A 225,799-nucleotide genomic window follows, 5' to 3' on the forward strand; every position below is an offset into this window, starting at 1 on the left:
CGATCGACCGGATCCCGCTGACGGGACCGATCGAGAAACTGATCGACAGCGACGAGGTCTACCTTCACAACGACACCAACGCGGGCGTCATCGGCGAGCGGTTCCACGCCGATCGAAACCCCGACGACATGGTCTACATCACCATCTCCTCCGGGATCGGGGCCGGCGTCTGCTGTGACGGTGAGATCCTCGACGGCTGGGACGGCAACGCCGGCGAAGTCGGCCACTGCGTCGTCGATCCCACCGGCCGACTCACCTGCGGCTGCGGGCGCGACGGCCACTGGGAGGCGTACTGCTCCGGAAACGCCATCCCTGACTACGCGCGCCTGCTCGCCGACGACGATCCGACGATCGATACCGACCTCCCGCTCGACGGTCCCGAATTTTCCGCCAAGGACGTCTTCGAGCTCGCGGGCGACGACGAACTCGCAGACTACGTGATCGACCAGCTCGCCCACTGGAACGCGATCGGCGTCACCAACGTGATCCACTCGTTCTCGCCGATCGTCGTCTCCTTCGGCGGGGCCGTCGCCCTCCACAACGAGGAACTCGTCGTCGACCCGATCCGCGAGCGCGTCTCCGAGATGGTGATGACGAACGTGCCCCAAATTCGCGTCACCGACCTCGGTGACGACGTCGTCGTCGAGGGTGCACTCGCCAGCGCCCTCACCGGCGGAACGGGTGACCGGCGACAGCTCTGATCGGTGTTCACAACACACCGAATCCTGGTGATATCTTCCGTCCTGAGCGTCAGTATCGGTGATCGATCGGTCCTCGTTATTTGAGCCTCGAGTGCGTTGGTTTACCATGGCAGAAGACTCGAAGCGAATCACCGGCGGTTTCCTCACGCTCGTCGTGGGACTCCTCATCGTACTTGCTGGCGTCTTCCTCGGAGGAAACCTCGTGGTCATGGCCGTCGGCGGCCTCGTCGGTCTCCTGGGTGTCAGCGCGCTGGCCCTCGGGGCGTTCGCCCTCGAGGCCGAGAACGGCTCACACCACGACTCGAGTTCGTCTGGAAGCCAGCACTGACCACCACGGCCACCGGGTCGATCCACCTCGAGACCAGTCTATCCCGGTCGTTCCTGACGAATTCGCCCGCGCGACGCAATATATTCCCCGTTCGAGCACCAAGCGTGTGGTATGACAGAAGCCGACACCGAGGCCACGCTCCGGGAGCGTGTCGAGACGTGGCTCAGTCGCGAGATGCCGATCATCCAGATGCACGGCGGGACGAGCGCCGTCCGAGAAGCAGACCCCGAGACGGGCGAAGTGATCATCGAACTCGGCGGCGGCTGTGCCGGCTGCTCCGTCAGTGACGTCACGACCGGCAACATCGAAGCCGCCCTCCTCGAGTGGCCCGACGTCGACGACGTGACCGTTCGCGTTCCCGACCCACGCGAGAGTCTCGGTGGCCCAGAACAGGCCGAATCGATCATGGGCATCGACCGAACCGAAGGCGGTCGAGGCGACTGGGGGTCGTCGAATCCCGGAAAAGACCACCTCTAGGCGCGGGTGAAAGCAGCCGACAGGACCACTGTTCGGATCGCAGGCAGGATGTGGGTCGCTCCCAGTGACAGCCGACTTTGGGAACTCCTATATGTAGTCAGGCGCGAAACTGGAAGTCGTATACCATGACGACGCGTGGACGTCCGCGACACGGAGGTGACGGCGATGGGTAACGAACCTGCCGAAGGGGACGAACCCGAGACAGACGGCGGCGTCCGTGCCTATACCGTTCGCCTCGAGCTCGTCGACGAACCCGGTGAGCTACTGCGCGCGCTCGAGCCAATCGCCGACAGCGGCGGCAACCTGCTGTCGATCCACCACGAGCGCGGTAACATCACCCCTCGCGGACACATCCCCGTCGAAGTCGACCTCGAGTGTCCGCCAGAGCGGTTCGACGACGTCGTCGAGGCGCTTCGGAAGGCCGGGGTCAACGTGATCCAGGCCGGTGCAGAACGCTACGGCGAGGAAATGAACGTCGTGCTGGTCGGCGATATCGTCGAGAACGACCTCTCGGGAACGCTCACCCGGATCGAAACCGATGCTGAGGCCGTCGTCCGGGACCTCTCGCTGTCGGCACCCGACGGGACCGGAGCGACCTCGAGCGCCCGCGTCCGCCTCGCGATCGACTCCGGCGACGCCCAAGCGGTCCTCGCCGCGATTCGATCCATCGGCGACGACAAAGACCTGACGGTCGTCGAACCGCTGCTTGGAGGTGAGGCCTGATGCGACTCGCCATCCTCGGTGCCGGCGCAGTCGGCCGATCGGTCGCCGACCTCGCCAGCGAGTACGGCCACGATGTCGTCGCTGTCGCCGACTCACAGAGTGCTGCAGTCGACGCCGACGGACTCGATACCGATGCCGTCCTCGAGCGCAAAGCCGGTGGCGACGCCGTCGGCACTGGCGACCTCGAAGACGTCTTCGAGACCGATTACGACGTCCTCGTCGAGGCGACGCCCACCACGCTCGATGACGCCGAACCCGGCTTCTCACACGTCGAACGGGCGCTCACGGACGACCGCCACGTCGTCCTCGCGAACAAGGGGCCCGTCGCCGAACGGTACGAGGATCTGCGCGCGCTCGAGGCAGAGAGTGCGGGCTCGGTGCGCTTCGAGGCGACCGTCGGCGGCGCGATTCCGGTGCTCTCGACGATCGAAGACGAGACGCCACAGGCCGTCACCGCCGTCCGCGGCGTTCTCAACGGCACGGCGAACTTCATCCTCACGCGCATGGCTGCCGAAGGACTCGACTACGAACACGTCCTCGCGGAAGCTCAGGACCTCGGCGTCGCCGAGGCCGATCCCACGTTCGACGTCGACGGAACCGACGCCGCGCTCAAGTTCGTCATCCTGGCGAACGTGCTGGCCGACGGCGGCTTCTCGCTCGAGGACGCCACCGTCGAGGGCATTCAAAACATCCCGGGGAGTGCCCTCGACCTCGCCGCCGAAGACGGCCGGACGATTCGGCTCATCGGTGAAGCGACCCGCGACTCCGTCCGCGTCGGCCCGCGACTCGTCCCCGAGAACAGCGCCCTCGCCGTCACGGGCACGCGAAACATCGTCCAGTTCGAAACTCGCCACGCCGGGTCGCTCGCCTCGAGCGGTCGCGGTGCAGGTGGTCCGGAGACGGCGACGGCGGTCCTGTCGGACGTCGGCCGGTTACCGCGACGGTAGCCCGTCACCCTACTCGAGGTCGTCGGTGGCCGATTCGTCGTTTTCGTTCTCAATACCACGTAAATTTTTATGCAGAATTGTCATAGATTCTACTCCCGATGGTCTCACCGACGTCGCTGCTCCCGCTCGCGTACGTCTGCGGTGGGCTCGTTCCACTCGTCCTGGTACCGCACACGCTGCGCCACTGGGAGAAACCGGGGAGCACCGGCTTGCTCGTCGCGCTCGGGGGACTCACGATCTGGTCGATCGCCTACGGGCTCGCGGTCACGACATCGGCGTACGGCCAGGTACTCGTCCTCGGCTCGATCGTGATTCTCGGCAGTCAACTCGCCGCGGTCGGCTACCTCTTCGTCGCCCTCGAGTACACGGATGCCGTCGAACTGGGTCGGGTGCTCGTCGGCGGGTTCACCGCCTTCGTCCTCCTCGTCTTCGTCGTCTCGGTGACCGATCCCGCTCACGGACTCCTCTGGGGGGAGACTGACCGTCCCGTTGTCGACACGACCGCGAGCCAGCCCCTCGCGACGGGAACGATCCTGTTCACGATGGCTATCGGGGCCGTCGCCGTCCTCGTGCTGGTTGTCGACACGGTGACGGCCACGGGTGCCCAGCGGACGCAAAGCCTCGCGCTCGTCGGTGCGGGGTTGCCGACGCTCGCGATCAGCGTCGCCGACGTCTACGTGATCGACGCGTACGTCCACTCACTGCTCCCGTTCGGCGTCCTCACGAGCGTCGTCGCCCTCTGGTGGGCGCTGTTCCGGGCGGACTTTCTCGAGGTCGTCCCGATCGGTCGGAAACGGATCGTCGAAGAGATGGACGACGCGGCCGTCGTGATCGACTGCGATGGACGCGTCGTCGAGTGTAACCCGGCCGCCCGAACGCTCACAGGGGTCGCCGACACGGACGCGGGAACGCCTGCCGAAGAGTTCTTCGCCGAGTTCACAGACGCCGTCGATCAGCTCACCGACCAGCAGTCTGTCGAGACCGAAATTTCGATCGATTGTGACGGAAACCGACGTACCTTCCACCGCAAGACCTCGCCACTCGAAGAATCACGAACTGACAGGTCAGCCGGACGGTTGATCGTCCTCCGCGAGATCACCGAGTTGAAGCGCCGCGAACGCGAACTCGAGCGGCGGGAATCAGAACTCGAATTCCTCCAGCAACTGCTCTCGCGGGTCCTCAGACACAACGTTCGTAACGACCTCTCGGTAGTTCGTGGCTACGCGTCGATGATCGAAGACGAGACCGACGGCACCGTTGCAGACAGGGCCGCGACCATCGTCGACAAGAGCGACGGACTCCTCGAGACGAGCAAGAAGGCGTGGGCGATGCAGCGAATCGTCGAATCCGACTGCGAGGCAGAACCGCTCGACCTCGCACAGACCGTGCGAAGCCTCGTCGACGAATACCGCTCGGCGCACGCACGCGCGAGAATCGCCTTCGACGTGCCGGACCGATGCCTCGTCGTGGTCGACCCCCAGCTCGAACGAGCGATCGACGCACTCCTGGAGAACGCACTGATCCACCACGACGGGACCAGCCCCACCGTCGCCGTCCGACTCGAGGCAGTCGACGGACGCGTGGTCGTGACGATCGAGGACGACGGACCGGGGATTCCTGACGACGAACTGGCCGTACTCGACCGAGGTGAAGAGACGCCGCTTCACCACACGAGCGGGGTCGGCCTCTGGATGGCTCACTGGATCGTCGAGCGATCTGCGGCCTCGATCGACTTCGAGAGCGACCCCGGTGGCACGACGGTCAGCATCACCGTTCCAGCCGATCGGACCCACTGGACCGATCGGAACGGTCAGAACGTCGACGCCCGTCACGTCGATTCCGCGGGCGTCCCAGACCCCCGGTTCGTGTGAGCGCTGTGCCGACGGCTGATTCGGTCGCGTCGTGACCGAAGCGAATCGACGCAAATCGTGTGTCTGAGACACAAACCGCAAGCGGGCGTCGGGTTCGGTAGAACGCGGTTTCGAAATGGTTTTAACCGCAACGGGACAAAGGAACCGATATAAGCGCCTTTGCGCGTGAGCTACAACAATGAGCGACAAACCACACCAGAACCTGGCCATCATCGGCCACGTCGACCACGGGAAGAGTACGCTCGTGGGACGACTCCTCTACGAGACGGGGAGCGTACCCGAGCACGTCATCGAGCAGCACCGTGAGGAAGCCGAAGAGAAGGGGAAAGGCGGCTTCGAGTTCGCCTACGTCATGGACAACCTCGCCGAAGAGCGAGAGCGTGGTGTCACCATCGACATCGCCCACCAGGAATTCGACACCGACGATTACCACTTCACCATCGTCGACTGTCCGGGCCACCGTGACTTCGTCAAGAACATGATCACTGGCGCGAGCCAGGCCGACAACGCCGTCCTCGTCGTCGCGGCAGACGACGGTGTCGCTCCCCAGACACAGGAGCACGTCTTCCTCGCCCGCACCCTGGGCATTGACGAGCTCATCATCGGCATCAACAAGATGGACGTCGTCGACTACAAGGAAGACTCCTACAACGACGTCATCGACGAAGTCTCCCAGCTGCTCAAGCAGGTTCAGTTCAACACCGAGGACGCCTCGTTCATCCCGATCTCGGCGTTCGAGGGCGACAACATCGCCGAGGCCTCCGACAACACCGACTGGTACGACGGCGAGATCCTCCTCGAGGCACTGAACGACCTGCCGGAACCGGAGCCACCGACGGACGCCTCGCTCCGACTCCCGATCCAGGACGTCTACACCATCTCCGGGATCGGTACCGTCCCGGTCGGCCGCATCGAGACCGGCGTCATGAACGTCGGCGACGACGTCTCCTTCCAGCCCAGCGACGTGGGCGGCGAGGTCAAGACGATCGAGATGCACCACGAAGAGGTGCCCCAGGCCGAACCCGGCGACAACGTCGGGTTCAACGTCCGTGGCATCGGCAAAGACGACATCCGCCGCGGTGACGTCTGTGGCCCCGCCGACGACCCACCGAAGGTCGCAGAGACCTTCCAGGCACAGGTCGTCGTCATGCAGCACCCCAGCGTGATCACCGCCGGCTACACGCCAGTCTTCCACGCCCACACGGCACAGGTCGCCTGTACGATCGAATCCATCGACAAGAAGATGGATCCCGCAAGCGGCGAAGTCGCCGAGGAGAACCCCGACTACATCCAGTCGGGCGACGCTGCTGTGGTCACCATCCGACCGCAGAAGCCCCTCAGCATCGAGCCGTCCAGCGAGATCCCCGAGCTCGGGAGCTTCGCCATCCGCGACATGGGTCAGACCATCGCGGCCGGCAAGGTCCTCGAGGTCAACGAGAAATAAATGCAGCAGGCACGCGTTCGACTCGCGGGCACCAGCCCAGACGACTTAGACGACATCTGCGACGACGTCCGCGAGATTGCGAACAACACCGGCGTCAACCTCAGCGGTCCGATTCCGCTGCCGACGAAGACCCTCGAGGTGCCGACCCGGAAGTCGCCTGACGGCGAAGGCACCGCGACGTGGGAGCACTGGGAGATGCGCGTCCACAAGCGCCTGATCGACCTGGACGCCGACGAACGCGCACTCCGACAGCTCATGCGCATCCAGGTGCCAAACGACGTCTCGATCGAGATCGTCCTCGAAGATTAACGGACGACGTCGAGACCACGCGTACACTCTCAATCGCAACCGAATTGCAATCCTCCCGTTTTCTCACACCCACGAGCGACTGCGCTCTCTCGAGGCCGTCGAGGGGGGCCATCCAACCGTCGCCGGGACTTTTGTCGCTCGCCGTCGAACGTCAGCTATGTCGATCCGATCGCGATCGGATTCCGCAGCTTCCTCGAGCCCCAACTCGAGTTCGCCGCCGGGTTCGGCGAGCCCCATTCTCGAGTTGCTGGTCGTCTTCGCCGTCGTGTTCGTCCTCTATCAGGCCGCCCGATTCGTTGGGCTCTTTGCCGGGTTGTTCGTCCTCACACCGCCCGTCTCGAACAACCCGCTCTCGATCGTCACGAACATCTACGCCCACACGGATCTCACACACCTCCTCTCGAACAGCCTCGCGCTCGTCGTCTTCGGCTGGCCGGTCGCCCAGGCGACGACCAGGGTTCGCTTTCACGCCTTTTTCCTTGCTACGGGCGCGCTGGCGGGCATCTCACAGGTCGTCCTCTCGAGCGTGCTGGCGACGATGCCGGTCGTCGGTGCCACGGCGACCGCCGTCCTCGGGGCCAGTGGGGCAGTGTTCGCACTGCTCGGATACCTGGTCGCCTCGAACCGACTCTCGGTGAGCCTCGCGTCGTTCGTCGACGTCCCCCGGTGGGTAACGATCCTCGTCTTCGTCGGGCTGGCCACCGCCGTTACACTCGCGACGGCAGCCCCCGGCGTCGCACTCGTTGCCCACTTCACCGGCCTGCTCCTCGGGCTGATCGCCGGCCGAGCCCGAATTCTCGCGGTCGGATCGGGACGTGGCTCGAAACAGCCAGCCACCTGATCTCGAGCGCGAACGGCTCGAGCGCGTGCGCTCGTCTCACGCGTTGCAGTCGAAACACAAGGTACAAGTAGAAACCGCGGGTAGAATTGTTCGAGGGCTCGTAGATCAGCGGTAGATCGCTTCCTTCGCAAGGAAGAGGCCCTGGGTTCAAATCCCAGCGAGTCCATGCCGATACGGCCGTTTCTCGAAGTGTTCCGTTAACTGCCTCGAGAGCGACCGAACCTGAATTTTGCGCTGAGAAGTGTACCGTACAAACCCCCGCTGAGAACCGAAGGACGAACGAATCCGAATCCGCCCCGACGCCGTATTGCGGTTTCCCCGAAGGAAATCAGGGGTGGTTGGCGTGAGTTCATCATTTGGTAGACAGGTAAGTTCCAATACCTGTCAGCATTGTGGTGCTCATGTCACCGAGCAATTCGCCCGCGTCTTCGGTGACGATCGCGACCGCGCCCACCGCTGCGGGGAGTGCGACAGCTACGCTCGTCTGAGCCGGGGGTCCGCCGCCGGGCTCGAGGTGTCAGTACCGGACCCGGAAACGTCGCCGGGCCGCCACGGGGGTGTTCCCGATGCGTAAGGCGGTGTTCGTCCGGGCGAGCGAACTGTACGACGTCTCGAGCGGGACGCCCATCGCTCACCCGGCCCAACAGGCGACCGACGCCGAGGTCCGACAAGCTATCAACGGGGGTGAACGGGCGTGAGCGATGACGAAACCCGCTGGTGGGGGAAACCTCTCGACGCTCGCGTTTACCACGTTTTCGAGGGCGAGCACCCGCTCGCGAAGTCGCTGTGTGGAAGCTGGAGTATGGGCTACGTCGGCGGTGAGCCCGAGGTCGATCCAGAGAGCGACACCTACCGCGAAGGGGAGGACTGTAAGGCCAGCAGTCGGAAAGCTGGTGTTCTCGCCGGTGAGAACGAATGATAAGCGCCTTCCCGTACATCGGTGGGAAGACGCGCCTTGCGCGGTGGGTCATCCGACACCTGCCGCCGCACACGGCCTACGTCGAGCCGTTCGGCGGTTCAGCTGCGGTCTTGCTGAACAAACCCCGGAGTGACGTCGAGATCTTCAACGATCTGGATAGCGACGTCGTGACGTTCTTTCGGGTCGCCAGAGAGCGGCCTGAAGAATTGGCGGAGTGGTGCCGCTACGTGCCATTTTCCGAGCAGTTGCACGACGAATGGGCTGACGAGTTCTTTGCCGGTGAGCGCCCGAACGACGAGATTGAGCACGCCGGGAAGTGGCTGTTCCTCCGGTACAGCCAGTACGCGGGGAAGGTGAGCCGGAAGAGCGGGTTCAAGCGCGAGAGCCCGCACGACGACAAGGGATCGAGGAACGCCCGCAACTGGGTGAACGCGCCCGAGCGCATCGAGGAGGTGGCCGACCGCTTCCGTGGAGTCTCGGTCGTCAACGAGGACTTCGCGGCCGTCGTCGAGCGCTACGACTCGCCGGAAACGGTGTTCTACCTCGATCCGCCCTACTGGGAGAAAGAGCACTTCTACCGCGAGCAGGCCGATCATGCAACGCTCGAGGAGACGCTTCGCGGGATCGAGGGCTTCGCGCTGGTCTCATACACGGATCTGCCACCGGGACTGTACGACGACCCCGAGTGGACCGTCGTCGAACGGACGGCCACGCACTCAGCTGCGGGCAACGGGAAAACGGCGACCGAGCGGCTGGTGTTGAACTTCGAGCCGTCGACGGATCGCGAGTTTACCCAGCACCGGCTCACGGACCTGTCGACGCATGGGCAGGCCCGAACCGACGGAGGTGGCGCATGACGGTCTACACCTGCCGAATCTGTGGGTTTGAGAGCGAATCACCGGTCGGAATCGTCTCACACGCGACGAAGCACAAGAACCGCTTCGAGTCGCTGGTGGGCCGCCCGCCAGAGGACTACGACGAGGTGGTAGCTCTCTTGGGGTCACAGCCGACCCTCTTCGCGCCCTACGGGAGCGACCAGACGACGCTCACGGACCACCGCACGGACGCAGGAGGTGACCAGCGGTGAGCTACGTCTGTCAGTGCGGAGCCACCGTCTCGACCACGCTGGCGACGTTCAACGCCGCACAGCGGCCGGTTTGTCCTTACTGCGATACCGACCTTGGAGGTGACCGACGGTGACCGACTGCGCCGAGTGTGGGTCAACGGTGCAGCGCGAGACGGTCGCCGTCTACGTCCCGCCCAGCGGTGACGTTGCGTACACGCTGTGTGTGGCCTGTCAGACGGCCTATCCGCGAGACCGTCAGTATTCGCCGAGGAACCTACCAAAGCGGTCGCAGGCCCCGATCCCCGGAGGTGAGTCAGGTTGACTCGAGTCGTCGAATCGACCGAGTGCGACCGGTGTGAGGAGGCCGTCCCGGCGACGAGTCGCCTCTGTCCGGCCTGCGCGAAAGAAGCCCGCCGTGCTCGAGGTGGTCCGCTGTGAGCCGATCGACGTCCACGGTTCACTGTCCGGTCTGTGACGAACAGAGCGAGCAGTCTTACCGCTGTTCGGTCTGTGGGGCCGATCTCGTCGGTCGAGCGAGCGCGAGCGAGGAGGGAGGGCGATAGCCCATGCCGGACCTGTCTGCCTTCGGTATCGAGCCGCAGGACCCGCCAGCGGCCGCCGAGAGCGACGACGATGACGAGGAGCCGTCGGTTCAGTGGCCAGAGTGCGTCGACTGTGGCTACGTGGGCCGGGAGGTCACGGGCCGACTCAACCAGTCGGTCCCGCTCTGTACGGCCTGTTTCGCCGACCGGGAGGGGTTACTGTGAGCGCTCAGCGGTTCCTCCGGTTTCAGTGCCACGAGTTCGACGCCCACTTTCACGTAGTCCGTGAGGGGCTGAAACCCTACTACGCGCTCACGGACGTCCGAAAGTCCCACGACTGGGGTGCCGAGGGGAAGCCGACGGCGACCGGCCAGAGCGGTGGCGAGACGTGGTACTTCTGTCTCGACTACGACAACCAGCCGGTCGTTCCGTGGGCAGACCCGTCCTACCGCCTCGAGACGGCCTACCTCTACCGGATCTATTTCGTCTGTGCGGATTCGCTCTACGACGGCGAACGCGCCGATCGAAGCGACCGCGTGAAGGGCGGGACGCTCACGTTCCGGCCGCGCTGGCCGGACATGAAGCGCCGGAAGAAGGCCGACGGTGACGGCGACGGCGAGTGGACCGGTCCGATCACCGACGTTGAGGGATACATGGACCTGGGCGTTCCCTACCTCGACGTCCAGGTGCAGGGGTCGAACATCGACTTCAGCCGCTATCCCGACCTCCTGGCCGAGGCGGCCGCCGCGTTCGGCATCCCCCGCCGGTACCTCGACACCTTCCACCACACGAGCAACGTGGTCGACGCCGCCGTCTACGCCCGCGTTCGCCGGCAGGAGTCCGGCCCGATCCACGCACCGGACGGACCAATCGCCCGGATTCACCAGCTGCTCGAGAGCGACCGATCGGGCTACCGCAAGCACGTCGAGGACAACCGCGACCGGCCGGGCGATTACGTGACGACGGTGATCGACGACGGCCGCGCCGGGAAGCTGATTCGCGGCCACCGGGTCGGGAAAGAGGTGAAACACTACTACATGAAGGACCCGGACACCTACAGCCCCGACCAGTTCGGCTGGCATCCAAAGCTCGAGGTGAGCTACCAGACCAGCGTTACCGACGAAACGGTCTACTGGGACCGTGACGACGGGGACCTCGACCTCGACGACCTCCGGCGAGAACTCGAGGAGACGTTGGTAAATATCCTCGAGTGGGCCGGGCTCGACGTCACGGGTGGCGACCAGTACCACGAGGATGCGTATTTCGACCCGGAGGAGCGGGAACGCCGCTCGCTGAAGCTGGTCGACTGTCCGCTGCCGGAGATCGAGAGCGAGCAAGAGGCGGCCGTGATGCGGCTGTGGGGCGACATGAACCCGTCGGACCGTGCCGTCGTCGACCACCTGCTCACCGACGGTGGCGAGGTATCGCCCCAGGAGACGGCCGACGAGACCGGTTACTGTTACGACACCGTGCTTCGGGCCGTCGATCGGCTCGAGCAGTTCGTTGAGCACACCTACGGGCAACTCTCGATCAAGAGCGAGTTTGCCGCCCAGGAGATGCTGAAGCGCGTCCACGCGGCTGAAGAACAGTTCCGCACGTCGATCGGGGCAACAGTCATGCAGGCGGCCGACGACGCTCAGGAGATCTCGACAGAAGCCCTCGAGCGGTGGAAACGCACCTACGACGCCGGGATTGACCGCACTCGCGAAGACTGCCGGGCGTTGCTGAAACCGCGCGTGACGGCCGTCGACCGGCAGCAGGCGAAGAACATCGCCCGCGAAGCGTACACGGCAGTCTGCGAGGCGTTCGGGACGCACCACGGCGTTCACATCCGAATCGAACTCGCGGACGGGAGCGTGGTTCGCTGGCGCGATCTCCAGACCCAGCCGTTCGCCGGGCAGGCGATCGACCAGGAGGCCAAGCGGGCCAACTGTCCGACCCGACAGCGACTCGAGGAGGAACGAAAGCAGGTGCCCCGCTGGCGGAAGCGAACCGGGATCGGCCGGTAGCACGGACCTGCTGAGTGGCAACACTGTTCTTCTGACTTAATTTCGTCCGTTCACGGCCGTATCACCCCGTCCCACCGGGTCCGGGGCGCGTGCGGCCGGGGCCGATCCTCGCTCACGCTCCGGTCGGCCCCGGCCGCACCCATCCCGGAATCCGACCCACCGGGTCGAATTCCGGGTTAGGGGGTGTGGCTAAGGCCAAGGTCCCAAATCAACCGCCACGCCACCGCTCCGCTCGAGCGGAAGCAAAGGGGACGGTGGGCGAAAAGACGTTCCAACTACACGTTCTTCCCGAAGAAGTAATCATTCATCTGTTCGTAGGGCGCTCAAATGGATTTCCCTGGCGCGATCTCTTAAAACGGGCCAGTAAGTCCAGCAGAAAAGAGTATCTGCCAATACGAATAAAATAAATGCCCAAACGACGATACTAATATCATCATAAGATGAGCCAATATATATGATTACAAAGCTAATAACTATTGTCATAAGGACATGAATTCCGTTCCACTTTTCGAAATACTTGATTGATGCGATTATGAGGATAATCAGTCCCAAAGCGGAAAATGCCATCTGACCATGTAGGACGTCTAAGAATCCTTGCAATACAAACATGTCTGTCTCTCCTTCACCTGCGTATTCAACCATTTGAGAAACAATACCTCCAGAGATAGCCCGGACAAATATCCAAACCGAAAAGATAGTTAGAGTAAGACCGATGCCAAAGAAGGGAATTAAACTTGGGTTTTCATCTAAGTCACCCTCTTTCATCAAACGAGCGAATATTTGGACCATTATAGCCCATGCTGGGAGAAACAGCGCGAGTATTTGAACGAGTAGATTAGTGGTTTGACTTTCAACCATTCGTATATCTTAACAGAGTGTACTCATTTGCGGTATATAATATCTGATTGCTGATCATGCCCCTAAGGGGGCAGGGTAATCTTGCGGCGCGCAGATCGCGCGCCGCGCTCGAGGTTAGGGGAGTCGGCCGAAACCAGACGGTAGAGACGGGCCAGCACCGCCCCAGGTGAAGATAGGACCTCGACAAGAGGGGTTGCCGTATCCGCTTAGGAGGGTCCCATTCACGGTCGACACGTCGAGTTACAGAATAGGGAACAGTATCAGTAGGCAAAATAGTTATCTGGCTGAAGTTACAACCCACTGACTGGACGTGGGTGTTGGGACACCCGTCAATAGCCAGCTGACTTTGGCCCTCCACCTTGCGTCCATCGATTGCCGGCACACCCACCCCGAACTTGGGACAGATGGGGTTTCACCCGCCCCATCGGTTGCCTATGCGCCTGTTCTCACCGATTAGATTGCCGTAGGGCCTACCGCCGAACCCAGAAGAAACCCCACCCCCGACCCCCGGGGCTACGCGCGCGAGCGCGAGAGTCGCACCAGATGCCGGCTATGTTATCAACGACCTACTCGGTCGCTGCTTTTCGCTCGTCGTTGACGACGCGGGCGAACTGCTCGGGCTCGGTGTACTGCTCGAGGTCGCGGATCTCGTCGTCGTCCCACCCCATTCGACGGAGTTCGTCGCAGGCTTCCTCGTGGCCGTCCTCACAGGCCTCACGGGCCCGTCGTTCGGCCTGGCTCTCCGCCCGTTCGACCACTGCGATACGTTCGTCTTCGGCCGCCTCGGTGTCCTGCTCGTCCAGCCGGTCGCCCTGGATCGACTCGCGGTTTGCTTCGGCGAGTGAGACGTGTTCCTCGGGCGTGAGCCGGTGGTCGTAGATCGCGAGCCAGTCGTCGATGCCTTCGGCCTGGAGCGCCGCTTTCGCGCTCCTGGCGTGCAGCACGTTCGTTCTCGAGAAGTCGAGCCGGGTGCGCTCGGAGTCGGTGAGTGGCGTCTGACCAGAGCCGGACGCAGACGCCCTCGAGTCGGCCGCTTTCCCCGATACCAGGGTTTCCGTTGACAAACTCGCGTCCTCGGCGAGCACGATCGTGGCTGAGCGCCGATCGTCACTCGGGGCCAGCTCGTCGTCGGGGATCTGGTCACGGATTGCGTTGGCGACGTCTCGGTCTGCGAACTCGTGCCTCGAGGTATCACGGAAGCGAGCGAGGCCGAAGCCCTCGTCTCGAAGCTGTGCTGTCTCGTCGTCGGTCAGGTCTTCGGGATCGACGGCCCCGACTGGCCCCAGATACTCCCAGTGGTGCGAGCCGTCGCTGTAGGTCACACGGTAGGCGTAGGGACCGCTGCCGTTGATCCGCCGGGTGATGATCGTGCCCATCTATTTGCCCTCCGTGTCCTCGAGTCGCGGATCGGTGTCGCCATCCCACTGGTCGCGGTGGTAGCGACAGAAGCCGCTTTCGTGGCCCGTGAGCGCCCCGCAGTCGTCGCCGTTGCTCTTGACGCCTCGACACACCACTTCATCGGCCTCACCGCTCTCGTCGCCGCCTGCGTCGTCCTGTAGCTCTTCCCAGTGGTCGACCAGCTTGCCTTTCTGGATCTGCTGGTGTGGGTTGTCCAGGTCCAGCTCGAACGTCGCGAAGTAGTTGGTGTCTGCACCCCACGGCGAACTGCTTGGGACGTCGAACAGCCCGCGGATCTTAAACCAGTGGTCGTCTTCGGTATAGGCCTTCCAGCCGTCGTACACCGTCGCGAGGTCGGCCATCCCCTCGTCTGCCTTCCCGTCTTTCGTGATCACGACGTCGGACTGATTTCGCAGGATCGCCGCAATGTCGGTGTCGTGCTCGTGGCCGATGATGATGAGCCGGGTCGAGCCACCGCGGCCCTTCCGTAGTGCGTTGATGAACTGGCTCACCGTCTGGCGAACCTGCCCGCCTGGGTTGGCGTGGGCGTTCATCTCCGTCGACCACTCGTCTGCGAGAATCAGCTTCTCGCCTGGCGTGTCGCGAACCCACTCGAGCATCCCGCTCATCGTCTCGTCGAAGGTGACGTCGTCGTGCTCGTCGGGACCCTTCACGTTGGTACACACCGAGAGGTCGCCGTCGAACTCGCGCCAGAGTTCCTGCACGAGATTCAGGCCGAAGACGGTCTTGCCGGACCCCTTCGGCCCTTTCACGAGTACCTGCTGTGCCGCCGGTTTGCAGGCGTTGACAAGTCTCGTGTAGCCGGTGGCGTCGATCCGCTGCTCACTGAGCCCCGTCGCGGCGTTCATGCTCGGGACGTGCCCGCGCTGGCGGGCCTTCCGGAGCATGTCCGTCTCGCTCGTGCGAGTGATGCCGGCCACCAGCGGAGAAGCGTCGTCCTCGAGCCCGGCTCGCTCAGCGGCCATGATCAGGTTGCCGACGGTCTTTGAATCGCTCAGCACGGCTTCGATGTTCGCGTTCACCTCGCCCTCGCGGATCTTGTCGGCGAGGTCGGCCGCGTCGTAGCCGCCACTACTCATTGCTCTACCTCCGTGGACTCTGCCTGGTCGTCAGTCTCGTCGGGGTCCTGGTACTCGACCTCCTCTCCCTCCTCGCTCCCGTTGTAGAACCCCTCGAAACGGGTGCCGCTGGCCGCTCGCGAGAGGATGCCGTCGACGGGGTTCTCGTCGATGGTCATCATCTCGCGCAGTTCCTTGTCGACGGCTCGAGCCGAGCCAGTGTCGGAGGCAATCGAGATGGCCGGCATGGCCGAAAGCATCGAGCGCAGCATCTTCGACTCATCCCGTAGGATCTCGCGGTTGCCGTCGATCTTGGAGCGTTCGGCGATCAGCTCGAGGTCGTCGGCCACGCCGGGCCAGGTGCCTCGAGCCTTGTTCTTCGCCGGGTCGAACGCCTGCACGACGTGGAGATTTCCGCCAGGTGCCCGCGAGTCCGTCGCGGCGCCGTCGATCTCCATGTCGTTGATCCGGTCAGGTGAGCCGGAGTAGATGGCCACGCCGTAGTTGCCGGTGTCTATCTCGTCGTCTCGGTCGTCGTTCTCGAGGCCGCCCTTTCCGTCCTGAATGGCGTCGACCATGTCGGCGAGGCCGCCGTCAGCGCCCAGGGCTTCCTCGATCACGTCGCGAGAGTCCGCCGACAGGACGAACTCGGTGTCAGGCGACCAGAGCCGATCGGCCAGGACGTACACGGGAACCAGGCTCAGCAGGAGCGCCGCGATCGAGCCGGCGACGATCACCCGCATGGCATCGGACAGCGACAGCCAGAACTCGAGGGGGCCAGGTGCTCGCCCGAACCACCAGGCCAGCCCGTAGGCTGCGAGCAGGGCGAACCCGACGACCAGGGTCTTGTTCTCGGCCACGAATCGCCGGATCTTATCAACGAAGCCGTCCACCGGGTCCTTCTCGACCCTGACCCGTTCCTCTGAGGTCAGTTCCTTGTAGCTGTTCTCGTGTTTTCGCCGGAGCGAGGTGACGACGAGGGTCAGGGCCAGGATCGGCCCGATGGTGCCGGCGACCACCGCCCACTGCACGATCTGGACGGTCGGCTGGCCGCTCAGGATGGTCAGCAAGCCGACGCGCCCCTCGTACCGAAAGCCGTCCTGGGGAGTCGTGATAGTCACGGCCTCGTCACCGCGGAGCGGGATCTCGACCGTTTCCTCGTCGGCTACCCTCGTCGTCGTCATCGCAAACTGTCCCTGGCCGCTGAAGCCGCCGTCAGAGACGGCGACGGACTCACTACCTAGACCGGTGTTCTCGACGGTCACGTAGGCGTTCCCGTCGTCGAACTCCACGTTGGTAAGCCGCACATCACTTTCGGCAAACTCGTGGATGACCGCGCTCTGGTTCTCTGTCTCGGCCAGTGCCGCCCCGCTCGAGGCCGCGACCAGCGCCACCAGGGCGACGATCGCGACGACTGCGAGTAGGGCGAGCCGAGCCGTTGGTAACTCTGCCTCTCTCAGTGGGTTCTCTGTTGAAATCATGGAAACAGGGGGGTCAGAAGCCGATCAGCGAGCGAATCATGTCCTCAGCGATGCCGACGGGGTCGATCGCGCCAGCTCCAGTTGCCATCATCGCCAGGCCACCGAGGAGTAGCACGCCGGCCAGCATCGAGAGGAGCGGCCCGAGTGCGTTCGACAGGGCCTTGAGCGCCAGCAGTGGTGGGGCCATGTTAGTCCCTCCCTCCGGCGTAGGCCATCAGCAGCGACAGGACGACCAGCAGCGCCCCGCCCATCAGCAGGGTGTCGGTGTCCATATCTATGCCCTCGCCACCGCCGCCACCACCGTGTGCTTCCGCGTAGTAGGAGTCGATCTCCTCGCGGAGTTCTTGCACTTCCTCGATGTAGTCGGCGAACTCGCTGGCGTCGTACGTATCGTACTTCGGTTGTTCCCATTCGACCGTCTCGACCTCGTTACCGTCGGCGTCGTACATCTCCGTGACCTCGAACGTCCCGTTGTAGAAGTGGGTCGTCTCACCAGTTTCGACGTCAAACATTTGAACGCCCCCGTCGACGGCCTCGAGGTCGGTGTCGGTCGTGTTGACCTCACCAGTCGCGTAGGTCTGGTTCGTTTCAAACCCTCCTTCGGGAACGTCGTTCGCGAACAGCAGACCGTCATACTCGGCTTCGACGTGGCCGGAATAGACGGGCACACGAGAGTCGCCCTCGGTGCCTTCGAACTCGATCTCGGTGTGTCCGTCGTACTCGACAGTCATGGACGAGGTACCGGCGAGATCGGGATTGTTCATCCCGCTCATCTGCATGAGCGCCATCTGGAACCGCTGTTCGGTGACTTCCGAGTCACCGCTCAGGTGGCGTGCCATGCCCTCAGCACCGCGCACGTCCTCGGGGTCGAGGTTGCCGGCATCGAGTTCAGCGTACAGATCGGAGACGAACTGCGTGTCGTAGTTCGAGACGACCTGATCGGACTGTTGTTCGATGTCTTCCCACCGTTCGAGCCAGTCGCTGTGGTCGAAGACCGTTTCGCTCGGCAGACCACCGTCTTCGACGTCACCGACGTTTGGAATCACGAACTTTCCGTACGTGCCGGGAGAGCGTTCGCTACAGTCGTCACCGCCCAGCGTGTCCTGAGCGGAGAGTTTGTAGTTGCTGTTGTACGTCCAGTAGTCGGTGTCCAGCGTCGAGAAGTTGAACGTTCCCGTGAGGCCGTCCCAACAGCCGCCAGCGTCGGAATCGAAGACGACGCGGGCTGTGGTGTAGTTGTGAGTTTCGCCGTTCACAAGCTCGGCTTGCGCCGGGGCGGTGCCGTCAGTCACGTAGTGGTCGTTCGAGTTCCAAAGGTCGCCAGCGTCGTCGACAGACACCCATCGGTTCATGATGTCGTCGTCTTCCTGAGCAGCGTGGGCAGTGTTCGAGAGTTGGACGAGCTGTTTCGACTTAACTTCGATGTGGTTCTCTTGGTGGACTGCGTAGTAGTCTCGAATCGCCTCGAGCGCGTTCTGGTACGCTTCACTCTCCGATTCGCCGTTTTCCCACGACTCCGCGATGGCGTGGCGCGCCTCGAGCGAGGCGATCGTGCCAGTGTCCTCGAGTTGGTTGTCGAGCGTCGTGTAGTGAGCGTCCATGCTCTCGGCCTCAGAGGTGGCCATCGAGTGCATGATCGTCTCGTCTTGTGTGACCTCTACCGGGTCGTCAGGCTGGCAGGAGAACCACGGGATGCCGATCTGTTCGTACAGACAGTCACCCGACCCGTCGCTTGCAGCCACCGGGGCTGCGAACATCGACGAGACGAGCAACACGGCCATCAGGAGCGTCACGGTCCGCGACGCTATCCCGTTGTTAAAAAATCCAGAATCACGCATGGGTCACTCCCTCCGAACGGCCAGCACGCCGGCGGTCGCCAGGGCGACGATCGCGACGACCGCGCCGAAGCCAGGCACCGAGTCGGCCCCGCCGCCACCGCCACCGATCAGCCCGCCGTCCAGGCGCTCGGCGTACTCGATCTGTTCACCGTCTTCGACGACAACGGTGTACTCTTCACTGTACTCGAGGCCATCGTAGTCGGCCCAGTCGAACGTCTGTGCGATCGTCTGGCCGGCTTGGCCGTCGATCGTTTCCGTCACGACGGCCTCACTCTCGTTGCCGTCGTCGCCGGCCTCGTAGAACTCCACGTCTGCGACCGCGTCCTCGTCGTCTACGGAGTCGTTGAAGCTGACCTCGAGTTCGAGCGGGTCGTCGCTACTCTCGTAGCTGACGTTCACCTCGAGGGCTGGCTCTGGGTCTTCCTCAGCTGCCGCAACCCCCGCCAGACCGATCGCCAGGAAGCCCACGAGCACGAGCGCGAGCATCCCGCCGACCAGGAGCGTGGGGAGTCTGACTGTCGATCCGCCACCGGTTCGCCGCATCTTATCAACGTATTTCATTGGTATGGTGAAATCGTACAGTAGGCGGGCTATGCAGGGTATTCAACGACGCCAGCGGTCTCGGCGAGGTCGTAGACCCCGGCGATGAACAGCAGCGTAGCGATCATCACGCCGCCCTCGGTGCCGACCGCATCGAAGACGGTCCAATCTGCGAGCGCGTACGGAAGCCACAGGATCGTTGCGAGTGCGAGCAGGGCGGTGATGCCCATGCGAACTGGACTGTTTGGCATATCCGTTAGTAAGTTATCGTACCAGGGTCTAGAGGTGCCGAAAACCGTGGTGGGCCAAGGTGCAGGCGGTGACCACTGTCACAACTTTTATACCAAGGCGGGTTGCCCGCCGGATATGGACGTGAACAAACTCAGACGACTCGATCGGCACACCTTCGGCGTGACGCTGCCGAAAGACGACCTCCGTAGCGAGGGCTTGATTGATGAAAACGGCGAGTTGGTCGACGACCAGCACTTCTATGTCCAGCGAACCGATGATGGAGAATGGACCATCAAGCGAATCGAACAACTCGAGTTAGCCTAACCACGCCACTTTTTCGCGCTCTCGCTGCTGTGCTTCCGGCGAGTAGGTCCCTCGGTAGTGTTCCAGGAACGTCTCGAGGTCGTTCCAGCCGCCCCAGTCGATCACCAGGAGTGGATCGACGTCGTCGGCCGCCAGCGCGGTGGCCCAGGTTCGGCGGAGATCGTGAAAGCCGAGATAGCGCCAGCCGTCGTCGTCGGTCTCGTCGGCCAGCTGCGCCGAAGCGGATGCGAGCCATCGCCGGAGTGAGCGCGTCGTCGAGATCTCGAGCAGTGGGGAACTGGCGGGTGCGTCGCGGACGTCGGCCACGGTTCGGATGGTCGTTGCTAAATCACGCGGGACTGGCGTCTCGCGGAACTGGTCACCCTTCCCGTGCCAGACCCGGAGGACGGTGCCGGCGTCGGTGTCGACGACGTCCTCGGGTGAGACGTCCAGGACCTCGTGAGATCGGAGCCCGCAGCGGGCACCGAGCGAGAAGGCGAGGCGCTGCTGGGTGTTCTCGGCTGTCTCGAGCAACTGCGTTACTTCGGCCTGGCTGAGCCAGACCTTCATGTCGTCGCGGTTGGCGTGCTGTTGGAGATTCATGTCCGGGTTGCGAGCAAGGCGGACGGCAACCCGGTGGATAGTCAGTGTTTCGGAGGGGTCAGTAGGGAGATCGAGGCCGATCACGTCCGACTTCCCACCATTAGCGGACGGCCAGTGCGGCAACTACAGGTGCGTACTGAGCATCAGAAGGACAGAAAACCTATTACCCTTTACGAGAAATGTCTCGTATGGGACAGAACATCATCGAACGAAACTTCGTTGTGAGCTTTCTCCTTGGCTTAGGCGTCATCATGATGATGGCATTTGTCGGAGAACGGCTTGCAATTGGTCTGCTAAAATACGGGGTTCCATACGGAGAATGGATTGGTGTCGGTATCGGAGCAATTGCTGTCTTTATCGCATTTGCAGCGGTGTACACTCGCTTCGATTCAGTCTACGGAAATCGACTGTAACTATTTCTCGTTCAGTTTAGCACACGTACTGATTGCCGTGTTCTTCCCGAGATACGTTAAACCGAAACGCAGTGATCTGCTCACTACAGGTGTTACTGACCGTTCGGTAATTCGATAACACCTGTCCCAGTAATCCACTCGCCATTGTAATTCTCCTCGCAGTTTCGCACTCTTACACTGTAGTAGTACTTTTCCTGAGACGGTTTGTCAGGTGCGTAAAGTACTGCCTCGATAGTGACCTCTGGCTGCGGAGACTCCCATTCCCAGACAGGCGGTCTACACTGCCAAGTGATTTTCGGCGAGGGACTTGGTCTCTTGTACTCGATCTTCCACTCAGGTGACGGCCACCCCATCTTCGCTTCAGTAATATTTGCTGCTGAGGCTGTGATCCTTGTTTTACCGCCAGGTGCTATAGACGCTTTTTCTACCTCGATAGATGGTGACCGTTCCATGGGTTACTGAGGCAGCTACAGAAAGATATTCGTTCCCGCTAACTACGTCACCTGTACTTACCGGAGCACGTCATCCGACTTTCCACACACGGGGTTGCGTCAGGATGTATCGGCCATCCCGGATGTATGCACCCTCGAGCCGTGGGCGGTGGGCTGGGGTGCATCAAATCGGACCCGATCGACCCGGCCACCGCCACGATCGACGCGACGGCCGACACCGACCACTTAAAAAACAGCCCGTTCAGTCACCCGAGATCGACGCGATTCGACCCCCCGTGCATACACTGGCTTAAACCATGTCCCGACGAACCAGCCTCAAACTCACCGACGAACGTGAGCGGTTGCTTCAGCAGGCCAGCGAGATCGTGGCCGCCGACGAGTATGACGACCCACCCATGTCGGTCGTGATCGACGCTGCGCTCACGCACCTGGTGGAGAGTAGGCAGAACATCGACGACGTCCGTGGCGATGTCGACCCGGAAACGATTCAGGCGGTCGCGAACACGTCAGTGATCGGCCTCCGCTACCGGACGAGTGTTGAAAGCAAATATCGCTGATTCCACTTTTCTTCATCAATTTCGCTCAAACCGCTCCTTTCGAACTTGCTCAAGCCGGTAGTAAAATCCCCAAACCGCCCAAATCAAAAGAATCCCAGTTCCAATAACGATTTCCAAGCGAATCAACGGCGTGTCATAGAATTGAGTGACCACCACGGAAGCCACACACCACAGTAGAACGACGTAGAGAATTTGGTTGGTTGAACTGGGAGCCAGCCTGTCCCTAAGGGGCATTGTCCGGCTTTCTCAGCCACAGCAAATAAATGACGGGGGTAGATAACGATGGCCTAGACGTTACTTATTTGGAGTTTCGGAAACCAAAATCGCCCATGGTCCGTTTTCAGCATATCCTGATCCCAGTCGCATCCGAGGAAGATGCACGTACGACGTGTGCCGCGTTGCAACCGTATCTGGACGATATTGAACGGGTCACTGCTGTTCATGTTATCGAAAAAGCGCAGGGCGCACCCGATAAAGCACCACTCGAAAAACGCCGGAACGATGCAGCCGAATATCTTCAGTACCTCACAAAGCGTCCCTGCCAGCTTGGACTGAAGCCGCAGTTTCATCCTGATCGGTAGTGATTGACGGGAGTTCTGACCGAAGATCGAGCAGAGTCGTCGCTGTCGGCGGCGGTCAGCCGCCGACGCGACGGCGTTGCCACTCGCAGGAAGGCTGACTTGGTCGGGCCTTAGCGGTGGAACCGATCGTCCGGTGGCCGATTTGCAGGGACGGCCCGACGCACCGCGAGGGCCGTCCATGTTGCCCGGCACAGCATCTTGATGAACTCCTTGAACGACCAGGACCAGAGGCGACGCCCGCCACGGCGGGGCGTCGCCACGTACTCCCAGTGCAAGTACCGCCAGACGTTCTGTAACAGCAAGCTCACCACAACGTACAGCAGCCGTACTACCGGGTTTTGTGTCGTCGTTGTTGCAATACTTTGCTCGGAGAGCCGGTACGTCGCCTCGATACCGAAGCGTTTCGCGTAATGGTATCGAGCGTCTCGTGGTGAGTTGATGAAAGGCGCGTCAGCGGCGTAGCCGTGACGCGCCACCCCGTGTTCGTCGTATCGCCCGTTTTGGTAGGTGCAGTCGATGTAGACGGGAAACTCGACGGTCCAGCTGTGACCGTCGAGTTTCGCCGTCAGATCGTGCTGGATGACGCGGCTCCAACCTTCCGAGAGTTCCTGCTTGATCGTCTGTCCCCAGCGGATGATCGGCATCACATAGGCGTGGTTGTGCGCCTGAAGCAGCGTGAGACACTTGCTATCGTAGAATTCACGGTCAAGATAGACGGCCTTGACGCTGAGGTCAAGGCCGTCGAGAATACCGAGAAACTCGGCGAGGACGCTGCTGGCGGTGTCGCCGTCGGTGAGACGGCGCACCGCCAGCGTATAGCGCTTGTTCTGTACACGCGCGTAGAGTGTAGCATAGGCGTGGAATGCGGTAGTTCCACGTTTCGCTTCCGAATGATAGAGGCCGTCTGTGTCGTCTTCGTCACCGTAGTAGGGCCGCAGGTGGAGGTCTGCGCAGACCTCCACCTGCTCAGGAAGCACAGTGAGTACGTCCTTCTGGAGAAGCGTGTTCCCAACTTGTTCAACCGATTCGAGGTCGAATTTCTCGCGGAGATGGTACAGAACGGTGTTTTGGTGAGGAGAGTCTTCACTGTCCTCGCAGAGTGTCGAGACCGAGGTCCCGTCGGCGCACGCGCCGACGAGGACCTCATAGATGTCTTCAGCATCGATTTGAGCATTATCGCTCAGACCGAGAGAAACTTCCTCGTCAATCGTGTTGACGAGGAAGTTAAGGAGCTGGTCCTCGTGGATTGAACCGTCTGCTTGCTGTGGGTTCTTAGGCACAACTTCAGCAAGCAGACGTCTCAACTAACCAGCTTTGTGAAGTACTGATCTTGGAATTGTTGATTCGACACTCAGCAAATCCGTGGCTGTCGAGACACGGACGGTCTTTGCAGCTGGTGTTGTCCCGGGATTGTTTTCAGAAGCTGCTGATGTAGGAGCAGATGCGATCGTATTCCGACCACGAGGAGGGAGTCGCATTATTCGATTCCTCGCAGGAGATATTGCGACGAATCTCGTTACGGACCCTGACGTTCCAGTTGTTTCCTTGCCGGAACCAAACCAATAGGGAGTGTAATGACCGGTCTGTAGACTGTGGAAATCGGCCTGCGGAGTCCCGATACGCCTCTTATTGACACTACTCGAGGTCGTCCGGATCAATCTCCCCAGCAAGAAACGCTCGTCCTCGACCTGTCAAGCTGTAAATTGTCCCCTCTTTTTGGAGAAGACCGTGTTCAACGAGTAGCGGACACTCTCGAGAAACGTAGTTCCGGTCGTAATCGATATTCTTCGCGAGCCCCCTTGCTGAAATCCAAATGTCGTGTCTTTCGAAGAACCCCAGTATTTCGTAGTGTACTGGTGAAAACCAGGAGACTCGCTCGACCATTTGTTTCAGTGGTTTGCTCTCGTTCATAGGTTCATAATCGTGCACCATTGGCATCTACTTTGTTACGCTATCGTTACCAAGTAGAACACGATAACGTGAGAAGTTTTAATATCCAAGGGTGTCTCGGTGCGGGCAACGGACGCCAGACGGACCCGCCGCTGTCCGGTCGGGTCCTCGCAGAAACGCGGACCCGGTGGGGGGCACCGGCCCGCTGGCATCCGTAACCACGCTACGGACGCATGATAAACCGCACCCTGCGGGGAGTTAAATTCCTCGTTCGACGATACGCAGTGACCACCAACCGACTTATCGGAAACGGATTTTCCGTTATCGGAAATCGCCAATTCGAGCGTCTGACGGCTCGAATCATTGGAAATCGAGACTCGAGCATTTTATCGGAAATATCGGAAACGACCCCCTCGCGCCTAAGTGGCAGTGGCGACGACAGTACAGTCGACCGACGGACAGCGGCCGCACGCGCCCGGCGCTCCTACACGACGGCGCGTGCGGTCAGTCCGTGGTCCCACGAGAGAATTCGCAAGACCATGCAGACAGTAACACGCATCTTTGGTAAGCGTATCGCTACCTGTACTAAACCCAACATCGGCCGGTTGACACGGGGTGTCGGCCGATGAGCCTTCCCTACGGAAGTCCAGAGGACGTCTCGACGATCGAAGCGTCCGAAGAAATCGTAGCGGCCCAAGAGGCCCGCGCCGAGTTGCTGATCGACGGCCCGGCCCCGCCGACGTCATCGATCGTCGCGACGATGCGCGAACACGGCGTCTCCGCTTCTCGAGCGGCTCGCGGGATTCTCGGGTACGTCGACCTTGGAGAGTCCGCCGAGGTAGAAGCATGAGACGGTACGAGTTTCACACCCCGACGGACCCGCCGGAGATCGTGATGGCCGAACGGCTCGAGGCCATCGCTGCCGACCTGGAGCGAATCGCCGACGCGCTCGAGGAGGGATCGGAGTGACCGACGATCTGCAACCGCTCTCTCCCGAGGAAGGTGTGAGCCGATTCCTCCGGCACCACCGGCCGGGAGTAAGGGAGTCGTCATATCGCAACGCGAAGCACCGCCTGTCGGTGTTTCTCGAGTGGTGCGACGAGCGGGACGTTGACAACCTAAACGATCTCGACGGCCGCCAACTGTCCGATTTCGTCGACTGGCGACGGGTCGACGTCGCACCGATCACGCTTCAGAAACAACTCAGCAGTGTCCGGCAGGCGCTACGGTGGTGGGCCGACATTGAGGCCGTCACCGATGGGCTCGCCGAGAAGCTGCACGCGCCTGAGCTACCGGACGGGGCCGAGTCGAAAGACGTCTTTCTCGCACCAGACCGGGCGAAGAAGGCCCTCGAGTACTACGACCGGCACCACTACGGGTCTCGAAACCACGCCCTGCTGGCGCTTCTCTGGCGGACAGGAATGCGCCGGAGCGCGGCACGGTCGATCGACGTTGACGACCTGGAGCCGGACGAGCACGCGGTAAGAATTGAGCACCGAATCGACGAAGGCACGAAGCTCAAGAACGGCGAGAACGCGAACCGCTGGGTCTATTTGGGCCCGAAGTGGTTCGCCATTCTCGAAGCCTACCGCGACAACCCGGATAGAAAAGACGTCACCGACGAGTACGGCCGTCAGCCGCTATTTACGACGCAATTAGGCACCCGGCCCCGAGGTGACACGATCTACAAGTGGGTGATACGGGCCTTGCATCCCTGCACCTACAGCGAGTGCCCACACGACCGGACGCCCGCCTCTTGTGAGGCTCGAGGGCAAAACGCGAGTCTCTCCAAGTGCCCGTCGGCACGATCGCCTCACGCGGTCCGGCGAGGGGCAATCACGTACCACCTCAACCAGGAGACGACCCCCGAGGTCGTGAGCGAGCGGATGGACGTCTCGCTCGAGGTCCTGTACAACCACTACGATGCACGAACCGAGCGCGAAAAGATGGAAGTTCGTAAGAATAACCTACCATAATTATGAGATATTCAATCAAAACCACCAGCCTAGTGACCAAACGTCCATCCCAGCGAGTCCATCGGAAATAAACTCGTTTTCGAGAGTCTCGAATCCTCTACCCCCGGCATTGTCTCTCGACGGTTTTCCCGTTTCCGACTACCTCTAGAACGGGCCGTTTTCGGGGGAATTCAGTACTGGAGTTGCTGCACCCCCGTGCCGTCTTGCGGTGAATCGAGTTTTCGGGGTGGTCTGCGTGAAGTCTCTCGAGGAACTCCTGGGAGAGATCGACCGGGACGAACTCGACCGATGCGCGTGGTCTACCCCTGAGCCGCGCACCCCACGCGAGTTTGTCCGTGCGAATCGGCTCTGCCACCTCGAGAGTCGAACGATCATAACCTATCCGGGCTACCAGGGAACTGACGGTGAGATTCGTAACGCAGTCAGCGAAGGGGAACCATTTACGAAACTACACTTCGGCAGGGTACTTCTCGAGCCCGAAACGCGGTCAGGAAGACACTCAAAACTATTATGTTCCCTATTAATGATAATGTTTAACGGATCCGATACCGAGCTAGAGATATGGCTATCGATCCATCCATCTCGGGAGGTTCTGCAATTGACAGGTGGGATGAATTACATCGGACACTTTCAGCCCAGGAAAGACGGATGATCATATATTCGTTGATGGAGGCCCCACAGAGCGAACGGGTTCCGCTCCCGGAGGCTGCAACGGCACCGGGAACGTCGTGTGACGCCGAGCAAATGAGGATCCGGCTCGAACACAATCACCTCCCTCAGATGGCTACGGCTGGCTACATCCGTTGGGAACGTGATCCGTTCTGTGTACAGCGTGGTCCAAGATTCAAGGAGGCTGAAGCAATGTTCGAGACGATACACGATTCGATCGATCAGTTTCCCCAGTCGTTGATCACAGGCTGTGAAATCTACGAGGAAATGTATCGTGATGGCAACAGATGATATCGTAGTTGGGGTCATCGGAGCAGTAGCCAAATCCGATGGTCTGAACCCATCAGAGGTAGACTTCGTCCTCGCCGAGTACATGGACCCCGAAGTACTGGAAACGTTGGGTGACATGGAAGACGGCGTCTGGGAACTCACATTCCGTGTTTCCGACCACCAGGTTCGAATTACACACGATGGCGCGATTTTTGTGAACGGAGTGAAACAAGGTGCGGATACCGCGCGGCAAAAGTAACCCAGTCCGCTCGGTCACCCACGCGGTACCACAGGTGGCGATCACCGGCCACCTGCTCGAGGTCGAACCGCCGGAGAGCGTATCCGAACGGATGGATGTCGCAAAATATCCCGTAGTAACACTACGATGCCCGCCAACCCGACAGGAACGTGGAACGGCGGCGAAAGTTCCTGGAAGGGGGTTAATGCCGGGATCTGAGACAATGGAAACCCTACGGAGTCTTCCGTTTGTGACGGTTCCCACCGATTCAATTTCCTCCCGGCCACATCGTTCCTCTCAGCCACTGGCCTCGCCAGCGATCACAGAGTGTCGTCGAAGTGGGGTGAAGCCTGAGCAGTTCAAACTGGAGGCTGCTGCTCGATTCGGGTGATGTGGGAGCCGCCAGTGCGCTACTCGTCTCGTTCCTCGTCGAAGTACTCGAGCGTGAACGCACCGGCGGCGTCGTCGTCTGCGCCGATGACGCCGAGTGTGAAGTCGCTCTCCTCGAACGGCGTCGTCGAGACGGTGATCGTCTCGTCAGGGCCACCTTCTGCGTAGGCCCGGACGTCGAAGGAGGCATCGAGGATACCGACGCCGAACGTTCCGCTGCCGCCGTCTCGAGTTACCTCGACTGTGATGGGGTCGCCGGTCAAGACGCTGTAGAGCGCTGCGTCCTCGAAGCCATCCAGTTCACCGTCGCGCGTCTCACCGGGTTCGATCGGCTCGATGTCGTCCGGTTCCGGTTCTGGGTCCGGCTCTGGATCGTCGGGGTCCACTGGCTCGTCCGGATCTTCGGCGGGTGGTCGATCCTCGTTGACGTAGGCGAGTTCGTAGGGGCCAGCCGCGTCCGCGTAGTACGTTCTGACGGTCACGTTGTGGATGCCGGAGTCGACGATTTCGCCGGAGAACTCCGTCGATTCGTCCGGTTCGACCGTCTCCCAGGCGAGTAGCTGGGCACCGGGGCCAAAGACGCCGACGTAGAACTCACCGCTTCCGCCCGGCCGGGCGAACTCGATGCGAACCTCGTCACCTGCTTCGGCGTCGAAGCTGTACATACTCCGGTCGAGGAGACTCTCGATCTCACCTTCGACGGTCTGTCCGGACTCGAGGACTGGCCCCCAGGGGATCTCCTCCGGGTCCAGTTGTGGCTGCGGGTTCTCGAGTCGATCGGACGGCACTCGAGCGGGCCGGTCGTCAGTTCTCCCGGAGACAGCCCCGCTAGCGATACCGGTCACGCCAGCGAGGGCGAGTCCGGTCGAGCGGAGGAGCCAGCGTCGTGGTCGACGGCGCGGTTGGTCGTCGCCACGCCGGGAATCGATTCCCGTGAATCCACGGTCCGGGCTCGAGTTCGAGTCCGAGTCTCGATCCCGTCGGTCGTCGACAGGGGGCTGGTCCCGGTTCTGTTCGGTGCTCCGTCCGCTAACTGGTTCGGTGTCACCTCCCATCGCGCAGTGACTCCACTCCCGGGGATCAAATAGCCCGATTCGAACTCGCGACGACAGTCACTCGAACCGAATCGGTTCGAGGTGGGCTGGTCGACGAACTCGGCAACGAGTGCGATCACGAGCCATCGTCGGGCGAGTCGACGACGAGCGAACTGAGCGCCGTTCGCAGGACAGCCGCGTCGGGGTCGCTCACGAGCTGCGCCCCGGCGATTACGACGTACGGTGGTTCCGGTGGGAAGTCGTCGATCGAGCCCTCGGGGAATTCGTCAGTGTCGGGACCGGGCCAGTCGGCGTCGTCCGTGTCGTCGTTTTCGTCGACGTCGCCGTTATCGTCGTCGGCAGCGTCCTCCTCGGTTGCACCATCGGCCTCGTCCTCGTCCCCGTCTCCATCGCCGCCCCAGGGCGGCATATCGTCTCGAGGCATTCCGTTGTCTGGATCGTCCCACGGTGGCATGTCCTCTGGAGGCATCCCGTCTTCGGGCCCATCCCCCGGTGGCATCTCCCCGGGCGGTTGGTGCGGAGGGAATTGCCCACCTGCGCCAGCGATCGGAGCGCCAACCATCGAGACGTAGGCGGTCTCGAGGTCGTCGCAGTCGGTCCACACCTGTGCGAGGAACGCGTGGCCGCCGGCGGCAGTCACCCGTCGGCCGTCGTCCGAACAGTCGTCACTGTAATCGATGAATTCGTCGAGGAGGTCGTCCGGATTCGTCTCGAGGAGTTCGTCCTCGGTGGTGACGGTGACCTCGATGCCGGGGATCTCCCAGGACTCGAGATACCCCTCGAGGTCCGGCGAGGCCCAGATCGACGGGCCGACGTTAGCCGGACGGGAGTCGACGTCGTCCCAGTCGGTGGGGACAGCGAACTGGATCGAATCGGTGTCGTCGGTGACCATCTCGAGGTCGTCGTAGTCAGGATCGTCCGGGTGGGGTTCGCCCTCCCACTCGCCGCGGTCGTCGTCTCCGTCGGGACCGATGGGCCACTCGGGATCGTCCTGTGCACCGACCGATACCGACGTCAGTACGCCGCCGATGGCGGTCATACCAGCCGTTCGGAGCAGTGTTCGTCTATCGATCCGCGCTCGACGTGGGGTGCTGTCGCCTCCCATATCGGGCGTTCACCGGACGATGGCATGAAGGGCTGTTCCGACCGCCGGTGAGACTCACTCGAAGGGACCAGTCGTCACCGATCGATCCGGTGGCGACCCACCACGGTGACGACCGGTCGTGGGAGCACCCTTTATTAGCTGACTGTTCGAAAGGCTGGTATCACGAATGTCCCCGATGGACTCGCCCGCGACGGGCGTCTGTACTCTCCTCTACGCGGCCGACGACGGGCTGTTCGACGCCATAGCCGACGCGTACGTCGACCTCGTCGAAGCCCACGGCGCGCAGAACGTCCTCGTGCTCAAACGACACCCCGCCGGCCTCGAGTCGGTCAGGACGATCCTCTCAGCGGTCGAGACGGCAGACGGCACTCCGGTCTCACCGCGCGTCGAATCACTCCCCGAGCACGCCTCGAAGGTCATCGAAGAGTACGACCCGACCCTCGAGCGTCTCGAGTACGAAGAGCGGATCGAACTCATCTCGCTCGTGATCGAGGGTGCCAGTCGAGAGATGCCGGCGTATCTCGAGCACGCGAGCGATCGCGAGGGGTTCACCCGCGACGTGGGTCGGCTGTTGCTCGAGGCGACCAGACAGCGCGTCGGCCTCGAGGACCCGACGAGTGACGGGCCAACCGCTGCAGAGTCCGGGACAACCGGGGAGTCCGCGGCTGCGGGGACAGCCCCGGAACACGTCGCCACGGACTGTCTCGCGTACCTCTACGCGATCAACGACCGGTTCCACGACGAACTGGCCGACCGCGGATACGTCGAACGAGCCGCGGTCATCCCACGAGCCGTCGACTTACTCGAGGACAACGTCGACGGACTGCGCGACCGCGTAACCGCCGGAATCGACGCCGTCCTCGCGATCGAACTCGAGGAGTATCGGGCTCTCGACCGGCGGTATCTCGCAACCCTCACAGCGGACGCCGACCTCGTCTGTGTAGGCGAACGGGACGCCAGCATCGAGCGCACCCGGGTCGAGCCGGGTTGTATCGAGGACCTGCTCGAGTCCGAGCCGTATCTGGACCTCGAACTCGAGGGCCACGACTCGAATCGAGCGGACGACTACCGGTCGAACACTCGACAGGGAGAATCGACCCCTTCCCACCGGGCAGTCACCCGCTTTCTCGCGACTGGTGACGCGCCGCGAGCGCCGACGCTCGAGGACGGCGACGGGGCGCGATCTACCCGCGGCAAGACGGCGGGTCGAATCCGACGAATTCGGGCCCGGACGAGCCGAAGACAGGTCGACGCCGTCGCGCGGGAAGTTCAGTCGCTTCGCGAGCGCCACGACTGGCCGTTCGACGCGTTTGCCGTCGCGGTTCCGTCCATCGAACGGGTTCCCGAGACGCGGCGTCGACTCCGGGACGCTGGCCTCCCGACGGCGACGATCGGCACGCCCGCGCTGGCCGAAAACCCCGCCGTCGGAGAACTGTACGCCGTGGTTCGACTGCAGGCACACCGCGCCCGAACGCGACATGCGGGCCACGCCGGTGGTCCCGAGTCGGACGAGTCGGTCCACGACTGCCTCGAGGCCCACCGGGATCGACTTCGAGCGAGAGTCGACGGGTTCTCGCCGGAGCTACTCGAGCGGTGTCGGGAACCGAGCGTGTCCCGATCGATCGACCGGTGGATCGAGGCGACGGATCTGAAAGGAAGAATCGCCACTGCGGAGGAGTGGGTAGATGCCCGCGAGCAGTACGACGGAGTCAGGCGCGTCCGGGACATCGCCCGGTTCGTCGAGGAGACGGACCTCGTCGGTCCGGACTGGGAGGGACTCGAACGAATGCTCGAGCGAACGATCAGGTACGATGCGCCCTACGCCCACGCCGTGGAGACGAGTCCACCGACGGGCGGAGTCACCGTCTGCCCGGTCGGCGATCTGAAGTACGAACGGCGGCGGGCAGTGTTCGTCCTCGACGTGATCGACGCGGTCTACCCGGGCGAACAGTTTCTCACGCAACTGTTCCCGTCGGCGTGGCTCGGGGAGTTGCTGGCGTTTCCTGCTGTTACCGACCCCGATCACGAGACGGTCGCCGACACCTTCGGTCCGGCCGACGCAGACGGGACTGGCGATCCGTTCGTCGCCTATCACGCCGAGCGGGCGCGTCGGCGGCTCGCACTCGCGACCCGGGCCGCGACCGACGCCTGCTACCTGTGTTCGTACGAACGCGGCCACGGCGGTCTGGCCCGCAGCTACGACGAATCGCGATACCTGAAACAGCTCGCGGCGACCCCCGGGCTCGAGCTCGTCGACGCCGACGCCGGGTCTCCGGCCCGGTACACCGGCGAGGCCCGGGCGCTCGAGGCGATCCTCGAGCAGCCGCGGGGCGAACTCGAGCGCGTGCTCAGGGAAGCGAGTACCGGCGGGTCGGCCGACCTCGCTGAGACCGAGGCGCTCTTTCAGGAGATCGCGCTCGTCCTCGAGGCAGGCGACGTCGACGACGACCTCCGGGATGCCGTCCACGCCCAGTTCGAGTTCGCCGCAGGGGAGGTGGCCGGTCGTGACTGACCCGGTCGCGCGGGTCACCGTCGCTGAACTCGAGACGGCACTCCACTGCCCCCGTCGGTACGCGTTCGCGTACGTCGACGACCTCGAAGCGAGTGACGACCACGCCGGTGAGAACGGGGGACCGACGGCCCGGGCCGACCTCCTTGCTCGAGCCATCACGACGGCGCTCCGCAGCGGGGAGCCCGAGGCAGAAGAACTTCTCGCCGTCGCCAGCGACCGCCTCGAGTCACTCTGGTCGGGTCACGAAGGGAGCTACCACTCGAGCGCCCAGCGTCGGCACGTTCGGGCAGTCCTCGAGTCGACGCTCGAGGCCTACGTCGACCAGTTCGGCGTCGACCACGCGAGGGGGTGTCGGCGACTCCTCGAGACGATCGAACGGCCGGACGACGATCGGGAGCACGAACTGGCAACCGAACTGATCGGGCCGGACCGCCCGCTCGCGGCCAGCGTCCAGGAGTCATCCGCGGTGCCCGAGACCGAGCGTACACGCACAGCGGACGGCGGCGATGGCGAGTCGGCACGCGAGCAGTCCGCACGCATCCGAATCGACGCCACCGTCGACTACGTCACCACCGACGGTACCGACCTCGTGGGGGTCCGGTTCGTTCCCTCGGCGTCCCCGCTCGGCCCCCTCCGGTACCGCTCGAGCTGGGACGACGAGCTTCTACAGCTGGTCGACGATCACCTCGAGAAAGACAACGAGGCGTTCGACCCGGGACCCGTCGCCGCGCTGTTCGAGACCAGCGTCGTCCTCGAGGGGCTTCGCGGGCTCCGTGATCGACTGGGGCTCCCGGATCGCCCCTGCCGATACGTCCAGCTTCCGGTGGCCGATCGGTGGAACTCGTCGACCGACTGGATCAGCGGGAGCGTCGAGACGACGCTCGAGGCCGTCGACCTGACGGACGTTTACGTCGACGAGCGAGACTACGCGATGGATCACGTGCATCGAAATCGTGCCGTCGACGATCGGCTGACCGAGTTCGCCGCCGGCGTGTGCTCCGGGGATCACGACCCCACCGATCGATGGCGGTCGATCGAGCCCAACGCTTGCCCGGAGTGTGCCTACGCCGTCTGCTGTCCGGAGTACGTCGCCAGCGAGGTGCGATTCGATGGCTGATCCAGCTCGAGGCGGCGACCGACTCGAGCCCCGGGGGAACCAGCGAGCGGTCGTCGAGAGCGACGCGGCCTGCGTCTCCGTCGACGCTGGCGCGGGAACGGGGAAGACGACGACGATGCTCCTCCGGATCGAGCGCGCCATCGAACGGGGCGACCTCGACCCGGACGACGTACTCGTCCTGACGTTCGCGAACGAGGCCGCCGCGAGCATCCGGGCTGCCGTCGACGACCGCCTCGAGCCCGAGGCGGCGGCCGCAATCGACGTCTTCACCTACCACTCGTTCTGTCACCGGCTGGTCCGGGAGTACGCCTACGCGCTCGGGTACTCACCGGAGTTCGACGTCGTCACCGACGGCGAGCGACGCCGGATCGTCGCCCGACTGCTCGCCGGGCGCGAGTACGACTTCGCCGCCTCGTTCGTCGATGGCTCGGACGAGGAACTCGTCGATCGCGTCACGCGGTTTATCGACCGGGCGAGCCGGGAAAACGTCCGTCCGGCTGATCTCCAGACCGACCTTCCCGACACCCGGACCGTCGAACTCTGCCTCCAGTTCGTCCGCTGGCTCGAGCGGCGGGCCGACGACTCACTGACGTTCGACGAGGAAGCGCTGCGATTCTTCTCCCGCGAGAGTCACGTCGAGACTGCCCGCGACGCCCTGCACGAGTACGGAACGCTACTGGAATTTTGCCGGGAGAAAATCGCCGAAGCACCGGTTCAGTTCCGCGAGGACGACGTGGTCAGTGACGTCGACCGATACCTCCGGGCCATGCAAGAGACCGTCGCGCGCACGGCAGAAACCCTCTCGCTCGAGGACCGGACGACAAAGCACCTGCCCAGAGTTCTGTTCGCAAACGAGATCCACGGTGGCGCGACCGCGCGGATCGAACAGACCCCCATCGGCCGACTCAAACACTATCTCGAGTCCTGCCGGCTGGCCCGCTACTACGCCGACGTCTACGCGGACTATCACGCCCACCTCGAGGCCGAGCGGGCACTGGACTTCGACGAACTCGTCCGGACGGCCACCGCGCTCGTCTCCGGCGACGAAGAGACGACACACGGCGTGAGCGCCGAACGCGTCGCGAGCGAGATCACCGACCGGTGGGAACAGGTCTACTGTGACGAGTTCCAGGACACAGACGAGACGCAGTTCGACCTCGTGACTGCCCTCACCGACGGCCCCGACCGACCCGACCTGCTCGCGATCGGTGACACCGATCAGGCGATCTACGGCTGGCGTGGCACCGACCGCGAGGGACTCACTCGACTCGGCGAGGCGTTCGACGACCACGAAGCGATCGAACTCGAGCTGAACTTCCGCTCGAGACAGGAGATCCTCGACGTGACGAACCACTGCGCGTACGGCGGCCAGTCCTCGAAGACGTTGCGAGAGGTCGACCGGCCGCCGGGCTCGCACTGGCGTCCGGGAGAAGTCACGGGGAGCGACGACGGGCGACGGAAGGCCCCTGCGGAGCCAGCGCCACCGGACCGCGTCGTCACCGTCGAGAGCGACGCCCTCGAGGCTTCGCCCGCCGAACAGGTCGCGACTACGGTCTCCCGGTTGCTCAACGGCGAGGCCGCGACCGTCCCGCAGCGAGACCTCGGCGATATCGCCGTCATCGTCAGGCGAAACCGCCAGGCACAGGCCGTGGCAGCGGCCTTACGCGAGAAGCGTATTCCCTACGAGGTCACCGGGTCGCCCCGCGGTGAGATTTCGCCGGGGATCCAGACGCTGCTCTCGTATCTCCGGGTGGTCGTCGATCCCGGACCGACGACGGACGTCCACCTCAGACGGGTACTCACGTACCGCTATCGCGTCACCGCAGGCGACCTCCGTCGGCTCGGGCGCGGCGACGAGTCTCTCGCATCGGCGCTGCGCTCGTTCGACGTGGACGCGGTGGGAGACGAGTTCGATCACGCCGACCGACTCGAGCGCGCCCGCGACCACCTCGAGGCGCTCCTCGAGCAGCGGGACGTCTATCCGGTTTCGGGGTTCCTCAGGCGATTCAGGGAGCGCACCCGGATCGAGTGGTTCCTCACGCGCGAGGAACGGGCCGACCTCGACCGGCTGGACCGGTTCGTCGACTCTAGCGGCTCCGACGGCGTCGGAACGGTGCTCTCGGCATCGTTCGTCGACGCCGTCGAACGCCTGTACGCTGGCAGCGACCGCGACCGGACGCAGGGGACGACCTCCACCGAGTGCGTCGACGTCATGACGGTCCACCAGGCCAAGGGCCTCGAGTTCGACACCGTGCTCGTCCCGTACCTCTCGGATGCGGAGTGGTGCGTCGACGGCGATCACGCCCGGCGCTCGAGTCACCGGCTGGTCGCGGCAACGCTGGACGAGGACGTCGACTCGCCGCTATGCGAGGACGTGGCCCGCGACCGGGTCGCAGAGGAGTGGCGCGTCCTCCACGTCGCGCTCACCCGCGCGGAGAACCACCTCTTCTGCTTCGGGTCGACCTACGACTACGACGGCGAGCCCGAGGCCCTCTCGACGGCGACGGCAGACGCCTGTCTCGCACCCGAACTCGAGTGGTCGACCGCCGGCCAGCGGATGGACCTCTGGGAGACGCTCATCGAAAGCGTCGAGCGCGTTCGCGAGACCTACCCCGAGAGCGTCGCCGACCGGACCGACGAGATCGGCCGCTCGAGCGAGGCGACACCGGGGACGATCACCTACTACGCCGGCCTCGAGGATCGACGGGTCGAACCGCTCGAGACGCAGGAGGCGATCGAGACGGTCCACCGGCTGGGTCGACTGCTCAGAAACGGAACGCTTCTTCCCGCGTCGGATGCGGCGGACGCAACCGACGGCTGGCCCACCGAGGCCGACGGCGGGATCGCGAAAGAGGGTCCACCCCCCACCTCGGAATCCGACCGCGAGGTCCGAGTTCCGACCGGCCGCGCACTCTCGGCGCTCGCTCCCGAGGCCGGCCGCTTCCCCGTCGACGCCCTCTCGAGTGCTACCGACTTGCCGGTCGCGATGCGCCACAGTTACACCGCACTCGAAACCCACGAGAGCTGCCCGCGGAAACACTACCTCGATCACGTCGTCGGGGCGTTCGACGATCCCACGGCCAGCGGCGAAGCAGGCGAGCAGGAGAGAGACTCGAGTCGACAGCCGGGCCGATCGGCCAGCCGAATCGTCGGGACGGTCGTTCACGACGTCGCCGAGGAGGCCTTCTACCGCGGATACCGAACGCGAGAGCGCTGGCACGCCGCCGCGACTCGCCAGCTTACCGCGCGCGGACTGACCGCCCATCGAGACGCCGTCTTCGCCTGTATCGACCACTTCTTCGAGGCACGCGCGCCCGGGATCGATCGACCGGTCGCCGAGTGGGAGGCCGTCGCAGCCGAACTCCCGTTCGTACTCGACGACGTCCCCGGCGTCACTGGCGAGGTCGTCGGCTACGTCGACTCGATCCGTCGGCTCCCGGAAGGGTCGGCCGACTCGAGCCTCGAGTCCGGCGATCTCGTCGTCCTCGACTACAAGACGACCGCAAAGCCGACGACTGCCGAAGGGGCCGTGCAACTCGCGCTCTATCAGCGGGCGTGTGCAGACCGGTTCGACGACCCGATCGCCGCCGCCGGGTACGTCTACGTCGGCGACGGGGTGGGTCCGCGGGTCGACCTCTTCGACCCCGACGAGTTACCACCGTGGGAGGCCCTCGCCGACGCGCTCGCGGCCGTCGACGATCCCGGATTCACGGAGACGAATCCCGGGGACCACTGCCAGTACTGCCCACACCGCTCGCTCGGATGCGGGCCGAAAACTCCCGAATCCGTCCGAACTGACGGCGGGTGATCTACCCGTCGAGGACTGTCGTCTGACTCGACGATCAGCCCACACTCGAGCACGAGTGACGAGCGCGAGCGGTCGACCGATCGCAGACCGGACGTTTTTCGTCGCGAGCGACGAACGGTGGCGTATGTGCGACGAGCCGACGGTCGTCGACCGCGACGAACCAGTCGTCGGAGTCCTCGAGACCGACGGCATCGCGTCTGACCTCGTCGAGTCCGTCGAAGGCGTCCTCGAGTCCCGGGATGGAACCGTAGTTTGTGGCCCGGCCGAGACCGTCCGCAACGTCGATCCGGACCTCCTCGTCGCAGTTGGGACTGCTGGCGTCGCAGCCAGTGTCACTGCCGACCTCGAGCGACCGGTGCTCCCGGTCGGGTCAGTGACGGGCCTCGAGGCGGTCACCCCCTCGAACGTCGAATCGGCGGTCGAGTCGGCTCTCGACGGCAGTGCCGACGTCGAATCGCGCGACGTCCTCGAGGGGCAGGTAGTACCCGACGGAGACGACGATGGGGCGCAGTCCGAAACGGACTCGACACGCCCACAGCACACCGTGAGGGGCTGTTTCGACGTCACACTGGACACCGACGAACCGGCGCGAATCTCGGAATTTAGCGTCTCGACCCGCGGTGAGACCGTGGCTGCGTTCCGGGCCGACGGCGTGGTCGTCGCGACCGCCGCCGGGAGTCACGGGTACGCTGCGAACGTCGGCTCACCCGCGCTCTCGCGGGCCGTCGACGCCGTCACCGTCGCGCCCATCGCCCCCTTCGCTACCCGACCCAGACGGTGGGTGCTCCCACCGGCGGGCCTCCGGCTGACCGTCGAGCGCGACGAGTGTACCGTCGACCTCGTCGTCGACGGCCGCCCCGTGACGACGCTCGAGAACGGCTGGTCGGTCACTCTCCGGGCGGACCGATCGCTACCCGTCGTCGTCCCTGATCGCGGTCTCGAGTAGCTGGAAAATGGCCGAACGCTGCCCCCTCGAGTCGCTCGCTCGTCGCGGGTCGTGAGGGGCCCGCTCAACTCTGGTAGGGCTCTTCGTCCCGGTGGTGGTTCGGGTTCGCGTTCTCGAGGGCGTCGGCCTCCCGTTCGGTCGACTGATGTTCGATATCGTCTCGTTTGTCTGCTTCGTCCTCGCGTTCGCGTTCTTCCTTTTCGGCCTCGGAAAGCTCCTCTTCTGTGTTGTCTTCCTCGTCTGCCTCCTCGCCCGTTTCGCTCGCTCGAGGCCGTTCGCGCTGTCGCGCCTGTTCTCGCATCTCCTCTGGGTCCGCGGCCTCCTCGGATGGTGAGTCGGTGTCGTCTGCCATAGTGATCCCGTCCGGGGGTACCCGCGACCCGGGAAAGTTCGTTGGGCTTGCGACGGTCGGGTCCCGCCAGTAGGGTCGCCTACCAGGGGTCGCCGGAGGCCAGATCGACCTCGCTGTCGCCTTTCTCTGACGGACAGATGTCAGCGAGAACGCACTCGTCGCACTCGGCCGAACGCGCAGCACAGATCGCCCGGCCGTGGTCGATACAGAGGTGGGTGAACTGCTGCCAGTAGCCCTCCGGAACGATCTCCATCAGCTCCTGTTCGATCTTCTCGGGACGTTCCTCTTCGGTAAGCCCGAGTCGCCGCGAGAGACGCTGGACGTGGGTATCAACGACGATTCCCTCGACGACGTCGTGTCCGTGCTGGAGGACGACGTTCGCCGTCTTCCGTCCCACGCCGGGTAGCTCCGTCAACTCCTCCATCGTATCCGGCACCTCGCCGTCGTGGTCCTCGAGAATCTGCTGGCAAGATTCCGTGATGTAGCCCGCTTTGCTGTTGTAGTAGGTGATCGAGTTCAGGTCCTCGGCAAGTTCCTCCTCGGGCACGTTGGCGTACGCTTCCGGCCCGTCGTACTTTTCGAAGAGGTGCTCGGTCTCCGTGTTGACCCGCTCGTCGGTACACTGCGCCGAGAGGATCACCGCGATCAGCAACTCGAGGCGGTTCGTGTAACGCAGCGAAATCGTCGAGTCGGGGTAGGCCTCCTCGAGGCGGGAAACGATCTCCTCGGCCTGCTCGGCTCGCGTCTCGCGTGGGGTTCCCATGGCCGAGTGGTTGGCGGGACCTCGTTTTAGCGTTCGGTTTTGGAGCCGGACGGATGCCGTGACCTTTAAGCGACCATCGGGTCCGTGTGAGGGTATGAAAGCAACGGCGATGGCCCATCCTATTCAGGGACTGGTCAAGTACCACGGGATGCGCGACGAAATCGAGCGGCTCCCGTACCACGACAGCATCAGCCTCTGTACGGCACCCAGCCACACCCGGACGACCGTCGAGTTCTCGATGGACTACGACGAGGACACCTTCGTCGTCGACGGCGAGGAACTCGAGGGACGGGCCGCCGAACGCGTCGAGGCCGTCGTCGAGAAAGCACGGTCGATGTCCGACGCCGCCCACACCGTCTACCCCGTCCGCCTCGAGAGTGAGAACAGTTTTCCCTCGAACGTCGGCCTCGGGTCGTCGTCGTCGGGCTTCGCCGCCGCCGCGGTTGCGCTCGCCGAAGCCGCAGAACTCGACCTCTCGCTCCCCGAAATTTCGACCATTGCCCGCGTCGGTTCCGCCTCGGCCGCCCGCGCGGTCACGGGTGCGTTCTCACAGTTGCACACGGGCCTGAACGACGAGGACTGTCGTTCCCGTCGCATCCCGACGAACCTCCACGAGGACCTGAAGGTCATCGTCGGACTGGTTCCCTACCACAAAGAGACCGAAGACGCCCACCGCGAGGCCGCCGACAGTCACATGTTCGAGGCCCGAAACGCCCACATCCACAATCAGATCGCCGAGATGCGCGACGCGCTTCGCGAGGACGACTTCGAGCGCGCGTTCGAACTCGCAGAGATGGACTCCCTGTCGCTCGCCGCGACCACGATGACTGGCCCCTCCGGGTGGGTCTACTGGCAGCCCGCGACGCTCGCCATCTTCAACCGCGTCCGCGAACTGCGCGAAGAAGAGGACATCCCGGTCTACTTCTCGACGGACACCGGCGCGAGCGTCTACGTCAATACCACCGACGAACACGCCGAATACGTCGAAGAACAGATCGCAGACACCGGTGTCTCGACCACGACGTGGGAAGTCGGCGGTCCCGCTCGCCTGCTCGAAGAAGACGACCACCTCTTCTAGGACCGAGCGCACCGGTCGGCTACTGGCTCACGATTTCCTATTTTACGATCTCTCGCTACCGCAGGCGTCGAACACGAGACTTGCGTGGCGACGTCTTGCGATAAATCGACTGCCTCGGACCGCACCTTTTAGTTAACTGTTAGCACACACCAGCTATGGTCGCAGAACAGTTTACCGCTGCCGCAGCACAGGTCGAACCCGTCTACCACGACAAGGAAGGAACCCTCGAGAAGACGTGCCAGTGGATCGAGAAGGCCGGCAAGCAGGACGTCGACGTCCTCGTCTTCCCGGAGACGTACTTCCCCGGCTACCCCTACTGGCGGGGCTGCTCGACCGACCGGTGGACCGAACTGATGGTCGAACTGCAGAAAAACAGCCTCTCGGCCGACGACGAGGCACTCGAGGTCCTCGGGGAGACCATCGACGAGGCTGACTGTCACGTCGTCCTCGGAACGAACGAGCTATCAGACCGGCCGGGGAGCGAAACGCTGTACAATTCACTGTTTTACTTCGACCGGTCAGGTGACCTCGTCCGTCGCCATCGCAAACTCATGCCGACACACGGTGAGCGGATGGTCTGGGGTCGCGGCGACCCGGCGACGCTCGATACCCACGATACCGACATCGGCTGCATGGGCGGACTCATCTGTTATGAGAACCACATGACGTTGCCCAAGGGAGCGCTCGCGGCGATGGGCGAGGAGATTCACCCCGCCGTCTGGCCGGGTTTCTGGGAACAACACGGCCACCCGGGCGACAAGTCGAAAGCGACGGACCTCGAAGCAGTCGACACGTGCGACCAGTACCCCGCGATGCGCGAGTACGCCTTCGAGACCCAGTCGTTCGTCATCTCGAGTTCTGCCTACGTCAGCGACGACGTCCTCGAAGACTGGGACGAGATTGGCTTCAACATCGCCGCCGGTGGCAGCATGCTCGTCAACCCCGCCGGAATTGTCAAAGCGGGCCCCGTCCTGAACGAGGAGACACTGCTGGTCGCCGAGTTCGATCGGGACGAACGCCGCGCCACGAAGGCCTACTTCGATGCACTCGGCCACTACGCGCGCTGGGACGCTGTCAACCTGAACGTCAGTGACGCCGTGCTCGACCCCCTCGAGACCGATGGCTCGGCCGACGCCGCGTCGACCGACACCGACGATTCGATCCCGGTCCCCAGTTCGGCGACGATCGAGGACATCGCGACCGACCACGACCTGCCGTTCGAAACCGTCGAATCGATCGTCGACGCGCTTCACACACGGTAGTTGAGCAGTCGAGGTCGAACCGACTCCCTCCAGTGTGATCCAGTGACAGCAAACGCCGTTCAGACCTATACCGCTCGAGGCCCAAACCCTCCTCATGCACGTCGTCGTCCTCGGTGGCGGATACGCCGGATTGACTCTCACCCGATTGCTCGAGCGCGACCTCCCAGAAGACGTCGACCTGACGCTGGTCGACCGGACGCCGGATCACCTGATTCAGACGGAACTCCACCGGGTAATTCGCCGGCCGGAACTCGCGGGCGAAATCACGCTTCCACTGCCTGCACTGCTCGAGCGGGCGACCGTTCGCGTCAGCGAGGTGGAGTCGATCGACCGCGAAGGGCGCGTCGTCAGCCTCGCTGATGGTGAGGTCTCCTACGATATCGCGGCCGTCTGTCTCGGGGCTCGAACGGCCGATTACGGACTCGAGGGGGTCGACGAACACGGCCTCCCGCTGAAACGCCTCGTCGACGCGACTCGTATCCGGGCCCGGGTTCGTGAGGCGCTCGAAGAGTCAGATGGCGTCGCCCGACTCGTCGTCGGGGGCGCGGGCCTCTCCGGGATTCAGGTCGCTGGAGAACTCGCGGCTCTGGTCGAGGAATACAGAGACGAGACGGGTGCACCGAACGCTGGGACCGACGAGACGCCAGGGGACCCAACGGTGACGATCCTCGAGCAGTTCGACGCCGTCGCCCCCGCCTTCTCGGAGGGATTCCAGCGAACCGTCGAACGAACACTCGAGGCCAACGGCGTCGACGTGAGAACTGGTGTAACCGTCGAGCGAGCGAACACGGACGCGATCACGCTCGAGTCCGGCGAGACCGTGCCGGCAGACTGTTTCGTCTGGACCGGCGGGATCGAAGGCGGAGACGCCGTCGACGGCGAGCGAGCGACGGTCGAGGCAGACCTCAGGCTCGACGATCGAACGGTCGCGCTCGGCGACGCCGTCCGGGTCGTCGACGCGACCGGGACGGCCGTCCCCGCGAGTGCACAGTCGGCCGTCCGTGAGGCCCAGACCGCAGCCACGAACGTGACCCGGCTCGTCGAAGCAGACCGCGCAGGCGAAGACCTCGAGTCCGTCGACCTCGAGCGGTTCGAGTTCGACTCGCCGGGCTGGGTCGTCAGCGTCGGCGACGACGCCGTCGCACAGGTTGGATCGACGGTACTCACCGGCAAGAAAGCGAAGGCGATCAAGAAGTCGGTGGGCGTGGGCTATCGGTCGTCGATCGGTGCGTACGGCCCGCTCGCGGACGCAGCCTCGAGGCGGGTGTTCGCCGACGATTGAGCGACGACTGGACGGGCGTCGGTTCAGCAACGATTCAGCCGACGGCAATCAGGTCCAGCGATCCAGCCCGGTCTGGGTGACGCTCTCCTCGATCCGTTCGAATCCGCGGGCGACCTCACCGGCGTCGACGCCCCACTCCTCACAGACGTACTCGCGGGCTGCCTCGACGTCGGGCTCGAGGCTCGTCTCCACCTCGTAGTCGTCGGTCACGTTCGGGTCCCGGAAGAGCTGGCGAACCCGGTCGCCGTACTCGACGCTGTCGCCGCGGGCCTCGAGGACGCTCCACAGGTCGCCGTGTTCGGTAATCTCGGTGATTGCCGTCTTCGGGCCGATTCCCGAGACACCCTCGTTGAAGTCCGTCCCGATGAGGATGGCCGCGTCGATCAGTTGCTCGAGGGTGAGGTCGTGTTTCTCGAGTGTCGCCTCGAGATCCATCAGTTCGGGATCGCCCTTGCTCGTGAGCTGTCGGAGCGTCAGTGGCGCGCCGAACAGCAGGGCGTCGTAGTCCTCCGATCCCACGTAATCGGCGTCGCCACGACGGACCATGTGTGCGGCCTGTGCCTCTCCCTCGGCGGGTGCCTCGACGATCGGCACGTCGAGTATCTCGAGGAGCTCCCGGCTGGTCTGCTGGATAGTCTCGGTCAGCCGCTGGGTCCGCGACTCGAGCTGTGCGATGGCGACCTCGTCACCCTCCTCGCGGGCGACCTCGAGTTGTTCCTCGTAGGTCTCGCGTTGCTCCCGGCGAGACTGGATCTCGTCTTCCTTCAACTCGGAGGGACCGCCGTCGAAGACCATCACCGGCGTGACGTCGTTCTCGAAGAATTTCGGCAGGCCCTGGACGATGCCGATCAGGTTCGCCACCTCGGTCCCGTCGGCGGTGGTGTACTTGTCGCTCGAGGTCCACTTGACGGTCGTCGTCAGATACCGATAGAGCCAGTTGTGGGCGTCGACGGCGACGACGCCCTCCACGTCGTCGAAGGGAACCTCCTCGATGACCGCGATGTCCCGGAGTGCTGCGTTACCCATTTGACCGCTATTGGGTGCCTCGGGATTTCATAATGGCGGTTCCCGGGCCCTCTACGCTCAGCCCCGGGACTCCGAAACGGCGTCTATCGCGGGCGGTTCCGAACCCACTCGAGACTCGAGAAAGTCCCCTTCCTCCACCGAGAGATCGCGCTCGCGAAACGCCTCGAGTCCCGACTGGTAGCGCTCTGGACTCCCGTCGGCGGGTCGGGGGTGCTCGAGGACGAGTTCGGCGATGCCCGTCGTCTCGCCGGTGTAGCCGAATCCGGCGCGGTAGAGCGCCTCGTAGGCGAACGGGTTGTTGACCGCGATTCGGAGACGCTCGTAGCCGCGTGCTTCGGCCCGGTCCCGGACGAACCGGCAAAGTTCGGGACCGATCCCCTCACCACGGTGGTGTCGGTCCACGGTGACGTACCGGAGCCAGAGCGTGTCCGGGTCGGTCCGGTCGGCGTTGAACGCGACGGCAGCGACGACGTCGCTGTCGAACTCGTCATCGGCACGATCGCCATAGACGTCGTCATCGTCGCTCCCGTCGTCGCCGGTACCGTCATCGTCGACCCCAACCTCCCGAACGACCGCCTTCCCCGTGTTCGTCATGACGAACTTGCCCGCGTAGCTGAACCGCCGGTAATCGAGCCGGAGTTTCGGTCCGTCGGATGGCCAGCCGAGGAGGTCGTACTCGAGGTCCACACTGGAGCTACGAACGGGACGGCGGAAATCCGTTCGGGTCCGCGTAGTCGGCTCCCGGTGTGAACGCAGCGATTGTCAGAACGCTCATCGCCTGTCACCTGCCGGACCAACCCTTTTGAGTCGGGTCGGTGTAGGGCGGTCCGTCATGGCCTCCGATACCGAGAACACGTCGATCGTCGGCATCAGTAGCTCCTGGGGGTGGCCTATCGGTGGCGCCCTCGGTGGGGCACTCGGCGCGGCGGCGTTCGGCCTCCTCATGTGGATCTTCGATCCCGACGTCCTCGCGTCCGCCATCCCCGCGATCTACGGCCTCGAGCCGATCGGCGTCGTCGGCTGGGGGATCCACATCGCACACGGAATCGTCCTTGGGCTCGTCTTCGGCTTTCTCGTCACCCGGGGACCGATCCTCGGGATCGTCGCGACCTCGGCGGAGACCGACGCCCTCTCGAGAACCGGTATCGCGTTCCGCGTCGTCGCCGCCGGATTCGTCTTCGGGCTGGCGATCTGGGCGATCCTCCCGGTGCTCGTGCTTCCGGTCTGGGTCGAAGCCATCGGCGCCCAGGCCGCCGCGGACTTCCCGGCTGCCGCCGTCGAGAGCATGCTCGGCCACCTCCTGTTCGGGCTGGTCCTCGGAATCGTCTTCGCAGCGACGATCGATCTCGGCGATCGACCGGCCCAGTCACCGTTCGAGGAGTAGTTCAATGCCCCTCGGCAGGTCGGTCGCCCACGCCTCGATCGACGGCAGCGGTCCGATTCAGTCCTCGAGCGGCGGATAGGCCGCCGAGCCGGCAGGCTCGAGCCCGACCACGTACGCCGGCTGGTCGTCGCTGGCGTCGACGGTAACCAGTTCATCGGCTCCCTGCGGAAACTCGAACTGCCCGATCAGGACGGTGGCGACGATTCCCGGGCCGACGGTGCCGTTACCTCGTCACCCTCGTCGTATCGCTCTCTGTCGGTGCCACGCTCGAGGGTAACCACTCGGGTACAGCAGGGAGATAGCCCGGACGTGCAAGTTCGAAGATGGCACAGACTACTCAGTCTGGACGGTTCGACGAAGCAGGAGTGCGGGGCCCGGAATTTGAATCCGGGTTGAGAGCTTGGAAGGCTCTTGTCATAGCCAGACTAGACCAGCCCCGCGCAGCTACGAATTCGACTGGACCCGTTAAGTCTCTTCCCATTTTCACTCGATGGAGACTCCTCGAGCGACCGGCGACGTGTACGGTAATCTATGAAGGGCATCCGCGTCAGCGAGGAGGAACGTGAGTCCCGCTGGCTCGAGACGCGAGGTCGTCGAATCGGTCGAGCGCCGCCCCGGTCAGTGGATAGTCGTCGTGGTAGGGGTCGACGCCCGAGACAGTGCGGATGGCGTCGGCAGCGGACTCGTAACCGTCGTCGACGATGTCCTGAACGAGTACCGGCATCCCGGCACGGTTGCAGAGTTCCCTCGCCGCCGCGCGACCGGCCCAGATACGTCCAGCCTCGGCGTCGGCGACGATGAGCGCGAACGGGACCTCGTCGAACTGTGCCTCGAGAAACGCCTGTGCTGTGGGGTCGTCCCAGCGAACGACGCCGACGGTCTCGAGCTGTCGCACCGCGGTCGAGGACGCAGAACAGAACGGGCAGTCGCCGTCGTACAGGAGGACGCCCGTGAACGGTCGGTCTGTCGTGGACATGGTGTGGCGGCTATAGTAGCCACTGCACGTCAGTGCACACCTGATCGCCAGACGGATCGGCGATCAGTGTGTGAATCGTTGCAGTTGGTACTATAGTGGCGGCCTACGCCTGAACTGCTGGGTCGAATCCGTCGCCGCAGGCCGATTCGACCCTGCAGTCGACGCTCGGGACGGTACTGAGTTCTGACTGGTACTCGAGTGCAGGCAATCGGCTAGCCGAGTTTCGACTTTCCGGGCGGATTGTCGTGATCCGCCCGATGGCGCAACAACTCGCCGTACTGTTCGACCTCGAGGATGCAATCGGCCCGCGGTTTCGCGACGCAGGTCAGGACGAACCCCGCGGCCTCGTCCTCGGGATAATATCGTTTCGCGTCACCGTGGTCGACCTCACCCTCGAGCAGGCGGGCACCGCAGGTGATACACCAGCCCTGCTGGCAATCCGCCGAGAGCCAGAGCCCCTCGGCACGAGCGGCCTCGAGGATCGACTGGTCCGCTCGAACCTCGATCGTGACGGATTCGCCCGCCTGCTCGAGGTCGGCGTCGTCGGGCACCCGAAGTTCGACCGTCCAGATCGTCTCGGTCACGTGCTCTCCACGTTCGCCATCTCGAGAGAAATATGCTGTGCGCGCGACAGCCGAGTGGACAGCCACGCCAGCCCCGACCGGAGCAAGAAGTCGCGTGCCGCGGCTCTTTTGGCCGAGAGGTCGACCAACCCCGTATGACAAACGTCGCGATTACCGGCGCGTCCGGGACCGTTGGACGGGAAGTCGTCGAGGCCTTTTCGGGCCGCGACGAAGACCTCACGCTCTTTTCCCACAGTGAAACCGAAGACCTCGAGACGACCACGCTCGAGATCGAAGACAGCGAGGCGTTCGTCGACGCACTCGAGGGCCAGGACGTGTTGATCCACCTCGCGGCGAACCCGAGCCCCGAGGCCGAGTGGGACGGCGTCGCCGGCCCGAACGTCGACGGCGCGTACAACGCTTACGCCGCGGCCATCGAGAACGACCTCGAGCGGGTCGTCTTCGCGAGTTCGAACCACGCAGTGAACATGGCGAACACGGTGTCGCCGGTCCGGCCGGAATCGACCGTCGGCCAGCCGACAGTCGTCCACCCGGACGATCCGCCGGACCCGGACACCTATTACGGCGTCACGAAGGTCTTCGGCGAAGCGCTCGGGTCGTACTACGCGAAGCGTCACGCACTCGAGGTGGTCTCGCTCCGGATTGGCTGGCTGCTCACCCGCGAGGAACTCCGCCAGGAGGTCGAAGGCCGCGACGGCGCTGGCGAGAATTTCGCGCGGGCGATGTGGCTCAGTCCCGACGACTGTCGGCGACTCGTCGTCGCCGCGGTCACGACGGCCCTCGAGTCGAATCCGACCGTCGCCCACGGCATCTCCGCGAACGCCGATCGATTCCTCTCGCTGACCCAGACGATGCGCGAACTCGACTACCGTCCCCGCGACGATTCTCGAGCCGTTCTCGAAGACGAGACGAATCACCGGGACGGCGTGCACAGGAGATAACAGGTCGGCTGGTCCGATTCGACTCGAGGGCCGATATCGGTCGGGGTTGGCCCCACCGATCACAGACGAGAGGGGCGCTTTCGGTCACCGCTCGAGTCGACAGTCAGTTTTCCGACCGAAAGACCGAATATCCGAACGAATCAACAGTCTCGTATGTCGACGACGGTTGGCGATTCGACGGGATATGTACCGAACTTTCAGATGTCAGCGATCGGATATATCATAGCGGCGTTGCTGATCGTCGTCGTGCTTCCCGTTCTCCCGGTTATCGTCCTCGTGTGGATTCTCTGGCGCGTCTTCGTGGCCGAGGACGCGACCGAATCGCGGTACGAGACTTGGCGAGAAGAACGAACCGCGAGAAGCGCCTCGAGTGAGACCGAGAGCACGGACGAGCGTGACGAGGCGGACGAACTCGAGGACGAAGCAGACGCAGACGACGACTCGACCGATTCCTGAGACGGCCTCCGGTCCCTGTTCACCGCCGACCGGAGACGGGGCCAGGTGTACCCGACTGTTCTCTCTGCCCACTCTCGAACCGTCGTCGCAGCTACTCATCCGGTCAGGCATCGAGGGACAGTGTGTCCCGATCACTTCGCTGCCGTTCCGCTCGCACGCCGTAATCGCACGGTGACGAACGCGACGTAGCCACCGCCAGCGAGCAACAACAGATATCCGGCGAGAATCCGAGGACCGCTCGATCCCGGGGCGAGAACGAAGAGTCCGAGGGCGGCGCTCCCGTGGGCGAGTGCGAAGTCCTGGCGGCCATAGGCCCCGTGGAGGATCGCCAGTGCGGCGAACGTGGCCCCGAAGACGGTGATCGCGAGCGTGGTCGCGTCGATTCCAAACAGCGATCCACCCAGATACGCCCCGTAGGCGTAGAGTCCGATGGCAACGACCGTTCCGACGCCGATCACCGTCCCCTGTACGTCCTCGGACTCCGCCATTTCGTCGTGATTCGCGGCCGGGGCTGAAAGCCCTGCCGTTCCCGGTCGATCCAGCGCCCCACCGTCGCGTAATCGCGACCGCCGACTGACGATCTCATACGCTTTGCTGTAACGATTTACCGGCGCAACCGTGACCCGTCCTGCGGTGTCGGCGAAAATGACATACAGCAGATCGTATCAGAGGAGTCGATATTGTCCTCGATTCTCGCTGACCGTGCCCTGCCTGACCAGTTTCTCGAGGGCGTCGGTGACGTACGCCCGGGAGACGCCGTACTCGCTCGCGTACTCGACTACCTCGTCTTCGGTCGGTCGGTCGAGGTCGGCAAGTGCCTGTTCGACGATTTCTCTCTTGCTGCCACCTCCAGTCGACCCCCGTTGATCGCGTTCACCGGCCGCTTCGAGTTCCTCGACGTCCAGCCCTGACGCCTCGAGGTACTCTGCGTCGTCGACGACTCCATCTTCGACCTCCGCCTCGAGGTCGCTGTAGGAGGGGAGGGACGCGAAGGCCTCGCCTTCTCCCTGCCGGTTCGCGAGCATGGAGGCCCGGACCTCCCGGGCGTGGTCCCGGTCGTCGGTCTCGACGAACTTCTTGCGCTTCTCGTAGGCACGGCGAGCGCCACAGCGGGGACACTGCGTGGTCTTCGACCGGCCCTCGATGATCCAGAGATTCGAACACTCGCTGCACCCGACGACTGCGTACATCGCTCGAGTTACCCGTTCTCGGCGAGCGTACGTCAACGTTCGGCTCCCGCAGTGAACGTAGTCGCGGTACCGAACGAGACGACGTGATGGAAACAAGCAAATCCGACATTCTACAGACACAATTCAACACATGGGTACGGTTCAGATACCGCCCAGTTGCTGGGTGCGAAGAGGTGTTCGTCACACTGACAGACGACCCTCGCTATTATTGATCAATAGATTAATTTTAATAACTATCGCAATAATTGAAAAGGGGCATGCTAACCAATTCGACCGATACGCTGTCGGACCGAGCAGGTCCCTGGATCGCGTTCGCAAGAGTGTTCGCAGGGCTCCTGTTACTGTACGAAGCCACGGTCGGTGGCTGGTGGAAACTCGGATCGGTCTCGAGCGGCCCGAACCCGGACTGGGTCGAACCCGGAGCCGGTGGACTCGGCCCGTTCGTCGGAACCGAAGTCCAGTCGGTCGCCGACCGTGCGATCGATGAGGGGACCTACGGCTGGTTCGCCACTCTCCTCGAGGCGGTCGTCCTCCCGGTTCCGGAAGTGTGGACTGCGCTCGCGATGTTCGCACAGGTCGGGGCAGCGATCGCACTAATCGTTGGCTTCTGGACGCGACCCGCAGCGGCGATTACCGTCCTGTACTTCCTGCCCGTGTTCCACTTCGGGATGATCCGGACGTCGCCGCTGTTCGCCGTTCCAATCGCGTTCGCGTTCGTCGCAAACGCCGGTCGCTACTCCGGCCTCGACGGCTATCTCTGGAACCGTCCCGACGCCCTCGGGCGGATAACGAGAGCGCTCAACGCACCGGTGCCGATCCAACGGTCGTGGTATCCCACGATCGCCGCCGGGTTCGCCGTCGTCGCAGTGTACTATCTGCTGACGATTCCCGAAATGGCCGATACTCGCGTCCACCTCACCGCCCTCGAGATGACGGTTTTCGCAGGACTCGTTGCCGGTGGTTGCTCGTTCGTATTCTACGGTCGCGAGCCGACGACGGTCGCCGCAGACGCCCTCCGGGTGTTCGTCGGCTACCGGTTCCTTCAGGAAATTGTCGTTCGATCCGAGCCCGGTGCGAACGCGCTCCCGGGCTGGGCTGACGCCGAGGCACAGACCGCAGTGTTCGAAGGAATCGCACAAGCGCACGTCCCACCAGTTGCGGCGATCATCGAACTGGCGATCCTCCCGGCGATGGGTGGCTGGGTCGTCGCGTTCGCGATCGTCCAGACCGCCGTCGGCATCGCGCTGCTCGTCGGGTACCGGACCCGAATCGCCGGAACCGCCGCCGTCGGATACCTCACCCTCCTGACCGCGCTCGGGCTCGTCCGACTCGCTCCGCTGGTCTTCGCCAGCGCAATCGTCGCCGCGACACTGGCCGGCCGCCACGCCAGTCTCGACGCGATCGCAGGCCGAACGTACCACCCCCCACAGCTCTCCCCGAACGTCTCCGTTCCGGCCGCCGTCGCCGGTATCGCCTTGCTCGGGAGCGCGGCGGCGCTCGGAATCGACCCCACCGCTGGATACGGTGACGTCGCAGGCTCTGTCTCGCTCGTCATGATCGGATTTGGACTCATTGCCCTCGCAATTGCCTCGAGTGACCGTCTCGAGCCTGCAGCGCACCGTCTCGAGACGTCTGGCTCGTCAGCGAGCGACGACTAAATCGAATCGAACCGAATCCGGGGCGAACGTTCTCGAAAAGAAATTAGTTACTCGGGAATACCACGGAGTTATATAGTTCAGTTCGAAAGGACCGCCGATGACAGCGGACGTGCAATCGAGAGGCGGGAGACGGATCGTCGAGTTCGTTCGTCGGCTGGGCCCGACGTGGCTCGCGGGTGCAATCGCGGCCGGTCCGGCGACGATGGCCAGTTTGCTTGTCGCCGGCGCGAGTTTCGGATACACGCTGCTGTGGGTCGTCGTCCTCTCGGCGGTGCTGGGGACGCTCGGGCAGTACCTCGCGATGCGGCTGGGCCTGCTAACGGAGGCCGGCATCGTCACGGTGGTCGAAGATCGGCTGGGGTCGTTCTGGGCGTGGATTCTGGTGATCGACGTCGTGCTCGCGGCGGGGCTTGCCCAGCTTGCGATCATGCTGACCCTCGCGGAAGTGAGCGCGACCATCGTCGCCAGTGCAGGCCTCGGCGGTGGAACGCTCACCGATCCCCGATTCTGGGGAGTGGCCTGGGCACTGATCCTCGCAGCCGGGCTGGCTGGCGGCGGCTACCGGTTCGCCGAAATCGGAGCGAAAGTCGTGGTCTCGCTGGTCGTCCTCGCGTTCGTCGCCTCCGCGTTCGTCGTTCCGATCGACCTCGGCGACGCGGCGACTGGACTCGCGCCGATCATTCCCGACGTCGACGGTGCACTCGTCGCCGCTGGCGTCCTCGGTGGTGCCGTCCACATCACTCTCCTCACAATGCAGAGTTACACGATGCGCGCCCGCGGGTGGACCCACGAAGACCGCGACATCGCCACCTTCGACGTCGTGAGTTCGATGCTCGTCGCGTTCGGCATCTTCAGCCTCGCCGTCTTCCTCGTCGCCGCGAGCGTCCTCCCGGAGGTCGTCGCCGATCCGGCGGCGATCGACGAGATCCAGGCCGCCGAAGCACTCGGCCCCATCGCTGGCGAGCACGCGATGTGGCTCTTCCTGCTCGGCCTGTGGGGCGCTGCCGTCTCCACGCTCGGCGGTAACACCATCGTCCCGCCGTACCTCCTCGCCGACAAACTCGGCTGGGAACAGTCGATCGAGGACCCTCGCTACCGGACAGCGATCGTCGTCGTCGCGCTCCTCTCGGCCGTCGGCGCGTTCCTCGGAGCAGCCTTCTTCCAGGTGCTCGTCCTCGTGCTCGCGTTCGGCCTCGTCGGCACGCCCTTCGCACTCGCCGTGATCCTCTACCTGCTCAACGACCCGGGGGCCGTCCCCGAGACCAACTCGCTCGTGGCGAACCTCGCCGGCGTGGCCCTCTTCGCCGTCGCGACCGTCCTCGCCGGCGAGTTCGTCCTCGCGGAACTCGAGACCGTCACAGAACCGATATCGGCGTTCGTCGTCGCCTTCGCCGCGGCGATGGCTCTCGCAATCGTCGGCCTCGTCGTGAAATACGCCCTCGAGCACGCCCGCAACGAGTAGGGCTACTGCGGCCGGACGTGTCGACTCACCACCGCATTTCAAGCCCCTCGAGCGCGACGTGAGTTGCATGTCAACGCTCGACGGGGACGTGATCGTGGTCACCGGTGCGAGTCGTGGACTGGGGCGCGCGATGGCCGAACGGTTTTCGGCCGAGAGAGCCCGCGTGACGCTCACCGCACGTGACGATGACCGACTCGAGGCCGTCGCCAGCGAGCTCCCGGGCGACTCGCTCGTCGAACCGGCCGACGTTCGCGACAGTGAGGCAGTCGAGCGCGTCGTCGACCGGACGCTCGAGGAGTTTGGCCGGATCGACACGCTCGTCAACAACGCGGGCGTGAGCCTGCTCGGTATGACCGACGAGCGCACCGAACTCGTCGAGGTAAGCGACGAGGACTGGGAAACGATCCTCGAGGTGAACCTCACTGGCGTCTTCTACTTTACCCGCGCGGCGTTGCCCCACATGTACGAGCAGGGTCATGGAACCGTGCTCAACGTCTCCTCGGGACTCGGCCGGCGCGCGATCGCGGGTGCCGGGCCGTACGTCAGTTCAAAGTGGGGGCTCGAGGGGCTAACCCGGACGACCGCGCTCGAGGCCGAAGATCGGGGCGTCACGGTCAACGCGCTCGATCCCGGCGGCCGCGTCAACACCGACATCTGGGCGCACCTCCCGGCAGAAGAACGCGAGCAAATCCTCCAGCCCGACGTGATGAACGACGCCGCGGTCCTGCTCGCCGCGCAGGGACCAGACGGCGTCACCGGCGAGTCGATGACGGCACAGGAGTGGGAGCGACAGCTGGGGTGATCCACACCGCCGTCGGTGATCGATTTCTCGGCTGCTTGAGGGACGGTCGCCTACGACTCGAGGTCGGCAGGCGGGGCACCTGGCAACTCGTCTCTGTCGTGGAGTGCGTCGAACTCGAGATCCGGTCCGCGGGCGACGATCCGGTGGGGATTCACGTCAGGGTGTGTCGTGTAGTAGTGGTCTTTGATGTGGTCCATGCGGACCGTGTCAGCCACGACCTGTCCGTTCGGTGTCCCCGCTACGCCTGTCTGATAGAGATCACGCAGGTACGGCCAGAGGTTCTCGTACTCGCGGACGAACTGGACGTTACACATGAAGTGAGTGTGGTAAACGTTGTCGAACCTGACGAGCGTCGTAAACATCGCCACGTCGGCCGCTGTGAGCCGATCACCAGCGAGGTACCGCTGGTCGGCGAGCACCTCGTCCCAGTGGTCGAGCGCGTCGAAGAGGTCCTCGATTGCCTCGTCGTATGGCTCCTGTTCGGTCGCGAATCCGGCTCGGTAGACGCCGTTGTTGACCGGATCGTAGATTTCGTCGAGGATCCGGTCGACCTCCTCGCGATACCTGTCGGGATAGAGATCGACGTCCCGCGTCGCCTGTTCGTCGAACTCGGTGTCGAGCATCCGCATGATCTCGCGGGACTCGTTGTTGACGATGGTGTCCTCGTCGGTGTCCCAGAGGACGGGCACCGTCACCCGACAGGTCGCGTCCGGATCTGCCCGTACGTACAATTCACGGAGGAAATCGGCATCGTGAACGTGATCCGACGTACAGCCGTCTTTCTCGGGCGTAAACTGCCAGCCGTCGTCGTCGCGATACGGATCGACCACCGAGACGGAGATGGCGTCTTCGAGCCCGTTCAGTGCCCGGACGATCAGCGTGCGGTGGGCCCACGGACAGGCGTAGGAGACGTAGAGGTGATATCGGCCTGCTTCGGGCTGGAACCGGGCGTCCGGCTCGTCGCGGATCCAGTCTCTGAACGTCGACTCCTGTCGTTCGAACGAACCGCTCTCGTCGGTCGTCTGGTACGCGTCGGTCCGCCACTCACCGTCGACGAGCATGTTCATGTCCGGCAGGAGGGCCTCGAGGCTCAAATGGACTCGCTAACACCAGTGTTACCGCGCCAGGGTTGCAGTCAGCCGCGGGGTCACCGCGACCGAACTCCTGACGAAGCGCCAGTCAGCCCGAAGAGTCGACGGATCGTCCACTCGAGGACGCCCACGAGGAGTATTCCGGCGACGAGGAAGGGGCCAAAGAGGACGTAGAGTGCGAGTGGGTCCGTCTCGCCGTGAACTCCAAGAAACGCGTAGACCACGAACGTGGTCACGATGGCGAGTGCGAACAGCGGTCCGAACAGGTGAAACCGGCCGTACAGCCAGACCGGAGCAGTCGCCTTCGCCCACAGGAAGGCACCACCAACCCCGATCAGAAAGGCCAGCGACGAACCGCCCGCGGTCAGGACCTGCGACGACGCGATCACGCGAGCCCCGAGCCAGAGTGCGAGACAGGCGGCGGCGTACCCCGCCCCGATTCCGATCGCGATCGGCGCGGTCACCCCACGACCGGTCCCTCGCTTCACCACGACGGAGACGAGCACGGTCGCGACCGGGATCCCGAGTGAAACCCCGAGCGTCAGTGGTTCACTTCCGAAGACTGGATCGGGCGAGGCTGGCATACTGCTACTGTTCGCTCGAGTTACCTAACACGTTCCGGATACGAACAGCGGCCCGTCGACGTTCGGCGGGTGGTCGAGAGGCCAGCGCTTATATCGTCGCGGTGAGCACGCCACGCCATGGCCGACGACGGGGACGGCGACGAGGAGCGACACCGCCAGAGTCGGCTGTTCACCGACGACGACGGCGGGTTCGACGCCGAACGGGCACGCGAAGAGTCCTTGCCGGTCGAAGACGGCGAACTGGTCGACACCGACGAACTGGCCGACCACCAGCGATACGTCGAGGGTCGGGGGATCTACGACGAGCGCAACCGGGTCAACGACCTCACCGGCCGAGAGTGGAAGTACGCCACGAAGTCCGTGATCCCGGAGGGCTACCCGCCAGACGTCCAGCACGACCTGCGAAGCGAACACGGCGGCCAGAAACCGCCTCGCCTGTGTGCCGAACTGATCGGTCGGTTCAGCAAGGCCGGAGACACGGTTCTGGACCCGTTCGCCGGCGTCGGCGGCACCTTGCTCGGCGCGAGTTTCTGCGAGCACGAGGGGACCGGCCTGCGGGAGGCGATCGGCTTCGAGCGCAATCCGCGGTGGATCGAAATCTACGAGGAGGTCATAGAGCGAGAAAACGCCGAGCGGCGCGCTCGTGGTGAGCCACCACTTGCCGGGCAGAACATGCGCCAGGGCGACTGCGCGGCGCTCATCGAGGACGTCCCCGACGACTCCGTCGACCTCCTGCTGACAGACGTCCCCTACTGGCACATGGACGAACTCGAGCAGACGCGCAACGAGCGAGCGACCCGGGAGAGTAAACTCGGGGCGTTCGACGCCGAGGGAGACGCGAGGGCAGGTGACGTGGCTCGACCCGAAGCCGAGGAAACGCAGTCGAAATCGGACTGGCTCGCGGACATGGCCGCGAAGTTCGATCGTTTCGCCGACGCGGTCCATCCCGATGGACACGTCGTCGTCTTCATCGGCGACATGTACCGCGAGCAGTCTTACGAGTTCCTCTCGGCCGACCTCGCCCGCGCCATCGAGTCGACCGCCCCCCTGACGCTCGCGGCGAACCTGATCTGGTACGACCCGACGAAAGACCTCCACGTATACGGCTACCCGTTCTCGTTCGTTCCCTCGATGGTCCACCAGAACGTACTCGTCTTTCGACTCGACGACGGCGACTGAGTAACCCTGGACTAGTGGCCCGGTGCATGCGATTCTGGTCAGTGGCCGTGACGACCGCGGATGCTGCAGGAAACGATCACGCTCGCAATTCCCCGGTCACCGGAAACGGTGCCGGACCCGAATCTCACATCTGACCGAGTACCGACAGACGGCAGGCGGAGATGGCGCATCGGTAACACTCTGTTATTCGGTACTGCGAGACGGTTCCGACCCGAATACGACGATTTATCACAGAAATTACAATACCGGTTTATGCCGACCGCCGGGGGTAGCCACGTCTCGAGGCATGAGCACGAAACTCGAACCGACACTCGTCGTACTCGTCGCGCTGCTGATGGTGACGTCCGGAGCGGCAGTTCTCACCACCGCCAGTGCCTCGAGTCCGAACGCACAGGTCGATGATGTCGATCCCGACGCCGAGTGGGACGTAACGATCGAAAACGCAGACGTCGTGGTCCTCGCAGACGATGAGGCGGCGATGGCCGGGCCGACTGATGACGACGACGCTCTCGACGAGACCGACGAGTACGAAGAAGACGACGATGCGCTCGAAGCGACTGACGATGACGACTTCGAAGAAGTCCCCATCGAGGAGGACGAGCCTGCCGACGAGGCCGACCGAACGCTCGAGCTCGAGTCAGCCGAGGCGCTCGTCGTCCTCGACGAGCCAGTGGAGCCGGCTGACGACGAACCGACGCCGGACGACGAGATGCCAGTCACTGACGACGATGCCGGCGTCGAAGACGTCGACGCGGAAGACCGTGAGATCACGTTCGAGCACGCGACGATCTTCGTTCACGTCCACGCCCTCGAGGACGAATTCGACGACGTCGACGTGAACGGACTCGAAGATGATCTCGACGACGCAGAAACAGCCGACGAGGAAGACGACCTCGACGACACCGAGACCGACGACGAATACGATCAGGTCGGCGATCGCATCACTGTCCACGAGATGCAACTCGAGGTAACGATCGAGAACGCGAACCTCGTCCACGTACTCGGTATCGAAGAACCGCCAACCGACGACCCACCGCTCGACGAGCCAGTCGAAGAGGAACCGACTGACGAAGCCATCGACGACGAGCCGGCTGAAGACGAACCGGTCCACGACGAACCTCCAGAAGCGCAGGATCAGATCATCGAGGAAGAGCCCATCGAAGACGACGCTGTCGAGGACGGCGAGTACGACGACGCGGAAGCCCACGATGACGAGTACGGCGAGGAAGAACCGTCAGAGCAAGCGGTCGCTGACGAGACGCTTTCGGTCACGATCGAACAGGCCACCGTCGTCGTCGTGTACGACGGCGAGATGCCGGCTGACGAGCCAATGCCAGTCGAAACGCCTGACGAAGAGCCAATCGAAGACGACGATCCAGTTGACGACGCAATTGAGGACGACGAACCGATCGAAGAAGAACCGGTCGAAGAAGAACCGGTCGAAGAAGAACCGGTCGAAGAAGAACCGGTCGAAGAAGAACCGGTCGAAGAAGAACCGGTCGAAGAAGAACCGGTCGAAGAAGAACCGGTCGAAGAAGAACCGGTCGAAGAAGAACCGGTCGAAGAAGAACCGGTCGAAGAAGAACCGATCGAAGAAGAACCGGTCGAAGAGGAACCGATCGAAGAAGAACCGGTCGAAGAAGAACCGGTCGACGATGACCAACTGACCGTCACGATCGAGCAGGCGACGGTGTACGTCGTCCACGATGTCGGCGTTACCGACGACGTCCCGATCGAGGACGACCCGGAGGACCCAATCGATGACGACGATACCGATGATACAGTCGATGACGACTACGCCGACGATGCCACCGACGATGACGAAGTAATCTCACTGCTGGCTGACTAGAGCACTCGAGGCGACTCGAGCCCGTCAGCCGATCGTATTCCGGGATCGGTCGTTTTTGACCGGGACCGATCTTTCTTCGGTCGCAGCCACGACTGACCAGTGATGATTCGACCAGCGAGATCGAACATGACGGCTTGCGAGTGTTTCTCGAGTGGTAACACGCGTCGTCGAACAAGAGTACTGTTATATGCGTTCAGTTCTCACGACCGGTAATGAGCGCACAGGTACGAGCCCCGACCGCTCGGGTCTGCGAACGGTGCGGACGGGCGGAATACTGGGATGCAGAACTCGGCGCGTGGCAGATCGACAGTGAAGACGGCGAGAAACAGGTTGGCAGCCCCCACTGCCTTCACGAGTGGGACATCACCGGCACGTTCAACCCGGTCGTCGACGACAGCTGACCGCGCCGAACGGCGAATCGCTTTTCGTATCGCGAGCCGTTCTCCCAGTTGATGACGACAGTCTACGTGACGGTACCGACCGACCACGCTGACGACATCGCGACGACGCTCGTCGAGGAACGCCTCGCCGCCTGCGTCAACCGATTTCCCATCACGTCGACGTACCGCTGGGAAGACGAGGTTCACACCGACGACGAGGTCGCCCTCCTCGTCAAGACCACCGACAAAGCCTACAGGGAACTCGAGGAACGCGTTCTCGACCTCCATCCGCACGACGTACCGTGTATCGAACGTTTCAACGAGAGTCACGTTCTGGAGGCCTTCGCCGACTGGCGAGAAGAGGCTACGACGTGACCGGGTCGGCTCGACCGGCTTCGGGCCGACATTGTGACTGTTGGCCACGGTAGCCTGTCGCAAGTGAAGACTGCCCGAAAAAGCAACCCTTAAACCGCGCACACGGGTTCATACGGGTATGGCTGGAACCATCGAAGTGCTCGTTCCGGGTGGCCAGGCCAACCCTGGCCCGCCGCTCGGTCCCGAGCTCGGACCGACGCCCGTCGACGTACAGGCGGTCGTACAGGAGATCAACGACCAGACCGAAGCGTTCGACGGCACGGAAGTGCCGGTTACCGTCGAGTACGAAGACGACGGCTCCTTCGAGATCGACGTCGGTGTCCCGCCGACGGCCGCACTCGTCAAGGACGAAGCTGGCTTCGAGACCGGCAGCGGCGAGCCCCAGGAGGACTTCGTCGCCGACCTCTCGATCGACCAGGTCAAGAAGATCGCCGAGCAGAAGAAACCCGACCTGCTCGCCTACGACACCAAAAACGCCGCGAAGGAAGTCGTCGGCACCTGCGCCTCGATGGGCGTCACTATCGAAGGCGACGACGCTCGCGAGTTCAAGGAGAAAGTCGACGACGGCGAGTACGACGACGTGCTCGCTGAGGCGTAATCCGAATACCACGCTCGAGACACGAGCAAAGCGCGTTTTTCTGCGGTCGATCGGATTTTCCGGCAGCCACAGATGGGCTGCGGTGAGCGGTAAGCGAGCCCGGCAATCAGGCGTAAAATAGCGTTGGCCGCCGCCCGGGCTCTGCCGGTTCGTCCGCGAGATCGGCCGCAGCGTCGCCCTCGAGAAGTGACTCGAGGACGTCGACGGCCGCCTCGCGGTGAAGCGGCTGGTTGTCGTTGCCACACTGGTCGTCCATCACGCAGGCGGGACAGCCGTCGACGCGGCCGCAGTCACAGTCGGCGATCAGGTCGCGAGCTCGTCGGACGACGGCCTCGAAGTTCTCGTAGATCGCGCGGGCGAACCCGAGGCCGCCGTCGATGCCGTCGTAGATGAACCAGCCGCTCGCAGGCATCTCGTCCAGTCGACCCGCAATATCGCGGACGGTGGCCTCCGCAGCGGCGGCGTTGCGTGGCGCTGGACCTTCCGCCGCGTCGATAGCACCGGTCTCGCCGGGAGGCTGAGCGAGGTGGGCGTCGAGTGAGAGCGTCGCCAGCCCACCGAGGTCGCGCTTGTCGACCATCAACTCGAGCGGGGCGACTCCGATGGTCGCGTGTTCGGCGGCGTGGAGGCCGCCCGCGTAGCCGAGGTGGGCCGTCTCTGCGAGGTCGTCCTCGAGATCCGGAACGGAGAAGTCGCGGTAGCGCTCGAGAAGCGTCTGCTCGACGTTCCGGGGAACCTCGAGCCAGCAGAGTTGCGTCTCGATCGACAGTGGCGGGTTGTCGGTCGGCAGCCCCTGCGCTCGTTTCTCGCCGCCGTCGATCTCGAGTTCGTCGTAGGTGTCGTGAGCGATGACGACGCGGCCGCGACCGACGTGGAGCCGAAAGTCGCCGATCTCGCGTGACTCCTCCGAGACGGCGTCGAGGACGGTCACGTCGGTCCGGCTTCGCGTGTAGTAGTCGACGTCCACCGGCTGGACCGTCACCGAGGGCCGGTGGGACTCGTGGTCGACTGCGACAACCTCGTACTGCTGGCCCTGGTGAAGCCGGACGGCCCCCTCGTGAAAGTCCCGCAGGACGCGTTCTTTGGCGAGTGGTTCCATCCCCGGATCGTGGTGATCGTCGAATTCCGGTGCCAGTCGAACCTCGTACTCCTCGCCCGTCGTCGCGTACAGCGAGATCGATCGCTGGGGTCGCGGCGGCCCCGCGTAAGAGACGCCGGTCTCGAGCGAGCCCGACAGCTGCCCTGCACGTCGCCACATCTCGACGGCGCGCTCGAGGCGCTCCGGGTCCCCAAAATCCCCTGCATCGGAGCGGTCGAGCGCGAGTTCGTCCGCTGCACAGCGCAGGTGCTGGGCGAAGACGGCGTCGTTGTCCACGTCGACGACGGCGTCCTCGACGCCCGACTCGAGCAGGTAGTCGGGATTGGAGACGACGTACTGGTCCAGTGTTCGGTGGTCGGCGACGAGCACGGAGAGGGCCCGACTGGTTCCCCGGCCCGCACGGCCGATCTGCTGCCAGAACGACTGGCGCTGGCCGGGGTAGCCAAGTTGCACCGTCGCGTCCAGTTCCCCGACGTCGATGCCGAGCTCGAGGGCACTCGTGGATGCGACGCCGTCGAGGACGCCGGTCTCGAGCTGGTGTTCCGTGCTGTGGCGGGCGGTGCGTGACAGCCCCGCGTGATACGGTTCGATCGCGGCGCTGCGGTCGGGACTGGTGTAGTATCGCGTTGTCTCCTCGCGGTGGCCCAGCGCGCGCTCGACCGAGAGTTCGGCGAGTTTGCGCGAGGGAGCAAAGAGCAGCGTCTGGGCACCCTCGTAGGTCAGGTGTGAGAGGAGTCGCGGGGCGTCGACGGTGGCAGGGACCCGCTCGATGGCTGCGGCATCGTCGTCAGCCTCTCGCTCACGAAACGGCGGGTTCCAGAGCACGAGGTCTCGCGGTCCGGCCGGCGAGCCGTCTTCGTCGACGACCGTGGCCTGTTCGTCGATCAGCACGCTCGAGTGCTCCCCGGGATTCCCGATCGTCGCGCTCGTCAGCACGAACTGCGGGTCGGCGTCGTAGTACGCGAGGACGCGCTTCAGCCGACGGACGATCCAGGCGACGTGCATCCCGTGGACGCCGGTGTACGTGTGAGACTCGTCGATGACGAGCAGCTCACAGGATGCGAGAAAGCTGGCCCACCGGTCGTGATCGTGGAGGTACGTGTTTACGCCAGCGAAGTTCGTGATTATCACGTCCGACTCCTCACGAATCCGCCGTCGATCGCCGGATTTCGTGTCGCCGTCGTAGACGCCGACCGCGACCTCGAGCCCGAGTTCGTCGAAGAAGTCGGTCAGCGCGCGTTCCTGGTCTCGCGAGAGAGCTTTCGTCGGGTAACACAGATAGGCCGTCGAGGAGTCACCGCGAGCGCGGGCCTCGAGGAGGTTCCGGGCGATCTGGAGCGCGTAGATTCGGCTTTTTCCCGAAGACGTGCTCGTCGAGACACAGACGTGCTCGCCGCGATCGAGCGCCTCGAGCACGGTCGCCTGATGGGAGTAGAGATCGTCCGCGAGCGCACCGGCGAGTTCGGGGGGGAGCACCGAATCAGGCGGGACCGTCGACGCGGGTCGGCCCGGACGCTCGAGGACGGTGACGTCCGCCGTCGTTCCAGCGCGCGGGAACGAGTCGACGAGTTCGTCACCGGTGATCGGCACGCGGTCGCCAGCTTGGGGAGTGTCGTGAGTCATCGCTCAGAAATCACCGAGTCCGGTCTGTTCGGTCGTCGGCCGTCCGGCCGATTCGGTCGGCGTTCCGTCGTCGCCGGGCGATCGATCGGACGCACCCGCACGACCGCCCCGCGACCCACGGATCGACCGCCGCGGTGTGTCCGCAAGCCGTTCGTAAACGTGCCAGAGCGCACGGCAATCGTCCTCGCAGTAGGCCTCGTGGCGGTCCCATTCGAGTTCTTCGCCCGTGCGTGCGAAGCGCTGGTAGGCCGCTGCCGTCTCCGCACCGTCGAGACCGGTGCCAGCATCCTCGTAGCCGAGGGCAGTCGCCACGTCCTCGAGCTGATTCGTCCGGCCGGGAAGGATCGCGTTGTCCTCGCGGACGGCCCAGTCGTAGAGGTCGTACTTCGGAATCGACTCCCACTCGTCGTGGTAGTAGGAGACGTGCCGGGCGATGAACGACCCGAGGTAGCGATAGTCGAACTGCCAGCCGTTCCAGGTGACCAGTGCCCGGTCCGGGTGGACGTCGAGCAACCAGTCACAGAAGGACTCGAGCACCCGCACCGTATCGGTCGGATCGTCGCGTTCGACGAACGCGTGGTGATCGTCGCTCTTGGGGTCGTAGACCCCGATCTGCCAGATGATCGTCGGCGAGAGCCCGTCGGTCTCGACGTCCAGACAGAGCGGCGGTCTCGACCAGTTCTCACCCGGCAGCGGGTCGTCGGTCACACGTCTGGGCTCGCCCGACTCGAGCACTCGAGCGTGAGCGTGCATCGTTTCGGCGCGTTCGCGGCCGATCCCGGGGAGCGTCGTGAGGGAGTCGATCGGCGTTTCGAGGAGGTCGCTACGAGTTTCGACGCCCTCGTCGGACAGCCGTCCGGCCGTCTTCGGGCCGACGCCGGAGACGGACTCGAGGCCGAAGTTCGTCACGGCGTGGGTATCGACCCGTTCGACACCGTCGTCGGTGAGTTCGACCAGTGCGAACGAGGTCCGGTCGTCGTAGGCCTCGACGGGACCAGCGCCGACGACGCGGACCGAGACGCAGTCGTCGACGTGCCGTGGGGGAGCCGTTGCAGGATCGTGGTCGACGGTGCGAATTTCGCCCGACTCCGACTCGAGGTGCCAGCGTTCGTCGTACCCCGCTGGCTCGCTCGCGGTCAGGAGCGTCGTCCCCCGGTCAGTCGGCAACGTCTCGGCGAGGTCACGAGCGTGGGTGAGCGAGGTGGTCAGCTCGGTCGGTCGGACGATCGTCTCGACCTGATCACACAACAGCGTGATCGGATCGTCGCTCACCGAGGCCCACTGGTCGTCCACGACCGAGGCGTCGACCCCCTCGAGTCGTGGAACGACGCCCACTGCAACGCCACCATCGTCGTCGATCGACCATTCGTCGACTGGATCGCCGCCAGCCTCGAGCGGCGGGTGAACCACCGGAACGTCGAACGCGCGACGTGCGCGCGCGAAGGTCTGTGGTCTACGGGCCGGCCCCGGAACCCAGACCGCCTCTGGCTCGAGCGTCGCCGCCACGTCCTCGAGTGTCGCCGCCGGCCGATCGGCGACTGCAGAGGGTGGGAGCGCGAGGAGACGAACACCTGCTCGAGCGATCATCGGTCGGAGTGACGAGCGGCGGGCCGAAGAGCGTTTGGAGTGCACGGTGAAAGTGAAGAGCGGTTATCTCATGGGCTTTTGCCGAAACTGTTAATCCGGACGTGCACACAGGTGTGTGCATGGGGGATAGAGAGTATCGAAATGTACGACTAACTGAGGACGCCTATCAACAGCTTAAACGCCGAAAACAGCCCGGAGAGTCGTTTTCGGATACCGTAGAGCGGATCGCTGGTGAACGGTCGTTGCTCGACCTCGCCGGAATACTAACCGAGGACGAGGCCGATCAGATGCGAGATGCAATTCGTAATCGGGAAGAGCAGTCGCGTGATCGACTCGACCGGTTTACAGACCGGATGGAATCGTGATCGTCGATACAGACGTCCTCATCGACGTAATGCAGGATTCTGACCGAGCCGTCGGGCAGATCCGAGAATTGGAACACGAGGGAGTCCCACTCCACATTTCGTCGATGTCACTATTCGAGCTGAATCACAGCGTCGAACGGGTTTCAGATTCAGACGCGAGACGCCGTCGGATTGAGGCCGTACTCGAGACCAAACCAGTCTATCCAGCAGACGAGGCGGTGATGAAGAAAGCAGGGCGGGTTGACGGCCGACTGACCACAGATGGGAACGCAATTGGGGTCGGTGATACGATCATTGCTGCAACTGCACTCGTCCACGAAGAAGCCGTCCTCACGAGAAACGTCGATCATTTCGACCGAATTGACGGTCTCGACGTTTGTCCGTACTAACAGGACCCCCGTCACATCGATCCGTCTGAGAAGTCAACGCTAAAGAACGAGCACGCAAAACGGACTGACAATGCAACAGTACCTCGAGCTCGTCGACGCCGCACTCGGGACGGGCACCTACAAGCCCAACCGGACCGGCGTCGACACGATTTCGTCGTTCAGCGAGCACTACGAGGTCGACCTTCAGGAGGGCTACCCGCTGCTGACGACGAAGAAGATGGACGGCTACCGGTGGAACTCGATGCTCCACGAGGTCTGCTGGTACCTCTCGGGAGAAGAACACATCCGGGACCTTCGCGAGGAGACGAAGATCTGGGACGCCTGGGCCGACGACGAAGGTCGCCTCGACACCGCCTACGGGCGCTTCTGGCGACGCTACCCGATTCCGGAGGCAGGGGCACACCTCGAAGGTGAGACCTGGCCCGACGCAGACCAGCGCTGGGTCACCGAGGAAGCGGAGGGCCGCCGAACCTTCGACCAGCTCCAGTACGTGATCGACGCGCTCTCCGACTCGCCGAACTCCCGCCGGCTCGTCGTCAACGCCTGGCATCCCGCGAACGCCGCCGTCTCGACGCTCCCCCCGTGTCACTACACGTTCGTCTTCAACGTTCAGGGCGACCGGCTCAACTGTCACCTCACCCAGCGCTCGGGCGACATCGCACTCGGCGTCCCGTTCAACATCGCAGCGTACTCCCTCCTGACGACCGTCGTCGCCCAGCAGACCGGCTTCGAGCCCGGCACGTTCGGCCACACCGTAGTCGACGCCCACGTCTACTGCGGCCGCGGCGACCGCGGGGCGTGGTACGCCGACAACCTCGAGACCCTCCAGACTCGACTCGCCGACGTCGACGACCGCGAGGAGTACCGCGAGATCCGCGAGTGGCTCGAGTCCGAAGCGCCGGCGGAGGACGAGGGTGACGAACGACTGGATCACGTCCCCGGGCTGCTCGAGCAACTTTCGCGAGAACCGCTCGACCGCCCGACCCTCGAGGTGGCCGACGTCTCGATCGACGAGCTGGCCTACGAGGACGTCGAACTGGTCGACTACGAATCCCACGACGGAATCGCGTTCTCGGTGGCCGAATGACCGACGCGGGAGGCGACGCGGCGACGGCAGATCCGATCATCGAGACCGATCTGGAACTCGTCGGGATCGTCGCCGTCGCCGATAACGGCGTCATCGGAGTCGACGGTGAGATGCCGTGGCACCTCCCCGAGGACCTCCAGCACTTCAAGGAGACGACGATGGATCACCCGGTGATCATGGGTCGTGTAACCTACGAGGGAATCGTCGAGACCCTCGGCGAGCCCCTGCCGGGCCGGACGACGATCGTCCTGACGAGTCGTGACCTCGAGACGCCCGAGAACGCCGTTACTGCCGGAAGTCTCGAGGCGGCACTCGAGGAAGCCGAGATGGCGGCGCACGAGCATCACGAGGACGCAGACCGGATCTTCGTCGCCGGTGGTGCGACCGTCTACGAACAGTTCCTGCCGGCGCTCGACCGCCTGATCGTCACCGAAGTCGCTGCCGCCCCGGAGGGAGACACCAGATTCCCGGCGTGGGACAGGAGTGCGTTCCGTGAGGTATCTCGCGACGACCGGGACGGATTCGCGTTCGTCGAGTACGTCCGCGGCAGGTAAGTTCTGCCTTCTGAGACATGTTCCGAGACAAGTGAAAGATATCCGACCGGTCGGTTCACGGACCGCCCCGGTTGGCGCTTCGTCGCCAGTCACGAACGGCGTCGAGAAAACCCGAGCGGCGCGATATCGATCGTCGGTCGTCGAACCGACGCTGGATCGAGACGACGGTGGTGGGAGTGACCACTCCTAATTCTTCTGGTTGCGACAAATAACTCGTCAAATATGGGGCTTATAAGGTCGCTTCGAACCGTTCTCGGCAGTTTCAAATGCAAGGGGGCCATAGCCGCCGGTATGTCGACGACGGAGTTCTCGGATGCCATCCGGGAGTTCGAACACGACGGAGAAACGTACAAGATCGCCGACCTGACGGTCCTCGAGGAGAAGGGCCTCTGTGATCTCGACAAACTGCCGGTGAGCATCCGTATCCTGCTCGAGTCGGTGCTGCGCAACGCCGACGGCGGGCAGATCGACGCAGACTCGGTTCGCGCAGCAGCCTCGTGGGAGCCGGACGTGCCGGACGCCGAAGTGCCGTTTACGGTCTCGCGAGTCGTCCTGCAGGACCTGACCGGCGTTCCCGCAGTGGTCGACCTCGCAGCGCTTCGCTCCGCCGCAGACCGCAAGGGCGTCGACCCGACGGTCGTCGAGCCCGAAGTCCCCTGTGACCTCGTGATCGACCACAGCGTTCAGGTCGACCACTTCGGCACCGAGGACGCCTACGAGCAGAACGTCGAAATCGAGTACGAGCGCAACGAGGAGCGCTACCGCGCGATCAAGTGGGCCCAGCAGGCCTTCGACGAGTTCAACGTCGTTCCGCCGGGCACCGGCATCGTCCACCAGGTCAACTTAGAGCACCTCGGCCGCGTCGTCCACGAGCGCGAAGAGGACGGCGACCAGTGGCTCTACCCGGACACGCTCGTTGGCACGGACAGCCACACCCCGATGATCGGCGGTATCGGCGTCGTCGGCTGGGGTGTCGGTGGCATCGAAGCAGAAGCCGCACTGCTCGGTCAGCCGATCAACATGTCCCTGCCCGAAGTCGTCGGCGTTCGCCTCTCCGGTGAACTTCCAGAGGGCGCGACGGCGACCGACCTCGTGCTCCACATCACCGAGCGCCTTCGCGAGGTCGGCGTGGTCGACAAGTTCGTCGAGTTCTACGGCCCCGGCGTCTCCCAGCTCTCGGTCGCCGACCGCGCGACCATCTCGAACATGGCCCCCGAGCAGGGCTCGACGATCAGCATGTTCCCCGTCGACGAGAAGACCCTCGAGTACCTCGAGCTGACGGGTCGCGACGAGGAACACATCGAACTCATCCGCGAATACCTCGAGGCACAGGGCCTCTTCGGCGAGCAGGACCCCGAGTTCACCGAAACCGTCGACTTCGACCTCGGCGAGGTCGAACCCAGCCTCGCCGGTCACAAGAAGCCCCACCAGCGCATCCCGATGGGCGACTTAGACGAGCACTTCCCGAACCTGCTCGAAGAGCAGGGCGTTCTCGGCCCCGGCGGCGAACCCGCAATCGGTGACGGCGGCGGCGTCGCAGCCGACTCGGGCGAGGCCGGTCCCGGTCTCGCACTCGACGAGAAGGTTCCCGTCGAACTCGAGGACGGCACCGAAGTAGAGATCGGTCACGGCGACGTCCTCGTCAGCGCGATCACCTCCTGTACGAACACCTCGAACCCGTCCGTGATGGTCGGCGCTGGCCTGCTGGCCCGCAACGCGGCCGAGCAGGGACTCGAGGTGCCCGACTACGTCAAGACGAGTCTCGCACCCGGCAGCCGCGTCGTCACGGAGTATCTCGAGCGCTCTGGACTGCTCGAGGACCTCGAAGAGCTGGGCTACCACGTCGTCGGCTACGGCTGTACGACCTGTATCGGGAACTCCGGTCCGCTCCCGAAGCCCATCGAGGACGCCATCGACCGACACGACCTCTGGACGACGAGTGTTCTCTCGGGGAACCGTAACTTCGAGGCCCGCATCCACCCGAAGATTCAGGCCAACTACCTCGCATCCCCGCCGCTGGTCGTCGCCTACGGTCTCGCCGGCAAGATGGACATCGACCTCGAGAACGAACCGATCGGCACGAACGACGACGGCGAGGAGGTCTACCTCGAGGACATCTGGCCGGACACCGAAGAGATCCGCCAGACGATCCACGACAGCATCTCCCCCGAAATGTTCGAGGAGAAGTACGCCTCGGTCTACGAGGGCGACGAGCGCTGGGAGGCCCTCGACGCACCCACGGGCGACGTCTACGACTGGGACCCAGAGTCGACCTACATCCGCGAGCCGCCGTTCTTCCAGGACTTCCCACTCGAGAAGCCCGGCGTCGACAACGTCGACGACGCTCGCGCGCTCATGACTCTCGGCGACACGGTCACGACCGACCACATCAGCCCAGCCGGCCTGTTCAGCGAGGACCTGCCGGCCGGCCAGTGGCTCAAAGAGCGCGGCGTCGAACCCCACGAGTTCAACACCTACGGCTCCCGCCGCGGGAACCACGAGGTCATGATGCGCGGTACGTTCGCGAACGTCCGCATCGAAAACGAGATGCTCGACGGGAAAGAGGGTGGCTACACCATCCACCACCCGACCGGCGAGGAGACCACCGTCTTCGAGGCCTCCGAGCGCTACCGCGAGGACGACACGCCACTGATCGTCATGGCCGGCGAGGAACTCGGGACCGGCTCGAGCCGTGACTGGGCCGCCAAGGGCACGGACCTGCTGGGCATCCGCGCGACCATCGGCAAGAGCTACGAGCGCATTTACCGTGACAACCTCATCGGCATGGGCGTCCTGCCCCTGCAGTTCGAAGACGGCGAGGGCTGGGAGGAACTCGGCCTCGAGGGCGACGAGTACTACGAGATCTCCGGTCTCGAAGACGGCCTCGAGCCCAACGCCGAACTGACCGTCACCGCCGAAGACGACGACGGCGACGTCACCGAGTTCACGGTGACCGCACAGGTCGACACGCCGATGGCCGTCGAGTACGTCGAGAACGGCGGCGTCCTCCACCTCGTGCTCCGCCGCCTGCTCAACGAAGAACTGAACTAGACTCGAGAACGCCTCGAGTTTCTGATTCGATTTCGACTGCGCCGACGTGCAGTCGTGTGCGATCAAAACGATTTTTTGACGTAGGAGGATCCGTAGCCGACCCGGTCAGTAGCAACGGACTGACGAAACCATGAGGGTTCGTCCGGGTGGCTGTGATAGCTACTGGATAGATCTGTCGATCACCGATTAAATATTGTGTGGGAATCCCATTAGTGGGGGAAAAGGTTTATTCATCACTGCTCGTGTCTTTCCAGAAGTGATAGACGATACCTGTTCCTGGACCGTCAGTTCTGAGTGGCAGACCACCCGGCGATCGCTAACGGAGCGAGGCAATGTCGTACGGTAGTGGCCCTGGCGACGATCGCGTCATCGACGGGAAGATGTCGGAGGTCGACACCGACGCGATCGACGACATCGACACGGCGGGAAGCTACGACGAGAGTCGCGCCAACGACCTCCAGCGATCCATCGCCGAGATGGGACGGGGGATCACCGAGATCAGCGATCGACTCGAGGAGATCCACGCTGAAGCGAACGAACAGTACGACGCGGTAATGCACGTCGCCGACGAGACCTCGAGTCTCTCGGCGTCGGTCGAGGAGATTGCGTCCTCCTCCGAGGAGGTCGCCGCTGCCGGCGAGACGGCACGAGAACTCGCCGAGGAGGGACAGGAATCGGCGACGGAAGTCGGCACCGCGATGGAAGCGATACAGGATGCTGCGACCGAGGTCACCGAGGACGTGACGGCGATCCAGGAGAGCGTCGAGGAGATCGACCAGATCGTCGCGGTTATCAACAACATCGCCGACCAGACGAATCTGCTCGCGCTCAACGCATCGATCGAGGCTGCCCACGCCGACAAGTCGGGTGACGGGTTCGCCGTCGTCGCATCAGAGGTCAAGTCGCTGGCAGAAGACTCACAGGAACGTGCGGGCGAAATCGAGCGAATGATCAGAGACGTCGAGGAGAAGACCGACGCCGCGGTGACGAGCCTCGACGAGAACAACGACCGGATCGAACGTGGCATCGAGTCGGTCGAACGCGCCGTCGAGATCCTCGAGGACATCCACGACACCGTCGGCGAGGTCTCCGCAGGCATCGACGAGGTTGCGGCCGCGACGGACGAACAGGCCTCGAGCACCGAGGAGGTCGCGAGCATGGTCGACCAGACGGTCGCCAGTGCCGAGAGCATCGCCGAGGACACGGGCGTCATCGCCGACGAGGTCGAATCACAGGCCAGTACCGTCGAGTCGATGGATCGGACGCTCGAGTCACTGGTCGACGACTTCGCGCCCGACGCCGGTCCCGCGCGATAGTCTGAGAAAGTGTGTACTCGTACTCGCTGGCCACGATCACCGACGGTAAGGCAACGCCGCAACGGTCGGTGAACAAATTCGCGTCGGCCTCCCCTGACTGTTTACACTGACTGATCCCCTTAGTAATATACCACGGGCTTTTATTATCGCTGGCCGTAGCCGGGACATGGATCAACCCACCGAACGAAACCGCCTCGACGAGGAAGAGAGTCCCTACCTGCGCCAGCACGCGGACAACCCCGTCAACTGGCAGCCCTGGGACGAGCAGGCCCTCGAAGCGGCTCGCGAGCGGGACGTTCCGATCTTTCTCTCGGTCGGCTACTCGGCGTGTCACTGGTGTCACGTCATGGAGGAAGAGAGCTTCGCCGACGAGGAGGTCGCCGACCTGTTGAACGAGGAGTTCGTTCCGATCAAAGTCGACCGTGAGGAACGTCCCGACGTCGACAGCATCTACATGACCGTCTGTCAGCTGGTCACCGGCCGCGGCGGCTGGCCGCTGTCGGCCTGGCTCACACCCGAGGGGAAGCCGTTCCACGTGGGGACCTACTTCCCGAAGACCGCGAAACGAGGACAGCCCGGCTTCCTCGACATCTGTCGGCGACTCGCCGACTCGTGGGCCGACCCCGATGACCGCGCAGAGATGGAACGCCGGGCCGACCAGTGGACCGACGCCGCCAGAGATCAGCTCGAGGAGACGCCGGACTCGGTCCGCGGGACCGAGCCACCGTCGAGTGCGGTCCTCGAGTCTGCGGCCGACGGCGCAGTGCGGAGCGCCGACCGCCAGCACGGCGGCTTCGGTTCCGACGGGCCGAAGTTCCCCCAGCCCTCGCGACTGCGCGCGCTCGCCCGTGCCTCCGACCGGACCGGAAACGAACAGTACCGGGCGGTACTCGAGGCGTCCCTCGATGCGATGGCCGCCGGCGGCCTGTACGACCACGTCGGCGGTGGGTTCCACCGCTACTGCGTCGACCGCGACTGGACGGTGCCCCACTTCGAGAAGATGCTGTACGACAACGCCGAGATTCCGCGGGCGTTCCTCGCGGGCTACCAGCTGACAGGCGACGACCGCTACGCCGAGGTCGTCCGTGACACCCTCGCGTTCGTCGACCGTGAACTCACCCACGAGGAAGGCGGCTTCTTCTCGACGCTCGACGCCCAGAGCGAGGACCCGGAGACGGGAGACCGCGAGGAGGGCGTCTTCTACGTCTGGACACCCGAAGAGGTCCACGGGGTCGTCGGCGACGAAACGACGGCCGACCTCTTCTGTGATCGGTACGATATCACCGCGTCCGGCAACTTCGAGGGGACGAACCAGCCCAACCGGGTTCGCTCGGTCGACGACCTGGCCGCGGAGCACGACCTCGAGCCCGATGGGGTCCGCGAGCGACTCGAGGAGGCTCGCGAGGCCCTGTTCGACGCCCGCGAGGAGCGCCCGCGTCCCAGCCGGGACGAGAAGGTCCTCGCCGGCTGGAACGGGCTGATGATCGCGACCTGTGCTGAAGCCGCACTGGTGCTCGGTGAGGACGACTACGCCGGGATGGCCGTCGACGCCCTCGAATTCGTCCGCGAAAAGCTCTGGGACGACGACGCTGAACGCCTCTCGCGCCGGTACAAAGACGAGAACGTCAAGGTCGACGGCTACCTCGAGGACTACGCCTTCCTCGCCCGCGGCGCACTCGGCTGTTACGAGGCGACCGGCGACGTCGACCACCTCACGTTCGCGCTCGACCTCGCCCGGACCATCGAGGACGAGTTCTGGGACGACGCCCACGAGACGCTGTACTTCACCCCCGAGAGCGGCGAGTCACTCGTGACGCGCCCGCAGGAACTCACGGACCAGTCGACGCCCTCGGCCGCCGGCGTCGCCGTCGAGACGCTGCTCGCACTGGACGGGTTTTCCGACGAGGACTTCGAGTCGATTGCCGCGGGCGTCCTCGAGACCCACGCGAACCGCCTCGAGTCGAACCCCCTCCAGCACGTGACGCTCTGTCTGGCCGCCGACCGTCTCGAGACGGGATCGGTCGAGGTGACCGTCGCCGCCCCGAACCTCCCCGACGAGTGGCGCGCGGCGTTCGTGTCGCGGTACGTCCCCGACAGGCTGTTCGCTCGCCGACCGCCGACGGACGACGAACTCGAGGGCTGGCTCGAAGAACTGGGGCTCGAGGATGCCCCGCCCATCTGGGCCGGGCGGGAGGCACGGGACGGCGACCCCACGCTGTACGTCTGTCGAGGACGGACGTGTTCACCGCCCACGCACGATGTCGAGGAGGCCGTGGAATGGCTCGAGGATAATGGTTCGCCCTCGTTCGAATCGTCGACTGACGGGCCGACGAGCCCCTTCTAGGGCAGTTTCTGGAGCGACGATGGGTGTCGTTTGACGCTGGCAGTCGACTCCCCGGTTACGGAGACAGGCGGTTCCGTATTCGAGCGAAACGTCGGCCTCGGCCTGTAATCGTATCACTGCCACTCGAGGTCGCGTTCGTGGCCGCAGAAACCGACCTCCTTCCCTGTTGGACAGAAGTATTATACCGCTGGTCATCCCCGATAGGGTGTTACCATGGAATCGACCCTGAAGACGATCGAGACTGGCGTTTCTGGTCTCGACGAACTTCTCAACGGGGGACTCATTACTGGTCGTCTCTATCTCGTCGTCGGTCGGGCAGGAACCGGGAAGACGCTCCTCGGAAGCGAATATCTCGAGGAAGGACTCACCAACGGCGATACGACGCTGTTCGTTCACGGCGAGGAATCTGCCGACGAGATACTGGCCAACGCAGCGAGTTTCGGGATCGATCTGACGGGAACTGAGTTTCTGGACCTCGGGCCGGATTCCGGTTTCTTCGACGGCGACAGCACCTACGACCTCGTCGACGCACGAGACGTGGAGTCGGATCGGTTTATCGAAGAGATCAGAGACGCCATCGAGGAGATCAACCCGGACCGCGTGCTACTCGATCCCATCTCACAACTGCAGTACATCGAGCCCTCCGAGTACCAGTTTCGCCGGCGGCTGATCTCGTTTATGCGTTTTCTAAAGGGACGCGGGACGACCGTGATCGCAACGAAAACGGACGAACCGTCCAGGGCCGACGACGAAATCCGATCACTGAGCGATGGAATCGTCGAACTCGAGCGAGGTACTGGCGGACGGCGAATAACTGTCCCGAAACACCGCGGGATCGGTCAGCGAGATGGAACCCATGGCCTGGAAATCACGGCATCGGGGCTCGAGATTCATCCAAGCCTGATTCCCGAACCGAACGAACGGACGTTTGGGCCCGAACTGCTGTCGGCAGGGGTGGACGAACTGGACGCACTTCTCGAAGGCGGTCTCGAGTGTGGGACCGCGACGTTCATCAGCGGACCGACTGGCGTCGGAAAGACGACGACGGCGATGCAGTTTCTCTCCGCGGCGGCGACGCGGGGTGGCAGCCCGGTAGCGTACCTGTTCGAAGAGTCCCCGAAAACTTTCCTCCACCGGGCGGAGGCGATCGGGATACCCATTCGCGAGCAGCGGGCCGCTGACGAGCTTTCGATCGTACCGGTCGAACCGCTTACACTCTCTCCCGAGGCGTTCGCCCGACAGGTAGCAGATCGTATCGACGCCGATGGGACCAAACTCGTGGTGATCGACGGCGTCGATGGCTACAAAGTCTCGATACAGGGTGAGCAGGTCGAACTCGGTCGAAAACTCCACGCGTTGATCCGGTACCTCAAGAACCGAAACGTGGCCGTCATTCTCGTCGACGAAACCGATCAGATCACGGGAATTCCGAGCGCCTCGAGCGCGAACATCAGTTACATCGCGGACAATATCCTCTTTGTCAACTACGTCGAGGTTGACGGCGCACTCGAGAAAGGAATTGGCGTCCTGAAGAAGCGAGCGGGGCGGTTCGAACGAACGATGCGCGAGTTCGAAATCACACCGGACGGGATCGCCGTCGGCGAACCGTTCTCGGGAATCAGCGGGCTCCTCGAAGGGACGCCCCGGCTGGACCTGACCCACGACGATGGCCGATAGCTCGAAGTGCGAACCGCCCAACGGTTTCCTGTGACCGTCCTGCACCGCCCGATTTTTCGGCACCCACGACTGCGCATCCACGTCGTAACAGAAGGCAACTGCAACGCTCGCATCGGCCACCCGATCCTGCAGCCGGCTGGAGGTGACCGGGCCGACAGCGACGGTTCGTCTCCTCCCGGTGGTGGGTGGGCGTGAGCAACACAGGCGGGAGTGCGGACACGGCGGCGACAGTCCAGTTACTCGTCGACGACGATGCTAACAGGGAGGCGCTTCAGACGATCCTCGAGCGCCGGTACGTCGTCACGACGGACGCGAGCGAGCTGTCGGGCGATCTCGTGCTGGTAGACGATCGGTCGTTCGCCTCTTCCCGGGACGTAATCGAGACACCCGATGACGAAGACCGACTGGAGTTCACGCCGGTCGTCTTACTCCGACGTGCGGGAACACGACTCGACGAGTCACTTCTGACCACCGGCCCCAGCGGCGAACGACCACTGATCGACGAGGTAGTGGATGCCCCCGTCCAGCCGACGATCCTCTTTCGCCGTCTCGACAACCTCATCACTCGCCGTCGACAGTTCGAGCTCCTGCAGAACCAGAACGAACAGCTCGAGGCGTTCGCGGACGTCGTCAGTCACGACCTTCGGAACCCACTCCAGATCGCGACGGGCCGTCTCGAACTGCTCGAGTCGAGCGTCCCGACCGACGAACAGGTCCACGTCGAAGAGATCCAGACGTCACTCGAGCGAATGGAGAAGATCGTCGAGTCGATGTTGACGCTCGCCCAGAGAGGAAACGACACCGGGGCCCTCACTCCGGTCTCGGTGGGAGACGTTGCTGACGATGCGTGGGCCGTCATCGACGCACCAGATGCGACGTTCGTGAACTCGGCGGCAGAGACCACGATCCTCGCGGACGAAGATCAGTTGCAGACGATCTTCGAGAACCTGTTTCGAAACGCAGTCGAACACGGCACAGCGGGTGAATCTGCGGGGAGTGAGACGGAGGGAACACTCACGGGTGCGATCGAAATCGCGGTCTCCGGTATCGAGGACGGATTCGTCGTCGAAGACGATGGGGCCGGTATTCCGCCGGAGAAACGCGAACGCGTCCTCGAGCGCGGCTACTCGGGTGGCGACGGCGGGACGGGACTCGGCCTCGATATCGTTCTCACCGTCGTCGAGGCTCACGGGTGGGACATCACACTCGAGGAGAGCGACGCCGGTGGTACGCAGTTCCTGGTGACCGGCGTCACGCGAGTCGAGTAATCCGATCCGGAGCAGTTTGCTGGAGCCACAACGGAAAAGCGGCGACGACGTACTCGACAGCGAACGAAACAGCTACAGTTCGTCCTCGAGTTCCTGCGCGAGCCAGGTCGCCGGCGGCAGGTCCTCGTCCTCGACGAACCGGGTGATCTCCTCGCCCTCGTCTCTATCCGCGCTGGCGGGCGCGTGCTCGACCACGATCGTCGGAATGTACTCGATGCCGTACTCGTCGACGCCCGGGCCCTGCTTGTCCTGGTCGACCGCGATCTCGTCGATTCGGTCGTCGGGAACCCCGGCCGCCTCGAGTGCGGCCCCGAAATCGGGGAGGAGGCGTCGGCAGTCTTTACACCAGTCGCCACCCCAGACCCTGTAGACGACATCGTCGGCGTGTGCTTCGAGCGTGTCGACGGCGTCCTCGTAGGAGGCGGCGTCCCACGTGGGATTCGGTTGCATGGTTTCGAGACTCATATCCCTGCCTTGCGGCTCGGGCGGCTTAACGGCCATGTTTCGGGGCAACCGGGACACCGGCACCGCCTGCCGTCGTCCAGCACCGGTTTATGCCTCCGCCGTCTATCGCCGGATAATGAACGGCAGTATTCTGGACACGATCGGGTCGCCGCTCGTGGAGATCGAGTCGCCACCCGGGGCGACCGTCGCCGCCAAACTCGAGTGGTTCAACCCGGCCGGCTCGGCCAAGGACCGACCGGCTCTCGAGATGATCCGGACGGCCGAACGCGAGGGGGTAATCGAACCGGGCGACTGGCTCGTCGAACCCACCAGCGGCAACACCGGCATCGGGCTGGCACTCGTCGCCGCGGCCCGGGGCTACGATCTGACGATCGTCATGCCCGCGGACAAATCAGAAGAGCGCCAGCAGATCATGGGCGCCTACGGCGCAGAGCTCGAGCTGGTCGACGGCGACATGACCGACGCCCGCGAGCGGGCTGACGAACTCGAGGCCGAGGGCGCGGTTCAACTGGGCCAGTTCGAGAACCCGGCGAATCCGGAGGCCCACTACGAGACGACCGGCGTCGAGATCATAGAGCAGGTCGGCGACCGCGAGATCGACGCGTTCGTCGCCGGCGTCGGAACCGGTGGAACCCTCTCGGGGACCGGTCGGCGACTCCGCGAGCAGTTCCCGGACGTCGAAATCGTCGCCGTCGAACCCGAACGGAACCCGGTTCTTTCGACCGGCGAACCCGGCTCCGACGACTTCCAGGGGATGGGACCCGGATTCGTCAGCGACAACCTCGACCGCGACCTGATCGACCGCGTCGAGACCGTCAGGCTCGAGGACGCGGAGGAGGAGTGCCGTCGACTCGCCCGCGAAGAGGGCATGCTCGTCGGGCAATCCAGCGGTGCCACGAGCCTCGTCGCCAAGCAGGTCGCCGAGGAAATCGCCGATCCCGACCTCGAGTGCCCCAGCACCTCGAGTGCGTTCGACGAACCCGCTACGACGGAAGCCGACGGCGGTGGGAGTACCGCCGAGGACTGCCCGCTCGTGGTCACGGTCTTCTGGGACAGCGGCGAGCGATACCTCTCGACTGGACTGTTCGACTGATCGGTGCGGTCACGAGGACAGAGAATCGTCAGGCGTACTCGTCTTCTGTCACCCGAACGACCAGCGTCTCGTCGACGTCCCGCAGGTCGTACTCGGGCAGTTTCCCGCCCGTTCGTCGAACGTAAAGCGGTTCGACGAGTCGACGAGTCGCCCCCTGCCTCCTGGCCGACGTGGCTTCCTCGTCGTCAGCCTCGGTGGATCGGGGCTCCGATTCCGCAGCCGCTGACTCCGGTCCGGAGTCGGTCTCGCCGTCGGAACCGGGGCCCGCCGGCTCACCCACCACCTCGAGGCCGTAGATCTTGCAAAATTCGGCCGTCTCGGCCGGCGTCACGTCCCCGTTTCGAAGGTCCGTCGCGAGCGCTCTCGAGAGCCACTCCTCGTCGCTGACGCTCGGTTCGAGGACGAGGGCCTCGTCGACGAACCGGGTGAGGTACCACTGGAGGTCGTTGAGCAACGAGATAGCCGCGCCGACGCTGACGGTCCTGACCGCGAGCGAGTTCTCGAACGGTCGCGTCAGATCGTACGTCGCCAGCGCTTCGCGAGACGTCTCTCGAGAGAGGAGCTCGTACTGCAAGGTGTAGTCGGGGTCCCCGATCAGGCAGACGCGCGTCACTGCGCGTACCTGCGAGCGGTCACCTAATGTTGGTTTCGCCTCTCGGCTGCGGTCCCGCGAGGCCAGAAAGAGAGACGACGAGCGATTTCCCTAGGGTTCGACCAGATCGGCGTTCAACGCGGCTTCCTCGGCGCGCTCGAACAGGTCGTCGGGTTCGATCTCGAGCAGGCGGTCCAGCCGGGCGTTGGTCTCGACCATGTCGGGTGCGACGCGATTGCAACCGGCGTTGATCGTCGCCTGTGAGAACGTGCCGATCTCGCGAGCCTGAGCGACGATATCCTGTTTGTCCCGGGTGAGCAGCGGCCGGTGGACCGGCAGGTCCGTGGCCTGACTCGTCACCGCGAGGTTCTGCATCGTCTGGCTGGACTTCTGACCGACGGCCTCGCCAGTGACGATGCCGTGGGCGTCGACGCGCTCGGCAAGCACTTCCGCCGCGCGGTAGAAAAAGCGCCGCAACGAGAGCATCCGTCCCTTCTCCATCTCGCTGACGAGCAGGTCCACCGTCTCGCCCCCCGGAATGCGGTAGACCTGCATCTCCTGATTCGGCGCGTACTGTGAGAGGGTCCGGACGGTCTCCATCGCACGCGCCTCGTGGTCGATTCCGCCGTAGTCACCGAGTGACACGTACGCCGGGACGATCGGACTCCCGCGAGTCATCATCTCGTAGGCCGCTACCGGGGAGTCGATCCCACCGCTGACCGTCGCAACAACGCGCTCCTGAGAACCAAGCGGCAGGCCACCCGGTCCGTCGACGGTCTCGAGGTAGACGAACGCCGATTCGTCACGCACCTCGACGCCGAAGGTGAGGTCCGGATCGTCGAGGTCGACCGCGGGCTCGAAGTCGTCCTCGACGGCCTCCCAGATTGCCGTGCCACCCTCCCGCGCGAGGTCGTCGCTGCTGTAGGGGAGGGACTTGTCGGAACGACGGGCGTCGACGGCGAAGGTTCCCCCGTCGTAACACGCGTCTGCAATCTCGGCGAGTACCTCGATGATCTGTGCTTTCTCGGTACTGACGGTCCGACAGGGGCTCGCGGAGACGACGCCGAATGCGTCGGTCACGGCCGCTGTCGCGTCTTCGATGGCGTCTTCGGTCGTGTGAATCAGCGGCCGGTTCCAGCGGCGTTCGACGTCGCCGGGGATCGACCGGTCCGAAAGGAGGGCCTCGACGTTCTCCACGAGGGTCCCTTCCATCTGGCGCTTGACGGGGGTGCTCTTCGTGTTCAGGTCGCCGTGACGGACGAGGACCGTATCGGCGCCGGGGGGATGCATAGCAACGTGTAGATGGTTGCGCATATAAGGGCATTGCGAGGGGCAAGTCACAGGCGCGACGGTCGTGCCAGTGACGACTCGAGCGGTCGACGGAACAGCCAGCGAGGACAGGACCCCAGACAGGAAACAATCCGATCGCTTCGTCGCTGGCCGCCGGTTGTGTGAAGTGATTGAGCCGTTACAATAACGGCCAGAGTGACTATACGTTTCGAGGCTACTCTCTCGGACAATGAGTAACGCGGCTATCCGTAGCGGGAATCAACAGATTCAGGGCAGTCAGGGAGAGGAAGCGCTCGCGAAGCCGTTTCTCGAGTCACTCGAGGAAGGCGACGAGTGCGAACGACTTCGCGCCGAACGGGACTTCTGGCGATCGCTGTACACACAGCTCATCGCGGCGTTTCCGGAGGGGGCGTTCGTGGTCGCAGCAGACGGTGAAATCACGAACTGGAACCCCGCGATGGAGGAATTGAACGGCTCGTCCGCAGGAGACGTCCTGGGCGCGAATGCCTACGATATCTTCGAAACCGACGGGCAGTCGGAGACGCTCGCAGAGACGGTCGTCAGGCGGAACGAACCGGTCCGAGAAGACGACACGCGTACCGTCCCCCACTCCGATCGCTACTATCAGGTGTACGCCGTCCCCCTTCGGGACCCGGACGGGAACGCCATCGGTGCGTTCGAAGCAACCCCCGACGTCAGCGACTTCGTCCACCAGCAACAGGCCTACGAGCAGTTACAGGAGACGGTCTCACAGGAAGTCCGGTCGGAAGTCGTCGATCTCGAGAGCCACACCGAGTCGATCGCCTCGAGCATCGATCGCATTCACGAACTCGGCGTCGAAGAGACCGAACGGATGGAGACGATCGCCACCGAGGTCTCGAACCAGAGTGCGACGATCGAAGAGATCGCCTCGACCACCGGAAACGTTCGGGAAACCAGCGACGAAGCGGCCGAACTCGCTGCCGCCGGGTCCGCCAACGCCGGTGACGCCATCGAGACGATGAACGCCGTCTCCGACGCTGCTGGCGCAGTTTCGGCGGACATGACCTCGCTACAGGGGAGTATCGACGAAATCGAGGCCATCGTCGACGTGATCGACGACATCGCCAGACAGACGAATATCCTCGCACTGAACGCCCAGATCGAGGCTGCACACGCTGGTGAGGAAGGTGTCGGCTTCGCCGTGGTCGCGAGCGAGGTGAAATCGCTGGCCGAAGACACCCAGAAACAGGCCAGCCGCATCGAAACGACGATCGCAGACGTTCAACGCGAAATCGAAGAGACCGCCGGGAGCCTCGAGACGACGACCGACCGGATCGACGAGGGGGTCGATCGCGTCGAAGGGACGTTGAACCGGCTCGACGAGATCGCAGACGCGGTCGAGGACGTTGCTATCGGGGTCGACGAGGTGGCAGATGCGATCGACGAACAGTCGGCCGGGAGCGAGGAGATCGCCGCTACCGTCGACACCGCAGTCGAGGAGATGAACGACCTCCGGAACGAACTCGAGGCCATCACGGAGTCGACCCGGGAACAGCGCGAGAGCGTCGCCGCCGTCCGGTCGACCGTCGGCCAGCTTTCTGAGTGAACCGCCTCGGGGTCAAGCCCCGAGGCACTCGGCCTGCTCCGCCTGTAGACGGCGACTCGAGCGCCAGAATCGGGGCGTGATCGAACCGGGAAAATCGATCGGCCGATCAGAACGTCGTGAGTTCGCCCTCGATCACGCTACGGGTGATCTCGGTGACGTTCGCGAGTTCTGCGTCGACGATCGCCTCGATGTCTGCCTGGACGTCCGAGAGGGCGACGCCCTCTTCGGTGACGACGTGGACGTCGGCGACGTGGGGCTGGTCGATCGGGCGACCGATCTGGCTCAGGAGACGGACGCGCAGGTCGCGGATGCCGTCGACCTCTGCGACGACCTCCTCGGCGATCTCGGTCGACAGCAGGTTGTAGATTTTTCCGATGTGGTTGACCGGGTTCTTCCCGCTCGTGGCCTCCATCGACATCGAACGGTTGGGCGTGATGAGGCCGTTGGCACGGTTGCCCCGGCCAACGGAGCCGTCGTCGCCCTGCTCGGCGGAGGTACCGGTGACGGTGAGGTAGATCGACCCTGACTCGTAGTCGTCGGCCGTGTTGACGTGGACAGTTACCTCGCGGTCGGTGTGCTCGCTTGCGACTTCTGCGACGAACTCGCGAACCGACTCGACGGCGTCGGCGTAGGCGTCGAGATCGGGAACGTACTCGTCGACCATCGCCGCGGCGACCGTGACGTCGATCTGGTCGGCCTCGCGTTTGCCCATGATCTTCACGTCCGGCCCAAGATACGGGTTTTCGGCCGCAAACTCGCCGTTCAGGCGTCGTTCGGCCTCGAGGACGATCTGCTCGGTCTCGCTCAGCGGGGCGTGACCGACGCCGAAGCTCGTGTCGTTGGCCATCGGCACCGCGACTTCGTCTTCACCGAAGACGTCCTGTAAGTCACCGCTGCCCTCGCCGAGCCGAACGTCGACGATCACGTCCTCGCCGTACTCGAGCTGGGGGATCGCCTCTTCGATGTACTCACGAGCGGCGGTCAGTGCGATCCGTTCGGCCGGGATCGTCTGGCCCTCGTAGTGTTTCGTCGCGCGACCGACGATCAGCAGGTAGATCGGGTCGACGATCTCGCCACCGCCGAACGCCGGGGCAGCCTCGCCGGCGACGAGTTGCGTTTCGTCGGTGTTGAAGTGCAGTACCTTCCCGACGCGGTCGAGATACTCGCGTGCGAGCGCGCCCGCGACGCTCTCGGCGACCCCGTCACAGATGGAGTCCGGATGCCCGATCCCCTTTCGCTCGACGATCTCGACCTCCTGGTCTTCGACTGCCCGGCGGTCGATCGGCTCGACCCGGATGTTCCGTTCGCTCATTAGCGGTCCTAGAGGACTCGAGGTTCTATAACTTGCGGAAACATATTCTGCCAGATAATACCCTCGAGTAATCACAGTGCGGGAAACGGCCGGAGTTCGAGTCGTCACAGGCACGATCGAATAGCGCGACCGGCGATCAGGACTCGAGCAGCAATCCGAGGTACGAGGTCCGAATCTGGTCGTCCGGATCGAGGTCCAGACGTTCGAGGACGTCGTAGGCCCCCTCTCGTGCGGGCTCGAGGTCTTCCTCGTGGTCGACGTCGAGTTCGACTTCGACGAACTCGCCGACGTCGTCGACGGCGTCGAGGGTGACGGTGTAGCCGTCGAGGTCGTATCGCTCGCGTTCCTTGCGAACGGTCGCGGCCGGGTCGAAGCCGAGGTGCTCGAGGACGGCGGCCATCGTCCCGCCGTCGTCGACGCCAGTCTCGAACTCCTCGCGGCTCTTCGATTCGTCCTCGAGCAGCGGGCCCTTGTAGGTGACGCGGCTCTCGAAGGCTCCGTCCTCGAGTGGGTTCGCGCCCACGGTGCCGCCCGAAACCGACTCCCGACGAATCCGCAGTGCCTCGTCAGTCTCGGCGAACTCGCGGTGAGGCGCGTCGTAGTAGGTGTCGACCTGCACGACCTGGCCCAGCGAATCTGCCGCGACCGCCTCGAGTCGGTCACGGACGGTCGCGTGGTCTGCCGGCACCTTCACTTCCACCTCGTACATGCGCGAGCTGACGGAACCGGGGCCCATGAATCGGTCGTTCTCGAGCCAAAGCGTCGTACTTAAATGTCGACGGCGGGAGGTACAACGTATGACCGAGGATCAGGAGGCCGAGCCAGACGTACCGGCCGATGACGTCGATGCAGACGACGAAGCGACGGACGAGGAAGCAGAAACCGACGGACTCGACTACGGCGACTTCGTCGAACTCGAGTACACCGCTTACACCGTCGAGGGCGACCAGCTCGTCGACACGACCGACCCCGACGTCGCCGAAGAAGAGGGCGTCGACGCGCAGGGTCAGGAGTTCAAGGCCCGAACGATCGTTCTCGGCGAAGGCCACATCTTCGAGGGCGTCGAGGAAGCGCTCGTCGGCAGCCAGGTCGGCGACGAGGGCTCGGTGACGATCCCCGCCGAGGACGCCTTCGGCGAGTACGACCCCGACGACGTCCAGACCGTCAGCGCCGAAAAGATCGACGAGGACGACCGCTACCCCGGTGCGAACGTCCAGATCGACGGCCAGCAGGGCTACATCAGCACGATCATCGGCGGACGCGCTCGCGTCGACTTCAACCACCCGCTCGCGGGTGACGACGTCGAGTACGAGTACGAGATCGTCGGCGAAGTCGAGGACCGCGAAGAACAGGCCAGTGGCCTGTTCGAGATGTACCTCGGCTTCGAACCCGAACTCTGGATCGAGACCGAGGAAGTCGAAGAGGAAGTTCCCGTCGAGCCTGACGAGGACGAAGAAGACGACGACGAACCCGCCGAGCCCGAGTTCGAGACGGAACTCGTCGAGAAGGAGAGCCTCTACCTCGAGGCCACCCCGCAGATGACCATGAACCAGCAGTGGATGATGGGCAAGCAGCAGATCGGTCAGGAGATCATCGACCAGATCGGCGTCGACCGCATCGTCGTCCAGGAAGTCATCGAAGGCATGGGCCCGATGGGCGGCCTCGGTGGCATGATGGGCGGTGGCGGCGGCATGGGCGACCTCGAGGCGGCACTCGAAGACGCCGACGTCGACGCAGACGAGATCGTCGAAGAACTCGAGGCCGACGCCGAAGCCGACGAGTAGCGACGGCCGTTTTTCGCGGTTTTCGAGCCGACCACCGTACGGTCCGCCTATCACTCTCTCGGATCAATCAGACTGACAATCGGAGTCACCGAGCGCTGTCGCTGTGGGTGCTGCTCTCCGAAACCGGGAGATAGACCTTTGAGTGGAAGATGCCGGGACCGGGAGGCCGCTCTGGTACCGTTCCAAGCGTCGACTCAGAGGTGGAAACCCGTTGACTGCACCTGGGCTGATCGAGCAAATAGGACTGAACGCCGCTAGGGGTGAGACACACCACATTCGTACTCCACCGGCTCGATACCCGCTGCCTCCAGACGACCGGGATTTGCTGGCGTGCAGCGGGGGGCCGTATCCACGACGCTCGCCTCGCGCATTCCGGAGACGGTGCCCTCGAGAGTTGCCAGCTCGTCAAACAGAGGTGCCTGTGCGAGCGTCGGTGACCCACCACTTCGGTGAAGCCGGCTGTCGATGGGATCTGTCGCCGAGTAAGACCGACTGAAGACGACTGGCTCGCCGTCATCGGCCGAACTCTCGTCTACGTCACCGACTGTCCCGTGCCAGTAGTTACCCACGCCGTCGTGAGTCCAGATTCGCAGCGTCCCACGGCGTGCCTGCACGTGACGGTCGTTATCGACGAAATCGTTCGCGAGGACTCGGTTGGCCGGTAAGTAGTGGGTCGCACGGATCCCAACCTCGTTGCCGACGATGACGTTGTGCTCGTAGATGGAGTTGCCAGCCTCCGTCGTCATCCCGAGGCCGTTATCGACGACAACGTTATCGGCAACGTAGGAGTTCCATCCCTCGGTTCGGATTCCCGTCGGGTTATTCCGGACGTGGTTCCCGACGACCGCGTTTTGATGTGGGTTCGTCATGACGTGAATGCCCGTCGCTTCGGCCGCTCGAATGTCGTTATCGGCGATTACCGTCTCTCCAGTGAACATCAGATGGACGCCGATTCGGTTTCGTTCGAGCGTGTTGTTCCGGAAGACGAGCCCGTGTGAACGATGGGTGTAGATACCGTCACGGCCGTCACGGAACGCCGAGTCTTCGATTATACCGTCACCAGAACGCATCGACATAACACCCATGTAGGAATCCCCCCACTCCTCGCCACCGTCGACAGAGACGTTCCGGACGACCGTTTTCGGGCTGTCGCGGAGCATGACACCGTTCGAGGGAGTCACTATCGAAATATTCTCGAGAAAGACGCCAGGAGCATCGTCGACGTAGACGCCAGCGTCACCACCGGCATACGCCGTTTCGAGGACGGTGTCGCCACCCTCGCTCGGGCCGTCGGTGACGGTCTCCTGTTCTTCGGGCATAACTGAATCGCCGACGTTCGTGATCTCGACGTTCCGGACAGCAGCATCTGGAGACTTGATCATCACGACGGTGCTCTCACCATCGCCCCGAATCGTCACATCTCCTTTCCCCTCGAGAGTGACAGGCCGATCGATCTCGACCAGTTCTTCGTAGGTCCCCGCAGGGACGACGACCGTCCCGTTTGTCGGCGTACGGGAAACCGCCTCCTGTATCGTTTCGTTTTCTCCGACGACAGTTTTTACAGGTCGGTCGGCGACTGCCCGACGATGCTCGACGAGGGAATCTGCATCGGTCTGGCGCTTATCGACTCGATCACGAACGGTCCTAGCGTCCTCGAGTTCGATTTCGTACTCGAGGAGGTCGTCCCACGTTATTACGGACCCACCGGAGTCGGCCGCGTAGGTCTCGGCATCGTCGCGACTCGAGAACGGGACGGCCGTCTCTCCGTCGGGTGCCCTAGCATCGCTGTCGACGACGAACCAGGCCGATTCGGCATCTGTCCAGTCCACCCTGTCGTCGGTACGTGGGTATCCCTCAGCGGATAACTCGAGTTCGGTCCCGCTGTAATCGGTTACGTAGACTGTGAGTGGGTAACCAAAGCGCTGTTCGTGACCTTCTTGGCGCTGTGCGTCGACGAACCGCTCGACGCCGTAATAGCCGACGACGTAGCGATACTGCGAATAGAACACCTGCGCCCGCGGGAGCTCGACGTCTGGATCGTCGATTTCGTCGTCGAAGGAGACGCCCATCGTGACTGTTTCGCTGAACGTAACTGGTTCGGGCGAGGTTGTCTCGACCTCGACGACGAAGAGTCCAGCGCCCGTGAGGACGACGATAACGACGAGGATCGTGGTTGAAGCGAGGACTATGTTCCGCATGGCCCGTATCTCTCGGAGGGAGTTGGGATATCGTGCTGGTGCATGAGGGAGATAATGGTGAGGATTACACGAACCCCAGGCTATCGATCAGTTCTCTGGTGATCGAATCGTGGTCGTAGATGTCACCGCCATATTCCTCGGCGAACGATTCGGCGTCTTCCGGATCGGAAAAGCCGATCACAGATTGACCCATCGCGCCGAGAACCTCGCTGTCGACGGCAAACGTGAGATCGCGCGCGTCGGTGTGAACGTCGGCCTCGAAGTGAGCAGTGATGTATTTGACATCTCCGTCACGATAGATCTCCCAGTCGACTTTCGAGTAGTCGGTCAGGTAGATCACCCGGGGATCCTCACCGTACTCTTCGTACTCGAAAACGTACTCGTAAGCACACGTGCTCGCACAGTAGGGAACGACACCGTCTTGCACGTCCTGATCTGGAATGTCCGCATCGTCCGGGTAGAAGGCGTGTCCGGCTGGACCAGGATGGTTGACGATTACCATATTGCAGACCGGACAGTTGTGATCGGCGTCAATTGTGATCGGGGCGGGTAGTTCTCCCTCGTCGGTCAGACAGCCAGCGAGCGCACCGACACTCGCCGCACCGACCGTCAGGAAGAGCGATCGTCGAGTCGGTCTTCGCCACCTCATATGTCGAAGTTCTAACCTACGTCCCCTATGTATTCTGGTTTACAAGACGAATTGACAGTTTTCGGGCGTGTGAACGGACGGCGTCAGGGTCGTGGGATGTTGTGCCAACTGAAACGGGCCCCACACCGGCCCACAGTTCACGGGTTGCCTCCCCGGCCACTCGACCCGGTGCCCTCGTCACTCGAACCGCGGCCGCCGTGCGACCGGGCGTGCACTGCCGTCAGTGGCTACTGTCGTCGGCGCGCTCGAGGACGACTCGCTGTTGGACCGCCGTCTGAACGCTCTTGTTCTCGAGACAAACAGTGATGGTGTCTTCGATTCGTTCACGTTCGTTCGTTTCGATGGCGGCGGTGATGGGCACGGGTTCGCCAGTCGGATCCGGGTCGAACGTGATCTCGTCGGCGTCGACGCGCTTTACCGTCGCGTTTTCGAGGTCGGAGTCGATAGTGAGTGTCCCGTTCGCCTCGTCGAGATCTAGCGAAGCGACCGTCTCGTCGGCTGTGCCGATGGCTGCGGCGTGACTGACGCCGAGCCTCGAGATGCCATTGGTTTCGGTAACGAGAGCAAGTGTCGAGAGTCCAGCGAGACCCGCAAACAGTCGGCGTCGACGCACTCTCATCGGCATCGCCCCATTGTCTTCGTTCGCCCTCGCTCGACGATCAGACATCGGGTCGTTCCAGCGGGTAGGCACGCCATCACGTGACTATCGAAGATGGTGGTACCCATCTGTTGTGGTTCGTCAGCCGAAATCCACCAGCTGACGAAATCGACATTTTTGCCGATTGTACTAGTTTGTTCTACGAATGCACCACAAATTGTTAGATTATAACGTCAGCATATTTTATCGTACCATGTCGAAACATGACACGTGCTGGCCGTTCCGGAATCGCCTTTCAGAAACACACACACCCGCAGGCGGGGTGTGGTAGTATGCAACGGCGGAAATTCATGCTCGGCTCGACTGCGGCCGGGGTTGGATTGTTGTTCGGCACTGGTGCGTTCAGTGCAGCCGGAACTGAACACGGGGTTTCGATTCAGACGGGTGATGGTAATCTTCACGTCGAACTCAACGACGAATACGAAGGCGATGCGGGAGCGTACGTGACGGAAGATCCCCTCGAGCTCGACGTCGAGGTCGGATCGAACGAGTGGATTCGGTTCGACGACCTGCTTCGCGTGACGAACACGGGGACGCAGTCAGTGACCGTCTACGTCGAGGATCAGGAGTGGCTCGGCGACGATGCGAACGCCGTTCTCGATTACCGGGTCGCTGATGAGACAGTCGTCGGTAACGACAACGGCGTCACTCTCGAAGACCCGTCAGGGGAGAATAGCGAAACGTTCACCGTTCTGGTCGATGCGACCGGTCACGACACCGTCGAAGATGCACTCCCCGACACGGACGAAAACGAGGACACCCATACCGTGCGGTTCGTCGCCGAGACCACGGACGTCGACAGCGGTAGCGGTGAGGAGCAACCGGACGAGGGCGATGATGATGGAGAGGACGACAGCGGTAGCGGTGAGGAGGAACCGGACGAGGGCGATGACGATGATGGAGAGGACGACACCGAAAACGAGGACGGAATCCTCGAGGTTGAGGTGATCGACACGATCACGCCGCGTGAGGTCGCGGAAGTAACGGCGACGGTAAACAACGGTACCGATGAAACGCAGTCGGGAACAGTCACGCTCGACCTTACGGAACACGTCCATGCAGGCGAGGGGCTAGACGTCGACCTCGAGGTCGACGTCGAGGAATTCCCGGACGCTGCCCCAGTTGGTGACCCAGAGTATATGTACATCGACCGTGGTGAATATCCCCAGGAGCTCCTCGAAGCCGACGTCACGGTTGAACCTGGAGAAAGCGACGACATAACGTTCGAGGTTCCAGCCGCATACAAAAACCTCGAGATGGGAGATCTCACGCTGTCCGAAAACGAGGTCGTGGTTACGGCCGATCTCGACGGAGGGACAGAAAGCGAAAGCGACGTTCTCACGATCGAGGATGCACCAGCACTCTGGTTCCAGCCCGATGACGCGCTCGAGTGTATCGTCTGTGGGATGGACACCGAGCACTACGAAGCGTGGAACGCACAGGCAACCCATGCGGATGGGACGCGAATCGAGTTCTGTTCGCTCGGGTGCGCCGTCGCGTACTGGACCCATCCGGAGCACTTCGTCGACCAGTCGTTAGGTGGGACGACGTGGGAAGGAGCCCACGAGTACACGGCAGCCGAGGACCTAGTGACGATCTGGGCCCCCGACTTCACCGACATCGAGATCGACGAACGACAAGGGAGAGACAACCACACTGGCGGTGACCTCGGTGAAACGTACGAGCACTTCATCGATATGCGAGAGGGCTACTTCGTTCTCGACGACGAGACCAACGACAAGTTCGGGACGCCGATGCCGGGCCACAGCCCCGTCTGCTTTGCCGACTACGACGACGCCGTCGCGTACGTCAATGGCGAACTGGACAACATTCCCGACGGCACCGATATGGGTAACGTCGACGAGGACGACATCGTCGAACTGGACGAACTCGCCGATCACGAGGCTGGATATCTGTACCGTGCCGGGAGGCTGCCGTAATTTCGGCTTCACGAGTCGTTGACGCACAGCCGGACGGAACAGGCTGATCGTGGCTTCCTCGCCCGTGTTCCGTCCGTGATCGGCGTTTTTCGAAATTCAGCAAATGGATAATACACATCGTCGAACGTTCGTCCGGAACGGTTGTATCGCACTCGCAGTTCCCGCCGTCGCGGGATGTCTCGATCGCGACGATCCAGACGACTCTCAGACCGACGATCCGGACGATTCCGGGATGGCCGAGCCCGGCCAACTCACGATCGGGGCCGACACGCCGGACAGCATACAGGTCCGTGACCCCGTCGAGATCGCTGCGACCGTCGAAAACGGCACGGGCGAACGACAGTCAGGGACAGTCGTACTCGAACTCGAGTACGTCGACCCGGAGGTTGACGCCGGAACGTACCCGGACCACGGGCCGGACGGCGATCCGGAGCTGGGTCAGCTCGTCATCGAGTACCCGGACTCCCCACCCAGTGCAGAGGTGATCGTCGATGCCGGTGACAGCGAGACAGTAGCGTTCGAGATTCCGACTGCGTACAAGAACCTCGAATTAGGGGGACTCTCACTGGGTGAGAACGAGTTCGCCGTCAGGGGTGAGTTCGAGGGGGCCACCGTTTCCGACGAACGCAAGTGTGTCATCGAGGACGCGCCGGTCGAGTGGTTCCAGCCGGATGGAATGAAGGGGTGTCCGGTCTGTGGGATGGACACCGAACATTACGAGGGCTGGCACGCCCAGGCGACCCACGCGGACGGAAGCCGAATCGAGTTCTGTGCGATCGGCTGTGCCGTCGAGTACTGGCTCCACCCGGAAGACCACGAGCTGTCCGGATTCGACGGCAAACACGAGGGCACGCTCGAGACTGAACTAGTGTCGTTGTGGGTCCCCGACTTCACCGATGTCGAACTCAGCGATCACACCGACACTCACCCGGGGTACGAGGCGTTCATCGACATGAGAGAGGGTTATTTCGTCCTCGACGACGAGACGGCTTACAAGTTTCACACGCCGATGCCGGGGGGGAGCCCACCCTGTTTCGCCGCCTACGACGACGCCGTTGCGTACGTCGACGGCGAACTGGCGAACCTACCCGCCGGGGTCGATATGAGTAACGTCGACGAGGACGATATTGTCGAACTCGACGACCTCGAAGATCGCGATGCCGGCAAGCTATACAGAGCTGGGTACCAAGCATGAACCGACGAACGTTTGTCTGCGGTACTGGACTCGCGGCAACGGCATCCCTCGCTGGCTGTCTCGATCGCGACAGTACTGAACACAACTCCAACGGGAGTGATGACAGCGGGTCAAACGCAACCGCCCCCGATTTCTCGGTCCCGGGATCGATCGACGTCCTCGAGGTACCGACGACGATGACGGTCCGTGACGACGCCGAATTCTCCCTCGAGGTGAGACACGGCGGCGAGAAGGACCACGAGACGGCGATCACTGTCACGCTCGGGACCGAAGAGCAAACTGTGAGAGTTCCGGTTACCAGTGGCGAGACGGAACGCGTCTCGGTGACAGTTCCCGGAACCTACGACACCGTCGAGACGGGTGGGATCTCGCTCGGCGACAACGAGTGGACGGTCTCGTCGGCGACGATCGAGGACGAGTCACACGGCACGGTAACCGTACAGGACGCGCCGGTCGAGTGGTACCAGCCGGACAACGAGAAGATCTGTCCGGTCTGCAATATGCTAACGGAGATGTACGAGCCCTGGGCTGCCCAGGGCACACATCCGGACGGCACTCGGATCGAGTTCTGTTCGATCGGGTGCGCCGTGGCGTATTGGAACGACCCTGACAGTTACGAGTCAGAGCGGGGCTACGACGGCAAACACGAGGATACCGTCGAACACGAACTGGTGACGATCTGGGCACCGGACTTCACTGACGTCGACCCCGACCCGGCCGACGGGAGTTCGGCGGCCCATCCGGGCTGGGGGGAGTACATCGACATGCGCGAGGGGTACTTCGTCCTCGACAGCCGGACGTTCCAGAAGTTTACGACGCCGATGCCGGGTGGGAGCCCACCCTGTTTTGCCGACTACGACGATGCACTCGCGTACGTCGAAGGCAAACTGGAGATACTCCCCGACGATGTCGACATGGACGATGTCTCCGAAGGCGACATCGTCACCCTCGAGAAGCTCGACAACGCCGCAAAGCTGTTTCGGTCGGACTATCAGCAACTATGAACGGTAAGAGGGGGGGTTTCAGGATCAAATGAGCACGAGCATGCTCACACGGCTCGGTCACCTCGCGCTGGCGATCGTACTCGTCTCGCTGGTTGCCGGGCAAGTACTCGGGTACCCGATCTTGCTCGGCTACGTTACGTCAGACAGTATGGAACCGACGATCAACGCTGGAGATGGATTCGTCGCCATCCCCGAACCACTGGCCGGTGACGTCGGCGTGGGTGACGTGGTCGTCTACGAATCACCCGACGGTGACGGACTGGTCACCCACCGTATCGTCGACGAGACCGAAGCCGGGTACGTCACCCGGGGTGACGGAAATCCCGTGACCGATCAAGAGAGCGGCGACCCCCCTCTCGCCGACGATGCAGTCCTTGCGACGGCGCTGCAGGCCAGAGGTGAGGTTATCACGATCCCCAGTCTTGGCGCTGTAGCAACGACGGCAGGGGCGGCTGCTGTCACCGCACAGACGTGGCTCACAGACGTGCTCGAGTTCGATCAGTTCCAGAACGCGTCCATACTCCCGTCTGTCGTTCTCGTCCTCTCTGTCGCCGGTTACCTCTTCGAGACTGTCCGCGAACGGAGTTCACGTCGCACACCGTCTGCGGACGTCGAGCCCGATCCACGCCGGCTGGCGCTCGCATTCGCACTCTTCGTTGTGGTCGTCGCTTCGGCCGCGATGGTCGTTCCTGCCGGCAGCCAGACGTACACGGTCGTCAGCTCCGATCCTGCTCCCGACGCCGACCTCGTCGTCGAGCCCGGAGAAAACGCCGACACGACCTATCGTGTCGCCAACAGCGGCTTTACACCGGTCGTCGCGTACCTCGAACCGGCAGACGACGGCGTCTCAGTGACTCCGGATTCGGCGACTGTCCCGGGGCGTGACAGCGAACACGCATCGGTTACCCTCGATATTCCAGAGACAACCGGCCATCACGACCGGACGGTCGTCGAGTGGCGGTATCTCTACGTCTTCCCACGAGACGTGATCGACGCCCTCTACGGCTGGAGCCCGTGGGTCCCGTTTGGTGCGATCGTCACCACCCTCGGTGGGCTAGCGTACGTCACCGGACGTGTCGTCGCTGGCTCGCCGGATGTCCGAGCACTCCGCAACCGAACACGACAGCGAAGCCTGAGCAAATCGACTCGTCGGCGATGATACCCTTACACCCAACTCAAACCCACGGATAGCACATGAACGAATCACTGCTTCGCGCCCGCGTTCGCCTCTTCGACCGGCGACAGCTCGTGGTACTGGCAGCCGTCTGTCTGCTTTGCCTCGGGGGATGGCTAACCTACACGGCTTACGGAACGTCCGAGGAGGTGGTCAAACAGCAGACGACCGAGCGACTAACGGTGACGGGAACGCTCTCTCACGGTGCGACCGTCGTCGAACCCACGACAGTCTACGGGAACGACAACGAGACCACGGTGGCCGACGAACCGCTCTACTACCAATCGGTCTCACCGACTACACACGGTGACGTCGCTGTCGACTACGACGCAGAGAGCAGCGAAAACGTCACCGTCACCATCGACCTCGAGGCCGACGTGCGGGCTGTCGACGACGACGACACCGTCTACTGGAACATTTCCGAACCGCTTGCCGACGTCGAACAATCGGACGTCGAACCGGGTGAGACCGTCTCTGCACCGTTCGAGATCAACGTCACCGACCTCGAGGGACGAATCGACGAGATCGAACACGAACTAGATGCCAGTCCGGGAGAGACTCACCCATCACTCGATGTAACCGTCTCTCTGGAGGGGACAGTCGAGGGTGAGCCGGTTTCAGAAACCTGGAACCACCAGATCGACGTCGAGATCGACGAATCGACGTACAGTTTCGACAGTGACGACTCGTTCACCGAGCCGGTAACCGATACCACAACAGTCACCAGTACCGAGTCTCCAGGTCCGATCTACACCGTCGGCGGACCGTTCCTGAGTACACTTGGTGTGGTCGTCGGTGGCGTCGTCCTGTGGATCATTCGCTATCCCCCCTCCAATGCCCACCGTCGATGGATCGACTACCGCGATTCCCGTACCGAGTTCGACGACGTAATCGTGCGAGCGAACTTGCTACCAGTTGGAGACCTCTCGTTCGCCGAAATCATGACACTCGAGGAACTCGCGATCCTCGCAATCGACATCGATTCGGTCGTTCTCGAGGCTCGAGATGGTGACCGGTACGTCGTCTCTGACCGGGACCGGACGTACGTTTACCACCCTCCGCCGGAGCCGTGGAACCAATCCGAACCAGATGCAGTTCCAGCGGACGAACGGTAGCGTCGCCGCTGGCGTCTCCCTGTTCAGGATAACCGTCACATCAGATCGATGTCGGTCGTCTACCTGCTGGCCGATCACTTGACCCTGCTTGCATCCGTTCGAGTACTGTTCCAAACGCCGGCTGCTGCGTGAAATCGAGCGTCCACAACTGATTTCACGCAGCAGTCGACGCTTGGACCGTCACTAGACGTCCCGCTCGATCACGAACTCCGTAAACTCACGGAGCTTGCGGTCGGTCTCGTCGTCGAACTCGAGGCCATCGAGTGCGGCGCGAGCGTCTGCGGCGAGTTCGAGAGCCTGCTCACGGGCGTACTCGATACTGCCTGCCTCCTCGATGATCGAGAGTGCCTCGAGAATCTCGTCGTCGGTGTTTCCGTCGGCAGCAAGGATCTCCGCGAGTCTCGTGGCCTTCTCGGGTGGACTCTCCTCGAGGGCGTGGATGACCAGCAGGGTCTTCTTGCCCTCTCGGATGTCGTTGCCGAAGGACTTGCCGAAGTCGCCGGCCCGTCCGAGCGAGTTTTCGACGTCGAGGATGTCGTCGCCGATCTGGAACGCGATGGCGGTGAGTTCGGCGTACTCGGCGACGGCCGCTTCGACGTTCTCGGGCTGGCCGGTGACGATCGCTGCGAGCCGGGCGACGATCCGGGCGAGACAGCCCGTCTTGCAGGCGCACATCTCGAGGAACTGGTCGGAGGTGACCCGGACGTCGCGTTCGTTGTGCCAGCAGATGTCCATGCCCTGCCCCAGGTGGGTCCGGTTGAGTTCGTGCATGAGCATTTCGTAGGCCGCCAGTCGACGATCGTCCGGCAGGTCAGTCTGTCCGGCCGTCAGCAATTTCAGCGGCAGAAAGTACAGCGCGTTGCCGGCGTTGAGCGCGACGTCCTGGCTGAAGACGTGGTGCAAGGCCGGTCCGCCGCGTCGCATCGAGGCTTCGTCCTCGACGTCGTCGACGATGATCGTCCCGTTGTGGAGGATCTCCGGAATGCAGGCGTAGCGCAGGAACTCTTCTGGATCTTCGCCGAATCCCTCGACGAAGACCAGAAAGAGCACCGCGCGCCAGCGTTTGCCGCCCCGGTCGAGCAACTCCCAGAGCGGATCTGCGAGTGCTCGCTGGATCCCGTCCGGATCGTACTCGTAGGTCGCCTCCCCGTAGAACGTCTCGAGGTAGTCGGCGTCGATCTCCCGAGGAACGAGGTCTGCGATCGCCTCGTCGACTGCCGGCCGCCACTCGGCAAGGGTCTCCCGCATACCCGTCCCGAGACAATACGTCGTGAAAAAGATTCAGTTTGTCGTGCCGGAAACCAGTTGCACCGATTACGTGTCCGGGCTCGAGTGCGATAGCTCCGGAGTACAGTCGTGGCTCACAGGAAGACGGTTCGGAACTCGCCAGACGATACCGTCACGACGTGCCTGCGAGCCAGCGTCAGGATGCACGAACGTGCACATAGAAACCCATTTACAGCCCCACTCCCACCACTAACGTGAATGAGCCTTGCCGATTCGGACCACGAACTCGTCGTCGAGGAACTGGGTCGCGAACCCACCCCTGCCGAGGCGGCGCTGTTCGAGAACCTCTGGAGCGAACACTGTGCCTATCGCTCCTCGAGACCGTTGCTGTCGGCGTTCGAGAGCGAGGGCGAGCAGGTCGTGATCGGGCCGGGTGACGACGCGGCAGTCGTCGCGCTCCCGACCGACGGGGACGACGACGTCTACATCACGATGGGCATCGAGAGCCACAACCATCCCTCCTACGTCGATCCGTTCGACGGCGCCGCGACCGGCGTCGGCGGGATCGTCCGGGACACGCTCTCGATGGGTGCGTACCCGATCGCGCTCGCCGACTCGCTGTACTTCGGCGACTTCGACCGCGAACACTCGAAGTACCTCTTCGAGGGCGTCGTCGAGGGAATCAGCCACTACGGGAACTGTATCGGCGTTCCCACCGTCGCCGGCAGCGTCGACTTCCACGACGACTACGAGGGCAATCCCCTGGTGAACGTCGCCTGCGTCGGCCTCACCGACGACGAGCGACTCGTCACCGCCGAAGCTCAGGAACCCGGCAACAAACTCGTGCTCGTGGGCAACGCGACCGGTCGCGACGGCCTCGGCGGCGCGAGTTTCGCCAGCGAGGATCTCGCAGAAGACGCCGAAACCGAAGACCGCCCCGCGGTCCAGGTCGGCGACCCCTACGCCGAGAAACTCCTCATCGAGGCCAACGAGGTCCTCATCGAGGAGGGACTGATCGAATCCGCCCGCGACCTCGGCGCGGCCGGCCTCGGCGGCGCATCGAGCGAACTCGTCGCCAAGGGCGGCCTCGGCGCACACATCGAACTCGATCGCGTCCACCAGCGCGAACCGAACATGAACGCCCTCGAGATCCTGCTGGCCGAATCTCAGGAGCGGATGTGTTACGAGGTCGCCCCCGAGAACGTCGACCGCGTCGCCGAGATCGCCGAGAAGTACGATCTGGGCTGTTCGGTCATCGGCGAAGTCACCGAGGGGAACTACGTCTGTACGTTCGAGGAGAGCGAGGCGCGAAGCGCCTCGGATGACTCGACCGACGAGCGAAGCGAATCGGGAGAGCGCGAGACGGTCGTCGACGTCGACGCCTACTTCCTCGGCGAGGGCGCGCCGATGAACGACCTGCCCGCCGACGAACCCACCCAGCCCGAGCGAGACCTGCCGGAAATCGACCTCGAGACGGCGTTCGAAGCGGTCCTCTCGAGTCCGAACACGGCCTCCAAGCGGTGGGTCTATCGCCAGTACGATCACGAGGTCGGCGTTCGGACGAGCGTCGGACCGGGTGACGACGCGGCGATCGTCGCCGTCCGGGAAGCGAATCAGGGGCTGGCTATCTCCTCGGGCGCCGCGCCAAACTGGACCGACACCGCGCCCTACGAGGGGGCCCGTGCGATCGCCCTCGAGAACGCGACGAACGTCGCGGCCAAGGGTGCGACCCCGCTTGCGGCCGTCGACTGTCTCAACGGCGGCAACCCCGAGAAACCCGACGTCTACGGCGGCTTCACCGGCATCGTCGATGGCCTCGCCGACATGTGTGCGACCCTCGAGACGCCCGTCGTCGGCGGGAACGTCTCGCTGTACAACGACTCGCCGTCCGGGCCGATTCCGCCGACGCCAACGCTCGCGCTCGTCGGCACCAAAGACGGCTACGAGGCACCGCCACTCGCACTCGAACCGGGGGCAGGTGACCTCCTGCTTGTCGGCGACCGTGGCCTCGAGAGCGGCGACGTCCGTCTCGGCGGTTCGGAGTACCTCGCGCAGTTCGACGGCAGCGACCGGTTCCCCGCGCTCCCCGAGGACCCACAGGCGCTGATCGAGACGGTCGCGGCGGTCGCGAACGACGAGTCCACGCTCGCGACCCACGACGTCAGCCACGGCGGGCTGGCCGTCTCGCTCGCCGAGATGGTCACCGGTGAGGCCGGACTCGAGGTGGACATCCCCGTCCCAGCGGGGACCGAGGCAGGCGTTGCAGGTGCGCTGTTCCACGAACAGCCCGGCCGGGTGCTGATCCAGACGACCGACGCCGACGGCGTCCGAGAGGCCTTCGACGGCGTCGCACCAGTCCACTCGCTGGGAACGCCAGCCGAGGACGGCACGCTCTCGATCACCGTCGGCGACCTGTCGATCGACGCCGACGCAGCGAAGATTCGCGAGTATCGATCGACCATCGCGGCCGAACTCGGGTAGTCACACGCGGCCGCGACTATCGATCGACCACCAGCCGGGAACGTCGTCGATATTTTCATATACGTTGAGTGACTCGAAACGATCGACAGAGGGATCTCAGTCGATGGCCTCAGCCCACGCCCCTGACCGTGACACACCGTCCGTACTCATCGTCGAAGACGAGCCGGACCTCGCAGACCTGTACGCGACCTGGCTCGAGGACGTCTGTTCACCCACGGCGGTGTACGACGGGAGCGAGGCGCTCGAGGCGATCGACGAGAACGTCGACGTCGTCTTGCTCGACCGGCGAATGCCGGGACTGTCCGGCGACACGGTTCTCGAGACGATCCGCGAACGCAATCTGGATTGTCGGGTCGCGATGGTCACCGCGATCGAACCCGACTTCGACATCGTCGGCATGGGGTTCGACGACTACCTCGTCAAACCCGTCTCCGAGTCCGAACTCGTCGAGACGATCGAGGGGTTGCAACTGCGGGCGGCGTACGACGACCAGCTCCAGGAGTTCTTCGCGCTCGCCTCGAAGAAGGTCCTGCTGGACGGCGAGAAGAGCGACGCCGAGCGAAAGTCCAGTCAGGAGTACGCCCGCCTCGAGGACCGACTCGCCGTCTTGCGCGTCAGGATCGACGAGACCGTCGAGGAGATCCTCGAGGGCGACGGCTACCGACAGCTGGTTCGTGACCTCGGCCAGGAGTCGCTGCTCGAGGAGTGATTCCGGTCGCGCCCGAGTCTCCCCCGATCACTCGTCTGCCGGCTCGAGCGTGGTCACCTGACGGATTTCGATCCGGGTGCGCCTGTCGTCGGAGGCGATCGAGAACGACCAGTCGTGAGCCTCGGCGATTGCCCGCACGAGCGCGAGTCCCAGTCCGCTAATTGCACTGTCGGCGTCGGTCGTCGGGTCGAGCAACCGGTCGTGTGGGTCCGCCGGGGGTTCGGCTCCTTCCTCACACAGGTAAAACCCCCGCGAGCCATCGCCGTCGGCCAGTCCCACCACGCCGATGCGGACCGTGACGTCGTCGATCGCCCGCGCGGCGACGTCGTCGAACGCCGAGGCGAGCAGGGTGTCGAACCGATCGTCGTCGGCCCGGAGGGTCGCTGCGCGTTCGACGGTAACGGCGTCAGCGTCGAGTCGCGAGCGCTCGAGCGCGTCGGAAACGGCTTCGGTGAGGCGGATCGGGGTTCGCGTTCTGACGGCCGTCGCGTTCCGGGCGAACTCCCGGACGTCGTCGACCAGTCGTTCGGTTCGATCCAGCGTCGTCTCGACCGACTGTTCGGCGAAGGGAAACTCCCACGCGTCGTCGTCGCTTCCGACCGCGTCGGCGACGTCTTCCAGGTGGGCCTTGAGGTCGTTCGAGAGAACGGTCGCGACGCCCTCGAGACGTTCGGTCTGGCGCTCGAGTTCGGCGGTTCGTTCCCGGAGGACGCGTTCGCGATCGGCACGGTCGAGTGCGGCGCGAGTGTTCTCGACGAGAATCGAGACGAGTTCGACGTCCGTCTCGTCGAACCGGTAGGGCTCCAGCGACCCGGTCATGAGGACGCCGTGAGTCCCGATGGGGGCGATGATCTCCGAGCGGATCGGTGTGTCGTCGTTGTAGAGGCCGTCGACGGTCCGGAGGTCGTCGAAACACTCGACGTCACCGGTCTCGAAGACCTCCCAGACCAGACCTTCACCGGGATGAAACCGTGGGAGACCACCGAACTCGTCGTGTGCGCCTGCCGTCCCGGCCACTGGCTCGAGGTAACCCTTGTCTGACTCGAGCAACCAGACGCCACTCATCGGGAGGTCGAGCAGGTCGCTGCCGGCGTGGACGGCGATCGCACAGATCTCCTCGGGGTCGTCCGACTCGAGCAACCATCGGGTGACCTGGTGCAGCGAGGTGGCGATCCGTTCGTGTTCGTGGCGATCCGTGACGTCGCGAATCACGACCGCGACGGTGGCCGTCTCGTCGGCGATCGGGACGACGCGGAACTCACCCATCCTGTCGACGTCGTCGGCGTCGGTGAACGGAACCTCGAGCGTCCGGGAGTCGGCGGTGCCGATGTCGACGTCGGTGATCGCCCGCCCGAAGTCGACGGCGTCTCCGTCGTCGACCGACGCCAGTTCGGGGACGACCTCGACGTGTTCGCCGACCAGATCTCCGCGGTCTACCCCCAGATACGACTGGAGGGCGTCGTTCACTGCGACGATCTCGCGATTGCGGTCGAGCGTGAAGACGCCGTCGTCGATCGCCTCGATTACCGCTGCGTGCTGGGCGAGGCTGGTCTCCTGGCGTTTGCGCTCGGTGATGTCGCGCATGAACACCGAGAGCCCACCCTCCGAGGGGTACGCCCGGGTCTCGAACCAGGTCTCGAGGTGGGTGTGGTAAATCTCGAAGGAGACGGGCACCTGTTCGTCCATCGCACGGTGGAAGCCGTCGGGGAACTGCGTCTCGACGGTGTGGGGGAACTCGTCCCACATGACCCGGCCGATCAACTCACCGCGCGAGCGCTCGAGTAAGTCCTCGGCCCGGTCGTTCAGGTAGGTAAACCGGAAGTCGGTGTCGAGGGCGAAGAAGGCGTCCGTGACGCGGTCGACGACGGGGACGGATCGGAGGCTCACCGCCCGCTCCCCTCCGTCCGCAGACCTGCACGTTCCGTCGTCGGCAGGGACTGATCACTTAGGCGAACCATCGACTGATAGTAACAGACCGATTCGACAGCGACGTATTTCAGTGTCGCGGCCGAGCGCGACTACTCGGGACCCTCGTGGTCGTCGACGAACGCCTCGATCCGGGCGAGTGCTTCGCGAAGCTCTGACAGGCCGGTCGCGTACGAGATCCGGAGGTGACCTGCTCCGCCCTCACCGAAGACGTCGCCCGGGACGACCGCGACACCCTGTTCGCGCAGGAGTTCCTCGGCGAACTCCTCGGCAGTAAAGCCCTCTGGTACCTCGGGGAAACAGTAGAAGGCACCCCTCGCCTCGAAGACGTCCATCCCGATCTCACGGAATCGGGAGAGCACGAACCGTCGCCTGCGGTCGTACTGGTCGACCATCTCCCGGACGTCGTTTGCACACGAGTCGAGCGCCTCGAGTGCGGCGTACTGGGCGGTCGTCGGCGCAGAGAGCATCGTGTACTGGTGGATCTTGTTCATCGCGCCGATGGCGTCAGCCGGGCCGAGCGCGTAGCCGAGACGGAGGCCGGTCATCGCGTGGGCCTTCGAGAAGCCGTTGAAGACGACGGTGCGCTCGCGCATTCCCGGAAGCGTCGCGATCGAGGTGTGCTCACCGTCGTAGGTCAGTTCGGCGTAGATTTCGTCGGCGAAGACCAGCAGGTCGTGCTCGCGGGCGAACTCGGCGACCGGCTCGAGGTCGGCTCTCGTCATGATCGCGCCCGTCGGGTTGTTCGGGTAACAGAAGACGAGCGCGTCGGCGTCGGCTGCGCCAGCGTCCTCGAGGGCGTCGACGGTGAGCCGGAAGTCGTCTTCTTCGTGGGTCGGCACCGGGAGGGGCTCCCCGCCGGCGAAGACGACGCCGGGTTCGTAGGAGACGTAGGAGGGCTGGGCAATCGCGACCGTGTCGCCAGGATCGACGAACGCTCGAAACGCGAGGTCGACGGCTTCGCTCGCACCGGCAGTGACGATGATCTCTTCGTCGGGATCGTACCCGAGGTCGAACCGGTCTGCGACGTAGTCGGCGATCGACTCCCGGAGGTCCGCGCGCCCGCGATTGGCCGTGTAGGAGGTTTTGCCCTGCTCTAGAGAGGCGATCGCAGCGTCTCGAGCCGCCCACGGCGTCGAGAAATCGGGTTCACCGACGCCGAGTGAGATGACCTCGTCGCGTTCTTCGGCGATCTCGAAGAACCGACGGATTCCCGAGGGCGGCACCGCCTGCACGCGATCTGCGAGTTCGAACGTCATTATCAGGGCGTGTACGAGAGGCGGTCGTCCTCGTCGCCGTCGCCGAGTTCGATCCCACCTTCCTTGTAGGAGGTCATCACGTAGTGGGTGACGGTCTGGGTGATCTCGGGCACCGGCGCGACCTTCTCACTGACGAACATCGACACTTCGCGGATCGAATCGCCCTCGACTTCCATATCGAAGTCGTAGTCGCCGCTGACCAGGCGGAGGGCTTTCACTTGCGGGAAGCGTGCGAGGCGCTCTGCGACGTCACCGTAGTTGGTCTCGCGGTCGAGTTCGACGTTCAACTCGACTTCGGCACGGACTTTCTCGTCCTCGAGTCTGTCCCAGTCGACGACCGCCCGATACCCCCGGACGACCCCGGTGCTCTCGAGTTCCTCGACGACTGCCTCGACCTCGCTCTCCTCGAGGTCGGTCATTCGCGCGATGTCTTCGGTAGAGTATCGCGCGTTCTCACGCAGTAACTCGAGCACCTCGCGTTCGCTCATACCAACGCGAAGCGCGACCGCGAGTAAAAACGTTGTTCTTCCGTCTCGTTCGCCGAGCGATGGGGCGAGCTGGTGCTTGCGGGACCCAGCCGATGGGTGGACCCAACTGGTAAGGAGCGACGGGTATGCGTGTCGGTCGCCGTGTCCATCGTATGGGTGGGAAGACTATCGTCTCCGATCACGACGAGTGGAACGGGAGCACACCGAGTGCGGCGGTGCTGACTGCAGTCGCCGAACTCGAGGGCGACGAGCCGGGTTCTCTCCCGGAGCGGCTGGGATACGCCCTCTACGACTACGTCGATCCCGAAGCACTGGATACGATCCTCGCACACCGCCCGGGAGTCACGGTGACGTTCGCCCTCGAGCAGTACGACGTGGAGGTGTCGAGTACGTGCCTCACGGTGTGTGAACGAGATTCCTGACCGGGCTACCGATAGTTCTTGAACAGGAGCGCGCGGACGTCGTCTTTCGTCTGGACGTCTTCGGTCGAGCCGTCCGGGAGCGTGACCGAGTACCGGTAGTCAGCAGACGACGACTCCTCCCACTTGTCCTCGTGAGTCTCGAGCAGGCTCATCATCTCGTCGAGCATATCGTCGTCGTCGGCTGTGCCGTCCCCGCCTGCATCAGGTTCGTCGGCGTCGTCGGGTTCGTCGGCCGTCTCGACCTGTTCGTTCGCTTCCTCGTCGGCTGACGTTTCGGATTCGGAGTCACCGGCGTCGTCCTCGTCAGTCGCCACCGAGTCCGACTCGTCCTCGAGTGAGCCGTCGGCTTCGTCGTACCTGAGTTCGTTCGGATCCGGCTTCCCGTCGATGGCCGCATCGACGGAGGTCGCGACGTCGTCGGTCGCCGAAAAGTCGACGTCCACGTCGATGTCTACCTCTTCGTCGAGGTTGTCGATCAGGAACTGGACGGCGTCGCGTTCCCGGACGAATCCGTACTTGCCGACGACGTCTGCCGAGATCTCCTCGCGGAGGCGCTGGACGAACTCGTACTGGTCGTCCGTGACCTCGAGTGTGTTCATACACCCCGAATGAGCCGGCAAGTATAAATAGCTGGGTCGTTCGTTCGCCTCCTCGCTTGTCAGACCCGGCTGTCGGGGCCGGAAGGGCTTCTCCGGGAAACTCAACACGGCGGTCCAGACCACAGGATGCTCGACAATCCGCAGGCCGCTCGAGACGGTCGAGAACAGACCGGGGTAGAGGGTGGATTCTTATGCCGATTGGCAGATAACGACCGATCATGGCACCGATGGAATCCGACACAGCACTCGAGGCCGGCGACCGGGCCCCGGAGTTCGAACTCGAGGGGACCGACGGTGAGACGTACGAACTCGCGGACTTCGCCGACTCCGAGGCGTTGCTGGTCGTCTTCACCTGCAACCACTGTCCGTACGCGAAGGCAAAGTTCGACCTGCTGAACGACCTCGCCGCGGAGTACGAGGAGGTCGCCGTCGTCGGGATCAACCCCAACGACGCCGAAGAGTACCCGGAAGACTCACTCGAAAAGATGCGCGAGTACGTCGACGACGGAACGATCCAGTACGACGCCTACCTCCGCGACGAGTCACAGGCGGTCGCCCGTGAGTACGGTGCCGTCTGTACGCCCGATCCGTTCCTGTTTGCACGAGAGGATGAGAGCTTCCGGCTGGTCTACCAGGGACGACTCGACGACGCGCTCAGCCCCGACGAAGACGCCTCTCGATACCACGTCCGGGAGGCGATCGACGCCGTCCTCGAGGGCCAGTCGGTCGACCTCGAGTGGGAGCCCTCGCGAGGCTGTTCGATCAAGTGGCGTGAAGAGTAATGGTGTCGTCCCACGGCGTCGGACTGACGCTCGCCGACGACCCACCGATCGTCGGGATGGTTCACCTGCCGCCACTTCCGGGTGCACCCGGCTTCGATGGCGACCGGGAAGCAATCCGAGAGCGCGCGCTCGAGGATGCGCGCAGACTCGAGGCCGGTGGCGTCGACGCAGTCCTCGTCGAGAACTTCGGAGACGCGCCGTTTTACCCCGAAGACGTCCCGAAGCACACGGTCGCGGAGCTGACCGCCGTCGCGAGCGCCGTCAGCGACGCCGTCGACGTCCCGGTGGGCGTCAACGTCCTCCGGAACGACGTCGCGGCTGCCCTCTCGGTCGCCGCCGCCGTCGATGCCGGGTTCGTCCGGGCGAACGTCCACGTCGGGACCGCCGCGACCGATCAGGGGGTCGTCGACGGACGCGCTCACGAAACGATCCGTCTTCGCGAGCGCCTCGAGGCCGACCTCGCCGTCCTCGCCGACGTCCACGTCAAACACGCCACGCCGGTCGGCGACCAGCCGGTCGAACGCGCCGCCCTCGAGTCGGTCGAGCGGGGACTGTCCGACGGCGTGATCGTCTCCGGAACGGGAACCGGCGAGGCGACCGCGCTCGAGACCGTCGAGCGCGTCTCGGAGGCGTTCGACACGAACGGGATCGACGCACCGGTGTTCGTCGGCAGCGGTGTGACAGCCGAAACCGTCGGCGACGTCTTCGAGGCGGGTGCCGACGGCGTGATCGTCGGCACGGCGCTCAAAGAGGGAGGCGAAACGACGAATCCGGTCTCGATCGAACGGGTCGAGGGAGTCGTCGCCGCTCGAGACCCAGGCGCAGGCGACTACTAACTCTGCATCGGAGAAAAAGCGGACGAACCCGGTCAGCTACTCCCAGTTGTGTAGCGCCTCGCGGAAGACCTCGAGTGCGTCGTCTTTCGCGACCGGACGCGGGTTACACCGGAGGAGTCGTTGCTGGGTCTCGACCGTCTGGGTGGCGAGCCAGTCGATCTCGTCTTCGGAGACACCCGCGAGTTCGGCGAGACCGCTCGGAATCACGTTCAGATCCTGCTGGAGGCGGACGTACTCGCGGCGGGCCTCGTCGGCGGCGTCGCGGGTGCTCATGCCGTCGGTGTCCGCCCCGAGCAACGCGGCGATTTCGGCGAACCGTTCGGGGTCGCTCGCGACGTTGTATCCGAGGGTAGTCGCCGGGGTGAGGACCGCGATCGTCTCGCCGTGGGACGTGTGATACTTGTTTCCGACCGGGTAGGCCATCGCGTGACAGAGGCTGACACCGGCGGTGAGCCCACAGATCGCCCCGAAGAGCGAGGCCTTCAGCATCGCACCCCGGGCCTCGACGTCTTCGCCGTTGTGAACCGCGGTCCGCAGATTGTTCGCGACGAGTTCGATCGCCCGCTGGCCGTACATCTCGGTGACGGCGGTCTGGCCGGCGTAGACCGGTCGCTGTGCCGGGTCCTCCGCCCGGAGGAAGCTGTCGTAGGCGTGGGTGGTGTACCCCTCGAGGGCGTGTGCGAGGGCGTCCATCCCGGTCGAGGCCGTCACCGCCGCCGGCATGGTCGTCGTGAGCGTCGGGTCGAGCACGGCGGCGTCGGCCCGGACGTGATTGCTCGAGATGCCCTCCTTGATGTCTTTCTCCTCGACGGCGTAGATGGCGACCGGCGATATTTCCGAGCCGGTGCCGGCCGTCGTCGGGACGAGGATCAGCGGATCACCCGACTCGGTGAGCGCCTTCCCCCCACCGGTCGGTTCGGCGACGTAGTCGAGCACCTCACCACCGTTGGCCATCACCGCGCGCGTTCCCTTGGCGACGTCGAGCGAACTGCCGCCACCCATCCCGAGGTAGAAGTCGTACCCGTCCTCGCCTTCGTTCTCGCGAACGAACTCGAGACAGCTATCGACGGTTTCGATCGACGGTTCGGGCTCCGCCCCGTCCCAGACGGTAATGTCGTATCCTGCGTCCTCGAGGTGGTCGCTGACCCGGTCGACGTGGCCGACCTGGACCATCGGCTCGTCGGTGACGATCAGACCCGACGCCTCCGCCTCGACGCCGAGTTCGCCGAGCTGGTAGTCCAGTTCCTCGACGGCGTTTCGACCGAACCGGATCGCGGGAAGCTGGATCTCCCAGACCGTCTCCGGACCGAGCCCGTGATCGTCCGCCGAGACTGTGCGGTCGTAACCCCCGGTCATTCGCCCCACCCGTCACGGATGCGCTCGAACTGGTCGGCGTCGTGACCGTAGACGACCTCGGCGTCGTGGCGGCGTTCGATCTCCTTGATGCGCTGGAGGCTCTCGAACCACTCCGTCTTCCCCCAGAGCAGCCCCGCACCGAGTGGCGCTTCGTCTTCGTAGTTCGGCGACTGGTACACCTGATCACCCGTGAACACGACCGACTCCTCCTCGAGGTGGACGACCATTCCCATCAGCCCCGGCGTGTGTCCCGGGAGCCTGACGAACTCGATACCGTCGAAGTGCTGCTCGCGATCCTGATGGACGATCTCCCAGTTGAGATCGTGATCGAAGTCGTCGAGGATGTACGCACCACTTCCCTTGTCCGTCTTCGCGCTGTAGTAGGCGAACTTCACCTCCTTCTCGTGGACGTACACCGGGACGTCGGTTCCATCGAAGAACTCGAGGCCGCCGGCGTGGTCGAGGTGCAGGTGGGTCTGGACGACGGCGTCGATGTCGTCGAGACTGTAGCCCGCGTCCTCGAGGTCGTCGTCGAGGCGGTGCTCGTGGGCGTCGTGAGGGTAAAACGCCTGGGCGAGTTCCTCCGGCCAGTGGCCGTCGAGGGCGTCGTGGTGTGAACCCGTGTCCCAGAGGATCGTCCCCTCGGGATGATCGATCACCAGGTTCCAGACCGGAATTTCGTCGTAGGTGAGGTCCGGATTTGGCTCGTCGTGAGTCCCGAGGGTCTCCCCCTCGATCATGTAGTTCTGGTCGCACTCGAGTCCACCGCGGTAAATGACGTCTATCGTTGCATCGACCATGGGTACCATCCACCACTAGTGAGGGGCCGAATCGAGTAATAGCTACGCCATAGAAACATGTCACTGGTTGGTAATTCATCCAACAATAATCGAGATACCGCCCGCTGAACTGACGATCAGCGGACCGATGAGCACACCCATGAGATGGACCCGTCTGGCGTGCATCCTGACCGGAACCATCCCCACACCTGCGGCGACGACGAAGACGACGATTCCCAGCGGCCCAGTAAAGAGGTACGAGAGCACGAGTAAGAGACCGATGACGATCGCCGAAATCTTCCAGTACGTCACCCGACCGATCACCTCGAGGTAGACGTCGCCGACGACGATCACGAGGACGAACCCGACCGCGCCAGCGAGGAGGACACAGGCGAGCAAGACCGGCAACTCGAGTGGGATGCCAGCGCTCTCGAACGCGACCATCACGCCAGTACGTGGCTGGCCGATCGCGACGAGCGCGAACAGCGCGAAAATCGTATTGGCGGTATCGACGCCACTCGTCGCGACGATGTAGCCCCGGTCACCCGAGCCGCCGGGAACGAACACGAGCACCGCGACGGCCGCGATCGCCGCCGAGATTCCCGGGATGTAGCCGACCACTGCACCAGCGAGCGACCCCGCCAGCGCCGTTCCGACGAGCAGTGGTCGAGAGAGCCGAATGTCGGTCCCCTGCTGGGGCGGAATGCCGCTCCCGAAGACGGCGTCGATCAACACCGGTGCCGCAAAGAGTCCGGCGAACAGCGGCGCGAGCATTCCACCGGCCTCGAGCGGCGCTTCCGGTGACAGGTCGAGCGTGGCAAGTCCAAGGGCCGCGGCGAGACAGAACGAACAGACTGCGCCGATTCGAGACTGGACGGAGCGTTCCGACGCGATCAGCGCGACGACGACCGTCGCGAGGACCAGCCAGAGATGCGCCCGCATCGTCGGATAGGCCGCGAGCACCGCCCACGTTACGGGGGCGGCGAGCGGCACGGCCACGAGGACCGCGAGCACACTTCCAAGTGCCGAGAGCCGGATCGCCTCGTAGCCTCGCCCCTCGAGAACCATCCGGTGGCCCGGCAACGCCGTCACCGCCATCTCGGCGTCGGGAACGCCCAGCGCCATCGCCGGTACCGCGTTCACGAACGTGTGGACGACCCCCGCCGCGAGCATCGCACACCCGACGAACAGGGGCGGGCCGGGGATCGAGACTGCGACACCCGCGAGCAACAGCGCGAAGTTGTTCGCGTGGAGCCCCGGCACGAGGCCACTTACGCTCCCGAGTGCCGCGCCAGCAAGCGTCCACGAGAGCAAAGAGATCGCGAGCCACGGGTCGAGCGATAACTCGAGTGACGGCAAGACCATCGGCCGTCCCTGCCGCCCGATCCAATTTAAACGCGCGGCCACAGGCTGACTCGAGTCTGGACCACTCACTCACCGTGCCGGTACGTTCATCACGTTACGTGACTAGTCACGGCTATGACCAGTTCCGAGCACGGGCAGCCGAACCAGTCGGGAACCGGTGACCAGATTCTCCGGGGAATCCTCGTCGTCGGGATTCTCCTCGTGACTCCGTTAGTCGTCTGGCAATTTCTCGTGCCGATTACCCTCGCCCACCCGCTCGGTATCGTCGTCTCGAGCCTTCTGGTCGCCCTGATCGGTCTCGGTCTGTACACGATCGCAGAAGGCGAACTGCCGTCACTCGTTCGTCCGTAGCGGGGCTTGCGTCCCGTCGATAGTTCTCGAACTCGAGAGCCGTGGTTGCCTCGCGTCAGCCCATCGGGACATAGCAGCCGCTCTTCGATACCGCCCAGAAAAATCGTGGTTGCAAACTCGTCGTCGCCGACTTAGCCGAAGAGCTCGCCGAGGCCCTCGCCACCGGCGTCGTCGTCTTCGTCCTCGTCGTCGTCTTCCTCGTCGTCCGTGGTGTCCGGAACGTCGGACTCGCCTTCGTCGTCGCCAGCCTCAGCAGCGGCAGCACCGCCAGCGGCAGCGCCCGCGGCGGGAACGGCAGCGGCCTCGGAGACGGCCTCGTCGATGTCGACGTCCTCGAGTGCGGCGACGAGCGCCTTCACGCGGGACTCTTCGACGTCGACGCCGGCAGCGTCGAGCACGTCCGTCAGGTTGTCTTCGTTGATCTCTTCGCCCGTTTCGTTCAGGATGAGTGCAGCGTATACGTATTCCATTGTTGTATCCTCCAGTTGTGATTAGCCGAACATCGCACCGAGGCCCTCGCCACCGGCGTCGTCGTCTTCGTCGTCATCGTCGTCGACGTCGGTGTCGGCGTCTGCCTCGGCGTCGTCTTGGTCGTCAGCCGATTCGTCCTCGCCCTCGTCGGCCGCCGCTGGCGCAGCGGGTGCTTCGACGCCCTGCAGTTCCTCGGGCAGGGCCTCCTCGTCGTCGATCTGGGCCGCGAGCGCACGCAGCTGTGCGTCGGCCTTGCTGACGAGGTCGGGCATAAGGTCTTCGTCCTCGATGGCGGCGTGCAGGCCGAGGCTCTTGGCCTCGCCCGTCGCCTTGGCGATGAGCGTTGGTGCCGTCGCCTCGGTCGGGAACACCGCGTTGACCGAGAGGTTCTGTGCGTAGGCGGCAGCCGTCTGCACGTCGCTCTCGTAGGCCTCGACGTCGATGTCGAGATCCTCGGGGCCGAACTCGACGCCGTCGGCGACGACGGCACGCAGGTCGAGCCCGACTTCCTTGGGCTCGATTCCGAGTTCGTTGAGTACGTTCGCCAGGTCCGCAGAGACTTCCTCGCCGGCCGAAAGGACCGTCGAGTCCTCCATGACCTGAATCGAACCGTCTTCGATCCGGGCGTTCGCACCGATGCCCTGAAGTTCGCCGACGAAGGGACCCGGGTCGACACCGGTGTCACCCTCGGGGATGACGATGTCGTTGGGGGCGACTTCGCCCTCGTTGATCGGCGCGGGCGTCTTCGACGCCTCGAGTTCCTTGTACAGCGAGAACGGGTTCTCGTTCGTGCCGATGATGCCGACCTGGCCCTCGATCTCTTCGACGAGGTCGCCGAGGCCGACTTCCTCGAGTGCGCGAACCTGCAGGGTGTTGCGGCTGACGCGCAACTCGGCGGTGCCGTAGAGCTCGCGTCGCATGTCCTGCAGCTGCTTGCTCGGGATGCCGGCGATGCCGACGATGCCGACGCTCTCGTAGCTCTCGATGAGGTCGGCGAGTTCGTCGACTTCCTCTTTCTTCCACTGGGGAAGGTTCTCGGTCTTGCGTTCAGCTTCTGCGCTCACGTTAGACCACCTCTACGGACGGGCCCATCGTCGTCTTGACGAAGACGCCGTCGATGTTCTGTGGCCCCTTCTCGAGGTCGGCGTGCAGGCGACGCAGGATGACGTCGATGTTGTCGGCGATCTCTTCAGCCGACATGTCTTCGGCACCGACGCGCGTGTGGAAGGTGCGTCGGTCACCGGAGCGAATCTGCACGGTGTTTTTCAGTCGGTTGACGGTCTCGACGACGTCGTCGTCGGGTGCAAGCGGATCCGGCATCTTCCCTCGTGGACCGAGGATGGTACCGAGATGCCGGGCGATGTCTTGCATCATCGCCTCCTCGGCGATGAAGAAGTCGGTCTCGTCGGCGAGGTCTTTGGCCTCGTCGTCTTCCAGGTCGGCGACGTCGTCTTCCGAGAGGACCTGATCTGCAGCCTCTTCGGCGCGGACGGCGGTCTCACCCTCCGCGATGACGACGATCTGGGTCTCCTGTCCGGTGCCGGACGGGAGAACCACCGACTCGTCAACACGATTCGACGGTTCGTTCAAATCAAGGTCGCGCAAGTTTATCGCGAGGTCGACCGTCTCGGTGAAGTTCCGATCGGGTGCGTCCTCGAGTGCGCGAGCCACTGCGGTTTCGATATCCGAATCTGCCATCGTTCACCTCCGTAGTACGCAGGAGTGCTCCTACGGGTCAGTGAAACAGGCTAGGCCTGTCTCTGTTGAACGAAGTGTCATGGCGAACTTAAACCCGTCGAACTGGTTTCCTGACGGGCCTCGTGGGAGGTTTGCACACGTCCAGTGGTTCCACCCATATCCGGGCACTCGAGAGACCCGGTGGGGACAAAACCGACGGTAATTCTACACGATAGACCGAAAATACTATCGTCGACGGTCGTGAAGCAATGAACAATGGGGCCAACACGCTTTTATCCGATCAGTGAATCGACCGGCGGGGGTGGATCGATCGTCGCGAGTACCGGCTGGATCGACCTCTACACGGCGCTCGCGCCGCTCGAGCGAGCGGGCATCCAGTTCGCGCTGGTGCTCGTCCTCGCCGCAGTGGTCGTCGGAATGATTCCGGGGTTCGGGACGAAGGCCGTCACGAAGAGCCACAGGAGTCCGGTCATCTCGGTCTGTATCGGGACGCCAGCCCTGCTGGTCGTCCTCGGTCTCGCGAGCACGGGCTATCTCATCCTCGACTCCGCGCTCGGGGCGTTCTTCGGCGTCCTGTTCTTCCTGCTCGGGGTCCTCGTCGTTCCGGTCGGGACGATGGTCGGGCTGGTCGCAATCGGTCGGTCGATCGCGGCCCGCCTCGGCCGAGACGGCATCGGGAGCGCCGTCGTCGTCGCCGCTCTCTGCGGGGGACTCGCCGGGGTCTCGCTCCCGGCGACGCTCGCCGTCTTCTCCCTCGCGGCGGTCGTCGGCACCGGTGCGAGCATCCGGATCCTCTTCGGAGCCGGCGGCGTCACGAGTCCAGACGAACGAACCGTTCCACCGGCGAACAAGGTCTGACCGACGACGGCCGTCGGGCCCACGGAGACGACCGAGTTCGCCGGCAGCGGTCCCGACACTATCATGACCGTCCGGCCGAATGTGACACGGGATGACGACCGACACAGTCGGCCGCTTCGAACGTGCACTCGAGGACCTGCAGGTCTCGGTTGCGCACGTGCAGGCGACCGACGCCACCGACGCGATCGAATCGGCACTCGAGGGTCCAGCCGTCGGGGTTGAACTACCGTTCGAGGGCGTCTCGCTCCCTGACCGCGTCGAGACGGCACCGACGGCCGGCGACCTCGTCGACGCGACCACCGGCGTGACACCCGCACGGTTCGCTATCGCCGAGTACGGAACCGTGGCGATCGAGTCGGCACCCGAGGGGGACGAACCCGTCGCGCTCTACCCCCAGCGACACGTCGCAGTCGTCGCCGAAAGCGACGTCGTCCCCGACCTCGGTGCCGGATTCGACCGCCTCGAAGCGGCGTTCACCGCCGGCGACGACAGCATCGTCTTCGCGACCGGCCGGAGTTCGACCGCGGACATGGGTGGACTGGTCGAGGGCGTCCACGGACCGGGAGAGGTGCACGTGATCGTCCTGGAGGATCGGTAGCATGGCCGAACGCGTCGACAACGGGACTCGTTCCGAACCGGCGTCACAAGCCGACACTCGAGAGGCGACCGCCGCCAGACTCCGCTACCTGATGGAGACCGAGGGGAATGCAATCTATCCCATGGCCAGCGGCTCGAACGTCCGACGAGCCCAGACCTACGCCGAAACCGACGATATCGAGCAGTTACGCGCCGAGGCCCGTGCGATCAAGGAAGATGCCATCGACCGGCTGCCGGAACTGCTCGAGACCGTCCGCGAAGCCGTCGAGAAAAACGGTGGGACGGTGTACGTCGCTGACGACGCCGCTGACGCGAACGCCTACGTCGCAGCCGTCGTCGAGGAGGCTGCAGGTGGCTCAAACGAGCGCGCTACCGCGGCCAGCCACCCGAGCGGCGACGACCCCACCGTCGTCAAATCCAAGTCGATGACGACCGAGGAAATCGACCTCAACGACACCCTCGAGGCCCGCGGTGCCGACGTCTACGAGACCGACCTCGGCGAGTGGGTGATCCAGCTCGCCGACGACTCGCCCTCCCACATCGTCGGCCCGGCGATGCACCTCTCCCGGGAAGAGATCGCAGCCCTGCTCGAAGCGGAGTTCGACCTCGCCGAGCCACTCGAGACCGCCGCGGAACTGACCCGGTTCGCCCGGGACTACCTCGGCGAGAAGATCCGGGAGGCCGACGTGGGGATCACCGGCGCGAACTTCGTCGTCGCCGAGACGGGGACGATCACGCTCGTGACGAACGAGGGCAACGCCCGGAAGTGCGCGGTCACTCCCGACACGCACGTCGCCGTCGCAGGCGTCGAGAAACTGATCCCCCGACTCCGGGACCTCGAACCCTTCGTCGACATCATCGCCAAGAGCGCGACCGGGCAGTCGATCTCCCAGTACGTGACGATGCTCTCGCCGCCGACCGATTCGCCGACGCTCGACTTTGCCGACGACACACCGCTTGCGGGCGAGACCGATGCGGCAGATCCGACAGCAGACACTGGCGACGCGACGGACGAGACCGACCCATCGGGCGACCGTGAGTTCCACCTCGTGCTCCTCGACAACGGACGAATGGATATGCGCGCGGACGACCAGCTACGCGAGACCCTGTACTGCATCCGCTGTGGTGCCTGCTCGAACTCGTGTGCGAACTTCCAGTCGGTCGGCGGCCACGGCTTCGGTGGCGAGACCTACTCCGGTGGCATCGCCACCGGCTGGGAAGCCGGCCTCGCAGACCACGACGCAGCCGAGTTCAACGACCTCTGTACCGGCTGTACCCGCTGCGTCGACGCCTGCCCAGTGCAGATCGACATCCCGTGGATCAACACCGTGGTTCGGGATCGGCTCAACCGCGGCGAGGAACCCGCCCACCTCGACTCGCTCGTCGAGGGACTGACGCCCGACGAGGAACCGAGCGGGCTCGACCCCGGAAAGCGCTTCTTCGGTAACATTGGCACCGCTGCCAGACTCGCCAGCGCGACCGCCCCGGTCTCGAACTGGATCGCCGACGCCGAACCGATCAGAGCGCTGCTCGAGCGCACCCTCGGGATCGACCGGCGGCGCAACCTCCCGACTTTCAGGCGAGAGACGCTCGTCGACTGGTTCGAGAGCCGCGGCGGCACCGAGGCCTCGAGATATCGCGCCGAGCGCGCACGCAAACGATTCGACGAGGTCCCGGACAGCCTCGAGCGCGAGGCCGTCCTCTACGCCGACGTCTACACGAACCACGTCGACGTCGATCGTGGGAAAGCCGCGGTTCGAACGCTCGAGGCGCTGGGCGTTCCGGTACAGGTCCCGAACCTCCCCGAGAGCGGCCGCGCACCGCTCTCACAGGGGATGATCGCCACGGCCGATCGGCAGGCGAGCCGCCTCTACGCCGCGGTTGCCGAAGACCTCGACGCCGGCCGAGACCTCGTCGTGATCGAACCCTCCGACCTCGCGGCGTTCCAGCGCGAGTACGAACGACTCCTCCCCGAACGCTCGTTCGAAACCCTCTCGGAGAACAGCTACGACCTCTGTGCGTACGTCTTCGGGCTGCTCGAGCACGGCGCAGACCCGTCAGTGCTCCGAAACGGATCGGGAGAGGAGCCGATCACCTACCACTCTCACTGCCAGCAGCGAACGCTCGGGCTCGAGGCCCAGACGGTCGCGTTGCTCGAACGCTGTGGCTATGCCCCCCGGACCACCGAGGCCGAGTGCTGTGGGATGGCCGGCAGCTTCGGCTACAAACGCGAGTACTACGAGGTGAGCGTCGACGTCGGCCAGCGGCTCACCAGCGAAATCGATGCTGACGACCCGGTCGTGGCCACCGGCACATCGTGTGGCGACCAGCTCGAGTCCCTACTCGAGCGACCCGTTCCGCACCCGCTCGAGGTACTCGCACCGCGGTAACAGGTGCGGAAACGAGGGCAACGCCGAACGGTGTACCCGCTATTCGAGGAAGACCGATCAGAAGCAACCCCCGAGAACGATTCACTGACACCCTTGGAAGCAGATACTCACCGAACGAGTCCGAAAATGGAATTACTCATCGAACAGGTCGTCGACCGCTTCGCGTGCCGCCAGCGCGGCGTCGTCGGCGACCTGCTCAGGGTCGATGCCTGCTCCGTCCTCGTCGTCGCCCTCGAGTGTCGGCGCGTTGAGGTAGACGTCGACCTCGAGGATGCCCTCCTCGAAGGTGACGGTGACGTCGAGGTCGCGGACGTCGGACTGCTTGTACCGCGAGAAGACCAGTCCTTCGGCGACCTCGGCTGCGGTCTGGACGACCTCCTCGTCGGCTGGTTCGTCGCTCGTCATCGTGCTCATCGCTCCGCGTCGATCAGGCACCGCCCGGGCCACCGGGGCCTGCGGGGCCGCCCATGCCGCCGCCCATGCCACCGAGGAGGTTCTCGAGTTCGTCCTGCAGGCCTTCGAACTGCTGCTGGACGCGCTCTTCCTGTTTCTCGAGCGTCTCGAGACGGATCTCGAGGGAGTCGACGGTGTCCTCGAGGTCGTCTTCGGCCTCGTCGTACTCGGTCTCGACGAGAAGTTCGCCGACGTTGCGGTACATCGTCGTGTCCTCGTCGATCTCCTCGAGTTCCTCGAGGGCGTTTTCGGCTTCGGTGAGCCGCGATTCGGCCTCCTGTTTCTGGATGGCGACCGTCTGGGCGGTCTCCTGAAGGTCCTGAAGCTGCTCGATTTTCTCCTGTGCTTCTGGCGGCAGGTTTCCTTGCATACATCGACCGTCGCCCTCCGGACGGAAAAAGACACGCTTTCGTTCGGATCACCGACCGGACTCGAGGGCGTCCGCGCCGCTCAGAACGGCAGAGGTTACCCGGGAAGTCGACCAGCGCGGTCGAGCGCTCCGAGAACGACGGTTCCAGCGATGAGAGCGAACGCGGCGATCTGGAACAGGGTATCGTAGGTGTATCCGTACTCGACGAACCAGCCGAGCACGAGCGACCCGAGTGCCTGTACGAGCATCCACATCGAACTGAACGCGGCGTAGGCACTGCCGCGGGTCGAATCCGGGAGGGTGTCGAGGAGGAACGTGTCAGTCGCCGGGAAGAGCGCGTGGATCACGAAGCCGACGATCGCCGAGACGACGACCAGCCCGGCGAGGTTCTGGACCGCCGTCAGCACGATCAGGCCCACCGAAAACGTGGCGACGATCCCTAACATGTACGGCACCCGCGGTAGCTTGTCCGCCAGGTCGCCACCGAGGTAGAACGCCGGGATTCCCGCGGCGAAGACGACCGAGAGCAGCAGGCTGGCCGCGCTGGGAGAGAGCCCCTTCGACTGCATGTACAGTTCGTAGAAATTGAACACGCCCTGCCAGACGAACGAGGCGAGGCCGACGATCGCCAGCGCAGTCACGATGAGTCGCCACTCCGAGAGCGCGCCAGCGACGAAGTTCCGGTCTTCCGCGCCGGCGTTGGGCAGGTCGGCCCGCCGGGAAGCAACTCCGGTGTAGACGGTGACGATGGCCGCGCCAACGGCGATCAGCCACAGCGAGAGACGCCAGTCGACGACGACCGTGAGTGCCACGAGCGGTGCGGCGATCACGGCCGCGATCTGACTGGCCGCACCGTGGATTCCCATGACCCTGCCGACCCGGTCCGGGAACAGCTCGCTCAGGAACGGGTTCGCCGAGACGAAGTAGACACCGGAGGCGATCCCCATCAGAAATGCACCGACCATGAGGTGGACGATCGTCGTTCCCATGGCCGCGAGCGCCGAGGAGACCGCGAGGATCGATCCCGATCCGATCACCACGTAGTGTCGCGGGACTTTCGTCAGGAGCCACCCGGTCGGCAACCGCGGGGAGGCACTTCCGACCCACGCGAGCGTCACGATGAGTCCCGCGGTCGCTTCACCGATCGAAAACTCCGCGATGATCACGTCGAGCAGCGGCGCGAAGATGATTCTGGCGAGGTTGAGGAGAAAGACCAGCCCACAGAGAGAGGCGAAGAGGCGAGTGCGGTTCACGATCGTTTTATCCGACAGGTCCGTTCAAACGTTCCGAAAGCGGCACAGTCCGTATAGAATGAGTGTCACAGACATGGGGCGCAAAACTGACACACCCGCTGTCACACTCGAGACGGTAGGCCGCTCGAGAGGGTCAAGGCCGGTCGAACGTGGCGTCGCCGACCGCCGCCGTGCGTTCTGCGACGTCGACGAGCGTGAACCAGGTGTTGAGTGCGGCCCGCAGTGCAATCGGGTCGTCAGCGTCGATCTGGATTCGAACCTGCGATCGGTCGTCGTCGCGTTCGAGGGTGGTACGAGAACGTTCGTCGTCGATCTCGCCGACCTCACGGGCGACGCTTTCAGCGACGAGCGAGGCGCTCGAGGTGTCGTCGTACTCGAACTCGAGGGTTGCCTCGAACGTGGACACGGCGGGTCAGTTGACGTCGACTTCCTTGACGTCGCGGCTGCGTTCTTTCAGCAGGACGCGGTGACCGCAGTACGGACAGCGAACGCCGCCGTACTCGTCGAGCTGTACGTCGCGTTTGCAGCGGGAGCACTTGTAACTCATCGGTGACAGTAAGCGTCGAGAGTTATTCGTCGTCGTCCTCGGAGAGGGCAGCGCGGATCGAGCGCTCGACGGTGGCGCCGGCGGGCGTCTCGGGGCGGTAGGCGCCGCCGGTGAAGACTTCGCCGGTCTCTTCGTTCTTCCAGATGCCGGTACCGACGCGGGTGACGTCCTCGCCGTCGACCTGCGCGTTGTTCATTCCGGCTTCGATTTCGCTGACGCGGCGTCGGGCGACGCGCCCGTAGCGAGCGCCGAATCGGCCCGCACTACCCACAGTTCCTTTGTCGGCCATAGTATCGACGTCTACTAGCAGCGGATTCTTAAACCTGTTGAGTTAGCGGCGTCAGTCGTCCGCCATCCTTCGACCCCCCGAACGCCGTGGACAGGGGCCGACGAGGAGTTCCCACCAGATGACGGCGAGAGCAGCGACCCAGCCCAGCGGACCGAGTGGGAGAGCGAGCAACCCGCTGGCGACGCCGGTCGAAGAGACGATCGTTCGGACGACGAGCCCACCTGCGGCGAGTACCGGGATCACGGCCAGCACGAGATCCGCGCGATCGAGCACGTGTAATTACATCTCATTAGTCCCGGGCGGAAAAGGGACGGAGAACCAGCAGACAGTGTCACCACCATCGACTCGTGACGATTCGGGTTTCCCGATCGACGCCGACAGCGACCACCCACACGGCCGCCACCGCCACGAACGGCCGTCACTGGAACTCCGCGTCCGACAGTACGTCGTTTAGATCGTCGCGGATTCGTTCGCCCATCTCGCGGTCTCGAGCGGTCGTGACGACGCGGTTCTCCTGGACGCTCGAGCCGTCTCGAAGGAGCATGCGAACGTTACCGCCGTCGTCGGCGCGGGTCACCTTGGCCCGTAGCCCTGACTGGGAACCGGTTCCGCCGGCGTCGATCGGCCCGGGGATGACTTTCTTGACGTGGGGGTGGTCGGCGACGGCCTGGATGGCCCGCATCCCCGTGCGGCCGCCGATGAGGGTCGTGTGGCTTCCGCCGATCTTCTCGGCCGGTGGCGTCTCGACGACGTCGAGTGCGCGACTGCTCCGACGCTCGAGGACGGCCTGAACGGGATCGTCGTCGGCGACGCGATAGAACTGGTGGTGAACGTCGTCTCTGACGGCCCGGACGACGGCCCGCATTCCGCCGGCGTAGACGGCCTCCGGGCGTTTGCGTCTGATCTCGTCGCCGATCCGACCCGCGAAGTTTCGCAGTTCGACCACGCCCGTCTCGCCCCCGTCTTCGGGGATCGTGGTGATCGTCGTCTGGCCGATCACGGGTTCGTCGTCGTCCTCGGGCCCGAGCATCGTGAGCGTCGCCCGGTCGCGGGCCGCCTCGAGCACCACGACCTCGACGTTGGATTCGCGACAGACCAGACAGAAGTCTCCGGGTTTCTCGAGCGGCGAGGCGCAGTGGCGACACTCCATTCCCGTCTCGTGGTAGGGGCCAGCACGAATATACGTGTTTTCGATCGTCGGTCCGACGACCACCGAATCGGCGGCCGATCGGCGACGCCGGAACGGCTCACCGTCCCCTCGTTCCACCCGTGACAGCAGGCCGCGCTCACTGGGTCACTTCTGCGTCGGGCGCCTCCGCCCGGGGGAACCGGAGCGTGACGATCGTTCCGCGCTCCTCACGTGTCTCAAACGAGAGGTCACCCCCCACGCTCGAGACGATCCAGTTGACGATCCAGAGGCCGAGGCCGCTCGTGTGATCGAGCTGGGAGCGCTCGCGGGCACCGACGATGAGTTCGCGTTCGGATGGAGGGATTCCAGGGCCGTTGTCTTCGATCCGGACGACGACGGCGTCGTCGTCCGGATGCACGTCGCCGGAGATTTCGACGGCAGGAGTCGGTGCGTCGTTGTGCTCGATCGCGTTCTCGATGACGTTCTCGACGGCGAGCTGGACCGCGTCACTCCCGGTAATCCAGAGGTCTGCGTCGACCTCGACGGTGCACCTGCACTCGAACTCGGGAAAGTCATCACAGACCGACTCGATCGCGTCGTCTACCACTCGCCTGATCCGGACCGGACGTGACTCTTCGCCGTCTCTGATCAGCCGATTCGCAGCCCGGATGTCCTCGGTGACCGAGATGAGGTCGTCGGCCACCGACCGAATTTGCAGTGCCACGGGTTTCGCTTTCGGCAGGCGCTCTTCGAGAATCGCGGCGTAGCCGTCGATGACGTTCATCTGGTTGCGCATGTCGTGGCGGATCAGCCGATTCAACACGTCCAGCTGTTCGTTCTGGGTCTCGAGGCGGCGTTCGTACTCCTTGCGGTCGGTCACGTCCTGGACGACCCCGATTGCCCCCGTCGGCTCGCCGCCGTCGAACTCGAGTTCGGCGTTCTGTCGAACCCAGCGAGTTTCACCGTCGTCGGTGACAATCCGATGTTCCAGTTCGTAGGGCTCCCCACGTTTGGCCGCTTCCCACCGTCGATCCACGAAGTCCCGATCGTCCGGGTGAACGTAGTTCATGAACACCCCGTGATCGATGGGGCCGTCGACCACTTCGGCGCCGAATATCTCGTAGACCTCGTCGGACCAGTGGATCACGTCCGACGGAATGTCCTTGTACCAGCTGCCGAGGTTCGCGACGGCCTGTGCTTGCGTGAGGTGAGCCTCCCGGGTTCGTAATTCCTCGAGCGTCTGGCGCTGGTCGGTCACGTCGCGGGCGACGACGACCGCCGCACGCGACCCGTCGATCACCCCGTCGACTGGCGCGACACGAGACTCGAACCACCGCTCGCCGGCTGGAACCTCGAGGGTGTACTCGACGGTCGTCACGGAATCGGTCTCGAGAGCGGTATCGATCGCGTCGGTCAACTGAGCGGCCGGATCGGACGGGAGGTGATCGTCGATCGAATCGCCGACGAGTTCGGTGGGCGGAGCGGCCAACAACGATTCGGCCTCCGATCCGGCGAACACCTCGAGGTAGCGATGAGCGTCGTCGACGACCATCGCAACGTCGGGAAACGCTTCCGCGAGCGCCTCGAGTTTCGCGTTGCTCGCCTCGATCGTCCGGCGTCGTTTCTCGCGTTCGGTGACGTCCCAGAGCGCCCCACGGACGCGAACCGTTCGACCGTCCTCGACGGCCGGTTCGCCGCGGGCACGAACTCGCCGGGTAACGCCGTCGGCGGTGACGAGTCGAAGGGTGTCGTCGAACGGCTCACCGTCTTCGACCGCCCGGTCGATCGCCTCCCTGACGACCGACCGATCGTCCGGGTGGTAAAACTCGAGTGCGTCCTCGATCGTCGGCTCGTAGTCGTCGTCGACGCCGTAGATTCGCTTCGCGCCGTGGGTCCACCGGAGCGTCTCCGTCTCGACGTCGAGTTCCCAGCCGCCTGCGTTGGCGAGTGCTTCGGTTCGCTTCAGGAGGTCCATCCCTCGCTCCAGGTCACGCTCCCGGTCTTTCAGCTCCGTCAGGTCACGGATAGTCGCGAGTATCAGATGATCGTCGGCCCCCTCGAGCCGCCGAAGACTGACCCGGACGGGGATGTCGGTTCCATCGGCCCGCCGGTTCCGCCCTTCGGCCGTCTTCGACTCGCCGGGGTCGAGCGACGAGAGTGACGCCTCGAGTTCGTCGCTGTCGAGTGCCGTTTCGATCTCGTCGACGCTGTGATCGAAGAGGTCGGCCCGGTCGTATCCGAGCAGTTCCGTGACGGCCCGGTTCATCTCGACGTAGTTGCCCTCCTCGTCGTGAACGACGACCGCGTCCGGTAGCTCCTCGAATATCGACCGATACGACGCACCACGACGGCACTGGCGGTATTGCGCCCCGAGCGTCCGGAGTCGACGGGCGAGTACAGTCATCCGGCCGGACTCGAGCGGCGTCTCGACTACGTCGGCGACAGCCGCCTCGAGCGCGTCTTCCGGGTCGAGGTCACCATCACGCAGGCAACACACGACCGGAACCGTCGACGAGCTCGATCTGACCGATTCAAGAACCCCGGCCTCCTGATCGAGGACCGTGTTCCCACAGACGAGACAGTCGACGTCGTCGCCGATCCTCCCCTCGACGTCCTCGCGTCCGGCGGTACTCTCGACGGAGAGTGGTTCCTCGGTGTCCTCGAGTCGAGCAGCCAGCCGCGTGGCCCACTCGAGGTCGGCCCCGTAGACGAGGATCCGGACCGGCCGCTCACCCGTGCTATCCCGGCCATCGCTGCCCCCCGTGAGACCGTCAGCCATTCGTCTCGTCTATGAGAGGACTGTCGTCACTAATTCAACGTTTCGGCCATAATGTCAAATTCAGAGCTAGTACGGACATCGAAACCGGACACGTTCGGTTACAGATCCGCCGTGGGAGACGCCGGACAGTCGTCGACGAGAACGAGCAGCGACAGCAAGCAGCGCTACCGACTGAACAACCCGGTAGACAGCACTCGCTGGATCGTGGGACTGAACTCGGCTGCCATCTGTGCGTCCGCTTCGGTGAACGCGTCCGTCGCGACCAGCGTGGCCAGGTACGCCCCGATCACCGCGATCGGTAACACCACCACGACGAGGAGATCCGTCTCGAGCAGGTAGACGACCGGCACGCCCGCGACGGTCGCTGGCACGCCAGCGACGACGATCTTCGCGAAATCGGCGGTGAACGGGTGAATTCCCTCGAGGTAGTAGAGTTCACCGAGGGTCAACGCAGCGACCAGCAGGAGTGCCACCGCCGATCCGATCGCCGCCCCCTCGATGCCGAAGATCGGGACGAGCGCTGCAGAGCCGAGGAAGTTGATGCCGAAGAGTGCGAGCGTGTTTCCGAAGACGATCCGCGAGTAACCAAGTCCCTGCAGCAACGAGCCATCGGGGCCGCCGAAGGTGACGTTGATCAGGAACGCGCTCGCGAGCAGGACGACGACTGCGCTCGCCTCGGCATACTGGGGGGTGTACAACACCGCGAGGTAAGAACTCGCACCCAGCGAGAGGACGATGGTGATCGGGAGCGTGATCCCTGCGATCCAGCGGGCCATCACGCGAAACCGCTGTTCGACCAGCTCGAGGTCGTCTCGAGACTCGGCAATCAGGGGTTTGAACACCGGCGAAAGCGAGTTGAAGATGATCATCAGCCCCGAGCCGAGCATGTAGCCGACGCGGTAGATCCCAACGTCGTCCGACTCGAGGAAAAAGCCCAGCACGAAGTAGTCGACGTGGCCCATGAGGACGAACACGACGCTGGTCATCGCCAGCGGCACGGCGTAGGTGAGGAGTGGCTTCGGGGCGACGAGCTCGAGTTCGGCGGAGACGATGTCCCACGCCCGGTAGGTGAAGATAGCCGCACCGACGGTGATCGCGACGAACAGGCCGACGACGTAACCAGCGATGATCCCGAGCAGCCCGAACCCGGCGAGCAGCAAGGCGGCAGTGACCGTGAAGCGAACGATCGGCCGCACCAGATCGCGCATGATGACCCGATACTGGAGCTTCTTGATACTGTAGTAAGAGGTCAACAGGACGTTGTAGATCGCCAGCATCGGGATCGTGATCGACAGGAAGAGCAGTGCGACCTGCATCGCCGGCTCCTCGAAGAAGTTCCCGACGAACCGCGAGCCGACCGCGAGTGCGAGCGCGACGATCGAGGCGGTGACGAGGACGGTCGCAGTCACCTGTACGACGACACCCTTCGCCTTGCCGTACTCGCCTTCCTCGAGGTACTGTGGGACGAAGTAGTCGATCGCGAGTGGAAGCCCGAGGTTCGCGAACACCTGCATGAAGAGGATGACCGACGTCGCGAGGACGAACAGCCCGTAGACGGAGGGACTGACGAACCGGGTCATCAGCATGACGATGGCGAACCCGAGGGCCCCGTTGACCACGTTCCCGACGAACGTGATGCTGCCCTGTTTCGCCAGCGTCGATACCCCCTCGTCTCGTTCGGTCATGGTTTCGGTAGCCGTCCGACCGCTGCTCGCCAGGGTCGCCAGGGGGATCCTCGCCCGGCCGACCGACCCTCCACGCTAGACCCCCATCGCAGGCTCGAGTTCGTAGGTCCGAACCTCGGCGGCTCGGTCGCCGAAGTGAGGGAACTCGACTTCGAACGGCCACTCCTCACCGGAGGTGACGTCCTCGTCGACGTTCTCGATGACGCTCTCGAGTTCCTCTCCCTCCGCGTCGAAGAACGTCGCCCGGATCTCGAGGTAGGTGAGCGTTCGTTCGCCGACGTTCCGGACCGCCCCCCAGACGGCAACTCGTTCGTCGTCGGTCCCCGGGTCGTCGCGGACGAGGTCGTGCCAGACCACCTCGACGTCGGCCGGTTCGACGATCTCCTCGCCGTCGCCGTTCCGGAGGTACTCGAGACAGCCGCCGGTCCCGATGGCGACCGAGAGCGCGAGGAATCCGCGACGATACATCTACCGGTGTTTAGGTCGGACGTCTCTTGAGACTGTTGGACAGAACGACGTGGCGGATCGTTCTGCTGGGGTCGTCACCGTGGACGACGACCCGAATTCACGATCGGCTTCGTATCGACTTCTGTCCGATGGGATGAGAGTTCTGAACGGGTGTCGCGCGGTTGGTGGGCCGGACACCCAGCCGTCACGGAGGGCGACCGTTCGCCGCAACAGGTACGCGTATCCATCCGGAACCCGAACGGGGCTGGTATGGACGCAGACGCCGAGCCCCACGTACTCCTGACCAACGACGACGGGATCGATGCGCCCGGCATTCGCGCGCTCGCCGACGCGCTCGCTGCGGTCGCCCGGGTCACCGTCGTCGCCCCCGACCGCAACCGGAGCGCGGTCGGCCGATCGCTCTCCTACGGCCGGACCAGTTCGTCAGACGACGAGTCGCTCTCGCTCGACCTCGCAGACAGTGCGTTCACCTCCCGCGTCCCCCACAGCGACCACGAACTCGGCTACGCCATCGACGGGACGCCCTGTGACTGTGCCATCGTCGGCGTCAACGCCATCGAGCCCGAACCCGATCTGGTCGTCTCCGGTTGCAACTCCGGGGCCAACCTCGGCGCGTACGTCTTCTCGCGCTCCGGAACCGTCAGCGCCGCCATGGAAGCCGCCTTCCTCGAGACGCCCGCGATCGCCGTCTCGATGGACACGCTCGGCTACGACGACCTCGAGCCGTCGGACTTCTCGCTCGCGGGCGACGTCGCCGCGACGCTCGTCGAGAACGTGCCCGGAACCGGCCTCTTCGACCGCGTCGACTACCTCAACGTCAACGTCCCCGGTCCGGATACCGACCCAGACGGGATCGCCCTCACGCGGCCGACGGAGGTCTACGAGATGGACGCCGCCCGGGTCGACGGCCAGTTCCAGCTGACCAACCGCCTCTGGCAGCAGATGGCCAACCGCGACATCCCCGACCCCGACGACACCGACCGTCACGCCCTGCTCGAGGACGAGATCTCGATTTCGCCGGTGACCGTCCCCTACGACGTCGTAGACACCGAACCCGTCCGATCGCTGCTCGAGCGGTTCTTCGCCGACGCGTTCTGATCGCCCGGTCGACGGGATCGACGTTGGCCAACAACCATAAATGGCCGTTCTCGAAAGCCCGGCCATGGCCAATCAGGACGGAACCGCGCTCCCCTCGCAGCACTTTCGCCTCGCGAACGAATTCGACAGGCTCGACGAGACGACGGCGAAAGTCGAGCTTCAAGAGCGAACGAAGGAACTCGAGGCGATCACCCGGGCGAACGACCTCTTTGGCGACGTCGAGGAGCCGCCGATCGAGCTGGTCGAGACGTACGTGAGCGAACTCCCCGAGTGGTTCCAGTATCCCGACGTCGCAGCGGCCCGGATCGACGTCGGTGACCGGACCGTGACGACGAGGGGGTACGATCACGCTCGCTCGCGAACCCCCTTGCGCAGCGAGCACGTGACCGACGACTCCACCGTTCGAATCGAGATCGTTTACGTCGAAGATCGGCCACCAGAAGATAACGGCCCGTGGCTGAGAGAGGAACAGGACCTGCTCGATACGCTCGTCACGTTCGTCGGATCGTACGTCGCCCAGTACGAACGACGCCGGACGGTCGAAGAGACCGTCGGTTCCGCCGTCGCGGAAGTCAGCGAGACCGCAGACCACGTCGCCGCGAGTACCGAGGAGATCAGCGACCTCGCGAACCACCAGGCCGAGTCGATGGACGGCGTCGCAAGCGAGGTCGCCGACATGTCGGCGTCCGTCGAGGAGATCGCCTCGACCGCCGAGGAGGTCGCCGCGACGAGCGAGCGAGCCGAGTCGCTCTCCCAGGAAGGCCGGGAGGCCGCGACGGAGGCGATCGACGCGATCCAGCAGGTCGAAGCTTCGACCAGCGAGGTCGCGACCGACATCGAGCACCTCGAAGAGCGCGTCGGCGAGATCGACGAGATCGTCGACGTGATCAACGACATCGCCGACCAGACGAACCTGCTGGCACTGAACGCGAGCATCGAGGCGGCCACCGCAGGCGACGCCGGCGACGGGTTCGCGGTCGTCGCAGACGAGGTGAAGTCACTGGCCGAGGAGTCACAGACCCACGCGAGCGAGATCGAACGAATGGTCGCGGACATCGAGTCCGTCACAGAAGACACCGTCTCGAGCCTCGAGCAGACGACCCGGGAGGTCGACCGCGGGATCGAACAGGTCGAAGGCGCGATGGGGACGTTACAGGAGATCGCGACGGCTGTCAAGGAGGCCTCTCGAGGGATCGCAGACGTCTCGACGGCGACGGACGATCAGGCTGCCAGTACCGAGGAAGTCGCCAGCATGATCGACGAACTGGTCGAGGAAGCCGAAGCGATCGCCGACGAGATCGACTCCGTCGCGGCGGCGAACCGCGAACAGGTCGAAAACGTCGAAGAGATTCACGACGCCGTTCGGGCGTTGACGACCTGATTCATAGGGACGGTCGAGGGTTCGAAACCTCGCGCGAGCACCCGCGCACACCCGCGCTGTCCGGTGATTCTGGCGAAAGCGTTATTTGAGGCTCAATCGTAGCCGCCGCACATGAGCCGAGCGCGTTCCTCGACGGGGCACCGATCGACGAGTGACGGAGGTGATCGCCGGTGGAACTGATCATCACCGAGAAGGACAATGCCGCGAGACGGATCGCAGACATCCTCTCCGGCGGCACCTACGACTCGAGTCGACAGAACGGCGTCAACGTCTACGAGTGGGGTGGCAAGCGCTGCGTGGGGCTGTCCGGCCACGTCGTCGGTGTCGATTTCCCGCCGGAGTACAGCGACTGGCGTGACGTCGAACCGGTCGAGTTGATCGATGCCAGCGTCGAGAAGACGCCGACGAAGGAGAACATCGTCGCCACGTTGCGCATCCTCGCGCGCAAGGCCGAGCGGGCCACGATCGCGACGGACTACGATCGCGAGGGCGAACTCATCGGCAAGGAAGCCTACGAGATCGTCCGTGACGTCAACGACGACATTCCGATCCGCCGGGTTCGGTTCTCCTCGATCACCGAAAACGAGGTTCAGAACGCGTTCGACGAGCCCGACGATCTCGACTTCGACCTCGCGGCCGCCGGCGAGGCCCGACAGATCATCGACCTCGTCTGGGGTGCCGCGCTTACCCGCTTCCTCTCGCTGTCTGCGGGCCAGCTGGGCAACGACTTCATCTCCGTCGGTCGCGTCCAGTCGCCGACGCTCAAGTTGATCGTCGACCGAGAACGCGAGATCGAAGCGTTCGATCCCGAGGACTACTGGGAACTGTTTGCGGACCTCGGAAAGAGCGACGACGGCGACGCGTTCGAGGCCCAGTACTTCTACCGCGACGACGACGACAACGAGGCCGAACGCGTCTGGGACGAAGGGACCGCCGAATCGGTCTTCGAAGACCTCTCGAGTCGCGACCAGGCGACGGTCGTCGACGTCAACGGTCGGACGCGCACCGACGCGCCGCCGACGCCGTTCAACACCACCCAGTTCATCCGCGCGGCCGGCGCGCTCGGCTACTCCGCCCAGCGGGCGATGTCGATCGCCGAGGACCTCTACACCGCCGGCTACATGACGTATCCGCGGACGGACAACACCGTCTACCCGGACGATCTCGAACCCGACGACCTCCTCGACGAGTTCGTCGGCCACCCGACGCTGGGCGAGGACGCCGAGAGCCTGCTCGAGGCAGACGAGATCGTTCCGACCGAGGGTGACGAGGAGACGACCGACCATCCCCCGATCCACCCGACGGGCGAAATCCCCTCCCGCGGCGACGTCTCGGACGACGAGTGGGAGATATACGAACTCGTCGTCCGGCGGTTCTACGCCACGGTCGCCGACGCCGCCGTCTGGGAACACCTCAAGGTCGTCGCCGAGGCCGGCGACCACCGGCTCAAGGCCAACGGCAAGCGGCTGGTCGAACCCGGCTACCACGAGGTCTACCCGTACTTCAGCACGAGCGAGAACTACGTCCCCGCCGTCGACGAAGGCGAGACGCTCACGCTCAGCGACGTCGAACTCGAGGAAAAACAGACTCAGCCGCCACGCCGGTACGGTCAGTCGCGGCTCATCGAGACCATGGAGGACATGGGGATCGGCACGAAGTCGACCCGCCACAACACCTTAGAAAAACTCTACGACCGCGGCTACATCGAGGGCGATCCGCCACGGCCGACCCGGCTCGCGATGGCGGTCGTCGACGCCGCCGAACGGTACGCCGACCGCGTCGTCAGCGAGGAGATGACCGCCCAGCTCGAAGACGACATGGACGCCATCGCAAACGGCGACGCCGGTCTCGAGGACGTCACCGACGAATCCCGGGAGATGCTCGAGGCGATCTTCGAGGAACTCGCCAACTCCCGCGAGGAGATCGGCGATCACCTCAGGAAGTCGCTCAAAGACGACAAGCGACTGGGTCCCTGCCCCGAGTGTGGAGAGGACCTGCTCGTCCGCCAGAGTCGCCACGGGTCGTACTTCATCGGCTGTGACGGCTATCCCGACTGCGAGTTTACCCTGCCGCTGCCCTCGACCGGGAAGCCGCTCATCCTCGAAGCGGAGTGCGACGAGCACGGCCTCCACGAAGTCAAGATGCTCGCCGGGCGACAGACGTTCGTCCACGGCTGTCCACTGTGTAAGGCCGAAGACGCCGGTGAGGGCCCGGTCATCGGCGACTGTCCGGATTGTGCCGACGAACACGGTGGCGAACTCGCGATCAAGACCCTCCAGAGCGGCTCCCGGCTCGTCGGCTGCACCCGGTATCCCGACTGCGAGTACTCACTGCCACTCCCGCGCCGGGGAGAGATTGAGGTCACCGAGATGACCTGCGACGAGCACGACCTGCCAGAGCTCGTCGTCCACAGCGGCGACGAACCCTGGGAACTTGGCTGTCCGATCTGCAACTACCAGGAGTTTCAGGCCCGCGAGAGCGAATCCGGGTCTGATCTCGAGGCCCTCGACGGGGTCGGCGCGAAGACGGTCGAAAAGCTCGCCGACGCGGGTATCGAGAGCCTCGACGACCTGACCGATGCCGATCCCGACGACGTCGCTGCCGACGTCGACGGCATCAGCGCGGATCGAATCCGAACCTGGCAGGCAGAAGCCTGAGTCGGGTTGTCCGACGGCTCAGCGGTGAGCTACCACCGAGGTACTCGCTCGTTTTACTCGTCGGCCGCGTCGTCTGCCGATTCCGTCGAGTCGTCGGCCGCGTCGGTGACGAACTCCTCGAGGATCGGCTCGAGTCGCCTGACCGTTCGGTCGGCGTCGATCACGCCGTCGTCTTCCCAGCGCACCTCGTCGTCGGGGTCGACCGCGATGAAAACGGGGTAGCCGGTGACGAAATACCGGGTGCTCAGGCGACTCTTCGGATCGTAGCCGAGGTACCAGTCGCCGTCGTGGTCGTCCCACCAGTCTGCGAGTTCGTCCTCCGGTCGGGGTGGCGTCACCGACGCAACCGTCAGTACGTCCGCGTAGTCGGCCCGCAGGCGATCGACAGCGGCAGCGAAGTGCGGCATGGCCCGCCGACAGGAGCCACAACTCGGGGCGAAGAAGTTGAGGAGAGTCACTCCATCGTTCGGAACCGGGAGCGTGCCGTCCTCGCTCCCCTGGACGTCGATCGTCTCGAGTTCGATCGGGCCGTCGCTCCAGCCAGCGTTGTCGTCGGAACCGTCCGCAGCGGGGGATTCGCTATCGACGGCCGGAAGCCCCCGCGTGATGACGACGCCACCGGCACCCAGCACGCCCAGACTGGCCACGCCCGCGATCGCCTCTCGCCGCTTCATCGGTCGGTCACCCCCGGTGGGGCCCCGGTACACGGACTCGAGGTGAAGACAGAGACGGAGACGGAGACGAACGCGACACCGTTCATGACCCATCGTACGCACTCGAGCAGCTAAACGTTCACTGGTGCGATATTCGAACGCCGAGTGGCCGTCGAGGGAAGAGACTCCACGCCGAGGCCAGCCTGCCACCTCCGCCGGACCAGGTACGTTCAATGTCGTGGACTCACTCGATCCAGACGTGACCGACGACCGCGACCGCTGGAACGAGAAGTACGCCGATCCGGCATTCGACCTGCCAGAAGAACCGATCCCGGAACTCGCCAGACGAATCGACACGCTTCCGGAGGGTCGTGCACTCGACGTGGCGACCGGCACCGGTCGAAACGCCATCTTTCTCGCCGCCTGCGGCTACGACGTCGAAGCCATCGACGTCGCCGACGCGGCGCTCGAGGCTGCCCGGACGCGGGCCGACGAGCGAGGCGTCGAGGTCGACTGGATCAGGGCGGATATCTCCGAGGTGAGCCTCGATCGCGACGCCTACGACGTCATCACGGTGAGTTTCTTCGACGTCCTCGAACACCTCGAGACTCTCGTCGACGCGCTCGCACCCGGCGGCGTGCTCGTTTACGATCACCACCTTCGTACGACTGATCCGATCGACGTCGGCCCCTCGAGCGACGAGTTCCGATTCGAGGCCAACGAACTCCTCCGGGCCTGTCTCGACGATCTGACGGTTCTCTCGTACGAAGAGCGTCGCCGACCGGAACCGATCGGTGGCCGTGCGGACGAAAGCGACGAAGGCGACGCTGCAGACCGCGACAGACAGCAGATCGGTGCCGTCGCAACGCTCGTCGCTCGAAACTCGAGCGGCGAAACCCAGTCGTATCCGATTCTCGCGGAACGAGACGACCGAGGAGCCGGAGAAGAACCCGTGAATTAGCGCCGAGCCACGCAAACGTACGTCTCGGTTCGATCGGCGGCGTGGGTCACGGTGAATCCGGCTTCGGCGAGGTGTGAGACGGCCTCGCCGAGGGAGAATCGTTCGGTGAGTGGCGGCCCCGCTCGCTGGTCACCCGTTGCCGACCAGTCGACCGTCACGAGGCGACCGCCTGGCCGGATGACACGAGCGAGTTCGGCGAGGCTCTCGTCAGTCGCGAACTCGTGGTAGGTATCGACGGAGAACGCAGCGTCGAGGGTATCGTCGGCGAGTGGGAGGTCGTCGACGCCCGCCTCGAGCAACTCGACGTTTTCGGGGACGCCTTTCTCGCGGTAGAACTCGTGCATCTCGGCCTGCAGGTCGATTCCGTAGAGGTGACCGACGAACGGAGCCACGTCGTCGGCGAAAAAGCCCGTCCCGCTGCCGAGGTCGGCGAGCGTCGCGTCCGGATCCGGCTCGAGCACCGAGAGGAGTTCCTCGCTCGAGCACCAGCGGTAGCGACTGGCGTCCTCGAGTTGCGGGGCGCGCTCGGGATCGAACGTGTGAAAGCCCATACCCGACCGTGGGGCTCGCCCGTCAAGTAGCTCTCCGTTCACGTAGAGGATTGCCGAGACGCGGTCCGTTCGAACCCGGTGCAGGCAAGATCCACCGTGAAGACGTCTCAGCGGTCGTCGACGGTAATGAGCCGCTCCCGGTAGGGAATCGGATCCCGAACGCCGACGTTCGCGAAAGCCTCGAGTCGTAACAGACAGGAATCGCACGTGCCACAGGCCGGTTCGCTCTCGCGGTAACAGCTCCAGGTGTGTTCGTACGGCACCTCGAGGTCGACGCCGCGGGCGGCGATGTCGGTCTTCGACCAGTCGACGAACGGTGCCTCGATCGCGATCTCGGTCTCCGGTCGCGTCCCGACCGCGACGAGGCGCTCGAACGCGTCGAAGAAGGCGGGTCGACAGTCGGGATAGCCCGCGAAGTCTTCGCTGTGAGCGCCGATGAACACTGCCGAGCACTCGTTCGCCTCGGCGTAGGAGACTGCCATCGCGAGCAGGTTCGCGTTCCGGAACGGGACGTACGTGTCGGGAACCTCGTCGCTCTCGAGGTCGGCGTCTGGGACCGCCATCTCCTCGTCGGTGAGACTCGAGGCACCGATCGCAGCGAGGTGTCCCGTCTCGACGGTGAGGACGTCTTCGACCGGGAGTTCCTCGGCCAGCCGCTCAGCGCACTCGCGTTCGCGGTCCTCGGTTCGCTGGCCGTAGGAGGTGTGCAACGCGTAGAGGTCGTAGCCACGCGCTCGCGCCTCGTAGGCTGCAGTCGCGCTGTCCATCCCGCCAGAGAGGAGTACGACGGCGCGGTCGGTTGCGTCGGCTGTGGTGGGGTGATCGGTGGTCGATTCATCGGTCGGTCGAGTCGAATCGGTGGGGGGACTCTGGTCCATTTTGTATCGCAGATAGTGGTTTACGTGTCGGTGAGAGGCCAGTCAGGTCTCCGGTGCGTCGTTCCATAGATCGACGTGCAACCGCGGCGTATACCGGAATCCGTGGGCCATCGCGAGGTCGGCAACCCGCGATCGCGTCTCGGCCAGTCGCTCGCGTGTCGCCCCCTCGGGCATCAAGAGCACGTCCTCGTCGGGAATCGACACGCTTGCTGCACCGCGAAGATCCGTCAGGATCTCGAGCACCCCGGAGATGTCACCCTCGTCTTCGACGACGAACTTCAACTGGAAGTCGTAGGACTCGACGAGCGCGACGAGCGCCTCGAGGTCGATCCGCTCGCGGTCGTGTCGGTCGGCCCACCTCGTCGCGACGTCCGGGTCGACACCGTCTGGAACTCGGTCGGCAGTGGGGTTGCTCCCGGCGAGTTTCGGGCTGATCGAGACGAGGTCGATCGGTGCCTCGCGGTAGATCGTGCCGTTGGTCTCGACGGTGGTGTGATACCCCCGGTCAGCCAGCGCTGAAAGCAGGTCGACGCTTGCGTCGTACAGCAGCGGTTCCCCACCCGTCAGGACGACGTGTGCGGGATCCCGTTCCTCGACCGCCTCGAGGATCGACTCGAGCGAGCGCCACTCGTGACTCGGTTCCCACGAGGTATGGTAAGAGTCACAGAACCAGCACCGAAGGTTACAGCCGCTCGTCCGGACGAACGTCGAGGGGACGCCGGCCAGCGTTCCCTCGCCCTGCAACGAGGTGAACAGCTCGTTGATCGGGAGGGCGTCTCGGGAATTCGATCGATCGGCTGACTCGTCGCCGGCAGGCCTCGATACAGGCATCTCACAGCCCACCGCCACAGAGTTCGCTCGTCTCGCTGACCTCGACACTCACGTCCGTGACCGTCTCCGGAAGCGCCGTCAGGAGTTTACGCTCGAGGACGACGCTCATGACCTCGGCCGTCGGGGGGTGCTCGAGGACGACCAGACTGTCGGCGTCACCACTCTCCTCGAACGCCTCGATCAGCGGGTCGCCGGTCTCGAGGAGGAACATGTGATCCCACCGTGAGAGCACTGCAGTAATATCTCCTTTGTCTGCGATCCACCCCTCGCGCGTGAGCGTTCCCTCGACGGTGACCGCGATCTCGTAGTTGTGACCGTGTGGACGAGCGCACTTGCCGTCGTGGTGTAACAGGCGATGGCCGGCGCTGATCCGGATGGGACTGTCGTGACCGACGCGAAGCGTACGGGAGGCCCCGACGATCGGATCTTCGGCGTCTGTACTCCGTGTCTCGTCGAGAACCCCATCGGTGTTCACGTCTGACGTCTCCTCGAGACCAGCTACGGGACCAGTCATACCTGAGTATTCTCAGGAGAATACTTAGTATGCCCGATCGGGTGCCCGATCAGTCGGTCAGTCCTGTAGCTGGTCGTGAAGCTGGTTTTTCGCCTCCGTCCGACGCGTCTTCGAGAACCGCGGCCGTTCGCCGGAGAAATCCACTTCGATCTCGTCGAGCGTCCGCCGGTAGATGTTGGTTCGTCGCCCCTCTTCAGAGAGTCGACGGCCCTCGCAGGTCAACAGCCCGGCGTCGACGAGTTCCTCGATTCGGCGATAGCAGGTCGCGATCGGAATCTCGATGTCCTCGCTCAGCGTCTGTGCCGACTTCGGCGTACCAGCTGCACACAGGATTTCCGCGCTATACTTGTTGCCGAGTGCCGACAACACGGCCTGTGAGTTGGCGTCTGTTCGTTCCGAACGGGACATCGTTTCCTCGTTACTAGTTATCAACAGTGAATCTTGTGGTTACCACGACAAACACGTAAAACTGAGTTTTCGTTAAATAATCTCGGACTCGGCCGAAACGACTCGAGTGGCAATCACGAACGCCGCCGAGACCGTTTTGAACGACCGGCGACTTCGCTCAGGTATGGAGGTCGCGATCGTGACGGTCGGAGACGAACTGCTCGCGGGACGGACGACGAACACCAACGCTTCGTGGCTCTGTGAACGACTCCACGACCGCGGCGTTACCGTCGAGCGCGTGACGACCGTCCCCGATCGAATTCCGGATATCGCCGACGCGGTTACCGAGTACCGCGATCGCTACGACGCCGTCCTCGTCACCGGCGGGCTGGGTCCGACCCACGACGACGTTACCATGGAGGCCGTCGCCGTCGCACTCGGCCGCCCGATGGAGCCCCACGACGAGGCCCTCGCGTGGCTCGAGGCGGACGGCTACTCGCGGGCGGACCTCACGGAAGGGACGACCGATCTCCCGGCCGGTGCCCGGGCGCTTCACAACGACGTCGGCGTGGCACCGGGAGCCGCCGTCGAGGACGTCTACGTCCTCCCGGGCGTCCCCGCGGAGATGAAAGGGATGTTCGAACGCGTGGCGACCGCGTTCTCCGGGCCACAGACCTACGAGGCGACGGTCGTCGCCGACGAACCCGAGAGCGCGCTGCTCGACCGCCTCGAGGCGGTCAGAGAGCGTTTCGACGTCAGCGTCGGCAGCTACCCCGGGTCGTCCGTTCGCCTCGAGCTCTCGAGTATCGATGCAACCGAGACCGAACGGGCAGCAGCGTGGCTCCGCGAGCGCGTCGATGGCGTCGAAAACGGTGACGACGATCGTGCCTAGCGGTACAGGTAGGCCATCCAGGCGATCGTCACGACCAGTGCGAGCACGAGTGATCCCCAACCGACGAGGTCCATCGGCAGCGCCGTTTCGAGCACGACAGCGAGTGCGTTCATAGTCGGCGATCGGTCCTGCCCCCTCTTAATTCTACAGATTTGGGTCCGTGGACCACACCCTTTTGGGTCGACCGTTCGAACGACCGGTATGGACGCGCTGGGGTTCGTCGTCAACCCGATCGCCGGGATGGGCGGTCGCGTGGGACTGAAAGGAACCGACGGAAAACTCGGGGAGGCACGCGACCTCGGGGCCGAGCCGCGGGCACCCGGTCGGGCGCGAAAAGCCCTTCGAGCCCTGTACAACCGGGAACCCGATCTGACCGTCTACACGGCTGCAGGCGTCCTCGGTGAGGATGTCGCCCGCGACGCTGGCTTCGACCCGAGGGTGGTCTACGCGCCCGCCGACGATTCGGATTCGGGCGACGGAGATGCCGGGAACGGTACCGAAGGCGTGGCGACGGACCCGTCGAACCCGGGAACGACCGCGACGGACACCCGCGAGGCCGTGCGGGCGTTCCTCGAGCGCGGCGTCGACCTCGTCCTCTTCGTCGGTGGCGACGGAACGGCCGTCGACGTCGCGTCGGTGCTCGAAGATGGTGACACAGGCGACGCCGGTGAGACGCCGATGCTGGGCGTCCCAGCTGGGGTCAAGGTCTACTCGTCCGTGTTCGCCGTGACGCCCGCCGACGCCGGCCGCATCGCCGCCGAGTTCGACCGCGTCGCCCCACGAGAGGTCAACGACATCGACGAGGAAGCCTACCGTGCGGGCGAGGTCCGCTCTGAACTCAGGGCCGTCGTTCCGGTGCCCGTCGCCCCCGACGTTCAGGCGGGCAAACAAGTCGCGAGAGGAAGCGTCGATACCCTCGCGGCAGGCGTCGCCCGCGAGGTCGAGTCGGGACGAACGTACGTCTTCGGTCCGGGTGGGACCGTCGGCGCGATCCAGGAGGAACTCGAGATGGAGCCCTCACCGCTCGGCGTCGACGTCTGGCGGGACGGCGAGGTGGTCGCTCGAGACGCCCCAGAACAGGAGATTCTCGAGGTGCTCTCCGAGCCGGCGACGATCGTCGTTTCGCCGATCGGTGGACAGGGATTCGTCTTCGGCCGCGGAAACCACCAGCTCTCGCCCGCCGTCATCGACCGTGCCGACGAAATCGAGGTCGTCGCGGCCGAGGAGAAACTGGACGACCTCGACGTGCTCCGGGTCGACACCGACGACGAAGCGACCAACGAGGCGCTCAGGGGATGGCAGCGGGTCCGGACCGGCCGGTACACCACCCGGCTCGCGAAAATTGTATAAGGGTTCCGAACAGGACGAGTCAGAGTCGAACCATATTACGATCGGTGAATTCGATACTGCGAATATAGTCAATATTAAGACGATCGCCACCCCTCTGAGTGACATGGAAACGCGGAAAGTGCAACGCCTCGGACCGTCGACGCTCGCCATGACGCTCCCCGCGGAGTGGGCGTCGGAACACGGCGTCGAAAAAGGCGACGAGGTATCACTGCGAACCAGCGGGAAAGGCACCCTGACGGTGATGCCCGAGTCTGCGAGTACCGAAGAGACCGAAGCGATCATCCACACGGACGAACTGGACGCCGGCGCCGTCGAACGCGCGATCGTCGCCCAGTACGTCCTCGGTCGCCGTATCATTCGCATCGAGCGCGAGGACGGCGCACTCGACTCCGAACACATCAACGCCGTCTATCAGGCAGAAACCCAGCTCATGGGGCTCGGCGTCATCGAGGAGACCCCCGAGAGCATCTCGATCCGCTGCTCGGTCGACCCCGAGGACTTCACCCTCGACAACCTCCTCGAACGCCTCGAGCGAACCGGCCAGACGATGCGCGGGGAGGGAATCAAGGCGCTGGCCCACGGCAACCCCGATCTCGCCCAGCGCGCGCTCAACCGGGAGCGACAGGCGAACAAGATCTTCGTCCTCCTGCTTCGCCTGATCTTCACCGCCTACCAGAACCCCAACCTCGCACGCGCGGTCGGCCTCAACAGCGGCTTCCCCCTGATCGGCTACCGCTCGATCGCGAAGAACCTCGAGTTGACCGCCGACAACGCAGAGGACATCGCCGAAATCGTGATGGAGACAGAGGGTCACACGCTGGACGTCGACAGCTCCGTCATGCGGGAGATCCGCGAACTGAACGAGCAGGTCGACGAGATCACGACCCTCTCTGTCGAGGCGGCCGTCGAGCGCGACTACGACAAGTCCAACCGGGCCCGCCAGATGTTCCACGAGATCTCAGACCGCGAGAAAGAGATTCTCGCCGGCCTCCCCGAGATGTCGAACGACGATCTACTCCGAGTTCGAGAGGTGCTGGTCAGCCTCGAGCAAACTGCCCAGTACGCGATGCGAAACGCAGAAATCGCAGCGAATCTGGCGCTCAACGAGGAGTCCGAACACACGACGATCAAGTAACGGACGGAACCGATGTCATAGCACGACGATATCGCACCACCACCACCGTGTCCCGGTGCCATGACATTGAACTGATAGTCACCCACGGTGCCACGGAACCGCGGTGGGACCGCACCGATCTCCTGATCCTTGCGTGCGTCGTGGGACGTGCGAGCACGACGAATAAGTGCGCTTAAGGGATCTCGCTCAGAAGCGGGGCGTATGGCTACGCAATCGGAATCGTCGACGGACGTCGGCGTTGGACTGACGCTCGCACTCGGGGCGATCGCCACTATCGGTGCTGCGCTGATGCTGGTGGGTGCACCGGAGATCGAAGCCGCCTGGGGCTTCGGCATCGCGATTGTCTTCGCCGCGCTCGCGATCGTCGCCGTCCACCTCTACTGGGACTAAGTTTTTCAGGACGTTCGACTACTCAGTGCCCCTCGATAGCGACCGGACTCGAGGACTGTTCGTCCCGGGGGCCGAACTCACCGATCGATCGACTCGAAGAGCCAGTCGAGTCGATCGATCGCCTCCTGAATCGACGCTCGATCGGTCGCGTAGGATAGCCGCAAGTACTCACCCGCCCGATCCCCGAAGTCGACGCCGGGGGTGACGGCGACGCCAGCGTCTGACAGGAGGAGGTCAGCCACCTCGAGTGAATCGCCCGGCAGGTCGGAGACGTCCGCGAGGACGTAGTAGGCCCCCTGTGGCGTGTAGCCGAGGTCGAGGCCCCAGTCTTCGACAGCTTCGAGCAGGAGGTCCCGGCGCTCGCGATACCGATCCCGGACCGCCGCGAGTCGCTCCGGCGGAGACTCGAGGGCGGCGACGCCAGCGTCCTGAACGAAGTTGGGAGCGCAGATGAGCAGGTTCTGGGCGAGCCGGTTGACGGCCTCGACGTACGCGGGCGGGACGACGAGCCAGCCGAGTCGCCAGCCGGTCATCGCGAATCGCTTCGAGAAGCCGTCGAGGACGAACGCGTCGTCTGTGTACTCGAGAATCGTGTGGGCGTCGACGTCGTAATCGAGGCCGTGATAGATCTCGTCGGCGACGATCGTCGTCTCCGTTCGTTCTGCGAGGGCCACGAGGCCCTCGAGCGTTTCGCCGTCCATCACCGCTCCCGTCGGGTTGGCTGGTGAGTTGAGCAGGAGTGCCCGCGTCGAGGCATCGAGTGCGGCCTCGAAGTCGGCGACGGCCGGCTGAAAGCCGTTGTCGGCGTACAGAGGCACGGTCTCGACCTTCCCGCCGACGGTCCGGACGAAGTTCGGGTAGCAGGCGTAGTGGGGGTCAGTAAGCACCACCGGGTCGCCGGGGTCGACGAGGGCGGCCATCGCGAGCATGAGTCCGGGCGACGAGCCCGGCGTGACGACGATTCGACCGGGATCGACGTCGACGCCGTAGGTTCGGTCGTAGTAGTCGGCGATCGCCCGCCGGAGTTCGGGCTTCCCGCGGGCTGCTGTGTAGTCTGTGTTGCCGGCCTCGAGCGAGGAGATTGCGGCGTCGACGACGCCCTCCGGTGGGTCGAAGTCGGGTTCGCCCACCTCGAGGTGAACCACGTCGTCGCGTTCGCTCGCACGCTCGAAAACGTCCATCGCGATAAACGGCGTCACGTCGGCTGCACGATTCGATACCATCGGTCTATCCCCCAGTTGGAGTGAGAGCGGGTAAATCCACCCGGTCCACCCGTCCGCGTCGTCATCTCGATCAACCGGGGAGAAATCGGCCTGCTCGAGCCCAGACTGGAAAAATCCCCTGTAACAGTTAAGAGCGACGAGACCCTAGACGCCGCCACGGACGATGACCGACTACTCCGACGAAGAGCAGCGGATTCTCTCCCACCTCAGAGAGAGCGCCGCCCGCGGTGAGCGCTACTTCAGAGCGAAGAACATCGCAGACGCGATCGGACTCTCGTCGAAACAGGTCGGTGCGCGACTTCCTCACCTCGCCGAGAAATCGGACGACATCGACATCGAGAAGTGGGGTCGTGCCCGCTCGACGACGTGGAAAGTGACGCTCAGTTCGGCGTGACCTGCGCCGGCGACGCGGTCCACCGCCTTTTTATCGGTGACTCCCTCAGGAATAGGCATGACTGTACGGGTCGAGCGGTCCTTCGAGTTACCGGCGCCCCCCGACCGCGTCTGGGCATTCATCGTCGATCCGGAGAACCGCGCCCGGTCGATCAGCGTCGTCGAGGAGTTCGTCGCAGACGACCCCGAGGGTCGACGCGTCACCTGGCAGGTCGAACTCCCGATCCCGCTCGTGCGCAAGACCGTCACGGTCGACACCGAAGACGTCACCCGTCGGCCACCGGAGTACGTCAAGTTCGTCGGCCGATCGAACGTGATGGAGGTCACCGGCGAACACGAGGTCGTCGAGACCGACACCGGTACCCGCCTCGAGAACACGTTCGTCGTCGACGGTAAACTGCCGGGCGTCGAGACGTTCTTCAAGCGCAACCTCGACGGCGAACTCGAGAACCTCCGGCGAGAACTCGTCGCCGACCTGAACGCAGGTGACCGGTCGTGACGACGACCGACGTGGCCGACCACGAACCAGCGAGGCTGACGATCGCACTCGCCCAGATCGAGGTCGAGCCGGCAGCCGTCGCGGGAAACCGCGAGCGGGCACTCGAGGCGATCGCGGCGGCGGCCGAACGGGGGGCCGACCTGGTGGCTCTCCCCGAGCTGTTCTCGGTCGGCTACTTCGCGTTCGAGGAGTACGAACGGGCCGCAGAGCCGCTCGAGGGCGAGACCCTGAGTGCGCTCCAGACGGCAGCTACAGAGCACGACGTCGCCGTTCTCGCAGGAACGATCGTCGAGGACCTGGCAGCGACCGAAACCGCCCCCACGCCGGCGGACGAGGGACTGGCCAACACCGCCGTCCTCTTCGACGCAAGCGGCGAGCGACGGCTCGTCTTTCGGAAACACCACCTCTTCGGGTACGATTCGTCCGAATCGGAGTTGCTCGTCCCCGGCGAGCGACTCGAGACGGCCGACGTCGGCGGATTCACCGTCGGCGTGACGACCTGCTACGACCTGCGATTCCCCGAACTCTTCCGGCGATACGTCGACGCTGGCGTGGACCTCTTTCTCGTCCCGAGCGCGTGGCCCTATCCTCGCGTCGACCACTGGGAGACCCTCTCACGGGCGCGTGCGATCGAAAACCAGTCGTACGTGGCGACGATCAACGGCAGCGGGCAGTTCCCAGATGCCGACGCGACGCTGCTCGGCCGCTCGACCGTCTACGACCCGTGGGGCGTCACCCTCGCCTCGAGCGGCGACGACCCGTCGCTCGTGACCGCCGACCTCGAGCCGGAACGGGTCGAACGGATTCGCGACGACTTCCCTGCGCTCACAGATCGGCGCGAGTAGTCTCGAGTCGCTGGTAGCAGCCGATCACGAGATTGAGAACGCGAACGCACACCCAGTGCTGCCCCGACCGCTGACTTTTTGATCTCCTATCCCTAATCTGCGGTCGCCGGTACTGGCGCTTTTCACGTCGTACCTGGCAATCACGCTGGCCCGTCGACGCTCGGTACCCGGGAACCGAGCACCGCCTCGTCCGCCGTCTCTCCCCACGCCCACCCTTTCGCCACTCTCGTTCACGAGCACCGAGCGACGGCCCACTGCGAAACAGCGTCCGCTTCGGTTCCCTTCGACTCGAGTCACGACTACTGCATCAGGATCGATCCGCGACCGGCGGGACCCGCGCCAACAGGCCACGGACGGCCTCGAGTCCCGGATAGCCGTGGCGTCGCCAGTAGCCAAACGCGATCGCGGCGAGGACGAACTCGGAGACGAAGTACGGGTCCGAAAGCGACTCGAGAAAGAGCTCGAGGACGCTCGGTGCGCCGCTCTCGTACGGTTCGACGGGAGTAACCGGCCAGAGGAGGTGGGCCCCGGTCTCCTCGGGGTCCCAGAGGATCGGAAGCGCGTCGACGATCGTGTGCGAGAGTGCGCCGATGGCGAACGCGACGCCGTACTCCGCGCGACCGTGCCGGCGAGCCAGCAGGTATAGCGCGATCGAGAGGGGGACGAGCAACAGCAGCGAGTGGCCGAGCGTCCGGCCGGTCGGGAGGACGCCGACGTACCACGCGAGCGGTTTGTCGAGGAGGTCGGGAAACTGGCTGCCGAAGACGAGGACGATCACGGCGACGCCGCCCGGCGGAGCGTTCAGCCGTACCCGCGTCGCGAGCGCGTAACAGAGGTAGGCGACGGCGACGTGTCCGAGTGGCCACATACCGACGCCAGACGACTGGTGGCCCTAAATCCGTTACGAGAAGCGACCGGCAGCTCACGTCGGCCCGACTGGCCCCGGTCTCGAGCAGTGCTCGACGACCGGGTCAGTCTTCTCGAGTCGTCACGTCCGCCGAGAGCCCCTGTGCGAGTTCGATCTCCGATTCGTTGGAGATCGTCCAGGCGGTTCGGTCGGTGACGGCTTCGATCACCTCGCGCGCGCTCGGGAAGCCGTTACCGGACTTCTTGACCCCACCGAAGGGTAACTGGACTTCCGCACCGATACACGGCAGGTTCGCGTAGGCCAGTCCGAGCTCCGCGCGGTCTCGGAAGGCGTTGAGCTGTCGGTAGTCCTCCGAGACGATCGCGCCAGCGAGGCCGTACGGTGTGTCGTCGTGGATCTCGAGCGCCCGATCGATGTCGCCGTCGTACTCGATCAGGGCGACGTGCGGGCCGAAAGACTCCTCGCGCAGACATCGCAGATCGGAGTCGTACTCGATCTCGTAGACGAACGGGCCGACCCAGTGGCCGTCGGCGAAGTCGCCGCGTCCCGCCGCACCGCCGTCGGTCGTCCCACCGTCAGCCGTTGCCACGTCGTCGGTCGGTGACTCGGGGAGTTCCGACGGCTCGAGGTCGAATCGATCGACGAGGACGGTCGCGCCCTCCTCGCGAGCGAGGTCGTTGTGGCGGCGGATCTTCTCGACGTGATCGGCCTCGATCGCAGGTCCCATGAACGTCTCCTCGTCGAGCGGATCCCCGACGGCGATCCGTTCGGCGACGTCGACGAATCGTGACTTGAACTCGTCGTAGACGTCCGTGTGAACGATCAGGCGCTCGCTCGAGACGCATCGTTGCCCCGTCGTCTTGAAACTCGAGAGGACGGCAGCCTGCAGGGCGATCTCGAGGTCGGCGTGTTCGGTGATCACGATGGCGTTCTTGCCGCCCATCTCGCAGGCGGCGAGTTTGCCGGGTTCGCCCCCGACCGTGCTGGCGATCTCGTGGCCGACCTCGGCGGAGCCGGTAAAGAGGACGGTGTCGACGCGGTCGTCCGCGACGATGGCTTCGCCTGCGTCGCCGTAGCCCTGGACCATGTTGAACACGCCGTCGGGAATCCCGGCGTCGTCGAACAGTTCGGCGACGACCTGACCGCACCACGGCGTCTGTTCGGCCGGTTTCCAGACCACCGTATTCCCTTCGACCAGCGCGACCGCAACGTGCCAGAACGGAATAGCGATCGGGAAGTTCCACGGCGTGATACAGCCGACGACGCCGCGGGGCTTTCGACGCATGTAGGCGTCCTTCCCGGCGATCTCTGATGGAACGACGTCTCCGTGGGGGTGTCGTGCGTTGCCCGCGGCCCACTCGACCATGTGCCACGCCTCGGTCACGTCTGCCCGACCTTCCGAGATTTCTTTCCCACACTCCCGGGTCACGATCTCGCCCAGTTCGTCGTGGCGGTCGCGAAGTTCGTGGTAGACGTCCCAGAGGTACTCCGCACGGTCGGGATGTGAGAGGGCCCGCCACTCCTCGAACGCCGCCGTTGCAGCCTCGAGCGCGACGTCGACGTCGGCATCGGTTCCCCGGTGGAACGTCCCGAGTGACTCGCCCGTCGCGGGATCCTCGCTCTCGAAGGTCTCACTCCCCCGGCCGTCGATCCACTCGCCGTCGACGTAGTGACCCGTCGGATTCGTGGATTGGTTACCCATACCATATCGTACGACGGTCGGGCGAAAATCCCTGTCGGTGCGTCACCGATCCTGAATATTTGCGGAACGAACGGGATCAGTCGGCCGCGAGGTCGGCCGCCTTCTCGAGTTCGCTACGCAGCGTCGTCGAGTCGAACTCGTGGTCCGGGCGCAGGCGAACGAAGTCGAGGAATCGACGGGCAGCTAGCAGTTCCCGCGGTTCGTAGACGGTCGCCGCGGCCTCGACGGCCCGACGCGCGCCGAGGCGAGGCTCGAGGACGGCGAGTGCGCAGGCGACGTCGTAGGCCGTCGTCTCCGGCACGCGGTCCTCCTGGACGCTCGTCGCGTCGATGAAGTAGAGGTCGCCCTCACAGAGCAGGATGTTCTCCGCGCGGAGGTCGCCGTGGGCGAGTCCATGGTCGTGAACGGTCGCGAGCATTTCGAACAGTTCCGGGGCGAGGGCGGCGACCCGCTCGTCCGGTACGGAATCCAGCGTCTCGAACTCCGGGAGGTACTCGAGGACGAGCACGCCGAGCCCGTTGACCTCGAAGGCCTCGAGCGGAGCCGGTGCGTTGACTCCCGCGGCTCGCAGCTTCTGGGTCGATTCGTACTCGTGTTCGACCATCTCGAGGGGCGTGTCGAACCGGTCGAAGAAGCCACCGGTGCCGGCGGAGACGGCACCGACGTTCCGACCGGTCGTCAACAGCCCGTGAACGAGCGCGTTCTGCCGAGAGACGATCTTCACGAAGAGGTCGTCGTCGATCACACAGGGCGTCGACAGCCAGTTGTCGGCCTCGAGGAACTCCACGCGGACGACGTCACGGTCGTAGCGTTCCGCCAGCGTCTGCACCACGCGCTCGATGCGGTCCCACTCGACGCTTCCGCGGGCGAGCTGGCGGATATCCATATATCGGGGTGAGGGGCGGTGGGGTTAAATGCGTCTCGAACTGTTGCGAACGAGACGTGTTTTCGGAGCGACCGATCACGACGGCGTCGCTCCTGCCTCGAGAGGCGTTTCGGAGCCGGGATGTTAGCATTGCAATACTATTTTCACTGAGGGATCAGTACTGGATCGTATCATGGACGCAGTCGACAACCTCGGCGACGCGATCGACGTCACGAGGGACCTCCTCCTTCCGATTCGACCGTGGTTCTGGCTCAAACTCGCCATCGTCGTGTTCTTCGTCGCCGGACTCGGCTTCGGTGGCGGCATGCCGACCGATCCTACCTTCGTCTCCGAGTTCGAGGACCCCGCGGTGGAAGAGCCCACGCCCGAAGAACCGTTCCCCGCCGATCCGGCGGTCGAAGACCCTGCTGAACCCGAACTCGCCGAAGAGGACGTCCTGCTGATCCTGCTCGTAGTCGTCGGCTTCTTCCTCCTGTTCATCGCGCTGTGGTTCCTCTACGCGCTGCTGGGCGGCATCGCCGAGTTCGTCTTCATCGAGTCGCTACGCACCCAGGAAGTGTCGATCCGACAGTACACCAGACGACACTTCTGGCGCGGCGTTCGTCTCTTCGGGTTTCGACTCGGGGTCGGCATCATCGCTGCCATCCTCGTCGGCGTCCCGACGATTCTCCTGTTCTTCCTCGTCGGAGCGACAGACGGTGGACTGATCGCGCTCATCGGGGTCGCGTTCTTGCTCTCTATTGCTGTCACCTTCGTCCAGGCCATCGTCAACCGCTTCACCTCCGAATTCGTCGCCCCCATCATGCTGCTCGAGTCCCGGGGGGTTCTGAGCGGGTGGCGTCGCTTCTGGCCGACGTTCCGGACGAACTGGAAGGAGTACGTCGTCTACCTGCTGCTGGTGTGGGTGCTCCAGCTCGTGATCAACATCGCCGCCGTCTTCGTGATCGGCTTCGGGCTGGTCCTGCTTGCGATCCCCGTCTTCGTGCTGGTCTTGCTGTTGACGCTCCTCGGGGGCATCGGGCTCATCCTCGCGATTCCGATCGTCCTGCTCGCTGCCTTGCTCGCGCTGTTGATCGTCGCGGTCGTCCAGATGCCGATCCGGACGTACTTCCAGTACTACGCGCTGTTGCTCCTCGGCGACACGAACGCCGACCTCGATCTGATCCCCGAGCAGCGTGCAGCCGTGCGGTCGGGCGATGGTCGTGGTCCCGGTCCCGCCGGTGGCGCAGGTGGACCGGGCGGTCCAGGCGGTGCTGGCGGTGCTGGCCGGACCGGTGACACGACGGACACCGACCCAGACGTCGACACGGAGAACGGTTGGGACAGCCAGCGAGACGAACGTGCCGACGACCGTGAGAGTCGTGGGGCTGAGGACGGCGATTCGTTCTGGGACGACCGCACGGACTCCTTGGCTGACTCAGACGCGGACACCGCCGACCGGGACGTCTGGGAGCGTGAGGAGACCGACGACGAAGACGACGAAGACGACGAACGGGACGAAGACGACGGTCGCGGCTGGTAGTCTCGTCGACTCGAGACTGCCGGTGTGTTTATTTTAGTCACGGTCGATTATTGGCCATGGACTTCTCCCTCCCCGACGAACACCGGATGATCCGGGAAACCGTGCGGGACGTGTGTCGGACGGAGATCGAGCCGATCGCCCAGGAGATCGAAGACGAGCACCGGTTCCCCGAGGAAATCTTCGACACGCTGGCCGATCTCGACGTGATGGGGGTGCCGATCGACGACGAGTACGGTGGCCTCGGGGGAGACACTCTGATGTACGCGCTGGTGGCCGAAGAGCTCGGTCGCGTCTCGGGATCGATCGGTCTCTCGTACGTCGCTCACACGTCGCTCGCGTCGAAGCCGATCGAGCAGTTCGGGACCGACGCCCAGAAAGAACGGTGGCTGCGCCCGCTCGCCGAGGGTGTGTATCTGGGCGGCTGGGCGCTCACCGAACCCGACAGCGGGTCGGACGCCTCCGACATGAACACCACCGCCGAGCGCGAAGGAGACGAGTGGGTGCTAAACGGCACGAAGCAGTTCATCACGAACGCCTCCGTCGCCGGCTCGATCCTCGTCAAGGCCGTTACGGACCCCGATGCGGGCTACGACGGCATCTCGACGTTCATCGTCGACCCCGACGACGACGGCTTCGAGGTGACGACGGTCTGGGACAAAATGGGACTCAACGCCTCGCCGACCTGCGAGATCCAGTTCGACGACGTTCGCCTCCCAGAAAACCGACTCCTCGGTGAGGAAGGTGATGGCTGGGACCAGACCAAGAAGACCCTCGACGGCGGCCGCATCTCGATCGCCGCCCTCTCGACCGGGCTGGCACAGGGCGCGTACGATCACGCCCGCGAGTACAGCACCGAACGCGAGCAGTTCGGCCAGCCGATCGCCGACTTCGACGCCGTCCGCGACACGATCGTCGAGATGCACCGCAAAGTCGAACGGTCGAGACTGCTCACCTACCGCGCTGCGTGCACGTACGACGCCGGCGAGCCCGTCACCCGGGAGTCGGCTCTCGCGAAACTCGAGGCCAGCGAAGCCGCACGAGAGGTAGCCGAAGACGCGGTGCAGGTGCTCGGCGGCTACGGGTACACGACCGACTTCGCCCCGCAACGGTTCTACCGCGACGCGAAGCTGATGGAGATCGGCGAGGGGACGAGCGAGATCCAGCGACTCGTGATCGGGCGGGAGTTAGGGCTCTGACCGGCAATTCTTCCGCACCGCTATCTCGGTGACCGCTGTCCCAGCAGATCCGATCGAGAGAACGGTGAGATTCAGAGGAAGATAGAAGAGACGGAACACGCGCCGGAGTGACGCGCTTCACCCCCGCCCACGGTGGGGCGGGGAACTCGCGCTGTTTTTCGTTTTAGAGACCAGCCAACGGCTACGAGCTCGAGCGTCGTCGCCGGCGGTGGACGTGGGTGAGGTGCAATACGACGCCGTATCCGACGATCGCGAGACCGACGGCGAGGACGACGTTTCCGACGAGGAGCTGGGTCGCAGCGGCGGCGGCCATGTCCGGTGAGGGCCTGACGTCCGTGATCGACGGCGTCGAGACGAACAGCCCGCCGACCTGAAAGCTCGCGACGTAGACCGCCGGTTTCACGATCGGGTTGAGAACCGCGACGGAGGCGAAGATGGCCGGTTTGCTAATCCACGGCCACAGCGAGATCATGACGAAAAAGAGGCCGATACCGAGTCCGCCTGTCGGTAACGCCGTCACGAACACTCCGATCGCGAAACTGGTCGCGACCTCGTGTTCGGTGTGTTCCTCTCGGAACGCCGCAGTCAGGTCTCGACGGGCCCGTTCGCGATACCGGACGACCCGTTCCCGTATCATTCGACTCTGTCAAGTGGTGACGAAGGACGGGCAAAAAGCTGTCGAGTCCAGTGGATTGGGCCGGAACGGTACTATATGCCGAATGACAAGACCGATCAGGGGAACGTTCCGGCCTCGTCGAATGCGTCTGCCACCCGCTGGATCGCGACGACGTAGGCCGCCGTCCGCGGGTTGTCGATGTCGTGGGCCTCGAGCGTGTCGACCAGTGCGTCGAACGCGTCGACGATGTGGTCTTCGAGTTCGCCGTTGACCTTCTCTTCGGACCAGTAGAACCGCTGGCGGTTCTGGACCCACTCGAAGTACGAGACGGTGACGCCGCCGGCGTTCGCGAGGATGTCGGGGATCACGAAGACGTCCTCGTCCTCGAGCACGCGGTCGGCCTCGGGCGTCAGCGGCCCGTTTGCCGCTTCGGAGATGACGTCGGCACTCACGTCCGCGGCGAGGTCACCGTCGATGGCGTTCTCGAGAGCGGCGGGGATCAGCAGGTCGACGTCCATCGTGAGGACGTCCTCGTTGGTGATCTCCTCGTCTGCCTCCTCGTAACCGACGATGCTGCCGGTCTCGTTCTTGTGATCTTTCGCGGCGACGGGGTCGAAGCCGTCGGTGGCGTAGATGCCACCGGAGGAGTCACTCGCGGCGACGACGGTCGCTCCCATCTCGTCGATCAGCTTGGCGGCGATCCAGCCGGCGTTCCCGTAGCCCTGAACGGCGACGGTCGCACCCTCGAGGTCCTTTCCGAGGTACTCGAACGCTTCACGGGCGGCGATGACCGTCGAGCGACCCGTCGCCTCGACGCGGCCCTCGCTGCCACCGCTGGCGAGGTGTTTGCCCGTAATGACGCCCGGCTCCGTGGTGTTCTCGAGGGTCTCGTAGGTGTCTTTGATCCAGTTCATCTCCCGCTGACCGGTGTTGACGTCCGGCGCGGGGATGTCGAGATCCTCACCGATGATGGGACGCAGTTCTTTCGCGAACGACCGCGTGATTCGCTCGAGTTCGCCCTCGGAGTACTCGCTCGGATCGATGACGATACCACCCTTGCCGCCCCCGAGTGGGATGTCGACGATGGCCGTCTTGTAGGTCATCCAGCCGGACAGGGCTTTCACCTCGTCCCGGGTGACCTGCGGGTGGTACCGGATCCCGCCCTTGTACGGGCCGCGGTCGCCGTTGAACTGCGAGCGAAACGCCGTGACGCGAGCGAGCGAGCCGTCGTCTCGCTCGATGGTCAGGTTCGTCTCGAGAACGCGTTCCGGGTGTTTGAGCCGCTCGATAACGTCGTCGTCGATGTCGAGGTAGCCAGCCGCGTCGTCGATCTGCGACTGGAGACTCTCGAACGGGTTGGCGGACTCTGACATGAGTGAATCTTCCGAGGTTATCAAAATAAGCATACCGAAAGTCGATTAGTAAATTATACTCAATATAAGGTCTGGGATAGTGATTAAATTCCTGCCGAACGTCAGCCGTTTCAGCAGTTTGGGGTCAGTGTCTGGAAAGAATATCCTCGTTGTTCGCACAGGTTGTTAAGCAACCTGCCAGAAATCGGACGGGAACCAGTCAGCAGACCAACCCCTCAGCCTCGGTCGCCGCGATTCGCCGCATCCGCACGCTCGAGGAGGCGTTCTGCCTGCGCGATAAGCGGCGCGTCGACCATTTCGCCGTCGACGACGAAGACGCCCCGATCGTCGGCGTCGGCATCCCTGCTGGCCTCGAGCACCCGTTTCGCCCACTCGAGGTCCTCCTCGTCGGGCGAGAACGCCTCGTTGATCGGACCGACTTGTGCCGGGTGGATCGCCAGCTTGCCGTCGAACCCGAACTGGACCGACCGGGCCGTGTCGGCGCGCAAGGCCGCTTCGTCCTCGACGTCGGTGACGAGCGTATCGATCGCCGTGCAGTCGTGGGCCGCCGCCGCGAGCGCGACGCGCTGGCGGGCGTAGCTCACTTCCTCTCCCCCCGGGGTTCGGGTCGCACCGAGGTCAGCCGCGAGGTCCTCCGCCCCGAAGACCAGCGCGTCGGTCGCTCGCTTGCGCGCGACTTCGGGGGCCCCGAGGATTCCGCTCGCCGTCTCGAGCAGCGCGAAGATCGGTCGATAGCCGCCGTGGGCCTCGAGTTCGTCGACCAGCCTGTCGACAGTCTCGCCGGACTCGACTTTGGGTGCCATGACGGCGTCCAGCCGTGGCTCGCCGTCGGCGAACAGGCGAGCGACGTCGGCCGCCATCGCGTCGGGCGCGGCGTTGACGCGAACGCAGACCTCGCAGTCGGCCGCTTCGTCGAACGCGGAGTCCGTGAGCACCTCCCTGACTGTGGTGCGTGCCTCCTCGAGTCGCTGCGGTGCCACGGCGTCCTCGAGGTCGAAGACGATCACGTCGGCCCCCGCCCGCGGTGCTTTCCTGAGCATGTCCTCCCGATCACCGGGGGTGAACAGGACGCTTCTCCGGGCCATACACCGTCTCTCTCGACGAGCAACGTGAAGGTGTTGGGCGGTCTCGACTCGGGACACCTGCTCGAGGCCAGCGTCGTCCCACACGCTTTTGTCCCGACCCGCCGACTCGAGCACCATGCCCGGCCGATACTACGAGGATCTCGAGGTTGGCGAGACGATCGCCCACGATCGCCGACGGACGATCAGCGAGAGCGACAACCAGCGGTTCTGTGATATGACGATGAACCAGCAGCCGTTACACCTCGACCGGGAGTTCGCCGCCGAGACCGACTTCGGCGAGCGTATCGTCAACGGTCTCTACACGCTCTCGCTCGCCGTGGGGATCACGATTCCCGAGACGACCGACGGGACCATCGTCGCGAACCTCTCCTACGACGACGTCGAGCACCCGAAGCCGGTCTTCCACGGCGATACGATCCGCGCAGAGTCGACAGTGGTCGACAGGCGTGAAACGAGCGACGGCGAACGGGGCGTCGTCACCATGCACGTCGAGGCGTTCAACCAGCACGACGAACTCGTCTGTTCGTTCGACCGAACGGTACTTTCGCTGAAGCGGGAGTACGCGGAGGACTGAGCATGGCAACCGACACCTCCGCGACGGCCGCCAGCGCCGCCGGGCCAGCCAGCGACGATGGAGCCAGTGTCGATACCGCCGACCTCGAGTGGCTCTCACTCGACGGCGGCGAGGAAGTCGTCTGGGCCGGCGGCCCGGATCGCCGGACGCTGCTCCCGGCCTTCCTGATCGGGATCCCGCTCTCGATCGTGCTCATCGGACTGCTCATCATCGCCAGCGAGTACCTTCGAGTCACCAACACCTGGTACGTCGTGACCGATCGCGCACTCTACCGCAAGACGGGCATTCTCTCGCGGGACGTCAAGCGGATCGAACACGAGAAGGTTCAGGACATCTCCTACAGCCAGTCCGCCCTCGGTACGCACTTCGGCTACGGGACCGTCGAGATCAGCACCGCGGGTGGCTCCGGCGTCGAGATGGCCTTCCAGTCGGTCCCGGAACCACGCGCTGTCCAGCACCTGATCAGCGAGCGCGTCGACCGCGGTCGCGACGACGAACCCGGGGAGGAGCGGCCAGACGACGTCCTCGCGGACATCCTCGTCGAACTCCAGGAGATCCGCACGCTGCTCGAGCGACAGGAGTCGTCGAGCGACAGACCGGACGCCGGAACCGACGGCGGGCGAACGACGCTCGAGTGGACGGAAGACGACGCGGCGGGGCGTGCGGACGGACCCAGCGAGGCGAGTGATCGCGCCGCAGGCGACCGGCGTTCGCGCCAGTCATGAGCGACGACAGTCGAACGACTGGCGGAACCCGCGTCGAGTTGACCGACGGCGACCGTCCCGGCGACGAGCCACCGTGGCTCACACTCGAGCGCGGCGAAACCGTCGACTGGGTCGGCGGTCCACGCATCCAGTCTGCGTACCCCTGGATCGCACTCGGCGTCGTCGTTTCGCTCGCGGTCGTCGGGGCAGTGGTGCTCGAGGCCGTCTCCCCACTCGCTGTGGGACTGATTCCGTTCGTTGCTATCCCGGCGCTGTGGGCCGCCCTGGGAATTTCGCGGACGGCGTACGCGATCACCAGCCAGCGAATCGCCATCAGGACCGGCGTTCTCGGCGTCAGCGTCACGACGGTCGGCCTCGAGCGCGTCCAGAACACGGCGGTCAGCCAGCATCCCCTCGGGACGCTGATCGGCTACGGGACCGTCACGATCGAGACCGCCTCCGGTACCGAACTCACGTTCCGGAACGTCGACGCGCCGAACGCGGTCCACGAACGAATCGACCGGCGACGCGACCGCAGAGCCTCGAGCGACGTTCCGGGCTCACGCGAGGACTGGCTGGCGGTTCGTGAAGAGGTCCGCGGCTGGCGACGCGCCCTCGAGCGTCGGGGATAATGCGACCGGGTGGCGGCCGATTTTCGTTCCGCGGCTGGCTCGTCTCAGACCACCGTCGATATCGTGTAGACGTTGAGCACGACGGCGATAGTCCACGGCGCGGCCAGTCCCGCCGGGATTATCGGCCGGTACGCGAGCGGTAACACGGGCCGACAGGCGAGACCGACGCCGACGGCGAACGCCTTCAGCCCCAGCATACCGAGGAGGCCGTAGCCGTCGATGGCGGTCCGTGCGATCGGATTCGACTCGGCGAGCCCGAGATGCAGGCCCACGAACGTCGTCACGACGTCACCCACGAGCGAGAGCGCCACGAGTACCCAGAGGGCGCGCTCTAAGGCGACCGGAGAGACGTCGATCGGCAGTCGGTGGTGCGTGTACGCACCGTCTGAACGCATAGGCCCCCGGCCGGAGTCGAACCGGCCGCCTGCGTGCGTGGCCCCAGGCATCGCCGACGGGAGCATCCGCGAGTTCCCCGCCGAGGGGTTTCGTTATGGAACGCGTAGCGAATCGAACGCCGTCGATACCACCAACAGTGACCCTGCGAACGTCACACTCGAGCGGCCCGATCACCGGAAATTCACTGGAAGTGGACGATTACCGGGTGATTTTCGCCGTTCGGTAGTCGGCACGCAGGCACAGGACCGACCGATACTCGTCAGTCGTCTGTCCTTTGTGCAAACTTCCCGTGGCCGGGACGGCGGACGCGGTCATCGGGCACGCAAATGGTGCGCTGTACACCCCTGACGACGGCTCGGCGTCAGATGACCGTCCCGTGTTTCTTGGCGGGGACCGACTTCTCGAGGTCGGCGTAGAAGTCGAACCGGCGCTCGAGTTGCGCACGGAGATCACTCGGCGGGACTATTTCGTCGATGACGACCTCGCTCGCCATCCGGTGGGCATCGATGTCTTCGCGGTAGGACTCCCGGAGGTCGTTCTCGGTGCGCTCGCGCTCTTCGGGGTCGTCGATCTCGGCCAGCTTTCGCGCGTAGACGGCGTTGATCGCCGCCTCGGGACCCATGATGGCGATTTCGCCCGAAGGGAGCGCGAGGACGCTCTCGGGATCGTAGGCCGGCCCGCCCATCGCGTAGATTCCCGCGCCGTAGGCCTTGCGGACGACGACGGTCTGCTGGGGGACCGTCGCAGACGATGTCGCGTAGATCATCCGCTTTCCCTGCTCTAAGATCCCGTCTTTCTCGACCTGCGAACCGGCCATGAAGCCGGGGGTATCACAGAGGTACAGCAACGGAACCCCGTAGGCGTCACAGGTCCAGATGAACTGGGCGGCCTTCTCGGCAGCGTCGGGGAAGATCGCGCCCGCGCGAGAGGCAGGCTGATTCGCCACGATCCCGATCGGTCGCCCGCCGATCCGGGCGAACGCCGTGACGATTTCACCGCCGAAGTCGGGGCGCAACTCGAGCACCGAGTCTTCGTCGACGACGCGTTCGATCACGTCGTGCATGTCGTAGCCCCGATTCGGTTCCTGCGGGACGACCGCGTCGATGTCCTCGGGCGACTGTGCGGGCGGTCGCCCCTCTCGCCGAGGGGGCGACTCCTCGGCGTTGTCCGGCAGGTACGAGAGCAATTTCGCCGCGAGTTCGCGGGCGTGTTCTTCGTCCCGCGCGACGAGGTCCGCCGATCCCGACTCCCGGGCGTGGATCTGGGGTCCGCCGAGGTCCTCGAGGTCGATCTCCTCGCCGGTGACCATCTGGACCATCCGGGGAGAGGCGATGGCCATCGCGGACATGCCCTCGACCATGATCGTGAAGTCGGCGAAGACGGGCGTGTAGGCAGCACCGGCGATACAGGGGCCGTAGAGGACGCAGATCTGCGGAACGCGGCCCGAGAGCATCGAGTGGTTGTAGTAGTACTTCCCGATCCCCTCGCGGTTGGCGAAGAAGCCTGTCTGCTGGTCGATTCGGCCACCAGAAGAGTCCATCAGGTAGAGCACGGGCTTGCCGGTCTTCAGCGCGCGCTGTTGCATCCGGAGGAACTTCTCGACACCTTTCGCGGCCATGCTGCCGCGTTTGACCGTGTAATCGTTGGCCATGAAGTGGACGTCCCGGCCCTCGAACGTTGCGCCGCCCGTGAGGAGGCCGTCTGCTGGAAGCCGGTCGTCGGTGTCCTCACCGACGCCGTCGGGGTGCCAGTCGTCGAACGCAGCGAACGTTCCGTCTTCGAACAGGAAAGCATCCTCGTCCCCGCCGAACCACAGCTCGAGTCGGTCCCTGACGAACAGCTTTGCCGACTGCTCGAGTTGCTCGCGGTACTTCTCGGGACCGCCCTCGTGGACGTCCCGGATCTCCGCTCGAAGTCGTCGCTCCCGTTCGGTCGGTCTCCTGCCGTCCGAACGCTGTCGATCAGCGCCATCAGCGACCCCGGCGTCGTGATCGTCGCCATCATCGTCGCTACTCGAGCCGTCGTACTCGTGGACTGCCGCCGGCTCGGTGTCGTCGCCGACGACCACCTCGATCCGTTCCTCGAGGTGAGAAGACAGTGCGGCGGCGATCGCTGCGGCCTCGGCCTCGGTCGCCCCCTGTGAGATCCGAACGCGCATACCACGAGATGTGTGCGGAGCGTCAAAATCGTGCCGGGCGTTCGCAGGCTCGGCGCTGTCTACGGATCGGGAAGACAGAAGAGCGACGAAACGGCGACGGGGGCCGAGAAGGCGATAGCCGAAAGGGGAGGAGTCGATCGGTCCGCAGGAGGGCGACGCCGAGTCCACGGTATTCGGTTCCAGCAATCCCTGCGGCTGGATCGGTGAATCGCAGGCCGAAGACGGACGATCCGTCCGTCGGCGGGTGGACGAGAGCCGACGGAACGGTCGAGATCCGTTCGGGGTGGGTCAGGTCGGTCGAAAACGCCCCTCGCAGACGACGAGGAGCGGTCGAGGGGGGGTTGGGGCCAACCTGTCGAACGACGTGCCTCCGTGGTCACCAGCACGGAGACGGTTCGTACTCGTCGTCGGTCCCACAGATAGCCTCGCGTGTAGCCGTCCACACATTAAGTCGGGGCCGAGAAAACGAGAGTCGATCAGGCCACGGCGCCGCCTTCGGCCTCGAGCAGTTCGTGGTATCGATTGCGGATGGTCACTTCCGAGATGCTCGCGACGTCGCTGACGTCGTTCTGGGTGACCTTCTCGTTGGTCAGCAACGCGCCGGCGTAGACCGCCGCTGCGGCGAGACCGACGGGCGACTTCCCACTGTGGATGCCCGAATCCTTCGCGGTCTTGAGCAACTGGCGGGCTCGACGTTCGGTCTCGTCGGAGAGGTCGAGGTCGCTCGCAAAGCGCGGGACGTACTGCTCGGGGTCGGCGGGTTTGACCTCGAGCCCCAGTTCGCGCACCACGTAGCGGTACGTGCGAGCAACTTCGTCTTTCTCGACGCGGCTGACCGCCGAGATCTCGTCGAGGCTGCGCGGCGTGCCAGCCTGTCGAGCCGACGCGTACAGCGAGGCCGTCGCGACGCCCTCGATCGATCGCCCGGGGAGGAGGTCCTCCTCGAGTGCGCGCCGGTAGATGACCGACGCGGTTTCGCGGACGTTCTCGGGGAGGCCGAGTGCGCTGGCCATCCGGTCGATCTCACCGAGGGCCTGCTTTAAGTTACGCTCTTTGCTGTCCCGGGTGCGGAAGCGCTCGTTCCAGGTGCGCAGCCGCTGCATCTTCTGGCGCTGCCGACTCGAGAGCGCCCGACCGTAGGCGTCTTTGTCCTGCCAGCCGATGTTGGTCGACAGGCCCTGGTCGTGCATCATGTTCGTGGTGGGCGCACCGACGCGGCTCTTCTCGTCTTTCTCGGCGGCGTCGAACGCGCGCCACTCGGGACCGCGGTCGATCTCGCCCTCGTCGACGACGAGCCCACACTCCTCACAGACGGTCTCGGCGTGCTCGGCGTCGGAGAGGAGCCGACCGCCACACTCGGGGCACTCCTCGCGTTCGCGGTCGGTCTCCTCTCGCTCTCGCTCCCGCTCCCGCTGGCGACCGTCGGGAGCGTCCTCGAGCGTCGTCGTTTCGTCGTCGGCCAGTCGCTCGTCGCTGTGCGTTCGAATCGGGGTGTCAGTCATTGTATTGAACTGTTCGAAGGGGTGACTGAAAATCGTCTGACGTGGACCAGTCTAGGGTCGTTCACGCACTTAAAAACTGCGATAGTAAAGCTCTCGATTCCGGACCGTTCGCTATCGCAGCGACGGTCGACTCCGGCGCGGGCGAACGGAAACCAGACGTTACTGTCGCCAGCGAGCGTGGTGGACAGACGACGCCACCAGACCTTCGTTCGCCCACACGTACACATCGAAACCCTTACTCCCCGGAGTCCGGTTTCCACAGGTATGAGCGACGACGCCGTCAGCCCGGAGGAGGTCCGCCACGTCGCGGAGCTGGCACGGGTCGACCTCGCAGACGACGAGGTCGACCGGTTCACCCGGCAGTTCGCGGAGATCCTCGAGTACTTCGAGACCCTAGACGAGGTCCCGGAAGTCGATACCGAGGCCGACCTGACGAACGTGATGCGACCCGACGAGGTGCGTGACTCACTCGAGACCACGGAGGCACTCGAGAACGCACCGGAGACCGAAGACGGCTACTTTAAGGGGCCGAACGTCTCGTAACCATGTCGGAGAACGCGTTCATCACCGAAGAGAGGATCGAAGGGGCCGAGGAGGGGCCACTCGCCGGTCGAACCGTCGCCGTCAAGGACAACATCTCCACCGAGGGCGTCCGGACGACCTGCGGATCGGCGATGCTCGCCGAGTACGTCCCACCCTACGACGCGACCGTCGTCTCCCGGCTCAAGGAGGCCGGCGCGACCATCGTCGGCAAGACCAACATGGACGAGTTCGGGATGGGAACGACGACCGAGACCTCCCACTTCGGGGCGACGGACAATCCCGCCGCACCCGGTCACGTTCCCGGCGGTTCCTCCGGGGGCTCCGCGGCCGCGGTCGCCGCTGGCGACGCCGATCTCGCACTCGGTTCCGACACCGGCGGTTCGATCCGCTGTCCGGCCGCCTTCTGTGGCGTCGTCGGGATCAAGCCCACCTACGGACTGGTCTCGCGATACGGCCTCGTCGCCTACGGTAACAGTCTCGAGCAGATCGGCCCGTTCGCGAACACCGTCGAAGACGCCGCTGCACTGCTCGACGTGATCGCGGGTGCGGACGACCGGGACGCGACGACTCGCGAGCCGCCACGCGGCTCGGACGGTCGAGCGGGCGGCGCCCGAGAGGCGCAGGGCGAAGACGACGAACCGAACTACGCCGACGCCGCCACCGGCGACGTCGACGGCCTCGAGATTGGTGTCCCCACCGAACTCCTCGATGGGGCCGACGAGGGCGTCGTCGAGACCTTCTGGGACGCCATCGCCGCTCTCGAGGACGAGGGCGCGAGCTACCACGAGGTCTCGCTGCCGTCGGTCGAACACGCCGTCGAGGCCTACTACGTGATCGCGATGTCGGAAGCCTCCTCGAACCTCGCGCGATTCGACGGCGTGCGCTACGGCCACTCCGGTGGTTTCGACGGCAACTGGAACGAGACCTTCGCACAGGCCCGCAAGGAGGGCTTCGGCGACGAGGTCAAACGCCGCATCCTGCTCGGCACCTACGCGCTCTCGGCCGGCTACCACGACAAGTACTACAAGAAGGCACAGGACGCCCGCGCCTGGGTCAAGCAGGACTTCGACGAGGCACTCACCGAGGCCGACGTCCTCGCGTCGCCGACGATGCCGATCCCGCCGTTCGAACTCGGCGAAAGCCTCGACGACCCGCTCCAGATGTATCTCGCAGACGCGAACACCGTGCCCGTGAACCTCGCGGACCTGCCGGCGATCTCCGTCCCGGCCGGCGAGACCGACGGCCTCCCCGTCGGCCTCCAGCTCGTCGGACCGGCGTTCGGCGAACGCACGATCGTTCGTGCCGCCAGCGCGCTGGCCTGAGCGGCCTACCGCTTTGTCCTCCGGTGGTTTCCCGAGCGATACTTACTTGCTACTGTAGCACACACGTAGCGTAACCCGCAATCCGGGGATTCGATGATCCGAACTGGAGAGACAGAGATTCCGTTCGACGACTTCGCCAGCCAGTGTGACCTCGTCGAGTCGTACTTCGGGGAGGCGATCGACGACGTCGCCCTCTACGCGCCCGTCTCGAAACCCCAGCTCGTCGCCGTCCTCGCCAGAGCACAGGTTACCGGCCGTGAGCGAACCCCGGAACGGCTGGCCGACCGCGGCGAGGTCGTCTACCGCTCGAGCCACGAGTCGATGTGGCTCCTCGAGCCCGGCTTCTGGGACGACGTTCGGGACGAACACCACCTCCGCCTCGACGAACGACGGGCCGCTCGAGCCGTCCACCACCGCGTCCTCGAGGCCGTCGTCGACGCTGCGACGGTCCCCAGTTTTCGGTCGAGAGGAGCCGACTCGAAGTCTGTTCCCGGAACAGTCGCAGCTGCCGACCGCAACCACCGCCGGGACCCGTTCGTCCTCGTCACTGACGCCGACCCGTGATCGGTGAGCGGTGACCACAACGGTGCTCGCCGTCTCGCGTTCGGTACCGAAAAACAGTTTGCAGACCGCTCGAGTCGCTCTCGAGGTCGCCTTATTCCTCGTAGGCGAGGTTCATGATCCACTGTGAGAATGCGTCACTGTTCGGGTCGACTTCCTCTTCGCCGATAAATGGCGAGAGCATGTCGCCGGCCATCAACAGCGTGAAGTCCAGGTCGCGAGCCGTCGGCGTGATGTAGTAGGTGTTGTGTCCGTCGTAGACGGCCTCCTCGCGGTCGACGAGTTCCTTCTCGACGAGCGATTCGACGATTCGGCTTCCCTTGCGCGAGGAGACGTCGAGTTCCTTCCAGAAGTCGCTCTGGTGGATACCACCGGACTCCCGGACCAGCTCGAGACCGGCGCGTTCGTCCTCCGAGAGTTCGGCTTCGAGCGTCGAGACGCTCACTGGGACCACCCCACTGGTACGGTCTCAGCGACCGTCCCCGTTGCCGTCTCGAGGTCCAGGACCGACGCGGTAGACAGGCGTCCGTTCATACCTACACGACCGAGCGGAAGCCGCTTAAATGTGGCCTTCGCCCGCACGCTCGCCGCAACGTCCGTCTCCTCCGACACAACCGGCCCGACCGAGCGGACCGCAGTCGATCGGCTCGAACGTCGTCCGGCAGGGCGGCCCGGCCGCGAACCGGTACTCGAGGTCGTCGCCGACCGCGAGCAGAGATGACGATCGGGTGCCGAAGCCGTTCCGGTGGAGGCAGACGCCGTAGTCGTGGTCACCGAGGACTACCGCGGCCCGATCGAGCCACTGCTCGTGGGACTCGCCGGGTTCAGGTTCGAGTTCGGCTCGTACCTGTCGACCGTTTTCGGCCTGTTCGCGAGCGGCCACAGAGCGTTCCGCCGGGGGATCGACGTGGTCGTCGACGGCGGCGTTGACGACGACGTGAACCCCGGGGTCGAAGTCGATCCGCTCGAGGTCGCCGTTCCAGCAGTAACAGACGGCGCAGTCGGCGTCGGCCAGCACGAGATAGAAACCCTCGTACTCGATAGCTGCCGTCGATTCCTCGACGAGGCCGGCAGCGTCTTCGACCGACTCGGCCTCGAGGGTATCGGCAACCAGCAGGCCACGGGATCGCTCGCCAGCGAGATCGGCGTCGTTCCACTTGTTCGTGATACCGGCGAAGAGGCCGTGTTCGTTGGCGCCGATCCAGGTTCCACCCGCCTCGCCGTCTCTGGGTGCGACGACCGTCGGATCGTCACCACGGACAGCCGGTGGGGCGGAGTCGCGCTCGAGTGACTCGTCACGGTTCGCGGCGACGACGACCGGTGCGTCCTCGAAGACTTGCCAGGCGAGCGTCAGGGTACACACAGGCGAAGCCTCGCACGCGAGCGTCTTAAGAGTCTCCACCGGTGACCGGTTCCGATACGGTTCGCCCGCGAGGATGCGGAGTCGAACGGACGACGATACCCGACGGGCTGGAATCACCGCCCGGCAGTAGTGACGTCACCAGCAGATCGACCAGAAAGGGGATCGCGAATGAACGGTACGCGAGCGCCGACGTCTCACCGACGCGCCGTCACGTCGACTCCGTCCTCGAGCAGTCGGTCGCGGACGGCCTGTCGGTCGACCGTTCCCGAGGCCGTTCGCGGGAGCGCGTCGATGACAGCGATCGTCTTCGGACGTTTGAACCCGGCCAGTCGATCGTCGCAGTGCTCGAGTACGGAGCCGAAGTCGAGGTGGGCGTCCATCGAGAGGTCGCCGACGACGCCGGCCCTGTCACCGCGGGAGCGGCCCCGCATGGGGACGAGAAGCGAACCAACGCGCTCCCCCCACTCCTCGTCTGGAAGGCCGACGACGGCTGCGTCCTCGACGTCCGGGTGTGATCGAAGGACGTCGACGACTTCCCCGGGATCGACGTTCTCGCCACCGGTGAGGATGCGGTCACTCCGTCGATTGAGGACCCAGAGCCTGCCGTCGTCGTCCCGGCGGCCGACGTCGCCGGTCCGCAGTCCGTGTTCGGTGAACGCCGCGTCGGTGTGGTCTGGGTCGAGGTATCCGGGACTCACGGTCGGACCCGAGACGACGAACTCGCCGATTTCACCCGTCTCGACGGGGCCACCGTCGTCGTCGACGACCGTCACGTCGGTGACGACGAGTGGCTGGCCGACCGTGCCACCGTACTCGAGCGCCTCCGCGGGCGTCGCCGTCGCGATCTGTGAGGCGGTTTCGGTCATTCCGTAGGTCGGGTAGACCGGAACGTCGGCCGCGTGACAGCGCTCGAGTAACTCCGCGGACGCGGGTGCGCCCCCGAGGAGGACGAACCGTAGCGATTCGGGCGGTTGCCAGCCCGACTCGAGTAGCCGTTTGCACATCGTCGGGACGAGCGAGACGCCGGTGACGTCGTAGGCCTCGAAGACGCGAGCGGTCGCGTCGGGGTCGAACGTTCGCTGGATCACGACGGTCGTCCCGTACAGCGTCGAGCGGACGAGCGGTGCGAGCCCGCCCATGTGGTACATCGGGAGACAGCAGAGCCAGCGATCCGCGTGATCGACACCCAGGCGAAACGCCGAGGCGGTCGCGCTCGCCAGCAGGTTGCCGACGGTCAACCGAACGGCTTTCGGCTCGCCGGAAGTGCCCGACGTGAACAGGACGAGGTGAGTGGCGTCGGGATCGGCAGGGTTGGCGGGAACCTCCCCGGCCGCCGGTTCCACCGGCCTCTCGAGTGCCGGCACCTCGAGTTCGTGAACCTCCGCCCGGTCGGGATCGGCTACCGATAGCACGGGGCCGTCGACGATCTCGAGGGCTGTGGCCTCGGTCGCTTCCTCACAGACGAGCGCGTCGAGATCCGTTCGTTCGGCCTTCGAGGCGAGTTCTGGAGCGGTCTCTCGGACGTGCAACGGGACGAGTTCCACGCCGAGACGCGTCGCGGCGAAGTACACCTCGGCGAACGCGATGCCGGTATCGAGCAGGAGGCCGAGTCGGTCACCCGCCTCGACGTGGCTCGCGAGCGACGCGGCGACGACGTCGACCCGCCGATCGAATCCGGCGAAGGTCCACGAGCAGTCGTGATCGGCGTCGACGACCGCCGTCGCGTCCGGCGTCGTCTCCGCGCGGTGGGCGAGGACGTCACTCGAGGGCCACTCGCGAACGCCGGTCATGCGTCTTCCCACACCCCCGTGACGCCGAGTCCCTTGGTCTGCGGGACGACTGCGGCCCCCTTCTCGAGCAAGACGGGATCGCGAGCGAGATCCGCCGCGAGTCGGTCGGCCGTCGCCAGCCCACTGGGCGCAACGTTCGGGATCGCAGCCGCGAGGTGGACGGCCCCCGTCCGGGCAACGACGCCGTCGATCGTCGTCGTCACGATCGCCTCGATCCCGAGTTCGCTCACCCAGGCGGCCATCCGGCGGGCGACGTCGATTCCGCCGAGGGCCATCGGCTTCAACACGATCGCGTCGGCTGCACCCGCGGTACAGACGTCGTCGAGATCGTGCTCGAGGAGCCCCTCGTCGAGGGCGATCCCGACCCCGTGGCCGCGCAAAGCCGCGTGACCCTCGAGTGCACCCGGGGGGAGGGGCTGTTCGACGAGTGCGACATCGAGATCGGCGAACGCCTCGATCGCGCGCAGGGCCTCGTCGTAGGTCCACGCACCGTTTGCGTCGACCCGCAGTTCGACGTTCGGACCGACGGCGTCGCGAACCTGGCGCAAGCGTTCGACGTCGGCCTCGATCGATCGCGCACCGACTTTCACCTTGCAGGTCTCGAACCCGCGGTCGGCCGCGGTACGTGCGTCAGCAGCGGTCGTCGCCGGGTCCGCGTCACCGACCGTCGCGTTGACGGGAATCCGGGCCACCATCGGTCCCCGGCCGAGATAGCGATACAGCGGCGTCGCAGACGTGCTTGCGTGCCAGTCGGCGAGCGCGAGCGTCACCGCGTGTCTGGCGGCCGGCTGCTGGTCGACTTCCTCGAGTGCGGCCTCGGGCCCGCTGGGCGGAAGGGCATCGCTCGCCCGCTCGAGTGCGGCCTCACAGTCGGCACGCGATTCCGTGAAGCCGGCCAGCGGGGTCGCCTCGCCGTAGCCGATCACCCGCTCCGAATCAGCGGAAACCTCACCACGGTTGCTCTCGGCCGCGTTCTCGTCGAACACGCGTACGAGGAACCCGTCACGGTGCTCGATCGACCCACTCGCCGTCTCGAGCGGGCGCTCGAGCGGGAGCGAGAACGATCTGTGCTCGAGTCGAAGTCGGGTGTCGTCGCTCATACGATCACCAGGCCCCCGGCGAACAGGAGTGCGTACAGCGCGAGCAGTTTGCCGGTGCCCTCGAGTGCCGGATTGAGCGCCTCGCCGTCGGTTCGGGTACAGACGGTCCGGGCGACGACGGCCGCGTACGGTAGCGTCACGAGCGGAGCCAGAACGCCGGGTCCGAACCCTTCGACGAGCCAGAACCACAGGGGGATCACGTAGGCCAGCCCGACCATTGCGAGGTACTCGAGACGGCTCAGGCGGTAGCCGAGCCGAACTGCGAGCGTTCGTTTACCAGCGGCGGCGTCGGTCTCGCGGTCGCGGACGTTGTTGACGACGAGGATGGCCGTCGAGATGCCCGCGATGGGGAGGCTGGCGAGGAACGCCTCGCGCGTGACGGTTCCCTCGGGGATCGTCGTCGGCAGCGGGCCGACGGGGGCGACAGCCGCTGCCTGCACGTAGAAGGTGCCGACGACCGCGACGACGCCGAAGAAGACGAACACGAACAGATCGCCGAGGCCGTGGTAGCCGAGCGGGTACGGACCCCCGGTGTAGGCCCATCCACAGAGGACGCTGACGAGGCCGATTACGAGGATCGGAAGCCCGCCGACGTAGACGAGATAGGTGCCAGAGAGGATCGCCAGTGCGAACGTGACGATCGTCGCGAGTTTGACCTGTTCCGGCGGGATCAGCCCGGACTGGGTAACGCGCGTGAAGCCGTCCCGGTCGTCCGTATCCGCGCCCTTGACCGCGTCGTAGTAATCGTTCGCGAAGTTGGTGCCGATCTGGATCAGCGCCGCACCGACCAGCGCCATCAGCGCCGGCAGCGGCGCGAAGAGCCCCTCGTGGACCGCGAGTCCCGTCCCGACGATGACCGGCGCTGCGGCCGCAGGCATCGTCTGGGGACGCGCGGCCATCACCCACGCCTTCGTCCGCGAGATCTCGTCCTCGGCCGTACTCATTGCCTACTCTGTCACACTCGAGAGGGTGAAAACGTTGGCATTCTCACCAGCGGTCGCCGCATTCGCCCGTCCAGTACAGGCTACGGACGGCGGCCACGCAGCCACATCGCGAGTGCGCCGACGACACCGGTGGCGGCCCCGAACGCGGCGAATCCAGGCACCGCGTCGGTGGCCGACTCGTCGCTCGAGGCGGTCTCACCGTCATCGTCAGACGCGGACTCGTCACCCGATCCGCCGTCCGCCGGTGGTGTGGCGTCGTCAGTATCGTCGTCGGTTACCTGGTCCGCTTCCGATCCAGATCCGGACTCGTCGTCCCCCTCGAGGTCGTCCGCGAACGTCACGCCCTGGGGCCCTCCGTCGTCGTCCGCGTCGTCCAGTTCGTCCTCGGCGCCGCCGTCGACGTGGATCGTCGCGTCACGGCTGATCGGATACACCGGCCAGTCGCTCGGCCGATACGCCTGTGCATTAGTGAGGTCGACCGTGGTCGAGGTCGAACCCACGTCGTCCGGTACGTCGAACGTGATCGTCGCGGCGGCCTCGTATCCGGTCCCGCCGTCGCCAACTGGGTCGCGCTCCTGTTCGACGGTCACCCGCCCCTCGTCCTCGTCGATCTCGGCGTCGGTCACGAGTTCGACGTCGTCATCATCCCCGAGCATCGACTCGTGTTCGACCTCTGACGCGATCAGGACGTCCGGGTCGTAGTCGACGTCGAACGAGAGCGACGCCAGACCGTCACCGCTCGAGTCGCCGTGGTCGTAGGCGACGACCTCGAGCGTGATCGTCTCGCCCGAGTCGACCGCGTGTTCGGATTCCTCGAACTCGAGCAGGGACGTCCCGTCGCCGGCGATCACCGCTCCCGGAACGGCGACGAATACCGCGAGGGCACAGCCGAGAACGACGAGCGCTACGAGCAGGAGACGCGTTCGCCTCGAGTGGCTGTTCGCCTGCATCAGCCACCCTCCGGCACGACCAGTTCGACCGACGGCATCTCGAGGAACGCCGTCTCGTAGCCCTGGTGACGCGCCACCTGCGGCGGGGACCGAACGACGATCTCGACCGAGTCGCCCGCCTCGGTCGAGGGCACCGTCGCCCCGTAGTGGTGGTCGTACGTCCCGTCGAGCGTCTGCTCGAGCGCGGTTTCGGCTATCTCCTCGCCGTCTCGTTCGACGATCACGTCGAGGGACATGTCCGCGAGCGGGACCCGGTTGTACGGCGTCCGGGGCGACACCAGCAGGTACTCCTCGTCGTCACCGCCAGCCAGCCGGTGACCGGACTCGAGGACGGTCACGAGGAAGCGTGCGTCTCCGCTGCTCGGCAGGTCGTAGGTCGATTCCGGCACGCCCGAATCACCGTCGTCCGCCTCGAGCAGGAGGGTCCCGGGGTACTCGTCGACGTCCGGGAGCGCGGAGTAGGGGACGTCGTGGTGGCCCTCGTGATGATCGTCGTGGTGGCCCTCGTGATGATCGTCGTGGTGGCCCTCGTGATGATCGTCGTGGTGGCCCTCGTGATGATCGTCGTGGTGGCCCTCGTGATGATCGTCGTATCCACCGTGGTCCATCGGTGGCAACGCCCCCTGTCGACCCCAGTCTGCCTCGTCAAGCCACTCTACCCCGCCGACGACCTCGTGGCGGAACTCGTCGTCGTAGACGAACTCGAAGCTCGCTGTCTCGGGCTCCTGGAATCGATCCTCGAGGTCGCCGGTCGTCCGCGTCGACAGCGGCGGGAGCGTCACCTCGACAGTATACGTGCCGTCTTCGGGCAGTGCGACGTTATCGCCGAAGTGAAAGCCCATCTCCTGTGAGATCATCGTCCACGGCGACAGCGGCGTCCCGACTGGGTCGCCGTCGCGCTCGAGGCGAATCTCTGCGCCGTCGTCGACCGGGAGGACGACGCCAGTTTCGCGATCCCAGAGGGTGAACATGAGATGGACGCCGCGGCCCTCTTCCGGGTCTTCGCGCTGGACCGATTGCTCGTCGGTACCCGCGACGATCCAGAACGGATGCGGGTACGAGAGCATCGGCGCCAGTGCGACGTCGCCAGCCTCGATGGGCTCGAGCATCCGCATCGACTCCATGTGTGTCGGGACGTACACCGCGTCCGGTGGATCCTCGACCTCGACGAAGTCCGGAACCGCCTCGATATCGTCTTCGGTCCCGGTGTCGGTGTCGCCGGGATCGGTTCCGTCGTCCGTCTCTCCCGAATCGGCACAGCCCGCGAGCGCGAGCATCGCCGCCGTTCCCGCCGCTGTTCGCCCGATGAACGTCCGTCGATCGATCGTATCGTCTTGCATTGTCGTGCGTTGTCCGTCTTTGTGTCACTCTCACGTCGTTCGGTCCCCCGTTTGGCCACCGTTTCGGTGGGGTAGATCGTCCGCTTACCCCGGATCCGCCACCGGAAGTGCCCGCAACGAACGCGGCGGGACGAGGTAGTTCCCCCGGCGCTCGACGAAGATGTAGTGGCGAATCCCGTTGTTGGCCATCGAGACGTCGAGGTCCTCGCCGTTCATCGCCTCACGAACGCGAACGAACTCGTCGACCGCTCGCTGCAGCGAGAGGAAGTGCAACCCGGGTCGATCGCCGTCGACCGTGTTGAAGTCCCGCCGCAAGAGCAACGGATCGCCGTCCTCGCGCGCTCGAGCGGCCTTCTGGGCGTGCCCGACGACGCCCCGGTCGCGCGCGTCGTCGGCCGTCGACGCGATCACCTCGTCGGTGACGAGACTCGAACCACCCAGTTCCTCGCCGACGCCACCGACCAGATCGTCAGCCGCGTGCGCTGGGCTGAACAGCTTCGAGACCCGCTGGTAGTGGTTCTCCTGGTCGAACCACTGGGTGAGGTTGATCGCCATCGACTCGACGTGCTGGGTCGTCCCCCCGGCGAAGGAGCCGTCCTCGATAGTCACCCGGTCCTCGGTCGCCTGACTGTCGGTAAACCCCGCTCGAAAGCCCATGAAAAACGGTGCCTCCTCGGGAACGCTGTCGGGAACGCCGTCGAGGTCGGCGTAGTCGGCGGGTAGTCCCGCACCGACGAATCCCGTCCGGCGCTGCTCGTCGACACGGGCGAAGACGTCGGTAAGGTCCACCTCGAGGTCGACGCCGTTCACCTGTTCGCGCTCGCCGAAGAGGGCCTCTTCGGCCTCGAGGACGACCGACGGCCGGTCGCTCGCGAGGTGGATCAGCGCGTCGTAGGCGTCGAAATCGGGCGACTCGCCGGATGTGAGCGCCTCGGGGGCCGGCAGGTCGACGGTGTCGGGAAGGGACTCGTCGAACCGGTCGAAGTACGATGGCGTGTAACCGACCGTGAACACGAGCCCCTCGTTGCTCCACTCGTAGGCCCGTTCGAGCGTTCGAAACGCCGTCTCGACCGTCTCGCGGGCGTCGTCGTCGACGACGGTCGTCAGCTCGATGGGGACCAGAACGTGGTGTTCCGGCAGCGCCACGTTCCCGTCGTCGTCGGTCGCGACCGTATCGTTCCAGGCGTGCTGGCGCTCCGGCAGGGCGTCTGGATCGTCGGTTCCCGACGGCACGTCCGGCTCGCCGTCGCTCGTCTCGAGACACGCTGCGAGGGCACTCAGGCCACCGGCAGCGACGAGTGCGCGTGCGTACTCACGACGAGACAGGGACGAACGGTCGAAACGCGTCACTGTCAGTAGCTGGGTCCGTGGCAGTCAAATGGTTTTCTTTGCCCGACAAATTCTACTGTCATCTCTGACGCCGGAGAGTGGGGTCTGTTCGGCCGAGACACAGGGGACCGAGAGACTCGAGTCGGTCGAATCCGCCAGATTGTCACTCGCCGGTGAGGTCCTCCACGTGCTGTTCGGCCTGCTCTTCGTTCCCGAACGAGCTATTGAGCGTTCCCTCGAACTCGCCCTGTCGAACCTGTTCGGCGAGGTCCGAGCCGAGCGTCGAGGTGTGAAGCCGTTCGCCCTCGCGATATGTGTGCAATTCCGTCGCTGACGGTTTCGACGTCACCGGACGCGACGGCCTGTTTCTCCTCGTCGTCGAGTTCGACCGTCATCGAGATGGTGTCGTCGACATCGTAGGTGGTCGCCTCGTCGCCATCCAGACTTCCCTCATCGCCTTGACGTTCGGTGCCACCCGCATCGTCCCGGTTCCCATCCCGTCACCGAACCCGTCGCTTCCGTCGTCTCGAGCGTCGCCAGCAGTCGAACCGGAATCGTCCGAACCTCCCGTGGGCCACTCGTCGTCGGTACCGGCATCATCGTCCGCATTCTCGTTCTCGAGGCAACCAGCGACGGTCGCGATCCCACCACCGAAAACAGCGCCGAGGAACGACCGCCGCCGCGCCGAATTTGTCATCAAAGTAATTATTCTATCTTTCTACGAGGAGAAAATCCCCGTCGGTTACGACGGACGTGAATCCGACAACGTCGACACACCCTCGTTCAGCAGCAATACGGATGTTTGAGTGGAATTGTATTTAGGTTGACATACACCGAGACGGTCACACCGCCCACTCAAATGCAGAATATCGGGACTCCGAGGCCCGGAACGTTCGAGATACCCTCTCGAACCCTGTGGGGTCTCGGTCAGAAGATAACTCCGAGTCCCCTGCCGGGATAGGAGCAACGGCGGTGTGGCCCCGTCCTCAGAAATCAAAGATTTCTGATGGGCTGTGCGAGACCTCCGTTCTCGTGAACGCCATCGGCCTGTCATCTCGATAGGACGTCAACCAGCAAATATCCCAACTCAGCGGTGCGGTACCGTGGGATGCCTCGCCGTCGTCGGGCTATGCCCGACTGCCTGAGGGATCTTCGATCCCTCTCCGTTTACGGCGAGGAGGAGGTCACTTCCGACCTGGATCTAGTAGTGCCAGGGGTAGTCGTCGAACTCGGGATCGCGGCCCTCGACGAAGGCGTCCCGGCCCTCCTTCGCCTCGTCGGTCATGTACCCCAGTCGAGTTGCCTCACCGGCGAACACCTGCTGGCCGATCATCCCGTCGTCGGTCATGTTGAACGCGTACTTGAGCATCCGCATCGCCGTCGGACTCTTCTGGTTGATCCGTTCGCCCCACTCGAGGGCCGTCTCCTCGAGTTCCTCGTGGGGGACGACCTCGTTGACCATTCCCATCTCGGCAGCTTCCTCGGCCGAGTAGGTCTTCCCGAGGAAGAACACTTCGCGCGCCTTCTTCTGGCCGATCTGCTTCGCGAGGTACGCGGAACCGAAGCCAGCGTCGTAGCTCGCCACGTCGGGATCGGTCTGGAGGAACTTCGCGTGTTCCTCACTCGCCAGCGTCATGTCACAGACGACGTGCAGGGAGTGACCGCCGCCGGCGGCCCACCCCGGCACGACGCAGACGACGACCTTCGGGATGTGGCGGATGAGACGCTGAACCTCGAGGATGTGCAGCCGACCCTGTTCGGACGCCCGGTCTTCGTCGCCTTCGTATTGATACCCGTCGTCACCCCGGATGGTCTGGTCACCACCCGAACAGAACGCCCAGCCACCGTCCTTCGGCGACGGCCCGTTACCCGTCAGCAGGACGCAACCGACGTCTGTCTGGCGCTTTGCGTGATCGAGCGCATCGTACAGTTCGTCGACGGTTCCCGGCCTGAACGCGTTGCGCACCGCGGGCCGATCGAACGCGATTCGGACCGTCCCCGAGTCGATCGAACGGTGATACGTGAGGTCCTGAAATTCGTCGTGTAACGGTTCGACCGGTTCCCACTTCGCCTCGTCGAACAGTTCCGATACCATTGCTCGAGTGTGGCCGCCCGGTCGTGAAATAGGTTCTCGTCCCGGGGATCGCAATCGTTCCAGTTGCCGTTCACGGCCCGTATCCGAGTAGCACATCTGACACGACGATACTCGAGTTCTGTATAGCACGGTATAGTTTATCAGTTGTATATGGGCCGGACCCAACGTTCTCTCAGGACCAGTCAACCAGATAAATTATCACGATCGCCGACGTAGCAGAGGCACCCGATGGGTGAGACGTACTACGACGTACTCGAGATCGATCCGGAAGCCAGCCGGGACGAGATCGAGTCTGCCTACCGCGAACGGGTCCTCGAAACCCATCCAGACCACAACGACGCACCCGACGCCAGCGAGCAGTTCCAGCGCGTCTCACGTGCGAAAGACGTCCTGACCGATGGCGACGAACGCGCCCGCTACGACCGACTCGGCCACGACGCTTACGTCCGCCTCGCCGAACACGCCACGGGCGACGAACACGACGGAAATTCCCGGTCTGGAACCGACGCCCACACTACCTCCAGAGCATCCACGACCTCCCGGTCGACCGACGACTCGAGCGCCAGGACCAGCGCGTCCTGGAGTGGAGGGACGACCAGTCGAACCACCAGTTCTGGACGCACGAACGCGACTGGCGGAACGTACCGCGGATCGAGCGCGAAACGTGCGCGGACTCGAGCGGCCACCGCATCCGGTTCCACGGCCGATGGCTCGAGTGGTGGTATGGGACCGTCCGCGAGCGCCTCGAGTGGCGGCGCGGTCGACTCAACGCAGCAGACCACTTCCTCGAGCTTTCGGTACGCCGTCCACGACTGGGATGGCCAGATCGACTTCGAGTGGACCGGCCGGGAGGTTACCCACTCGACGGCGGTAACGGTCGGCTGTCTCTGGCTACTGTATCCGGCGTTCGTCGCCACGAGCGTGCTGCCGGCCGCGCCGCTGGCTGTCAACGTAATCCTTGCGGCCTGTACGATCGCAATCGTCGGCTACCTCCTCACCTGGCCGCGTCTCTCGGCCGTGCTCTTTGGCTCCTGGAGCCTCCTGTTCCCGATCGGCCTGGCTGTGATCGACGCCGTCTCGCTGTTCTCGATCGTCGGTCTCACCGCGCTCGGGTTCGCGTGGGTACCCTTCGGCTACGCACTCGGGCTCTGGTGGGCGCTGCAACCCTGACCGCCACCGGCCACCAGTACCCGTCGGCCACGAGCCACCGACCGCCATCCGTCGACTCTCATCCGCCTCAGACGCCGTCGTCCTCGAGTGTGCCGTAAACCCGTTCGGCGAGGGCCTCTCGCCGTCGGTGACTCGGTTCCGAATCGAACGCGACGCGAAGGATCTCCGTGCCCGGACGTTCGAGCGAGCGTTCGTATGCGGATTCGAAGTCCTCGGGAGCCACGGACTCGAACGCGAGGCCGTAACAGTCGGCGAGCGCCTCGAACTCGAGGCCGTGGGGTGTCTTGAACTGCTCGGTGAAGGGTGGATCGAACGACTCGATAGGAAGCCTGTGAAAGATCCCGCCGCCGTCGTTGTCGAGGAGGACGATCGTCGCATCGACGTCACAGCGGTCGATCGCGAGCAGGCCGTTCGAATCGTGGTAGAACGCGAGGTCGCCGGTGACGAGGACCACCGAATCGTCGGCCGCGCTGCCCGCGCCCAGTGCCGTACTCGTGATACCGTCGATGCCACTCACGCCGCGGTTCGCAAGGACGGTCAGGTCGGCCACTCGAGGAGCGCCAAAGCGGTCTGCGTCGCGGATCGGCATGCTGTTCGAGACGAAGACGGTCGCCGGATCGGGCGCGGATTCGAGAGCAGTGGCGACGATCGCGCCCTCGAACGGCTGATCGGCGAGCGCCGACGCCTCGCACGCGCGGTCACGAATCGACCAGTGAGTTCGCTCTGCCCGGTCGACAGCGGCGAGCCAGTCGTTCGAGCGACCGTCTTCGGTCGCCGAAGGCTGGCTATCCAGTCGGTCGGCCAACGCGGCAAACGTCGGGCCCGGAGCGGCGGCGAGCAAGTCGGTCGCGGTGAACGTCGCCTCTCGCCACGTACCGGCCCGATCGATCAGGAACTGGTGAGCGTCTGCGTCCCGAAGGGCGTGTCGCAACGGTTTCGAGGTCGGCGACGCGCCGAACCGGAGGACGACGTCGGGATCGGGAATCGCGTCGACGTAGCCGTCGTAACCACCGCAGACGAGCGAACCGCCGCTCCCCTCGATGTGTGGGCCAAATCGCAGCCCCGAGAGCGGATCGGCGAAGACGGGCGCACCGACGTGATCGGCGACGGTCAGAACGTCCGCCGGTTCGAGTGCCTGCAACTGGGCGGGGTCTGCGGGCCCGGCGACGATCAGCGGGCGGTCCCCAGACTCGAGGCCTTGGAGGAGACCCTCGAGTTGCTCGTCTCGTGGAACCGTCGCTCCCGACTCGATTTCGACGAACGGCCCGTCCCGGCCTCGACCGGCGAGCGTCTCGCCGAACGACTCGGGCACCGCACCCGGCGTCTCGGTCGGCTCGAGGGGCTTGCGAAACGGGCAGTTGAGGTGGACCGGCCCCGGTTCGATACCGGTGGTTTCAGCGAGGGCACGGGCGGCCGTCGTTCGCAAACTTCGAACCTTCCGCTCGTCGGCTTCCGGATCGGGAAGTTCCGCGTACCAGCGGACGGCGTCGCCGTAGAGTTTGACCTGGTCTGCGGTCTGGTTCGCGCCGCTGTCGCGAAGTTCGTGCGGCCGATCGGCCGTCAGCACGAGCAGCGGGATGCGAGCGCGGTCGGCCTCCATGACGGCCGGGTGAAAGTTCGCTGCAGCGGTCCCGGAGGTACAGACGAGTGCCGTCGGCTCGCCGGTCCGGCGGGCACGTCCCAGTGCGAAAAATGCCGCCGAGCGCTCGTCGAGGTGCGAAAAGATCCGAACGGCTGGATGCTCCGCGAAAGCGACCGTCAACGGCGTCGACCGGCTCCCCGGCGCGAGACAGACGGCCTCGAGACCGCCTTCCGCCAGTTCGTCGACGAGCGTCCGCCCCCAGAGGGTCGCGCGATTCGGTGCCGTCATCGTAGTGCCTCGAGAATCGGTCGGAACTTCAGCTGGACTTCCTCCCACTCCGCTTCGGGGTCGCTGTCGGCGACGATTCCGTTGCCGGCGAACAGCGTCACCTGATCGTCCGAGGCGACGCCGGATCGCAGTCCGACCGCGAACTCGCCGTCACCGTCTCCGTCGAACCAGCCGACGGGGCCGGCGTACCAGCCGCGGTCGAACGACTCGGTATCCCGAATCGTCTCCCAGGCGAGGTCCGGCGGGACGCCGCCGACGGCGGGTGTGGGGTGTAACGCTTCGGCGAGTTCGAGGACGTGTCGATCCTCGGTGAGCGTTCCCGAAATCGGCGTCCGGAGGTGCTGGATGTTCGCCAGCCTTCGCACCCGTCGGTCGTCGATCGACAGCGAGTCGACGAACGGCTCGAGCTGGCCGCAGATCGCCTCGACCACGAGGTCGTGTTCGCGGCGGAGTTTGTCGTCGGCGAGCATCCGGTCGGCGTGCCGTTCGTCTTCGGCGGGCGTCTCGCCACGCGGGCCAGAGCCCGCGAGTGCTTCCGTTTCGACGGTCTCGCCGCGCTTGAAGACGAGCCGTTCCGGTGGTGCGCCGAAGAACGTTCCCGACTCTCTCTCGCCACCGATCGCGAAGCGATAACAGGTCGGGTACGCGCTGCGGAGTCGCTCGAGGGTCTGACCGAGGTCGAGTGACTGCTCGAGCGTCGCGGTCAACGCCTGGGCGAGGACGACCTTTCGGAGGTCGCCGTCGTCGATGCGCTCGAGTGCTGCCTCGAGCTGGGCGGTCCATTCCGCCGGGGTCGTCGTCCGCGACGTGTCCTCGACGCCGGGGCCGTGATCTGCCGACGACGTCGGTGCGTCCTCGGGAGCCGTCTGTAACCACTCGGCCCATCGCTCGAGCCGGTCGACTGCGGCTTCATCGTCGGATGCGAGCACGGTCACCCAGTTCTCGTCCTCACCGGTTCGGACGACCTGTACCGCAGGGAGAACGAACGCGGCCGAGTCGAACCCCTCCCAGGTCGGGTCCGACGTGCGGTCGTCGTGAAACGCGAAGCCGCCGAACACCCGGGGACGAGCGGTCGCCGGCCCGTCGTACTCGAGGCGGTCGAACAACTCACCCGCCTGGTGTCGGACCCGATCGAATCGGTCGGGCCCGTCGGCGGTGATCCGGGCAGCGACACCGTAGCCAGCGATCTCGAGCCCGGTCGAGTCGGCCCACTGGATCGGGAACGATCGCACGCGCCGCTCGCACGAGTCGGCGGGGTCACGTGAGGAGTCAGTGCCGGTAGGGGCGGTCACGGGTACGGAAACGGAAATTGAGACGGGGACGCGATCGTCCAGTTCGAACCGCTGGCTGCGGCCGACGAGTGCCTTCCCCGTGTCGGTGACCGGGGACGAATCGCCTGTAACGACCCGCTCACCTGGCGTCCGGTCCATCGTGAAACGGTCAGGACCGGGTCGCCTTCAGCCTAACTATCCGATCGACGACCGGACGTGGCTCGAAGCCGATCGTAACGATCGACTTCGCCCGCAATGGGGTGTTCGAAGCGGCGTGAACGATTCGAAACAGTGGTACAAGCGCCGACTACCGGCTGAAACCCTCGCCACGACTTTGGTCTGGCTGGGCCAGGCTGTGGGTGTATGGCGTCCAAACAGCAACTCGCAGAACAGGAGGTATCCGGACAGGCAGCCGAAGATGTTACCCAACAGGCGATGGGGCCGGCGTTTCTCGCGGCGGCCGCCTCGGTCGGACTCGCCTGGTACTACTTCTTCCTCCGGGGAGACCGTGAGCGGGGACTCTTCGTCGGCCTCTGGCCACCGACCATCCTCGCGTTCGCCAGCTACTTCAACCAGCGAAAGATGCGCCAGCAACTCGAGTCGATCACCCAGCCCGGCACCACGCTGAAAAACGCGATCGACTCGATGATGGGCAACCGATAATCGGAACGGTTCGACGCGATCGACGAACGGTCGACCCCATCACCGGGTCGTCGGTCGACGGCAGGCCTCGAGTGAGATCGAACGACCTTGAGCGACCGGTAACACACGATCTCGAGAGGGTCAGAAATCACCCGCTGGGACCGGATTCGACTCGAATATAGTCCCCGTCAGACCTAAATACCCCCTTACCGAAACCCGAATCAGATGCCGAAAATAGAGATCACCATTCCGGAGCATCTCGAGATGCAGATCGCCCAGATGGTCGAGCGTGGGGAGTTCGTCAACCGAGAGGAGGCGATCGAGGACCTGCTGTCGACCGGGATCAAAGCCTACAAAACCAGCGGCCCGATGGAAGACGAAGACCCTGCCGGTGCCGGCGGCTTCGAAGACGACGGCATGATGGGCCACGACGACGAATACGTCTTCTAATCCGTCTCAGTTCAGTTACGAGTCGACCACTCCCGTGTTCAGAGACCGACCGCAAGCAGCGGGACGCCGAACGTAACCGCAACGCCGACGACAAGCACGAAAAAGCCGATCACGACCGATCGAAAGCTGTACTCGCTCATCGGCGCCGTCACACGCGGGGCGTCGAGGTCGTGCCCCACGTCGGCTGCCGTATCGTCGCCCGTCTCTTCTTCCGTCTCCGTTGTCATACTCGCTCGTTCTCGGCTCGAGCCCTTAAACGCACCTCTCGCGTGCGAGCGGTAGCGACGTGTGCGACCCGGCCCGGAACCCGGAAACTTATGTTACGAGGGTGGAATTTCGCAGTGAATGCCCTCCACAGACCGCTCGAGACGTGAGGTGCTCTCACTGACGGGGAGCAGCCTCGCCGTCGCCGCTGGAACGGCTCTCGCCGGCTGTACCGGGACCGATGGGACTGCGCCGGACGACGAGCCTGACGACGAATCGGTTCACGACGCCGCAGAAAGGCCGCCCGGTCACACCGAACTCGAGGACGACGAAGACGTCCTCTCGCTGAGGGCCGACGACGCCGATCCCGTCGTCTTCGAATCCGAAGCCGACGTTCCGGAAGACGACCGCGAGTATTTACGCGGGTCGTTCCACGTCATCGACGACGACGGTGCCGCGGCACTGTACGTCGACGGGAACGCCGAACAACGGGAGACTATCGAGCAGTTCGTCGACGAAACCGACTTCGAGACCCAGTCGATTTTCGTCGACCAGCGAACGATCGGCGACTGTTACGATCTGGTCTTCCTCGGTGCGGAGGCGAGTGAGGACTCGGTCAGGACCGCCTACTGCCGGTCACTCAAATCACCGACGACGCCGTGTGAAACCGACCACGAGGTCGTCGAAGCCGTGGTCGTTCGGCTCGGCCGACCGTACGACGATCCGCCCTCGGGTCGCCAGTCCAGCATGTCCGGCTCGTGCCCGCCGTCAGCCGACGTTGACGACACCGTGGGTGCCGACACAGGTGCTGCATCCGGGGACGGTACGAACGAGAGCGCTGCAGCCGACGAGACGGCCACGCCCACTCGATTCGAGGAGGTGAACCGATGACCGACGGATGTAGACGGCGGGGGTTCCTCGCCGGGATCACGGCCGTTTCGAGCGTCGCCGTCGCCGGCTGTAACGGGCTGCCGTGGGAAGACGAATCGACGTCGACGGCCTTCCCCGCCGAGGAGGCGGCGACGATCCTCACCGCCGACGCGCCGGCCCCCGACCCGCCCGCGCCGATCGATCCCTCGCCGGAAGCACTCGAGTCGGCCCTCGAGCGAACCGTCGACCTGCTCGCGGCGGTTCCCGACCCGCTCGAGGCCGAGCACGTCCCGAACGGCGAGATTCGCGAAGAGATCGACCGGGCGCGAGAAGACGCCACCGACGCGCTCACAGACTACACCGACGACGGAACGGTTGCGGCGATCGATCCGACCGACCTGTCCGCCGACGACCGGTACCACGCGTTCCGGGCAACGGTCGACGCCCGGGAGTCGGCTCGGGAGGCTGCGGTCGCGTACGCGGCGATCGACGACGAGTCGATCGCAGACGAGCTTCGAACGGAGCACGGCGACGTCGCCGATTTCGAAGGGGGGCTCACAGCCCTCGAGTATCTGGGCGAAGACACCGACGTGGGACGGTTGCGTGGCGCACTGGTCGCAACCACCGCCGAATCGGACCTCGAGCGTGCAGCCCGGCGCGTCGAGCACGTCTCGATCGCCGACGCGACCACGGTACTCGACCTCGGCGAGGCCGCCGGAGGTCTCGAACACGCCGCCGCGACCGACGACGTGCACACGCACCTCGACGAGCGGTACGAGGACTCACTCGAATCGCCGACCGATCTATCGGACGTCTTCGAACGCGTCGTCACCGACGCCCTCGACTACGCCGACGAACTCGACCTTCCGGACAGCTACGACGACAGCTGGGTCGACGACCTCGTCGACGCCGACCTCGAGGACGATCACCTGCTCGAGCGACTCGTCTACGACTCGTTCTGGCCGCTCTATCAGGCCCGGGACGACCTCGCGGAGGCCGCCGACGAGGATCGACCGGGAGACGGCCTGGATGCCGCGCTCAGACTCGAGACCCACCGGCGAGCGTTCGAACGGGTTCGCGAGCGGATCGACGACGGAGAACTCGGTCACCCACTTTCGGCCGAGGACATTCGGGCCGAACGCGAGTCGGCGATCGAGGCTGCCGAGGATGCTCTCGAGTCGATTACAGGCCCATCACCGGGTTCCGAACTGCTCGCGAGCACGCTCGAGGAACTGGAATGGCTCGACGACCGAATCGATCGTCGAATCGAGCGCAGCCCCGATACGAACCACTCCCTTGGATCGGAGTACCGCGACTACGTCAGCCTCGACGCGCGGCTCTCGGTGCTCTCCGACGCCGTGAGGTCCTATCGCGGATCATTGCTCGCGTAAGCGAAGCTGCCCGATCCAGACGGCTTTACTACCCGGGGTGCGAACGGTCGTGCAAGAAATGGCACTGACGAAGCGAATCATCCCCTGTATCGACGTCGACGTCGACGACGACGGGAACCCGGCGGTCTACACCGGCGTCCACTTCGAGGACCTCGAATACACCGGCGACCCGGTCGAGATGGCCCGCGCGTACAACGAAGCCGGGGCAGACGAGTTCGTCTTCCTCGACATCACCGCCTCGGCCCACGGGCGCGAAACCATGCTCGACGTCGTCGAACGCGTCGCCGACGAGGTCTTCATCCCCCTGACCGTCGGCGGCGGCATCCGCACGACAGACGACATCAAGGAGACCCTCCGCGCGGGCGCGGACAAGGTCTCGATCACCACCGGCGCGCTCGAGCGGCCGGAACTGGTCAACGAGGGCGCAGCGGCCTTCGGTAGCCAGTGCATCGTCATCAGCGTCGACGCCCGACGCCGGTTCGACGAGGACGGTGAACACTACGTCGAGGTCGACGGCGAGTCCTGCTGGTTCGAGTGCACGAAGAAAGGCGGCCGGGAGGGAACCGGGATCGACGTCCTCGAGTGGGCTGCAGAAGCCGAGTCCCGCGGTGCAGGCGAGCTGTTCGTCAACTCGATCGACAAAGACGGTACCAAAGACGGCTACGACGTCCCGCTGACGAAGGCCGTCTGTGAGACCGTCGACACGCCCGTCATCGCTTCCTCGGGTGCCGGCAGCCCCGAGCACATGTACGAGGTGTTCACCGAGGCCGGTGCCGACGCCGGACTCGCCGCTTCCATCTTCCACTTCGACGAGTATTCGATCGAGGAGGTAAAGGAGTACCTCGACGAGCGCGACGTCCCGGTTCGGATTTGAACCGCGAACGAACGGAGTGAGCGAGCGGCATTTTGGTCCAGATTTTTGCGCGAGTGGTGAACATCGTGAACCCGAGTGCAAAAAGGTGGAAACGGAGTACCTCGACGAGCGCGACGTCCCGGTTCGGATTTGAACCGCGAACGAACGGAGTGAGCGAGCGGCATTTTGGTCCAGATTTTTGCGCGAGTGGTGAACATCGTGAACCCGAGTGCAAAAAGGTGGAAACGGAGTACCTCGACGAGCGCGACGTCCCGGTTCGGCTCTGACGACGTCGGCGTTTTCGGGGCAGGGTTTCAGTACGCTTATAGCCACGCAGTCGTGCCCTACTACCAGTGAAGTGGCGGTGTACGTGGTGTGGCAAACCACACGAGTCGAACGATCCGCCCTGTGACGAGTGCGGCCACAACGTCTTCGAAGAGGCGGTCGTCCGTGCCGATCCCGACGAAGACGACGGTACCGTCGACACTGGCATCACCTACGTCTGGCGGTGCCAGAACTGCGGGCGTGACCACGTGCGAAACAATCCGCCCTGTTCTCGCTGTGGCAACCACGACCTCGAGAAACGGGAACAGACATACGACGAGGTCGACAGCGAACTCGAGACCCCGAGCTGGCTCGAGGTCGCCCGGCCCTACTTGCCCGTTTTCGCCGTCGTGGCCATCGTCCTCGCGCTGTTCGTGACGGGCATTATCCCGCCGTCTATCCTGCCGGGGATCGGCCAGCCGTCGCCACCCGACGCTCCGGGCGATGCGAACGCAGCGGCCGGTCTCGAGTTCGAAACCACGGAAGCAGAGATTTACGCCCAGCTCGAGGCCGACCGCGAGGTCGAACGGACGGCAGACGACGGGCTCGCCGGCTTCGCCGAGTTCTACAACCGGAACGTCGTCCGCGAACAGACCGGCACCGACGCCGAGGGAGTCGACCCGCGTGAATTCGGCCTGGACCCCAACGAGCCGTTCGCACTCGAGGTCGTCGGACTCGAGACCGACCTCGGTGGCTACGAGGGCGAAACCGAACTCGCCGGCGTGGTCGCCGACGCGCTGGTGGATGCTGGCGGTGACGATGTGCTCGGCGAGGAGTACGACGCCGAGGGCGTGGACCTGCACTATCACGACGGGACGCTGTTCGTCGTCTACGTCGCGCAGTGAGTTCGGCGGCCGGCGTACGGGTCCGATCGGCCACTGCTGGCAGGAGCTCCCACCTGACAGAGTGAAATCGCTCCTTCACCTAGCTGAAAGCATATGCCCCCACGGAAGAACGAACGAATATGGACACCCCCACTCGCCGCACGCTCCTGACCGGTTCTGCAGGAACGCTTGCCCTCCTCGCTGCAGGCTGTCTCGACGACGGCGCAACCAGCGGGAACGACGCCGGACCCAACGGCGAAGACGACTCGAGCAACGAAGACGGCGCTGGCGACGGTGAAGAGCCACGCGACGACCGGCTCACCGAAGAGCCGCGCGTCGACGAGCCACCCCACGAGATCGATTCACCGGAGCCACCCGAGGACGACCCCGACGAGTGGAACGACCACTACCTCGGCGAGCACATCGAAACCGAGCCGACCCTCGAGTTCGAGGCCATCCACGGCGTCTCCCTCGAGGAGCCGACCCTGGCCGGTGGCTTCGAGGTCGAACCGTCGTCCGAGGACGCCGCGGGCAACGATTCCGCTAGCGACGGTGACGAACAGGGTGCCGACGATTCGGTGACCGACCCCGCCGAGGAACCGCCGACCAACGCTCCCTCGGAATCCGAGCCCGAACCTGCGCCGGTCGACGGCGAGTTCGCCGTCCACCTCCTCGAGGACGACGACGACCTGACGGACGTCTCGTTCGACCGAGCCGACGAGGACGGTCGAACCGTACTCGAGGCCGTCGACTTCGACGAGCAGGTCGTCGTGGTCGTCGAATCTGGCTGGGGCTCGAGTTCGGTTCGTCACCAGTGGGTTCGCGTCGAGGAACCCGACGACGACGGCGCGATCGACCTCCACGGTTACTACACCGACCCGCAGGTCCAGACCCACGATTACACGACGCGTCACTCGGCAGTCGTCGTCGACCGCCCCGACGAGGACGTCGCGTTCGCCCGCATCCGCCTCACCGTGAGCGAAGACCACCGCGTGAACGTCAACTCCACGGAAGGCCTCGTCTCGCTCGAGCGAGAGGAGTAAGGCATTCGTTTCCCGGCGTCCCGCCTGAAGATGGCGACGGAAAACTACCACGCTCGCCATCCTGCCTTCGGTATGGGCCAGGTCAACGAAACCGACCTCGAGTGGGCCGAATACGACGAGGACGACGCGACGTTCAGGCGGAAACGACTCGGCGAGGCAGCCGATTCGGAACGACTCGGCTGTAGCCTCTACGAACTCCCGCCGGAATCGCGCGCGTGGCCGTACCACTACCACACCGCGAACGAAGAGGCGTTGTACGTCCTCGCGGGCAGCGGAACGCTCAGACTCGACGGCGAGACGCACGCACTCGAGGCCGGGGATTTCGTCGCGTGTCCAGCCGACGAATCCGGCGGTCACCGGGTGTGCAACGATTCCAACGACCCCCTGCGATACCTTGCGATATCGACGATGGTGGAGCCGGACGTAACTGTCTACCCGGAGCGAGAGAAACTCGGCGTCTTCGTCGGTTCACCGCCAGGCGGCCGGGGCGAACGATCCCTGCACGGGTACTATCCGCTCGACGCCGACGTCGACTACTGGGAGAGCGATGACGAACGATGAACCGTGAGAGCACCGGCAGAATCGAGAGCGATCGAGAATGATCGAGTGCGGTAAGAACGAGCCGGTCAGGCTGCCGCTTCGAACGCCTCACGGAAGGTAACTGCCTTCTCGCGGACGTCCGCTGCAGCCTCCTCGAGCGCGTCGAGTGGGTCGACGCCGCCTTCGGTCTTGATCGTCAGGATCGGCTCGGTCTGGCCACCGGACTGCTCGGGGTTGACGTCGTACGTCGCCGCACGAACGTCGTCGTGCTCGAGTAGGGTGCCCTTGAGTACGTTCATGAACGTGTGGTCCTCGCCCGCGATCTCGATCGAGAGTTCTTCCTCGCTGCTCTCGGTGACCCGCAGTTCCATACTGACGTACTGCGTTCGTCATCCGCTTGTACCTTTCGAAGCCCGTCGTGGCCGGCCGAACGCAGCCTGCGAGCCGAGACGGGACGCCGATTCGTTCGAAAGTAACCACTATACCCCCTCCGTCGAACCACTGGAACATGCTCTCGTTCGTCGGCCCCGTTCTCGCCGCGGTCGTGGTACTCTCGGTAGTGGGGTCGATCGCCGTCGTCCGCTGGCTGCAGGAGCCGCCTCGAGGCTGGTACGAGGTTGCCTCCGCTCGGCTGGTCTACGGCGTCCCGTGGGGGACGCTGATCGTGCTGTCGATCGTCCTCGCTGTCTACCTGTTCGTCCAGGACGGGGTCACCGATCCGTCGAACCCGGTGTCGCTCCCGTTCCGTTCCTGGTCGTACTTCTCGCCGCTCGGGATGGCGCTGGGATCGTTCGCACACGCCAGCTTCGGCCACCTGCTCGGGAACGTCGCCGGTGCGCTCGTCGTCGCACCGATCGCCGAGTACGCGTGGGGACACTACCCGCAGACGCGCAGTGGCGACGACTCGAGCACCCGATCGGGGCTCGGAGGGGCTCTCGAGACGGCCTGGGTCACCCCCTGGGTTCGCGCAGCGGTGATCTTTCCGCTCGCTGTCGTCGTGATCGGGCTGGTGACCAGCCTGTTCTCGCTCGGCCCGGTCATCGGCTTCTCCGGACTCGTCTACGCCTTCGCCGGATTCGCGATCGTCCGTTACCCGATTACCACGCTCCTCGCGACGACGCTCCTGCAAAGTGCCGTCCTCACCACCTACCGGGCCCTCCAGACGCCAGTGCTCGTCTACGTCGCCGAAGCCAGCCCGCCGTCGCCACCGTCGTGGGCGACGATCGCGATCCAGGGTCACGCTCTGGGCTTCTTCCTCGGACTGGTCTGTGGGTTGCTCGTACTCGAGCGGCGGTCCGTTAGACCCGATCCACTGCACGTCTGGCTCGCGATCTTGCTCTTTGCGATCTCGAAAGGGCTGTGGCAGATCTACTGGTTCGGCGAGGGTAACACCTTCCTGCGATTCCAGGGTCCCGGACTCGCGATCGTCGCAATCCTCGCACTCGTCATCACGCTCGCCATCGTCGCCTCGAGTCGGCCCCTGTTGCCGCCGGGGCTCGACGGCCGACTGCGACGGACGCTCGAACGACTCCCGGGGAACGAAGCGGGCCGGACGACGGACCCACCGTCGCCGCTCGAGCGCCCGCTGGAACTGGCACAAAGCGCGGACCTCGGGTCGGCTCGCTCGGCAGTCCGTCTCGATCGGGTGACCAGCCTCGCTGCCGGCGGTCGAACGGACGACCGACCGCCGCTCTCGCCGAGTACGCGCCGTGGAGCGGCGTTCTTCGTCGTCCTGTTCGTCGTGGCGATTCTCGCCGGGATGGCCGTGCCGACGAACCTGTTCGTCCTCGCAGAGCCGACCCACGATCCGGAAACCGCGATCGAAATCGAGGGCTACGCCGTCGAGTACGCCGAATCGACGGACAACCAGCTCGTCTCCGGAATCGGTATCGAGGCGATCGAGAGCGACGAGGGGCTCGAGGCCAGCGGCGTGATCGTCTCGAGTGCGGATCGAAACCTCTGGCTCGAGGAGGTCTCGAGCGATCAGCTCGCTTTTAGCGGGAACGAATCGATTACCGTGGGTGGCCCCGGCTGGCGCGAAACGGTCTACGCCGAACGGACCGGCTGGGACGTCGTCGGCAACGAGACGGTGTACAACGTCCACCTGTCCGGCCCCGACGACGAGCGCCTCGCGTTCGAGTCCGGCGGTGCCGTCGCGGATCCGCAGGTCGCAGGCCAGCGGCTGGCCGTCGTCCCGCAGGACGGCGACTTCTACGTCGGCGCTGGCGACTCGGTCGAAGAGGGGCTCGAGGGTGCACCCGTCCCGGCCGCAAACGAGTCGGTCGACGTCGGCAACGTCACCGTCGAGCGCGATGCCGACGGCGAAACGCTGTACGCAGTCGCCGACGGGACGAGGGTCGCCATCGCGAACGAGGAGACGTACCGGGGCTGACGACACCGCTGGACCCCGTGGACGATCACGGGACAGCTGTACGCTCTCCGGACAGGGAGTCCAGCCGACCCAGAGACCAGCGTCCGTGGTATCCGGGGTGCAAACCGGCCCGTCGTAGCGATTTCGATCGACCCGTTCGCCGACGACGTCCCTCGAGTGGTCGCCCAGAATCGCGGTACGCAATCCGTATCGTCACTCACGACCGTCGAACACTCTCCTGTACGGGGACGTTTCTTCGCTGCCGCGTGAGGCAATCGCGTTAACCGTGACGTGGCACCCGGAAGCCTGTGGGAAACAATGTCCGGTCTCGTGGCGGGTTCGACCGAGTTGACTGGCCGACAATGATCAACCGAATACTGCGGGTTTCGGGCACTGCCACGACGAGCCAGAGCGAGCGAGCGCCGGCCAGTCGGGCACCCGTCTCGCTCGAGCGCGTCACACACGAGTACGGCACCGGAGGCGGGCGGTTCGGTCGCGGGCCCGAACGAACCGTGACGGCCCTCGACGGCGTCTCCCTCTCGGTCGATCCCGGCGAAATCGTCGGCCTCGAGGGTCCAAGCGGCAGCGGAAAGTCGACGATCATCCACGCCGTCGCCGGCTTGCTCGTTCCGACGACGGGGTCGGTTCGCCTCCTCGAGACCGATCTCACGGCGCTCACCGATCGCGAGCGCACGCGGGTGCGTCGTCGACACGTCGGGATCGTCTTCCAGCGGTTTCACCTCCTGCCGTCGCTGTCGGCGCGAGCCAACGTCGCGCTCCCACTGGTGCAGGCCGGGGTCCCGAGACGCCGACGACGCGAGCGCGCAAGCGAATTGCTCGCGACCGTCGGCCTGGCGGATCGCACGACGCACCTCCCGAGCGAACTCAGTGGCGGTGAACGACAGCGCGTCGCCATTGCAAGAGCCCTCGCGACGGATCCCGACGTGCTCGTCGCCGACGAACCCACCGGAGAACTCGACACCGAGACCGGCCGCGACGTCCTCGAGTTGCTGACGGCGCTCGGAGAAGAACGTGCCGTGCTGGTTGCCTCTCACGACGCCGACACGCTGGCCGTCGCCGACCGGGTGGTCACGCTTCGGGACGGACGGGTGGTCGACGATGGCCGATGACCCGGATCTGGATGGCACGCGGCGGGTGCGCTGGCGCGGGCTGCTCTCGCTGTCGGTCGCACGACTCTGGCGACGTGCCACGAGCACCAGACGCCGGCGCGTCGCGACGACCCTGCTCACCGTCGCGACGACGATCGCGCTCCTGTTGACTGTCACCGGCGTTGCGCTCGCACTGGCCGACGGAGGTGCGGCGGCCGATTCCGACGCCGAGGTACAGATCGTCCCCGACGACAGTGCGACTCTCTCGACCGTCGACGGCGTCGAACGGCCGCGACTCGGCGAGGCCAACCAGCGAGCCGCGACTATCGCAGACGACGAGGCGGTCGACCACGCCTCGCCAGTACTGGCCGAACCGGGCTCACTCGAGTCGGTCGACGACGGCGAGCGACAGCGCGTCCTCCTCGTCGGAGTCGTCGCCGACGATCAGTCCCGGACCGTCGGTGGGCTCCCGACCGACGACCTCGAGCCCGGTGACCCCCACTACGCCGACGGCGACTACGATGGCCCGCCGCAGGGCGAGATCGTCCTCTCACAGGCCGCAGCCGAGCGACTCGGGGCGAGCGAAGGCGACGAACTCGGCGTTCCCGCACCCGAAGCGGCCAGTGAGACGATGACGCTCAGTCTCGAGGTCGTCGCCGTCGAGGAAGCCGAAAGCGACGGCGACACGGACGTCCCGATCGCGCTGGTCCAGGCGAGCGAACTCCAGTCGTTCACCGGCGCGAGTGAGGGGGAACTCGCCGACCGCGTCGTCGTCTGGGGCGACGCTGATGGGGCCGCGAGTGCCGCGAAATCGACCTATCCAGACGCCAGCGTGGAATCGACCGGGAGCGTCGACCCGAGTGCACTCTTCGACGACGCGCTAGCGCTCGCTGCCAGCCTGCTGGCTGCCCTCGTTGGGATCGTCCTCTGTGCATCGTTCGTCGCCACCACCGCCGGGATGACCGTCGACGACGACCGCCGGTCGCTCGCGGTCCTCGAGTCCATCGGCATCCCTCAGCGAGGCCGGTTGACCGTCGTCGCCGTCTCGACGCTGCTCACCACGGTCTGTGGGGCGCTGATCGGGGCCGGGATCGGGTACGTCGGCATCTACGCCGTCAACGCCGTCGCGAGCGCGACGATCGCCCCCGGGACGATCGCCCTCGCGCACCCGGTGTTCGTTCCCTACGCCGTCGGCGTCGCACTCGTCGCCGGACTGGTCGCGATCCCCTATCCGCTCGTGATCGCCGCCCGCACGAACGTCCTCGAGGAGGTGGGTCGATGAGCCCACGCAGCACCGTCAGGTGGCGCGCGGCCGTCGGCATCGCGCTGGCATCCCTTCGGCGATCACCGGCACGAACGACCCTCGCGGTCCTCGCCGTCGCGCTCGCCGTCCTCTCGGTGACCGTCCTCGCCAGCCTCGGCGTCGGCGTCGTCGCCATGGGCGAAGACGGCCTCGAGAACGCAGACCGGGACGTCTGGGTCTCGAGCGATCCGGTCGATCCCGCGACCAGCGGCGCGGAGAACCCGATCGTTGGCTCCCACGAGCTGTCGGTCGAACTCGCCGAACGCGACGACGTCCGCGCGGCCGCGCCCATCGCCATGCACGACGTCTACGTCGGCACCGACCCGGACGACCTCGAGCGCGAATCCGCCGTCGGCGTCCAGGCGACCCACGACGGATTCGACTTCGAGGAGGGGGGCGGCTTCGACACCTTCGACGACGTCTACGAGAACGGCCGATCGAACGAACCGACGACCGAGGAAATCGTGCTCGACCCCGCGGTCGCAGACGAACTCGGCGTGGAGGTCGGCGATACCATCTACGTCGGCACCAGCCGAGAGACCGCACCCGACCACGAGTTTACCGTCGTCGGTACCTCTGACTACTACTCGCAGTTCCTCGGGTCGGAAACCGTGACCGTCCCGCTGGGCGACCTGCAGGCCCTCGCTGGCACCACTGGCACCGACCGCGCGACGTTCGTCACCGCCGCACTCGAGGACGACGCCGACGCCGACGCCGACGAGGTCGCGGCCGAACTCGACGAGGAGTACCCCGAGTACGACGTCCGATCGAGCGACGACCAGATGGGCGCGTTCCTCGAGGAACGCCCGCTCGTCCTCGCGAGCGGCGTCACGCTCGTCGGCCTCGCCGTCGTCGGCGGCCTCGTCCTCACGACCAACCTGTTCGCGCTCGTCACCGCCCAGCAGCGCGAAGAGCTGGCGGCGCTGCGGGCCGTCGGCCTCTCGAAAGGGCTGCTCGCGGGGACGGTCGGTACCCAGGGCGTCGTCGTCGGTCTCCTCGGCGGTCTCGTCGGCCTCGCGGCGACCCCGATTGCCGTCGGCGGACTCAACCGCTTCTCGCGGTCGGTCATCGGCTTCGAAGACGTCCTCTCTACCCCGCTCGAGGTCTACGTCATCGGACTCGGACTGGCGCTCTTCGTCGGTACCGTCGTCGCCGTCGTCACCGGCTTCCGGGCTGGCAGGTTCGCCCGCGTCGAACATCTCGAGGAGTGAGAGTCGTACCGTCGGCGATACGTTCAGTTTCACTTTCAGTCCGCGTTCGGCAAACGCTCAATTACCCAACCAGTGTACCACAGGCATGGTCCTCGATCACCGGCAGGTCGATACGGGAGACGACGACCGGTACTGGCTCTCCGCCCGCCGCGTCACCGGCTACCCGCGTATCGCCCGCGATGGCTACTTCCCGACCCACGGAGTCACCCGCCCCGCCGCGGTAACAGTCGCCGACCTCCCGCCCGCAGACTCCGACGCGGTGCGCGCACTCGACGAGTGTGCCCTCGAGTCCCGGCTCACGAGTGGTACGTGGGAAGTCCCAGTAACCGACGACGTGCTCTCGCGCTGGCGGGCCATCCTCGCCGACGTCAGCGCCGAACAGTTCTGGGACGCAAAATTGACGACCGCCGCCGGCCGCGACGCACTGGGCTACGACGAGTACGTCGTCGCCGTCTACACGCCCACCTACTTCGACACCGCAGATGTCTTCCGCGTTCGCGACCGCCTCCGAACCCACCACGACGTCACCGCGGAGATCAGGTACCGCCCCGACGTCTACGTCCGAAACGGGATCGACGACGAGACGGCCCCCGAGTGGGGACTCGATGACGCAGCCCGGTTCCGGGATTGACATCCTCCTCCGCGTGAACGCGGGAGGAATCCCACGGCACCGAACCGTTGAGTTGGGAATTTCAGGTTCGCAGATCACCAAGCCAACGCACCGTCAGAATCGGTGAGTGGCCGGTCTGTGGGCAGTCTCCTGGGAGTGCCAAGCCCCCGGTACTCCTATCCTCGGTTGGGTTCGACCCTCGTGGTTGTTTGTGCCCGGCGGGGGTCGAATCAACGGTAACGGACTCGGAGTTACTTCTTCGGTCGGGTCGCCCGGTGCTTGTTATTTGATTCCCACGTGGGCACACCCTGTTTCCAGCGTGGGCGGACACTCGAACCGCCAGTTTCGGGCGCTCGGCTACATTGGGGTCATAGCCAATGTGCCGACACGCATACATACGTCAGTGTGAAACAAAAACGTACGGGAATTCCCGCTGTGACGGCGCGTATCCACGCCGTGAACGACGTGGTATTGCGCCTGCTCCGGGTATAACTGCCACGATCGGGTCGTCTACCCGGACCACTCGATCCGAAACACTTCCACCTCGAGTTCCGCCTGCGCTGCGGTGTGAAAGTCGAACCGGTGTTCGACCGGGAACGGAGCGCGAAACGCGTGGGTGACCTCTCCACCAGCGTCGGCCACAAAGGACTCCACGAACGACTGACTCCCCGTATTGTGGATCGTATAGGAGACGGCAGCGATCTCACGCGCCGTCTCGAGAAACGCCCGGTCGGCGTGTCGATTGCCGTGCTGGGCACCAAAGGGCGGATTCGACACCACCGTCGCGCGTGAACAGTCGAACGGATGGCGGGTGACGTCGCCCTGAACCCACTCGAGGCGTGAGGCAATCGTCGTCTCGGTGCCGACTCGGCGTACGTTCTCGCGGGCCACGGCGAGCGCGGAGCGATCCACGTCGATGCCGACCACCGACGGCGCGCCGGCGAGTGCGGCCCCGATCCCGAGAACACCCGTGCCGGTGCCGAGGTCTACGATCGGCTGTGACCCACTACCAGTCTCACCGCCCTCGAGATCGCCCTGCACGCGGGCGAGATGAATGACGTGTGCCGCGAGTTCAGCCGGCGTCAGGTACTGCTCGAGGTCCGCCGTCGGATCGGTGAAGTCGGCGAGCGCCTCGAGCCTGCGGGCGAGTTCGCGTCGGTCGGGACCTCTCATGCCAGCGTGATCACCTCTCTACGGCCCCCCGGGTGTACGTCACTCGGGATCGCGATACCAGCCCGGAACCCTCGCTGGCGCTCTCGTTCCGTAACCGACCCCGGTCTCCGGGCCCGCGACTGATTCATACCGAACGAGAGGAGACCCGCGACAAAAACCGTGGTGATGGCGCGACTCGAGACGTGGGTAGCGACCAGAGCCCCACAACGGCAAGTGCGAGTATCGCCAGCCGTGGACACCTCGCGACACGGTGACGAAACAGGTGACCTAGAGTTAAGACCTGTCCGAGAAAATACCCTCTCATGGACGAGTGTCCCCGGTGTCAGCGCTCGCTCGAGACGCTGTCCCTCGGCGACGCCTCGACCGTCACCTGTCCACACTGTGGGTACGCAGACGTCCCCGTCGAGCACGACAGCGAGGTCGACGATCCGGAATCCTGGCAGGACGCGTTCAACAGATTCTACGATCATCAGCGCCGCCGGGTCGAGCGCGAGGATCGATAGCGCGTCAGCTCCAGCTGGTGGCACACAGTCGCGCAGTCACACGCTCTGTCGGAACTGTGATCGAACACTCGAGAAGAAGAACGTCAACCGACAGGGGTACCGAGCAGTTATTCGGCGGCTGCTTCCGCTTCCGCGTCCTCGACTTCCTCTTCGTGTTCGACGTCCTCGTCGGAGCGCGCAGCGACCAGTCCACCGCGAGCGACGCTGTAGAGTGGTTCGTTGGCGTGGCTGACGCCGCTGATCGAGAACGGGATGTTCGCGTCTTCGAGGTGGTCACGGAACAGCGCCTCGAAGCCGCTGGGACTCGAGGTGCCGCCGGTGACGACGACTGGCACGTCGAGGCCCTCTTCGACGTCCTCGTCGTCGACTTCCGTCACGATGTTCTCGACGACGTAGTCGAGCAGGTTCTCGTAGTAGATCGACAGCGCGCCTTCGACGCCGCCGACGTCCGTGGTGAAGTCGAGTTCGAAGTCGTCTTCCTTGATGGAGGTGACCTTGTCGACGGGAGTGCCGGTCGCGCGAGCGGCCTGTTCGTCGACCCAGTCGCCACCGCGGGCGACGGAGAACTTCATGACGGGGACTGCGTAGTAGGCCAGACAGACGTTCGTCATCCCGGCACCGAAGGAGATACCGAGGCCGGTGAAGTTGTTGTCCGCGAGTTCGCTATAGATGACCGACATTCCCTCGTTGATGGGTTCTGCGTCGTAACCCATGTCGTTTAGGAAGGATTCGATCGTCTTCTGGTGGTACAGCGTCGAGAGGTCCGAGTCGATCGGGTCGGCCGGCGTCGAGAAGTACAGTTTCTCGTCCGGATAGGCGGGCTCGCCGACGACCTGCTCGATGATCAGTTTCATCATCGGGATCGCGCTCTGCTCGTCGTTCGAGAGGATCCCGTGTTTCATCGGGCGGCGAGTCTCCTTGTTGAAGATATTCGCGAAGTTCAACGCGTCGTCGCCGACGACGTACACCTTGTCGTCCTTGCGGATGTGGAGGACTTCGCTTCGCGAGAGCATCTGCTCGGCCATGTCCGAGTACTCGATCTCGACGAAGGAGTTGCGCTGTTGCACGAATACCGTATCGGTGCCATCCTGCTGTGCAGACAGGATGTTCATCGTACCGACGTCTAGGCCTTTGGCCATAGTTGGCCAAGGTTACCGACGGATTATAAATCTATGTGCCTTAATACCATCGGCCGTTTACACCAGTCGAAGCGACAGATTCGACCCACTGTCAGCGGTTAATTACGTCCGAGAAGTGACCGAACGCGGTTTCGAAGCGTTTCCAGAAGGCCCTCCTCGGTCTCGGCACCGCTCTCGAGTTCGGCGCCGTCTGGTCCCTCCTCGGCCATCCGCTGAGTGCGCAACTCGCGCAACTTGGCGGTCTGGTCCTCGACGGACTCACTCGAGGTCGTCTTCTTCTTCTCGCCGCCTTTCAGTCCCTTGAGGCCGGCGACCTGTTCGTCCACGCCCGACGACCGGGTCGTCTTCGCGGTGACGTCGACGTTCACGTCGTCGAACTCGTGGGTCTCGAACTGCAACTGCGTGTTGTCGGACTTCTCGACGCCACCCCAGGAGAGTTCGACGCCGTCCATCGCCGCGTCGATGTCGCGGCGAATCTCCTCGTCGGTGTAGGATTCTGCCTCCTCCTCGGCGTCGGCGTCTGATTCGTCCGCCGACTCGATTACGTCCACAGACCGGGCCAGCTCGAGGTAGTGAGCGATGAGCGCAGCCCCTGTCGAGGCCGTGACGCCGGCGACGCCGACCGCGTAGGTGACGACGACCTCGAGCGTGTAGTCCTGGCCGTGGAAGTACCAGTCCTCGGGATAGGCGTAGACGAACCCGGCAGCGGCAACGATCGTGAGCACGACCCCAGCCATCGACGTGTACCGAACCTTCCGGTCGGCTGGCAACAGAACGACGATGCCGAGCATGGTGATGGGAAGCGCCGCCATCACGAGCGCGTACGCGGGCCGAACGCTCGCGTAGTACGCGTCGGTGTGGGTCTCGAGCGTCGCGCTCCAGAGGAACAGCGCCAGGGCGACGACTGCGAGTCCGATGCCCCCGAGGAAGAGACTGAATCCGAGGTAGACGTCGGTTCGATCCTCCGGTTCGCCGATATACCGGCGGTAGAGGGCAAAGAGACGTCCGTTTTCGAGCGAATCCGCTGCCATTACACCCTGCTTCAAACTCCAGTACCATGACTGTTGGGTCAGCGCTGACGGTCACGGTGAGCGACTGGTCGAGTCCTCGCGCGTGACTATTCGAAAAGCGCCGCCGTTATACCGCCCCAGCCGTTAGGACGTCCAATGAGTCAGGAGTCGGCGCAGACGGACGGGGACCTCAGGAATACCGGGATGGCCCTCAAACACGATCGGGAGTGGGACTACGAACTCGAGCGAATCGTCGACGCCATCGAAGAGCGAGACGCCAGCAAGGTAGGCCTGCAGTTTCCCGAAGGGCTGAAACGCCGCGGCCCCGCCGTGGCCGACGACCTCCGGGAACTCGCCGACGACGACGTCACCTTCATGCTCTCGGGCCAGCCCTGTTACGGTGCCTGTGACCTCGACACCTATCTGATGAAGCGTACGGACGTCTTCGTTCACTTCGGCCACTCGCCGATGAAGGACACGGACAAGGTGATCTACGTGCCGCTGTTCTCGAACGTCGAGGTCACACCGATCATGGAAGAAGCACTCGAGACGCTCGAGTCTCCCGACGAGACTGGGGAGGTCGGTCTCGTCACGACCGCCCAGCACATGAATCGCTACGAGGAGATGACCGAGTTCCTCGAAGAGCGAGGGTACGAAGTCCACAGCCGACGCGGCGACGAACGTCTGACACACGAGGGACAGGTTCTCGGCTGCAACTACGCGAGCGCGGACGTGCCCGCAGATCAGGTCCTCTACGTCGGCGGCGGCAAGTTCCACCCGCTCGGGCTGGCGATGGAACACCCCGACAAGCACGTCGTCATCGCCGATCCCGTCAACAACGTCGTCACCGTCGCGGACACGGAGAAGTTCATGAAACAGCGCTTCGGTGCCGTCCACCGCGCGATGGACGCCGAGAAGTGGGGCGTCATCTTCTGTACCAAGATCGGACAGGGCCGCTGGGAAACGGCTCAGGAGATCCTCGCCGACAACGACGACGCCTACCTCATCACGATGGACGAGGTCACTCCCGACCGCCTCCGCAACTTCGACATGGACGCGTTCGTCAACACCGGCTGTCCCCGGATCACGACTGACGACGGCCCGCAGTTCCACAAACCGATGCTCACTCCCGGCGAGTACGAGATCGCGGTGGGGAACAAGCCACTTGAGGAGCTCTCATTCGACACGTTCCACGGAACCTGGTAGGCCGGACTGATCGGGTCTCTCCTCGACGGTTCTGGTCCGGTCTCCAGCTAGTTCGCTCGGTCAATTCGATTCGCTACTGTCCCGCAGAGACGACAACACTTACCCGTTCAGTCCGCACACTCACCCACATGACACAGATCCAGAGCGACTGGGACGACTGGCTCGTCCGCGACGTCGAAGACGCCAGCCCCGACGGCGTCGCCGTCTGGTACCTCGGTTGCAACGGCTTCGTGATCAAGGGGTCCGACGGAACGACGATCTACGTCGACCCGTATCTCGGACTCGGCGACCCGCCACGGACCGTCCGGATGATCCCCGTCCCGTTCGATCCGACCGACGTCACGGAGGCAGACGCCGTCTTCGCGACCCACGAACACACCGATCACGTCCACGGCCCCAGCCAGGCACCCATCCTCGGGGCCACCGGCGGGACCTTCTACGGCCCAGACGATAGCGTCGCAGTCGCGCGCGAAGACGAATCGTGGACCGACCAGTGGGATCTCGAGTCAGACCAGTTCGCCGAAGTCACGGAAGGTGACACCCTCGAGGTTGGCGAGTTCACGGTCCACGTCGAGTCGGCGAACGACCCCGACGCGACCCACCCGGTGAGCTACGTTTTCGAACACGACGCGGGCACCATATTCCACGGCGGCGACACCAGGCCGAGCGACGAGTTCGATCGCATCGGCGAGGAATACGACCTCGACCTCGGCATCCTCGCGTTCGGAACCGTGGGACAGATCCCCGACAAACAGACGCGCGAACCCAAACGCACCCGCTGGTACAACGACGAGAACCAGATCGTCGAGGCCGCAGCCGCACTCGAACTCGAGGCGCTCCTGCCGAGCCACTGGGACATGTGGCGCGGACTCACCTCCGACCCGAAAGTGCTCCACCACCACGCGAAGAGTTTCGCCTACCCCCGACGACTCGAGCTGGTCGAAATTGGCGACCGCGTCGACCTCTGATACAGTCGCCCGTCCGTCAGTTCCAGTGGGGCCGCCGCTCGAATCGCGGTCCCATCGGGACATCGATACAGCAGTCCGGATGAGTTGACGACCGAGACGGGGAGATCGGAACCTGCCTCCGGACAAATGATTTTTGTGTGATACTGTCCGCACCATTTATAGTAATGGTATGGTAACGTTGTCCGCATGAGTAACACCGCCGACGCGGACGGCGTGATCGAGGTCAGTGCTGACGGGTTGACCGTCAGGAAATCGTTCACGGCGGAGGAGTTTCCCGTTCCTGCGATCCAGTTCGAAATCACCTCAGAGCGCGACGAGCAGGTGGCCTTTCGGCTCTCCGAGGACATCCCGGAAGGGTTCCCAATGGACAAGGTCGGCTTCCACCCGGATTACCACAGCGACGACTGGACGGCCTATCAGGACAACCACGTCGAGTTCACCGGCACGATCGATCCCGGCAGCACGCTCGTGACGGTCTACGGTATCCGGATCGACGACGAGAGCGAGGCCGCGGCGTTCATGACCGAACCCGACGTCGTCGAGAGCGGCCCCGGAGATGCCTCGAGCGTCGATGCCGCGGAAGTCGACGAGGGGGTCATCGAGAGCATCGTCTCCGACGACCGCAACCAGCCGGTCAAAGACATGCTCTCGGGAGCCTCCGCGGCCGTCCCCGGACTCGACGCAGAAGACGAAGACGACGAGAACGAACCAGTCTCACTCGGCGACGAGGCAGAGGACCTCGACCTCGACCTCGGTGACGTCGACGTCGAACCGGATCCGGACCCGCTCGGAGAACCGGGAGACGATACCGAAGACGACGCCCCCGACATCGACCTCGGGTTCACCGAAGACGAGATCCCAGCGCCCACCGATCCCGGAGCCGAGGAGGAGACGATCGAACTGGCCGATCCGACCGACGCCGATTCGCAAGTCGAGGAACCAGAGATCGAACTCGACCTCGAGTCGGCGATCGACGACGCCGACACCGGAGACGCCCTCGAAACGGCAGAAGCCGAATCCGACGCCGACACCGGAGACGCCGACGCCGGGGCGGTGGCCGACGAAGCCGAAGCTGAAACCGAAACCGAAGCGGTGGAACTGGCGGAGGCAGACTCGCCGACCGCCGCGCCGGACGAGCCAGCCTCGAGTTCGGACGACCTCGAGGAGACGGTGGACGACGCGCCTGTCGACGTCGAAGCAGACGCAGTCGAAGACGATGCAGGCGAGGCCGACGAGCCCGTGGCCGCAGACGAGCCCACAGCGGAATCGGCCGCCGAGCCGACGATCGACCTCGAGCCCGGTGCGGTCGCTGCCCATCTCGCAGCCGAACTCCGCGACGGTGCGGTCGACGACGGCGACCTCGAGGTGCTCAAAGCCGAACTCGACCTCGGGGATGCCGACGAAGAGGAGTCCAACCTCGAGCAGGTCAAACTCGACCACCTCCAGTCGCGCGTCGAGGAGGTCGCCGCCTACACGAGCGCCCTCGAGGAGTTCATCGGCGACCACGGTACCGGGAAACAGCTCATCGAGGACCTGACCGAGCAAATCGATCGCGTCAAAGCAGAGTTCGATGCGTTCGACGACAGACTCGAGACGACAGAATCACAGGTCGAGTCCAATACGGACGGACTCGAGGCCGTCGAGACCGAAATCGAGACGCTCACCGGATGGTCGACCGACCTCGAGGATACTATCGAAGCGGTCGACTCCGACGTAACCGAGGTTCGAGACGACGTGTCGGGCCTCGAGGGGACGGTCGACGACATCGAGACGGCCGTGTCGGATCTCGAGGGCGACCTCGCAGCCGTCGACGACGACGTCGACGAACTCGCAGACGACGTCGAGGATCTGGAAGACGACCTCGCGGACGTCGAATCCGAACTGGAAGACGTGGAGGCCGCCGTGACGGACATCCAGGACTGGCGCGACCAGCTCGGTTCGATGTTCGCAAGCGACGACTGATCCGGATCGCTTCGATCCCTCGATCGTCGTTCGGCTACTCGTTTTCGACCGGTTTCGCGATTGTATCCAGTGTGGGACTCGAGTCGGACAGCAACTGGGCGATGGCGTCAGTGCCTCCGTCGGCGACCGACGTCGAGACGACATCGGTCGTGCCCGTCCCGGAAAACGCAACTCGTTTATCCGTCGCCACTCGAGACGAGGTCGATGGGCGAGACTATCCCGATCGCCGTCCCTCGCAAGGGACGCCCGCTCGAGTCGGTGCTCGATCGCATCGCTCGACGGCTCGACGTGGCCGATCTCGCTGACGAGATCACGTCGACGCTCCGCCACGAGAAAGCCCTCACCAAGGGGACGATCGAACCCGACGAGCGGTCAGTGTACCATCGTCTCGCCGACTACAGTTCCGTCGACCGGCCGACAGCTCCCGAGTACACCCTCTTGCGGGACGACCGGGCGGGCAAACCACGCCGAATCGTCTTCGACAGTGTGACCATCCCGCTCGAGGGTGCGACGGCCGTCGACGGCATCGAGGACGTTCCCGACGACGCGGCGATCCAGCTCGTCGGTCGCGAAGAACCGTTCCGCGCGCTTCGAACCCACGAGTTCGCGCTGGGATTCGACAGCGCCGACCTCGTGTTGGAGGAAGTCGTCGAACTGCGACCAGAGCCGCTCGAGCGGATCGCCGACGTGAACGCCCGGATCGATCCCGTCGATACGGACGTCCGCGTCGTGACGGGGCTCGGCGACACCGTCTACCACACGCTAATGGCGACACCGGAAGTCGCCCCCGGCACCGAACCGCTCGACCGTCGGTTCCTCGAGGCCTACGAGGGCCCGCTGTGTATCGAACCCCGGTACGAACGGCTGGTCCGGGCCGTCCTCGGCACTCGAACGCTCGAGGGCGTCGACTTCCGGTACCCCGAAGAAGGGAGAGAGGAAGAAGCCGCAATCGCCGATACCGGTCTGGGCGTCTACCTCACCGTCACCGGTTCGACCGCCAGAGACCACGGCCTCCTGCTTGGCGAACAGCTCTTCCCGAGCGAGACCGTCCTGCTCGAGAACGCTTCTGAACGCTCACCCACTGTCGACGCTGTTCGCGCACTCTTCGACGGTGCAGACCTCGAGACGGAACTCGCACTCGAGCACTGATTTTCCCCGCTTCCCGCCACGAGCGTGAATTCGGGCACGAAGTCGTTTGATCAGCTGTTTTGACACCGCCGTTCGTGTCACCAGTCCAACCACCGACCGTGTAGCGCCCACACTAATCTTGGTATAGCGAAATAAGGTTTATCAGATCAGTATGCGACACAAATATTGTGTATAACCATCGTAAATTGTGTTTCCCGAGGGTGGAAGTGGCCACTCAGAGGCACAGCGAGTAGATGTGCTCGAGGTACGTCTCCCGAACCCGATCGCCCCAGTCGTGGGTGTAGGTGTCGATGACGTCGCTCGCGACGTCGCCACGGAGGTACTGGACGATCCCCCGATCACCCGTTCGGTCCCGCAGGTGCGTCGTGAAGAAGTGCCGGAAGTAGTGTGGCGTCACGTTCTCGGTCGTCCCGCCGCCCGTGCGGTACCACCCGGGCTCTCGAGCGTGTTTCTCGACGACGTAGCGGATATCCGCCGGCGTCAGGCGTTCTCCCCATGAATCACGGGTGTCGAGAAAGAGCGGGTCCGCCGGCGACACCGGGTCGGGCGGATCGCGAGCCACTCGAGCAGTGCGCGACGAAGCTCATCGTCCAGCGGAATCACCGTCTCCCGCTTCCGCTTGTTCGAAGCAGTCCGCCGTTCGCCGTTGACCACCGCCCCACGAGCTGGTTCCGACGAAACGTACAGTGAGGACGGCCGTCGATCTAGCTGGACGCGATGGGTCCACCCGAGGTCGAGTTCGGGTGTCTCGAGGTGCAGATCCCGAAGATCCAGGTTGCAGCACTCCCCGCCTCGAGCGTCCGTTCGCTCTTGCCGTGGTACTGCTGGTCCTCGAGGAAGTACCCGATCGGATCGTCGACCTCCGCGGGGGCGTCGAGTCCGGACTCAGTCGCCACGCTCACCACCCGTGCCCTCGACGATCGTGTAGCCGCCGTGGCGACCGCTGTAGCGAATCCGATTGTCGGCCTGCAACTCGCCGAGGGTCTCGTCGAGTCGCGACTCGATGTCTTCGCTCACCGCCTCGAGCAACCCCTCCCACGAATACGTGTCAGTCGAGAGTAACTCGAGGACCCGGTTCTCGAGGGCGTTACCCCCAGGGTTTGGGTAGGGAAGAACCCATGTGAATTCGCCGTCAGTTAGGTGCCGAGTTGGTGGTCGACTCGAGCTGGGCGGCCGCCGCCTCGAGGAACGATCTCCAGCTGAGATATTATTTGTGGCCGTAGTTCCACCAGTACTGGTTTTGAAGCAATAGATTCACAAATAAGGGCTCAGATCACCGAGAAATACGACCCGACAATCACAAATAAATACCCTTATTTGTGAATGTGGGGCAGATTGAAGTGGCGGGGGTGAGATCACGAACTCATGGCGACCGACGATCCGTCGATGGAACGAACGAGCGTGAAGACCTACGTTCCAGCGTACCAGAAAGAAGAGTGGGCCCGCCACGCAGAAGCCCTCGGGATGAGCCAGAGTGAGTTCATCCGCACGATGGTGCAGGCAGGACGAGCCGACTTCGAAATTCCATCGATGGTCGAACCGACCGCGACCACCGACCGGGCAGAATCGACGGATACTGGGGACTTCGAAGACCGGATCGTCACCGTCCTCAAGCAGGAAAACGTACTCGACTGGGACGAACTCGTCGATCAGCTAATCGACGATGTCGAAGACGATCTCGATGCTGCGCTGGGACAGTTGCAAGACGAGAACCGAATCAGGTACAGCGGGCGTGATGGAGGCTATATGCTGATCGACGATGAGTAACTCCAAATCCCAATCCGAATCCGAATCCGAATCCGACTCGATCGGCTACTTCCTCGAGGACATCGAGTACCACGGCCGAAACGAGCGGACGGTCGCCGCGTATCGACGAGTGCTTCGGTCGTTCGAATCGTTCCTCGAGGAACGGTTCGGCAAAACGCCCGTGGAAGCAGAGTACAGGGATTGTATGGCGTTCGTACACGATCTTCGGTCGAACTATACCGACAGCACCGTCGCGAGCTACGCGTCCTATCTCAACCGCTATTACGGATATCTCGTTCGGGTCGGTCAACACGACGAGAATCCGATGGAACTCGTCCTAGAGGAAATGAACGAATCTATCGAGTCGAATCCGTCGAGGCGCGATATTTCACTCGCAGAGATGCGCACTTTCGTGGAAACGATCAGACATCCCCTGCACAAGGCGATCGTGATGACCTTCCTCAAAACGGGAATCCGATCCGGTGAACTTTGCAACCTCGATCTGATCGACCTGAACCTGGGTCACGACGGTCAGTCGTGGCATCCACGGGCGCAAATCGCCGAGAAGCCCGATACGCTGTACATCTCGGCGGAGCACAGCTATGGGGCCGAATCGGGCGGAACGGTCCGTCGGGCATCGAATAAACGAAAGCGAGAGACGACGATTCCCGTCGACGACGAGCTCAGGCGCGTCCTGCTTCGGTGGTTAGCAATTCGACCGAACGTTCGATCCCCAAGTGAACCGCTGTTTACGAGTACTGCTGACGCCTGGGGACGTCGCATTACGATCGATACAATACACCACATCGTCGAGCAGTACGCCAGGGAGTATGGATGGCTTCGTACCGGGGGTGGCGCTGCCGAAAACGTGACGCCGCACTACTTCCGGCACTTCTTCACCACGCATCTCAGGGACCGGACGGGTGATCGCGGCGTCGTCAAGTACCTCCGCGGCGACGTCGCGAGCGACATCATCGACACCTACACCCACAACTGGAACGACCGCGTCCGGGAGACCTACCTCGAGCACATCTACTCGATTACGGACGTCGAGAGTAACTGACGAGGTCGAAAATCGCTTCCCGGTAATTCTCCTCGAAGGTCGAAAAATCGATCGCTGACGCGTCTATTCTGCCGAGGATGTTCCCTCTGTATTTCGGCTGGCCTCGAAAGCGTTCCTCGAAGAAGTACCGGAGCGCGACCGGCGTAAGGCCCTCTACTGCCATCTCAGTGGGGCGTTCGTCGTCCGCCAGAGCCATCTTCGCGAGGCGGTGGCGAACAGTCGATGGCTCGAGACGCGTTCCCCACCCGGCTCGCGTTTTCGTAAATAGGGCCTGGGTTTCGGGATGATCGGGTCGAATCGCTAACCACCGTTTGAGTGCACGTTCGAGTTCGGTATCGACTGGAATGTAGGTGGTTTCGTTCCGTTCACGACGGTTATTGTACGGAATATCACCGCCGTATCGAATTCGGATTCCGGGACCATCGAACGAAACGGGAAGGGGAGTACACTCTTCGTTAGAACCGAAATCATCCAGATTCAGGTTACAAAGCTCCCCAACACCGATCCCCGTTTTCGCCAGTGTCAACAGTATCGCGCGAGAGAGTGGATGGGTGGTCAAGCGAAGAATAGTCGCTACGTGATCAGTCGATAGGACATCCCGTTCGCGAGATCGTGATGTTCTCCCACCACTCCCCGACCGATGGTTGTGAGCCGATCGATGACAGTCTCGACAGAGTGTAGCCAGGTTGCTCGTTCGATTCGTCCCTCGGTTGCACACGGGAACGATGTGATGGACGACGAGATTACTCGTCGCCCGACAGTTTAAACACCGTCTCTCATCACGATTCAGGACCGCCTCTCTGACAGTGAACCACTCGTTCCCCCGGATGCGTTCACCCATTGCTGACGTTCACTACTATTATTTTCTTATTTTTCGCTATGAATAAATCCATCTGTTACGTCGCCACTCACGGGGATTCGTCGATGGTGCCAAACCTGATGAACCCTATTTCGCTATACCCAATCCACGAGACCCCAGCAGTTCCGAGCACGGTCTACCGTCGTCTCGTCAGAGGCGGGGAGAAAGCGCGTCGTAACGTGATTCGAGCGGTTTCGGGAACGATGCGGACGGGTTACCACTAGTTGCTCGAGCGCCCAGTCTGAACACAATCGCGATTTCGCGCGGCGATGTCGTGCTCTCGAGTCGATGCCGACCACTATCCCTCCCTCGAGTGTCTACCCGGCCCACCGGTCCCCAGCCCGGCAAAGTCGAACCAGTCGACTCGAAAGAGCGTCGCTAGCAGAACGACTGCGATTGCAAACGGGACGAGATTGAGGAAGTAGGCGTTGACGAGCCCCCAGAAGATGCCGAAGCTGATCAGGTCGTCGAGGAAGTAGTCACACTCCTCGAGTCGATCGACGACGGCATCGTGGTCGAGGGAGACGGTCAGGACGAAGACGGCCGCCGAGCCAGAGAGGAGCCAGCCAACGTAGTTCTGCACGGGAACGTCGTAGTAGCTCCCGCCATCGGTCCAGCCCCAGAACTCGAGAGCGACGGCACCCGGGTCGAGCACGAGGTCCATGGTGATGACGATGGTGAGGGTGAGGAGATACTGGTGCCAGAGTGACGAGCGCCGGCCGAGGAACAACGTCGCGAGCAGGTAGCTGTTGAGGAGGATGGGGAAGTAAAAGACCGGCAAGAAAAGCGGAATCGAATCGAGGAGCATCGGTCCCAGCGGCCGCTCGTACTGGAATTCACCGTACGGATAGCCGGTGTGGACACCCGTGAGTTCGATCGCCCAGGTAAAGACGACGAGGACGACGAGTCCAGCGGCCACCCGCCGGTCGACGAGGGGTACGAGCCCGCCGATCAGTGGCAGGGCCATCACCGTCACCGCGGCGACCATCAGGTACGGGTTGAACGCAAGCCACTCGGGCAGGAGCCCGACCTGTCCGCTCACGAGCAAGAGGACACCGACGAGCGGGAACGTGATCGCGATCGTGATCCGATTGTCGAAGATCAGTCGGTCGAGACGAGCCTCGAGTCGTCGACGATCGATCCGATTTCGCGGCCGCGGTGTCATCGAATCACGATTGAAAGCCAGTTCCCATGAATCGTTCACCTTCCCTGTTGGGTTTCACACCGGTGGGGTGATACCGGGAGCAAGAGCGCGTAATCAGTACAGAGCGAGTCAGTGGGTCGTCGTTCGGAGGTCTTCGATCAGATAGAGGTCTTCTTTCAGTCCACTCCCCTCGCAGTCGTCGTTCGGGCAGGCGTAGTGCCAGCCGTCCTCGGTCGCGGCGGCTTCCGAGAACCGGTCGCCACAGACCTGGCAAAAGAGTTGACCAGCCGAACAGGTGTCGCGGTGTAATTCGAGTGCCAGCTCCGTCTGAAACGACTGGTTGCAGTTGCGACAGGTGTGCATATTTCGTCTGACGATACCCCTCGTCAAAACTGCTTGGGTTCTTTTATTCCGTCCTAGACTGCCGTGATTCGGGCCGTATCTGTCGTTTACGACTTCAATGACGGCTAGAAAAGAGCGTTCAGCGACAGAGAGTACTCGACCCCGAGTACATCGGTTCCTGTCAGGTCAATTCGTCGGAGGGTTCGATACCCCACGTGCCCGATCAGTGGTCCTGACCGAGAATCCCGCGTTCGGTCATCGCACGTGGGTCGAGCACCTCGTCGGCCTCCTCTTCGTCGACGTAGCCCTTCTCGAGGGCGACCTCGCGGACGGTCTTGTCCTCTTTGAGCGCCGTCTTGGCGACCTCGCTGGCCTTGTCGTAGCCGATGTGGACGTTGAGCGACGTCGCGAGCGCCATCGACTGTTCGACCTGCTGTTCACAGAACTCCTCGTTGGCCTCGAGCGGGTCGACGAATCGCTCGGCGAAGACCTGGCTCGAGTTCGAGATGAGTTCCGCCGACTCGAGGAAGTTGTGCGCGAGAACGGGCTTGTAGAGGTTGAGGTCGATCTGGCCCTCGGCGGCACCGGCGGAGACGGCCGCGTCGTTGCCGATGACCTGCTTGTGGACCTGATTGACCGCTTCTGCGATCACGGGGTTGATCTTGCCGGGCATGATCGAGGAGCCGGGCTGATTCTCGGGTTGCTCGAGTTCGCCGAGACCATTACGAGGTCCGGAAGCGAGCAGTCTGAGATCGTTTGCGATCTTGTTTAGCGAGCCGGCGACGACGCGGAGCGCACCGTGGGCCTCGGACATGGCGTCGTGGGCGGCCTGGGCCTCGAAGTGGTCGTCGGCCTCGCGGAACTGGACGCCGGTCTCTTTGGTGATGTACTCGGCGGCACGGCCGGGGAACTCGGGGTGGGTGTTCAGGCCGGTCCCAGTTGCGGTGCCGCCAAGAGCGAGTTCGCCGAGGTGCTCGCGAACGTTGTCGACGCGGGCCAGCCCCTTCTCGACCTGTGTCCGGTAGCCGCCGAACTCCTGGCCCAGCGTGACGGGCGTCGCGTCCTGCAGGTGCGTGCGGCCGGTCTTGATGACGTCGTCGAACTCCGCTTCTTTGCGCTCGAGGGCTTCACGGAGCGTATCGAGAGCGGGAATGACGTCTTTCTCGACGGCTTCGAGGGCGGCGACGTGCATCGCGGTCGGAATGACGTCGTTGCTCGACTGGCCGTAGTTGACGTGATCGTTGGGGTGGACGACGCGGTCGCCGACCTCGGCGCCCATGATCTCGGCGGCACGGTTGGCGATGACCTCGTTGGCGTTCATGTTCGAGGAGGTTCCGGACCCGGTCTGGAAGACGTCGACCGGGAAGTGCTCGTCGTGGTCACCGGCGATGACCTCGTCTGCGGCCTCGACGATGGCGTCGGCGACGTCCTCGTCGACGAGTTCGAGGTCGCGGTTGGCCTGTGCGGCCCCCTTCTTGACGACGCCGAGTGCACGGACGAACCGGCGACCGAAGGTGATCCCCGAGATCGGGAAGTTCTGGATGGCGCGCTGGGTCTGTGCGCCCCAGTAGGCGTCTTCGGGCACCTGCATCTCGCCTAAGCTGTCCTCTTCGATTCGGTAGTTGTCGTCTCCCATACCCGGGCGGTCGGGGCCGCCGAGGTAAAATCCACCGAAACGGCCGGGCGTTGCAGGTCGAAAACCCACCGTTAGTCGGGTTACTCGAGCCAAGCGGATTCGAGCCCACGGGAGAAAACCGCGTTCGGATCAGGTGAAGTCGACCTCGAGTCCGAGGTCGTCTGACCCAGCGCGTTCACGGAGTGCCGACTGGAGCCGCTTGCGGCAGGTCGTCTGAACGTCGCGGCCGTTCGCAAGGTCGACGTCGTAGATCGTCGGCGAGTTCCAGAAGAACGTCTGGGAACTGGCGGTATCGACGACGACCGAGCAGATTCCGAGTCGGCGCTGGAAGATCGACCGACGGACGGAGATGGTCTGGATGCGGTAGTAGGGAATCACGGTCGTCCGGCGCCGCCAGAAGCCACGCCTGACGACGAGGTGGTCCTCACCGACGTAGTACTGGAGGTGGGTGTACCGGAGGTGAGCCGCAACCGGGACGGCGGCGAAGACGACGGCCGCGAGGTACCAGCGCTCGAGAACGGTCACCTGCGTGATGCCGAACGCGATGGCCACGACGACAGCGGCGACGAGCGAGTACCGCACGAGGTATCGTCGGCGGGCGATCGTCGGCGGTCGCTCGAATTTCGGCGTTTCGACGCCGGTGAGGTTCTCGGTGAAGTCGTAGACGCGGTCACGTCGAGCGAGGGGGACCGCAGACTGGCTCCCGCCGTTGCTTTCGGGTCCGTACCCTGCGGTCTCGACCCAGAGACCGGCGTAGTCGATCAGTCGCTGGGCGGGGTTGTCGGTCACGGTCACCGACTGGACCTTCTCGGAAGGAATCGAGCCGCTGTAGCGCTGGAGGAGGCCGCGTTCGTAGACGAAGTCGTCTTCGACCCTGCCCAGGCGGAACCCGTAGTAGGTCGCGAACGTGTAAGCGACGCTGAGCAGGTAGGTGATCACGACCGCGTTCACGAGCGACACGACGGTGAGAACCCCGATGTCCTGTGGCGAGCCAGTCGCGAGGTCCTCGGGACCACCGACCGGCTGTGCAATGGCGATCAGCAGGTCGACGATGGTGTCGGTCATCAGGAAGAAAACGAACATGACGGCGGCGGCGGCGGCCGGCCGAAGCGTCGTGAACGAATACAGGAGGAGTTCCTTCGAAGAAAGGTCGAACAGCGATCGTCGTTGCGGCTGGACAAATTCGTCCGCGAACTCGTCGTCTGTGTAGTCGGGAACGGATTCACCCGCACCGGGACCAGGACCGAATCGTGGTCGCTCTCCTCTCGAATCCTCTGCCTCGAGCCCCTGCTCCTCGGCTGGCTCCGATTCCGGCCCTGTCGATACGGGTTCGGCCGCAGGGTCCGGTTCGCGGTCGTCGGTGGGTGATGGCCCCGGCTCGTCGGGCTCAACGCCCGGGTCGTGATCGGACGCGGGTTCCGGGCCGACGACGTCATCACGGATGGCTCGTTCGTCCGCGACGGTTCCAGCGGTGTCGGCGGTATCGCTGGTGTCGGCGGTGTCGGTGGTGTCAGATACGTCGGAACCCTCTGCGGGCTGCCGTCGCCGTCTGCGGCGACGACCTTTCGCCATGGCAGTCCGACGCCGGATTTCGTTCTGGAGGCGGGTTGCCTCCTCCTCGCTAACGTACGGGAGGGCTGCCTCGGTGTCGCCGCCGCCTGCAGTTTCGATCGAGACCGTCGCGAGCCCGACGAGACGCTGGAAGACGCCCTGTCGGATGTCGACGTTCTGGATGCGGCCGTACGGAATCTCGCGAGAACGCCGGGCGATCACGCCGGAGGCCACGTCGAACGTATCGTCGGTGATCCGGTAGCCGAAGCGATAGTAGTAGCCGACGCCGTAGCTCGCGCCAGCGACGAATCCGAGGACGGCCGCCACCGGCATCCAGAACGGACGCACCGTACCGAGGGCACCGCCGACGAAAACCAGCAGGAACATCGGAATCCACAGCCAGAGAAAGCCGTACTGGAGGGCGAAGAGCACGGCCGAGATCGGGTGGAGTCGATTCATATGAGTATCAGACCGCGTCGTCGGCCTCGCTCTCGACGGCGAGTTCTCGCAGGGCGTCCTGGAGCTCTCGAGCCCGCTCGGGCGGCAGCCCCGGAATCCGGACGTCGGCGTTGCGCGAGCCCGCCGTGTAAACCACCACGCTCGAGAGGCCGAGTGCTCGTTCGATCGGCCCGAACTGCGTGTCGACGTGCTGGACGCGGACGAACGGGACTGCGGTCTCGACGAACGTGATTACGCCGCGTTCTAGGTAGAGGGCGTCGCCCTGCAGTTCGAACCGCCAGATCTGGTAGAGGCGCACCGAGTAGGCGATACCGAGTATCGCGACGACGGCGACGACGCCGCCGTGGAGCGCCGTCGGGATCTCCCAGATCCAGTTATCGATGCCAAAGAGAATGGCACCGATGACCGCCGCCGCGATCACCCCCTGGCCGATCCAGAGGAGTCGGACCCGCGGGTGAAGTGATTCCATACGAGAATGCTCCGACCACGGCAGGTTAAAGGTGCGGTTCCCTCCCTCTACGCGCAAATAACGTGCACCGAGACGGTTCGCATCGAATCCGATAGCCGAGCCGTGGTTGCCGGCTCTACTCGAGGTCGTCGTACTCGTCGGGCGTGTACGTCGAAAGCTCGAGGGCGTGGATGTCGGTCGTCATGTGGTCGCCGAGGGCGTCGTAGACCAGCTGGTGTTGCTGGACCAGCGGCAGGCCCTCGAATTCCGGTGAGACGACCGTCGCTGCGAGGTGGTCGTCGTCGTGTTTCCCGCGGGCGCGCGTGACCGTCGCCTCGGCGTCCTCGAGTTCCGATTCGATGAGCGTCGCGACCTCGTCGGGGTTCATATCCCACCGAAAGGAGGCTTGGGCCAAAAGCACCGCGGTATCCGACCCGTCGCGAGTCGGCTCCGGTCTGCCAGTCAAAACGGCACGTCCGGTGGGACGTCGGGTCCCGACCCAGAGCCGGTGTCGGCCAGCCCGTCGAAGCCAGTGGTGACGGTCACGTGGTCGATCTGGTCGATCTCCGCCGGGAGCCGCCGCTGGATCGCCTGCGTCGTCATTGGACTGACACCGCAACCACTGCAGGCCCCGGTGAGGGCGATCGAGACGCGGCGCTCCTCGAGGTCGACCTCGGTGACCGTCGAGTCACCCCCGTGGAGTTCGATCTGGGGGAAGTTCCGCTGGAGGAACAGGCTGACCGCCGAGCGGACGTCGTCCTCGGGATCGGGAGTCGAATCGGAGTCGCTCATACCGGTTCCCAGTCGCTCGAGGAGTATAGCCCTGTCCACAGCGGCGGTCTGGCGTGAAGATTCGATCAGACGGCCCTCACGGCCGCGCTCGATACCGGTGATCGCAAGCGAGCGGCGGGCTTCGGACGGCGACTTTATGCTCGCTCGGAACACGATCCCGGTATGTCACTGGCAGCCGAGACGCGCCGCGCGGTCGAGGTACACCCTTTCCTGCGTCAGGCATTGCGCGCCGGCGTCGTCAACTACACCGCCGCGGCCCGGTTTCTCGAGGTCGACGGCGAGACCGACGCGATCGCGACCGCCCTGCGGCGCTACACCGACGAGTTGCCCGACTACGAGAGTGCGTCCCGTGACGTTCGCGTGCGCATGGAAAGCGGCTACGGTCGACTCGAGGACCCGACTGACGATCACGCGATGGTGACCGTCGGGACGACGGCCTTCGGACCGATCGACGGCGACCTGACGGGGATCGTCGCCACCGGCGAAGTCGACGGCCGCGCGCTCGCGACCGTCCTCGAGCGCCTCTCGATCGACGGGATCGACCCCGAAGCAACGGCAGTCGCCGACGACGCGCTGTTCGTCGTCGTCGACCGACTCGACGGTGCAACCGCTGTCAGAACGATCGAAGGGGCGCTCGAGGGGGTTCCGTCTGCGTCGTCGTAACGGTGGACTGATACAGTTTACTGTAAGTCGTTGCCGACGCAACCGCCCCAGGGTCGCGGTTGCGTCGGTAAACCGTTCCAGTGATCCGTATGACAGCACGATTGGGAACTATAGTAGCCACTGCACGTCAGTGCACACCTGAACGCCAGACTGATCGGCGATCAGTGTGTGAATCGTTGCAGTTGTTACTATAGCGACCTGACTCAAGTTGGGCTCGAGGCCCACTTCCCACCGTTGTCGGAACCGGGCGATTCGCACCTCGAGAGGCGATAGTGGCAGCGTTTAACTACGGGCCGGCGGTAGACACCGGTAATGACCCTATACGTGACGAACACGTTGACGGGGGAAACGGAGCCGTTCGAGCCACAGGATCCCGAGAACGTCTTGCTCTACTACTGTGGCCTGACAGTCTCTGACCCCCCACACCTCGGCCACGCGCGGTCGTGGGTCCACGTCGACGTCATGCACCGCTGGCTCGAGTACCTCGGGTACGACGTCCGTCACGTCGAGAACTTCACCGACGTCAACGAGAAGATCGTCGCCCGCGTAGGCGAAGCCGATCTGGGCGAGGACGAAAGCGAGGTCGCCGAGAGCTACGTCGAGCGCACGCTCGCGGACATGCGGTCGCTCAACCTCCTGCGTGCGGAGGTCTACCCCCGCGTCTCCGAGCACGTCCCGGAGATCATCGACCTGATCGAGACGCTCGTCGAGGAAGGCTACGCCTACGAGTCGAACGGGTCGATTTACTTCGACGTCACCCGCTTCGACGACTACGGCAAACTCTCGAATCAGGAACTCGAGGAGATCGAATCTCAGGGCGACCCCGACGAGCGCTCGGAGAAGCGCCACCCCGCGGACTTCGCGCTCTGGAAGGCCGGCGGCGTCGATCGCGACGCGATCGAGGAACACCGCCACGAGGGTGCAGCACCTGCCCACGAGGCCTGTGAGACCGCCCAGACGTGGGACTCGCCGTGGGGTGAGGGACGTCCGGGCTGGCACATCGAGTGCTCGGCGATGAGTATGACCCACCTCGGGGAGACCCTCGACATCCACGTCGGCGGCCGGGACCTCGTCTTTCCCCACCACGAAAACGAGATCGCCCAGTCCGAGGCCGCGACGGGTCAGGCGTTCGCCCAGTACTGGCTGCACTGTGAACTCTTCCAGATGGACGATGAGAAGATGTCCTCGAGTCTGGGCAACTTCGTCACCGTCGATGAGGCCGTCGACCGGTGGGGGACGAACGTCCTGCGGACGTTCCTCACCGCGGGGTCGTACAACAGCCAGCAACTCTACTCCGACGAGACGATCGCCGAGGCCGAAGAACGGTGGGACCGACTCGAGCGTGCCCACGAGGCGGCCGTCGACGCCGTCGATTCGACCGACGCCCGGACGAAAGTGGTGGACGACGAACTTCGAGAGGCAGTCGAGACCGCGAGCGAGGAATTCGTCGACGCGATGAACGACGACTTCAACACGCGCGAGGCGCAGTCTGCCCTGCTGCAGGTCGCGTCGGCGATCAACGCCCACCTTGACGATCGCGCGGAGTACGACTACCGCGGTCTCCGCGAGGCCGTCGCGACGCTCGAGGAACTGGGTGAGGTTCTCGGGCTGTCGTTCGCGGGCGAGACGACCGGTAGCGCCGAACTCGCGGGCGACGTCGTCGACCTCGTCCTCGAGGTGCGCGAGGCCGAACGGGAGGCAGGCAATTACGAGCGTGCCGACGACCTGCGCGACGAACTCGAGGCTCTCGGCGTCGAGGTACAGGACACCGACGAGGGGCCGACCTACCGGTTGCCCTCGGAGTGACTGCGGTTTCGTAACTCGCAATTTTCGGACAGCGTGGGTATCCGCGCCCGCTCGAGTGCGGTGGGCTGTACTGAAAGAAAGTAATCAAAAATTACAATGTATTCAGTTTGACAGCAGGAAGAGGAGTTGAAACCAGCAAGCAAGACCCAACGTTTCAAAATCGGTTATTTGAGAGGTTCGCTTGCTGGGTACGCCGCTGATATTTTCGCCAGTCTGCGTACGGATGCATGACTTTTTTCGTTCGTCAATTGACGGTGTGATCACGGCGATTGTATCGCCAACTTCCGACAGTCAGTACCATCACCGGAACGAGTACTAGCGTCAGGACTACACCGATGTCGGTGAGGTATAACGGAACGTCAGCAGATGATTCAAGCGTCACGATGTCCGTGCCGTTCAGTTCGTCGAGGTATGGCTCGATGTGGGGTCTGGCAATCAACCGCTCGTGTGCTCCGGAAACGAGAATCTGATATGGCTGAACGAGCAACGCGGAACGGAACGGTCGTGAAGCCACGATATCACCACCAAAATAGATCGCCAGCACCATCGGTCCCAGCGTCAAAAAGAGTGCTCGGAGACGCGTTCGGACGAGCGCGGAGACGCCAACTGCCAGCACGGTCAACAACATCGCATATCCGATCGTCACAGCACTGAAGTGCAGATACGTGGCGAGATCGATAGTATCGAACCGAATCCAGATCGTCGCTCCACCAGCGGAAAGTCCGATCGCAGTGATTATACCGGCGGTCACCGCCCTCGTGCACGCGATCCCAAACACGACCGTCCGACGAGAACACGGCAACGTCTGGAGCGTTCGGCTGTATCCTGACTGCACCTGTCCAGCAATTGCGCCGCTCCCTACCAACGCCGCCAGCACGCTCAAAAAGAGGAGCAACCAGCGTGCAAAAAAATGAACGACCAACGGCGTCGGCTCGGCGTTGAGATCACCGGATAGATCGTAGGCGAGATTCAAGTTGTGATGGACCTGCTGCCCAGGAACGGATGGATACCAGGCACCGAACATACAGAGGCCAGCAAAAAGCACCCCACCGAAGACGAGCGCCCGCGATCGGCGTATACGCAAACAGTCGACGGAAACGACTGTCTTCATCGATCGAAGCTGACGAGTAGCTACCGTGGGTGCGTCCTCACTCATCGCCGTCGGTGTGTGTCTTGAAAATATCTTCGAGGGACGGTTGTTCGACTTCGTACGTATCGATAGTTGCCTGTGACTCTTCAACAGCTGACACCACTGTCGCCGTTGCCGCCTGGGATCGACAGCGAGCGATCAGCGTTCGTCCGTCGATCCGCACGCTGTTGACCGTCTCGAGTGAGTCTGTATTTGTTTGCAACTCGCGAAGCTGCTCCGACGCTGGATCCTCAATCCTGATCTTGACCGTTGTTTCATCTTCGAGCCCGGATTTCAGCGATTCGACACTGTCCTCGACGAGCAAGGACCCGTCGTTGATAATCGCGACGCGATCGGCGACGGCCTCGACTTGATCGAGCAGATGCGAGGAAAAAAAGACCGTTGCGCCGCGGTCGACCTCGGTACGAATGATCTCACGCATCATCACGATACCGTGTGGGTCTAGCCCCGTCGATGGCTCGTCGAGAATCAACAGGTCGGGACCACCGACAAGCGCCATCGCCAGTCCAAGTCGTTTCGTCATCCCTTTCGAGTATTCGCCTGCGAGTTGATCTGCTGCGTCCTCGAGTCCGACGCGAGCGAGGACGGTGGCGGGATCGGTCGAGACCCCCCTCGCGGTCGCTGCCAGTTCGACGTGCTCGCGACCAGTAACGGCTGGATACGGCTTGAACCCATCGAGCAACACACCAATATGCTCTCGAGCGGCGATCGGAGACGCCTGTGTGTCGTAGCCGAACACACGCGCAGTTCCCTCACTCGGGCGGACGAGATCCAGCAGTATATCGATCGTTGTCGATTTGCCCGCCCCGTTCGGTCCGAGGTAGCCGTAAACCGTCCCGCTCGGGACAGAAAGCGAGAGATCGTTTATTGCGGTAACCGATCCGAAGCGTTTTGTCAACTGCTCTGTTTCGATAGCGAGTGTCATGGTTATGATATCGTAATATCTATGTTCCGGTACGAATAGAGCCCGGCGATCGCTGCACAGAACAACCAGGCACAAAGCGATAGCACAGCAGCTTCAGTATAGTGATATATCGAATCCAAACGGTACTGACTCGGCCTTGCCTGAAAGGTCGTTGCCCACTTAATATCGATGCCTGCGACCAGCGCGTAGTAGACTGCTCTGGGAGTGAGCAGTATCACCTCCGGACGCAGGGCCTGGAGTGGGCTATACACGAAGATAATTAGAAATCCGAACAGAAGAGACGACGTGTATGCGCGTCGCCGACTGGTCGCCCGTGCCGAGATGGCCGCCCCAACAACCACCAGTGTGGCCGTGATGGCGAGGAGGACTGCGGTATAGCCAGCGAAATGAACCGGTGAGAAGGGAACTCCCTGACGCCATGTCTCCAGAAGCGCACCCATCATGAGCAGACAGATGATGCCACTCATCATCGCGACTCGAGCAGCCACGAGTCCGACGAAGACCGTCCATCGGCTGTACGGAAGCGACTGTAGCAGCCGCAATGTGCCAGTATCTCGGTGACCCGCAACTGTCGTCGCTCCGAAAAGGAGTGGGGTACAAATGACGAATAACAACAACAATGGATCCCGTGCAAGGGTGAGGATTACCCGGCCCTCATAAAGCGAACGAGCTTGGAAATGGAGCATAGTAATCATAGTGGTCTCTTCAAACGTCGTAATGCGCAACGAGTGGCTTATCCACAACAAGTAACACATAACGAGCACGCACGCACTGGCAACTGTTCGCTTGGCGCGCAGGTGTCGGCGGATCTCGAACAAGAGAATGTATAACATACCCCACATTTCATGCCAAATAAAACTAGAGTCGTAGTATAATATTATCGGTCAGTACCAGCATCACTTCTTAATTCAAGCAGGATATCAGAGGGAACGTAACCACTCGCCTCAGTTTCGATGTCGATCTCCCACTGGCTACTGGTCGTACTCCCGAGGTCGAATGTGTGGGTTGCCGATACAGTGCCGCCAACAGGAAATTCGTCAGTTTCGTATTCGGCTTCAGCTTCGACCGCGTCGCTGTCCCAGTCCAGATCGTCAGAGTTCTCTTCCCACGACGTTTCGTAGATGGGATGAATCGGGTCCGGGCAGTCAACATCATCATCTGCCCACGTTTCGATATCAGCTCCCTCAAAACGTCCGCCAAAGTGGTCCACCTCAACTGGTACGTCAGTTGTTGCTAGGTCACCACATAGAGGTGACGTCGTATCGGCGAACGGTGTCATCGAAGTCGATTGATGAGTTTCTAATTCAGAGGAAACTTCGTCGGATGGCGAGTGGCGTGTCTGCTCCGTCGCAACCGCCTCAAGAGTTCCCGCGTCGAGACCATCGGAGTGCGTCTCCACGAGCTCGGACCCATTACTGGTTTGTAACTCGAGAGTGGCACCTGTTGGCTGTTCCGACGCTCCGAATGACGACATATCGTACTCGTAATGGTGGACAACGCGCGTTTCGTCTGGAGTGACATCAAACTCGATATGCGCCTGCTGGAGACCACTGATATCTGAAACGTCGGCTTCGAGAACCTGGCTCCACTCCTCGTTGGCACTGGCGGTACTAGTGCCAGCAACTACAAACCCAACACTCAATGCAGTCGTTTTCAGTACGCTTCTGCGGGCCAGTCTATCCGTGATGTCTGGAGGCATAAAAATTAACTAATGTGAGAACAGATATAATATTAGAAGACAATTTTCAGGAATAGAATATAGTAATGTATGCTATTAATGGCCATCGGAAATTATCACGATTGGTTTGTAGTGAGTATCCGATTACTGTACGATTCGTTGCCGCAGGTTCGAGTGCGGATTGATATCCGATGTCGCAATCAACGCTAGCGTTAAGAACGAACTGGAATCTCTCGAGTTGTTGCGCGCGGCCGCCGAGCAGTTGGGCAAATAGCCGACGAAAGCGGAGTACGAGGGCCTCGGATTGACGACCACGTTGGCAACGATCATTAGAGCGGTCGGCGAGTGGAACGAGGAGAAGGCACGCTTGGTGCTGACGTCGAACCCAGATGGCCGGCAGGAACCCATTATAGTAACAACTGAAACGGGTTACACACCGATCGCATAGCTGTCGGGCGATCGGGTGTGCACTGACTTTCAGTGGCTACTATAACTGGAACGGAAGCCCCGACGGAATGGTCGGTCGCCATCGCCTCGATGGCGCTTGCTTTCGGGACCCAGCGGTCACTGTTCCTGCGAGAGGAAGACGACGTCGAGGTACAGAGTTCGAGCGCGGTCGCCTCGAGTGACTCCGATTCCGATCCAAAGATCGGTGACGACTGATCGTCGAGTGCTCGCGATCCCCGACTGAACGATCCGTCCCGGTGGGATCGATCGGTAGTACAGGGTGACCACGGCTGTTCGAGGCAGCGAAGCAGGTAATTAGCGCTCTGGAAGGGGGACCGTACCAACTGCTTGCGTATGTAGGCCGAGCCTAGCTAAACGCGTCGCGGTCCAGGTACGGGTATGGACAGGCAGCGACGTGAGGGGCTGGGGCGACGCCGCGCCCTCGCGACGCTCGGTGCGGTGGGAGTCGGGCTGACTGCGGGGTGTCTCGAGAGGGTTACAGAGCGCGTTGGCGAGATGACGTCGTTTGCAGCGTCACCAGCGGTCGTCGATCCAGCCGTCGCCGACGACGCCGATTTCGAGTACCGCGCCACCCAGGCCCGCGTCGAGACGGCGTCGGTCGCAGGACAGACCCTCGAGTTGACGAGTTACCTCAGCCGCTACGTCCGGTCCCGGTCGATCCCGTTCGAGGCCTTCGGTGACGGCGACCTCGAGGTCGCGGCCGTTCTCGTGGCGACGACGCCGAACGTCGGGGTCGCGGGTGAGACGGTCAATCCCGTCGCGGAGATGGGGCACTCGGACGTCGCGGGGATGCTCGACGACCGGTTCGACGTGATCAGCGGCGACCTCGAGTTCGATCCGGACGTCGACCTCGACGTCGACGAGGACGCTGGCCCGCAGGACGAGCGGTCGGTATCCGTTTCTGCATTCGATGGTGAAATCGAGTTCGCGACGTTCGACGGCGTCGCCACCGTCGAGGACGTCGGTGAGGTCGACGTAAACGTAGACGTGAGTCGGCCCGACGCCGGTGGGGATCACGTCGTCGTGGCCGGTGTCTATCCCGCGGAGGGGCTGGTGGAGGCCGTGTTCGGGGACGAGACGGACCTGGGCATGGGTGGCCTGCTCGGAGGTGACGAGGGTGGCGACGCACTCGCGGGAGAGGAGACGGACGCCTCGAGCATCGACGAAATGACCGGGGCCATCAACCACGGTGACGACGTTGCAATCGACCTCGAGGAGAAATCGGAGGAGGGCGGAGGACTGTGGGGTGGCGGGTGATCGTAGTCGAATCCGGATGTCGAACGTCGAGTAGAGACCGACTTACAGGCCGAGGGCGGTGAGAATCGAGACGCCGCTGGCGAGTGCGCCAAGCAGGTAGCCGCCGATCGCACCGCCGTTGAGCAGCGGGAGTCCCGCGTGTGCGCGCCCCTTCAGGACCATGTACATGAGCACGAGGAGGCCGGCGATGGTCCCGACGATAGCACCGAGTGCGGGAAGGTTGACGACCAGTCCGGGGACGTCGAGCGGCTCGACCTCGAGGAAGAAGGCCGCGCTCACGACGAGGATCGTCGGGATGACGGCGTCGCCGAGGCCGATGTAGAGGGCGTCGCGCTCGAGGAGGTCCTCCTCGTCCGTTTCGTCGCCAGTAGCTGGTTCGGTGTTTCCGTCGTCGCCGTCGTGGTGGCCAGTCTCGGAATCCTGATCAGCCGAGTCCTCGTCCCCCACGGCCTCCTCACCGCCGAGCGCGAGGTAGGAGTACGACAGCGAGGTGGGGACGATGAGGATCACGGGGATCTTGAGGTCCATGACCCCCTCGGCGAGGTCGAGCATGTGTTCGGTGCCGTAGACGCTGACGGCGTCGTAGACCGCGAGTACCGAGAGGAGGAGGATCGCCGGCAAGAGCCCGAAGCTGATCCCGAAGAGTGCCGCCGCGCCCGCCCCCATCACGATCCCCGTGAGGTCGATGACGTACCACTCGGGGTAGACCAGCAGGGCGATTCCGACGACGAGGGCAGCGAGCCAGGCGAGGACGTTCACCGGTCCGACGGTGACCGCCGACGGGACGAACTCCGTGAAGACGAACCCGGCGAGCATGACGCTCACGGCGACGATCGTCGCCCGGATGAGCCACTCGAGGTCGTACCTGAACGTCGCGAGCATGAAGCCCGTCGCGACGAGGATGATCCCGAAGTAAAGGATGCTGTTGGTCGGATTCTGGGGGTCGTCGACGGCCTGACGGTCGGACTCGTAGAACGGCTCGATCAGCGCCAGTGCGCCGAGCTGGACGGCGAGAAAGAGCGCGACAGTCACGCCCACCGCAGCGAGGACCCGAAACCGATGGTTCATAGCCCGCGGTTTGGCCCCCCACGCTATGGGTGTTTTCCTCTCGACTCGCCGCTAGTTGTACGGTAGGCTGAACCGTCATCTACTGTCGGTTCTCAGTCGACAACTCCCAGTTCGTCGTCTGTCATCGACAGACGGGTTCCGAAGATGAGTTATAATGCATAGGTTGAACGGTGACTACTCACCAGTTTGACGACTATTTCGCAGCTCGACGAGTCAGTGAATTACGCTATTCTATCAGACATTCGGAAATTTTGAAGACATCGATGGCCTCGTCGAGAACGACCCAGTTGAAGATGTGCTGAGGAGAGTGTCGTGCGTCTCGACTCGCGTTAGTACTCGTCACGATCGAAGTTCCCTTTTGGTTTGCCGTATCCTTCGATGTCGTACTGTTTGGGCGGTGTTTCACCCATGTTCCGGTAAATATCCCTGATCTGGTAGATAAGGTTGTTGATCAGGAAGCCCCGGAAGTCCTCGGGGTAGACGAAGTCCTCGGGCACTTCTACGAACGGAGGCACCATCGGGGTGATCTGTGTGGTTCCCTCCGAACAGCTCGCTGGCGTCCCAGTCGTGTACGTCTCCTCGATGTCCTCCTTCGAATAGTAGATGTACATGTCCGGTAGGACTTCGACAACTTCGTTCTCGTCGTTGATACAGAACCCCTTCATGATCAGGGCGATCCGAGGTTCCCCCTCGAATTCGACTCTGCCTTCGGTTAGCCCGTACTCCTGTTTGGTTCGTTCTGGATCAATCAGCGCGTGGTAGTACTCTCGGAAGGCCTCGTCGAACTGGTTGAGCGGCATCTTCTCGAGGGCGTCGATCCCGCGTCGCAACTGTCGTGGGTCCCAGTCAGAGAGTAGTATATCGTAATTGGTGTTTATATGTGCTTCAAAACGAGCTCGAGCAAAAACTTGGTTCATAAGATGTTCTTGATCCTCAGTACGCTCCTCAGAGCTGTGTGGGTAGGCATTTTGTCCATGATAGTCGCTTGCCTCATCGTTATCAACTGGTATCTCGATAATGTGCTGATTCCCACGTGGATGTATAACCTCGACTCCAATGACACCATCTTCAATCCCAATTATTTTTGCTTTCATAAGTTTATTTGGTTGAACGTTCAAAAGACTCGATTTTGGTATCGTGAATGCCCACTCCGTCGATCTGATATTCTCTGGGTGGCTGACTGGCTTGCATATAGTAGAGGTCTCGAATCTGACATTTAAGCTGGTGAACGATAAGATCTCGGAAGGCATGATCACAGGCAAATGGGCGTGTGAGTGGTGAGATCGTCACGTACACGTCGGGTTCACGCTCGAGGCTAACCGGGGTGTGAACAAGGTCCTGATCCTCGAAATAGAACGTCACGGGATCGGACTGGTCAATCAGTTCCTCGTTCGTATCATCCAGATGGAGGTACAAGGCGGTGAACTCCACCTTGTGTACTGGAGGATCTCGAATTGCTTCGAGAAAGTCCATGAAGTGCTCCATGATGGCTGATTGGTCCAGGCTCTCGAGGACATCGATGGCTTCTTCGAGAACCACCCAGTCGAAGATGGGGCTGAGGAGTTCTGCATCAGTTTCGTGATGCCCGACATTGCGTGCGCGAAACCGAACGCGCTCGAGTATGTTCGCAGGTTGGGAATCGGTCTGATCCTCCGCTGTAAACCGGTCTCGAACGTGACCGATGAACCGTCCCAGTCGAACAGCGGGTGATGGGGATAGACACAGAACTCAGAACTCATCTGGGTCGAAATTGCCGGCAGGCTTTCCAAATCCTTCGAGATCAACGTTTGCAGGCGGTTCCTCACCCATATTTCGGTAGATATCGCGGATTTGGCAGACTAAATTATTGATTACCGAGGCGCGAAAGTCCTCTGGATAGTTGAAGTCATCAGAGATGCTTACGAACGGTGGCAGCATCACTGTAAGTTGTGTCGTCTCATCCGAACAGCTAGCCGACGTCCCCGCGGTGTACGTCTGTTCGGTTTGGTCATTCGTGTAGTAAATATACATATCTGGTAATACGTTCACGACTTCGTTCTGCTCGTCGATACAGAACCCTTTCATAATCAATACGATCTGGGGTTTGCCGGGAAACTCAACCGATCCTTCGGTAATCCCGTACTCTTCTCTGGTCTTTTCAGGATTGATTAGCGCGTGATAATACTCGCGGAAGTTGTCACCAAACACTTTGAGAGACATGTTTTCGAGGGCCTCAATACCACGATGTAGTTGTCTTGGATCCCAATCCGGCAACAGAATATCGTGTTCTGTGGCTATATGAGCCTCATATCTGGCTCGTGCCCGGACCTGATACATAATCTGATTTTGTTCAGCAGTTCTTTCTGTTGGATCGTTCGGGTATGATTCCTGAGCATGGAGGTCTTCAGTATCCTCGTTTTCAACATCAATCTCAACGAGGTGGATATTTCCACGCGGGTCGATGACTTGGACGCCAATGATATCGTCTTCGGTTCCGATGATTTTTGCTTTCATAGGTCTATTTCGCTTGTTCGTCGAAAGGGACAATTCCAGGTTCGTCGAGTCCTCGTCCTTCAATTCGATATCGTTCGGGAGGCTGGCAACCTTGCTTGTAGTAGAGGTCTCTTACCTGACACTCGAGATGACGAACGATAAGATCGCGAAACTGTTTATCACAGGCGAAACAGTGTTCGAGAGGCGGAATAGTAATGTGGACATCCGGCTCTTTCCGGAGAGTTACATCAGTATTGACGAGTTCTCCGTTTTCCTGATAGAACGTAATCGGATCAGACTGGCCAACAAGTTCGTCTCTGGAATCGTTTAAGGAGAGGAACAGTGCAGTGAACGCAACGACTTCTCTGTCAACGGGCGGTGAACGAATTGTATTGAAGAACGGCTCAAAGTGGTCCATTATCTGGCGAATATCGAGAGCTTCGAGGACAGTAATGGCATCCTCGATAACATCTATATTGACGATCGACCCAAGGCAGTGAGCATCCGTCTCGCGGTGAGCTTCGTACCGTGCACGAAATTGGACGCGCTTGAGAATTCGACTCGGTTCGGGATCAGTCTGCGTTTCCTCTGTATATCGTTCGTGGACGTGCCCAATGAGGTTCCCATCCCAATCGAACAACACGTGATGCGTGTGCGCTTCATTCATTCGATGAATACTACAATTAGTGTCATCGATCAAAGTTTCCGTGGGGTTTCCCGAAGCCATCGATATCGTACTGCTTCGGCGGACGCTCACCCATATTACGATAAATATCTCTAATTTGGCAGATGAGATTATTGATCATCAGGCCTCTGAAGTCCTCTGGATAGATGAAGTCTTCTGGTGCGTCTTTGAATGGTGGAAGCATCGACGGGATTTCAGTAGTACTACTGGGACAGTCGGGATCCGGACCAGCCGTATAATTTTTGTCGGCCTGTTCGCTCGAGTAGAAGACGAACAGGGGTAAATCGCTCACAATCTCGTTTTGATCGGTGATACAGAAGCTCTTGATTACGAGTGCGATCCGGGGGTCTCCCTCGACTTCGGCAGTGTCTGGACCGATATCATACTCGTCTTTGAGGCGCGTCGGATCGTGCAACGCCATGTAATACTCGTAGAAGAGGTCGTCGAATTCGTCGTCTGAAATGCGCTCGAGAGCGTCGATGCCCCGGCGTAACTTAGTCGGGTCCCACCCCGAACGGAGGATATCGTACTCCGTTTGTGTATGGGCCTCAAACCGAGCGCGAGCGAAGACCTGATTCATTAAACGCTCTTCTTCATTGTCCCGTTCTCCGGAGCTGTGTGGGTAAGTGTCCTGGCCGTGAAAGTCATCCGCATCTTCGTTATCCACAGCTAATTCGATGAGATGAGAATTACCACGTGGATCGATAACCTCCACACCAATAACACCTTCTTTAATTCCGATTACGTTTGCTTGCATGGTTCTATTGTGCTTGATGTTCGAATGGGACGAGTTCAGTATCGTGAAGACCGATCCCATTGACTTGGTACTGTTCCGGTGGCTGCCCACCCTGCCTGTAGTAGAGATCTCGAATCTGGCATTTGAGCTGATGGACGATGAGATCTCGAAAGGTGTGATCGCAGGCGAAGGGTCTTTTGAGCGGTGAAATCGTCACGTACACATCTGGCTCACGTTCGAGGTTAACTGGTGTGTGAACGAGGTCCTGATCGTCGAAATAAAACGTCACGGGATCGGACTGATCTATCAGTTCTTCGTTCGCATCATCCAGATGGAGGTACAAGGCGGTGAACTCCACGTCATCAACGGGGGGATCTCGAATTGCTTCGAGAAAGTCCATGAAGTGTTCCATAGTCGATAATTGGTCCAAACCCTGGAGGACATCGATGGCGTTTTCAAGAACGACCCAGTCGAAGATGGGGCTGAGGAGTTTCGCGTCAGTCTCGTGATGTCCGACGTTACGTGCGCGAAACCGAACGCGATTGAGTATTTTCGCAGGTTGGAGATCAGTCTGGACCTCTTCTGTAAATCGGTCTTGAACATGACCAATGAGTTCACCGTCCCAGTCGAACAGCAGGTGATGGGTATAGTCGCGGTGATCGATCACCTGGATAGCTACTCCTGGGCTATCCAGCCCCATAACGTCGGCTTCCATTCGGGACGGTGGTGCATTACCCATGATAATATTCCTCCAACAGGTCCTCCTCATCTAATACGTGTAAGAGTGCATGGACCAGTTCGTCGTACTCTTGCGAGGAGTCAAGGCCGGCAGCTCGCTCTCTGCGAATCCCTTTGACGCGTTTGGCTCGGTGTTCGAGGGCGTCACCAACTGCTGTGAGTTTCCCTCTCGATCCAGACACTTCCAGACCGAATTTTGTCAAAACAGTAGCAACACCTTTCACGCCTCCTTTAGTCAAGCCCGAATTCACAGTTGCGGGAAAATCGACGGAATTCGATTTGATTGCGTCTACACCGGCTTTGCTTCCAGTTGTTACCGTCCCCGTCACGCCCGCACTGGACGCACCCGTTTTAGCGTAGTCTGTCACACTAATCTCATCGATCGTGTCCGGATCAACCGACGCCATCGTGCCGACTAATACACGTGACGTAAGGCCTGACTGTTGTAACGTTTTGAGGTACTCTTCTCGTTTATCTTGGCTTAACTTCACCCACTGATTGCTATCGATTCTGCTGAGATCCTCTAAATTGGACTTGATTTGACCTGGATCAATTAGAGAGTTGTGAGACTCGGACTCATTATTTTCTTCTAAATTCGTTTGAGAATTAAAGTAATTTGAGTCATTGAGTTGGCCTTCGTTCGGACTGGCCGATGCTTCTTCAGTCGCCTGCTCAGCCCTATCTTCATCCCCTTCAGTCACCTCTGCGACTAAATCACGTAGGAGCTCTACCTTCCCATATTCATCATAGTCCTTCGGCAGGCGCTTGTCCACCTGGTACTCCACTTGCGCTCGGATCGGTCCGGAGAACACACCGGCTGCCGTCGAAACGAATGGTTGGCCCGTCGAAATGTCTACTATCGCCCCGGCAGTCGCGTTCTCCATCGAGGCGGCCAAGTACTCACCACCGGAGAGGCCCTGCCAGTGACGCTCGATCGCTTCACCGAACTGGGCGGCAATCTCATCGGACTCGTTCATGAACAGCGCCAGTGTTCGCTGCTCGCGCTCGCTGAGGTTCTCGATTCCCTCGCGGTCATTGAACAGGAGTGAGTTCTGGATCTCTTCCCAGGTCCAGTGGGCCGACCCTTCACCGCCGTATCGTTCGTTGTTCCGGACCGCTTCCCTCGTCAGCTCAGGAAACGTCGCGTTGTCGAACGTTCGCTCGTAGGCCCGCGTAAACGCTGGATGGCCGTTTTCATACCCCTCACGCAGCGCCTCCGGCAGCTTTTCGAGGACCTCCTCCGGCAGGCCGTCCTCGAACTCCTCGGGCAGGTCCTCCTCGAGTTCGTCGTCGAGGACCTCGAGGAGTTCGTGTTTGTGCATCCGCTGGACGGACAGGGCTGCTTGGCTCGGCGTGAGCGACCCCACGCCAGCATCCGATCGGAGCGCCTCACTGGCAAACTCGTCCGCCTCACGCTCGTACGCACTCGAGGAATCTCGCACCTCGAGTTGGTTGTCGGCTGGCAACCGAGTGACGCGCCCGTCTGTCTGCTGGCGAGTATGCACCAGTTCGTGGGCAAGCAGGTACTTGCCTGTGGCGCTGTCCGGATCGAACTCGCCGTGATTGAACACGACGTGCGAGCCCACGGTGAACGCGCGGGCGTCGACCGACTCGCAGGCTCTCGCCGCTTCCGGGCCGGTATGAATCGTGACGTCGTCGAAACGATCACCCAGACGCTCGGCCAAGTCCGACTGGACCGCCGCATCCAGCGACTGCCCAGGTGTGGAGAGAACTCGGCGAACAGGGTCGGGAACGGCTGTTTCTCCAGACCGGTCATCATCCAGGTGAGTGTATCTGTTTCGGTGTTTCGACAGCTCGTTCTGCCGTTCGATATCAGTCGGAACTGCGTCAGGAGACTGCGCTTGCCGCGTTCGGAACGCAGCCATCTTCTCAGAATCACCCATTATCTCGACTGGCATCCCTTCGTCGGCCCACTGTTCGACTGTCTCACGACCTTCGGTGTTTACTACCTGCTCGAGCGTTCGCCTGAGAGACACTGTGGGTACCGAGTGGCCGAGTACCGCTTCGCAGTCGTCCGCTGAGAGCCAGATTCGATCGGCGTGTTCGCTATTGGTCTCAGCAGCAGACCGGCTACGCCGAGCAGCAGATGACTGTGAGTCGGTTGTAGTGCGGGTGGCGTTGCGGTTGGATCGACGAGCCGTTGTCGACGGCTTCGACGATGAAGACGCTGATGAGCGAGATGATGAATTTCCTGAATCAGAGTTGGATTTCCGAGGGCGGCGAAATCCCATCTATTACAGACACATGCAGAGAGGAATTATGTAGCTTACCATTGGCAAGCAGATGGGATTTATACGGTTTACTGTAACGATTTACCGGCGCACCCGCCGACCGGGTCGTGGGTGCGCCGGAAATGACTTCCAGTAAACCGTATGAGTGGTTCCCGACCCCGTCATCAATATTTCAGCTCGGTACAAGAAAAAGGAGCAGGGTTGCTGGTATATTCTGGGGATTATACACGAAGCGATGATGGACCGACGCGGAAGGCGGTCTCCCTCCCGAGGCGCGAGTGGGAACGCGAAGATGAGGCCGATGACGGCACGGACGTGACGATTCGCCAGGAACTCATCGAGGACTTCGAGGACATCGGCGATACAACACCGCTCTCGGCGGATCGTGACGCCGACTCGCCGTTGAGCAATCTTCTCGATGAAGTAGCGGACGAGGAGGAGATCGACGAGCCGGCACGAGTCGAAGCGCCGACGGTACCCTTCGAAACGAACCTGCCGTGGGTAGACGTCGATCCCGCTGACGAACGGGAGATGAAGCACCAGATCGGGCGGGTACTGGTCCGGTATGAGCGCCGCTGGGATATCGAAAACGGGTTCAAGAAGCTGAAGACGTTCCTCGCAGAGACACAGTCGCACGACCACCGGTTCCGGTACGTCAATTTCGCGTTCGCCTGTGTCCTATACAACTGCTGGCGGCTGGTGGATATCCTCGTCCAACTCGAACTGGACGGCGAAGTGGGGGACGGGCCGGCGCTCACGGCGAACTCGTTCCTGACGTTCGCCAAGAAGAATTACGGCCTCGACCCACCCGACTAACCCACTCGTTTCCTCTGGGCTCTCCTCGCTCGGGAGCGCCAGCGCTGTCCTGAGTGCGCTTTCTCCGGTCGTTTCCTTGCAGCTATCCGAGAGGTTTCATAGACGTACGTTCTCAACGGCTCTCGGAGAGTTATTTCAGCCTGTTTAGTTGTGAAACCTGTGAATCATAGAGGCATCTTCGCAACATCAGATCGACATCGAAGGTATATCGACATACGATATATCGGTTGTCGCTACTGTCACTGTTTGACCCCGGCTAGTCATCTATTAAGCCCGATTTCGTCAATTTTCCTATCATTCTGAGGAAACAACGGAGAACGAGAACACCACGAAGGCCCGCAGCATGCTCGCTGTCACACAGGTGGATATTCTCGCATCGCTCGAATAGAGCCACCTGTGCACCCGCAACCGCACTCAAGGGTCGCTACGCTCCCCGTTCGTCTCCCGTGGTTCTCGCGTCGCTTCGAACCGCGCATACTTCGCCATTTCAATCCGCCAGGACCGCTGACGGCCTGCCCTTCCCCGTTGAGCGAACCCGACGGGTTCGCGATGCCCAGAAGAGCGTGCTCTTCCGCCAGGTCACACACCGCCGCGCGGGTTACGCGGCGGCGCGCTCCCGGCCGCCTTGCGCGCTGGCTGCGAGGTCCGACCGACGGGAGCACCTCGAGGCGCGAACGGGGAGGGACGACCCGTGAGCAGAGCCGTCCGAGCACTGCGAGGACGGTTCGTCGACCCGCGAGGTCTTCGCGAGCACCGCGAGCGAACGGCTCGGAAGACGCTCGCGTCTTCCGGTGGACGAGCGAACGGAGTGAGCGAGTCGGTTGGGGAGTGCGAGGCACGAACGGAGTGAGTGCCTCGAGGATGCGAACGGGGAACGAAGAGACCCGTGAGTGGTGAGGCCGGGTGGGACTGAAAGGGGCCGGCCCGCTGGAGGAAGACGGGCGACGCAAGGACCGCAGTGAGCAGCGCGAACGAGGACCGCAGCGAGCCCCTCGACTCGAGCGTGCCGGGGGCTTTCGAAGTGTTCCCAATCGAACCGACATCCAATCACTGAAAGCCAATACCTCAATATCTGAACTGAACTCGATAGCAGTGATTGACTACGAGCCAGGTTTTGCAATTAGTTGGGAACAGCCCTCGAGTGCGGGCAAAGAGTCGAGAATCGAGCGTCCAGTCCACGCGAGTCGGAGTCAGCTAGCGGGCGTAGAGCGTCGCGCCGACGAGCGATGGGAGGTGGACGTCCTCGGGCGTCACTGCCAGATAGGGCTGGTCGACGGGCCCGAAGACGTCGACGACGCGGCCGACCTCCTCGAGCGAGTCGTCGAGCACCATCGTGCCGATTTCGTGTCGATACTGGTCGCCGTCACTCGAGGGATCCGCCCGGAGGATCGCGAGTCCCTGTGCGGTCCGGACGACGGAGCCAACGCGGCGCATCTCACTCGCGCATCGCGACGACGTACGCCGCGACGGCCTGAACGAGGTCGTTCTTCGTGGAGTCGTCGGCACCGCGGACGACGACGCGTCCCCGGTCGGTCCAGGGCTCTCTCGAGTAGGCTTTGTCGCGTTCGACAGTGGCGTCGTAGCCGATCTGCTGGACGGCTTTCGCGATCTCTTCGACGGAGGGATCGGAGACGGCGAGGTCCTGTGGGACGCGTCGCCCCTCCGAACGCGAGCGATCGGCATCGAGGTAGGCGGGCCAGATGACGTTCTCGACCATAGGGGGACCTGCGGAGGCCTGCGAGTAAACGCTTTTCAAAATCCGACAGGATCGAGCGGTGATCGATGGCCGGTTAGCTCGAGCGGCGGCTACCGGCAATCAGGGCGAACGCAATCAGCGCGAGCAGTGCTCCCTGCATACCGACTGCTGGAACTGCGTCGTCACCGGTGAAGATCGGTTCGGGGTCGTCGTCTCCTATCTCGTCTGCATCGGTACCTGCTCCGTCGTCTGTCTGGGTATCGTCGTCCGCTGCGTCGTCGTCCGACTCGGCATCGTCGTCCGCGGCGTCGTCTTCCTCGGTGTCATCCTCGTCGGTCTCGTCGTCGTCCACTCCGTCGTCGTCCACTTCGTCGTCTGCCTCGTCATCGTCGTCATCCGCACTGGTCGTTGAGGAGCTGCCAGAGGAGGAACTGCCACTGGAGGACGAACTCCCGCTACTGCTGCTCGATCCGGAACTCGTTTCCTCGTCGCTCGATTGGTGGATCGTTTCCACGAGGTTTTCGACCACGTAGATAACGTCCGGTGCCGGCTGGCTCATCGCGTTGTCGTCGACGGCAACGATGTTGTCATCCTCAACGGCGGACGTCCCTCCGAACGAATCACGAATATCGGATTCATCGATAAAGTCGGAATCAGGGTACACGATCCAGTCGGGGTCCTCTGCGACCACGACCTCAGGACTGATCTCACCCCATCCCTCCACATCAGCGTTCGCGGCAAGGTTCTCGAGACCCGCGGCCTCGAGCACGTCGTGCTGGAAGGTACCAGTGCCGAAGGTCGCTCCTTCGGCGTCACTGGCGTAGTACGCCAGCGGTTCGTCCACGTCAGCCACATCGTCGTCGATATCGGAGAGACGGTCATCCATCCTATCGAGGGTCTCCTGGCCACCGGTACACTCACCCGAGAGTTCACCAGTGATCACGACGTTCTCTTCGACGTCGTCGATCGAGTTCGCAGTGTCAAGCACGTAGACAGGAATGTCTGCATCCTCGAGCGTCTCGAGGAGGTCCTCCTCAGAAAGCGCGATGTTACCCGCGAGTACAAGATCCGGCTCCAGATCGATGACCGTCTCGACGTCCACCGTCACGCCGTCGTCGCCACTGATGTCCGTCTGATCGTCGACCTCCAGGGAGTCAGTGTACTGCCCGATCGGCATCCCCACGACCCGATCTTCGATTCCGATCTGGAACGCCAGCTGGGCGTCACCGGGGTACAGCGTTACGATATCCG

Annotated in this window: 227 protein-coding genes, 2 tRNA genes and 4 pseudogenes (2 of these 233 cut by a window edge); 116 read left to right on the forward strand and 117 right to left on the reverse strand. The window is 63.8% G+C overall.

Translation table 11 applies throughout. From position 1 onward, the window contains the following. The 18 genes from B1756_RS17750 to B1756_RS17825 form a co-directional block, all read left to right on the forward strand. A protein-coding gene (locus B1756_RS17750) for an ROK family protein (protein WP_086889759.1) crosses the window boundary here: on the forward strand, positions 1-701 show its 3' portion. Its footprint begins 271 nt before the window's first position; only the last 701 of its 972 coding nucleotides appear in the window; its start codon lies beyond the left edge, outside the window; its stop codon occupies positions 699-701. Positions 702-807: 106 nt separating this feature from the next. Then, positions 808-1,029, forward strand: a complete 222-nt coding sequence (locus tag B1756_RS17755; RefSeq protein ID WP_086889760.1) for a hypothetical protein — start codon at positions 808-810, stop codon at positions 1,027-1,029. Positions 1,030-1,140: 111 nt separating this feature from the next. Next, complete coding sequence (locus tag B1756_RS17760; RefSeq protein WP_086889761.1) at positions 1,141-1,506, forward strand: NifU family protein; 366 nt, start codon at positions 1,141-1,143, stop codon at positions 1,504-1,506. Between the two features lie 165 nt (positions 1,507-1,671). Continuing rightward, positions 1,672-2,229, forward strand: a complete 558-nt coding sequence (locus B1756_RS17765) for an amino acid-binding protein (RefSeq protein WP_186336481.1) — start codon at positions 1,672-1,674, stop codon at positions 2,227-2,229. Continuing rightward, the gene (locus B1756_RS17770) at positions 2,229-3,176 is read left to right on the forward strand and encodes a homoserine dehydrogenase (protein WP_086889763.1); all 948 of its coding nucleotides are present in this window, start codon (positions 2,229-2,231) and stop codon (positions 3,174-3,176) included. Before B1756_RS17765 ends, B1756_RS17770 begins: the two co-directional genes overlap by 1 nt. Before the next feature lie 98 nt (positions 3,177-3,274). After that, positions 3,275-5,047: a histidine kinase N-terminal 7TM domain-containing protein gene (locus B1756_RS17775; protein WP_086889764.1), complete on the forward strand. Its 1,773-nt coding sequence runs from the start codon at positions 3,275-3,277 to the stop codon at positions 5,045-5,047. 178 nt (positions 5,048-5,225) lie between these two features. Continuing rightward, complete coding sequence (gene tuf, locus B1756_RS17780) at positions 5,226-6,491, forward strand: translation elongation factor EF-1 subunit alpha (protein ID WP_086889765.1); 1,266 nt, start codon at positions 5,226-5,228, stop codon at positions 6,489-6,491. Further along, complete coding sequence (gene rpsJ / locus B1756_RS17785; protein ID WP_004215311.1) at positions 6,492-6,800, forward strand: 30S ribosomal protein S10; 309 nt, start codon at positions 6,492-6,494, stop codon at positions 6,798-6,800. Between the two features lie 157 nt (positions 6,801-6,957). Then, complete coding sequence (locus tag B1756_RS17790; RefSeq protein WP_086889766.1) at positions 6,958-7,641, forward strand: rhomboid family intramembrane serine protease; 684 nt, start codon at positions 6,958-6,960, stop codon at positions 7,639-7,641. A gap of 94 nt (positions 7,642-7,735) precedes the next feature. Next, positions 7,736-7,807, forward strand: a tRNA-Ala gene (locus B1756_RS17795). A 168-nt stretch (positions 7,808-7,975) separates the two neighbouring features. Next, positions 7,976-8,215 (forward strand): DUF7563 family protein, encoded by a 240-nt coding sequence (locus tag B1756_RS19990; RefSeq protein ID WP_086889767.1) that lies wholly within the window; start codon positions 7,976-7,978, stop codon positions 8,213-8,215. Next, positions 8,208-8,339 (forward strand): hypothetical protein, encoded by a 132-nt coding sequence (locus B1756_RS20105; RefSeq protein ID WP_267128203.1) that lies wholly within the window; start codon positions 8,208-8,210, stop codon positions 8,337-8,339. Before B1756_RS19990 ends, B1756_RS20105 begins: the two co-directional genes overlap by 8 nt. Continuing rightward, the gene (locus B1756_RS17805) at positions 8,336-8,560 is read left to right on the forward strand and encodes a hypothetical protein (protein WP_086889768.1); all 225 of its coding nucleotides are present in this window, start codon (positions 8,336-8,338) and stop codon (positions 8,558-8,560) included. Before B1756_RS20105 ends, B1756_RS17805 begins: the two co-directional genes overlap by 4 nt. Further along, complete coding sequence (locus tag B1756_RS17810; RefSeq protein ID WP_086889769.1) at positions 8,557-9,417, forward strand: DNA adenine methylase; 861 nt, start codon at positions 8,557-8,559, stop codon at positions 9,415-9,417. Before B1756_RS17805 ends, B1756_RS17810 begins: the two co-directional genes overlap by 4 nt. Next, a complete protein-coding gene (locus B1756_RS17815; protein ID WP_086889770.1) occupies positions 9,414-9,647 on the forward strand; it encodes a hypothetical protein in 234 nt (77 codons plus the stop codon). The genes B1756_RS17810 and B1756_RS17815 overlap by 4 nt, the downstream gene beginning before the upstream one ends. Positions 9,648-10,060: 413 nt before the next feature. After that, a complete protein-coding gene (locus B1756_RS20110; protein ID WP_120649709.1) occupies positions 10,061-10,189 on the forward strand; it encodes a transposase in 129 nt (42 codons plus the stop codon). Between the two features lie 3 nt (positions 10,190-10,192). Next, positions 10,193-10,393: a hypothetical protein gene (locus B1756_RS17820; protein ID WP_086889771.1), complete on the forward strand. Its 201-nt coding sequence runs from the start codon at positions 10,193-10,195 to the stop codon at positions 10,391-10,393. After that, positions 10,390-12,177 carry a DUF7845 domain-containing protein gene (locus tag B1756_RS17825; RefSeq protein ID WP_086889772.1) on the forward strand — a complete coding sequence of 596 codons (1,788 nt, stop codon included), beginning with the start codon at positions 10,390-10,392 and terminating at the stop codon, positions 12,175-12,177. The genes B1756_RS17820 and B1756_RS17825 overlap by 4 nt, the downstream gene beginning before the upstream one ends. 300 nt (positions 12,178-12,477) lie before the next feature. Here the strand turns inward: B1756_RS17825 and B1756_RS17830 are convergent, their stop codons facing one another. From B1756_RS17830 to B1756_RS17860, 8 genes are all read right to left on the reverse strand, one after another. Continuing rightward, a complete protein-coding gene (locus B1756_RS17830; RefSeq protein WP_086889773.1) occupies positions 12,478-12,942 on the reverse strand; it encodes a hypothetical protein in 465 nt (154 codons plus the stop codon). A gap of 659 nt (positions 12,943-13,601) precedes the next feature. Then, positions 13,602-14,411 (reverse strand): hypothetical protein, encoded by an 810-nt coding sequence (locus B1756_RS17835; RefSeq protein ID WP_086889774.1) that lies wholly within the window; start codon positions 14,409-14,411, stop codon positions 13,602-13,604. Beyond that, positions 14,412-15,533, reverse strand: coding sequence for an AAA family ATPase (locus B1756_RS17840; RefSeq protein WP_086889775.1), 1,122 nt, complete (start codon positions 15,531-15,533; stop codon positions 14,412-14,414). It abuts the gene before it with no gap. Beyond that, complete coding sequence (locus B1756_RS17845; RefSeq protein WP_086889776.1) at positions 15,530-16,993, reverse strand: DUF8063 family protein; 1,464 nt, start codon at positions 16,991-16,993, stop codon at positions 15,530-15,532. The genes B1756_RS17840 and B1756_RS17845 overlap by 4 nt, the downstream gene beginning before the upstream one ends. Before the next feature lie 13 nt (positions 16,994-17,006). Next, complete coding sequence (locus B1756_RS19485) at positions 17,007-17,180, reverse strand: hypothetical protein (protein WP_161493206.1); 174 nt, start codon at positions 17,178-17,180, stop codon at positions 17,007-17,009. A 1-nt stretch (position 17,181) separates the two neighbouring features. Then, entirely contained in the window at positions 17,182-18,786 is a 1,605-nt protein-coding gene (locus B1756_RS17850) for an Env/VP5 family phage fusion protein (RefSeq protein ID WP_152031337.1), read from the reverse strand. A gap of 48 nt (positions 18,787-18,834) precedes the next feature. Further along, complete coding sequence (locus tag B1756_RS17855) at positions 18,835-19,374, reverse strand: PGF-CTERM sorting domain-containing protein (RefSeq protein ID WP_228434408.1); 540 nt, start codon at positions 19,372-19,374, stop codon at positions 18,835-18,837. 47 nt (positions 19,375-19,421) lie between these two features. Then, entirely contained in the window at positions 19,422-19,622 is a 201-nt protein-coding gene (locus B1756_RS17860) for a hypothetical protein (RefSeq protein ID WP_086889779.1), read from the reverse strand. 115 nt (positions 19,623-19,737) lie between these two features. Between B1756_RS17860 and B1756_RS17865 the strand changes: the two genes are divergently transcribed. Continuing rightward, positions 19,738-19,926 (forward strand): DUF8053 family protein, encoded by a 189-nt coding sequence (locus tag B1756_RS17865; protein WP_086889780.1) that lies wholly within the window; start codon positions 19,738-19,740, stop codon positions 19,924-19,926. On the opposite strand, the gene B1756_RS17870 is transcribed toward B1756_RS17865, so the two are convergent. Further along, positions 19,918-20,508, reverse strand: a complete 591-nt coding sequence (locus tag B1756_RS17870; protein ID WP_086889781.1) for a tyrosine-type recombinase/integrase — start codon at positions 20,506-20,508, stop codon at positions 19,918-19,920. The genes B1756_RS17865 and B1756_RS17870 overlap by 9 nt on opposite strands. 188 nt (positions 20,509-20,696) lie before the next feature. Here B1756_RS17870 and B1756_RS17875 point away from each other — a divergent pair, with 188 nt between their 5' ends. Next, positions 20,697-20,921 carry a hypothetical protein gene (locus tag B1756_RS17875; RefSeq protein ID WP_086889782.1) on the forward strand — a complete coding sequence of 75 codons (225 nt, stop codon included), beginning with the start codon at positions 20,697-20,699 and terminating at the stop codon, positions 20,919-20,921. Between the two features lie 92 nt (positions 20,922-21,013). On the opposite strand, the gene B1756_RS19270 is transcribed toward B1756_RS17875, so the two are convergent. Further along, complete coding sequence (locus tag B1756_RS19270) at positions 21,014-21,373, reverse strand: hypothetical protein (protein WP_152031338.1); 360 nt, start codon at positions 21,371-21,373, stop codon at positions 21,014-21,016. Between the two features lie 296 nt (positions 21,374-21,669). On the opposite strand from B1756_RS19270, the gene B1756_RS17880 reads away from it, so the two are divergent. Together B1756_RS17880 and B1756_RS17885 are read left to right on the forward strand one after the other, a co-directional pair. Next, on the forward strand, positions 21,670-21,930 hold the full coding sequence (locus B1756_RS17880) for a DUF7386 family protein (RefSeq protein ID WP_086889783.1): 261 nt from the start codon (positions 21,670-21,672) through the stop codon (positions 21,928-21,930). Between the two features lie 329 nt (positions 21,931-22,259). Further along, positions 22,260-22,511, forward strand: coding sequence for a hypothetical protein (locus B1756_RS17885; RefSeq protein ID WP_228434409.1), 252 nt, complete (start codon positions 22,260-22,262; stop codon positions 22,509-22,511). Positions 22,512-22,621: 110 nt separating this feature from the next. Here the strand turns inward: B1756_RS17885 and B1756_RS17890 are convergent, their stop codons facing one another. Together B1756_RS17890 and B1756_RS17895 are read right to left on the reverse strand one after the other, a co-directional pair. Then, complete coding sequence (locus tag B1756_RS17890) at positions 22,622-23,791, reverse strand: ISH3 family transposase (protein ID WP_086888317.1); 1,170 nt, start codon at positions 23,789-23,791, stop codon at positions 22,622-22,624. Positions 23,792-24,146: 355 nt separating this feature from the next. Continuing rightward, complete coding sequence (locus B1756_RS17895) at positions 24,147-24,422, reverse strand: IclR family transcriptional regulator (protein WP_228434410.1); 276 nt, start codon at positions 24,420-24,422, stop codon at positions 24,147-24,149. Between the two features lie 604 nt (positions 24,423-25,026). Here B1756_RS17895 and B1756_RS17900 point away from each other — a divergent pair. The 5 genes from B1756_RS17900 to B1756_RS17915 all read left to right on the forward strand — a co-directional run bounded on the left by B1756_RS17900 (position 25,027) and on the right by B1756_RS17915 (position 27,575). Further along, positions 25,027-25,251 carry a hypothetical protein gene (locus tag B1756_RS17900; protein WP_086889784.1) on the forward strand — a complete coding sequence of 75 codons (225 nt, stop codon included), beginning with the start codon at positions 25,027-25,029 and terminating at the stop codon, positions 25,249-25,251. Beyond that, positions 25,248-25,370 (forward strand): hypothetical protein, encoded by a 123-nt coding sequence (locus B1756_RS20115; RefSeq protein ID WP_267128205.1) that lies wholly within the window; start codon positions 25,248-25,250, stop codon positions 25,368-25,370. The genes B1756_RS17900 and B1756_RS20115 overlap by 4 nt, the downstream gene beginning before the upstream one ends. Beyond that, complete coding sequence (locus tag B1756_RS17905) at positions 25,367-26,377, forward strand: tyrosine-type recombinase/integrase (protein WP_086889785.1); 1,011 nt, start codon at positions 25,367-25,369, stop codon at positions 26,375-26,377. Before B1756_RS20115 ends, B1756_RS17905 begins: the two co-directional genes overlap by 4 nt. Before the next feature lie 561 nt (positions 26,378-26,938). Next, entirely contained in the window at positions 26,939-27,337 is a 399-nt protein-coding gene (locus B1756_RS17910) for a DUF7344 domain-containing protein (RefSeq protein WP_086889786.1), read from the forward strand. Continuing rightward, a complete protein-coding gene (locus B1756_RS17915; RefSeq protein WP_086889787.1) occupies positions 27,324-27,575 on the forward strand; it encodes a HalOD1 output domain-containing protein in 252 nt (83 codons plus the stop codon). The genes B1756_RS17910 and B1756_RS17915 overlap by 14 nt, the downstream gene beginning before the upstream one ends. A 389-nt stretch (positions 27,576-27,964) precedes the next feature. Here the strand turns inward: B1756_RS17915 and B1756_RS19275 are convergent, their stop codons facing one another. Both B1756_RS19275 and B1756_RS17930 read right to left on the reverse strand, forming a co-directional pair. After that, complete coding sequence (locus B1756_RS19275; RefSeq protein WP_152031340.1) at positions 27,965-28,999, reverse strand: hypothetical protein; 1,035 nt, start codon at positions 28,997-28,999, stop codon at positions 27,965-27,967. Between the two features lie 115 nt (positions 29,000-29,114). Continuing rightward, entirely contained in the window at positions 29,115-30,038 is a 924-nt protein-coding gene (locus B1756_RS17930) for a hypothetical protein (RefSeq protein ID WP_086889790.1), read from the reverse strand. Between the two features lie 232 nt (positions 30,039-30,270). Between B1756_RS17930 and B1756_RS17935 the strand changes: the two genes are divergently transcribed. From B1756_RS17935 to B1756_RS17950, 4 genes are all read left to right on the forward strand, one after another. Beyond that, the gene (locus tag B1756_RS17935) at positions 30,271-32,616 is read left to right on the forward strand and encodes a hypothetical protein (RefSeq protein ID WP_086889791.1); all 2,346 of its coding nucleotides are present in this window, start codon (positions 30,271-30,273) and stop codon (positions 32,614-32,616) included. Beyond that, entirely contained in the window at positions 32,609-33,733 is a 1,125-nt protein-coding gene (locus tag B1756_RS17940; protein ID WP_086889792.1) for a PD-(D/E)XK nuclease family protein, read from the forward strand. Before B1756_RS17935 ends, B1756_RS17940 begins: the two co-directional genes overlap by 8 nt. Beyond that, complete coding sequence (locus B1756_RS17945) at positions 33,726-37,541, forward strand: UvrD-helicase domain-containing protein (protein WP_086889793.1); 3,816 nt, start codon at positions 33,726-33,728, stop codon at positions 37,539-37,541. The genes B1756_RS17940 and B1756_RS17945 overlap by 8 nt, the downstream gene beginning before the upstream one ends. A gap of 124 nt (positions 37,542-37,665) precedes the next feature. Continuing rightward, on the forward strand, positions 37,666-38,487 hold the full coding sequence (locus B1756_RS17950; RefSeq protein ID WP_086890251.1) for an NAD(+)/NADH kinase: 822 nt from the start codon (positions 37,666-37,668) through the stop codon (positions 38,485-38,487). A gap of 64 nt (positions 38,488-38,551) precedes the next feature. On the opposite strand, the gene B1756_RS17955 is transcribed toward B1756_RS17950, so the two are convergent. Both B1756_RS17955 and nth read right to left on the reverse strand, forming a co-directional pair. Continuing rightward, positions 38,552-38,788: a hypothetical protein gene (locus B1756_RS17955; protein ID WP_086890252.1), complete on the reverse strand. Its 237-nt coding sequence runs from the start codon at positions 38,786-38,788 to the stop codon at positions 38,552-38,554. A 130-nt stretch (positions 38,789-38,918) separates the two neighbouring features. Further along, the gene (gene nth / locus B1756_RS17960) at positions 38,919-39,602 is read right to left on the reverse strand and encodes an endonuclease III (RefSeq protein WP_086889794.1); all 684 of its coding nucleotides are present in this window, start codon (positions 39,600-39,602) and stop codon (positions 38,919-38,921) included. A gap of 94 nt (positions 39,603-39,696) precedes the next feature. Here nth and mvaD point away from each other — a divergent pair, with 94 nt between their 5' ends. The 3 genes from mvaD (at position 39,697) to B1756_RS17975 (ending at position 43,224) form a co-directional block, all read left to right on the forward strand. Next, positions 39,697-40,680 carry a phosphomevalonate decarboxylase MvaD gene (mvaD, locus tag B1756_RS17965; protein ID WP_086889795.1) on the forward strand — a complete coding sequence of 328 codons (984 nt, stop codon included), beginning with the start codon at positions 39,697-39,699 and terminating at the stop codon, positions 40,678-40,680. A gap of 155 nt (positions 40,681-40,835) precedes the next feature. Further along, positions 40,836-41,942 (forward strand): carbon-nitrogen hydrolase family protein, encoded by a 1,107-nt coding sequence (locus B1756_RS17970; RefSeq protein WP_086889796.1) that lies wholly within the window; start codon positions 40,836-40,838, stop codon positions 41,940-41,942. Positions 41,943-42,036: 94 nt separating this feature from the next. After that, positions 42,037-43,224, forward strand: a complete 1,188-nt coding sequence (locus B1756_RS17975; RefSeq protein WP_086889797.1) for an NAD(P)/FAD-dependent oxidoreductase — start codon at positions 42,037-42,039, stop codon at positions 43,222-43,224. Between the two features lie 48 nt (positions 43,225-43,272). On the opposite strand, the gene fen is transcribed toward B1756_RS17975, so the two are convergent. Beyond that, positions 43,273-44,250 (reverse strand): flap endonuclease-1, encoded by a 978-nt coding sequence (gene fen, locus B1756_RS17980; protein WP_086889798.1) that lies wholly within the window; start codon positions 44,248-44,250, stop codon positions 43,273-43,275. 57 nt (positions 44,251-44,307) lie between these two features. Next, complete coding sequence (locus B1756_RS17985; protein ID WP_086889799.1) at positions 44,308-44,937, reverse strand: GNAT family N-acetyltransferase; 630 nt, start codon at positions 44,935-44,937, stop codon at positions 44,308-44,310. Positions 44,938-45,082: 145 nt separating this feature from the next. On the opposite strand from B1756_RS17985, the gene B1756_RS17990 reads away from it, so the two are divergent. Further along, complete coding sequence (locus B1756_RS17990; RefSeq protein ID WP_086889800.1) at positions 45,083-45,634, forward strand: hypothetical protein; 552 nt, start codon at positions 45,083-45,085, stop codon at positions 45,632-45,634. Between the two features lie 366 nt (positions 45,635-46,000). Here B1756_RS17990 and B1756_RS17995 read toward each other — a convergent pair. From B1756_RS17995 to B1756_RS18005, 3 genes are all read right to left on the reverse strand, one after another. Beyond that, a tRNA-Gly gene (locus B1756_RS17995) sits at positions 46,001-46,074 on the reverse strand. Between the two features lie 107 nt (positions 46,075-46,181). Continuing rightward, a complete protein-coding gene (locus B1756_RS18000) occupies positions 46,182-46,610 on the reverse strand; it encodes a DCC1-like thiol-disulfide oxidoreductase family protein (RefSeq protein WP_086889801.1) in 429 nt (142 codons plus the stop codon). A gap of 212 nt (positions 46,611-46,822) precedes the next feature. Continuing rightward, complete coding sequence (locus B1756_RS18005; protein WP_086889802.1) at positions 46,823-47,194, reverse strand: 2Fe-2S iron-sulfur cluster-binding protein; 372 nt, start codon at positions 47,192-47,194, stop codon at positions 46,823-46,825. A gap of 134 nt (positions 47,195-47,328) precedes the next feature. Between B1756_RS18005 and B1756_RS18010 the strand changes: the two genes are divergently transcribed. Further along, positions 47,329-48,135, forward strand: coding sequence for an NAD-dependent epimerase/dehydratase family protein (locus B1756_RS18010; RefSeq protein ID WP_086889803.1), 807 nt, complete (start codon positions 47,329-47,331; stop codon positions 48,133-48,135). A gap of 153 nt (positions 48,136-48,288) precedes the next feature. After that, positions 48,289-48,591, forward strand: a complete 303-nt coding sequence (locus B1756_RS18015; protein ID WP_086889804.1) for a DUF7535 family protein — start codon at positions 48,289-48,291, stop codon at positions 48,589-48,591. 131 nt (positions 48,592-48,722) lie between these two features. On the opposite strand, the gene B1756_RS18020 is transcribed toward B1756_RS18015, so the two are convergent. Together B1756_RS18020 and B1756_RS18025 are read right to left on the reverse strand one after the other, a co-directional pair. Continuing rightward, a complete protein-coding gene (locus tag B1756_RS18020) occupies positions 48,723-49,079 on the reverse strand; it encodes a hypothetical protein (protein WP_086889805.1) in 357 nt (118 codons plus the stop codon). Positions 49,080-49,256: 177 nt separating this feature from the next. After that, on the reverse strand, positions 49,257-49,781 hold the full coding sequence (locus B1756_RS18025) for a DUF5817 domain-containing protein (protein ID WP_086889806.1): 525 nt from the start codon (positions 49,779-49,781) through the stop codon (positions 49,257-49,259). 257 nt (positions 49,782-50,038) lie between these two features. Between B1756_RS18025 and B1756_RS18030 the strand changes: the two genes are divergently transcribed. From B1756_RS18030 to B1756_RS18040, 3 genes are all read left to right on the forward strand, one after another. Continuing rightward, positions 50,039-51,439 (forward strand): DoxX family protein, encoded by a 1,401-nt coding sequence (locus B1756_RS18030; protein ID WP_086889807.1) that lies wholly within the window; start codon positions 50,039-50,041, stop codon positions 51,437-51,439. Positions 51,440-51,536: 97 nt separating this feature from the next. Beyond that, positions 51,537-52,901, forward strand: coding sequence for an NRAMP family divalent metal transporter (locus tag B1756_RS18035; RefSeq protein ID WP_086889808.1), 1,365 nt, complete (start codon positions 51,537-51,539; stop codon positions 52,899-52,901). Positions 52,902-52,968: 67 nt separating this feature from the next. Next, positions 52,969-53,703: an SDR family oxidoreductase gene (locus tag B1756_RS18040; RefSeq protein WP_086889809.1), complete on the forward strand. Its 735-nt coding sequence runs from the start codon at positions 52,969-52,971 to the stop codon at positions 53,701-53,703. Between the two features lie 50 nt (positions 53,704-53,753). Here the strand turns inward: B1756_RS18040 and B1756_RS18045 are convergent, their stop codons facing one another. Both B1756_RS18045 and B1756_RS18050 read right to left on the reverse strand, forming a co-directional pair. Then, complete coding sequence (locus B1756_RS18045; RefSeq protein ID WP_086889810.1) at positions 53,754-54,770, reverse strand: glutathione S-transferase family protein; 1,017 nt, start codon at positions 54,768-54,770, stop codon at positions 53,754-53,756. 80 nt (positions 54,771-54,850) lie between these two features. After that, a complete protein-coding gene (locus B1756_RS18050) occupies positions 54,851-55,378 on the reverse strand; it encodes a hypothetical protein (RefSeq protein WP_086889811.1) in 528 nt (175 codons plus the stop codon). 117 nt (positions 55,379-55,495) lie between these two features. On the opposite strand from B1756_RS18050, the gene B1756_RS18055 reads away from it, so the two are divergent. The 5 genes from B1756_RS18055 (at position 55,496) to B1756_RS18075 (ending at position 59,759) form a co-directional block, all read left to right on the forward strand. After that, entirely contained in the window at positions 55,496-56,557 is a 1,062-nt protein-coding gene (locus tag B1756_RS18055) for a DNA methyltransferase (RefSeq protein WP_086889812.1), read from the forward strand. 286 nt (positions 56,558-56,843) lie between these two features. Next, positions 56,844-58,406 carry a hypothetical protein gene (locus tag B1756_RS19490; RefSeq protein ID WP_161493207.1) on the forward strand — a complete coding sequence of 521 codons (1,563 nt, stop codon included), beginning with the start codon at positions 56,844-56,846 and terminating at the stop codon, positions 58,404-58,406. A gap of 212 nt (positions 58,407-58,618) precedes the next feature. After that, entirely contained in the window at positions 58,619-58,807 is a 189-nt protein-coding gene (locus B1756_RS18065) for an HEWD family protein (RefSeq protein WP_086889813.1), read from the forward strand. A 51-nt stretch (positions 58,808-58,858) separates the two neighbouring features. Next, the gene (gene cutA / locus B1756_RS18070) at positions 58,859-59,161 is read left to right on the forward strand and encodes a divalent-cation tolerance protein CutA (protein WP_086889814.1); all 303 of its coding nucleotides are present in this window, start codon (positions 58,859-58,861) and stop codon (positions 59,159-59,161) included. 118 nt (positions 59,162-59,279) lie between these two features. Next, on the forward strand, positions 59,280-59,759 hold the full coding sequence (locus B1756_RS18075) for a 50S ribosomal protein L11 (protein ID WP_086889815.1): 480 nt from the start codon (positions 59,280-59,282) through the stop codon (positions 59,757-59,759). A 106-nt stretch (positions 59,760-59,865) separates the two neighbouring features. On the opposite strand, the gene B1756_RS18080 is transcribed toward B1756_RS18075, so the two are convergent. Both B1756_RS18080 and B1756_RS18085 read right to left on the reverse strand, forming a co-directional pair. After that, a complete protein-coding gene (locus tag B1756_RS18080; protein ID WP_086889816.1) occupies positions 59,866-62,481 on the reverse strand; it encodes a DEAD/DEAH box helicase in 2,616 nt (871 codons plus the stop codon). A 3-nt stretch (positions 62,482-62,484) separates the two neighbouring features. Then, positions 62,485-64,068 (reverse strand): ribonuclease H-like domain-containing protein, encoded by a 1,584-nt coding sequence (locus B1756_RS18085; protein ID WP_086889817.1) that lies wholly within the window; start codon positions 64,066-64,068, stop codon positions 62,485-62,487. Between the two features lie 119 nt (positions 64,069-64,187). Between B1756_RS18085 and B1756_RS18090 the strand changes: the two genes are divergently transcribed. The 9 genes from B1756_RS18090 (at position 64,188) to B1756_RS18130 (ending at position 76,119) form a co-directional block, all read left to right on the forward strand. Continuing rightward, positions 64,188-64,433 (forward strand): antitoxin VapB family protein, encoded by a 246-nt coding sequence (locus tag B1756_RS18090; RefSeq protein ID WP_086889818.1) that lies wholly within the window; start codon positions 64,188-64,190, stop codon positions 64,431-64,433. Positions 64,434-64,462: 29 nt separating this feature from the next. Further along, complete coding sequence (locus tag B1756_RS18095) at positions 64,463-64,822, forward strand: PIN domain-containing protein (RefSeq protein WP_267128209.1); 360 nt, start codon at positions 64,463-64,465, stop codon at positions 64,820-64,822. A 70-nt stretch (positions 64,823-64,892) separates the two neighbouring features. Beyond that, on the forward strand, positions 64,893-65,909 hold the full coding sequence (thyA, locus tag B1756_RS18100) for a thymidylate synthase (protein WP_086889820.1): 1,017 nt from the start codon (positions 64,893-64,895) through the stop codon (positions 65,907-65,909). Further along, a complete protein-coding gene (locus tag B1756_RS18105) occupies positions 65,906-66,463 on the forward strand; it encodes a dihydrofolate reductase (RefSeq protein WP_086889821.1) in 558 nt (185 codons plus the stop codon). The genes thyA and B1756_RS18105 overlap by 4 nt, the downstream gene beginning before the upstream one ends. 291 nt (positions 66,464-66,754) lie before the next feature. Further along, on the forward strand, positions 66,755-69,514 hold the full coding sequence (acnA, locus tag B1756_RS18110; protein WP_086889822.1) for an aconitate hydratase AcnA: 2,760 nt from the start codon (positions 66,755-66,757) through the stop codon (positions 69,512-69,514). 332 nt (positions 69,515-69,846) lie between these two features. After that, positions 69,847-70,830, forward strand: a complete 984-nt coding sequence (locus tag B1756_RS18115; protein WP_086889823.1) for a methyl-accepting chemotaxis protein — start codon at positions 69,847-69,849, stop codon at positions 70,828-70,830. A 166-nt stretch (positions 70,831-70,996) separates the two neighbouring features. After that, positions 70,997-73,174, forward strand: a complete 2,178-nt coding sequence (locus B1756_RS18120) for a thioredoxin domain-containing protein (RefSeq protein ID WP_086889824.1) — start codon at positions 70,997-70,999, stop codon at positions 73,172-73,174. A gap of 213 nt (positions 73,175-73,387) precedes the next feature. Then, positions 73,388-74,851: a DUF7125 family protein gene (locus B1756_RS18125; RefSeq protein WP_086889825.1), complete on the forward strand. Its 1,464-nt coding sequence runs from the start codon at positions 73,388-73,390 to the stop codon at positions 74,849-74,851. Between the two features lie 191 nt (positions 74,852-75,042). Then, positions 75,043-76,119 carry a sensor histidine kinase gene (locus B1756_RS18130; protein ID WP_161493208.1) on the forward strand — a complete coding sequence of 359 codons (1,077 nt, stop codon included), beginning with the start codon at positions 75,043-75,045 and terminating at the stop codon, positions 76,117-76,119. Between the two features lie 72 nt (positions 76,120-76,191). Here the strand turns inward: B1756_RS18130 and B1756_RS18135 are convergent, their stop codons facing one another. Continuing rightward, entirely contained in the window at positions 76,192-76,584 is a 393-nt protein-coding gene (locus B1756_RS18135) for a TlpA family protein disulfide reductase (protein WP_086889827.1), read from the reverse strand. 115 nt (positions 76,585-76,699) lie between these two features. On the opposite strand from B1756_RS18135, the gene B1756_RS18140 reads away from it, so the two are divergent. Then, positions 76,700-77,677, forward strand: coding sequence for a PLP-dependent cysteine synthase family protein (locus B1756_RS18140; RefSeq protein ID WP_086889828.1), 978 nt, complete (start codon positions 76,700-76,702; stop codon positions 77,675-77,677). Between the two features lie 28 nt (positions 77,678-77,705). Here the strand turns inward: B1756_RS18140 and B1756_RS18145 are convergent, their stop codons facing one another. Then, a complete protein-coding gene (locus B1756_RS18145) occupies positions 77,706-78,290 on the reverse strand; it encodes a DUF5804 family protein (protein ID WP_086889829.1) in 585 nt (194 codons plus the stop codon). A 90-nt stretch (positions 78,291-78,380) separates the two neighbouring features. Next, positions 78,381-79,559 carry a tRNA sulfurtransferase gene (locus tag B1756_RS18150; RefSeq protein ID WP_086889830.1) on the reverse strand — a complete coding sequence of 393 codons (1,179 nt, stop codon included), beginning with the start codon at positions 79,557-79,559 and terminating at the stop codon, positions 78,381-78,383. A 229-nt stretch (positions 79,560-79,788) separates the two neighbouring features. On the opposite strand from B1756_RS18150, the gene B1756_RS18155 reads away from it, so the two are divergent. After that, complete coding sequence (locus tag B1756_RS18155) at positions 79,789-81,147, forward strand: methyl-accepting chemotaxis protein (RefSeq protein ID WP_086889831.1); 1,359 nt, start codon at positions 79,789-79,791, stop codon at positions 81,145-81,147. 106 nt (positions 81,148-81,253) lie between these two features. Here the strand turns inward: B1756_RS18155 and B1756_RS18160 are convergent, their stop codons facing one another. Together B1756_RS18160 and cyaB are read right to left on the reverse strand one after the other, a co-directional pair. After that, positions 81,254-82,459 carry a methionine adenosyltransferase gene (locus tag B1756_RS18160; RefSeq protein ID WP_086889832.1) on the reverse strand — a complete coding sequence of 402 codons (1,206 nt, stop codon included), beginning with the start codon at positions 82,457-82,459 and terminating at the stop codon, positions 81,254-81,256. 136 nt (positions 82,460-82,595) lie between these two features. Further along, entirely contained in the window at positions 82,596-83,168 is a 573-nt protein-coding gene (gene cyaB / locus B1756_RS18165; RefSeq protein ID WP_086889833.1) for a class IV adenylate cyclase, read from the reverse strand. 88 nt (positions 83,169-83,256) lie between these two features. On the opposite strand from cyaB, the gene B1756_RS18170 reads away from it, so the two are divergent. Then, positions 83,257-84,243: an FKBP-type peptidyl-prolyl cis-trans isomerase gene (locus tag B1756_RS18170; RefSeq protein ID WP_086889834.1), complete on the forward strand. Its 987-nt coding sequence runs from the start codon at positions 83,257-83,259 to the stop codon at positions 84,241-84,243. 254 nt (positions 84,244-84,497) lie between these two features. Here the strand turns inward: B1756_RS18170 and B1756_RS18175 are convergent, their stop codons facing one another. The 3 genes from B1756_RS18175 to B1756_RS18185 form a co-directional block, all read right to left on the reverse strand. After that, on the reverse strand, positions 84,498-86,441 hold the full coding sequence (locus B1756_RS18175; protein WP_086889835.1) for a NosD domain-containing protein: 1,944 nt from the start codon (positions 86,439-86,441) through the stop codon (positions 84,498-84,500). A gap of 64 nt (positions 86,442-86,505) precedes the next feature. After that, on the reverse strand, positions 86,506-87,090 hold the full coding sequence (locus B1756_RS18180; RefSeq protein ID WP_086889836.1) for a nitrous oxide reductase accessory protein NosL: 585 nt from the start codon (positions 87,088-87,090) through the stop codon (positions 86,506-86,508). Between the two features lie 220 nt (positions 87,091-87,310). After that, on the reverse strand, positions 87,311-87,709 hold the full coding sequence (locus B1756_RS18185) for a hypothetical protein (RefSeq protein ID WP_086890253.1): 399 nt from the start codon (positions 87,707-87,709) through the stop codon (positions 87,311-87,313). A 311-nt stretch (positions 87,710-88,020) separates the two neighbouring features. On the opposite strand from B1756_RS18185, the gene B1756_RS18190 reads away from it, so the two are divergent. The 5 genes from B1756_RS18190 (at position 88,021) to B1756_RS18210 (ending at position 94,176) form a co-directional block, all read left to right on the forward strand. Beyond that, on the forward strand, positions 88,021-89,688 hold the full coding sequence (locus B1756_RS18190; RefSeq protein WP_228434411.1) for a nitrous oxide reductase accessory protein NosL: 1,668 nt from the start codon (positions 88,021-88,023) through the stop codon (positions 89,686-89,688). A 103-nt stretch (positions 89,689-89,791) separates the two neighbouring features. Then, positions 89,792-90,883 carry a nitrous oxide reductase accessory protein NosL gene (locus B1756_RS18195; RefSeq protein ID WP_086889837.1) on the forward strand — a complete coding sequence of 364 codons (1,092 nt, stop codon included), beginning with the start codon at positions 89,792-89,794 and terminating at the stop codon, positions 90,881-90,883. Next, on the forward strand, positions 90,880-91,887 hold the full coding sequence (locus B1756_RS18200; RefSeq protein WP_086889838.1) for a nitrous oxide reductase accessory protein NosL: 1,008 nt from the start codon (positions 90,880-90,882) through the stop codon (positions 91,885-91,887). Before B1756_RS18195 ends, B1756_RS18200 begins: the two co-directional genes overlap by 4 nt. Before the next feature lie 28 nt (positions 91,888-91,915). After that, positions 91,916-93,046: a signal peptidase I gene (locus tag B1756_RS18205; RefSeq protein WP_086889839.1), complete on the forward strand. Its 1,131-nt coding sequence runs from the start codon at positions 91,916-91,918 to the stop codon at positions 93,044-93,046. Between the two features lie 35 nt (positions 93,047-93,081). Beyond that, positions 93,082-94,176, forward strand: coding sequence for a DUF5305 domain-containing protein (locus B1756_RS18210; RefSeq protein ID WP_086889840.1), 1,095 nt, complete (start codon positions 93,082-93,084; stop codon positions 94,174-94,176). A gap of 183 nt (positions 94,177-94,359) precedes the next feature. Here the strand turns inward: B1756_RS18210 and B1756_RS18215 are convergent, their stop codons facing one another. Continuing rightward, positions 94,360-95,424 (reverse strand): polyprenyl synthetase family protein, encoded by a 1,065-nt coding sequence (locus tag B1756_RS18215; protein WP_086889841.1) that lies wholly within the window; start codon positions 95,422-95,424, stop codon positions 94,360-94,362. Positions 95,425-95,661: 237 nt separating this feature from the next. On the opposite strand from B1756_RS18215, the gene purL reads away from it, so the two are divergent. After that, entirely contained in the window at positions 95,662-97,884 is a 2,223-nt protein-coding gene (gene purL / locus B1756_RS18220) for a phosphoribosylformylglycinamidine synthase subunit PurL (protein WP_086889842.1), read from the forward strand. Positions 97,885-97,987: 103 nt separating this feature from the next. Beyond that, complete coding sequence (locus B1756_RS18225) at positions 97,988-98,593, forward strand: response regulator transcription factor (RefSeq protein WP_086889843.1); 606 nt, start codon at positions 97,988-97,990, stop codon at positions 98,591-98,593. Positions 98,594-98,620: 27 nt separating this feature from the next. On the opposite strand, the gene B1756_RS18230 is transcribed toward B1756_RS18225, so the two are convergent. The 3 genes from B1756_RS18230 to B1756_RS18240 form a co-directional block, all read right to left on the reverse strand. Then, positions 98,621-100,480 carry a PAS domain-containing sensor histidine kinase gene (locus tag B1756_RS18230; protein ID WP_086889844.1) on the reverse strand — a complete coding sequence of 620 codons (1,860 nt, stop codon included), beginning with the start codon at positions 100,478-100,480 and terminating at the stop codon, positions 98,621-98,623. A gap of 131 nt (positions 100,481-100,611) precedes the next feature. Beyond that, complete coding sequence (locus tag B1756_RS18235) at positions 100,612-101,778, reverse strand: aminotransferase class I/II-fold pyridoxal phosphate-dependent enzyme (RefSeq protein ID WP_086889845.1); 1,167 nt, start codon at positions 101,776-101,778, stop codon at positions 100,612-100,614. A 2-nt stretch (positions 101,779-101,780) separates the two neighbouring features. After that, entirely contained in the window at positions 101,781-102,266 is a 486-nt protein-coding gene (locus B1756_RS18240; protein WP_086889846.1) for an Lrp/AsnC family transcriptional regulator, read from the reverse strand. 152 nt (positions 102,267-102,418) lie between these two features. Here B1756_RS18240 and B1756_RS18245 point away from each other — a divergent pair, with 152 nt between their 5' ends. Next, complete coding sequence (locus tag B1756_RS18245; RefSeq protein WP_086889847.1) at positions 102,419-102,688, forward strand: HalOD1 output domain-containing protein; 270 nt, start codon at positions 102,419-102,421, stop codon at positions 102,686-102,688. A 5-nt stretch (positions 102,689-102,693) separates the two neighbouring features. Here B1756_RS18245 and B1756_RS18250 read toward each other — a convergent pair whose 3' ends face one another. Continuing rightward, positions 102,694-103,287 (reverse strand): hypothetical protein, encoded by a 594-nt coding sequence (locus B1756_RS18250; RefSeq protein WP_086889848.1) that lies wholly within the window; start codon positions 103,285-103,287, stop codon positions 102,694-102,696. A gap of 218 nt (positions 103,288-103,505) precedes the next feature. On the opposite strand from B1756_RS18250, the gene B1756_RS18255 reads away from it, so the two are divergent. Continuing rightward, positions 103,506-104,069, forward strand: coding sequence for a thioredoxin family protein (locus tag B1756_RS18255; protein ID WP_086889849.1), 564 nt, complete (start codon positions 103,506-103,508; stop codon positions 104,067-104,069). Then, the gene (locus B1756_RS18260; protein WP_086889850.1) at positions 104,069-104,905 is read left to right on the forward strand and encodes a BtpA/SgcQ family protein; all 837 of its coding nucleotides are present in this window, start codon (positions 104,069-104,071) and stop codon (positions 104,903-104,905) included. The genes B1756_RS18255 and B1756_RS18260 overlap by 1 nt, the downstream gene beginning before the upstream one ends. 36 nt (positions 104,906-104,941) lie before the next feature. Here B1756_RS18260 and B1756_RS18265 read toward each other — a convergent pair whose 3' ends face one another. The 3 genes from B1756_RS18265 to B1756_RS18275 all read right to left on the reverse strand — a co-directional run bounded on the left by B1756_RS18265 (position 104,942) and on the right by B1756_RS18275 (position 108,405). Further along, positions 104,942-106,261, reverse strand: coding sequence for a hydroxyacid-oxoacid transhydrogenase (locus B1756_RS18265; protein ID WP_086889851.1), 1,320 nt, complete (start codon positions 106,259-106,261; stop codon positions 104,942-104,944). Beyond that, a complete protein-coding gene (locus tag B1756_RS18270) occupies positions 106,258-107,061 on the reverse strand; it encodes an N-acyl homoserine lactonase family protein (RefSeq protein WP_086889852.1) in 804 nt (267 codons plus the stop codon). Before B1756_RS18270 ends, B1756_RS18265 begins: the two co-directional genes overlap by 4 nt. 75 nt (positions 107,062-107,136) lie before the next feature. Next, entirely contained in the window at positions 107,137-108,405 is a 1,269-nt protein-coding gene (locus tag B1756_RS18275; RefSeq protein WP_086889853.1) for a tripartite tricarboxylate transporter permease, read from the reverse strand. A gap of 114 nt (positions 108,406-108,519) precedes the next feature. Between B1756_RS18275 and B1756_RS18280 the strand changes: the two genes are divergently transcribed. Further along, complete coding sequence (locus B1756_RS18280) at positions 108,520-108,756, forward strand: hypothetical protein (RefSeq protein ID WP_086889854.1); 237 nt, start codon at positions 108,520-108,522, stop codon at positions 108,754-108,756. A 131-nt stretch (positions 108,757-108,887) separates the two neighbouring features. Here B1756_RS18280 and rpl12p read toward each other — a convergent pair whose 3' ends face one another. Genes rpl12p through B1756_RS18295 form a run of 3 tightly spaced genes read right to left on the reverse strand, consistent with a single transcriptional unit; the run spans position 108,888 to position 110,925 of the window. Then, positions 108,888-109,226: a 50S ribosomal protein P1 gene (rpl12p, locus tag B1756_RS18285; protein ID WP_086889855.1), complete on the reverse strand. Its 339-nt coding sequence runs from the start codon at positions 109,224-109,226 to the stop codon at positions 108,888-108,890. A 21-nt stretch (positions 109,227-109,247) separates the two neighbouring features. Further along, the gene (locus B1756_RS18290) at positions 109,248-110,291 is read right to left on the reverse strand and encodes a 50S ribosomal protein L10 (RefSeq protein WP_086889856.1); all 1,044 of its coding nucleotides are present in this window, start codon (positions 110,289-110,291) and stop codon (positions 109,248-109,250) included. A gap of 1 nt (position 110,292) precedes the next feature. Next, positions 110,293-110,925, reverse strand: a complete 633-nt coding sequence (locus tag B1756_RS18295) for a 50S ribosomal protein L1 (protein WP_086889857.1) — start codon at positions 110,923-110,925, stop codon at positions 110,293-110,295. A gap of 255 nt (positions 110,926-111,180) precedes the next feature. On the opposite strand from B1756_RS18295, the gene B1756_RS18300 reads away from it, so the two are divergent. The 3 genes from B1756_RS18300 to B1756_RS18310 all read left to right on the forward strand — a co-directional run bounded on the left by B1756_RS18300 (position 111,181) and on the right by B1756_RS18310 (position 114,770). Beyond that, complete coding sequence (locus B1756_RS18300; RefSeq protein ID WP_228434412.1) at positions 111,181-111,783, forward strand: hypothetical protein; 603 nt, start codon at positions 111,181-111,183, stop codon at positions 111,781-111,783. Between the two features lie 91 nt (positions 111,784-111,874). Further along, positions 111,875-112,381 carry an LUD domain-containing protein gene (locus B1756_RS18305; protein WP_086889858.1) on the forward strand — a complete coding sequence of 169 codons (507 nt, stop codon included), beginning with the start codon at positions 111,875-111,877 and terminating at the stop codon, positions 112,379-112,381. Between the two features lies 1 nt (position 112,382). Then, positions 112,383-114,770: an LUD domain-containing protein gene (locus B1756_RS18310; protein ID WP_086889859.1), complete on the forward strand. Its 2,388-nt coding sequence runs from the start codon at positions 112,383-112,385 to the stop codon at positions 114,768-114,770. Positions 114,771-114,902: 132 nt separating this feature from the next. Here B1756_RS18310 and B1756_RS18315 read toward each other — a convergent pair whose 3' ends face one another. The 11 genes from B1756_RS18315 to B1756_RS18365 all read right to left on the reverse strand — a co-directional run bounded on the left by B1756_RS18315 (position 114,903) and on the right by B1756_RS18365 (position 123,743). Next, the gene (locus B1756_RS18315; RefSeq protein WP_086890256.1) at positions 114,903-115,175 is read right to left on the reverse strand and encodes a DUF3194 domain-containing protein; all 273 of its coding nucleotides are present in this window, start codon (positions 115,173-115,175) and stop codon (positions 114,903-114,905) included. A gap of 22 nt (positions 115,176-115,197) precedes the next feature. Then, positions 115,198-115,593 (reverse strand): prefoldin subunit beta, encoded by a 396-nt coding sequence (locus B1756_RS18320; protein WP_086889860.1) that lies wholly within the window; start codon positions 115,591-115,593, stop codon positions 115,198-115,200. 95 nt (positions 115,594-115,688) lie between these two features. Beyond that, on the reverse strand, positions 115,689-116,846 hold the full coding sequence (locus B1756_RS18325) for an MFS transporter (protein WP_086889861.1): 1,158 nt from the start codon (positions 116,844-116,846) through the stop codon (positions 115,689-115,691). A 133-nt stretch (positions 116,847-116,979) separates the two neighbouring features. Then, positions 116,980-117,252, reverse strand: coding sequence for a KEOPS complex subunit Pcc1 (locus B1756_RS18330; protein ID WP_086889862.1), 273 nt, complete (start codon positions 117,250-117,252; stop codon positions 116,980-116,982). Between the two features lie 6 nt (positions 117,253-117,258). Then, positions 117,259-117,393, reverse strand: coding sequence for a DNA-directed RNA polymerase subunit P (locus B1756_RS18335; RefSeq protein WP_004215399.1), 135 nt, complete (start codon positions 117,391-117,393; stop codon positions 117,259-117,261). Positions 117,394-117,415: 22 nt separating this feature from the next. Next, the gene (locus B1756_RS18340; RefSeq protein WP_086889863.1) at positions 117,416-117,682 is read right to left on the reverse strand and encodes an eL43 family ribosomal protein; all 267 of its coding nucleotides are present in this window, start codon (positions 117,680-117,682) and stop codon (positions 117,416-117,418) included. A 51-nt stretch (positions 117,683-117,733) separates the two neighbouring features. Beyond that, positions 117,734-117,955 carry a hypothetical protein gene (locus B1756_RS18345; RefSeq protein ID WP_086889864.1) on the reverse strand — a complete coding sequence of 74 codons (222 nt, stop codon included), beginning with the start codon at positions 117,953-117,955 and terminating at the stop codon, positions 117,734-117,736. 145 nt (positions 117,956-118,100) lie between these two features. Then, positions 118,101-118,832: a DUF2103 domain-containing protein gene (locus B1756_RS18350; protein ID WP_086890257.1), complete on the reverse strand. Its 732-nt coding sequence runs from the start codon at positions 118,830-118,832 to the stop codon at positions 118,101-118,103. 136 nt (positions 118,833-118,968) lie between these two features. Next, on the reverse strand, positions 118,969-121,590 hold the full coding sequence (locus tag B1756_RS18355; RefSeq protein WP_086889865.1) for a PAS domain-containing sensor histidine kinase: 2,622 nt from the start codon (positions 121,588-121,590) through the stop codon (positions 118,969-118,971). A gap of 164 nt (positions 121,591-121,754) precedes the next feature. After that, positions 121,755-123,275 (reverse strand): flippase, encoded by a 1,521-nt coding sequence (locus B1756_RS18360; RefSeq protein ID WP_086889866.1) that lies wholly within the window; start codon positions 123,273-123,275, stop codon positions 121,755-121,757. A 75-nt stretch (positions 123,276-123,350) separates the two neighbouring features. Beyond that, entirely contained in the window at positions 123,351-123,743 is a 393-nt protein-coding gene (locus B1756_RS18365) for an FxLYD domain-containing protein (protein ID WP_086889867.1), read from the reverse strand. A 249-nt stretch (positions 123,744-123,992) separates the two neighbouring features. On the opposite strand from B1756_RS18365, the gene surE reads away from it, so the two are divergent. From surE to B1756_RS18380, 3 genes are all read left to right on the forward strand, one after another. Further along, a complete protein-coding gene (gene surE / locus B1756_RS18370; protein ID WP_086889868.1) occupies positions 123,993-124,841 on the forward strand; it encodes a 5'/3'-nucleotidase SurE in 849 nt (282 codons plus the stop codon). Between the two features lie 64 nt (positions 124,842-124,905). Continuing rightward, positions 124,906-126,222, forward strand: a complete 1,317-nt coding sequence (locus B1756_RS18375) for a methyl-accepting chemotaxis protein (protein ID WP_086890258.1) — start codon at positions 124,906-124,908, stop codon at positions 126,220-126,222. Positions 126,223-126,392: 170 nt separating this feature from the next. Next, positions 126,393-128,879 (forward strand): DNA topoisomerase I, encoded by a 2,487-nt coding sequence (locus B1756_RS18380; protein WP_086889869.1) that lies wholly within the window; start codon positions 126,393-126,395, stop codon positions 128,877-128,879. A gap of 53 nt (positions 128,880-128,932) precedes the next feature. On the opposite strand, the gene B1756_RS18385 is transcribed toward B1756_RS18380, so the two are convergent. Then, positions 128,933-129,553, reverse strand: coding sequence for a TlpA family protein disulfide reductase (locus B1756_RS18385; protein WP_086889870.1), 621 nt, complete (start codon positions 129,551-129,553; stop codon positions 128,933-128,935). Between the two features lie 238 nt (positions 129,554-129,791). Between B1756_RS18385 and B1756_RS18390 the strand changes: the two genes are divergently transcribed. Then, the gene (locus tag B1756_RS18390; protein WP_086890259.1) at positions 129,792-130,493 is read left to right on the forward strand and encodes a class I SAM-dependent methyltransferase; all 702 of its coding nucleotides are present in this window, start codon (positions 129,792-129,794) and stop codon (positions 130,491-130,493) included. On the opposite strand, the gene B1756_RS18395 is transcribed toward B1756_RS18390, so the two are convergent. The 5 genes from B1756_RS18395 to B1756_RS18415 form a co-directional block, all read right to left on the reverse strand. Next, complete coding sequence (locus B1756_RS18395; protein ID WP_086889871.1) at positions 130,490-131,044, reverse strand: class I SAM-dependent methyltransferase; 555 nt, start codon at positions 131,042-131,044, stop codon at positions 130,490-130,492. The genes B1756_RS18390 and B1756_RS18395 overlap by 4 nt on opposite strands. A gap of 107 nt (positions 131,045-131,151) precedes the next feature. Continuing rightward, positions 131,152-131,922 (reverse strand): 7-cyano-7-deazaguanine synthase QueC, encoded by a 771-nt coding sequence (gene queC / locus B1756_RS18400; protein WP_086889872.1) that lies wholly within the window; start codon positions 131,920-131,922, stop codon positions 131,152-131,154. 42 nt (positions 131,923-131,964) lie between these two features. Then, the gene (locus B1756_RS18405) at positions 131,965-132,753 is read right to left on the reverse strand and encodes a 7-carboxy-7-deazaguanine synthase QueE (RefSeq protein ID WP_086889873.1); all 789 of its coding nucleotides are present in this window, start codon (positions 132,751-132,753) and stop codon (positions 131,965-131,967) included. A 1-nt stretch (position 132,754) separates the two neighbouring features. Then, positions 132,755-133,267, reverse strand: coding sequence for a 6-pyruvoyl trahydropterin synthase family protein (locus B1756_RS18410; RefSeq protein ID WP_086889874.1), 513 nt, complete (start codon positions 133,265-133,267; stop codon positions 132,755-132,757). A 57-nt stretch (positions 133,268-133,324) separates the two neighbouring features. Continuing rightward, a complete protein-coding gene (locus tag B1756_RS18415) occupies positions 133,325-133,675 on the reverse strand; it encodes a winged helix-turn-helix domain-containing protein (protein ID WP_086889875.1) in 351 nt (116 codons plus the stop codon). A gap of 163 nt (positions 133,676-133,838) precedes the next feature. Between B1756_RS18415 and B1756_RS18420 the strand changes: the two genes are divergently transcribed. From B1756_RS18420 to B1756_RS18435, 4 genes are all read left to right on the forward strand, one after another. After that, positions 133,839-134,546, forward strand: coding sequence for a competence/damage-inducible protein A (locus B1756_RS18420; protein WP_086890260.1), 708 nt, complete (start codon positions 133,839-133,841; stop codon positions 134,544-134,546). Between the two features lie 201 nt (positions 134,547-134,747). Continuing rightward, positions 134,748-135,896, forward strand: a complete 1,149-nt coding sequence (locus tag B1756_RS18425) for an ATP-NAD kinase family protein (RefSeq protein WP_086889876.1) — start codon at positions 134,748-134,750, stop codon at positions 135,894-135,896. Positions 135,897-135,999: 103 nt separating this feature from the next. Next, on the forward strand, positions 136,000-137,031 hold the full coding sequence (locus B1756_RS18430; protein WP_086889877.1) for a phosphate signaling complex PhoU family protein: 1,032 nt from the start codon (positions 136,000-136,002) through the stop codon (positions 137,029-137,031). A 201-nt stretch (positions 137,032-137,232) separates the two neighbouring features. Continuing rightward, positions 137,233-137,421, forward strand: coding sequence for a DUF7525 family protein (locus tag B1756_RS18435; RefSeq protein ID WP_086889878.1), 189 nt, complete (start codon positions 137,233-137,235; stop codon positions 137,419-137,421). Between the two features lie 77 nt (positions 137,422-137,498). Here B1756_RS18435 and B1756_RS18440 read toward each other — a convergent pair whose 3' ends face one another. Further along, positions 137,499-138,644: a pyridoxal phosphate-dependent aminotransferase gene (locus B1756_RS18440; RefSeq protein ID WP_086889879.1), complete on the reverse strand. Its 1,146-nt coding sequence runs from the start codon at positions 138,642-138,644 to the stop codon at positions 137,499-137,501. A gap of 163 nt (positions 138,645-138,807) precedes the next feature. Here B1756_RS18440 and B1756_RS18445 point away from each other — a divergent pair, with 163 nt between their 5' ends. From B1756_RS18445 to B1756_RS18455, 3 genes are read left to right on the forward strand one after another with little or no spacing between them, the layout of a single operon-like run. Further along, positions 138,808-139,038, forward strand: a complete 231-nt coding sequence (locus B1756_RS18445) for a DUF7123 family protein (RefSeq protein ID WP_086889880.1) — start codon at positions 138,808-138,810, stop codon at positions 139,036-139,038. Between the two features lie 57 nt (positions 139,039-139,095). Then, a complete protein-coding gene (locus B1756_RS18450; RefSeq protein ID WP_086889881.1) occupies positions 139,096-139,536 on the forward strand; it encodes an SRPBCC family protein in 441 nt (146 codons plus the stop codon). Further along, the gene (locus tag B1756_RS18455; RefSeq protein ID WP_228434413.1) at positions 139,533-140,381 is read left to right on the forward strand and encodes a nitrilase-related carbon-nitrogen hydrolase; all 849 of its coding nucleotides are present in this window, start codon (positions 139,533-139,535) and stop codon (positions 140,379-140,381) included. The genes B1756_RS18450 and B1756_RS18455 overlap by 4 nt, the downstream gene beginning before the upstream one ends. Positions 140,382-140,688: 307 nt before the next feature. Here B1756_RS18455 and B1756_RS18460 read toward each other — a convergent pair whose 3' ends face one another. The 3 genes from B1756_RS18460 to B1756_RS18470 all read right to left on the reverse strand — a co-directional run bounded on the left by B1756_RS18460 (position 140,689) and on the right by B1756_RS18470 (position 143,837). Continuing rightward, on the reverse strand, positions 140,689-141,249 hold the full coding sequence (locus B1756_RS18460) for a metal-dependent hydrolase (RefSeq protein WP_086889882.1): 561 nt from the start codon (positions 141,247-141,249) through the stop codon (positions 140,689-140,691). A 103-nt stretch (positions 141,250-141,352) separates the two neighbouring features. Further along, positions 141,353-142,951, reverse strand: coding sequence for an aldehyde dehydrogenase family protein (locus B1756_RS18465; protein ID WP_086889883.1), 1,599 nt, complete (start codon positions 142,949-142,951; stop codon positions 141,353-141,355). A 76-nt stretch (positions 142,952-143,027) separates the two neighbouring features. Next, positions 143,028-143,837 carry an RIO1 family regulatory kinase/ATPase domain-containing protein gene (locus B1756_RS18470; protein WP_086889884.1) on the reverse strand — a complete coding sequence of 270 codons (810 nt, stop codon included), beginning with the start codon at positions 143,835-143,837 and terminating at the stop codon, positions 143,028-143,030. Between the two features lie 172 nt (positions 143,838-144,009). Between B1756_RS18470 and B1756_RS18475 the strand changes: the two genes are divergently transcribed. Together B1756_RS18475 and B1756_RS18480 are read left to right on the forward strand one after the other, a co-directional pair. Then, positions 144,010-145,359: a DUF7544 domain-containing protein gene (locus tag B1756_RS18475; RefSeq protein ID WP_086889885.1), complete on the forward strand. Its 1,350-nt coding sequence runs from the start codon at positions 144,010-144,012 to the stop codon at positions 145,357-145,359. 56 nt (positions 145,360-145,415) lie between these two features. Further along, positions 145,416-146,555, forward strand: a complete 1,140-nt coding sequence (locus B1756_RS18480; RefSeq protein ID WP_086889886.1) for an acyl-CoA dehydrogenase family protein — start codon at positions 145,416-145,418, stop codon at positions 146,553-146,555. A gap of 181 nt (positions 146,556-146,736) precedes the next feature. Here B1756_RS18480 and B1756_RS18485 read toward each other — a convergent pair whose 3' ends face one another. The 3 genes from B1756_RS18485 to B1756_RS18495 form a co-directional block, all read right to left on the reverse strand. After that, positions 146,737-147,192 carry a DUF2062 domain-containing protein gene (locus tag B1756_RS18485; protein WP_086889887.1) on the reverse strand — a complete coding sequence of 152 codons (456 nt, stop codon included), beginning with the start codon at positions 147,190-147,192 and terminating at the stop codon, positions 146,737-146,739. A gap of 95 nt (positions 147,193-147,287) precedes the next feature. After that, positions 147,288-148,544, reverse strand: a complete 1,257-nt coding sequence (locus tag B1756_RS18490) for a Glu/Leu/Phe/Val family dehydrogenase (RefSeq protein WP_086889888.1) — start codon at positions 148,542-148,544, stop codon at positions 147,288-147,290. 215 nt (positions 148,545-148,759) lie between these two features. Then, positions 148,760-149,629 (reverse strand): HpcH/HpaI aldolase/citrate lyase family protein, encoded by an 870-nt coding sequence (locus B1756_RS18495; protein ID WP_086890262.1) that lies wholly within the window; start codon positions 149,627-149,629, stop codon positions 148,760-148,762. A 115-nt stretch (positions 149,630-149,744) separates the two neighbouring features. On the opposite strand from B1756_RS18495, the gene B1756_RS18500 reads away from it, so the two are divergent. From B1756_RS18500 to B1756_RS18510, 3 genes are read left to right on the forward strand one after another with little or no spacing between them, the layout of a single operon-like run. After that, positions 149,745-150,203, forward strand: coding sequence for a MaoC family dehydratase (locus B1756_RS18500; protein WP_086889889.1), 459 nt, complete (start codon positions 149,745-149,747; stop codon positions 150,201-150,203). A gap of 2 nt (positions 150,204-150,205) precedes the next feature. Next, complete coding sequence (locus tag B1756_RS18505; protein WP_086889890.1) at positions 150,206-150,928, forward strand: PH domain-containing protein; 723 nt, start codon at positions 150,206-150,208, stop codon at positions 150,926-150,928. Beyond that, positions 150,925-151,539, forward strand: coding sequence for a PH domain-containing protein (locus B1756_RS18510; RefSeq protein WP_086889891.1), 615 nt, complete (start codon positions 150,925-150,927; stop codon positions 151,537-151,539). The genes B1756_RS18505 and B1756_RS18510 overlap by 4 nt, the downstream gene beginning before the upstream one ends. A gap of 44 nt (positions 151,540-151,583) precedes the next feature. On the opposite strand, the gene B1756_RS18515 is transcribed toward B1756_RS18510, so the two are convergent. The 3 genes from B1756_RS18515 to B1756_RS18525 all read right to left on the reverse strand — a co-directional run bounded on the left by B1756_RS18515 (position 151,584) and on the right by B1756_RS18525 (position 155,595). Further along, the gene (locus B1756_RS18515; protein WP_186336483.1) at positions 151,584-151,934 is read right to left on the reverse strand and encodes a DUF5658 family protein; all 351 of its coding nucleotides are present in this window, start codon (positions 151,932-151,934) and stop codon (positions 151,584-151,586) included. 362 nt (positions 151,935-152,296) lie between these two features. Further along, complete coding sequence (locus B1756_RS18520; RefSeq protein WP_086889892.1) at positions 152,297-154,093, reverse strand: acyl-CoA carboxylase subunit beta; 1,797 nt, start codon at positions 154,091-154,093, stop codon at positions 152,297-152,299. Positions 154,094-154,569: 476 nt separating this feature from the next. Then, on the reverse strand, positions 154,570-155,595 hold the full coding sequence (locus B1756_RS18525) for a transcription initiation factor IIB (RefSeq protein WP_086889893.1): 1,026 nt from the start codon (positions 155,593-155,595) through the stop codon (positions 154,570-154,572). A gap of 264 nt (positions 155,596-155,859) precedes the next feature. Between B1756_RS18525 and gatC the strand changes: the two genes are divergently transcribed. From gatC to B1756_RS18540, 3 genes are all read left to right on the forward strand, one after another. Continuing rightward, positions 155,860-156,138 (forward strand): Asp-tRNA(Asn)/Glu-tRNA(Gln) amidotransferase subunit GatC, encoded by a 279-nt coding sequence (gene gatC, locus B1756_RS18530; protein WP_086889894.1) that lies wholly within the window; start codon positions 155,860-155,862, stop codon positions 156,136-156,138. Between the two features lie 2 nt (positions 156,139-156,140). After that, positions 156,141-157,460, forward strand: a complete 1,320-nt coding sequence (gatA, locus tag B1756_RS18535; RefSeq protein WP_086889895.1) for an Asp-tRNA(Asn)/Glu-tRNA(Gln) amidotransferase subunit GatA — start codon at positions 156,141-156,143, stop codon at positions 157,458-157,460. Positions 157,461-157,553: 93 nt separating this feature from the next. Continuing rightward, complete coding sequence (locus B1756_RS18540; protein WP_086889896.1) at positions 157,554-158,024, forward strand: DUF8048 family protein; 471 nt, start codon at positions 157,554-157,556, stop codon at positions 158,022-158,024. A gap of 91 nt (positions 158,025-158,115) precedes the next feature. On the opposite strand, the gene B1756_RS18545 is transcribed toward B1756_RS18540, so the two are convergent. From B1756_RS18545 to B1756_RS18595, 11 genes are all read right to left on the reverse strand, one after another. After that, positions 158,116-158,466 carry a helix-turn-helix transcriptional regulator gene (locus tag B1756_RS18545; RefSeq protein WP_086889897.1) on the reverse strand — a complete coding sequence of 117 codons (351 nt, stop codon included), beginning with the start codon at positions 158,464-158,466 and terminating at the stop codon, positions 158,116-158,118. Between the two features lie 114 nt (positions 158,467-158,580). Then, positions 158,581-159,384 carry an NRDE family protein gene (locus B1756_RS18550; protein ID WP_086889898.1) on the reverse strand — a complete coding sequence of 268 codons (804 nt, stop codon included), beginning with the start codon at positions 159,382-159,384 and terminating at the stop codon, positions 158,581-158,583. Positions 159,385-159,578: 194 nt separating this feature from the next. Beyond that, positions 159,579-161,174: a class I adenylate-forming enzyme family protein gene (locus B1756_RS18555; RefSeq protein WP_086889899.1), complete on the reverse strand. Its 1,596-nt coding sequence runs from the start codon at positions 161,172-161,174 to the stop codon at positions 159,579-159,581. Continuing rightward, positions 161,171-162,274: a mandelate racemase/muconate lactonizing enzyme family protein gene (locus B1756_RS18560; RefSeq protein WP_086889900.1), complete on the reverse strand. Its 1,104-nt coding sequence runs from the start codon at positions 162,272-162,274 to the stop codon at positions 161,171-161,173. The genes B1756_RS18555 and B1756_RS18560 overlap by 4 nt, the downstream gene beginning before the upstream one ends. Then, entirely contained in the window at positions 162,271-163,218 is a 948-nt protein-coding gene (locus B1756_RS18565) for a 1,4-dihydroxy-2-naphthoate polyprenyltransferase (RefSeq protein ID WP_086889901.1), read from the reverse strand. Before B1756_RS18565 ends, B1756_RS18560 begins: the two co-directional genes overlap by 4 nt. Positions 163,219-163,298: 80 nt before the next feature. Beyond that, positions 163,299-164,168 (reverse strand): cohesin domain-containing protein, encoded by an 870-nt coding sequence (locus B1756_RS18570; RefSeq protein WP_086889902.1) that lies wholly within the window; start codon positions 164,166-164,168, stop codon positions 163,299-163,301. Further along, the gene (locus B1756_RS18575; RefSeq protein ID WP_086889903.1) at positions 164,168-165,508 is read right to left on the reverse strand and encodes a DUF7350 domain-containing protein; all 1,341 of its coding nucleotides are present in this window, start codon (positions 165,506-165,508) and stop codon (positions 164,168-164,170) included. Before B1756_RS18575 ends, B1756_RS18570 begins: the two co-directional genes overlap by 1 nt. Before the next feature lie 84 nt (positions 165,509-165,592). Then, on the reverse strand, positions 165,593-166,858 hold the full coding sequence (locus tag B1756_RS18580; RefSeq protein WP_086889904.1) for a DUF7405 family protein: 1,266 nt from the start codon (positions 166,856-166,858) through the stop codon (positions 165,593-165,595). 142 nt (positions 166,859-167,000) lie between these two features. Then, complete coding sequence (locus B1756_RS18585) at positions 167,001-167,186, reverse strand: hypothetical protein (RefSeq protein WP_086889905.1); 186 nt, start codon at positions 167,184-167,186, stop codon at positions 167,001-167,003. Positions 167,187-167,228: 42 nt separating this feature from the next. Beyond that, positions 167,229-167,534 carry a hypothetical protein gene (locus B1756_RS18590; protein ID WP_086889906.1) on the reverse strand — a complete coding sequence of 102 codons (306 nt, stop codon included), beginning with the start codon at positions 167,532-167,534 and terminating at the stop codon, positions 167,229-167,231. A gap of 504 nt (positions 167,535-168,038) precedes the next feature. Continuing rightward, a complete protein-coding gene (locus B1756_RS18595) occupies positions 168,039-168,932 on the reverse strand; it encodes a 1,4-dihydroxy-2-naphthoyl-CoA synthase (RefSeq protein WP_086889907.1) in 894 nt (297 codons plus the stop codon). A 228-nt stretch (positions 168,933-169,160) separates the two neighbouring features. On the opposite strand from B1756_RS18595, the gene B1756_RS18600 reads away from it, so the two are divergent. Next, positions 169,161-170,102 (forward strand): J domain-containing protein, encoded by a 942-nt coding sequence (locus tag B1756_RS18600; protein WP_086889908.1) that lies wholly within the window; start codon positions 169,161-169,163, stop codon positions 170,100-170,102. A gap of 67 nt (positions 170,103-170,169) precedes the next feature. Here the strand turns inward: B1756_RS18600 and menD are convergent, their stop codons facing one another. Beyond that, complete coding sequence (gene menD / locus B1756_RS18605; protein ID WP_086889909.1) at positions 170,170-171,972, reverse strand: 2-succinyl-5-enolpyruvyl-6-hydroxy-3-cyclohexene-1-carboxylic-acid synthase; 1,803 nt, start codon at positions 171,970-171,972, stop codon at positions 170,170-170,172. After that, the gene (locus tag B1756_RS18610; RefSeq protein WP_086889910.1) at positions 171,969-173,402 is read right to left on the reverse strand and encodes an isochorismate synthase; all 1,434 of its coding nucleotides are present in this window, start codon (positions 173,400-173,402) and stop codon (positions 171,969-171,971) included. Before B1756_RS18610 ends, menD begins: the two co-directional genes overlap by 4 nt. A 204-nt stretch (positions 173,403-173,606) precedes the next feature. Between B1756_RS18610 and B1756_RS18615 the strand changes: the two genes are divergently transcribed. Further along, complete coding sequence (locus tag B1756_RS18615) at positions 173,607-173,906, forward strand: hypothetical protein (RefSeq protein WP_086889911.1); 300 nt, start codon at positions 173,607-173,609, stop codon at positions 173,904-173,906. A gap of 204 nt (positions 173,907-174,110) precedes the next feature. After that, positions 174,111-174,335, forward strand: coding sequence for a ribbon-helix-helix domain-containing protein (locus tag B1756_RS18620; protein WP_086889912.1), 225 nt, complete (start codon positions 174,111-174,113; stop codon positions 174,333-174,335). Positions 174,336-174,373: 38 nt separating this feature from the next. Here B1756_RS18620 and B1756_RS18625 read toward each other — a convergent pair whose 3' ends face one another. Beyond that, on the reverse strand, positions 174,374-174,562 hold the full coding sequence (locus tag B1756_RS18625; RefSeq protein ID WP_086889913.1) for a DUF7550 family protein: 189 nt from the start codon (positions 174,560-174,562) through the stop codon (positions 174,374-174,376). Positions 174,563-174,680: 118 nt separating this feature from the next. Between B1756_RS18625 and B1756_RS18630 the strand changes: the two genes are divergently transcribed. The 6 genes from B1756_RS18630 (at position 174,681) to B1756_RS18655 (ending at position 180,405) form a co-directional block, all read left to right on the forward strand. Further along, positions 174,681-175,430 carry a hypothetical protein gene (locus B1756_RS18630; protein WP_152031341.1) on the forward strand — a complete coding sequence of 250 codons (750 nt, stop codon included), beginning with the start codon at positions 174,681-174,683 and terminating at the stop codon, positions 175,428-175,430. Further along, positions 175,427-176,800, forward strand: a complete 1,374-nt coding sequence (locus B1756_RS18635) for a hypothetical protein (protein WP_086889915.1) — start codon at positions 175,427-175,429, stop codon at positions 176,798-176,800. The genes B1756_RS18630 and B1756_RS18635 overlap by 4 nt, the downstream gene beginning before the upstream one ends. 58 nt (positions 176,801-176,858) lie before the next feature. After that, positions 176,859-177,674 carry an imidazole glycerol phosphate synthase subunit HisF gene (hisF, locus tag B1756_RS18640; RefSeq protein WP_086889916.1) on the forward strand — a complete coding sequence of 272 codons (816 nt, stop codon included), beginning with the start codon at positions 176,859-176,861 and terminating at the stop codon, positions 177,672-177,674. 332 nt (positions 177,675-178,006) lie between these two features. After that, positions 178,007-178,822 carry a hypothetical protein gene (locus B1756_RS18645; RefSeq protein ID WP_086889917.1) on the forward strand — a complete coding sequence of 272 codons (816 nt, stop codon included), beginning with the start codon at positions 178,007-178,009 and terminating at the stop codon, positions 178,820-178,822. Positions 178,823-178,941: 119 nt separating this feature from the next. After that, positions 178,942-179,844, forward strand: coding sequence for a hypothetical protein (locus tag B1756_RS18650; protein ID WP_086889918.1), 903 nt, complete (start codon positions 178,942-178,944; stop codon positions 179,842-179,844). A gap of 72 nt (positions 179,845-179,916) precedes the next feature. Continuing rightward, positions 179,917-180,405 carry a cupin domain-containing protein gene (locus B1756_RS18655; RefSeq protein WP_086890264.1) on the forward strand — a complete coding sequence of 163 codons (489 nt, stop codon included), beginning with the start codon at positions 179,917-179,919 and terminating at the stop codon, positions 180,403-180,405. 65 nt (positions 180,406-180,470) lie between these two features. On the opposite strand, the gene B1756_RS18660 is transcribed toward B1756_RS18655, so the two are convergent. Continuing rightward, positions 180,471-180,755, reverse strand: a complete 285-nt coding sequence (locus B1756_RS18660; protein WP_086889919.1) for a DNA-directed RNA polymerase subunit L — start codon at positions 180,753-180,755, stop codon at positions 180,471-180,473. A 137-nt stretch (positions 180,756-180,892) separates the two neighbouring features. Here B1756_RS18660 and B1756_RS18665 point away from each other — a divergent pair, with 137 nt between their 5' ends. The 5 genes from B1756_RS18665 (at position 180,893) to B1756_RS18685 (ending at position 187,009) form a co-directional block, all read left to right on the forward strand. Continuing rightward, positions 180,893-182,776, forward strand: a complete 1,884-nt coding sequence (locus B1756_RS18665; protein ID WP_086889920.1) for a rhomboid family intramembrane serine protease — start codon at positions 180,893-180,895, stop codon at positions 182,774-182,776. 341 nt (positions 182,777-183,117) lie between these two features. Beyond that, the gene (locus B1756_RS18670) at positions 183,118-183,885 is read left to right on the forward strand and encodes an ABC transporter ATP-binding protein (RefSeq protein ID WP_086889921.1); all 768 of its coding nucleotides are present in this window, start codon (positions 183,118-183,120) and stop codon (positions 183,883-183,885) included. Beyond that, positions 183,875-185,146, forward strand: a complete 1,272-nt coding sequence (locus B1756_RS18675; RefSeq protein WP_086889922.1) for an ABC transporter permease — start codon at positions 183,875-183,877, stop codon at positions 185,144-185,146. The genes B1756_RS18670 and B1756_RS18675 overlap by 11 nt, the downstream gene beginning before the upstream one ends. Next, entirely contained in the window at positions 185,143-186,378 is a 1,236-nt protein-coding gene (locus tag B1756_RS18680) for an ABC transporter permease (protein ID WP_086889923.1), read from the forward strand. The genes B1756_RS18675 and B1756_RS18680 overlap by 4 nt, the downstream gene beginning before the upstream one ends. A gap of 85 nt (positions 186,379-186,463) precedes the next feature. After that, the gene (locus B1756_RS18685; protein ID WP_086889924.1) at positions 186,464-187,009 is read left to right on the forward strand and encodes a putative phosphothreonine lyase domain-containing protein; all 546 of its coding nucleotides are present in this window, start codon (positions 186,464-186,466) and stop codon (positions 187,007-187,009) included. Between the two features lie 489 nt (positions 187,010-187,498). On the opposite strand, the gene B1756_RS18690 is transcribed toward B1756_RS18685, so the two are convergent. Next, positions 187,499-188,161 (reverse strand): METTL5 family protein, encoded by a 663-nt coding sequence (locus tag B1756_RS18690; protein WP_086889925.1) that lies wholly within the window; start codon positions 188,159-188,161, stop codon positions 187,499-187,501. A 302-nt stretch (positions 188,162-188,463) separates the two neighbouring features. On the opposite strand from B1756_RS18690, the gene B1756_RS18695 reads away from it, so the two are divergent. Further along, positions 188,464-188,664, forward strand: a complete 201-nt coding sequence (locus B1756_RS18695; RefSeq protein ID WP_086889926.1) for a zinc finger domain-containing protein — start codon at positions 188,464-188,466, stop codon at positions 188,662-188,664. A gap of 107 nt (positions 188,665-188,771) precedes the next feature. Here B1756_RS18695 and B1756_RS18700 read toward each other — a convergent pair whose 3' ends face one another. After that, on the reverse strand, positions 188,772-189,803 hold the full coding sequence (locus B1756_RS18700) for a disk-shape morphogenesis protein volactin (RefSeq protein ID WP_086889927.1): 1,032 nt from the start codon (positions 189,801-189,803) through the stop codon (positions 188,772-188,774). Between the two features lie 98 nt (positions 189,804-189,901). Next, positions 189,902-190,834 (reverse strand): cell division protein CdpA domain-containing protein, encoded by a 933-nt coding sequence (locus B1756_RS18705; protein WP_086889928.1) that lies wholly within the window; start codon positions 190,832-190,834, stop codon positions 189,902-189,904. A 135-nt stretch (positions 190,835-190,969) separates the two neighbouring features. On the opposite strand from B1756_RS18705, the gene dph2 reads away from it, so the two are divergent. From dph2 to B1756_RS18725, 4 genes are all read left to right on the forward strand, one after another. Beyond that, positions 190,970-192,019, forward strand: a complete 1,050-nt coding sequence (dph2, locus tag B1756_RS18710; RefSeq protein ID WP_086889929.1) for a diphthamide biosynthesis enzyme Dph2 — start codon at positions 190,970-190,972, stop codon at positions 192,017-192,019. A gap of 128 nt (positions 192,020-192,147) precedes the next feature. Next, on the forward strand, positions 192,148-192,987 hold the full coding sequence (locus B1756_RS18715; protein ID WP_086889930.1) for an MBL fold metallo-hydrolase: 840 nt from the start codon (positions 192,148-192,150) through the stop codon (positions 192,985-192,987). A 186-nt stretch (positions 192,988-193,173) separates the two neighbouring features. Further along, positions 193,174-194,949, forward strand: coding sequence for a hypothetical protein (locus tag B1756_RS18720; RefSeq protein WP_086889931.1), 1,776 nt, complete (start codon positions 193,174-193,176; stop codon positions 194,947-194,949). Between the two features lie 204 nt (positions 194,950-195,153). After that, positions 195,154-196,098, forward strand: a complete 945-nt coding sequence (locus tag B1756_RS18725; RefSeq protein WP_086889932.1) for a phosphoribosyltransferase HisG-related protein — start codon at positions 195,154-195,156, stop codon at positions 196,096-196,098. A gap of 214 nt (positions 196,099-196,312) precedes the next feature. On the opposite strand, the pseudogene B1756_RS18730 reads toward B1756_RS18725, so the two are convergent. After that, positions 196,313-196,905: pseudogene (locus tag B1756_RS18730) on the reverse strand (tyrosine-type recombinase/integrase); the annotation flags it as partial. A gap of 78 nt (positions 196,906-196,983) precedes the next feature. After that, positions 196,984-197,202 (reverse strand): annotated as a pseudogene (locus tag B1756_RS18735) (DUF5805 domain-containing protein); the annotation flags it as partial. A 261-nt stretch (positions 197,203-197,463) separates the two neighbouring features. Here B1756_RS18735 and B1756_RS18740 point away from each other — a divergent pair. Together B1756_RS18740 and B1756_RS18745 are read left to right on the forward strand one after the other, a co-directional pair. Continuing rightward, positions 197,464-197,865, forward strand: a complete 402-nt coding sequence (locus B1756_RS18740; protein WP_086889933.1) for a DUF5805 domain-containing protein — start codon at positions 197,464-197,466, stop codon at positions 197,863-197,865. Continuing rightward, positions 197,858-198,907, forward strand: coding sequence for a tyrosine-type recombinase/integrase (locus tag B1756_RS18745; RefSeq protein WP_086889934.1), 1,050 nt, complete (start codon positions 197,858-197,860; stop codon positions 198,905-198,907). Before B1756_RS18740 ends, B1756_RS18745 begins: the two co-directional genes overlap by 8 nt. Here the strand turns inward: B1756_RS18745 and B1756_RS20280 are convergent. From B1756_RS20280 to B1756_RS18785, 9 genes and pseudogenes are all read right to left on the reverse strand, one after another. Then, on the reverse strand, positions 198,885-199,103 hold the full coding sequence (locus tag B1756_RS20280; protein ID WP_228434414.1) for a hypothetical protein: 219 nt from the start codon (positions 199,101-199,103) through the stop codon (positions 198,885-198,887). The two genes, B1756_RS18745 and B1756_RS20280, sit on opposite strands and share 23 nt — an antisense overlap. A 459-nt stretch (positions 199,104-199,562) precedes the next feature. Then, positions 199,563-199,748 (reverse strand): annotated as a pseudogene (locus B1756_RS20285) (HNH endonuclease); the annotation flags it as partial. 316 nt (positions 199,749-200,064) lie between these two features. Then, positions 200,065-200,931 carry a bisanhydrobacterioruberin hydratase gene (gene cruF, locus B1756_RS18755; protein ID WP_086889936.1) on the reverse strand — a complete coding sequence of 289 codons (867 nt, stop codon included), beginning with the start codon at positions 200,929-200,931 and terminating at the stop codon, positions 200,065-200,067. 108 nt (positions 200,932-201,039) lie between these two features. Further along, positions 201,040-201,273: an HVO_2901 family zinc finger protein gene (locus B1756_RS18760; protein ID WP_086889937.1), complete on the reverse strand. Its 234-nt coding sequence runs from the start codon at positions 201,271-201,273 to the stop codon at positions 201,040-201,042. A gap of 202 nt (positions 201,274-201,475) precedes the next feature. Beyond that, a complete protein-coding gene (locus B1756_RS18765; protein ID WP_086889938.1) occupies positions 201,476-202,888 on the reverse strand; it encodes a class II fumarate hydratase in 1,413 nt (470 codons plus the stop codon). A 129-nt stretch (positions 202,889-203,017) separates the two neighbouring features. Continuing rightward, entirely contained in the window at positions 203,018-204,898 is a 1,881-nt protein-coding gene (locus B1756_RS18770; RefSeq protein ID WP_086889939.1) for a PH domain-containing protein, read from the reverse strand. A 7-nt stretch (positions 204,899-204,905) separates the two neighbouring features. Next, a complete protein-coding gene (locus B1756_RS18775) occupies positions 204,906-205,367 on the reverse strand; it encodes a PH domain-containing protein (protein WP_086889940.1) in 462 nt (153 codons plus the stop codon). A 115-nt stretch (positions 205,368-205,482) separates the two neighbouring features. Next, positions 205,483-205,734: a BolA family protein gene (locus tag B1756_RS18780; RefSeq protein ID WP_086889941.1), complete on the reverse strand. Its 252-nt coding sequence runs from the start codon at positions 205,732-205,734 to the stop codon at positions 205,483-205,485. A gap of 74 nt (positions 205,735-205,808) precedes the next feature. Continuing rightward, on the reverse strand, positions 205,809-206,138 hold the full coding sequence (locus tag B1756_RS18785; RefSeq protein WP_086889942.1) for a NifU family protein: 330 nt from the start codon (positions 206,136-206,138) through the stop codon (positions 205,809-205,811). Between the two features lie 162 nt (positions 206,139-206,300). Between B1756_RS18785 and B1756_RS18790 the strand changes: the two genes are divergently transcribed. Together B1756_RS18790 and cysS are read left to right on the forward strand one after the other, a co-directional pair. After that, positions 206,301-206,801: a DUF7523 family protein gene (locus B1756_RS18790; RefSeq protein WP_086889943.1), complete on the forward strand. Its 501-nt coding sequence runs from the start codon at positions 206,301-206,303 to the stop codon at positions 206,799-206,801. A 312-nt stretch (positions 206,802-207,113) separates the two neighbouring features. Further along, positions 207,114-208,607 carry a cysteine--tRNA ligase gene (gene cysS, locus B1756_RS18795; RefSeq protein WP_086889944.1) on the forward strand — a complete coding sequence of 498 codons (1,494 nt, stop codon included), beginning with the start codon at positions 207,114-207,116 and terminating at the stop codon, positions 208,605-208,607. Positions 208,608-208,851: 244 nt separating this feature from the next. Here cysS and B1756_RS18800 read toward each other — a convergent pair whose 3' ends face one another. Genes B1756_RS18800 through B1756_RS18815 form a run of 4 tightly spaced genes read right to left on the reverse strand, consistent with a single transcriptional unit; the run spans position 208,852 to position 212,381 of the window. Further along, on the reverse strand, positions 208,852-209,763 hold the full coding sequence (locus tag B1756_RS18800; protein WP_086889945.1) for an ABC transporter permease: 912 nt from the start codon (positions 209,761-209,763) through the stop codon (positions 208,852-208,854). Further along, positions 209,756-210,682, reverse strand: coding sequence for an ABC transporter ATP-binding protein (locus B1756_RS18805; protein WP_086889946.1), 927 nt, complete (start codon positions 210,680-210,682; stop codon positions 209,756-209,758). Before B1756_RS18805 ends, B1756_RS18800 begins: the two co-directional genes overlap by 8 nt. Before the next feature lie 2 nt (positions 210,683-210,684). Further along, positions 210,685-211,524, reverse strand: coding sequence for an ABC transporter permease subunit (locus tag B1756_RS18810; protein ID WP_086889947.1), 840 nt, complete (start codon positions 211,522-211,524; stop codon positions 210,685-210,687). 35 nt (positions 211,525-211,559) lie between these two features. Continuing rightward, positions 211,560-212,381 (reverse strand): hypothetical protein, encoded by an 822-nt coding sequence (locus B1756_RS18815; protein ID WP_152031342.1) that lies wholly within the window; start codon positions 212,379-212,381, stop codon positions 211,560-211,562. A gap of 516 nt (positions 212,382-212,897) precedes the next feature. Between B1756_RS18815 and B1756_RS20120 the strand changes: the two genes are divergently transcribed. Then, a complete protein-coding gene (locus B1756_RS20120; RefSeq protein ID WP_267128215.1) occupies positions 212,898-213,023 on the forward strand; it encodes a hypothetical protein in 126 nt (41 codons plus the stop codon). Between the two features lie 183 nt (positions 213,024-213,206). Continuing rightward, on the forward strand, positions 213,207-214,085 hold the full coding sequence (locus tag B1756_RS18825; RefSeq protein ID WP_152031343.1) for a DUF6517 family protein: 879 nt from the start codon (positions 213,207-213,209) through the stop codon (positions 214,083-214,085). 42 nt (positions 214,086-214,127) lie between these two features. On the opposite strand, the gene B1756_RS18830 is transcribed toward B1756_RS18825, so the two are convergent. From B1756_RS18830 to B1756_RS18865, 8 genes are all read right to left on the reverse strand, one after another. Continuing rightward, positions 214,128-215,153, reverse strand: coding sequence for a presenilin family intramembrane aspartyl protease PSH (locus B1756_RS18830; RefSeq protein ID WP_086889951.1), 1,026 nt, complete (start codon positions 215,151-215,153; stop codon positions 214,128-214,130). Positions 215,154-215,482: 329 nt separating this feature from the next. Continuing rightward, complete coding sequence (locus B1756_RS18835) at positions 215,483-216,247, reverse strand: DUF7958 family protein (RefSeq protein WP_086889952.1); 765 nt, start codon at positions 216,245-216,247, stop codon at positions 215,483-215,485. 4 nt (positions 216,248-216,251) lie between these two features. Next, positions 216,252-216,692, reverse strand: a complete 441-nt coding sequence (locus B1756_RS18840; protein WP_228434415.1) for a DUF7958 family protein — start codon at positions 216,690-216,692, stop codon at positions 216,252-216,254. A gap of 189 nt (positions 216,693-216,881) precedes the next feature. After that, entirely contained in the window at positions 216,882-217,646 is a 765-nt protein-coding gene (locus B1756_RS18845; protein ID WP_006169139.1) for a DUF7958 family protein, read from the reverse strand. A 4-nt stretch (positions 217,647-217,650) separates the two neighbouring features. Further along, positions 217,651-218,292 carry a DUF7958 family protein gene (locus B1756_RS18850; RefSeq protein WP_086889953.1) on the reverse strand — a complete coding sequence of 214 codons (642 nt, stop codon included), beginning with the start codon at positions 218,290-218,292 and terminating at the stop codon, positions 217,651-217,653. Between the two features lie 22 nt (positions 218,293-218,314). Continuing rightward, entirely contained in the window at positions 218,315-219,067 is a 753-nt protein-coding gene (locus B1756_RS18855) for a DUF7958 family protein (protein WP_228434416.1), read from the reverse strand. Positions 219,068-219,071: 4 nt separating this feature from the next. Beyond that, on the reverse strand, positions 219,072-219,761 hold the full coding sequence (locus tag B1756_RS18860) for a DUF7958 family protein (RefSeq protein ID WP_086889954.1): 690 nt from the start codon (positions 219,759-219,761) through the stop codon (positions 219,072-219,074). Positions 219,762-219,777: 16 nt separating this feature from the next. Next, a complete protein-coding gene (locus tag B1756_RS18865) occupies positions 219,778-221,781 on the reverse strand; it encodes an eCIS core domain-containing protein (RefSeq protein ID WP_228434417.1) in 2,004 nt (667 codons plus the stop codon). 483 nt (positions 221,782-222,264) lie between these two features. Here B1756_RS18865 and B1756_RS18870 point away from each other — a divergent pair. Further along, a pseudogene (locus tag B1756_RS18870) lies at positions 222,265-222,852 on the forward strand (ISNCY family transposase); the annotation flags it as partial. Positions 222,853-224,046: 1,194 nt separating this feature from the next. Here B1756_RS18870 and B1756_RS18875 read toward each other — a convergent pair. From B1756_RS18875 to B1756_RS18885, 3 genes are all read right to left on the reverse strand, one after another. Beyond that, positions 224,047-224,286, reverse strand: coding sequence for an H/ACA ribonucleoprotein complex subunit GAR1 (locus tag B1756_RS18875; protein WP_086889956.1), 240 nt, complete (start codon positions 224,284-224,286; stop codon positions 224,047-224,049). Position 224,287: 1 nt separating this feature from the next. Then, the gene (gene srp19 / locus B1756_RS18880; protein ID WP_086889957.1) at positions 224,288-224,569 is read right to left on the reverse strand and encodes a signal recognition particle subunit SRP19; all 282 of its coding nucleotides are present in this window, start codon (positions 224,567-224,569) and stop codon (positions 224,288-224,290) included. 73 nt (positions 224,570-224,642) lie between these two features. After that, positions 224,643-225,799: the 3' portion of a PGF-CTERM-anchored ABC transporter substrate-binding protein gene (locus B1756_RS18885; protein ID WP_228434418.1), read on the reverse strand. Its footprint extends 823 nt past the window's final position; only the last 1,157 of its 1,980 coding nucleotides appear in the window; its start codon lies off the right edge, out of view — the gene reads right to left on this strand; its stop codon occupies positions 224,643-224,645.

Source organism: Natrarchaeobaculum aegyptiacum, from assembly GCF_002156705.1.
GTDB lineage: Archaea > Halobacteriota > Halobacteria > Halobacteriales > Natrialbaceae > Natrarchaeobaculum > Natrarchaeobaculum aegyptiacum.

Coding starts and splice junctions, on each gene's coding strand:
- B1756_RS18260 (WP_086889850.1), top strand. CDS start 104,069: ATGGTGTCGTCCCACGGCGTCGGACTGACGCTCGCCGACGACCCACCG.
- B1756_RS18525 (WP_086889893.1), bottom strand. CDS start 155,595: ATGACTGACACCCCGATTCGAACGCACAGCGACGAGCGACTGGCCGAC.
- B1756_RS18065 (WP_086889813.1), top strand. CDS start 58,619: ATGAGCGCACAGGTACGAGCCCCGACCGCTCGGGTCTGCGAACGGTGC.
- B1756_RS18360 (WP_086889866.1), bottom strand. CDS start 123,275: ATGACCGAACGAGACGAGGGGGTATCGACGCTGGCGAAACAGGGCAGC.
- B1756_RS17895 (WP_228434410.1), bottom strand. CDS start 24,422: ATGAACGAGAGCAAACCACTGAAACAAATGGTCGAGCGAGTCTCCTGG.
- B1756_RS18000 (WP_086889801.1), bottom strand. CDS start 46,610: ATGTCCACGACAGACCGACCGTTCACGGGCGTCCTCCTGTACGACGGC.
- B1756_RS17935 (WP_086889791.1), top strand. CDS start 30,271: ATGTCCCCGATGGACTCGCCCGCGACGGGCGTCTGTACTCTCCTCTAC.
- B1756_RS18415 (WP_086889875.1), bottom strand. CDS start 133,675: ATGTCCCGTTCGGAACGAACAGACGCCAACTCACAGGCCGTGTTGTCG.
- B1756_RS18080 (WP_086889816.1), bottom strand. CDS start 62,481: ATGACTCACGACACTCCCCAAGCTGGCGACCGCGTGCCGATCACCGGT.
- B1756_RS18505 (WP_086889890.1), top strand. CDS start 150,206: ATGGCAACCGACACCTCCGCGACGGCCGCCAGCGCCGCCGGGCCAGCC.
- B1756_RS17945 (WP_086889793.1), top strand. CDS start 33,726: ATGGCTGATCCAGCTCGAGGCGGCGACCGACTCGAGCCCCGGGGGAAC.
- B1756_RS18320 (WP_086889860.1), bottom strand. CDS start 115,593: ATGCAAGGAAACCTGCCGCCAGAAGCACAGGAGAAAATCGAGCAGCTT.
- B1756_RS18150 (WP_086889830.1), bottom strand. CDS start 79,559: ATGCATCCCCCCGGCGCCGATACGGTCCTCGTCCGTCACGGCGACCTG.
- B1756_RS18215 (WP_086889841.1), bottom strand. CDS start 95,424: ATGCGGGAGACCCTTGCCGAGTGGCGGCCGGCAGTCGACGAGGCGATC.
- B1756_RS17910 (WP_086889786.1), top strand. CDS start 26,939: ATGGCTATCGATCCATCCATCTCGGGAGGTTCTGCAATTGACAGGTGG.
- B1756_RS18790 (WP_086889943.1), top strand. CDS start 206,301: ATGTCACTGGCAGCCGAGACGCGCCGCGCGGTCGAGGTACACCCTTTC.
- B1756_RS18040 (WP_086889809.1), top strand. CDS start 52,969: ATGTCAACGCTCGACGGGGACGTGATCGTGGTCACCGGTGCGAGTCGT.
- B1756_RS18250 (WP_086889848.1), bottom strand. CDS start 103,287: ATGAACACACTCGAGGTCACGGACGACCAGTACGAGTTCGTCCAGCGC.
- B1756_RS17840 (WP_086889775.1), bottom strand. CDS start 15,533: ATGAGTAGTGGCGGCTACGACGCGGCCGACCTCGCCGACAAGATCCGC.
- B1756_RS18235 (WP_086889845.1), bottom strand. CDS start 101,778: ATGACGTTCGAACTCGCAGATCGCGTGCAGGCGGTGCCGCCCTCGGGA.
- cyaB (WP_086889833.1), bottom strand. CDS start 83,168: ATGTACGAGGTGGAAGTGAAGGTGCCGGCAGACCACGCGACCGTCCGT.
- B1756_RS18665 (WP_086889920.1), top strand. CDS start 180,893: ATGCTCTCGTTCGTCGGCCCCGTTCTCGCCGCGGTCGTGGTACTCTCG.
- nth (WP_086889794.1), bottom strand. CDS start 39,602: ATGGGAACCCCACGCGAGACGCGAGCCGAGCAGGCCGAGGAGATCGTT.
- B1756_RS18600 (WP_086889908.1), top strand. CDS start 169,161: ATGGGTGAGACGTACTACGACGTACTCGAGATCGATCCGGAAGCCAGC.
- B1756_RS18435 (WP_086889878.1), top strand. CDS start 137,233: ATGGCTACGCAATCGGAATCGTCGACGGACGTCGGCGTTGGACTGACG.
- gatC (WP_086889894.1), top strand. CDS start 155,860: ATGAGCGACGACGCCGTCAGCCCGGAGGAGGTCCGCCACGTCGCGGAG.
- B1756_RS17930 (WP_086889790.1), bottom strand. CDS start 30,038: ATGACCGCCATCGGCGGCGTACTGACGTCGGTATCGGTCGGTGCACAG.
- B1756_RS18405 (WP_086889873.1), bottom strand. CDS start 132,753: ATGCCTGTATCGAGGCCTGCCGGCGACGAGTCAGCCGATCGATCGAAT.
- B1756_RS18695 (WP_086889926.1), top strand. CDS start 188,464: ATGGACGAGTGTCCCCGGTGTCAGCGCTCGCTCGAGACGCTGTCCCTC.
- B1756_RS18095 (WP_267128209.1), top strand. CDS start 64,463: ATGCAGGATTCTGACCGAGCCGTCGGGCAGATCCGAGAATTGGAACAC.
- B1756_RS18430 (WP_086889877.1), top strand. CDS start 136,000: ATGGAAACGCGGAAAGTGCAACGCCTCGGACCGTCGACGCTCGCCATG.
- B1756_RS18470 (WP_086889884.1), bottom strand. CDS start 143,837: ATGGATATCCGCCAGCTCGCCCGCGGAAGCGTCGAGTGGGACCGCATC.
- B1756_RS18035 (WP_086889808.1), top strand. CDS start 51,537: ATGACAGCGGACGTGCAATCGAGAGGCGGGAGACGGATCGTCGAGTTC.
- B1756_RS17770 (WP_086889763.1), top strand. CDS start 2,229: ATGCGACTCGCCATCCTCGGTGCCGGCGCAGTCGGCCGATCGGTCGCC.
- B1756_RS18490 (WP_086889888.1), bottom strand. CDS start 148,544: ATGTCAGAGTCCGCCAACCCGTTCGAGAGTCTCCAGTCGCAGATCGAC.
- B1756_RS18650 (WP_086889918.1), top strand. CDS start 178,942: ATGGACACCCCCACTCGCCGCACGCTCCTGACCGGTTCTGCAGGAACG.
- B1756_RS18115 (WP_086889823.1), top strand. CDS start 69,847: ATGTCGTACGGTAGTGGCCCTGGCGACGATCGCGTCATCGACGGGAAG.
- mvaD (WP_086889795.1), top strand. CDS start 39,697: ATGAAAGCAACGGCGATGGCCCATCCTATTCAGGGACTGGTCAAGTAC.
- B1756_RS18520 (WP_086889892.1), bottom strand. CDS start 154,093: ATGCGCGTTCGGATCTCACAGGGGGCGACCGAGGCCGAGGCCGCAGCG.
- B1756_RS20105 (WP_267128203.1), top strand. CDS start 8,208: ATGCGTAAGGCGGTGTTCGTCCGGGCGAGCGAACTGTACGACGTCTCG.
- B1756_RS17845 (WP_086889776.1), bottom strand. CDS start 16,993: ATGATTTCAACAGAGAACCCACTGAGAGAGGCAGAGTTACCAACGGCT.
- rpsJ (WP_004215311.1), top strand. CDS start 6,492: ATGCAGCAGGCACGCGTTCGACTCGCGGGCACCAGCCCAGACGACTTA.
- B1756_RS17955 (WP_086890252.1), bottom strand. CDS start 38,788: ATGCGAGAACAGGCGCGACAGCGCGAACGGCCTCGAGCGAGCGAAACG.
- B1756_RS18475 (WP_086889885.1), top strand. CDS start 144,010: ATGGACGCAGTCGACAACCTCGGCGACGCGATCGACGTCACGAGGGAC.
- B1756_RS17915 (WP_086889787.1), top strand. CDS start 27,324: ATGGCAACAGATGATATCGTAGTTGGGGTCATCGGAGCAGTAGCCAAA.
- B1756_RS18480 (WP_086889886.1), top strand. CDS start 145,416: ATGGACTTCTCCCTCCCCGACGAACACCGGATGATCCGGGAAACCGTG.
- B1756_RS18860 (WP_086889954.1), bottom strand. CDS start 219,761: ATGGAAGCCGACGTTATGGGGCTGGATAGCCCAGGAGTAGCTATCCAG.
- B1756_RS18310 (WP_086889859.1), top strand. CDS start 112,383: ATGGCCGAACGCGTCGACAACGGGACTCGTTCCGAACCGGCGTCACAA.
- B1756_RS17860 (WP_086889779.1), bottom strand. CDS start 19,622: ATGCCAAACAGTCCAGTTCGCATGGGCATCACCGCCCTGCTCGCACTC.
- B1756_RS18515 (WP_186336483.1), bottom strand. CDS start 151,934: ATGCGTTCAGACGGTGCGTACACGCACCACCGACTGCCGATCGACGTC.
- B1756_RS18875 (WP_086889956.1), bottom strand. CDS start 224,286: ATGCGCCGCGTTGGCTCCGTCGTCCGGACCGCACAGGGACTCGCGATC.
- B1756_RS18575 (WP_086889903.1), bottom strand. CDS start 165,508: ATGCAAGACGATACGATCGATCGACGGACGTTCATCGGGCGAACAGCG.
- B1756_RS18620 (WP_086889912.1), top strand. CDS start 174,111: ATGCCGAAAATAGAGATCACCATTCCGGAGCATCTCGAGATGCAGATC.
- B1756_RS18085 (WP_086889817.1), bottom strand. CDS start 64,068: ATGATCGCTCGAGCAGGTGTTCGTCTCCTCGCGCTCCCACCCTCTGCA.
- B1756_RS18255 (WP_086889849.1), top strand. CDS start 103,506: ATGGCACCGATGGAATCCGACACAGCACTCGAGGCCGGCGACCGGGCC.
- B1756_RS18615 (WP_086889911.1), top strand. CDS start 173,607: ATGGCGTCCAAACAGCAACTCGCAGAACAGGAGGTATCCGGACAGGCA.
- B1756_RS18160 (WP_086889832.1), bottom strand. CDS start 82,459: ATGAGCGAACGGAACATCCGGGTCGAGCCGATCGACCGCCGGGCAGTC.
- B1756_RS18425 (WP_086889876.1), top strand. CDS start 134,748: ATGGACGCGCTGGGGTTCGTCGTCAACCCGATCGCCGGGATGGGCGGT.
- B1756_RS18135 (WP_086889827.1), bottom strand. CDS start 76,584: ATGAGTCTCGAAACCATGCAACCGAATCCCACGTGGGACGCCGCCTCC.
- B1756_RS18720 (WP_086889931.1), top strand. CDS start 193,174: ATGAGTAACACCGCCGACGCGGACGGCGTGATCGAGGTCAGTGCTGAC.
- B1756_RS18510 (WP_086889891.1), top strand. CDS start 150,925: ATGAGCGACGACAGTCGAACGACTGGCGGAACCCGCGTCGAGTTGACC.
- cruF (WP_086889936.1), bottom strand. CDS start 200,931: ATGACACCGCGGCCGCGAAATCGGATCGATCGTCGACGACTCGAGGCT.
- B1756_RS18300 (WP_228434412.1), top strand. CDS start 111,181: ATGGGGCCAACACGCTTTTATCCGATCAGTGAATCGACCGGCGGGGGT.
- B1756_RS20120 (WP_267128215.1), top strand. CDS start 212,898: ATGGCGCTTGCTTTCGGGACCCAGCGGTCACTGTTCCTGCGAGAGGAA.
- B1756_RS18365 (WP_086889867.1), bottom strand. CDS start 123,743: ATGTATCGTCGCGGATTCCTCGCGCTCTCGGTCGCCATCGGGACCGGC.
- B1756_RS18560 (WP_086889900.1), bottom strand. CDS start 162,274: ATGAGCGACGACACCCGACTTCGACTCGAGCACAGATCGTTCTCGCTC.
- B1756_RS18410 (WP_086889874.1), bottom strand. CDS start 133,267: ATGACTGGTCCCGTAGCTGGTCTCGAGGAGACGTCAGACGTGAACACC.
- B1756_RS17885 (WP_228434409.1), top strand. CDS start 22,260: ATGGTCCGTTTTCAGCATATCCTGATCCCAGTCGCATCCGAGGAAGAT.
- purL (WP_086889842.1), top strand. CDS start 95,662: ATGAGCCTTGCCGATTCGGACCACGAACTCGTCGTCGAGGAACTGGGT.
- B1756_RS18170 (WP_086889834.1), top strand. CDS start 83,257: ATGACCGAGGATCAGGAGGCCGAGCCAGACGTACCGGCCGATGACGTC.
- B1756_RS18570 (WP_086889902.1), bottom strand. CDS start 164,168: ATGCAGGCGAACAGCCACTCGAGGCGAACGCGTCTCCTGCTCGTAGCG.
- B1756_RS18780 (WP_086889941.1), bottom strand. CDS start 205,734: ATGAACCCCGACGAGGTCGCGACGCTCATCGAATCGGAACTCGAGGAC.
- B1756_RS18280 (WP_086889854.1), top strand. CDS start 108,520: ATGACCAGTTCCGAGCACGGGCAGCCGAACCAGTCGGGAACCGGTGAC.
- B1756_RS18660 (WP_086889919.1), bottom strand. CDS start 180,755: ATGGAACTGCGGGTCACCGAGAGCAGCGAGGAAGAACTCTCGATCGAG.
- B1756_RS17900 (WP_086889784.1), top strand. CDS start 25,027: ATGAGCCTTCCCTACGGAAGTCCAGAGGACGTCTCGACGATCGAAGCG.
- B1756_RS18855 (WP_228434416.1), bottom strand. CDS start 219,067: ATGCAAGCAAACGTAATCGGAATTAAAGAAGGTGTTATTGGTGTGGAG.
- B1756_RS18810 (WP_086889947.1), bottom strand. CDS start 211,524: ATGTGGGGTATGTTATACATTCTCTTGTTCGAGATCCGCCGACACCTG.
- B1756_RS18540 (WP_086889896.1), top strand. CDS start 157,554: ATGATCCGAACTGGAGAGACAGAGATTCCGTTCGACGACTTCGCCAGC.
- B1756_RS18015 (WP_086889804.1), top strand. CDS start 48,289: ATGTCGACGACGGTTGGCGATTCGACGGGATATGTACCGAACTTTCAG.
- B1756_RS18745 (WP_086889934.1), top strand. CDS start 197,858: ATGAGTAACTCCAAATCCCAATCCGAATCCGAATCCGAATCCGACTCG.
- B1756_RS18045 (WP_086889810.1), bottom strand. CDS start 54,770: ATGAACATGCTCGTCGACGGTGAGTGGCGGACCGACGCGTACCAGACG.
- B1756_RS18185 (WP_086890253.1), bottom strand. CDS start 87,709: ATGAGAGTGCGTCGACGCCGACTGTTTGCGGGTCTCGCTGGACTCTCG.
- B1756_RS18815 (WP_152031342.1), bottom strand. CDS start 212,381: ATGCCTCCAGACATCACGGATAGACTGGCCCGCAGAAGCGTACTGAAA.
- B1756_RS18205 (WP_086889839.1), top strand. CDS start 91,916: ATGAGCACGAGCATGCTCACACGGCTCGGTCACCTCGCGCTGGCGATC.
- B1756_RS18445 (WP_086889880.1), top strand. CDS start 138,808: ATGACCGACTACTCCGACGAAGAGCAGCGGATTCTCTCCCACCTCAGA.
- B1756_RS18630 (WP_152031341.1), top strand. CDS start 174,681: ATGCCCTCCACAGACCGCTCGAGACGTGAGGTGCTCTCACTGACGGGG.
- B1756_RS18485 (WP_086889887.1), bottom strand. CDS start 147,192: ATGATACGGGAACGGGTCGTCCGGTATCGCGAACGGGCCCGTCGAGAC.
- B1756_RS18590 (WP_086889906.1), bottom strand. CDS start 167,534: ATGACAAATTCGGCGCGGCGGCGGTCGTTCCTCGGCGCTGTTTTCGGT.
- B1756_RS17830 (WP_086889773.1), bottom strand. CDS start 12,942: ATGAAAGAGGGTGACTTAGATGAAAACCCAAGTTTAATTCCCTTCTTT.
- B1756_RS18765 (WP_086889938.1), bottom strand. CDS start 202,888: ATGGGAGACGACAACTACCGAATCGAAGAGGACAGCTTAGGCGAGATG.
- B1756_RS18075 (WP_086889815.1), top strand. CDS start 59,280: ATGGCTGGAACCATCGAAGTGCTCGTTCCGGGTGGCCAGGCCAACCCT.
- B1756_RS18555 (WP_086889899.1), bottom strand. CDS start 161,174: ATGACCGGCGTTCGCGAGTGGCCCTCGAGTGACGTCCTCGCCCACCGC.
- B1756_RS19270 (WP_152031338.1), bottom strand. CDS start 21,373: ATGGAACGGTCACCATCTATCGAGGTAGAAAAAGCGTCTATAGCACCT.
- B1756_RS18355 (WP_086889865.1), bottom strand. CDS start 121,590: ATGGCTGACGGTCTCACGGGGGGCAGCGATGGCCGGGATAGCACGGGT.
- cutA (WP_086889814.1), top strand. CDS start 58,859: ATGACGACAGTCTACGTGACGGTACCGACCGACCACGCTGACGACATC.
- B1756_RS18440 (WP_086889879.1), bottom strand. CDS start 138,644: ATGGTATCGAATCGTGCAGCCGACGTGACGCCGTTTATCGCGATGGAC.
- B1756_RS18090 (WP_086889818.1), top strand. CDS start 64,188: ATGGGGGATAGAGAGTATCGAAATGTACGACTAACTGAGGACGCCTAT.
- B1756_RS17855 (WP_228434408.1), bottom strand. CDS start 19,374: ATGCGGCGAACCGGTGGCGGATCGACAGTCAGACTCCCCACGCTCCTG.
- B1756_RS17835 (WP_086889774.1), bottom strand. CDS start 14,411: ATGGGCACGATCATCACCCGGCGGATCAACGGCAGCGGTCCCTACGCC.
- B1756_RS17865 (WP_086889780.1), top strand. CDS start 19,738: ATGGACGTGAACAAACTCAGACGACTCGATCGGCACACCTTCGGCGTG.
- B1756_RS18010 (WP_086889803.1), top strand. CDS start 47,329: ATGACAAACGTCGCGATTACCGGCGCGTCCGGGACCGTTGGACGGGAA.
- B1756_RS18295 (WP_086889857.1), bottom strand. CDS start 110,925: ATGGCAGATTCGGATATCGAAACCGCAGTGGCTCGCGCACTCGAGGAC.
- B1756_RS18125 (WP_086889825.1), top strand. CDS start 73,388: ATGGAATCGACCCTGAAGACGATCGAGACTGGCGTTTCTGGTCTCGAC.
- B1756_RS18690 (WP_086889925.1), bottom strand. CDS start 188,161: ATGAGAGGTCCCGACCGACGCGAACTCGCCCGCAGGCTCGAGGCGCTC.
- B1756_RS18240 (WP_086889846.1), bottom strand. CDS start 102,266: ATGAGCGAACGCGAGGTGCTCGAGTTACTGCGTGAGAACGCGCGATAC.
- B1756_RS18200 (WP_086889838.1), top strand. CDS start 90,880: ATGAACCGACGAACGTTTGTCTGCGGTACTGGACTCGCGGCAACGGCA.
- B1756_RS17820 (WP_086889771.1), top strand. CDS start 10,193: ATGCCGGACCTGTCTGCCTTCGGTATCGAGCCGCAGGACCCGCCAGCG.
- B1756_RS18685 (WP_086889924.1), top strand. CDS start 186,464: ATGGTCCTCGATCACCGGCAGGTCGATACGGGAGACGACGACCGGTAC.
- B1756_RS18610 (WP_086889910.1), bottom strand. CDS start 173,402: ATGGACCGGACGCCAGGTGAGCGGGTCGTTACAGGCGATTCGTCCCCG.
- B1756_RS18465 (WP_086889883.1), bottom strand. CDS start 142,951: ATGGGTAACCAATCCACGAATCCGACGGGTCACTACGTCGACGGCGAG.
- B1756_RS18740 (WP_086889933.1), top strand. CDS start 197,464: ATGGCGACCGACGATCCGTCGATGGAACGAACGAGCGTGAAGACCTAC.
- B1756_RS18785 (WP_086889942.1), bottom strand. CDS start 206,138: ATGAGCGACTCCGATTCGACTCCCGATCCCGAGGACGACGTCCGCTCG.
- B1756_RS18830 (WP_086889951.1), bottom strand. CDS start 215,153: ATGAACCATCGGTTTCGGGTCCTCGCTGCGGTGGGCGTGACTGTCGCG.
- B1756_RS18760 (WP_086889937.1), bottom strand. CDS start 201,273: ATGCACACCTGTCGCAACTGCAACCAGTCGTTTCAGACGGAGCTGGCA.
- B1756_RS17790 (WP_086889766.1), top strand. CDS start 6,958: ATGTCGATCCGATCGCGATCGGATTCCGCAGCTTCCTCGAGCCCCAAC.
- B1756_RS18845 (WP_006169139.1), bottom strand. CDS start 217,646: ATGAAAGCAAAAATCATCGGAACCGAAGACGATATCATTGGCGTCCAA.
- B1756_RS18155 (WP_086889831.1), top strand. CDS start 79,789: ATGAGTAACGCGGCTATCCGTAGCGGGAATCAACAGATTCAGGGCAGT.
- B1756_RS17875 (WP_086889782.1), top strand. CDS start 20,697: ATGGGACAGAACATCATCGAACGAAACTTCGTTGTGAGCTTTCTCCTT.
- queC (WP_086889872.1), bottom strand. CDS start 131,922: ATGGACCAGAGTCCCCCCACCGATTCGACTCGACCGACCGATGAATCG.
- thyA (WP_086889820.1), top strand. CDS start 64,893: ATGCAACAGTACCTCGAGCTCGTCGACGCCGCACTCGGGACGGGCACC.
- B1756_RS18195 (WP_086889837.1), top strand. CDS start 89,792: ATGGATAATACACATCGTCGAACGTTCGTCCGGAACGGTTGTATCGCA.
- B1756_RS17765 (WP_186336481.1), top strand. CDS start 1,672: ATGGGTAACGAACCTGCCGAAGGGGACGAACCCGAGACAGACGGCGGC.
- B1756_RS18020 (WP_086889805.1), bottom strand. CDS start 49,079: ATGGCGGAGTCCGAGGACGTACAGGGGACGGTGATCGGCGTCGGAACG.
- B1756_RS17950 (WP_086890251.1), top strand. CDS start 37,666: ATGTGCGACGAGCCGACGGTCGTCGACCGCGACGAACCAGTCGTCGGA.
- B1756_RS20280 (WP_228434414.1), bottom strand. CDS start 199,103: ATGGCTCTGGCGGACGACGAACGCCCCACTGAGATGGCAGTAGAGGGC.
- B1756_RS18800 (WP_086889945.1), bottom strand. CDS start 209,763: ATGAGTGAGGACGCACCCACGGTAGCTACTCGTCAGCTTCGATCGATG.
- B1756_RS18460 (WP_086889882.1), bottom strand. CDS start 141,249: ATGTGGCCACTCGGACACGTCGCCGTCGCCTACCTCTGTTACGCGCTC.
- B1756_RS17880 (WP_086889783.1), top strand. CDS start 21,670: ATGTCCCGACGAACCAGCCTCAAACTCACCGACGAACGTGAGCGGTTG.
- B1756_RS17760 (WP_086889761.1), top strand. CDS start 1,141: ATGACAGAAGCCGACACCGAGGCCACGCTCCGGGAGCGTGTCGAGACG.
- B1756_RS18655 (WP_086890264.1), top strand. CDS start 179,917: ATGGGCCAGGTCAACGAAACCGACCTCGAGTGGGCCGAATACGACGAG.
- B1756_RS18055 (WP_086889812.1), top strand. CDS start 55,496: ATGGCCGACGACGGGGACGGCGACGAGGAGCGACACCGCCAGAGTCGG.
- B1756_RS18335 (WP_004215399.1), bottom strand. CDS start 117,393: ATGAGTTACAAGTGCTCCCGCTGCAAACGCGACGTACAGCTCGACGAG.
- B1756_RS18190 (WP_228434411.1), top strand. CDS start 88,021: ATGCAACGGCGGAAATTCATGCTCGGCTCGACTGCGGCCGGGGTTGGA.
- B1756_RS17990 (WP_086889800.1), top strand. CDS start 45,083: ATGGCCTCCGATACCGAGAACACGTCGATCGTCGGCATCAGTAGCTCC.
- B1756_RS18705 (WP_086889928.1), bottom strand. CDS start 190,834: ATGGCAGCGGATTCGCTCGAAAACGGACGTCTCTTTGCCCTCTACCGC.
- B1756_RS19275 (WP_152031340.1), bottom strand. CDS start 28,999: ATGGGAGGTGACACCGAACCAGTTAGCGGACGGAGCACCGAACAGAAC.
- B1756_RS18385 (WP_086889870.1), bottom strand. CDS start 129,553: ATGAAGCGGCGAGAGGCGATCGCGGGCGTGGCCAGTCTGGGCGTGCTG.
- B1756_RS18175 (WP_086889835.1), bottom strand. CDS start 86,441: ATGCGGAACATAGTCCTCGCTTCAACCACGATCCTCGTCGTTATCGTC.
- B1756_RS18495 (WP_086890262.1), bottom strand. CDS start 149,629: ATGGCCCGGAGAAGCGTCCTGTTCACCCCCGGTGATCGGGAGGACATG.
- B1756_RS18595 (WP_086889907.1), bottom strand. CDS start 168,932: ATGGTATCGGAACTGTTCGACGAGGCGAAGTGGGAACCGGTCGAACCG.
- B1756_RS18120 (WP_086889824.1), top strand. CDS start 70,997: ATGGATCAACCCACCGAACGAAACCGCCTCGACGAGGAAGAGAGTCCC.
- B1756_RS18850 (WP_086889953.1), bottom strand. CDS start 218,292: ATGAATGAAGCGCACACGCATCACGTGTTGTTCGATTGGGATGGGAAC.
- B1756_RS18825 (WP_152031343.1), top strand. CDS start 213,207: ATGGACAGGCAGCGACGTGAGGGGCTGGGGCGACGCCGCGCCCTCGCG.
- srp19 (WP_086889957.1), bottom strand. CDS start 224,569: ATGGTCGAGAACGTCATCTGGCCCGCCTACCTCGATGCCGATCGCTCG.
- B1756_RS17755 (WP_086889760.1), top strand. CDS start 808: ATGGCAGAAGACTCGAAGCGAATCACCGGCGGTTTCCTCACGCTCGTC.
- B1756_RS19490 (WP_161493207.1), top strand. CDS start 56,844: ATGAGCACGAAACTCGAACCGACACTCGTCGTACTCGTCGCGCTGCTG.
- B1756_RS18565 (WP_086889901.1), bottom strand. CDS start 163,218: ATGAGTACGGCCGAGGACGAGATCTCGCGGACGAAGGCGTGGGTGATG.
- B1756_RS18305 (WP_086889858.1), top strand. CDS start 111,875: ATGACGACCGACACAGTCGGCCGCTTCGAACGTGCACTCGAGGACCTG.
- B1756_RS18275 (WP_086889853.1), bottom strand. CDS start 108,405: ATGGTCTTGCCGTCACTCGAGTTATCGCTCGACCCGTGGCTCGCGATC.
- B1756_RS18025 (WP_086889806.1), bottom strand. CDS start 49,781: ATGTACGCAGTCGTCGGGTGCAGCGAGTGTTCGAATCTCTGGATCATC.
- B1756_RS18050 (WP_086889811.1), bottom strand. CDS start 55,378: ATGCCAGCCTCGCCCGATCCAGTCTTCGGAAGTGAACCACTGACGCTC.
- B1756_RS18675 (WP_086889922.1), top strand. CDS start 183,875: ATGGCCGATGACCCGGATCTGGATGGCACGCGGCGGGTGCGCTGGCGC.
- gatA (WP_086889895.1), top strand. CDS start 156,141: ATGTCGGAGAACGCGTTCATCACCGAAGAGAGGATCGAAGGGGCCGAG.
- B1756_RS17815 (WP_086889770.1), top strand. CDS start 9,414: ATGACGGTCTACACCTGCCGAATCTGTGGGTTTGAGAGCGAATCACCG.
- B1756_RS20115 (WP_267128205.1), top strand. CDS start 25,248: ATGAGACGGTACGAGTTTCACACCCCGACGGACCCGCCGGAGATCGTG.
- B1756_RS18225 (WP_086889843.1), top strand. CDS start 97,988: ATGGCCTCAGCCCACGCCCCTGACCGTGACACACCGTCCGTACTCATC.
- B1756_RS18105 (WP_086889821.1), top strand. CDS start 65,906: ATGACCGACGCGGGAGGCGACGCGGCGACGGCAGATCCGATCATCGAG.
- hisF (WP_086889916.1), top strand. CDS start 176,859: ATGGCACTGACGAAGCGAATCATCCCCTGTATCGACGTCGACGTCGAC.
- B1756_RS17775 (WP_086889764.1), top strand. CDS start 3,275: ATGGTCTCACCGACGTCGCTGCTCCCGCTCGCGTACGTCTGCGGTGGG.
- B1756_RS18500 (WP_086889889.1), top strand. CDS start 149,745: ATGCCCGGCCGATACTACGAGGATCTCGAGGTTGGCGAGACGATCGCC.
- acnA (WP_086889822.1), top strand. CDS start 66,755: ATGTCGACGACGGAGTTCTCGGATGCCATCCGGGAGTTCGAACACGAC.
- dph2 (WP_086889929.1), top strand. CDS start 190,970: ATGAGTCAGGAGTCGGCGCAGACGGACGGGGACCTCAGGAATACCGGG.
- B1756_RS18635 (WP_086889915.1), top strand. CDS start 175,427: ATGACCGACGGATGTAGACGGCGGGGGTTCCTCGCCGGGATCACGGCC.
- B1756_RS18340 (WP_086889863.1), bottom strand. CDS start 117,682: ATGGCCGACAAAGGAACTGTGGGTAGTGCGGGCCGATTCGGCGCTCGC.
- B1756_RS18210 (WP_086889840.1), top strand. CDS start 93,082: ATGAACGAATCACTGCTTCGCGCCCGCGTTCGCCTCTTCGACCGGCGA.
- B1756_RS18180 (WP_086889836.1), bottom strand. CDS start 87,090: ATGAGGTGGCGAAGACCGACTCGACGATCGCTCTTCCTGACGGTCGGT.
- B1756_RS18625 (WP_086889913.1), bottom strand. CDS start 174,562: ATGACAACGGAGACGGAAGAAGAGACGGGCGACGATACGGCAGCCGAC.
- B1756_RS18265 (WP_086889851.1), bottom strand. CDS start 106,261: ATGACCGGGGGTTACGACCGCACAGTCTCGGCGGACGATCACGGGCTC.
- B1756_RS18700 (WP_086889927.1), bottom strand. CDS start 189,803: ATGGCCAAAGGCCTAGACGTCGGTACGATGAACATCCTGTCTGCACAG.
- B1756_RS18835 (WP_086889952.1), bottom strand. CDS start 216,247: ATGAAAGCAAAAATAATTGGGATTGAAGATGGTGTCATTGGAGTCGAG.
- B1756_RS17970 (WP_086889796.1), top strand. CDS start 40,836: ATGGTCGCAGAACAGTTTACCGCTGCCGCAGCACAGGTCGAACCCGTC.
- B1756_RS18725 (WP_086889932.1), top strand. CDS start 195,154: ATGGGCGAGACTATCCCGATCGCCGTCCCTCGCAAGGGACGCCCGCTC.
- B1756_RS18770 (WP_086889939.1), bottom strand. CDS start 204,898: ATGAATCGACTCCACCCGATCTCGGCCGTGCTCTTCGCCCTCCAGTAC.
- B1756_RS17870 (WP_086889781.1), bottom strand. CDS start 20,508: ATGAATCTCCAACAGCACGCCAACCGCGACGACATGAAGGTCTGGCTC.
- B1756_RS18670 (WP_086889921.1), top strand. CDS start 183,118: ATGATCAACCGAATACTGCGGGTTTCGGGCACTGCCACGACGAGCCAG.
- B1756_RS18030 (WP_086889807.1), top strand. CDS start 50,039: ATGCTAACCAATTCGACCGATACGCTGTCGGACCGAGCAGGTCCCTGG.
- B1756_RS19485 (WP_161493206.1), bottom strand. CDS start 17,180: ATGGCCCCACCACTGCTGGCGCTCAAGGCCCTGTCGAACGCACTCGGG.
- B1756_RS18270 (WP_086889852.1), bottom strand. CDS start 107,061: ATGGTCGATGCAACGATAGACGTCATTTACCGCGGTGGACTCGAGTGC.
- B1756_RS18715 (WP_086889930.1), top strand. CDS start 192,148: ATGACACAGATCCAGAGCGACTGGGACGACTGGCTCGTCCGCGACGTC.
- B1756_RS18315 (WP_086890256.1), bottom strand. CDS start 115,175: ATGACGAGCGACGAACCAGCCGACGAGGAGGTCGTCCAGACCGCAGCC.
- rpl12p (WP_086889855.1), bottom strand. CDS start 109,226: ATGGAATACGTATACGCTGCACTCATCCTGAACGAAACGGGCGAAGAG.
- B1756_RS17975 (WP_086889797.1), top strand. CDS start 42,037: ATGCACGTCGTCGTCCTCGGTGGCGGATACGCCGGATTGACTCTCACC.
- B1756_RS18450 (WP_086889881.1), top strand. CDS start 139,096: ATGACTGTACGGGTCGAGCGGTCCTTCGAGTTACCGGCGCCCCCCGAC.
- B1756_RS18350 (WP_086890257.1), bottom strand. CDS start 118,832: ATGGAGTGTCGCCACTGCGCCTCGCCGCTCGAGAAACCCGGAGACTTC.
- B1756_RS18375 (WP_086890258.1), top strand. CDS start 124,906: ATGGCCAATCAGGACGGAACCGCGCTCCCCTCGCAGCACTTTCGCCTC.
- B1756_RS17810 (WP_086889769.1), top strand. CDS start 8,557: ATGATAAGCGCCTTCCCGTACATCGGTGGGAAGACGCGCCTTGCGCGG.
- fen (WP_086889798.1), bottom strand. CDS start 44,250: ATGGGTAACGCAGCACTCCGGGACATCGCGGTCATCGAGGAGGTTCCC.
- B1756_RS18395 (WP_086889871.1), bottom strand. CDS start 131,044: ATGGGCTTTCACACGTTCGATCCCGAGCGCGCCCCGCAACTCGAGGAC.
- cysS (WP_086889944.1), top strand. CDS start 207,114: ATGACCCTATACGTGACGAACACGTTGACGGGGGAAACGGAGCCGTTC.
- B1756_RS18140 (WP_086889828.1), top strand. CDS start 76,700: ATGAACGGCAGTATTCTGGACACGATCGGGTCGCCGCTCGTGGAGATC.
- menD (WP_086889909.1), bottom strand. CDS start 171,972: ATGACGGCACCGAATCGCGCGACCCTCTGGGGGCGGACGCTCGTCGAC.
- surE (WP_086889868.1), top strand. CDS start 123,993: ATGGACGCAGACGCCGAGCCCCACGTACTCCTGACCAACGACGACGGG.
- B1756_RS18775 (WP_086889940.1), bottom strand. CDS start 205,367: ATGGAATCACTTCACCCGCGGGTCCGACTCCTCTGGATCGGCCAGGGG.
- B1756_RS18680 (WP_086889923.1), top strand. CDS start 185,143: ATGAGCCCACGCAGCACCGTCAGGTGGCGCGCGGCCGTCGGCATCGCG.
- B1756_RS18805 (WP_086889946.1), bottom strand. CDS start 210,682: ATGACACTCGCTATCGAAACAGAGCAGTTGACAAAACGCTTCGGATCG.
- B1756_RS18245 (WP_086889847.1), top strand. CDS start 102,419: ATGGGTGGGAAGACTATCGTCTCCGATCACGACGAGTGGAACGGGAGC.
- tuf (WP_086889765.1), top strand. CDS start 5,226: ATGAGCGACAAACCACACCAGAACCTGGCCATCATCGGCCACGTCGAC.
- B1756_RS18420 (WP_086890260.1), top strand. CDS start 133,839: ATGGAGGTCGCGATCGTGACGGTCGGAGACGAACTGCTCGCGGGACGG.